The organism is Pseudomonas sp. SORGH_AS_0211 (assembly GCF_031453455.1).
GTDB classification, from domain to species: domain Bacteria; phylum Pseudomonadota; class Gammaproteobacteria; order Pseudomonadales; family Pseudomonadaceae; genus Chryseomonas; species Chryseomonas aestiva.
This window is the reverse complement of record NZ_JAVIZV010000001.1, coordinates 4,660,277-4,840,922: the sequence shown is the minus strand read 5'-3', so window position 1 is coordinate 4,840,922 and position 180,646 is coordinate 4,660,277. Positions and strand designations below refer to the sequence as shown.

General features: G+C 65.1%; 155 protein-coding genes, 5 tRNA genes, 3 rRNA genes, 1 other RNA gene and 5 pseudogenes (1 of these 169 only partly in view). 67 read left to right on the top strand and 102 right to left on the bottom strand.

The features are described from left to right. Positions 1–334: 334 nt before the first annotated feature. On the bottom strand, positions 335–1,534 hold the full coding sequence (tyrS, locus tag QE393_RS22410; protein WP_273806664.1) for a tyrosine--tRNA ligase: 1,200 nt from the start codon (positions 1,532–1,534) through the stop codon (positions 335–337). Positions 1,535–1,701: 167 nt separating this feature from the next. Here tyrS and QE393_RS22400 point away from each other — a divergent pair, with 167 nt between their 5' ends. After that, a complete protein-coding gene (locus tag QE393_RS22400; RefSeq protein ID WP_405046269.1) occupies positions 1,702–3,135 on the top strand; it encodes an OapA family protein in 1,434 nt (477 codons plus the stop codon). A 1-nt stretch (position 3,136) separates the two neighbouring features. Beyond that, complete coding sequence (locus QE393_RS22395; RefSeq protein ID WP_273806667.1) at positions 3,137–4,222, top strand: anhydro-N-acetylmuramic acid kinase; 1,086 nt, start codon at positions 3,137–3,139, stop codon at positions 4,220–4,222. A 30-nt stretch (positions 4,223–4,252) separates the two neighbouring features. Here QE393_RS22395 and erpA read toward each other — a convergent pair whose 3' ends face one another. After that, on the bottom strand, positions 4,253–4,603 hold the full coding sequence (erpA, locus tag QE393_RS22390; RefSeq protein ID WP_007162616.1) for an iron-sulfur cluster insertion protein ErpA: 351 nt from the start codon (positions 4,601–4,603) through the stop codon (positions 4,253–4,255). 174 nt (positions 4,604–4,777) lie between these two features. Here erpA and hemJ point away from each other — a divergent pair, with 174 nt between their 5' ends. The 4 genes from hemJ to coq7 all read left to right on the top strand — a co-directional run bounded on the left by hemJ (position 4,778) and on the right by coq7 (position 7,151). Beyond that, the gene (hemJ, locus tag QE393_RS22385) at positions 4,778–5,203 is read left to right on the top strand and encodes a protoporphyrinogen oxidase HemJ (RefSeq protein ID WP_273806669.1); all 426 of its coding nucleotides are present in this window, start codon (positions 4,778–4,780) and stop codon (positions 5,201–5,203) included. Positions 5,204–5,251: 48 nt separating this feature from the next. After that, positions 5,252–6,040 carry an SDR family oxidoreductase gene (locus QE393_RS22380; RefSeq protein ID WP_133863071.1) on the top strand — a complete coding sequence of 263 codons (789 nt, stop codon included), beginning with the start codon at positions 5,252–5,254 and terminating at the stop codon, positions 6,038–6,040. An 81-nt stretch (positions 6,041–6,121) separates the two neighbouring features. Continuing rightward, positions 6,122–6,463, top strand: a complete 342-nt coding sequence (locus QE393_RS22375; protein ID WP_273806670.1) for a histidine triad nucleotide-binding protein — start codon at positions 6,122–6,124, stop codon at positions 6,461–6,463. A gap of 40 nt (positions 6,464–6,503) precedes the next feature. Then, positions 6,504–7,151, top strand: coding sequence for a 2-polyprenyl-3-methyl-6-methoxy-1,4-benzoquinone monooxygenase (gene coq7 / locus QE393_RS22370; RefSeq protein WP_187980448.1), 648 nt, complete (start codon positions 6,504–6,506; stop codon positions 7,149–7,151). 60 nt (positions 7,152–7,211) lie between these two features. Here the strand turns inward: coq7 and pcaG are convergent, their stop codons facing one another. From pcaG to pcaQ, 3 genes are all read right to left on the bottom strand, one after another. Continuing rightward, complete coding sequence (gene pcaG / locus QE393_RS22365) at positions 7,212–7,823, bottom strand: protocatechuate 3,4-dioxygenase subunit alpha (protein WP_273806671.1); 612 nt, start codon at positions 7,821–7,823, stop codon at positions 7,212–7,214. 10 nt (positions 7,824–7,833) lie between these two features. Further along, the gene (pcaH, locus tag QE393_RS22360) at positions 7,834–8,559 is read right to left on the bottom strand and encodes a protocatechuate 3,4-dioxygenase subunit beta (protein ID WP_273806672.1); all 726 of its coding nucleotides are present in this window, start codon (positions 8,557–8,559) and stop codon (positions 7,834–7,836) included. A gap of 100 nt (positions 8,560–8,659) precedes the next feature. Next, positions 8,660–9,583: a pca operon transcription factor PcaQ gene (gene pcaQ, locus QE393_RS22355; protein ID WP_273806673.1), complete on the bottom strand. Its 924-nt coding sequence runs from the start codon at positions 9,581–9,583 to the stop codon at positions 8,660–8,662. A gap of 117 nt (positions 9,584–9,700) precedes the next feature. Between pcaQ and QE393_RS22350 the strand changes: the two genes are divergently transcribed. From QE393_RS22350 to QE393_RS22330, 5 genes and pseudogenes are all read left to right on the top strand, one after another. Further along, the gene (locus QE393_RS22350; RefSeq protein WP_273806674.1) at positions 9,701–10,393 is read left to right on the top strand and encodes a TetR family transcriptional regulator; all 693 of its coding nucleotides are present in this window, start codon (positions 9,701–9,703) and stop codon (positions 10,391–10,393) included. Positions 10,394–10,490: 97 nt separating this feature from the next. Beyond that, positions 10,491–10,991, top strand: a complete 501-nt coding sequence (gene ureE / locus QE393_RS22345) for an urease accessory protein UreE (protein ID WP_273806675.1) — start codon at positions 10,491–10,493, stop codon at positions 10,989–10,991. Continuing rightward, positions 10,988–11,659, top strand: coding sequence for an urease accessory protein UreF (locus QE393_RS22340; RefSeq protein ID WP_273806676.1), 672 nt, complete (start codon positions 10,988–10,990; stop codon positions 11,657–11,659). The genes ureE and QE393_RS22340 overlap by 4 nt, the downstream gene beginning before the upstream one ends. An 11-nt stretch (positions 11,660–11,670) precedes the next feature. Next, on the top strand, positions 11,671–12,285 hold the full coding sequence (ureG, locus tag QE393_RS22335; RefSeq protein ID WP_273806677.1) for an urease accessory protein UreG: 615 nt from the start codon (positions 11,671–11,673) through the stop codon (positions 12,283–12,285). Positions 12,286–12,459: 174 nt separating this feature from the next. After that, positions 12,460–13,033: pseudogene (locus QE393_RS22330) on the top strand (HupE/UreJ family protein). A gap of 4 nt (positions 13,034–13,037) precedes the next feature. On the opposite strand, the gene QE393_RS22325 reads toward QE393_RS22330, so the two are convergent. Both QE393_RS22325 and QE393_RS22320 read right to left on the bottom strand, forming a co-directional pair. Continuing rightward, on the bottom strand, positions 13,038–14,294 hold the full coding sequence (locus tag QE393_RS22325) for a metallophosphoesterase (RefSeq protein WP_310045603.1): 1,257 nt from the start codon (positions 14,292–14,294) through the stop codon (positions 13,038–13,040). A gap of 10 nt (positions 14,295–14,304) precedes the next feature. After that, positions 14,305–15,933 carry a glycosyltransferase family 39 protein gene (locus QE393_RS22320; RefSeq protein WP_273806680.1) on the bottom strand — a complete coding sequence of 543 codons (1,629 nt, stop codon included), beginning with the start codon at positions 15,931–15,933 and terminating at the stop codon, positions 14,305–14,307. Between the two features lie 258 nt (positions 15,934–16,191). Between QE393_RS22320 and QE393_RS22315 the strand changes: the two genes are divergently transcribed. From QE393_RS22315 to QE393_RS22305, 3 genes are all read left to right on the top strand, one after another. After that, positions 16,192–16,719, top strand: coding sequence for a DUF3455 domain-containing protein (locus QE393_RS22315; RefSeq protein ID WP_273806681.1), 528 nt, complete (start codon positions 16,192–16,194; stop codon positions 16,717–16,719). A gap of 272 nt (positions 16,720–16,991) precedes the next feature. Continuing rightward, complete coding sequence (locus QE393_RS22310) at positions 16,992–17,519, top strand: sigma-70 family RNA polymerase sigma factor (protein WP_273806682.1); 528 nt, start codon at positions 16,992–16,994, stop codon at positions 17,517–17,519. After that, entirely contained in the window at positions 17,516–18,226 is a 711-nt protein-coding gene (locus tag QE393_RS22305) for an anti-sigma factor domain-containing protein (RefSeq protein ID WP_310045602.1), read from the top strand. Before QE393_RS22310 ends, QE393_RS22305 begins: the two co-directional genes overlap by 4 nt. Positions 18,227–18,235: 9 nt before the next feature. On the opposite strand, the gene QE393_RS22300 is transcribed toward QE393_RS22305, so the two are convergent. The 9 genes and pseudogenes from QE393_RS22300 to QE393_RS22260 form a co-directional block, all read right to left on the bottom strand. Beyond that, positions 18,236–18,994, bottom strand: coding sequence for an SDR family oxidoreductase (locus QE393_RS22300; RefSeq protein ID WP_273806684.1), 759 nt, complete (start codon positions 18,992–18,994; stop codon positions 18,236–18,238). 250 nt (positions 18,995–19,244) lie between these two features. Then, entirely contained in the window at positions 19,245–20,966 is a 1,722-nt protein-coding gene (locus QE393_RS22295) for an aconitase family protein (RefSeq protein ID WP_273806685.1), read from the bottom strand. Positions 20,967–20,968: 2 nt separating this feature from the next. After that, a complete protein-coding gene (locus QE393_RS22290) occupies positions 20,969–21,685 on the bottom strand; it encodes an ABC transporter ATP-binding protein (protein ID WP_273806686.1) in 717 nt (238 codons plus the stop codon). Further along, positions 21,682–22,557 carry an ABC transporter ATP-binding protein gene (locus tag QE393_RS22285; protein WP_273806687.1) on the bottom strand — a complete coding sequence of 292 codons (876 nt, stop codon included), beginning with the start codon at positions 22,555–22,557 and terminating at the stop codon, positions 21,682–21,684. The genes QE393_RS22290 and QE393_RS22285 overlap by 4 nt, the downstream gene beginning before the upstream one ends. Beyond that, positions 22,554–23,835, bottom strand: a pseudogene (gene livM / locus QE393_RS22280) (high-affinity branched-chain amino acid ABC transporter permease LivM). The gene QE393_RS22285 and the pseudogene livM overlap by 4 nt, the downstream one beginning before the upstream one ends. Before the next feature lie 4 nt (positions 23,836–23,839). Continuing rightward, the gene (locus QE393_RS22275; RefSeq protein ID WP_017640614.1) at positions 23,840–24,754 is read right to left on the bottom strand and encodes an ABC transporter permease subunit; all 915 of its coding nucleotides are present in this window, start codon (positions 24,752–24,754) and stop codon (positions 23,840–23,842) included. Positions 24,755–24,850: 96 nt separating this feature from the next. Next, on the bottom strand, positions 24,851–25,972 hold the full coding sequence (locus QE393_RS22270) for a branched-chain amino acid ABC transporter substrate-binding protein (protein WP_273806689.1): 1,122 nt from the start codon (positions 25,970–25,972) through the stop codon (positions 24,851–24,853). A gap of 494 nt (positions 25,973–26,466) precedes the next feature. Then, positions 26,467–27,744 (bottom strand): FAD-binding oxidoreductase, encoded by a 1,278-nt coding sequence (locus tag QE393_RS22265; RefSeq protein ID WP_273806690.1) that lies wholly within the window; start codon positions 27,742–27,744, stop codon positions 26,467–26,469. 24 nt (positions 27,745–27,768) lie between these two features. Further along, positions 27,769–29,259, bottom strand: a complete 1,491-nt coding sequence (locus tag QE393_RS22260) for an aldehyde dehydrogenase family protein (protein WP_273806691.1) — start codon at positions 29,257–29,259, stop codon at positions 27,769–27,771. 113 nt (positions 29,260–29,372) lie between these two features. On the opposite strand from QE393_RS22260, the gene QE393_RS22255 reads away from it, so the two are divergent. Further along, positions 29,373–30,257, top strand: a complete 885-nt coding sequence (locus QE393_RS22255) for a LysR substrate-binding domain-containing protein (protein ID WP_273806692.1) — start codon at positions 29,373–29,375, stop codon at positions 30,255–30,257. Between the two features lie 183 nt (positions 30,258–30,440). Here QE393_RS22255 and pnp read toward each other — a convergent pair whose 3' ends face one another. From pnp to ftsH, 14 genes are all read right to left on the bottom strand, one after another. Continuing rightward, positions 30,441–32,543 (bottom strand): polyribonucleotide nucleotidyltransferase, encoded by a 2,103-nt coding sequence (pnp, locus tag QE393_RS22250; RefSeq protein ID WP_310045601.1) that lies wholly within the window; start codon positions 32,541–32,543, stop codon positions 30,441–30,443. 175 nt (positions 32,544–32,718) lie between these two features. After that, positions 32,719–32,988, bottom strand: coding sequence for a 30S ribosomal protein S15 (rpsO, locus tag QE393_RS22245; RefSeq protein ID WP_133863049.1), 270 nt, complete (start codon positions 32,986–32,988; stop codon positions 32,719–32,721). Positions 32,989–33,080: 92 nt separating this feature from the next. Then, positions 33,081–33,995: a tRNA pseudouridine(55) synthase TruB gene (gene truB, locus QE393_RS22240; RefSeq protein WP_158893775.1), complete on the bottom strand. Its 915-nt coding sequence runs from the start codon at positions 33,993–33,995 to the stop codon at positions 33,081–33,083. A 1-nt stretch (position 33,996) separates the two neighbouring features. Continuing rightward, positions 33,997–34,380 carry a 30S ribosome-binding factor RbfA gene (gene rbfA / locus QE393_RS22235; RefSeq protein ID WP_273806693.1) on the bottom strand — a complete coding sequence of 128 codons (384 nt, stop codon included), beginning with the start codon at positions 34,378–34,380 and terminating at the stop codon, positions 33,997–33,999. Positions 34,381–34,512: 132 nt separating this feature from the next. After that, positions 34,513–37,068, bottom strand: coding sequence for a translation initiation factor IF-2 (gene infB / locus QE393_RS22230; RefSeq protein WP_273806694.1), 2,556 nt, complete (start codon positions 37,066–37,068; stop codon positions 34,513–34,515). 26 nt (positions 37,069–37,094) lie between these two features. Beyond that, the gene (nusA, locus tag QE393_RS22225) at positions 37,095–38,567 is read right to left on the bottom strand and encodes a transcription termination factor NusA (protein ID WP_017640621.1); all 1,473 of its coding nucleotides are present in this window, start codon (positions 38,565–38,567) and stop codon (positions 37,095–37,097) included. Positions 38,568–38,616: 49 nt separating this feature from the next. Beyond that, positions 38,617–39,075: a ribosome maturation factor RimP gene (rimP, locus tag QE393_RS22220; RefSeq protein ID WP_007162650.1), complete on the bottom strand. Its 459-nt coding sequence runs from the start codon at positions 39,073–39,075 to the stop codon at positions 38,617–38,619. 127 nt (positions 39,076–39,202) lie between these two features. Further along, a tRNA-Met gene (locus QE393_RS22215) sits at positions 39,203–39,279 on the bottom strand. Between the two features lie 85 nt (positions 39,280–39,364). After that, a tRNA-Leu gene (locus tag QE393_RS22210) sits at positions 39,365–39,450 on the bottom strand. A gap of 15 nt (positions 39,451–39,465) precedes the next feature. Continuing rightward, positions 39,466–39,846 (bottom strand): preprotein translocase subunit SecG, encoded by a 381-nt coding sequence (gene secG / locus QE393_RS22205; RefSeq protein WP_273806695.1) that lies wholly within the window; start codon positions 39,844–39,846, stop codon positions 39,466–39,468. Beyond that, positions 39,846–40,604: a triose-phosphate isomerase gene (gene tpiA, locus QE393_RS22200; protein WP_273806696.1), complete on the bottom strand. Its 759-nt coding sequence runs from the start codon at positions 40,602–40,604 to the stop codon at positions 39,846–39,848. The genes secG and tpiA overlap by 1 nt, the downstream gene beginning before the upstream one ends. Positions 40,605–40,670: 66 nt before the next feature. Further along, positions 40,671–42,008: a phosphoglucosamine mutase gene (glmM, locus tag QE393_RS22195; RefSeq protein WP_158893783.1), complete on the bottom strand. Its 1,338-nt coding sequence runs from the start codon at positions 42,006–42,008 to the stop codon at positions 40,671–40,673. Next, on the bottom strand, positions 42,008–42,871 hold the full coding sequence (folP, locus tag QE393_RS22190) for a dihydropteroate synthase (RefSeq protein ID WP_273806697.1): 864 nt from the start codon (positions 42,869–42,871) through the stop codon (positions 42,008–42,010). Before folP ends, glmM begins: the two co-directional genes overlap by 1 nt. A 7-nt stretch (positions 42,872–42,878) precedes the next feature. Further along, a complete protein-coding gene (gene ftsH / locus QE393_RS22185; protein WP_273806698.1) occupies positions 42,879–44,795 on the bottom strand; it encodes an ATP-dependent zinc metalloprotease FtsH in 1,917 nt (638 codons plus the stop codon). 552 nt (positions 44,796–45,347) lie between these two features. Between ftsH and QE393_RS22180 the strand changes: the two genes are divergently transcribed. Further along, positions 45,348–45,659, top strand: coding sequence for a YhbY family RNA-binding protein (locus QE393_RS22180; RefSeq protein WP_133863039.1), 312 nt, complete (start codon positions 45,348–45,350; stop codon positions 45,657–45,659). Here the strand turns inward: QE393_RS22180 and QE393_RS22175 are convergent. The 9 genes from QE393_RS22175 to grpE form a co-directional block, all read right to left on the bottom strand. Further along, positions 45,647–46,099, bottom strand: coding sequence for a hypothetical protein (locus QE393_RS22175; RefSeq protein ID WP_273806699.1), 453 nt, complete (start codon positions 46,097–46,099; stop codon positions 45,647–45,649). The two genes, QE393_RS22180 and QE393_RS22175, sit on opposite strands and share 13 nt — an antisense overlap. After that, entirely contained in the window at positions 46,077–46,553 is a 477-nt protein-coding gene (gene greA / locus QE393_RS22170; protein WP_183634022.1) for a transcription elongation factor GreA, read from the bottom strand. Before greA ends, QE393_RS22175 begins: the two co-directional genes overlap by 23 nt. After that, positions 46,550–49,771, bottom strand: a complete 3,222-nt coding sequence (carB, locus tag QE393_RS22165; protein WP_133863036.1) for a carbamoyl-phosphate synthase large subunit — start codon at positions 49,769–49,771, stop codon at positions 46,550–46,552. Before carB ends, greA begins: the two co-directional genes overlap by 4 nt. 21 nt (positions 49,772–49,792) lie before the next feature. Beyond that, the gene (gene leuE / locus QE393_RS22160; RefSeq protein ID WP_405046268.1) at positions 49,793–50,449 is read right to left on the bottom strand and encodes a leucine efflux protein LeuE; all 657 of its coding nucleotides are present in this window, start codon (positions 50,447–50,449) and stop codon (positions 49,793–49,795) included. Between the two features lie 20 nt (positions 50,450–50,469). Next, positions 50,470–51,606 (bottom strand): glutamine-hydrolyzing carbamoyl-phosphate synthase small subunit, encoded by a 1,137-nt coding sequence (gene carA / locus QE393_RS22155; RefSeq protein ID WP_273806700.1) that lies wholly within the window; start codon positions 51,604–51,606, stop codon positions 50,470–50,472. Between the two features lie 176 nt (positions 51,607–51,782). Next, positions 51,783–52,589, bottom strand: a complete 807-nt coding sequence (dapB, locus tag QE393_RS22150) for a 4-hydroxy-tetrahydrodipicolinate reductase (protein WP_273806701.1) — start codon at positions 52,587–52,589, stop codon at positions 51,783–51,785. 54 nt (positions 52,590–52,643) lie between these two features. Continuing rightward, positions 52,644–53,777 carry a molecular chaperone DnaJ gene (gene dnaJ, locus QE393_RS22145; RefSeq protein WP_007162663.1) on the bottom strand — a complete coding sequence of 378 codons (1,134 nt, stop codon included), beginning with the start codon at positions 53,775–53,777 and terminating at the stop codon, positions 52,644–52,646. A gap of 112 nt (positions 53,778–53,889) precedes the next feature. After that, entirely contained in the window at positions 53,890–55,818 is a 1,929-nt protein-coding gene (dnaK, locus tag QE393_RS22140; RefSeq protein WP_133863033.1) for a molecular chaperone DnaK, read from the bottom strand. Between the two features lie 93 nt (positions 55,819–55,911). Beyond that, positions 55,912–56,475, bottom strand: coding sequence for a nucleotide exchange factor GrpE (gene grpE, locus QE393_RS22135; protein WP_183634014.1), 564 nt, complete (start codon positions 56,473–56,475; stop codon positions 55,912–55,914). A gap of 166 nt (positions 56,476–56,641) precedes the next feature. Here grpE and recN point away from each other — a divergent pair, with 166 nt between their 5' ends. Continuing rightward, positions 56,642–58,309: a DNA repair protein RecN gene (gene recN, locus QE393_RS22130; RefSeq protein ID WP_273806702.1), complete on the top strand. Its 1,668-nt coding sequence runs from the start codon at positions 56,642–56,644 to the stop codon at positions 58,307–58,309. A gap of 62 nt (positions 58,310–58,371) precedes the next feature. Here recN and fur read toward each other — a convergent pair whose 3' ends face one another. Beyond that, positions 58,372–58,776 (bottom strand): ferric iron uptake transcriptional regulator, encoded by a 405-nt coding sequence (gene fur / locus QE393_RS22125; protein ID WP_007162667.1) that lies wholly within the window; start codon positions 58,774–58,776, stop codon positions 58,372–58,374. A gap of 94 nt (positions 58,777–58,870) precedes the next feature. On the opposite strand from fur, the gene QE393_RS22120 reads away from it, so the two are divergent. Next, on the top strand, positions 58,871–59,410 hold the full coding sequence (locus QE393_RS22120) for an outer membrane protein assembly factor BamE (RefSeq protein WP_273806703.1): 540 nt from the start codon (positions 58,871–58,873) through the stop codon (positions 59,408–59,410). A 7-nt stretch (positions 59,411–59,417) separates the two neighbouring features. On the opposite strand, the gene QE393_RS22115 is transcribed toward QE393_RS22120, so the two are convergent. Next, positions 59,418–59,723, bottom strand: a complete 306-nt coding sequence (locus QE393_RS22115) for an RnfH family protein (RefSeq protein ID WP_273806705.1) — start codon at positions 59,721–59,723, stop codon at positions 59,418–59,420. Then, positions 59,716–60,150 carry a type II toxin-antitoxin system RatA family toxin gene (locus QE393_RS22110; protein ID WP_273806706.1) on the bottom strand — a complete coding sequence of 145 codons (435 nt, stop codon included), beginning with the start codon at positions 60,148–60,150 and terminating at the stop codon, positions 59,716–59,718. Before QE393_RS22110 ends, QE393_RS22115 begins: the two co-directional genes overlap by 8 nt. A 172-nt stretch (positions 60,151–60,322) precedes the next feature. Here QE393_RS22110 and smpB point away from each other — a divergent pair, with 172 nt between their 5' ends. Further along, positions 60,323–60,799 (top strand): SsrA-binding protein SmpB, encoded by a 477-nt coding sequence (gene smpB, locus QE393_RS22105; protein WP_007162671.1) that lies wholly within the window; start codon positions 60,323–60,325, stop codon positions 60,797–60,799. An 81-nt stretch (positions 60,800–60,880) separates the two neighbouring features. Further along, positions 60,881–61,233: a transfer-messenger RNA gene (gene ssrA, locus QE393_RS22100) on the top strand. Positions 61,234–61,286: 53 nt separating this feature from the next. Here the strand turns inward: ssrA and ssb are convergent. Next, positions 61,287–61,841 (bottom strand): single-stranded DNA-binding protein, encoded by a 555-nt coding sequence (gene ssb / locus QE393_RS22095; protein ID WP_093257079.1) that lies wholly within the window; start codon positions 61,839–61,841, stop codon positions 61,287–61,289. 62 nt (positions 61,842–61,903) lie between these two features. Then, positions 61,904–63,257: pseudogene (locus QE393_RS22090) on the bottom strand (MFS transporter); the annotation flags it as partial. A gap of 269 nt (positions 63,258–63,526) precedes the next feature. Between QE393_RS22090 and uvrA the strand changes: the two are divergent. Beyond that, positions 63,527–66,361, top strand: coding sequence for an excinuclease ABC subunit UvrA (gene uvrA, locus QE393_RS22085; protein ID WP_273806709.1), 2,835 nt, complete (start codon positions 63,527–63,529; stop codon positions 66,359–66,361). A gap of 513 nt (positions 66,362–66,874) precedes the next feature. Here the strand turns inward: uvrA and rrf are convergent. From rrf to QE393_RS22040, 9 genes are all read right to left on the bottom strand, one after another. After that, a 5S ribosomal RNA gene (rrf, locus tag QE393_RS22080) occupies positions 66,875–66,990 on the bottom strand. A 158-nt stretch (positions 66,991–67,148) separates the two neighbouring features. Then, positions 67,149–70,041, bottom strand: a 23S ribosomal RNA gene (locus tag QE393_RS22075). 307 nt (positions 70,042–70,348) lie between these two features. Continuing rightward, a tRNA-Ala gene (locus QE393_RS22070) sits at positions 70,349–70,424 on the bottom strand. 6 nt (positions 70,425–70,430) lie between these two features. After that, a tRNA-Ile gene (locus QE393_RS22065) sits at positions 70,431–70,507 on the bottom strand. Positions 70,508–70,603: 96 nt separating this feature from the next. Further along, positions 70,604–72,140 (bottom strand): 16S ribosomal RNA (locus tag QE393_RS22060). The 16S, 23S and 5S rRNA genes sit together here with 2 tRNA genes alongside, the layout of an rRNA operon. Before the next feature lie 555 nt (positions 72,141–72,695). Then, entirely contained in the window at positions 72,696–73,550 is an 855-nt protein-coding gene (gene pssA, locus QE393_RS22055; protein ID WP_273805806.1) for a CDP-diacylglycerol--serine O-phosphatidyltransferase, read from the bottom strand. A gap of 164 nt (positions 73,551–73,714) precedes the next feature. Continuing rightward, entirely contained in the window at positions 73,715–74,731 is a 1,017-nt protein-coding gene (gene ilvC / locus QE393_RS22050) for a ketol-acid reductoisomerase (RefSeq protein ID WP_007159689.1), read from the bottom strand. A gap of 26 nt (positions 74,732–74,757) precedes the next feature. Then, complete coding sequence (gene ilvN, locus QE393_RS22045) at positions 74,758–75,249, bottom strand: acetolactate synthase small subunit (protein ID WP_007159690.1); 492 nt, start codon at positions 75,247–75,249, stop codon at positions 74,758–74,760. 2 nt (positions 75,250–75,251) lie between these two features. Next, positions 75,252–76,976: an acetolactate synthase 3 large subunit gene (locus QE393_RS22040; RefSeq protein ID WP_133861908.1), complete on the bottom strand. Its 1,725-nt coding sequence runs from the start codon at positions 76,974–76,976 to the stop codon at positions 75,252–75,254. A 398-nt stretch (positions 76,977–77,374) separates the two neighbouring features. Between QE393_RS22040 and QE393_RS22035 the strand changes: the two genes are divergently transcribed. Continuing rightward, positions 77,375–77,839, top strand: coding sequence for a DUF4124 domain-containing protein (locus QE393_RS22035; RefSeq protein WP_273805805.1), 465 nt, complete (start codon positions 77,375–77,377; stop codon positions 77,837–77,839). 1 nt (position 77,840) lies between these two features. Here the strand turns inward: QE393_RS22035 and QE393_RS22030 are convergent, their stop codons facing one another. Genes QE393_RS22030 through mrcB form a run of 3 tightly spaced genes read right to left on the bottom strand, consistent with a single transcriptional unit; the run spans position 77,841 to position 81,309 of the window. After that, positions 77,841–78,167 carry a YqcC family protein gene (locus QE393_RS22030; RefSeq protein WP_273805804.1) on the bottom strand — a complete coding sequence of 109 codons (327 nt, stop codon included), beginning with the start codon at positions 78,165–78,167 and terminating at the stop codon, positions 77,841–77,843. After that, positions 78,167–78,916 (bottom strand): M48 family metallopeptidase, encoded by a 750-nt coding sequence (locus QE393_RS22025; protein ID WP_273805823.1) that lies wholly within the window; start codon positions 78,914–78,916, stop codon positions 78,167–78,169. The genes QE393_RS22030 and QE393_RS22025 overlap by 1 nt, the downstream gene beginning before the upstream one ends. Positions 78,917–78,951: 35 nt before the next feature. Beyond that, entirely contained in the window at positions 78,952–81,309 is a 2,358-nt protein-coding gene (gene mrcB / locus QE393_RS22020) for a penicillin-binding protein 1B (RefSeq protein WP_273805803.1), read from the bottom strand. Positions 81,310–81,463: 154 nt separating this feature from the next. Between mrcB and QE393_RS22015 the strand changes: the two genes are divergently transcribed. Together QE393_RS22015 and QE393_RS22010 are read left to right on the top strand one after the other, a co-directional pair. Continuing rightward, on the top strand, positions 81,464–83,011 hold the full coding sequence (locus tag QE393_RS22015) for an AAA family ATPase (protein WP_310045600.1): 1,548 nt from the start codon (positions 81,464–81,466) through the stop codon (positions 83,009–83,011). Between the two features lie 130 nt (positions 83,012–83,141). Next, on the top strand, positions 83,142–83,954 hold the full coding sequence (locus tag QE393_RS22010) for a cyclic nucleotide-binding domain-containing protein (RefSeq protein ID WP_273805801.1): 813 nt from the start codon (positions 83,142–83,144) through the stop codon (positions 83,952–83,954). A gap of 177 nt (positions 83,955–84,131) precedes the next feature. Here the strand turns inward: QE393_RS22010 and deoA are convergent, their stop codons facing one another. The 6 genes and pseudogenes from deoA to QE393_RS21980 form a co-directional block, all read right to left on the bottom strand. Then, positions 84,132–85,442 carry a thymidine phosphorylase gene (gene deoA / locus QE393_RS22005; RefSeq protein WP_310045599.1) on the bottom strand — a complete coding sequence of 437 codons (1,311 nt, stop codon included), beginning with the start codon at positions 85,440–85,442 and terminating at the stop codon, positions 84,132–84,134. An 11-nt stretch (positions 85,443–85,453) separates the two neighbouring features. Next, positions 85,454–85,867, bottom strand: a complete 414-nt coding sequence (locus tag QE393_RS22000; protein WP_273805799.1) for a cytidine deaminase — start codon at positions 85,865–85,867, stop codon at positions 85,454–85,456. 13 nt (positions 85,868–85,880) lie between these two features. Next, positions 85,881–86,817: pseudogene (locus QE393_RS21995) on the bottom strand (nucleoside-specific channel-forming protein Tsx). 151 nt (positions 86,818–86,968) lie between these two features. Further along, positions 86,969–88,231 carry a NupC/NupG family nucleoside CNT transporter gene (locus QE393_RS21990; protein ID WP_273805797.1) on the bottom strand — a complete coding sequence of 421 codons (1,263 nt, stop codon included), beginning with the start codon at positions 88,229–88,231 and terminating at the stop codon, positions 86,969–86,971. A gap of 87 nt (positions 88,232–88,318) precedes the next feature. Next, positions 88,319–89,044 carry a DNA/RNA nuclease SfsA gene (gene sfsA / locus QE393_RS21985; protein WP_310045598.1) on the bottom strand — a complete coding sequence of 242 codons (726 nt, stop codon included), beginning with the start codon at positions 89,042–89,044 and terminating at the stop codon, positions 88,319–88,321. Beyond that, complete coding sequence (locus QE393_RS21980) at positions 89,041–90,216, bottom strand: pyridoxal phosphate-dependent aminotransferase (RefSeq protein ID WP_273805795.1); 1,176 nt, start codon at positions 90,214–90,216, stop codon at positions 89,041–89,043. The genes sfsA and QE393_RS21980 overlap by 4 nt, the downstream gene beginning before the upstream one ends. Before the next feature lie 291 nt (positions 90,217–90,507). Between QE393_RS21980 and dksA the strand changes: the two genes are divergently transcribed. Together dksA and gluQRS are read left to right on the top strand one after the other, a co-directional pair. Further along, complete coding sequence (gene dksA / locus QE393_RS21975) at positions 90,508–90,951, top strand: RNA polymerase-binding protein DksA (RefSeq protein WP_007159704.1); 444 nt, start codon at positions 90,508–90,510, stop codon at positions 90,949–90,951. 84 nt (positions 90,952–91,035) lie between these two features. Beyond that, positions 91,036–91,926, top strand: a complete 891-nt coding sequence (gluQRS, locus tag QE393_RS21970; RefSeq protein WP_273805794.1) for a tRNA glutamyl-Q(34) synthetase GluQRS — start codon at positions 91,036–91,038, stop codon at positions 91,924–91,926. Here the strand turns inward: gluQRS and QE393_RS21965 are convergent. Continuing rightward, positions 91,923–92,264 carry a VOC family protein gene (locus QE393_RS21965; RefSeq protein WP_273805793.1) on the bottom strand — a complete coding sequence of 114 codons (342 nt, stop codon included), beginning with the start codon at positions 92,262–92,264 and terminating at the stop codon, positions 91,923–91,925. The two genes, gluQRS and QE393_RS21965, sit on opposite strands and share 4 nt — an antisense overlap. 180 nt (positions 92,265–92,444) lie before the next feature. Here QE393_RS21965 and QE393_RS21960 point away from each other — a divergent pair, with 180 nt between their 5' ends. The 9 genes and pseudogenes from QE393_RS21960 (at position 92,445) to acs (ending at position 105,378) form a co-directional block, all read left to right on the top strand. Beyond that, positions 92,445–92,621: a hypothetical protein gene (locus tag QE393_RS21960; protein WP_007159707.1), complete on the top strand. Its 177-nt coding sequence runs from the start codon at positions 92,445–92,447 to the stop codon at positions 92,619–92,621. Continuing rightward, complete coding sequence (locus tag QE393_RS21955) at positions 92,605–95,553, top strand: sensor histidine kinase (protein WP_273805792.1); 2,949 nt, start codon at positions 92,605–92,607, stop codon at positions 95,551–95,553. The genes QE393_RS21960 and QE393_RS21955 overlap by 17 nt, the downstream gene beginning before the upstream one ends. Before the next feature lie 115 nt (positions 95,554–95,668). Then, the gene (locus tag QE393_RS21950; RefSeq protein WP_310045597.1) at positions 95,669–97,084 is read left to right on the top strand and encodes a sigma-54 dependent transcriptional regulator; all 1,416 of its coding nucleotides are present in this window, start codon (positions 95,669–95,671) and stop codon (positions 97,082–97,084) included. A 698-nt stretch (positions 97,085–97,782) separates the two neighbouring features. Then, on the top strand, positions 97,783–99,174 hold the full coding sequence (locus QE393_RS21945) for a polynucleotide adenylyltransferase PcnB (RefSeq protein WP_310045596.1): 1,392 nt from the start codon (positions 97,783–97,785) through the stop codon (positions 99,172–99,174). Then, positions 99,174–99,678 (top strand): annotated as a pseudogene (folK, locus tag QE393_RS21940) (2-amino-4-hydroxy-6-hydroxymethyldihydropteridine diphosphokinase). Before QE393_RS21945 ends, folK (QE393_RS21940) begins: the two are co-directional and overlap by 1 nt. Positions 99,679–99,807: 129 nt before the next feature. Continuing rightward, positions 99,808–100,608 carry a 3-methyl-2-oxobutanoate hydroxymethyltransferase gene (gene panB, locus QE393_RS21935; protein WP_310045595.1) on the top strand — a complete coding sequence of 267 codons (801 nt, stop codon included), beginning with the start codon at positions 99,808–99,810 and terminating at the stop codon, positions 100,606–100,608. Then, complete coding sequence (gene panC, locus QE393_RS21930; RefSeq protein ID WP_310045594.1) at positions 100,605–101,462, top strand: pantoate--beta-alanine ligase; 858 nt, start codon at positions 100,605–100,607, stop codon at positions 101,460–101,462. The genes panB and panC overlap by 4 nt, the downstream gene beginning before the upstream one ends. 181 nt (positions 101,463–101,643) lie before the next feature. Further along, positions 101,644–103,308 carry a glucose-6-phosphate isomerase gene (gene pgi / locus QE393_RS21925; RefSeq protein ID WP_310045593.1) on the top strand — a complete coding sequence of 555 codons (1,665 nt, stop codon included), beginning with the start codon at positions 101,644–101,646 and terminating at the stop codon, positions 103,306–103,308. A 126-nt stretch (positions 103,309–103,434) separates the two neighbouring features. Beyond that, positions 103,435–105,378, top strand: coding sequence for an acetate--CoA ligase (acs, locus tag QE393_RS21920; RefSeq protein WP_310045592.1), 1,944 nt, complete (start codon positions 103,435–103,437; stop codon positions 105,376–105,378). A 54-nt stretch (positions 105,379–105,432) separates the two neighbouring features. On the opposite strand, the gene QE393_RS21915 is transcribed toward acs, so the two are convergent. After that, on the bottom strand, positions 105,433–105,885 hold the full coding sequence (locus QE393_RS21915) for a PA2169 family four-helix-bundle protein (RefSeq protein ID WP_133861929.1): 453 nt from the start codon (positions 105,883–105,885) through the stop codon (positions 105,433–105,435). A 77-nt stretch (positions 105,886–105,962) separates the two neighbouring features. Further along, a complete protein-coding gene (locus QE393_RS21910; protein ID WP_017640375.1) occupies positions 105,963–106,322 on the bottom strand; it encodes a BON domain-containing protein in 360 nt (119 codons plus the stop codon). Positions 106,323–106,689: 367 nt separating this feature from the next. On the opposite strand from QE393_RS21910, the gene QE393_RS21905 reads away from it, so the two are divergent. The 3 genes from QE393_RS21905 (at position 106,690) to QE393_RS21895 (ending at position 111,936) form a co-directional block, all read left to right on the top strand. Next, a complete protein-coding gene (locus QE393_RS21905; RefSeq protein ID WP_310045591.1) occupies positions 106,690–110,196 on the top strand; it encodes an EAL domain-containing protein in 3,507 nt (1,168 codons plus the stop codon). Positions 110,197–110,283: 87 nt separating this feature from the next. Continuing rightward, positions 110,284–110,475 carry a hypothetical protein gene (locus QE393_RS21900; protein ID WP_158891533.1) on the top strand — a complete coding sequence of 64 codons (192 nt, stop codon included), beginning with the start codon at positions 110,284–110,286 and terminating at the stop codon, positions 110,473–110,475. A gap of 201 nt (positions 110,476–110,676) precedes the next feature. After that, positions 110,677–111,936 carry a sodium:proton antiporter gene (locus QE393_RS21895; RefSeq protein WP_310045590.1) on the top strand — a complete coding sequence of 420 codons (1,260 nt, stop codon included), beginning with the start codon at positions 110,677–110,679 and terminating at the stop codon, positions 111,934–111,936. Between the two features lie 57 nt (positions 111,937–111,993). Here the strand turns inward: QE393_RS21895 and speD are convergent, their stop codons facing one another. Continuing rightward, positions 111,994–112,788, bottom strand: a complete 795-nt coding sequence (speD, locus tag QE393_RS21890; protein WP_007159721.1) for an adenosylmethionine decarboxylase — start codon at positions 112,786–112,788, stop codon at positions 111,994–111,996. 265 nt (positions 112,789–113,053) lie between these two features. Beyond that, complete coding sequence (locus tag QE393_RS21885) at positions 113,054–113,476, bottom strand: OsmC family protein (protein WP_158891526.1); 423 nt, start codon at positions 113,474–113,476, stop codon at positions 113,054–113,056. Positions 113,477–113,685: 209 nt separating this feature from the next. On the opposite strand from QE393_RS21885, the gene crp reads away from it, so the two are divergent. Then, complete coding sequence (gene crp, locus QE393_RS21880) at positions 113,686–114,330, top strand: cAMP-activated global transcriptional regulator CRP (protein WP_017640369.1); 645 nt, start codon at positions 113,686–113,688, stop codon at positions 114,328–114,330. Positions 114,331–114,388: 58 nt separating this feature from the next. On the opposite strand, the gene QE393_RS21875 is transcribed toward crp, so the two are convergent. The 7 genes from QE393_RS21875 to rpe all read right to left on the bottom strand — a co-directional run bounded on the left by QE393_RS21875 (position 114,389) and on the right by rpe (position 121,990). Further along, complete coding sequence (locus QE393_RS21875) at positions 114,389–116,170, bottom strand: BCCT family transporter (RefSeq protein ID WP_273805782.1); 1,782 nt, start codon at positions 116,168–116,170, stop codon at positions 114,389–114,391. A 266-nt stretch (positions 116,171–116,436) separates the two neighbouring features. Next, the gene (gene trpC, locus QE393_RS21870) at positions 116,437–117,264 is read right to left on the bottom strand and encodes an indole-3-glycerol phosphate synthase TrpC (protein ID WP_273805781.1); all 828 of its coding nucleotides are present in this window, start codon (positions 117,262–117,264) and stop codon (positions 116,437–116,439) included. Next, positions 117,261–118,310, bottom strand: a complete 1,050-nt coding sequence (gene trpD / locus QE393_RS21865; RefSeq protein ID WP_145154087.1) for an anthranilate phosphoribosyltransferase — start codon at positions 118,308–118,310, stop codon at positions 117,261–117,263. Before trpD ends, trpC begins: the two co-directional genes overlap by 4 nt. Beyond that, positions 118,311–118,904 carry an aminodeoxychorismate/anthranilate synthase component II gene (locus QE393_RS21860; protein ID WP_273805780.1) on the bottom strand — a complete coding sequence of 198 codons (594 nt, stop codon included), beginning with the start codon at positions 118,902–118,904 and terminating at the stop codon, positions 118,311–118,313. A gap of 10 nt (positions 118,905–118,914) precedes the next feature. Then, the gene (gene trpE, locus QE393_RS21855; RefSeq protein WP_310045589.1) at positions 118,915–120,393 is read right to left on the bottom strand and encodes an anthranilate synthase component I; all 1,479 of its coding nucleotides are present in this window, start codon (positions 120,391–120,393) and stop codon (positions 118,915–118,917) included. Between the two features lie 242 nt (positions 120,394–120,635). After that, positions 120,636–121,316, bottom strand: a complete 681-nt coding sequence (locus tag QE393_RS21850; protein ID WP_310045588.1) for a phosphoglycolate phosphatase — start codon at positions 121,314–121,316, stop codon at positions 120,636–120,638. Then, the gene (gene rpe, locus QE393_RS21845) at positions 121,313–121,990 is read right to left on the bottom strand and encodes a ribulose-phosphate 3-epimerase (RefSeq protein ID WP_273805778.1); all 678 of its coding nucleotides are present in this window, start codon (positions 121,988–121,990) and stop codon (positions 121,313–121,315) included. Before rpe ends, QE393_RS21850 begins: the two co-directional genes overlap by 4 nt. Before the next feature lie 138 nt (positions 121,991–122,128). Between rpe and QE393_RS21840 the strand changes: the two genes are divergently transcribed. Continuing rightward, positions 122,129–123,139, top strand: coding sequence for a DUF3530 family protein (locus QE393_RS21840; protein ID WP_273805777.1), 1,011 nt, complete (start codon positions 122,129–122,131; stop codon positions 123,137–123,139). On the opposite strand, the gene QE393_RS21835 is transcribed toward QE393_RS21840, so the two are convergent. From QE393_RS21835 to QE393_RS21825, 3 genes are read right to left on the bottom strand one after another with little or no spacing between them, the layout of a single operon-like run. After that, entirely contained in the window at positions 123,114–123,878 is a 765-nt protein-coding gene (locus tag QE393_RS21835) for a DnaJ domain-containing protein (RefSeq protein WP_310045587.1), read from the bottom strand. The genes QE393_RS21840 and QE393_RS21835 overlap by 26 nt on opposite strands. Then, on the bottom strand, positions 123,875–124,540 hold the full coding sequence (murU, locus tag QE393_RS21830) for an N-acetylmuramate alpha-1-phosphate uridylyltransferase MurU (protein WP_310045586.1): 666 nt from the start codon (positions 124,538–124,540) through the stop codon (positions 123,875–123,877). The genes QE393_RS21835 and murU overlap by 4 nt, the downstream gene beginning before the upstream one ends. Further along, positions 124,537–125,559: an aminoglycoside phosphotransferase family protein gene (locus QE393_RS21825; protein WP_273805774.1), complete on the bottom strand. Its 1,023-nt coding sequence runs from the start codon at positions 125,557–125,559 to the stop codon at positions 124,537–124,539. The genes murU and QE393_RS21825 overlap by 4 nt, the downstream gene beginning before the upstream one ends. Before the next feature lie 119 nt (positions 125,560–125,678). Between QE393_RS21825 and QE393_RS21820 the strand changes: the two genes are divergently transcribed. From QE393_RS21820 to QE393_RS21770, 11 genes are all read left to right on the top strand, one after another. Beyond that, positions 125,679–128,483, top strand: a complete 2,805-nt coding sequence (locus QE393_RS21820; protein WP_273805773.1) for an LPS-assembly protein LptD — start codon at positions 125,679–125,681, stop codon at positions 128,481–128,483. Next, entirely contained in the window at positions 128,464–129,759 is a 1,296-nt protein-coding gene (locus QE393_RS21815) for a peptidylprolyl isomerase (RefSeq protein WP_273805822.1), read from the top strand. Before QE393_RS21820 ends, QE393_RS21815 begins: the two co-directional genes overlap by 20 nt. Before the next feature lie 50 nt (positions 129,760–129,809). Then, on the top strand, positions 129,810–130,805 hold the full coding sequence (pdxA, locus tag QE393_RS21810) for a 4-hydroxythreonine-4-phosphate dehydrogenase PdxA (protein WP_273805772.1): 996 nt from the start codon (positions 129,810–129,812) through the stop codon (positions 130,803–130,805). Positions 130,806–131,036: 231 nt separating this feature from the next. Further along, positions 131,037–131,828: a 16S rRNA (adenine(1518)-N(6)/adenine(1519)-N(6))-dimethyltransferase RsmA gene (gene rsmA, locus QE393_RS21805; protein ID WP_310045585.1), complete on the top strand. Its 792-nt coding sequence runs from the start codon at positions 131,037–131,039 to the stop codon at positions 131,826–131,828. Positions 131,829–131,862: 34 nt separating this feature from the next. Further along, a complete protein-coding gene (gene apaG / locus QE393_RS21800; protein WP_280308395.1) occupies positions 131,863–132,249 on the top strand; it encodes a Co2+/Mg2+ efflux protein ApaG in 387 nt (128 codons plus the stop codon). An 8-nt stretch (positions 132,250–132,257) separates the two neighbouring features. Then, positions 132,258–133,079: a symmetrical bis(5'-nucleosyl)-tetraphosphatase gene (locus tag QE393_RS21795; RefSeq protein ID WP_310045584.1), complete on the top strand. Its 822-nt coding sequence runs from the start codon at positions 132,258–132,260 to the stop codon at positions 133,077–133,079. After that, complete coding sequence (gene glpE / locus QE393_RS21790) at positions 133,076–133,405, top strand: thiosulfate sulfurtransferase GlpE (protein ID WP_133861949.1); 330 nt, start codon at positions 133,076–133,078, stop codon at positions 133,403–133,405. The genes QE393_RS21795 and glpE overlap by 4 nt, the downstream gene beginning before the upstream one ends. 360 nt (positions 133,406–133,765) lie before the next feature. Continuing rightward, positions 133,766–135,688, top strand: coding sequence for a PrkA family serine protein kinase (locus QE393_RS21785; protein ID WP_133861950.1), 1,923 nt, complete (start codon positions 133,766–133,768; stop codon positions 135,686–135,688). A gap of 76 nt (positions 135,689–135,764) precedes the next feature. Next, complete coding sequence (locus tag QE393_RS21780) at positions 135,765–137,036, top strand: YeaH/YhbH family protein (protein WP_273805770.1); 1,272 nt, start codon at positions 135,765–135,767, stop codon at positions 137,034–137,036. Then, positions 137,033–138,574, top strand: coding sequence for a SpoVR family protein (locus tag QE393_RS21775; RefSeq protein ID WP_273805769.1), 1,542 nt, complete (start codon positions 137,033–137,035; stop codon positions 138,572–138,574). Before QE393_RS21780 ends, QE393_RS21775 begins: the two co-directional genes overlap by 4 nt. Positions 138,575–138,626: 52 nt before the next feature. Continuing rightward, a complete protein-coding gene (locus QE393_RS21770) occupies positions 138,627–139,754 on the top strand; it encodes a multifunctional CCA tRNA nucleotidyl transferase/2'3'-cyclic phosphodiesterase/2'nucleotidase/phosphatase (RefSeq protein ID WP_310045583.1) in 1,128 nt (375 codons plus the stop codon). An 85-nt stretch (positions 139,755–139,839) separates the two neighbouring features. Here the strand turns inward: QE393_RS21770 and folK (QE393_RS21765) are convergent, their stop codons facing one another. Both folK (QE393_RS21765) and folB read right to left on the bottom strand, forming a co-directional pair. After that, entirely contained in the window at positions 139,840–140,373 is a 534-nt protein-coding gene (gene folK, locus QE393_RS21765; RefSeq protein WP_310045582.1) for a 2-amino-4-hydroxy-6-hydroxymethyldihydropteridine diphosphokinase, read from the bottom strand. Further along, positions 140,370–140,723: a dihydroneopterin aldolase gene (gene folB / locus QE393_RS21760; RefSeq protein WP_007159747.1), complete on the bottom strand. Its 354-nt coding sequence runs from the start codon at positions 140,721–140,723 to the stop codon at positions 140,370–140,372. The genes folK (QE393_RS21765) and folB overlap by 4 nt, the downstream gene beginning before the upstream one ends. A gap of 110 nt (positions 140,724–140,833) precedes the next feature. Between folB and plsY the strand changes: the two genes are divergently transcribed. After that, a complete protein-coding gene (gene plsY / locus QE393_RS21755; RefSeq protein WP_273805765.1) occupies positions 140,834–141,403 on the top strand; it encodes a glycerol-3-phosphate 1-O-acyltransferase PlsY in 570 nt (189 codons plus the stop codon). Between the two features lie 45 nt (positions 141,404–141,448). Here plsY and tsaD read toward each other — a convergent pair whose 3' ends face one another. After that, complete coding sequence (tsaD, locus tag QE393_RS21750) at positions 141,449–142,474, bottom strand: tRNA (adenosine(37)-N6)-threonylcarbamoyltransferase complex transferase subunit TsaD (RefSeq protein ID WP_273805764.1); 1,026 nt, start codon at positions 142,472–142,474, stop codon at positions 141,449–141,451. Between the two features lie 205 nt (positions 142,475–142,679). Between tsaD and rpsU the strand changes: the two genes are divergently transcribed. From rpsU to QE393_RS21730, 4 genes are all read left to right on the top strand, one after another. Then, on the top strand, positions 142,680–142,895 hold the full coding sequence (gene rpsU, locus QE393_RS21745) for a 30S ribosomal protein S21 (RefSeq protein WP_007159750.1): 216 nt from the start codon (positions 142,680–142,682) through the stop codon (positions 142,893–142,895). 163 nt (positions 142,896–143,058) lie between these two features. Continuing rightward, positions 143,059–144,966 carry a DNA primase gene (gene dnaG, locus QE393_RS21740; protein WP_310045581.1) on the top strand — a complete coding sequence of 636 codons (1,908 nt, stop codon included), beginning with the start codon at positions 143,059–143,061 and terminating at the stop codon, positions 144,964–144,966. 76 nt (positions 144,967–145,042) lie between these two features. Beyond that, positions 145,043–146,896 (top strand): RNA polymerase sigma factor RpoD, encoded by a 1,854-nt coding sequence (rpoD, locus tag QE393_RS21735; RefSeq protein ID WP_187980515.1) that lies wholly within the window; start codon positions 145,043–145,045, stop codon positions 146,894–146,896. 104 nt (positions 146,897–147,000) lie between these two features. Continuing rightward, positions 147,001–147,077: transfer RNA gene (locus QE393_RS21730), tRNA-Ile, on the top strand. A 66-nt stretch (positions 147,078–147,143) separates the two neighbouring features. Here QE393_RS21730 and QE393_RS21725 read toward each other — a convergent pair. From QE393_RS21725 to QE393_RS21670, 12 genes are all read right to left on the bottom strand, one after another. Then, a complete protein-coding gene (locus QE393_RS21725) occupies positions 147,144–147,725 on the bottom strand; it encodes a DUF4337 domain-containing protein (RefSeq protein WP_273805762.1) in 582 nt (193 codons plus the stop codon). 58 nt (positions 147,726–147,783) lie between these two features. Continuing rightward, positions 147,784–149,043, bottom strand: a complete 1,260-nt coding sequence (locus tag QE393_RS21720; RefSeq protein ID WP_273805761.1) for an acyltransferase — start codon at positions 149,041–149,043, stop codon at positions 147,784–147,786. A 161-nt stretch (positions 149,044–149,204) separates the two neighbouring features. Further along, positions 149,205–150,083 (bottom strand): SMP-30/gluconolactonase/LRE family protein, encoded by an 879-nt coding sequence (locus tag QE393_RS21715; protein ID WP_273805760.1) that lies wholly within the window; start codon positions 150,081–150,083, stop codon positions 149,205–149,207. A gap of 11 nt (positions 150,084–150,094) precedes the next feature. Next, complete coding sequence (locus tag QE393_RS21710) at positions 150,095–150,913, bottom strand: NAD(P)-dependent oxidoreductase (protein ID WP_310045580.1); 819 nt, start codon at positions 150,911–150,913, stop codon at positions 150,095–150,097. 96 nt (positions 150,914–151,009) lie between these two features. After that, the gene (locus tag QE393_RS21705; protein WP_273805758.1) at positions 151,010–152,206 is read right to left on the bottom strand and encodes a hybrid sensor histidine kinase/response regulator; all 1,197 of its coding nucleotides are present in this window, start codon (positions 152,204–152,206) and stop codon (positions 151,010–151,012) included. Next, entirely contained in the window at positions 152,199–152,786 is a 588-nt protein-coding gene (locus QE393_RS21700) for a chemotaxis protein CheB (RefSeq protein ID WP_310045579.1), read from the bottom strand. Before QE393_RS21700 ends, QE393_RS21705 begins: the two co-directional genes overlap by 8 nt. Before the next feature lies 1 nt (position 152,787). Continuing rightward, complete coding sequence (locus QE393_RS21695) at positions 152,788–153,606, bottom strand: protein-glutamate O-methyltransferase CheR (RefSeq protein WP_310045578.1); 819 nt, start codon at positions 153,604–153,606, stop codon at positions 152,788–152,790. Between the two features lie 3 nt (positions 153,607–153,609). Next, the gene (locus QE393_RS21690; protein ID WP_310045577.1) at positions 153,610–157,146 is read right to left on the bottom strand and encodes a response regulator; all 3,537 of its coding nucleotides are present in this window, start codon (positions 157,144–157,146) and stop codon (positions 153,610–153,612) included. Between the two features lie 260 nt (positions 157,147–157,406). After that, positions 157,407–157,565 (bottom strand): YqaE/Pmp3 family membrane protein, encoded by a 159-nt coding sequence (locus tag QE393_RS21685; RefSeq protein ID WP_007159763.1) that lies wholly within the window; start codon positions 157,563–157,565, stop codon positions 157,407–157,409. 359 nt (positions 157,566–157,924) lie between these two features. After that, the gene (locus QE393_RS21680; RefSeq protein WP_310045576.1) at positions 157,925–159,694 is read right to left on the bottom strand and encodes an acyl-CoA dehydrogenase C-terminal domain-containing protein; all 1,770 of its coding nucleotides are present in this window, start codon (positions 159,692–159,694) and stop codon (positions 157,925–157,927) included. A gap of 185 nt (positions 159,695–159,879) precedes the next feature. Continuing rightward, positions 159,880–161,685: a phenylacyl-CoA dehydrogenase gene (locus QE393_RS21675; protein WP_187980524.1), complete on the bottom strand. Its 1,806-nt coding sequence runs from the start codon at positions 161,683–161,685 to the stop codon at positions 159,880–159,882. Positions 161,686–161,831: 146 nt separating this feature from the next. Further along, complete coding sequence (locus QE393_RS21670) at positions 161,832–162,155, bottom strand: thioredoxin family protein (RefSeq protein ID WP_310045575.1); 324 nt, start codon at positions 162,153–162,155, stop codon at positions 161,832–161,834. 164 nt (positions 162,156–162,319) lie between these two features. Here QE393_RS21670 and QE393_RS21665 point away from each other — a divergent pair, with 164 nt between their 5' ends. Continuing rightward, the gene (locus QE393_RS21665; RefSeq protein ID WP_310045574.1) at positions 162,320–163,654 is read left to right on the top strand and encodes an MFS transporter; all 1,335 of its coding nucleotides are present in this window, start codon (positions 162,320–162,322) and stop codon (positions 163,652–163,654) included. Positions 163,655–163,725: 71 nt separating this feature from the next. Then, a complete protein-coding gene (locus QE393_RS21660; protein WP_310045573.1) occupies positions 163,726–164,148 on the top strand; it encodes a DUF1810 domain-containing protein in 423 nt (140 codons plus the stop codon). Here QE393_RS21660 and QE393_RS21655 read toward each other — a convergent pair. Both QE393_RS21655 and QE393_RS21650 read right to left on the bottom strand, forming a co-directional pair. Further along, positions 164,145–164,732, bottom strand: coding sequence for a cupin domain-containing protein (locus QE393_RS21655; RefSeq protein ID WP_310045572.1), 588 nt, complete (start codon positions 164,730–164,732; stop codon positions 164,145–164,147). The two genes, QE393_RS21660 and QE393_RS21655, sit on opposite strands and share 4 nt — an antisense overlap. Positions 164,733–164,800: 68 nt before the next feature. Next, positions 164,801–165,502, bottom strand: a complete 702-nt coding sequence (locus tag QE393_RS21650) for an alpha/beta fold hydrolase (RefSeq protein ID WP_310045571.1) — start codon at positions 165,500–165,502, stop codon at positions 164,801–164,803. Positions 165,503–165,614: 112 nt separating this feature from the next. Here QE393_RS21650 and QE393_RS21645 point away from each other — a divergent pair, with 112 nt between their 5' ends. From QE393_RS21645 to rarD, 5 genes are all read left to right on the top strand, one after another. After that, positions 165,615–165,911: a hypothetical protein gene (locus QE393_RS21645; protein ID WP_310045570.1), complete on the top strand. Its 297-nt coding sequence runs from the start codon at positions 165,615–165,617 to the stop codon at positions 165,909–165,911. A gap of 58 nt (positions 165,912–165,969) precedes the next feature. Beyond that, positions 165,970–166,707, top strand: a complete 738-nt coding sequence (locus QE393_RS21640; RefSeq protein ID WP_310045569.1) for a ComF family protein — start codon at positions 165,970–165,972, stop codon at positions 166,705–166,707. A gap of 66 nt (positions 166,708–166,773) precedes the next feature. Beyond that, complete coding sequence (locus QE393_RS21635) at positions 166,774–168,663, top strand: PhoX family phosphatase (RefSeq protein ID WP_310045568.1); 1,890 nt, start codon at positions 166,774–166,776, stop codon at positions 168,661–168,663. Positions 168,664–168,773: 110 nt separating this feature from the next. Continuing rightward, positions 168,774–169,748, top strand: coding sequence for a serine/threonine protein kinase (locus tag QE393_RS21630; RefSeq protein ID WP_133861977.1), 975 nt, complete (start codon positions 168,774–168,776; stop codon positions 169,746–169,748). Between the two features lie 338 nt (positions 169,749–170,086). Further along, positions 170,087–171,007 carry an EamA family transporter RarD gene (gene rarD, locus QE393_RS21625; RefSeq protein WP_310045567.1) on the top strand — a complete coding sequence of 307 codons (921 nt, stop codon included), beginning with the start codon at positions 170,087–170,089 and terminating at the stop codon, positions 171,005–171,007. Between the two features lie 75 nt (positions 171,008–171,082). On the opposite strand, the gene secB is transcribed toward rarD, so the two are convergent. The 3 genes from secB to QE393_RS21610 are packed head-to-tail and all read right to left on the bottom strand — an operon-like array spanning position 171,083 to position 172,290. Further along, the gene (secB, locus tag QE393_RS21620; protein WP_273805744.1) at positions 171,083–171,547 is read right to left on the bottom strand and encodes a protein-export chaperone SecB; all 465 of its coding nucleotides are present in this window, start codon (positions 171,545–171,547) and stop codon (positions 171,083–171,085) included. 27 nt (positions 171,548–171,574) lie between these two features. Continuing rightward, positions 171,575–171,829 carry a glutaredoxin 3 gene (grxC, locus tag QE393_RS21615; protein WP_133861979.1) on the bottom strand — a complete coding sequence of 85 codons (255 nt, stop codon included), beginning with the start codon at positions 171,827–171,829 and terminating at the stop codon, positions 171,575–171,577. A gap of 41 nt (positions 171,830–171,870) precedes the next feature. Continuing rightward, positions 171,871–172,290 (bottom strand): rhodanese-like domain-containing protein, encoded by a 420-nt coding sequence (locus tag QE393_RS21610; RefSeq protein WP_310045564.1) that lies wholly within the window; start codon positions 172,288–172,290, stop codon positions 171,871–171,873. Positions 172,291–172,472: 182 nt separating this feature from the next. On the opposite strand from QE393_RS21610, the gene QE393_RS21605 reads away from it, so the two are divergent. The 4 genes from QE393_RS21605 (at position 172,473) to QE393_RS21590 (ending at position 176,632) form a co-directional block, all read left to right on the top strand. Then, the gene (locus QE393_RS21605) at positions 172,473–173,084 is read left to right on the top strand and encodes an NAD(P)-dependent oxidoreductase (RefSeq protein WP_310045562.1); all 612 of its coding nucleotides are present in this window, start codon (positions 172,473–172,475) and stop codon (positions 173,082–173,084) included. A 133-nt stretch (positions 173,085–173,217) separates the two neighbouring features. Beyond that, positions 173,218–174,501, top strand: a complete 1,284-nt coding sequence (locus tag QE393_RS21600; protein ID WP_310045560.1) for a peptidoglycan DD-metalloendopeptidase family protein — start codon at positions 173,218–173,220, stop codon at positions 174,499–174,501. 29 nt (positions 174,502–174,530) lie between these two features. Beyond that, positions 174,531–175,874, top strand: a complete 1,344-nt coding sequence (locus tag QE393_RS21595) for a S41 family peptidase (protein WP_310045558.1) — start codon at positions 174,531–174,533, stop codon at positions 175,872–175,874. After that, entirely contained in the window at positions 175,871–176,632 is a 762-nt protein-coding gene (locus tag QE393_RS21590; protein ID WP_310045556.1) for a divergent polysaccharide deacetylase family protein, read from the top strand. The genes QE393_RS21595 and QE393_RS21590 overlap by 4 nt, the downstream gene beginning before the upstream one ends. A gap of 24 nt (positions 176,633–176,656) precedes the next feature. Here the strand turns inward: QE393_RS21590 and QE393_RS21585 are convergent, their stop codons facing one another. From QE393_RS21585 to hisA, 5 genes are all read right to left on the bottom strand, one after another. After that, on the bottom strand, positions 176,657–177,418 hold the full coding sequence (locus QE393_RS21585) for an ABC transporter substrate-binding protein (protein ID WP_158892934.1): 762 nt from the start codon (positions 177,416–177,418) through the stop codon (positions 176,657–176,659). A gap of 227 nt (positions 177,419–177,645) precedes the next feature. Beyond that, a complete protein-coding gene (locus QE393_RS21580; RefSeq protein WP_310045554.1) occupies positions 177,646–178,407 on the bottom strand; it encodes a transporter substrate-binding domain-containing protein in 762 nt (253 codons plus the stop codon). Between the two features lie 45 nt (positions 178,408–178,452). Beyond that, positions 178,453–179,211: an ABC transporter substrate-binding protein gene (locus QE393_RS21575; protein WP_310045552.1), complete on the bottom strand. Its 759-nt coding sequence runs from the start codon at positions 179,209–179,211 to the stop codon at positions 178,453–178,455. Positions 179,212–179,240: 29 nt separating this feature from the next. Further along, positions 179,241–180,023, bottom strand: coding sequence for an imidazole glycerol phosphate synthase subunit HisF (hisF, locus tag QE393_RS21570; RefSeq protein WP_310045551.1), 783 nt, complete (start codon positions 180,021–180,023; stop codon positions 179,241–179,243). Positions 180,024–180,033: 10 nt separating this feature from the next. Next, positions 180,034–180,646, bottom strand: the 3' portion of a protein-coding gene (gene hisA / locus QE393_RS21565; RefSeq protein ID WP_007159787.1) for a 1-(5-phosphoribosyl)-5-[(5-phosphoribosylamino)methylideneamino]imidazole-4-carboxamide isomerase. It continues 125 nt past the right edge of the window; only the last 613 of its 738 coding nucleotides appear in the window; the start codon falls outside the window, past its right edge; its stop codon occupies positions 180,034–180,036.

Here is a 180,646-nt window from a genome sequence, read left to right as displayed (position 1 = left end):
TGTCGTCAACCGAGGCGCGCATTCTACGCTAACCTCACATCCTGTCAAGCGTTGATTTGAACTTTTTCGTTTCAACTCAACCACTTGCGCTTGCCTGACGGGTCTAGCCAATCTCGGCAGCGGGAGGCGAATCCTACAGCATCCCAAGACGCTGTCAACCCCCTCCGCTTCATTTCGTCATCACCCTGAGGCAGAGACCGAATGGCGAGGAATCCGTGGACCCCTCGCCCGGCTCAGACCTAAGTGCTTGATTTTCAAGCCCCTTCAGCATCTGCGCCGGAAGTGGGGCGCATTATAGGGGAGTTTCAGAGCAGGTCAACAGGTTATTTCAAATTTATTGCTGACGAACGCTGATGCGGGCAAAGGCCTTCTTGCCGGCCTGACATACATAGGTACGGCCGATCTCGAACAGGAAGCCGCGATCGACCACCTCGCCATCCACCTTGACGCTACCTGCCGCCAGCAGATCGCGAGCTGCCGCAGCGTTCTTCACCAGCCCGGCCTTGTTGAGGACGGCAGCGACCGGCAGCGCCGCATCGGTTTCCAGCTCGACTTCCGGCAGGTCTTCCGGCAGTTCGCCATCCTTCATGCGGTTGCCCGCCGAGCGGTGAGCGGTCTGGGCGGCTTCTTCCCCGTGGAAGCGGGCGACGATCTCCTCGGCCAGCTTGATCTTGATGTCGCGGGGATTGGCGCCCTGCTCGACATCGCGGCGGAATTGGGCGATCTCTTCCAGGCTGCGGAAACTGAGCAGTTCGAAGTAGCGCCACATGAGGGTGTCGGGAATGGATACCAGCTTGTTGTACATGACCCCCGGCGCTTCCTGGATGCCGACATAGTTGCCCAGCGACTTGGACATCTTCTTCACCCCATCCAGACCTTCGAGCAGCGGCATGGTGAGGATGCACTGGGCTTCCTGGCCGTAAGCGCGCTGCAGTTCGCGGCCCATGAGCAGGTTGAATTTCTGGTCGGTACCGCCCAGCTCGACATCGGCGCGCAAGGCAACGGAGTCATAGCCCTGAACCAGGGGATAGAGGAACTCGTGGATGGCGATGGGCTGGTTGCCTGCGTAGCGCTTGCTGAAGTCGTCGCGCTCGAGCATGCGCGCCACGGTGTACTGGGAAGACAGGCGAATGAAGTCGGCCGGTGACAGCTGATCCATCCAGGTGGCATTGAAGGCCACTTCGGTACGCGCCGGATCAAGGATCTTGAATACCTGGGCCTTGTAGGTCTCGGCATTCTCTAGCACCTGCTCGCGGGTCAGCGGCGGGCGGGTGGCGCTCTTGCCACTGGGGTCGCCGATCATGCCGGTGAAGTCACCGATCAGGAAGATGACTTGATGACCCAGCTCCTGGAACTGGCGCAGCTTGTTGATCAGCACGGTGTGGCCGAGGTGCAGATCCGGAGCGGTCGGATCGAAGCCTGCCTTGATACGCAGCGGGGTGCCGCGCTCCAGTTTTGTTACAAGCTCTGACTCGACGAGCAGCTCATCTGCTCCACGCTTGATGACCGCTAGCTGCTCCTGGACCGTTTTCATGGGGGCTTCGCCTCTGAATTTCGAAAGCGTGAACCTTATCAAGATGCCCCTAGTAGCCGCCAGCCGGCACGTCGGATCACCACCCCAAAGGGTTGTGACAGCCAGATTTTGATTATATTTTAGGCAGTTATTCACTTCTTTTAACGTCAGATCATCACTTTAGCTAAATGACGAAGCCAATCCCCAAAAGTCCGTTCTACCCCAAAAGCCACCTCGTGGCCGCCAGCGGGGTGGCCGCGCTCTTGAGTCTGGCCTTGCTCGTGTTTCCCTCCCAGCAGGTCGAGGCGAAACGCACTTCCATCAATCTGGATGTTGAACAGGACGCCCGGCGCGTCGTGCAGGGTCAGGATGACCTGAAGGAGCAAGTGCTCGCAGATACTCAAGCCGCGGACACCCAGTCCCCCTCCCCCTTTGCCCAGGTAGCCCCGGAGCAGACGGAAGCGCAGACCGCCGAGGAAGCGCCTGCCGAAGAAGTTGCCGCCACGGAACGCGTCGAGCCGCAGTGGAAGACCGAAACCGTGCGCAAGGGCGACACCCTCTCGACCCTGTTCGAGCGGGCCGGCCTTGCCGCTGCCGTGGTGCACGAGGTGCTGGCCAGCAGCAAGGAAGCCAAGAAGCTGACTCGCCTGCGGGTGGGCCAGAAGATCGAATTCCAGCGCGACCCTTCGGGTGACCTGCTGGCAGTGCGCACCAAGCTCACCGCGTTGCAGACCCTGTCGCTGGTCAAGTCCGACCAGGGCTACGAGGTCGAGCACAAGACCGTCACCCCGGACATCCGCAGGGCCTATGCCCAGGGCCGGATCAGCAGTTCGCTGTTTGCCTCGGCGCAGAAGGCCGGGCTGTCCCATGACATGACCATGGCGCTGGCCACCATCTTCGGTTACGACATCGACTTCGCGCTGGACATCCAGGAAGGCGACGAATTCGAGGTGGTCTACGAGGACAAGGTGGTCAACGGCAAGCACGTCGGCTACGGCAATATCCTGGCCGCTCGCTTCGTCAACAAGGGCAAGGCATACACGGCCGTGCGCTACACCGCCAAGAACGGCACCACCAACTACTACACGGCGGAAGGCGGCAGCATGCGCAAGGCCTTCATCCGTACCCCGGTGGAGTTCTCGCGGATCAGCTCGCGCTTCACCATGGGCCGCTTCCACCCGGTGCTGAACAAGATGCGCGCGCACAAGGGCGTCGACTATGCCGCGCCCACCGGCACGCCGATCCATGCCACCGGCGATGGCAAGATCGCCAAGGCCGGTCGCGAGAATGGCTACGGCAACGTGGTGATGATCCAGCACGGCAAGACCTATACCACCGTCTATGGCCACATGAGCCGGATCGCCAAGGGCATGCAGGCCGGCGCCTCGGTGAAGCAGGGCCAGGTGATCGGCTACGTGGGCATGACGGGCCTGGCGACCGGTCCGCACCTGCACTATGAATTCCGCATCAACGGCAACCACGTCGATCCGCTCGGGGTGAAGCTGCCCATGGCCGATCCCATCGCCAAGAACGAGATCTCGCGTTTCCTGGCGCAGAGCCAGCCGCTCATGGCCCGCATGGACCAGGAGCGTGCCTCTCTGCTCGCGATGAACAAGCGCTGAGATGGAACGCTATCTGGGGGTGATGTCCGGCACCAGCCTGGATGGACTGGACATCGCCCTGATCGAACAGGACGAGCGGACCCGCTTCGTCGCCGCCCTGGGCGTGCCCATGCCGGACGCGCTACGTCGCGAGCTGCTGGCGCTGTGTGCGCCCGGCGACAACGAGATCGAGCGCATCGCCCGAGCCGAACAGGCCTGGGTCAGGCTGGCCGCCCAGGGTATCGCCGAGCTGCTGGCCCAGCAGGGACTGACCCCCGCGGATATCCGCGCCGTGGGTAGCCATGGCCAGACCATCCGCCATCTGCCGGCACAGGGCTACACCCTGCAGATCGGCGATGCCGCCCTGCTGGCCGAGTTGAGCGGTATCGACGTGGTCGCCGACTTCCGCCGCCGCGACCTGGCCGCCGGTGGTCAGGGCGCACCCCTGGTCCCGGCCTTCCATGCCGATCTCTTCGGCCTGGATCGCCCGCGCGCGGTGCTCAACATCGGTGGCTTCAGCAACGTGACCCTGCTGGCACCGGGTCTGCCGGTACGGGGCTTCGATTGCGGGCCGGGCAATGTGCTGCTGGATGCCTGGATCCACCACAGCCAGGGGCGGCTCTTCGATGCCGATGGCGCCTGGGCGGCGCAGGGACAGGTCGTGCCGGCGCTGCTGCAACGGCTGCTGAGCGATCCCTTCTTCCTGAAGAGCGGACCAAAGAGCACCGGGCGCGAGCACTTCAATCTGCCCTGGCTACAGGGACAGCTCGTCCAGCATGAGGCGCAGGATCCGGCGGATGTCCAGGCCACCCTCGCCGAATTGAGCGCTCGCAGCATCGCCGAGAGCATCCTGGCCGCCCAGGCGGTGGACGAAGTGCTGGTCTGTGGCGGCGGGGCGCACAACCGGGACCTGATGGCGCGCCTGGCCAGGCTGCTGGCGCCAGCCAAGGTGCAGAGCACCGCAGCCTATGACGTCTCGCCGGACTGGATGGAAGCCATGGCCTTTGCCTGGCTGGCCCAGCGCTTCTGCGAACGCCTGCCCGGCAACTGCCCGGAAGTCACCAGCGCCCGTGGCCTTCGCGTGCTGGGTGCGCTCTACCCGCACTAGCCAGCGCGCTGGGCCGAAGGGGCTGCCGGGTCAGATGGAGAAGGACTGACCGCAGCCACAGGTGGTGGCGGCGTTGGGGTTCTTGATGACGAAGCGCGAGCCTTCCAGGCCTTCCTGGTAGTCCACCTCGGCGCCGGCCAGGTACTGGAAGCTCATGGGATCCACCACCAGGTGCACACCATCGCGCTCGATGACGGTGTCGTCGTCGGCGGAATCTTCATCGAAGGTGAAGCCGTACTGGAAGCCCGAGCAGCCGCCACCCGTGACGAAGACGCGCAGCTTCAGGCGGGGATTGCCCTCTTCCTCGATCAGGTTCTTCACCTTGCTGGCCGCGCCCAGGGTGAACTGCAGGGGGGTCGGGGTGAAGGTTTCAATGGTCATTGCCGTAGTCTCCCGGCTTGCGCCGAACACAATTCAGTCAGGAAATTATCCGCTTGCCCGAGCAAAACGGTCAACTATTGCGCGACCGTGGGCTGCCAGCCGAGACGACCGGAGTGAATGACTTGCCGGCAGCGCCACTCTAATATCGCGCCGCCTGATAAGGAGAACGCCCCGATGCTCTATCTTTGGTTGAAAGCCTTCCACCTGATTGCCCTGGTCTGCTGGTTCGCCGGCCTGTTCTATCTGCCGCGCCTGTTCGTCTATCACGCCCAGAGCAGCGACACCGTGAGCCACGAGCGCTTCTGCCTGATGGAGCGCAAGCTGTATCGCGGCATCATGCTGCCGGCGATGATCCTGACACTGCTGTTCGGCATCGGCCTGCTGGTGATCAATCCGAGCTGGCTGACCCAGGGCTGGATGCACACCAAACTGGCGCTGGTGGTGGTGCTGATCGGCTATCACCATGTCTGCGGCGCCATGCGCAAGAAATTCGAGCGCGGCGAAAACAAGCGCAGTCATGTGTTCTACCGCTGGTTCAACGAGGTGCCGGTACTGGTGCTCATCGCCATCGTCATCCTGGTGGTGGTCAAACCCTACTAGGTGCGCGGCGAATCCGCCGGCGACCGGCGTTTTCCTGGAGAAAGCAGTATGCAGCGTTATGCCCTGGTAACCGGTGCCTCGTGCGGGATCGGTCTGGCCCTGGCCGAGGCCCTGGCGCGGCGGGGTCAGCCGCTGATCCTGCTGGCGCGGCGCAAGGACAAGCTGGAGAGCATCGCCGCCGAGCTGGCCCAGCGCTTCGACGTGGAGGTGCTGTACCGGGTCTGCGACCTGGCGGAGCCGCTGCACCTGACCGGTCTGCTGCACGAGCTGGAGCAGAGCGAGAGAGCCATCGGGCTGCTGGTCAATTGCGCCGGGATCGGCAGCGGCGGGGACTTTCTCGCCGCCGACTGGCCGCGGGTGCAGGAGCAACTGGAGCTGAACATCCTGGCGCTCACCCGCCTGTGCCATGCCCTGGGCCAGCACATGGCGATCCAGGGTGGCGGCCAGATTCTCAACGTCGCCTCGACCGCGGCCTTCCAGCCCATTCCCTACATGAGCAGCTATGCGGCGACCAAGGCCTATGTGCTGCACTTCTCCGAGGGCCTGCGCGAGGAACTCAAGAAGCGAGGGGTGTCGGTATCGGTGCTCTGCCCCGGGCCGACCCGTACCGCCTTCTTCAAGAATGCCGGGCTGCACACCGGGCGCATGGAGCAGGGCAAGCTGCTGATGTCCGCCGAGGAGGTGGCCCTGGCCGCGGTGCGCGGGCTGGAAAGGCGCCAGGCGGTGATCGTCCCGGGCTGGCGCAATCGCCTGGGCAGCCTGTTGCCGCGCTTCTTCCCCCGCGCCCTGGTGCGTTCGGCCGCGGTGCGGGTCGGCAAACTCTTTCAACCCGCGTAAGGGTGATCCCGCCAGCGGAGCCTGCCGGTGAGCGGTGGCCGCTGGTACACTCGGGGTCTATTCAGCCAGCAGGAGATCGACGTGGATTGTCTGTTCTGCAAGATCGTCGCCGGGGACATTCCGGCCAAGGTGCTCTACGAGGACGACCAGGTCATGGCCTTCCATGACATCGCCCCACAGGCGCCCGTGCACTTTCTGGTCATCCCCAAGAAGCACATCGCGACCCTGCACGACCTCAGCGAGGCCGACGACAAGCAGCTCGCCGGCCATATCCTCTTCACCGCCCAGCGCCTGGCGCAGGAACAGGGCTGCGAGGAAGGCTTCCGCGTGGCGATCAATTGCAACGCCCTGGGTGGCCAGACGGTCTATCACATCCATATGCATGTGCTGGGCAAGCGGCAGATGACCTGGCCTCCGGGCTGAGCCACGCCCTGTCCTCCCTTCGCCTGCCAAGGAGATCACCATGAGATCCAAGCGCCTCTACTCCCCCCTCGATCGCCTGCTGATCCAGGCCGATACCGCCTTGCGTACCCTGACGCCCTTCAGTGGCGCCCCCACGCGCAGCTCGCCGGCCATTCCCCTCAAGGATGCCGAACTGAGTGACGAGGAGCGCCGTCACGCGGCCGGCCTCATGCGCATCAACCACACCGGCGAGGTCTGCGCCCAGGCGCTGTACCAGGGTCAGGCGCTGACTGCCAAGTTGCCAGAAGTCCGGGAGGAAATGGAGCGTTCGGCGGACGAGGAGATCGATCACCTGGCCTGGTGCGAGCAGCGCATCCGTGCCCTGGGTGAGCGTCCCAGCCTGCTCAACCCGCTGTTCTATGGCCTGTCCTTCGGGATCGGCGCCGGTGCCGGGCTGATCAGCGATCGCCTGAGTCTGGGCTTCGTCGCCGCCACCGAGGATCAGGTCTGCCGCCATCTGGACGAGCACCTGGACACGCTGCCGGCAGCCGACGCCAAGTCCCGTGCGGTGCTGGAACAGATGCGTATCGACGAAGAACAGCACGCCGAGCACGCCCTGGCGGCCGGCGGCTGGCGCTTTCCCACGCCGGTCAAGTACGGCATGAGCCTGGTGTCCAAGGTGATGACCAAGACCACCTACCGCATCTGACCTGCGGTTGGCGCCCACGAAAAAGCCCTGCCTTGGCAGGGCTTTTTGCTGTCCGGCTGGCTAGATGTCGAAGAAGACGGTTTCCTGCGGGCCTTGCAGATGGATGTCGAAGCGATAGGCCAGGCGGCCATCGATCTCGCAACGGCGCGCCAGCAGGGTGGGGCGGCGCTCCGGTTCCGGCAGGTTGTAGACCGGGCAGCGGGCGTTGGCCTCGGCTTCATCGTCGAAGTAGAGGCGGGTCTGCAGGTGGATGTTGATGCCGCGGGCGAACAGGGTGACGTTGATGTGCGGCGCCATGGGCTGGCCGCGCTGGTCGGCGACCTGGCCGGGCTTGATGGTGTGCAGCGTCCAGTCACCGGCGTCAAAGGTGGTGGCGGTGCGACCGAAGCCGTTGAAGGCCTTTTCCACGTCGTAGACCGGGTCGTACCGACCTTCATGGTCGGCCTGCCAGAACTCCAGGAAGGAATCGCGCACCAGGTTGCCGTTGCCGTCGAACACCTGGCCGGTGAGCAGGATGTGCTCGCCGGGGGCACCGGGCTTGGCCAGCTCGTTCCAGATCTCGACCGCGCGGGTGGGGTTGCCGGCGGCGGCCAGGGCCAGACCGATATGCACGTAGGGGCCGGCGGTCTGGGAGGGGGTTTCCGGCAGCAGGTCGTGGCGGTTGGGGATCATGTCGGCGTCCTCAGTGATGTTCGAAGAACGTCTGCCGCGCGCCGCGGGTGACGATGTCGAAGCGATAGGCCAGGCAGTCCATGGGATTGGCCATGCTCATGTCCAGGCGGGCGATGAGGGTCTGCACCGCGTCGGGATCGGCGATGGACTTGACGATGGGGCACAGCGGGATCAGCGGATCCCCCTCGAAATAGAGCTGGGTGATCAGCCGGGTGGCGATGGCCGGGCCCATGACCGAGACGTGGATGTGCGCAGGGCGCCAGTCGTTGCTGCCGTTGCGCCAGGGATAGGGACCCGGGCGGACGGTGCGGAAGACGTAGTTGCCCTGGCTGTCGGTACGGGTGCGGCCGACGCCCCCGAAGTTGGGGTCGAGCGGCGCCAGGTAGACGTCGTTCTTGTGCCGGTAGCGACCCCCGGCGTTGGCCTGCCAGATCTCCACCAGGGAATTGGGCACCGGCTTGCCGAACTGGTCGCGCAAGGTGCCGAACAGGATGATGCGTTCGCCCTGGGGCAACTGGCCGGTGCCGAAGTTGAGCAGCAGGTCGTTGTCGTGGGGCCCCATGGGCAGCCGCGAGAAGTCCGGGCCGCTGCGTTCGGAAGCGGTCTGGTGCTGCAGACTGACCAGCGCCTGACGCGGTGAGCGGGGAATGGAGGATTTGTAGGTGGGCGTATAGGCCTGGGGATGCCAGGTGCGATCACGGGCGACGTAGCGAACGTCGTGGGGCTTGTTATGCATTGGAATGCTCCACGGAAGGATCGGGGCCAAGGGCTGGCTGATCCCAGTGTGGCCCAGGGCGGCGCCTGGCTGAATTGAAAGCTGCGCCCCTTTCCATAACCTATTGGTTAAGTGTCAGCTCGCCGGCCACCTCGCGCAGGACGTCGCAGAACCTCTGGGTGGCCAGCGACAGGGGCACGCTGCCATTGCGGCAGATGCCGACCGAGCCGCCGGCTTCGCGGACGCCCAGCTGCACCTCGATCAGCTCGCCGCTGGTCAGGTCGCGACGCACCGCATCCCGCGGGGCGATCCACAGGGCCTCGCTCTGGCGGACATACTGGCGGCTGAGGGTCGGCGACAGGGTTTCCAGGCGCTGGGGACTGAGCGGGATACCGCATTGCACGAAGAGACTCTCGGCGTGGCGGCGGATGGTGGTTCCGGGCAGCGGCAGCACCAGGGGATAGCGCGCCAGGGTCGCCAGGTCCGCCGGCAGCGCCTGGCTCAGCGGATGCCCCGGGCGCACCACCAGGGTCAGGGCCTCGGTATAGAGATGTTCGAAATCCAGGCCGTGGATGTCGGGGCTGTCGGTCATGCGGCCGACCACCAGATCCAGATCGCCGACACGCAGCTGACCCAGCAGGTAGGCGCTGGGGCCGGTGGCGACGTTGACGATCAATTGCCGGTGCCGCTCGTGCAGCCGCGCCAGGACCTCGGGCAGTACCTGGCTTTCCACCGTCGACAGCACCCCTACCCGTACCAGGCCACCGGCCTCGCCACCGCGCACCAGCTCCATCCCTTCGCGCAGGGCCTGGACGCAGGGACCGGCATGGCGCAGGAACAGCAGGCCGGCCTCGGTGAGGGTCACCTCGCCCTTGCCGCGCTCGAACAGGCGCACTTCGAGAATCTCCTCGAGTTCGCGGATGGTCTTGGAAATGGCCGGCTGGGATACAGCGATGGCATCGGCCGCCTTGGCGAAGCTGCGCTGCTGGGCGATCTCCAGAAAGCACAGCAGATGCCGGAATTTGATGCGGTTGTCGAGATTCATGACGCTCTACAGACGAGACCCAGGCGCAGAGACTACCACCCGGCGGTCATGGAAAACCCTTGGAGTCAGCAGGGGCATCCTTTGCTACAGTGCCGCCTTGTCTTTCGGAATCTCTCCATGTCGATCCGTGCCCAGCAGAAGCTGCAAACGCGCCGGGCGCTGCTGGAATCGGCGCGCCTGCTGATGAACAGCGGCCGCGGCTTCGGCAGTCTCAGCCTGCGCGAGGTGAGTCGCCAGGCCGGTATCGTGCCGGCGGGCTTCTATCGCCATTTCAGCGACATGGAAACCTTCGGCCTGGCCCTGGTGGCCGAGGTGGGCGACACCTTTCGCGACGCCCTGCGCCAGGTGCGTCATCACGAATTGCAGCAGCGCGGCATGATCGAGGCCTCGGTGGAGATCTTTCTCGGCGCCGTGAGCGACAACCGCGATCAGTTCCTCTTTCTCGCCCGCGAGCAATACGGCGGCTCCCAGGCCGTGCGCCAGGCCATCGCCGAGTTGCGTCAGCGCATCACCCAGGACCTGGCCCGCGACCTGCTCGCCCTGGGTCGGCTGCCCCATCTGAGTCCGTCGCAGATCGATGTCCTGGCCGACCTGGTGGTGAAGACGGTGTTCGCCACCCTGCCGGAGCTGATCGATCCACCGCCGCTGACCACACCGCCGCCACTCTGGCCGGCGGCGAAGATGGTGCAGCAGCTCAAGCTGATCCTGATCGGTAGCAAGCACTGGCGGCGTGGCGAACGCACCAATGCCCCAAAGGAGGGCATCGCCATGCTAGCTGATGCAATGGCGCACCAAATAAGAGCGACCTGAACGCCAGGTCAACTTATAGTGCCCCAGAACCAGGCGACTTGCGCGCTTTGGCAGGCCCCTTGCTGTAGAGCTGGGCAAAACTGCCAAGAGTCCTGCCATGCTGGTCGTCCAAAGCCGCTGCGCGCCCCGGGAAACCTGGGACGCCGAACTCCACCTCACCTACGACGCCCGCAGCAAGAGTCGCCTGAGAGCCACCACCAGCACTGGCGAAGACGTCGGCCTGTTTCTCGAACGCGGACAACCGCCGCTGGCCGATGGCGACTGCCTGGAAGCCCGCGATGGCCGCATCGTGCGGGTCGTCGCCCGACCGGAAAAACTGCTGCATGTGACCTGCGCCAGCGCCTTCGAACTGACCCGCGCCGCCTACCACCTGGGCAATCGCCACGTCGCCCTGCAGATCGGCGACGGCTGGCTGCGACTGCTGGACGACTATGTGCTCAAGGCCATGCTGGAGCAGCTCGGCGCCCGGGTCAGCGAGATAGAGGCCGGCTTCCAGCCCGAGCACGGCGCCTACGGCGGCGGTCACCATCACTCGCGCCATGGCGAGGAAGGCTTCAACTACGCGCCCAAGCTGCACCACTTCGGCGTGCGCACGTGAATTCGCCTTTCGCCCTGCTGCGCCTGGCCAGTCCCCAGCTGCCGATTGGCGGCTACAGCTATTCCCAGGGGCTGGAACTGGCCATCGACAGCGGCCTGATCCGCAGCGCTGTGGAGGCCGAGACCTGGCTGCGCGACAATCTCGAACTCAATCTGGCGCGCTTCGAGGCGCCGCTGCTGCTGGCCCATTGCGAAGCCGCCGCGGCCGGCGACTGGACGCGCCTGGGCGCACTGGCCGAGCGTCACCGTGCCAGTCGCGAGACCACGGAATTCCAGCTGGAAAGTCGCCAGACCGGTTATTCCCTGGCGCAACTGCTGCTCGGTCTGCCGGAGCTGGATGATGCCAGCCGCCGCCTGCTCGCCGAGCTGGCCCCGACCTTCGCCCTGGGCTGGGCGCTGGCCGCCCGGACCTGGGCCATCGCCCCCCGGGCCGCCCTGGACGCCTGGCTATGGGCCTGGCTGGAGAACCAGCTGGCGGTGCTGATGAAAACCCTGCCGCTGGGCCAGCAAGCCGCCCAGCGCCTCACCTCCCTTCTGCTGCCGACCCTGACCGCCGTGGCCGAGCAGGCCGCGGTCCTGCCCGAAGCGACCTGGGGCGGCGCCCCCTTCGGCCTGGCCCTCAGCAGCATGGCCCACGAGCGGCAGTACAGCCGCCTGTTCCGTTCCTAGGAGATCTCCTGATGACTACCCAACCCCTGCGCATCGGTATCGGCGGACCGGTCGGCTCCGGCAAGACCGCCCTCACCCTGGCCCTCTGCCGCGCCCTGCGCGAGCGCTACAACCTGGCGGTGGTGACCAACGACATCTACACCCGCGAGGACGCCGATTTCCTGGTGCGCAACGAGGCCCTGGCGCCCGAGCGCATCCTGGGCGTGGAAACCGGCGGCTGTCCGCACACCGCCATCCGCGAAGACGCCTCCATCAACCTGGAAGCGGTGGACCAGCTCAACCGCCGTTTTCCCGGGCTGGATCTGATCCTGGTGGAATCCGGCGGCGACAACCTGTCCGCCACCTTCAGCCCGGAGCTGTCCGACCTGACCCTCTACGTCATCGACGTCTCGGCCGGCGACAAGCTGCCGCGCAAGGGCGGCCCCGGCATCTGCAAGTCGGATCTGCTGGTGATCAACAAGATCGACCTGGCCGAGCAGGTCGGTGCCTCCCTGGAGGTGATGGATCGCGATACCCGCAAGATGCGCGGCGACAAGCCCTTCGTCTTCAGCAACCAGAAGACCGGCCTGGGCCTGGAAGAGATCATCGCCTTCATCGAGAAGCAGGGTCTGCTGACCGCCGCCTAGGAACCTGCTCACGACCTCGCGAGCTAGAGACAAACAAGGCGAAACGGCCTGAGGAAGTGGAATTTACAAGTGGTAAATGAGCATTCCGAAGGACTTTTCAACGCCGTTTGGCCGACGCGCAGCAGGTCGTGAGCAGGTTCTGAGTCCAGGATTTCATCACTCAAGGAGCCCCCCATGAAACACGCCAAGATCCTCGCCACCGCCGCCCTGCTGCTCGCCCCGGCCCTGGCTTTCGCCCATCCGGGTCATGCCGAGAATGGCCTGGCCGCTGGGGTGCTGCACCCCCTGACCGGTCTCGACCACCTGCTGGCCATGCTCGCCGTGGGCCTCTGGGCCGCCCAGCAGCAGGGCAAGGCGCGCCTGGCGCTGCCCTGCACCTTTGTCGGCACCATGCTGATCGGCGGCCTGCTGGGCTTCACCGGGCTGGAGCTGCCCTTGCTGGAGACCGGCATCGCCGCCTCGGTGCTGGCGCTGGGCCTGCTGGTGGCCCTGGCCGCCCGTCCGCCGGTGGCCGCCGCCGTCAGCCTGACCGCCGCCTTCGCGCTGTTCCACGGCGTGGCCCACGGTCTGGAATTGCCGGAGATGGGCAATCCCTGGGCCTATGCCCTGGGCTTCGTCGCCGCCACCCGCCACCCTGCATGGCCTGGGCTATGCCGTGGTGCGCTACCTGCCCCAGGCGGCCACGCCGCTGGTGCGACTCGCCGGCGTCGCCACCGCGGTGGCCGGGGGCTGGCTGCTCGCCGCCTGATCCGTCAGGCGATCCCCAGCTGCTGGCGCAATCGCGCCAGCACGCCCTCTTCCGCCACCGCCGGCAACTGCGCGGTATAGCCGCCAAAGCCGGCGAAGCGTGTGGCGAAATCCACCTCGAGCACGAATCTGTTGTCGAACTGCGGCGAGGCCAGGGGTGCCAGCACCTCGGCTGAATAGGTGTCGCGCGGATCGCTGCCCAGCCGCACGGGCAGGTCGCCGCTCTGCTGCCGATAGGCGACCCAGGGCGAATAGGTGAAGGCTTCCAGCCGGCCCCGCGCCAGGTCCAGTTCCAGCAGGCGCAGCAGGCCGTTGCCGCCGGCGTATTCGGTCTGGTAGTTGATCAGCAGCAGATCCACCGGATGGCCGAGGTCGTTGGTCAGCCGCAGGTGGCCGCTGCCGTGGTTGTGGCCGTTGAGGGTCAGGAAGATCTGGTCGTTGCGGCGGATCAGCCTATTCCATAGCCGCACCCCGGTGTCGTTGCGCCGGGTGGAGAGCACGGCCTGGCCGTTCACCAGGTCGACGATGTTGTGCGAGGCCAGGATGGTCGGCAGGTGCGGATAGCGATCCAGCATCCCCTGGGCCCAGTCCAGACTCTGGTCCGAGGGGCACCAGTCCAGGGTCAGTAGCAGGAAGCCCTGTCCCAGGGCAGAGAAACGATGGGCCTCGTTGAGGCCGGTGACATCGCGTTCGATGAAGGTGGCCTGGCGCGCCGCTCGCTCGCGGCCGAAGTACTGGGTGAAGAGTTCGCGACCGTCGCGCAGGCGATCCTCGGTGTAGAGCTCGACGACGTCATGGTCGCCGGTCATGACGCTGTAGGGCACGCCAGCCTGCTCCAGGCGTGCCATGGCATGACTGGCCAGGGCCCATTCGCCACGCTGCTCGGCGTTTTCCACCAGATCGCCCAGGTGCACCACAAAGGGCAGGTTCAGCGCCGCGGCGTTGTGCGCCAGCCAATGGGTCTGGGCATGAAAGGCCAGCGCCGGCGAATAGCCCAGGTGACCATAGCGCTCCACCCGCCGGCCATTGGGCAGCATCTCGTGGTTGTTCTCGCTGTAGTACTGGGTATCGGGCAGCACGCCGAGCAGGAAGCTGCTGCGCGACGGCAGCGGCGCCAGCGGCGCGAAGGCATGCCGTTCGAACCAGAGTGCGCGGTGTTCCGGCAGGCCGTAGCGCTGGGTTGGCTTGCAGGCGGCCAGCAGCGGCAGACCGGCCAGCGCCAGGCACAGCCGGCGACGTTTGAAATCGGGCGAATCGGTCATCACAGCGGCCTCAGGGCAGGTAGTAGGCCTGCCAGCGGTTGTCGTTGAAGCGGCCTTCCAGCACCGGTCGGCGACCGGCCAGCGGGGTGCCGGCCAGGGCCGGCTGGCTGTCGGCGTCGAGCAGCACATAGGCGGGTCGGGTGACCTGGGCGAGCTGCCCTGCCTGGCCGATATCGATGAAGGTCGGCAGGGGCACGTCGTAGTCGAGGTTCATCAGGTAGCGAAAGGCCTTGGTGTCCTGGCCCAGGCCAAGGAACACCAGTTGCCCGGGCTCCCCCTGGCGCAGGCTTTCCAGGCGGGTGACGAAGGCCCGGGTGTCGTAGCGCAGCGCCTGCATCGGATCCAGCGCCAGCACCACCAGCAGCCATTGCGCCAGGGCTGCCGCGGCCAGGGGCATGCCCAGGCGGAAGGTCCCATGCTCGCGCCAGGCGGCCACCAGGGCGAACAGCGTCAGGATGGCGAAGGCGCCCAGCAGGAAGCGCAGGTCCAGCTCGGGCCACCAGCCCGCGGCCTGCAGCTTGGGCTGCTGCAGCTTGACCAGCACCCCGAGCACCAGCGGGAAGATCACCAGCAGCGGCAGAAACAGCCGCCGTACCCAGGCCAGGGCACCCTGCCCCTGCAGCAGCACCCAGCCGCCGAGGGCGGCGCAGGCGGGCATGGCCGGCAGGATGTAATAGGGTTTCTTGAAGGTGGGTATCGACAGGGCCACCACGATCAGCAGGGCGAAGCCGGCCAGCTGGAGCAGCAGGCGGCTGTCCGCCTGGGCGTGGCGCAGCCGCCAGTGGTGCCTCAGCGTCGGCAGGGCCAGCAGCGCCAGGGGAAAGGCCGGCGCATAGCGATAGAGACCCAGTTGCAGGAAGTACCACCAGGGATAGCCGGCGCCGTCGGTGTCGTCCAGCCGCCCGGAGACCTGCATGCGCAGCACGTCTTCGACAAAGACCGGGCCGCCGGTACGCCAGGCCAGGCCGAACAGCAGGGCGCAGCACAGCGCCAGCACCACGGCGCCCACCAGTCCGTAGCCGAAGCTGCGCCGCCAGTCGCCCTGCAGCAGCCAGTAGACGCAGACCACGCCACAGGGCTCGATCAGCCCCAGCGGCCCGCGCACGGCGAAGCCGGCGGCCAGGCACAGGAACACCAGCGCGCGGCGCCGGGGCAGGCCACGCTGGTCGGCGCTCCACAGCAGATAGAAACAGCCCAGCGCCGCCAGGGTGACGAACTGATCGAGGCAGATGGAGCGGGCCTTGGCGAGGAAGCCATTGGTGAGCAGCAGCACCAGTACCGCCAGCAGGCCCCAGGCGCGGGACCGCTCGGCCAGCAGGCGATAGAGCAGACCGACGATGGCCGCGGAGGCCAGCGCGGTGGGAATCACCGTGGCCAGGCGATTGACCTCGCCGAACAGTTGGGCGAAGACGTCTATCAGCAGCGTCGAGGTGGCAGGATAGTCCGGATAGGGCTGTCCGTAGCTGGTCGGGAAGGCACTGGGCCCGTGGCGAAACATCTCCTGGGCGAACAGCGCGAAGCGGCCGTCGAAGCCGATGAAGGGCTGCTCCCACAGCCCCAGGGTGAACAGGGGCACCGCCAGCAGACACAGCGCCAGGCTTTCGAGGCGCAGGCGCGCCAGACTCGGGATGGACGACACGCGGCAGGACTCCGGCAGGCGGGGAAGGACGGGCTCGCGACCCGGCGCCACTATCGCCGAACAACCTTAGGGATCGCTGAAACCAGGCTGACGGCAGGCTGACAGGAACCCCAGGACAGAGCGGTTCGGCGGCGAGGCGGTCGCGACTATGCCGCCGAACTGAATATTTTTCATGACAGCTGCATCCAGAACGCCGGCTGCCGGGTATAGCCCCTACAGTCCAGCCGACTGTGCCCCTTCTCAATCCGGAGCAAGCGCATGAACAACACCTCTAGCCGTTGCAGCATCCTGGCCCTGACCGCCCTGCTGAGCACCCCGCTGCTGGCCCAGGGCGAGTTGCCCGAGGCCGTCCGCGTCCCCGCCGGCAACAGCCTGATGCTGGAAACCGTGGGCAAGGGCATCATCGTCTACGAGTGCCGCGACAAGAAGGACATGCCTGGCCAGACCGAGTGGTTCTTTGTCGGCCCCAAGGCCGACTTGCATGATCGCCAGGGCAAGCCGGTGGGACGCTACTACGGTCCGCCGGCCACCTGGGAAGCCGCCGATGGCTCCAAGGTGGTCGGCAAGCAACTGGCCGTCGCTCCCGCCGGCGCCGGCAACCTGCCCTATCAGCTGGTGGAAGCCGCGCCATCCGAGGGCAAGGGCGCCTTCCAGGGCACCACCTACATCCAGCGCACCGCGCTCAAGGGTGGCGTCGCGCCGACCAAGGCCTGCACCTCGGCCAACAAGGGCGAACAGCAGACCGTGAACTACCAGGCCGACTATCTGTTCTGGAAGAAGGGCTGAGTACCTGCTCATGATCTGCTGCGCGTCGGCCAAACGGCGTTGAAAAGGCCCTGGGTCGCCAGCCCGGTCGGAATGCTCATTTACCACCTGTAAACTCGCCCGCGAGTCCGATCCGCTTCCTCAGGCCTTTTCGCGGGGCCGCCCAGGCCTTGTTTGGCTCTAGCTCGCGAGATCATCAGCAGGTTCTAAGGTCCGGGGGACAGCCAGGAGCGGATCGGCTAGGCTCGGCTGATCCGGTCGCCACCCTGGCGTCCCCAGCCTGGCGCGCCCTCGTGACCGACCGCTCCCCTGATCCAGCCGCCCTGCTCGCCGCCTGTGCCCGGGGCGAGCGCGCCGCCCTGCAGCGCCTCTACCAGAGCGAGGCGCCGCTGTTGCTGGGCATCGTCCTGCGCCTGGTGCGCGATCGCGGGCTGGCCGAGGACATCCTCCACGATGCCTTTCTGCGCATCTGGCGCGGCGCCGCCGGGTTCGCCCCGGAGCGCGGTTCGGCGCGTGGCTGGATGTGCAGCGTGGCACGCAACCTCGCGCTCAACGCCTTGCGCGATCGCCAGCGCCTGGTGCCCCTGGCGGACGGCTGGGAACCCCTGGCCGAGCCTGCCGATCCGGCGCGAGAGGCCAGCGGCCGCCGCCTGGAGAGCTGCCTGCAGAACCTGGAAGCGCCACGGCGGGAGGCCATCCTGGCCGCCTACCTGGACGGCTGCTCCCATGGCGAGATCGCCCAGCGCCTGCAGGCGCCGCTGGGCACGGTGAAGAGCTGGATCACGCGGGGCCTCAAGGCGCTCAGGGAGTGCATGACATGAACAGCGAGACCACCCTGCCCCCGGACGAAGAACGCGAACGCCTGGCCGGCGAATACGTGCTGGGCACCCTGGACGCCGAGGAGCGTCGTCGGGTGGCAGGTGCGCTGGCGACGGACGCCCTGCTGGCCGCCGCCGTGGCGCGCTGGGAGGCGCGTCTGCAGCCGCTGGCCGAGCGGGTGCCACCCGTCGAGCCCGGCGCGAATCTGTGGCCTCGCATCGAGCGCAGTCTGGGAGAGGCCGACACGCGGGTCATCAGCCGGCGCGAGTCGCTGTGGCAACGGTTGGCGCTCTGGCAGGCCCTGAGTGCGGCCGGACTGGCCGCCAGTCTGGTGCTCGCGATGCTACTACTGCTGCGCCCGGTACCCACGCCAAGCTACCTGGTGGTGCTGGCGACGCCCAGCGATCGGACACCCGGCTGGGTGATCCAGACCGCCAGCGCCCATGACCTGCAGCTGATTCCGCTGGGGCGCGATGCCGTGCCGAGCGGCAAGACCCTGCAATTCTGGACCAAGGCCGATGCCTGGCAGGGCCCGGTATCTCTGGGTCTGGTCCAGCCCGGACGTACCCTGCAGGTGCCGCTGGACCGGCTGCCGCCGCTGGAAGCCAACCAGCTGTTCGAACTCACCCTGGAAGACCAGGGTGGCTCGCCCACCGGTCGACCCAGCGGGCCGATCCAGTTCATCGGCCGGGCGGTGAAGGTGCTCTAGGCGAACGTCTCAGCTCTTGCGGTGGATGTTGAAATTGCTGAACGCCTGGCAGGTCGCCATCAGCTGGATGCGATTGATGTTGACGTGCTTGGGCTGGTTCAGCGTCCAGTGGATGGATTCGGCGATGTCGTCCGGGGTCAGGGGCTCGGTGCCGGCATAGACGGCATCGGCTTTGGTCTTGTCGCCGCCGAAGCGCACCACCGAGAACTCGCTCTCGGAAAGACCCGGCTCGATGTTGGTCACCCGCACACCGGTGCCCAGCAGGTCGGATCTCAGGCTCAGGCTGAATTGCTTGAGGAAGGCCTTGGTGGCGCCATAGACGTGGCTGCCCGGATAGGGATAGTCGCCCGCCACCGAGCCCAGGTTGACGATGCCGGCACCGGCGCCATGGGCGATCAGCCGCGGCAACAGTAGACGGGTGCAATAGAGCATACCCTTGATGTTGGTATCGACCATGGTGTCCCAGTCGTCCAGGTCGCAGCTCTGCGCCGGCGTGTTGCCCAGCGCCAGACCGGCATTGTTGACCAGGGCGCGCAACTGGTTGAATTCCTCCGGCAGGCCGGCGACCGCGGCTTCCACGGCCGCGCGATCCTGGACGTCCAGCACCAGCGGCAGCACCTTGGCCTGCCCGGACAATTCCTCGGCCAGGGCGTGCAGGCGATCCTCGCGGCGGCCGGTGATGACGATCGACCAGCCGTCCTTGGCGAAGCGGCGAGCGGTGGCGGCGCCGAAACCGGAGGTGGCGCCGGTGATGAAGATCGAAGACATGAAAGATTCCTTCTGCGAGGGAGTTGGGCCGAGGCCCACGATAGCTCAGGGTCATTGGTCAGGCGAATACTCAGATCGCCGGGAATCCAGCGGATCAGTTATAACGCCTTGGTATTGCAAGGTTTTCCGCATACTGGCGAATTTTTGAACAGTTTCCGCCAGGCCAGGCGCCCTGGGCCTCACGTCCGGCTATGCCAAGCTTATCCACAGGACGATCCACGGAATTCCTGTACAGAACCCGGACCGGGCTTCAGGTGGATAAGTCTGCCGCTGTGAGCCAGGCGGGCGGCTCGGCCGGCGCCAGGCCGGTGCAGGCCGCCTCGACACAGGCGGCGAGGCCGGCAAAGCGCAACTCGCGACCGGTGAGGCCCGGGCCGTAGTGGGCGAACTTGCCGGAATTGGTCAGCAGGGTGCGGGCCGCGGGTGGCACCAGGGGCTCGCCGAGCATGCACCAGCAGGTGTCCCCTACCAGCTGGGCGCCGAAGGCTTCCAGCTCGGCCAGGCTACCGGCTCGTTCGGCCGCTGCGCGTACGTCTCGCCCCAGGGTGATCACCAGGGCCACCTCGGGATGCCGCTGCCGGCCGCGACAGAGCTCGGCCAGGCGCTGGCATTCCTCGGCGGAAAAATGTGGATTGCCCAGGGCTACCAGTTGCACCTCGCGCGCAGTGGCGCTGTCCAGTTCCGCCCAGGCCTGGTGCAGGTCGGCCAGGTCCAGGTCCTCGACCTCCAGCTCGGGCGGCGCGACCGCAGCCAGGATCGGCGCCTCGGGGGTCACCCCGACCAGATGGAACAGCGGTGCCGCCGAGGTGGTGGCGAAGGCGGCACCAAAGGCCTTGAGATCGTCGCGGCTGGGCCGACTGTTTTCCAGCCCCAGCACTGCCGGAATCCGCATGGGCGAACGCAGGCCGATCCAGTAGCCGAGCAGCGGATAGAAGGCGTCGTCATGACCCTCGGGTACGCTGACCCGGAAGACCTTGCCCGCGCGGCGACCGCTGTCCAGATGACAGCCGGCCAGGGGTGCCCGACCGGTCAGGGCGGTGCAGATGTCGAGGAAGTCGGCGTACTTCTGGGTGCGCGCCCCCAGCACGCTGTTGGCGAAGACCACGGCATTGGACTCGGCCCAAACCACCTGTTCGCCCAGGGTCGGGGCGCTGTCCAGCAGATAGGGGGCGCAGGTGAAGGTAGGGCGACAGCCCAGGGCCACATAGGCCTCGGCCAGGGCACTGGCCGGTTCGCCCAACGCTGGCGCCACGCCCTGCGCGCGCCAGCGGCGCTGATCCACCGACACCGCATTGAGGCTGGTGGGCACCCGCACCCGACCGCCCCACTCCACCAGTCGCTGGGCGAAGGCCAGGCTGGCGGGACCGGTGTAGATGCAGCCGTCGATATGGGCCTGGGTGATGTCGAGCAATTCGCGAGCGCCCTGCAGCTGCGCCATGCGCACCAGGATCTTCATCGCCGCCTGCACGGCCTGGCCCTCGGCCCCCGCCAGCTTGGCCTGGTCGGTCGCGCTGAGCTGCACGTCGGCAGGGGGCTCGGTAGCGCTGCCGGGAAAGAGCGCTCCGGGCGCGCCGACCCAGCCATCGCTTACCGCGATCTCGTCCTGCCCGGCGAGGGCCGCGAAGGCCTCGGCGCCTAGGCTGATGACCGGCAGGGAGCGACCGAAGAGTTCTTCCGCGACGATGGCGCCCAGGCTGAGGATCTCGTCCGGCTCGGCCAGCAGCAAGGCCGTCGGCCCGCGGCCCGCCAGCAACAGCTCCAGCAGCACGGCGCTGCCGGTGCAGGAACCACGACCGCTGGGAATGGCCAGGATGCGTCCGGCCAGTTCCAGGCCGTGCAGGGGATGGTGGCGATCGATCACCCGGCCGCTGGCCGGATCGACGCCACCCCAGAAACTCAGGCCCAGGGGCGCCCAGGCCAGGCGTCCCCGGGCCTGGCCAGCGACCAGGCAGCGACCGCGGACCGCCGCCACCGCTAGTGGCCGCCCAGGTAGGCTTCGCGCACCTGGGGATTGGCCAGCAACTCCTGACCGCTGCCGGTCATGCGGATCTCGCCGGTGACCATCACATAGGCGCGGTCGGACAGGCGCAGGGCATGGTTGGCGTTCTGCTCCACCAGGAAGATGGTCATGCCGCTCTTCGCCAGTTCGCGCAGGATCTGGAAGATCTGCTTCACCACGATGGGCGCCAGGCCCAGGCTGGGTTCGTCGAGCAGCAGCAGCTTGGGTCGCGCCATCAGCGCCCGGGCGATGGCCAGCATCTGCTGCTCGCCGCCGGACATGGTCATGGCGCGCTGGTTGCGACGCTCCTTGAGCCGCGGAAAGAGGTCGAACATGCGCTGCATGTCCTCGTCCACCCAGCGGGTGCCGATGGGGATGGTACCCATCAGCAGATTCTCCTCGACCGTCATGTCGGGGAACACATGGCGCCCCTCCGGCGACTGGGCGATGCCGTTGGAGGCCACGTAGTGGGCGTTCTTGCGGGTGATGTCCTCGCCCCGGTAGAGGATCTGCCCGTTGCGCGCCTGGGGTTGGCTGAAGATGGACATCAGCAGGGTGGACTTGCCGGCGCCATTGGAGCCGATCAGGCTCACCGTCTCGCCCTCGTTGATGGACAGGGAGACGCTCTTCAAGGCCTGGATCGGCCCGTAGAAGACGTCGACGTTGCGGAATTCCAGGATCGGCGTGGTCATGCCACCTCCTCTTCTTCGGCGCCGAGGTAGGCGGCGATGACCTTGGGATCGTTGCGGATGTCGGCCGGCAGGCCACGGGCGATGACCTGGCCATGATCCAGCACCACGATGTGGTCGGAGATGTTCATCACCATGCCCATGTCGTGCTCGATCAGCACCACGGTGATGCGGTGCTGGTCGCGCAACAGGCGGATCATCCCGGCCAGGGCCTCGGTCTCGGCCGGGTTGAGGCCGGCGGCGGGTTCGTCCAGGCAGACGATCTCCGGACGAGTGCACATGGCGCGGGCGATTTCCAGGCGGCGCTGCTGGCCGTAGGAGAGTTCGCCGGCCAGGCGATTGGCGTGATCCACCAGGTCCACCACTTCCAGCCAGTAGAAGGCCGTATCCAGCGCCCTTTCCTCGGCGCGGCGATAGCCGGGGGTGTTGAGGATGCCGGTGATGAGGTTGCGGTTGCACTGCATGTGCTGCGCCACCAGCAGGTTCTCCACCACCGACATCTCCTTGAACAGGCGGATGTTCTGGAAGGTGCGGGCGAGACCGGCGCGGTTCACCAGGTGGGTGCCGCCGAACATCTTGTACCAGAGCCGACTGCCGAACTGCACCGGATTGACGAAGTCGGCCGCCTGGAAGCGCTCGCCCATGATCTTGCCGACGCGGGTCGAGCGACCGTCGGCGGTGTCCAGGCGGATCTCGCCATCGGTGGCCTTGTAGAAGCCGGTCAGGCAGTTGAACACCGTGGTCTTGCCGGCCCCGTTGGGGCCGATCAGTGCGGTGATGGACTGGCGCTGGATCTCGAAGCTCACGTCCGAGAGGGCCTTGATGCCGCCGAATCTCATGCCCAGATTCTTTACGGTCAGAATGTTGTCGCTCACGGCGCCACTCCCTTGCGAATCGCGAAGCCACTGCGGGCGATACGGATCAGGCCTCGCGGCCGCCACATCATCATCACCACCATGAGCACGCCGAACACCAGCATGCGGATGTCGCCGAATTCACGCAGCAGTTCGAACAGCAGGGTCATGACGAAGGCCGAGATCACCACCCCGACGGTGGAGCCCAGACCGCCCAGCACCACGATGGCCAGCACCAGCACCGACTCGAAGAAGTTGAACGAGGCCGGGTTGATGAAACCCTGGTAGGTGGCGAAGAACACCCCGGCCAGGCCGGCGGTGGAGGCACCGATCATGAAGGCCGAGAGCTTGACCAGCACGTGGTTGAGGCCCATGGCGGCGACAGGCGATCTCGTCTTCGCGCAGGGCTTCCCAGGCGCGACCGACCGGCATGCGGGTCAGGCGGTGCTTGATGTAGAGCACCAGCAGCACCACCAGGAACAGCACGGTGTAGATGAAGATCATCGTCGCGTTGGGGTTGTAGCTGATGCCCAGCAGTTCATGGATGGGCACCCCGCCCTCCTTCGCCCGGCGGCCGAATTCGATGCCGAAGAAGGTCGGCGAAGGCGCGGCGATGCCGTTGGGGCCCTTGGTCACTTCCAGCCAGTTGTTGAGCACCAGGCGGATGATCTCGCCGAAGCCGAGGGTGACGATGGCCAGGTAGTCCCCGTGCATGCGCAACACCGGGAACCCCAGTATCGCCCCCGCTACCGCGGCCAGTACCGCCGCGAGTGGCAGCATGGTCCAGAAGCCCAGCCCCAGGTACTGGTAACCCAGCGCCAGGCCATAGGCGCCGATGGCATAGAAACCGACGTAGCCGAGATCGAGCAGGCCGGCCAGGCCCACCACGATGTTCAGGCCCAGACCCAGCAGCACGTAGATCAGGCAGAGGATGATCACCGTCAGCCAGTACTTGGTGGCCAGGAAGGGAAAGGCGATGGCCACCAGGATGATGATGGGCAGGATGAATCTGAGGTTGGACTTGTGTCCCGGCGGCAGCACGTGGACACCGCCGTCGTTGCGCTTGAAGGACTCGATCCAGTCGCGGCCCCTGGCGGTCTGGCCGAACAGGCTGAGCAGGAAGCGGCCGGCCATGACCACCGCGACCATGATGCCGACGCGGCCGGGCTGGACGTTGTAGCCATAGCCGTCGAGCACGATGCCGACGATGGGGCCGAACAGGATCAGCGAGACCAGGCCGACCATGAGGGTGTCGCGCAGCACGACCTTGAGATCGAAGGAGGAAGACGTCTGACTCATGGATTCACACCTTCGTGACCTGGGGTTTGCCGAGCAGCCCCTGGGGCCTAAAGATCAGGATCGCCACCAGCAGCGAGAAGCTGAAGACGTCCTTGTAGTCCGAGTTCACCAGGCTGGCGAACTGGGCTTCGGAGATGCCGAGGATGATCCCGCCGAGCATGGCGCCGGGCAGCGAACCGATGCCGCCGAGTACCGCCGCGGTAAAGGCCTTGATGCCGATGATGAAGCCGGCATAGAAGTCGAAGGTGCCGTAGTTGAGGGTGATCAGCACCCCGGCCAGCGCCGCCATGGCCGCGCCGATGATGAAGACGTAGGAGATCACCCGGTCGGTGTTGATACCGAGGATCTGCGCCATCTTGCGGTCCTGCTGGGTGGCCCGGCACATGCGACCGAGGGTGGTCTTCTGGATCACGTAGGTGAGCAGGCCCATGCCGATGATGGAGGCCACGATGATGAAGATCTTGGTGTAGGTGATGATCACGAAGCCTTCGCCGATGTGCAGGCGCAGGGCGCCGTCGAGCAGCGTCGGTACGCCCTGCTGGCGCGCGCCCTGGGCGAGCTGCACGTAGTTCTGCAGGATCAGCGACATGCCGATGGCCGAGATCAGCGGGGCCAGGCGCGTGGAGTTGCGCAGCGGCTTGTAGGCGATGCGCTCGATGGCCCAGCCGTACACGGAGGTGACCACCACGGTGAAGATCAGGGTGCCGAGGATCAGCACCGGGAAGGAATGCAGGCCGAACACGCTCAGCAGGGCGATGCCGATGGCGGCGAGATAGGCCGACACCATGTACACGTCGCCGTGGGCGAAGTTGATCATGCCGATGATGCCATAGACCATGGTGTAGCCGATGGCGATGAGTCCGTAGACCGAGCCCAGGGTCAGGCCGTTGACCAGTTGTTGCAGGAAGATACCGTCCACGTTTGCAGTCTCGCGCTGGATGGATGACGAGGGCCGCCGGCCGCCGCCTCGTCCTGGGGCGGAGACGAGGCGACGGCTGGCGGATTCACGCGAGGATCAGGGCAGCTGGTGGTACTTGCCCTTGTCGTCCCATTCGTACATCACGTAGTCGGAGACCTTGAGGTCGCCCTTGCTGTCCCAGCTCTTCTCACCCAGTACGGTGTTGACGCTGTGGGACTTCAGCCACTCGGCGGCCTTGGCGCCGTCGGTGCCCTTGATGCCGTTGAAGGCAGCGGCCACGGCCTGCAGCGAGGCGTAGGAGTAGAGGGTGTAGCCCTCGGGCTCGTAGCCGGACTTGCGCAGGGTTTCCACCACGGTCTTGCCGGCGGGGTTCTGCAGCGGGTCGGCGCCGAAGGTCATCAGCACGCCCTTGGTGTACTGGGCGCCACCAGCGGTGGTGACCAGGTCGGCGGAGACGATGCCGTCGCCGGAGACGAACTTGGCGGTCACGCCCTGCTCGCGCATCTGACGAACCAGCGGACCGGCTTCGGGGTGCAGGCCGCCGAAGTAGACCACGTCGGCGCCGGAGGCACGGATCTTGGTGACCAGGGAGTTGAAGTCCTTCTCGCCGCGGGTCAGGCCCTCGTAGAGCACCTCTTTCACGCCGCGCTTGTTGAGCTGCGCCTTGGTGGCGTCGGCCAGGCCCTGACCGTAGGTGTCCTTGTCGTGGATGATGGCGACCTTCTTGGCCTTGAGGGTATCGACGATGTAGTCGCCGGCCACGATGCCCTGCTGGTCGTCACGTCCGCACATGCGGAACACGCCGGTCAGGCCACGCTCGGTGATCTTCGGGTTGGTGGACGCCGGGGTGATGGAGATGATGCCGGCCTCGTCGTAGATCTCCGAGGCAGGCATGGTGTTGGAGGAGCAGAAATGGCCGATCACGGCCTTGACCTTCTCCGAGTCCACCAGGCGGTTGGCCACGGCCACGGCCTGCTTGGGCTCGCAGGCGTCGTCACCCTGCACCAGCTTGATCTTCTCGCCATTGATGCCACCGGCGGCGTTGATGTCCGTCGCGGCCTGGGTAGCCCCCTTCCAGAACTGCTCGCCGTAGGCGGCACTGGCCCCGGTGTAGGGACCGGCGACACCGATCACAATGTCGGCATGCGCCAGGGTGGAGAGAGTGAACGCAGAACCGATAGCGAGAGCCAGAATGCCTTTTCTGTAAATCTTCGACATGGGAGGTGTGCTCCAGAGGGTGGTTGGCCCGTTCGCCGGAGCAAAGCCTGTGCCATCAGCCAGTTGTGTACCGGGCGCAAAGGCCATTTGCCGCCACCGCGACGAGCCAAAACCTCGGATTGCCGGCGGCGAGGGCCGCTGCCAGCGGACTCGACCCTCCTTTAGACCTTTGTCTTAACTGCCTCATTAGTCTGGATAATTCGCCGAAGCGGTAGCAGCGGAACAGGCAAAACGCAGCGGTTTGTTACCAGATAGCAACCCGGTTGCACCTGTTTCGCACCAAAACGTAACACCGCCCCCACACAGTGCCACCAAAGTAACCATGACCCTGCGGCCCCGGGCCCCTGGGGGATTCGCCGTTCTCGCGGCCTGCTGGCAGTTGCGGACAGCCATGAAAAAGCGGCCGACTTGCACAGGTCGAGATGCGCAAATCGGCCGCTTCGGCGCCTTGTCGCCCGGCCCGAGGGCCGGTGACAGCGGGTATGGCGGGGTCGCTAGAGCACCACGCGCAGGCACTGCCCGGCGTGATAGAGGGTGAAGCCGGCTTCGTACATCAGACTGCGCCACTGGCCGACCGGATTGGCATCCAGCGACGCCAGGGGCAGCGGCAGGTCATGGCGATCGCCGCTGCACAGATAGCGGGCAAAGGCCTGCCCCACCACCGTGCCCGTGGTCACCCCGCGACCGTTGTAACCGGACACCGCCAGCAAGCCCGGCGCCGGCTCGAACAGTCGCATCAGATGATCGGGCGTGAAGCCGATACGGCCCGTCCAGCTGCACTCCCACTCGACCTGTCCGAGCGCCGGGAAATAGTGCCGCTGAATGCGATCGGCCCAGGCGCGGATGAAGCCGGCCGGCCGCCCCGCCATGTTGCCGAGACTGCCCAACAGCAGACGGCCATCGGCATCGCGGCGGATGCTGCTGAGCACCGTCCGGGTATCCCAGGAGCCCCGGCCCTGCGGCAAGATGAAATCCGCTTCTGGACCGAGCGGCTGCGAGGCCACCTGGTAGTAGTAGCCCGGGAAGAACTGCGTCCGCAGCGTGGTCCACTCGCCTTCGGTATAGGCGTTGGAGGCGATCACCACCTGGTCGGCGGTGACTCGCCCCTGTGCGGTTTCCACCTGCCAGCGCTCACCGATCCGCTGCAGACGCTGTACCGCGCTCCGCTCGAACAGCTCGCCGCCTTCCTGACGCAGCGCCCTGGCCAGGCCCAGGGCATAACCCATGGGCACCAGGGTGCCGGCGCGATGATCGAGCAACGCGCCACTGATGTCGCGCGTGCCACAGGCGCTGTAACAGGCTTCCCCTTCCAGCAGCTCGACCCGAGCGCCACGCCGCTGCCATTGCTCGGCGCGCTGCCCCAGATCGGCCAGGCCCTTGGCGCTGTGCGCCATGTGCAGGGTACCGGCGCGGCGCGGCTGGCAATCGATGCCATAGCGCTCGATGAGACCGAACACCTGACTCGGCGCATCTCCCATTACCCCCAGCAGGCGCTCTCCGACCTCCGGCCCCAGGGTCGCCACGGCTTCGTCCGGCGGGATCCACATGCCGGCATTGACCAGCCCGACATTGCGTCCGGAGCCGCCATGGCCGACGCCATGGGCTTCCAGCACCACCACCCGCCGCCCGGCCTGTGCCAGGTGCAGACCGGTGGACAGGCCGGTATAGCCACCGCCGATAACGCAGACTTCGGTGTCACGCTCGCCCTGCAACGGCGCCCCCGGCACCGCCGGATACAGCCGCTCCCACAGGCACTCTTCACGCAACTGCATGCTCTGCGCTCCTGGCGGACCCACTCAGTCGAAGACGATGCCCTGGGCCAGCGGCAGTTCGCGGGAATAGTTGACGGTGTTGGTCTGGCGGCGCATGTAGGCCTTCCAGGCGTCGGATCCGGATTCGCGACCGCCACCGGTTTCCTTCTCGCCACCGAAGGCACCGCCGATCTCGGCACCGCTCGGTCCGATGTTGACGTTGGCGATGCCGCAGTCGCTGCCGGTCGCCGACATGAAGGCCTCGGCCTCGCGCACATCGGTGGTGAAGATGCAGGACGACAGGCCCTGGGGCACGGCGTTGTTCAGCGCCACCGCCTCGTCGAAGTCGTCATAGGCCAGCACATAGAGGATGGGTGCGAAGGTCTCGTGGCGTACCGCCTCGCTCTGCTCAGGCATCTCGACGATGGCCGGCGCCACGTAGTAGGCCTCGGGATACCGCTCAGCCAGCTGACGCTCGCCGCCGTAGACCACGCCGCCCTCGCCACGCGCCTGCTCCAGCGCACCCTGCATGGCCTGGAAGCTGGCCGCATCGATCAGCGGACCGATCAGATTGCCTTCCAGCGGATGGCCGATGCGGACTTTGGCATAGGCGGTCTTCAGCCGGGCGACGATCTCGTCCTTCACCGATCGGTGGGCGATGAGCCGGCGCAGGGTAGTGCAGCGCTGCCCGGCGGTGCCGACGGCGCTGAACAGGATGGCGCGTACCGCCATGTCCAGATCGGCGCTCGGCGCAAGGATCATGGCATTGTTGCCACCCAGTTCGAGGATGCTGCGGCCGAAGCGCGCCGCAACCCGCGGTCCTACCTCGCGACCCATGCGGGTGCTACCCGTGGCGCTCACCAGCGCCACCCGCGGATCGTCCACCAGGGCCTCACCGGCGGCGCGATCGCCGACGATGACCTGACTCAGATCGGCCGGGGCATCGCCGAAGCGCGCCAGGGCCTTCTCGAACAGCGCCTGGCAGGCCAGGGCGGTCAGCGGGGTCTTTTCCGAGGGCTTCCAGATCACCGGATTGCCGCAGACCAGGGCCAGGGCGGCGTTCCACGACCAGACCGCCACCGGGAAGTTGAAGGCACTGATGATGCCTACCACGCCCAGTGGCTGCCAGGATTCGCGCATGTGGTGACCGGGGCGCTCGGAGGCGATGGTCAGACCATAGAGCTGGCGCGACAGGCCAACCGCGAAGTCGCAGATGTCGATCATCTCCTGGACTTCACCCAGGCCTTCCTGGGTGATCTTGCCGGCTTCCCAGGACACCAGCTCGCCGAGATCGGCCTTGTGCGCGCGCAATTCTTCACCCAGCAGCCGCACCAGTTCGCCCCGGCGCGGCGCCGGCACCGCGCGCCAGGCCTGGAAGGCGCGCTCGGCACGGGAGATCTTCTGCTCCACCTCGGCGGCGCTTTCCAGGGCGACGCTGCCCAGTTGGCTGCCATCGATGGGGGAATGCACCCGGTGCTCGCCTTGGGTGTAGTGCTGGGCAGAAACGCCGAGGCGTTCCAACAGGGCCTTGCTCATGCTGAGGTCTCCGCGGAAAGGGAATCGTCCCAGAGTATGGTCAGCCCAGCGGCGCCGGACAACCGACCTTTGCTCGGCATATCATTCCCTTTTTTCATGCCGCGAGTCCGCTCATGCAACGCCGCCACCTGCCGTCCATCACCGCCATGCAGTGCTTCGAGGCGGTCGCGCGTCATCTGAGCTTCACCCGCGCGGCCGACGAACTGGCGCTGACCCAGAGCGCCGTCAGCAAACAGGTCGCCCAGCTCGAGGACCTGCTGCAGCACAGCCTGTTTCGCCGGGTCCGCCGCCGCCTGCAGCTCACGCCCGCGGGTGCCCTCTATCTGGCCGAGGTGGACAAGATCCTCAACCAGCTGGAGATGTCGGCACGCTACCTGAGGTCCTATGGTGGCGAGACCGAGGTGCTGCGCGTGGCCACGCCGCCGACCTTTGGCGAGCGCTGGCTGGTGCCGCGGCTCAAGGGATGGCGCCTGCGCTTTCCCAACATCCACCTGGATGTCTCCAGCGCGCTGGAACCGGTAGACTTCCGCGACCCCCGCCATGACGTGGCGCTGTTCTACGGCCACGGCAGCTGGCCGGGCGCCGAGTGCGAATTGCTGCTGCACGAGCACATGGTCGCGGTCTGCGCGCCGGACCTGCTGCCCGCCGAGGGTATCGCCGGACCGGAGCAACTGGTGGACTTCGTCTTGCTGCAGAACACTACTCGCCCGGAATCCTGGCACGACTGGTACGCCAGCCTCGGGCGGGATGAAGTGCACAGCCACCACGGCCCGCGCTTCGACACCTTCACCCTCTGCGCCCGCGCGGCCCAGGAAGGCTGCGGGGTGGCCCTGCTCCCGGAATTCCTGGTCGCCGAAGAACTGGCTTCCGGTCGCCTGGTGCTGGCCTGGCCCCATCGCCTGGCCAGCACCCATGCCTACTGGCTGGCCTATCCGGAACAGATGGCCGAGGTGCCCAAGGTGCGCAGCTTTATCGAGTGGATCCGCGAGAAGGCCTAGCGCCCGCAGGTTGCGGCCGAGCACAGTTAAGCCCGATAGTCCCCGGCTCCACGCCGCCTTCAGGCCGGTGGACACCGGCGTGCGTTGTGTTGGGCTTCGCTGCGCCCAACCCAACCGGCCACCTGTGTTCACCAGCCATAAAAAAACCCGGCCGAGGCCGGGTTTTTTCTAGCAGGGGTCGTCTCAGACGCCGGAGGCTTCCGCCGCCGCCACGTCCTTGATCGACAGCTTGATGCGGCCGCGGTTGTCCACGTCCAGCACCAGCACCTTCACTTCCTGACCTTCCTTGAGGACATCGGTGACCTTCTCGATGCGCTGATCGCTCAGCTGCGAGATGTGCACCAGGCCGTCCTTGCCGGGCAGGATGCTGACGAAGGCGCCGAAGTCGACGATGCGCTCCACCTTGCCAACGTAGATCTTGCCGATCTCGGCCTCGGCAGTGATGCCCAGGACGCGTTGCTTGGCCGCTTCAGCGGCTTCGCGAGTCTCGCCGTAGATCTTGATGGTGCCGTCGTCTTCGATGTCGATCGACGCCTTGGTCTCTTCGCAGATACCACGGATGGTGGCGCCACCCTTGCCGATCACGTCGCGGATCTTGTCCTGGTCGATCTTCATCGCCAGCATGGTCGGGGCGTTTTCGGAAAGCTCGGCACGCGACTCGGAGATCACCTGGTTCATCTGACCCAGGATGTTCAGGCGCGCTTCCAGCGCCTGTTCCAGGGCGATCTCCATGATCTCTTCGGTGATGCCGTTGATCTTGATGTCCATCTGCAGGGCGGTGACGCCCTTGGCAGTACCGGCCACCTTGAAGTCCATGTCGCCCAGGTGATCTTCGTCACCCAGGATGTCGGTCAGGACCGCGAACTTCTCGCCTTCCTTGACCAGACCCATGGCGATACCGGCAACCGGGGCCTTGACCGGCACACCGGCGTCCATCAGCGCCAGAGAGGCACCGCAGACCGAGGCCATGGAGCTGGAGCCGTTGGACTCGGTGATCTCGGAGACCACGCGGATGCTGTAGGGGAAGGCGTCCTGGGTCGGCAGCATGGCCTGGATGCCACGACGGGCCAGACGACCGTGACCGATCTCGCGACGGCCCGGGCTGCCCATGCGGCCGCACTCGCCGACCGAGAAGGGCGGGAAGTTGTAGTGCAGCATGAAGCTGTCACGACGCTCGCCTTCCAAGGTGTCCAGCAGCTGCGAGTCACGGGCGGTACCCAGGGTCGCGGTGACCAGGGCCTGGGTTTCGCCACGGGTGAACAGTGCCGAACCGTGGGTCTTCTTCAGCGGACCGACTTCGATCTGCAGCGGGCGCACGGTGCGGGTGTCGCGACCGTCGATACGCGGCTTGCCTTCGACGATGTTCTGGCGCACGGTGCGGTATTCCAGCAGACCGAAGGTCTCCTTGACCTCGGCTTCGCTGTACTGGCCGTTTTCACCGGCCAGCTTGGCGATGGCCTGGTCACGCAGGGCGCCCAGGGCCGCATAGCGATCCTGCTTGATGGTGATGGTGTAGGCACGGGACACGGCATCGCCGACTTCGGCCTTGACGGCTTCGATCAGGGCGGTGTTCTCGGCAGGCGCCTGCCAGTTCCAGGTCGGCTTGCCGGCTTCGGCAGCGAACTGGCTGATGGCCTCGATGGCCACCTGGAATTCTTCGTGGGCGAACAGCACGCCGCCCAGCATCTGGTCTTCGGTCAGCTCGTCGGCTTCGGATTCCACCATCAGCACGGCGTCACGGGTACCGGCCACGACCATGTCCAGGCTGGAGCTCTGCAGCTGCTCGTAGCTGGGGTTCAGCAGGTAGCCCAGTTCGCTGTGGTAGCCCACGCGGGCGGCGGCGATCGGACCGGCGAAGGGAATGCCGGAAATGGCCAGGGCGGCGGAGGTGCCGATCATGGCGGCGATGTCCGGATCGGACTTCTTGTTGGTGCTGACCACGGTGCAGACCACCTGGACTTCGTTGAGGAAGCCTTCGGGGAACAGCGGACGGATCGGACGATCGATCAGGCGCGAGGTCAGGGTTTCCTTCTCGGAAGGACGGCCTTCACGCTTGAAGTAACCACCGGGGATGCGGCCAGCGGCGTAGGTCTTCTCCTGGTAGTGCACGGACAGCGGGAAGAAGTCCTTGCCGACGGCGGGCTGCTTGGCACCGACCACGGTGACCAGCACGCTGACGTCATCGGTGGAGACCAGCACGGCACCGGTCGCCTGGCGCGCGATGCGGCCGGTTTCCAGGGTGAAGTTCTGCTCACCGAACTTGAATTGCTTGATTACTGGATTCACAGTCTTTCCTTCTCTTTATTGCCTTGGGGGAAACAGGGGCGACCAGAGGGATTCGGACCCTCGCTGATCTCCGGGGTGACGCAGGCCGATTCTGCCGGCCTTTCAAGCAAAAAAGCCGGAGGCCGGCGCGAGCCGACCTCCAGCTTCAGACTGCTTGCAGCAGGTCTGCATCGTATTAACGACGCAGGCCCAGGCGAGCGATCAGTGCGCTGTAACGAGAGGTGTCTTTGGACTTCAGGTAGTCCAGCAGCTTACGACGCTGGTTGACCATGCGGATCAGACCACGACGGCTGTGGTGATCCTTGCCGTTGATCTTGAAGTGACCTTGCAGCTTGTCGATGTTGGCGGACAGCAGGGCAACCTGCACTTCCGGCGAACCGGTGTCGCCTTCGGCGCGCTTGAACTCGTTTACGATCTGGGCTTTGTCTTCAACGCTCAGTGCCATGATAGGGCTCCTCTGAGGAACAGGCCGGGATAGGTCCCGTGCTTAGGAAAGAGGTGTGACCGTGCCTGCTGACAGCCACCCTCGGTATCGGTCTAGGACCGAATCAGTCTACGGGGGGCAACCTGCCCCTCGTCATCAATCTCGCCGATGCCGATGAAACGACCCTGGTCGTCCTGCACCCGCATCAAGCCGAATTTCGGTGCATTGGCCGCCCGGACGGGCTGACCGTGCAACCAGTAGTAGGCGCTGTGCTGAGTCAACTGCACCAGCGGCCAGTGCTCCAGGCCACTGTCGACCGGCAGCAGGAAGCGATCCAGCGCTGCGGAACCGCCTTCGGCGTGCACGGCCTCCAGCTCTTCCAGGCTGATGGCCTGCGCCAGACCGAAGGGACCGGCCTGCGTACGGCGCAACTCGGCCACATGGGCACCGCAGCCGAGCAGGGCGCCGAGGTCTTCGACCAGGGTGCGCACATAGGTACCTTTGCTGCAGGCCACTTCCAGCGTCGCGCGATCTTCCTGCAACGCCAGCAGTTCCAGCCGGGCAATAGTAACAGAACGCGGCTCGCGCTCCACTACTTCGCCCGCACGCGCCAGCTTGTAGAGCGGCTGACCATCGCGCTTCAGCGCCGAATACATCGGCGGAATCTGCTCTATCTGGCCACGGAAGGCCGGTAGCGCCGCCTGGATGGCCGCTTCGTCGACCGCGACCGCCCGTCGCTCCAGCACCTCACCCTCGGCATCGCCGGTGGTGGTGGTGACGCCAAGTTGCGCCACGGTGCTGTAGCCCTTGTCGGCATCCAGCAGGTACTGGGAAAACTTGGTCGCCTCGCCAAAGCACAGCGGCAGTACGCCGGTGGCCAGGGGATCCAGGCTACCGGTGTGCCCGGCCTTCTCGGCATTGAGCAGCCAGCGGACCTTTTGCAGGGCGGCGTTGGAGGAGAAGCCGCGCGGCTTGTCCAGCACCAGCACGCCATGCACCTGCCGGCGAATACGCTTGACCTGGGCCACCCTACTCCTCCCCTTCCTGCCGACGGTCTTCGGCGACCGCCCGCTCGATCAGCGCCGACAGCTGGGCGCCGCGACGGATGCTCTCGTCATACTGGAAACCCAGTTGCGGAACGGTCCGCAGCTTCATCGCCCGACCCAACTGCTGCCGCAGGAAGCCGGAGGCATCCTTGAGGATAGCGATGTTCTGCTTGATCGCCTCTGGGTCATCGTCCTTGCCCAGCACGGTGATGTGCACCTTGGCATGGGACAGATCCCGGGCTACGTCCACGCCGGTGATGGTCACCATACCCAGCCGTGGATCTTTGATTTCGCGATGGATCAACAGCGCCAGTTCGCGCTGTATCTGATCACCGATACGCTGGGTACGGCTGAATTCTTTGGCCATGTCGAAACTCTCGTACAAAAGGCCGCAGACGTCAGGCCTGCCAGCCATGAACCTTGGAAACGCGAACGGCAAGTCCGGACCTGGCAGGGTTCTGCCAGGTCCGCGACCTGCCGTCCTGGTGCAGAGTCGTCGTTACAGCGAACGGGCGACCTGAACCTTCTCGAACACTTCGATCTTGTCGCCGACGCGGACGTCGTTGTAGCTCTTCACGCCGATACCGCATTCCATGCCGGCACGCACTTCGGCCACGTCATCCTTGAAGCGACGCAGGGATTCCAGCTCGCCTTCGAAGATGACCACGTCTTCGCGCAGGACGCGGATCGGACGGTTGCGGTGCACCATGCCCTCGGTGACCATGCAGCCGGCGACGGCGCCGAACTTGGGCGAACGGAAGACGTCACGCACCTCGGCGATACCCAGGATGTTCTCCCGGACGTCACTGCCCAGCATGCCGGTCAGCGCCTTCTTCACATCTTCGATGATGTCGTAGATGACGTTGTAGTAGCGCATGTCGAGGCCTTCCTGCTCGACGATCTTCCGCGCCCCGGCATCGGCCCGGACGTTGAAGCCGAACAGCACGGCATTGGAGGCCAGCGCCAGGTTGGCATCGCTCTCGGTGATACCACCGACGCCACCGCCGACCACACGCACCTGGACTTCGTCGTTGCCCAGACCGGACAGCGAACCCTGCAGCGCCTCGAGGGAGCCACGCACATCGGACTTGAGCACGATGTTGAGGGTCTTCTTCTCGTCCTGGCCCATGTTCTCGAAGATGTTCTCGAGCTTGCCGGCGTGAGCACGGGCCAGCTTGATCTCGCGGAACTTGCCCTGACGGAACAGCGCCACTTCGCGGGCCTTCTTCTCGTCGGTCAGCACGGTGAGTTCGTCACCGGCATCCGGGGTGCCGTCCAGGCCGAGAATCTCGACCGGGATGGACGGGCCGGCTTCCTTGATCGGCTTGCCGTTCTCGTCGAGCATGGCACGGATGCGGCCGAAGTTGACGCCGACCAGCGCCATGTCGCCCTGGCGCAGGGTACCGTTCTGTACCAGCACGGTAGCGACCGGACCACGACCCTTGTCCAGGCGCGATTCGATGACCACACCGCGACCGGGTGCTTCCGGCGTAGCGGTCAGCTCCAGGACTTCGGCCTGCAGCAGGATGGCTTCGAGCAGCTCGTCCACGCCGGTACCGGCCTTGGCCGAGACGTGCACGAACTGGGTATCGCCGCCCCACTCTTCCGGGATGACCTGGCGACCGGCAAGATCGTGCTTGACGCGATCCGGATCGGCATCGGGCTTGTCGATCTTGTTGACCGCCACGACGATGGGGACACCCGCCGCCTTGGCGTGCTGGATGGCTTCCTCGGTCTGCGGCATGACGCCGTCATCGGCCGCGACGACCAGGATGACGATGTCGGTGGCCTTGGCACCCCGGGCACGCATCGCGGTGAACGCGGCGTGACCAGGGGTATCCAGGAAGGTCACCATGCCACGCTCGGTTTCCACGTGGTAGGCACCGATGTGCTGGGTGATGCCACCGGCTTCGCCCGACGCGACCTTGGCGCGACGGATGTAGTCCAGCAGCGAGGTCTTGCCGTGGTCGACGTGACCCATGACGGTCACCACCGGCGCACGGTGCAGGGCCTTGCCACCCTCGAACTTGAGGGACTCGGCCAGCTGGTCTTCCAGGGCGTTCTCGTTGACCAGCTTGACCTTGTGGCCCAGCTCTTCGGCCACCAGCTGCGCCGTCTCGCGGTCGAGCACCTGGTTGATGGTGGCGGGAGACCCCATCTTGAACATGAACTTGATGACTTCGGCGGCCTTCACCGACATCTGCTGAGCAAGCTCAGAGACGGTGATGGTCTCACCTAGATTGACTTCGCGCACTACAGGTCCTGTCGGGCTCTGGAACCCGTGTTGGTTTCGCTTCTTGAGTCGCGATTTGCCACCGCGACCGCCACGCCGGCCAAAGCCCTCTTCCTCGTCGTCGCCACTGCGCACGGTACGAGGAGCTGCGACCTTGTCCTTGATCGACGGGCGATGCTGGGCATTCTTGCGCTCACGACGCTCGTCTTCTTCGCGCTTGCTGCTCGGGGCAGGATGCACGGGACGACGCGGTTCTTCGCGCTTGCGCTCACCAGCCGGATCGGCCTTCTTGACCTCGGCGGCAGGCGCGGCAGCGGGTTGCTGCTCGGCCACCACGGCCGGGGCTTCCGGCGCGGCAGGGGCTGCAGCCTCGGCGGGGACCGCCTGCTGCGCGGCCTGAGCCGCGGCTTCGGCCTGCTGCTGGGCAGCGGCCTCGGCAGCGCGCTGGGCTTCTTCCTCGGCACGTGCCTGGATAGCGGCCTCTTCGGCGGCACGCTGGGCTTCCTGCTCGCGGCGCTGTTCGGCCTCGAGTTCAGCGGTGCTGCGCTTGACGAAGGTCTTCTTCTTGCGCACTTCGACGCTGACTGTCTTGCTGCCGGCCACTTTCAGCGTGGTCTGGGTCTTGCGCTGCAGGGTGATCTTGCTTGGCTCGTCGAGCTGCGCCGTCCCCTTCAGGTGCGTCAGCAGGGCCTGCTTTTCCGCATCGCTCACCAACTGCTCAGCACTGCTGTGCGTCAGACCTGCCTCGCGCATCTGCTGTAGCAGACGTTCCACCGGCGTATTGACCGTTTGGGCCAGTTCTTTCACCGTGACTTGCGTCATGCACTTCTCTCCTCAGACTGCGCCGCTTACTCGAACCAATGGGCACGGGCAGCCATGATCAGCTTGCCGGCACGCTCTTCGGTCATGCCGTTGATGTCGAGCAGGTCGTCGATCGACTGCTCGGCGAGCTCTTCGCGATTGACCACACCACGCTGGGCCAGCGCGCTGGCGAGCTGGGGATCCATGCCGTCGAGGGTCAGCAGATCTTCGCTGGGGCTCTTCTGTTCTTCGGTCGCGATGGCCCGGGTAAGCAGGCGATCCTTGGCCCGGGTACGCAGCTCGTTGACGATGTCTTCGTCGAAGCCATCAATGTTGAGCATCTCTTCCATGGGCACATAGGCCACTTCCTCGAGGGAGGTGAAGCCTTCTTCCACCAGCACCTGAGCCAGCTCCTCGTCGACATCCAGCTCGTCGATGAAGCGCTGGATGATGTCGCCGGTCTCCGCCTGCTGCTTGGCGTTGATGTCCGCCTCGGTCATCACGTTAAGCGTCCAGCCGGTCAGCTGACTGGCCAGGCGCACGTTCTGACCGCCACGACCGATGGCCTGGGCCAGGTTGTCCTCGGCGACGGCGATATCCATGGTACGGCTGTCTTCGTCGACGATGATCGAAGCGACTTCGGCCGGGGCCATGGCGTTGATGACGAACTGCGCAGGGTTGTCGTCCCAGAGGACGATGTCGACCCGCTCGCCACCCAGTTCACCGGACACCGCCTGGACGCGCGAACCGCGCATGCCGATGCAGGCACCCTGGGGATCGATGCGCTTGTCCTTGGAACGGACGGCGATCTTGGCCCGCGAGCCCGGATCCCGGGCAGCCGCCATGACATCGATCAGTTGTTCGGAAATTTCCGGTACTTCGATGCGGAACAGCTCGATCAGCATCTGCGGATCGGTACGCGACAGCATCAGCTGCGGACCGCGGTTTTCCGTACGGATTTCCTTGAGCAGGGCACGCAGACGCACGCCCATGCGGAAGGTCTCGCGGGGAATGATGTGCTCGCGCGGCAGCAGCGCCTCGGCATTGTTGCCCAGGTCGACAATCACGCTGTCACGGGTGACCTTCTTGACGGTACCCGAGATGATCTCGCCGACCTTCTCGCGATAGGCGTCCACCACCTGAGCCCGCTCGGCCTCGCGCACCTTCTGCACGATCACCTGCTTGGCGGTCTGGGCGGCGATCCGACCGAACTCGATGGACTCGATCTTCTCTTCGATCACTTCACCGGCCTTGACGCCGGGATGCTCTTCCTGGGCGTCTTCCACCGTCAGATGCGAATCGGGCAACTGATAGTCTTGGTCTTCCACCACGGTCCAGCGGCGGAAGGTTTCGTAGCTGCCGTTGTGTCTGTTGATCGACACCCGCAGATCCACATCTTCTTCGTAGCGTTTCTTGGTAGCCGTGGCGAGAGCCAACTCCAGTGCCTCGAAGATGACGCCGGGTGGAACACCCTTCTCGTTCGAAACAGATTCCACTACCAGCAGAACTTCTTTGCTCATCTTACGCCTCGTATTCGCAATCCTTGGGATCCGCGGTCTCGCGCTCAAATCACTCGAAACGGGGAACGACGTTGGCCTTGTCGATCATCTCGATGGGCAGCAGATACTCATGCTCGTCCACCTGCACCACGACGTCCTGGTCTTCCACACCGCGCAGCAAACCCTGGAAATTACGCCGCCCTTCGAAGGGCGACCGAAGTTTGACCTTGACCTGTTCACCGGCATGGGCAGCGAATTGCTCCAGGGTGAACAGCGGTCTATCCATACCGGGGGAAGACACCTCAAGGGTGTATTCATTGGTGATCGGATCTTCCACATCGAGTACGCCACTTACCTGGCGACTGACAGCCTCGCAATCTTCGACGAGAATGCCGTTGGGATGATCGATGTAGACACGCAGTAGCGAATGCCGCCCTTGGGAGATGTACTCGACACCCCAGCAGACATAGCCAAGCGCCTCGACGACGGGGGCCAGCAAGGCCTGCAACTGTTCTAGCTTGCTCGACACCTGGTTGCCTCGCGTTTTTTGAGAATAAAAAATGGGCATTACGCCCATCCCTAAGAGGTCTGCGCAAGAAAGCGCGACCCGAACTGTCCAGCCAACAAAAAGCCCCTAAAAAGGGGCTTTAAATAACTGGTTGCGGGGGCTGGATTTGAACCAACGACCTTCGGGTTATGAGCCCGACGAGCTACCAGACTGCTCCACCCCGCGTCAAAGCTGGAGCGAGATTATATTCAACTCCACTACAGGAGTCAACCTACTCTCTCGCCGCGTCCTGCTGGACGTCTTTGCTATTTGGTGCCGAAGATGGGACTCGAACCCATACAGCCTATGGCCACTACCCCCTCAAGATAGCGTGTCTACCAATTCCACCACTTCGGCATGAAACCTTTAAACCTACTTGGAATCCTGGGGTACGTCCCCAGAAGTACCACCCTGGGCAGCGCGCGGCTGGCTCAGAGGAACATCGTTACCATCCTGCTTCGGCTGAGGAGCCTGCTGGACTGGCTGAGTGGGCAAGCCCACCTCACGCAGACCCAGCGCACGGTCTTTGGCGTAATACCCCAGACCCAGGCTAGTCGCGAAAAAAACCGCGGCTAGTATAGCAGTAAAACGACTCAGAAAGGTAGCGGAACCTTGACTACCAAACACGGTACCCGAGGCGCCCGCACCAAAGGATGCACCGGCTTCGGCACCCTTGCCCTGCTGCATCAATACCAGCACGATCAGGCCAAGCGCCATCAGCAAGTGGATCACAACTACTGCAGTTTCCAACATTATCCACGTCCTGCAGCGCGGCAAATCGCACTGAACTCTTCAGCATTCAGGGAGGCTCCACCCACCAGCCCCCCATCAATATCCGGCATGCCGAACAACTCGGCAGCACTGGCGGCCTTGACACTACCGCCATACAACAGCTGAAGGCCTTCAGCGACCCCAGCATCGGCTTCGCGCACCAGGGCGCGAATCGCCGCATGAACCTCTTGCGCCTGCTCCGGCGTTGCCGTGAGCCCCGTACCTATCGCCCAGACCGGCTCGTAGGCCACGACGGCATTGGCAAAAGCTGCCACTCCAACCGCCTCGATGACCGCCTTCAGCTGGCCACCTACCACGTCCAAAGTGCGCTCAGCCTCCCGCTCTTCACGGGTTTCGCCGACGCAGAGCACGGGAATCATCCCGCCCTCCTGAATGGCCGCGAATTTCTTCGCCACCACCGCATCATCCTCGCCCAGCAGCGCACGCCGCTCGGAGTGCCCCACCAGTACGTAACGGCAACCGAATTCTGCCAGCTGGGTCGAGGACACCTCGCCAGTCAGAGCCTTCTCGCCTGCGACGGAGGCGCAAGTCTGAGCCCCTACCATCAGCGACGTTGCCGCCAACGCTTCAGCCACCCCCGGCAGATGCACCAATGTCGGGATCACCACGACATCGACATCCGCTGCGCCATCCAACCCTTTCAAGCCTGCGACCAGCGCCGACACGCTTTGCAGCGAGCCATGCATTTTCCAGTTACCGGCAACCAGGGAACGACGCATGCGTTTTACCTCAGGGAGCGAAGTGGGCGCAGATGTTACTCAATCGAAAACAGGCATGCAAGCAAATCAAGCACATACCTCGCTTATCAGCTCAGCGAGGGCCTCGGCATGGGCGCGCACCTCGCGCTCGTTCTCGCCTTCGACCATGACGCGCAGCAGCGGCTCGGTACCGGATTTGCGCAGCAGCACCCGTCCCTTGCCGGCCATCTTCTCGGTGACCTCGGCACTGGCCTGCTTGACCCGCGGGTTCTCCAAGGGATCCTGGCCACCACCGAACCTCACGTTTATCAGCACCTGCGGGCACTTGCGCAGCGCCATGCGCGCCTGGGCCAGGGTCTGGCCGGCATTGCGCAGGGCGATGAGTACCTGCAGCGCGGCGATGGTGGCGTCGCCGGTGGTGGTGTACTGGCAGCAGACCACATGCCCTGAATTCTCGCCGCCCAGCACCCAGTTGCGCTCCAGCAGCTCGGCCATCACATAGCGATCGCCTACCTTGGCGCGCACGAAGGGAATATCCAGTTCGGCCAGCCCCAGTTCGAGACCGAGATTGCTCATCAGGGTACCGACCACCCCACCCTCGAGGCGACCACGACGCTTGAGATCGCGGGCGATCAGATAGAGCAGCTCATCGCCATCCACTGCCGCTCCGGTGTGATCCACCATCAGCACCCGATCACCGTCGCCATCGAAGGCGATGCCGATGTCGGCGTGCTGGTCGAGCACCGCCTGCTGCAGCCCCTCCAAATGGGTGGAACCGCAATCCTTGTTGATATTGAGGCCGTCCGGCTGCACCCCGAGCACGCTGACGTCCGCTCCAAGTTCACGGAAGACGCTGGGTGCGATCTTGTAGGTGGCGCCATTGGCGCAGTCCAGCACGATCTTCATACCGGCGAAACTGGTCCCGGTCGGCACGCTGCTCTTGCAGAACTCGATGTAACGACCCGCGGCATCGTTGATGCGCGAGACCTTGCCGATACGCGCCGAATCGACCACGGTCATGGGCGTGTCGAGCAGCTCCTCGATCATGGTTTCCAGCTCATCGGGCAGCTTGGTGCCGGCGCCGGAAAAGAACTTGATGCCATTGTCGTAGTAGGGATTGTGCGAAGCACTGATGACGATGCCGGCGCTGGCCTGGAAGGTCCGCGTCAGATAGGCGATACCCGGCGTCGGCATGGGACCCAGCAGCATGACGTCGGCACCGGCAGCGGAAAGTCCGGCTTCCAGTGCCGACTCGAACATGTAGCCGGAGTTGCGCGTGTCCTTGCCCACCAGCACCCGGCAACCGCCGCGACTGCGAAAGGCGATACCCGCCGCCCAGCCCAGCTTGAGCATGAACTCGGGGGTGATGGGATACGTCCCGACCTTGCCGCGAATACCATCGGTTCCAAAATACTTTCTTGCCATCAGTTCTGTTCCTGCCTGAAGCCTTCGACCGCGGTGATCATCTTCACCGCGTCCACCGTTTCCGCCACATCATGGACCCTGAGGATCTGCGCGCCCTTGGCCAGCGCCAGCGCCGCCAGGGCCAGGCCGCCTGCCAGGCGCCCCTCTACAGGTCGCCCGGTGACAGCGCCGATCATGCTCTTGCGAGAAACGCCCACCAGCAAGGGTAGCCCAAAGGCGAGCAACTCGGTTTGTCGTCTGAACAGCTCGAGGTTGTGTTCCAGGGTCTTGGCAAAGCCGTAGCCCGGATCCAGCACCAACCGTCCGCGGGAGATGCCGGCCGCTTCGCAACGGGCAATCTGCTCTGCGAGAAAGGCGCCGACCTCGCCGGCAACGTCAGCATAGACGGGCGCCTGCTGCATGGTGCCGGGCTCGCCCCGCATGTGCATCAGGCAGACCGCCAGATCGGTCGCGGCGGCAGCTTCGAGGGCGCCAGGCCGGCGCAGCGAACGGACGTCATTGATCAGACCGGCCCCTGCCTGAGCGCCCTCCCGCATGACTACCGGTGAGGAGGTATCCATGGAAATGACGACATCCAGCTCTCGGGCGATCGCCTCGACCACCGGCACGACACGCTCGAGTTCCTCCAGTTCGGACACCGGGGGCGCCCCTGGTCGCGTGGACTCTCCACCCACATCGATGATGGCAGCACCGGCCGCCATCATCGCCTCGGCATGGCGCAACGCGCTGTCAACAGCCGTATAGCGACCGCCGTCGGAGAAGGAATCGGGCGTCACGTTGAGGATGCCCATGACTTTGGGCGCGTCAAAAACAAGAACCCGATTGCCGCAAGGCAATCGGGTCGAAGGAAACGGATTGAACATGGGTGTTTCAGTGTTCTCCGGCCGGACCACCGATGGGCGCTTCAGGACGATCGCTACCGCTTTGCGGTGCCGGCGAATCACCGGTAGGACCGCCCCGGTCATGCCAGTCGCGCGGTTCACGCGGCACCTTGCCCGCCATGATGTCGTCGATCTGGTCCGAATCGATGGTCTCGTACTTCATCAGGGCATCGGACATGAGTTCGAGCTTGTCGCGATTCTCGTCCAGCAGCCGCTTGGCAGTGTTATAGCAGTCGTCGATGATCCGGCGAATCTCCAGATCGATCAGCTTGGCGGTCTCGCCCGACATGTTGCCGGCGCCACCACCACCCGAGCGACCCAGGTAGCCTTCGTTCTCTTCCTCGCCATACAGCAGCGGACCGAGCTTCTCGGACAGGCCCCACTTGGTCACCATGTTTCGCGCCAGGGAGGTCGCTCGCATGATGTCGTTGGAGGCACCCGTGGTGACGCCTTCGAAGCCCAGGGTCATCTCTTCGGCGATACGGCCGCCGAACAGCGAACAGATCTGGCTTTCCAGGGCCCGCTTGGACAGGCTGTAGCGATCTTCCTCGGGCAGGAACATGGTCACGCCCAAAGCGCGACCACGGGGAATGATGGAAACCTTGTAGACCGGATCGTGCTCGGGCACCAGGCGGCCAACGATGGCATGACCCGCCTCGTGGTAAGCCGTGTTGCGCTTCTCCTTCTCGGACATGACCATGGTCTTGCGCTCGGCGCCCATCATGATCTTGTCCTTGGCCAGCTCGAACTCGCGCATGTCGACGGTACGCTTGTTGGAGCGAGCGGCGAACAGGGAGGCCTCGTTGACCAGGTTGGCGAGGTCGGCACCGGAGAAACCCGGGGTACCACGGGCGATGACGCCCGCATCAACGCGCTCGCCGATCGGCACCTTGCGCATGTGCACCTTGAGGATCTGCTCACGACCTCGGATATCCGGCAGACCGACCACGACCTGGCGATCAAAACGACCGGGGCGCAGCAGCGCGGGGTCCAGCACGTCAGGACGGTTGGTAGCGGCGATCACGATGATGCCATCGTTCATTTCGAAGCCGTCCATCTCGACCAGCAACTGGTTCAGGGTCTGTTCGCGCTCGTCGTGACCACCCCCCATGCCGTTTCCACGATGGCGACCGACCGCATCGATCTCGTCGATGAAGATGATGCAGGGCGCGTGCTTCTTGGCCTGGTCGAACATGTCACGGACACGGCTGGCGCCGACGCCGACGAACATCTCGACGAAGTCCGAACCGGAAATGGTGAAGAACGGCACCTTGGCCTCACCCGCCACGGCCTTGGCCAGCAGCGTCTTGCCGGTACCGGGCGAGCCGACCATCAGCACGCCACGGGGAATGCGTCCGCCGAGGCGCTGGAACTTGCCCGGATCACGCAGGAATTCGACCAGTTCAGTGACCTCTTCCTTGGCCTCGTCGCAACCGGCGACGTCGGCGAAGGTGGTCTTGACCTGATCTTCCGACAACAGCCGTGCCTTGCTCTTGCCAAAGCTCATGGGGCCGCCACGACCGCCGGCGCCTCCCTGCATCTGGCGCATGAAGAACATGAAGACCGCGATGATCACCAGGATCGGGAAGCTGGCCACCAGCAGTTGAGTCCAGATGCTCTGCTGCTCGGGCTGCTTGCCGGTGATGGTGACACTGTTGTTGACCAGATCGCCGATCAGGCCATTGTCCTGGATCGCCGGACGTATGGTCTTGAAGGGGTCGCCGTCACGATGCTTGCCGGTAATGACATAGCCATCCACGGTCACGCTCTCGATCTGCCCGTCCTTCACCTGCTGGATGAAGTCGGAGTAGTTGAGCGTCTGGGGTTCGTTGGGGCTGGAGAAATTGTTCATCACGGTGACGAGCACCGCGGCGATGATCAGCCACAGGATCAGATTCTTTGCCATGTCGTTCAATTGACTACCCTCTGCGCCGGTTTCGTGGGTAAACCGTTCGAAGCGAAACCGGCAGTGACCGGTAAGTTACTACACAAAGCCTGGCCCACGGCAGACATCGTCTGTAACGCTATATGAGTCTTCTGCCTTTGACTCTAGGGCAAGGCAGACGTTGCGGCCATCAATTCTCTCAATTGCCCCAAAAACCGCGACCCAATAGCTATTGCTGGCGCGATCTGGTCCTGCGACACGGAGAGTCCTGGATCAGCCCGCCGTACTCCGCTCGCTCATATGGGGGCCAGGAGGAAAATAACAAGGCCTCCCGGCGGGCACCTGGTATCCGGCCCTACGAACCGCCCAGACAGGTCACCCTGGTGGCTTGCTTGCAGCCGCAAGCCCATCCGCCACGGTCATGCCTCACCATGACCTGACGCCTGCACTCGTGGCGGTGCCCCTTGAGCCGGCGATGCCGGTTCTGTCGGGGGTCGCCGTCACATCGTCGCGTATCGCTGGGCGGCACCGGGCAGCTGGGATAAACTGTTCGGCTTTTATTCGGGGTGAATTATGGCGCTCAACAACGAGCTCAAAAAGCGGTTCAAGGCGATCGGTCATCAACTCAAGCCGGTGGTCACCATCAGCGAGAACGGCCTGAGCGAAGGCGTGCTGGGTGAACTCGACCGCGCGCTGAACGATCACGAACTGATCAAGATCAAGCTGGCCGTCACCGAGCGCGATGACCGCCGGGCCCTGATCGACGAGCTGTGCGCGTCGAGCAAGGCGGAGCTGGTGCAAGTCATCGGCAAGATGGCGCTGATCTATCGCAAGGCCCGCGAGCAGAATCGCAACCTGTCCAACGTGGTGCGCTACACCGCCTGATTGCCCGGCGCGCGCCCGGGAACGGGCTGCAGCACCAGGATCAGTCCGCAGAGCAGCAGGACCAGGTAGCCGGCCAGGGCGGTCGGCCCGGTCCAGAAGCGCGCAAGTTCGTTCTGCAACAGCACCGCCAGTGCACTGGCCAGCAGCAGCTGGCCGCGCAGGTCACGCCACAAGGCGCCCACCCCTGCCCACCACACCAGCACGACGATCTGGGTAAAGACCCCACCGCCTGCGGCACTGAGCATCATGCGCAGCAATTCCTCGCGTCCGGACTGGATCAGCAGCGGCGCCCAGCCCGCCTGGGCCAGCGCCACGGGGATGCACAGGTGCAGGGCGACCAGCGGGCCGACCCAGAACACCTGGGCCAGCTGCCAGGCGGCGGCGAGCAGCCTGGCGAGCCAACCGCCGGGGCGATGGTCAGACGTGACGGACGGCGACAATTTCGTATTCGACATTGCCACCCGGGGTCTTCACCAGCACCACGTCCCCTTCTTCCTTGCCGATCAGCGCACGCGCGATGGGCGAACCCACCGACAGCTTGCTCTGCTTGATATCCGCTTCGTCGTCACCGACGATCTGGTAGGTCACCGTCTCGTCGGTCTCGGTGTTGGCGATCTCCACGGTCGTGCCGAAGATCACCTTGCCGGTGTGCGGCAAGGCGGCCACATCGATCACCTGAGCGTTCTGCAGGCGCCCTTCGATATCGCGGATACGCGCCTCGACCATGCCCTGCTGCTCGCGGGCAGCGTGGTATTCGGCGTTCTCCTTGAGGTCACCCAGTTCACGCGCTTCGGCGATGGCCTGGGTGATCTGCGGACGCAGCTCAGTCTTGAGATGCTTGAGTTCGTCTTCTAGGGCGCGAGCGCCCTGGACGGTCATCGGGTACTTGGTCATGCCTTCACTCCTGCATGCAGATCTTGCAGACGGCGCACGGTCTTCTCGGCGCCGAATTTCAAAGCTTCGCAAATGGCCTGGCCGCCGGCAATGGTGGTGGTGCAGCAGAGCTTGTGCTGCAGCGCGTTGCGGCGGATCGAATAGGAATCGGCGATGGACTGCCGGCCTTCGGTGGTGTTGATGATCAGGGTGACCTCGTCGTTCTTGATCATGTCGACCACATGGGGACGGCCTTCGGTCACCTTGTTCACGCGACGCACCGGCAGACCGGCGGCCTCGATCACCCGCGCGGTACCGGCGGTGGCCACGACCTCGAAGCCCAGGCCGACCAGATCGCGGGCGACCTGCACGGCTTCGGGCTTGTCATCGTCACGCACGCTGATGAAGGCGCAACCGGAATTCGGCAGGATCTCGTTGGCACCCAGCTGGGCCTTGGCGAAGGCTTCGCCAAAGCTGTCGCCGACCCCCATGACCTCGCCGGTGGACTTCATCTCCGGGCCGAGGATGGGGTCGACGCCGGGGAACTTGTTGAAGGGGAACACCGCTTCCTTGACGCTGAAGAACGGCGGGATGATCTCCTGGGTGAAGCCCACCTCGGCCAGGGTCTTGCCGGCCATGACCCGGGCGGCCACCTTGGCCAGGGACTCGCCGATGCACTTGGAGACGAAGGGCACGGTACGGGAAGCGCGCGGATTGACCTCGATGACGTAGATGTCCTCGCCCTGCACGGCCATCTGCACGTTCATCAGACCGATCACGCCGAGCTCCAGGGCCATCTTCTTGACCTGCTCGCGGATCTCGTCCTGGATGTGCTTGGGCAGCGAATAGGGCGGCAGCGAACAGGCGGAGTCACCGGAGTGCACGCCGGCCTGTTCGATGTGCTGCATGATGGCGCCGATCACCACGGTCTTGCCGTCGCACACCGCATCCACGTCCACCTCGATGGCGCAGTTGAGGAAGTGGTCGAGCAGCACGGGGCTGTCGTTGGACACCTTCACCGCTTCGCGCATGTAGCGCTTGAGCTCTTCTTCCTGGTAGACGATTTCCATCGCCCGGCCGCCCAGCACGTAGGAGGGGCGCACCACCATCGGATAGCCGATGTTCTTGGACAGGGCCAGGGCCTCGTCTTCGCTGCGCGCGGTGGCGTTGGCCGGCTGACGCAGGTTCAGACGCTGCACCATCTGCTGGAAGCGCTCGCGGTCTTCGGCACGGTCGATGGCGTCTGGGCTGGTGCCGATGATGGGCACGCCGGCCTCTTCCAGGGCCCGGCAGAGCTTGAGCGGAGTCTGGCCGCCGTACTGGACGATGACGCCCTTGGGCTGCTCGACGCGGACGATCTCCAGCACGTCCTCCAGGGTCACCGGCTCGAAGAACAGGCGGTCGGAGGTGTCGTAGTCGGTGGAGACGGTTTCCGGGTTGCAGTTGACCATGATGGTCTCGTAGCCGTCTTCACGCATGGCCAGGGCCGCGTGCACGCAGCAGTAGTCGAACTCGATGCCCTGACCGATGCGGTTGGGACCACCGCCGAGGATCATGATCTTGTCGCGACCGCTGGGCTTGGCCTCGCACTCTTCCTCGTAGGTGGAATAGAGGTAGGCGGTGTCGGTGGCGAATTCGGCGGCGCAGGTGTCCACCCGCTTGTACACCGGCAGCACCTTGAGCTTGTGGCGATGGGCACGCAGGTTCTTCTCGGTGACGCCGAGCAGCTTGGCCAGGCGCGCATCGGAGAAGCCCTTGCGCTTGAGCTTGCGCATCAGGTCGTAGTCGAGGTCGGCCAGGCCCAGGGTCTTGATGCGCTCCTCGTCCTTGATCAGGTCTTCGATCTGCACCAGGAACCAGGGATCGATGCGCGTCAGCTCGAAGACCTTGTCCAGGCTGTAGCCCTGGCGGAAAGCATCGCCGATGTACCAGATGCGATCGGCACCGGGCACGGTCAGCTCGCGCTTGAGGGTGCTGTCGGCCTCGGGATCGGTCGGGTCCAGCTTGGGATCGAAGCCGACCACGCCCACTTCCAGACCACGCAGGGCTTTCTGCAGGGATTCCTGGAAGGTACGGCCGATGGACATGACCTCGCCCACGGACTTCATCTGGGTGGTCAGACGGGCGTCGGCCTTGGGGAATTTCTCGAAGGCGAAGCGCGGGATCTTGGTGACCACGTAGTCGATGGCCGGTTCGAAGGACGCCGGGGTACGACCGCCGGTAATGTCGTTCTGCAGCTCGTCCAGGGTGTAGCCGACCGCCAGCTTGGCGGCGATCTTGGCGATGGGGAAGCCGGTGGCCTTGGAGGCCAGCGCCGAGGAACGCGACACCCGCGGATTCATCTCGATCACCACCATGCGCCCGGTGTCCGGGCAGATGCCGAACTGGACGTTGGAGCCGCCGGTCTCAACACCGATCTCGCGCAGCACCGCCAGGGAGGCGTTGCGCAGGATCTGGTATTCCTTGTCGGTCAGCGTCTGGGCCGGCGCCACGGTGATGGAGTCGCCGGTGTGCACGCCCATGGGATCGAAGTTCTCGATGGAGCAGACGATGATGCAGTTGTCCTTCTTGTCACGGACCACCTCCATCTCGTATTCCTTCCAGCCGATCAGGGATTCGTCGATCAGCAGTTCGTTGGTCGGCGACAGGTCCAGACCGCGGTTGCAGATCTCTTCGAATTCCTCCCGGTTGTAGGCGATGCCGCCACCGGTGCCGCCCATGGTGAAGGACGGGCGAATGATGCAGGGGAAGCCGACCTTCTCCAGCACGCCATAGGCTTCTTCCATGCTGTGGGCGATGCCCGAGACCGGGCAGGCCAGACCGATGTCCTTCATGGCCTTGTCGAAGCGCGAGCGATCCTCGGCCTTGTCGATGGTGTCGGCGTTGGCGCCGATCATCTCGACGCCAAACTTCGCCAGTACGCCATGCCGCTCCAGATCCAGGGCGCAGTTCAGCGCGGTCTGGCCACCCATGGTCGGCAGCAGGGCGTCGGGGCGCTCCTTCTCGATGATCTTGGCCACGGTGGCCCACTTGATCGGCTCGATGTAGGTGGCGTCGGCCATCGACGGGTCGGTCATGATGGTGGCCGGGTTGGAATTCACCAGGATGACGCGGAAGCCTTCCTCGCGCAGGGCCTTGCAGGCCTGGGCGCCGGAATAGTCGAATTCGCAGGCCTGGCCGATGACGATGGGGCCGGCCCCGAGGATCAGGATGCTCTTGATGTCTGTACGCTTAGGCATGGGCTTCTCGAATGCAGGTAATCAGGTCAGGGTCGCGGTGGCCAACTTCACACCGAACCCCACGAACAGGGCGCCGACGCCACCGGTGGCGCCCGCGCTGAGGCGACGCCGCTGACGGAACCAGGCCGCCAGGCGAACGCCGCAGAAAATCAGGAACGACAGGTAGCAGAAGCTGATGGCTTCCAGGACCGCGCCCAGCACCAGGAAGGACAGCGCCGGATGGGCATAACCGGGGTCCACGAACTGGATGAAGAAGGAGACGAAGAACAGGATCGCCTTCGGGTTCGACAGACTCAGCAGCAGGGCCTTGCGGAACGGCTGGTGGACGTCTTCGCGCAGGGTCGTCTCGACCTGGCCCTGGGCCGGGCTGCGCCAGGACTTGAGTCCGCCGCGCAACATGCCCCAGCCGAGGTAGAACAGGTAGGCCGCACCCAGATACTTGAGGATCTGGAAGAACAGTGGCTCGGCCTTGAGCAGCGAGGCGACGCCCAGGGCGGAGAGCAGCATCAGCACGGCGTCCCCGAGGAACACCGCGGAAGCCGCCTGGTAACCACTGCGGATACCGCGCTGGGCACTAGTGGCGAGCACGAAGAAGGAGTTGGGGCCGGGCAACAGGATGACGAACAGGGTCCCGACCACGTAGGTCCAGAAGTCGATGACACCCAGATTCGCCAGCATGAGCCTTACCCTCCCCCGTCTTAGCGGCGTGCCGCCATGGCCTGGATGAACTTGTCGAACAGCGGTGCCACGTCGTGCGGGCCAGGGCTCGCCTCGGGGTGGCCCTGGAAGCTGAAGGCGACCTTGTCGGTACGTTCGATGCCCTGCAGGGTGCCGTCGAACAGCGACTTGTGGGTGGCCCGCACGTTGGCCGGCAGACTGGCCTCGTCCACGGCGAAACCGTGGTTCTGGCTGGTGATCATCACCACGCCGCTGTCGAGATCCTGCACCGGATGGTTGGCGCCGTGGTGACCGTTGGGCATCTTCACCGTCTTGGCGCCGGAAGCCAGGGCCAGCAACTGGTGACCCAGGCAGATGCCGAACACCGGGGTCTCGGTCTCCAGGACGCCCTGGATCGCCTTGATGGCGTAGTCGCAGGGCTCGGGATCGCCTGGACCATTGGCCAGGAAGATGCCGTCGGGCTGCAGCGCCAGGGCTTCGCTGGCCGGGGTCTGGGCCGGCAGCACGGTGATGCGGCAGCCGCGGGCCACCAGCATGCGCAGGATGTTCAGCTTGACGCCGTAGTCGAAGGCCACCACGTGATAGGGCAGCTGCTCGGCCGGGATCTCGGCGTGGCTGTCGGTTTCCAGCGACCAGACGCTGGAACGCCACTCGTAGCGCTCCTTGACGCTGACTTCCTTGGCCAGGTCCATGCCCTTGAGGCCGGGGAAGGCGCGGGCCAGTTCCAGGGCGCGCTCTTCGGTGGCGTCTTCGCCGGTGAGGATGCAGCCATTCTGGGCGCCCTTCTCGCGGAGGATGCGGGTCAGTCGACGGGTGTCGATGCCGGCGATGGCGATGGTGCCGTTTTCCTTGAGATAGTCCGGCAGCGACTGCTTGTTGCGCCAGTTGCTGGCCAGCAGCGGCAGGTCACGGATGATCAGCCCGGCAGCCCAGACCTGGGCCGCCTCGCCATCCTGCGGCGTGGTGCCGGTATTGCCGATGTGCGGATAGGTCAGGGTGACGATCTGCTTCGCATAGGAAGGATCGGTCAGGATTTCCTGGTAGCCGGTCATGGCGGTGTTGAACACCACTTCGCCGACCGTGTGGCCGTCGGCACCGATGGATTCACCGCGAAAGATGCTGCCATCGGCAAGTGCGAGTATGGCTGGCTTAGTCAAGAAGACCTCCGAAAATCAAGCCTTGGCGGGCAAACGCAGGGTGCAAAAAAACGGGATGACATCTCGAAGAGTCATCCCGTTTTAATGTTGTGATTTCATTCTGCGCTAGCTTTTAGTGGATACACTAAAGCTGCATTGTACAGGAATTGATCACGCCTGGCACCCCCGCGAACGAGTCAGCGCAACTCCAGCACGTCCTGCATGTCATATAGCGCCGGCTGTTTGTCCTTGAGCCAGAGGGCTGCGCGCACGGCGCCCTTGGCAAAGGTCATGCGGCTGGACGCCTTGTGGGTGATCTCGACCCGCTCGCCTTCGCTGGCGAACAGCACCGTGTGATCGCCCACCACGTCGCCGGCACGCACGGTAGCGAAGCCGATGGTCTGGCGATCGCGGGCACCGGTCTGGCCTTCGCGGCCATAGACGGCCACCTCTTCCAGGTCGCGACCCAGCGCCTGGGCAACCACCTCGCCCATGCGCAGGGCGGTACCCGAGGGTGCATCGACCTTGTGCCTGTGGTGTGCCTCGATGATCTCGATATCCACCTCGTCACCCAGCACCCGGGCAGCGGTATCCAGCAATTTGAGGCAGAGATTGACGCCGACGCTGAAGTTGGCCGCGAAGACGATGGGAATTTCCTTGCTCGCCTCCAGCAGGGTCAGCTTCTGCTCGGCGGTGAAGCCGGTGGTGCCGATCACCATGGCCTTCTTCGCCTTGCGGCAGAGCGCTAGATTCTGCAGGGTCACGTTGGGGTGGGTGAAGTCGATGACGACATCGAAATCATCCAGCACCCGAGCCAGGTCCCCCGACAGCATCACCCCGGCACGGCCGATGCCGGCGAGTTCGCCCGCGTCGGCACCCACCAGGCTGCTCTCGGGACGATCCACCGCGGCAGTCAGGCCGGCAGCGCCCTGGGTCTGCTGGACCGCCTCGATCAGGGTCTTGCCCATGCGCCCCGCGGCGCCCATTACAGCTATACGTCGCATCATCAGCTCCAGGCTGCTGGCCGGGCGCCGCCTCGCGACGACGCCCCTGCCGGTTTAGAGGTCGTCGAAGAAGCGCTTCATGCCATCGAACCAGCCACTGGCCCGGGGCGAATGGGAGCTGTCGCTCTGCAGGGTGTTGCGAAATTCCTCAAGCAGCTCGCGCTGCCGCCGGCTCAGGTTGACCGGAGTCTCCACCACCACCTTGCACATCAGGTCGCCGGCGCCACCGCCACGCACGGGCGTCACGCCCTTGCCACGCAGGCGGAACATCTTGCCGGTCTGGGTGCCCTCGGGGATCTTCAGCTTGACGCGGCCATCCAGGGTCGGCACTTCCAGCTCGCCACCCAGGGCGGCGTCGGTGAAGTTGATCGGCACCTCGCAATAGAGGTGCTTGCCGTCGCGCTGGAAGATCGAGTGCTCGCGCACATTGACCACGACATAGAGATCGCCGCTCGGACCACCCAGGGTCCCGGCCTCGCCTTCGCCGGTCAGGCGGATGCGGTCGCCGGTGTCGACGCCCGCCGGAACCTTGACCGACAGGGTCTTCTGCTCTTCCACGCGACCCTGGCCATGACAGGCATTACAGGGCTCGGGAATGATCTTGCCGCTGCCGTGGCAACGCGGGCAGGTCTGCTGGACCGAGAAGAAGCCCTGCTGCATGCGTACCTGACCGATGCCCCCACAGGTGGGACAGGTGGAAGCGGAGGTACCCGGCTTGGCGCCATTGCCGTCGCAGACCTTGCACTCGACCAGGGTGGGCACGCGAATGGTAACCGTGGTCCCGCGCACCGCCTCTTCCAGATCCAGGTCCAGGGTGTAGCGCAGGTCGGCGCCGCGCTGCGGACCGCCGCGACCACCGGCACCACCGCGCCCACCGAAGAAATCACTGAAGACGTCGCCGAAGATGTCGGAGAAGCTCGCGCCACCCGCTGCACCGCCGAAACCACCGCCGCCCATGCTCGGATCGACGCCAGCATGGCCGTACTGGTCGTAGGCCGAGCGCTTGCCCGCATCGGACAGCACTTCGTAGGCCTCGGCGGCCTCCTTGAACTGCTCCTCGGCAGCCGCGTCACCCGGATTGCGATCCGGGTGGTATTTCATCGCCAGGCGTCGGTAGGCCTTCTTGAGCTCGGCTTCGCTGGCGCCGCGCTCGACCCCGAGCACCTCATAGTAATCACGTTTGGCCATAGACTTTCTGCACCTTAAATTTTCTCACCCTCCAGACACGCCAACGCGGGAGCAGGCTCCCGCGTGGCGGATCCGACGGGCCGAAGCCCGTCAGGTGCGGTAAGCACGCGGCTTACTTGTTGTCCTTCACTTCCTCGAACTCGGCATCGACCACGTCGTCGCCGGGCTTCTTGGCATCACCGTCCGCCTTGGCCGAGGCGCCCTCGGCACCGGCGGCAGCACCCTGCTCGGAATAGAGCTTCTGGGCCAGCGGCGCGGAGGCCTGGGACAGGGCATTCATCTTGGCTTCGATGGCATCCTTGTCGTCGCCGCGTACCGCGGTTTCCAGTTCGCCAATGGCCTTCTCGATGGTGCTCTTCTCTTCCGCGGTGGCCTTGTCGCCGGCCTCGGTCAGCATTTTGCGGGTGCCGTGCACCAGGGCATCACCCTGGTTGCGGGCCGCAGCCAGCTCTTCGAACTTGCGATCCTCGTCGGCATTGGCCTCGGCGTCACGCACCATCTGCTGAATCTCGTCCTCGGACAGACCGGAGGACGCCTTGATGACGATGGACTGCTGCTTGCCGGTGGCCTTGTCCTTGGCGGACACGTTGAGGATGCCGTTGGCGTCGATGTCGAAGGTCACCTCGATCTGCGGCACGCCACGCGGCGCCGGCGGGATCTCGGCCAGGTCGAACTTGCCCAGCGACTTGTTCTGCGCGGCCTGCTTGCGCTCGCCCTGCAGCACATGGATGGTCACGGCGCCCTGGTTGTCGTCGGCGGTGGAGAACACCTGCGACTTCTTGGTCGGGATGGTGGTGTTCTTCTCGATCAGCGCGGTCATCACGCCACCCATGGTCTCGATGCCCAGGGTCAGCGGGGTGACGTCCAGCAGCAGCACGTCCTTGACGTCACCGGCCAGCACGGCCCCCTGGATGGCGGCACCGATGGCAACGGCTTCGTCCGGGTTGACGTCCTTGCGCGCTTCCTTGCCGAAGAAGTCGGCCACGCGCTTCTGCACCAGCGGCATGCGGGTCTGACCGCCGACCAGGATGACCTCGTGGATGTCGGAGACGTCCAGGCCGGAGTCCTTCAGCGCGGTGCGGCACGGCTCGATGGTGCGCTCGACCAGCTCTTCCACCAGGGACTCAAGCTTGGCGCGGGAGACCTTGACGTTCAGGTGCTTGGGACCGCTGGCATCGGCGGTGATGTACGGCAGGTTGACGTCCGTCTGGGTAGCCGAGGACAACTCGATCTTGGCCTTCTCGGCAGCTTCCTTCAGGCGCTGCATGGCCAGCGGGTCGCCCTTGAGGTTCATGCCGCTTTCTTTCTTGAACTCTTCGACGAGATAGTCGATCAGGCGGATGTCGAAGTCTTCGCCACCCAGGAAGGTGTCGCCATTGGTGGCCAGCACCTCGAACTGATGCTCACCGTCGACCTCGGCGATCTCGATGACCGAGACGTCGAAGGTGCCGCCGCCCAGGTCATAGACGATCACGGTGTGGTCGCCCTTGGCCTTGTCCAGGCCATAGGCCAGGGCAGCCGCGGTGGGCTCGTTGATGATGCGCTTGACGTCCAGACCGGCGATGCGACCGGCATCCTTGGTGGCCTGGCGCTGGCTGTCGTTGAAGTAGGCCGGCACGGTGATGACCGCCTCGGTCACGGCTTCGCCCAGGTAGTCCTCGGCGGTCTTCTTCATCTTTTTCAGGACTTCGGCAGACACCTGGGGCGGCGCCATCTTCTGGCCCTTGGCCTCGACCCAGGCGTCACCGTTGTCGGCCTTGACGATCTTGTAGGGGACCATCTCGATGTCTTTCTGCACGACGTTTTCTTCATAACGCCGACCGATCAGACGCTTGACCGCGTACAGGGTGTTCTGCGGATTGGTCACCGCCTGGCGCTTGGCCGGCTGGCCGACCAGGGTCTCGCCATCGTTGGTGTAGGCGATGATGGACGGCGTGGTACGGGTGCCTTCGGCGTTTTCCAGTACCTTGACGTTACCGTTTTCGAGGATCGCGACGCAGGAGTTGGTCGTCCCCAGGTCGATACCGATGATCTTGCCCATGTAGTCTTCTCCAGAAATCTCAGATTCCGCGCGGCCCGCTCAGGGGGCCTTTGATGTTCGCTTGCCTACCAGATGGGGCCGAGCGAAAGAATTTCAAGCCTTTTCGTCGATGCTCGGCTGCTGCGCCGCAGGCGCCTTGCTGACTACCACCATCGCCGGCCGTAGCAGGCGACCATTGAGCAGATAGCCCTTTTGAAACACCTTGAGCACGCTGCCCGGCTCGGCGGTAGCGCTCTCCTCCATGGCCATCGCCTGGTGGTGCTCCGGATTGAAGGGCGCGCCGTGGGGATCGACGGCTTCGACCTGATAGCGCTTGAGGGTGTCCTGCAGCATCTTCAGGGTCAGCTCCATGCCTTCACGCATGGGCTTGAGGGTCTCGTCGGTGGCGTTGGACAACTCCAGGCCACGCTCCAGGCTGTCGAGCACCGGCAAGAGATCGCCGGCGAATTTTTCCAGCGCGAACTTGTGCGCCTTCTCCACATCCTGCTCGGCGCGGCGACGCACGTTCTGCAGCTCGGCAACGCTGCGTAGGGACTGGTCCTGGGCGGCGGCCAGCTGCTCTTCGAGCGTGGCGACGCGGGCGGCGAGATCCTCGTGCTGGACGTCGCCCTGGGTGGCTTCGTGCTCGGGGGTCTGGGAGTTCTGTTCGTCGGCCATGGAGTCCTCCTGTGATAATGCCGGTAGGCGCGCCCGCCAATGGACGGCGCCTTGATCGATGGCGCCTATATGGGGCCGCCGGCCGGCGCTTCAAGAGCTGTATGGATTGCCAGTGCCCGAGAGGAACTGTATAAACAACCAGAAAACCGCTTTCGGAGATCGTCGCATGCTGGTGCATCTGTCCGTCCGCAACTACGCCATCGTCGAACACCTCGACCTCGACCTCGAGCGCGGCATGACCGTGATCACCGGCGAAACCGGCGCCGGCAAGTCCATCATGCTCGACGCCCTCGGCCTCACCCTGGGCGACCGCGCCGACAGCGATGCCGTAAGGCCTGGTGCCGACAAGGCCGATGTCCTGGCCAGCTTCGACACCACCGACATCCCCGAGGCGCGCCAGTGGCTCTCCGAGCGCGACCTGGAGCAGGACGGCCCCTGCCTGCTGCGCCGCGTCATTACCCGCGAAGGACGCTCGCGCGGCTATATCAATGGCTCGCCCTGTCCACTGGCCGACCTCAAGACCCTCGGCGGCCTGCTGATCGACATCCACAACCAGCACGAACACCAGTCGCTGCTCGGTCTCGATACCCACCGCCGCCTGCTGGACGAATACGCCGGCGCGGGCGAGCTGGTCCGCCAGGTGCAACTCGCCGCCCAGCGCTGGCGCCAGGTGCGCCAGACCCTGGAGCGCCTGACCCGCAACGGTGACGAGCAACGCGCCCGCCATCAGCTGCTTAGCTATCAGCTGGAAGAACTCGACAACCTCGCCCTGGTCGAGGGCGAGCTGCAGGCCCTGGAGCAGGAGCAGAGCGACCTGGCGAGTGCCGAGCACATCCTGCTGGCCTGTCGTCAGGCCATGGACCTCTGTACCGAAAGCGAGCAGGGCAATGCACTGTCGGCACTCAATGCCAGCGTGGCACGCCTGACCGCCTTCGATCGCCCCCCGGCGCAGATCCAGGAAGCCAGCAACCTGCTCGCCTCCGCGCAGATCCAGATCGAGGAGGCGATGAATGAACTCAATCGCTTCGTCGATCATTTCGAAGCCGACCCGGAGCGCCAGCAGGCGGTACAGGAGCGTCTCGACAGCGTCTACAGCCTCGCCCGCAAGCATCGCGTGCAGCCCGAAGCCCTGCTGGAGCTGCACGAACAGCTGCGCAACGAACTGCAATCGCTGGATGCCGACGACGTCGCCCTGGAGCGCCTGCAGGAAGAGCTGGCCGCCTTCGAGCGCCACTACCAGGAGAAGGCCGGCGAATTGAGCCGTCTGCGCGAGCAACGGGCGCCGGAGCTGGCCGCAGCGGTCGAAACCGAGATGCAGCGCCTGGGCATGCCAGGTGGCCGCTTCAGCATCACCCTCACGCCAGGCAGCACCGGTGAACCCCAGCCGGTGGGCAACGAGGGGGTCGAGTTCCGCGTCAGCGCCAACCCGGGCCAGCCCCTGCGCCCGCTGGCCAAGGTCGCTTCCGGTGGCGAACTGTCACGGATCAGCCTGGCCATCCAGGTCATCACTGCCCAGACCTCGCGCACGCCCACTCTGGTGTTCGACGAAGTGGACGTCGGCATCGGCGGCCCGACCGCCGAGGTGGTCGGCCAACTGCTGCGGCAGCTGGGCGAGCGGGGCCAGGTACTGACGGTCACCCACCTGCCCCAGGTAGCGGCCCAGGGGCATCAGCATCTGTTCGTGCACAAGGAACGCGGCACCGACGAGACCCGCACGGCGGTTGCAAAACTAGACCGGGCGCGCCGTGTGGAAGAGGTGGCGCGCATGCTCGGCGGCGTCGACCTTACCCGCGAATCCCTCGCCCATGCCCGCAAGCTGGTGGTCAGCCGCTAGAGGCAGGCCGGCAACAGACATGAAAAAGGCGACTCAGAGTCGCCTTTTTCATGTCTGGATCTTCACTTGCGCTGACGGATGTACAGCACAAGGTTGTGATCGACCAGCTCGAAACCATGCTCTTCGACGATCTCGCGCTGACGCTTTTCGATCGAGGCATCGGTGAACTCGATGACTTCGCCGGTATCCACATCCACCATGTGATCGTGGTGTCCGGTGTCGGCCAACTCGAACACGGCGTGACCGCCATCGAAATTGTGGCGCACCACAAGGCCGGCCGCTTCGAACTGGGTAAGGACCCGATAGACCGTTGCCAGCCCCACGTCCTCGCCCGCTTCCATCAGCGCCTTGTAAACGTCTTCGGCGCTCATGTGGCGCTGCTCGGTGGTGTCCAGCATCTGCAATATCTTGACGCGCGGCAGGGTCACTTTCAGACCCGCTTTGCGGAGTTCGTTGTTCTCTACCATGCTCTTTCTCGGTGCCGAGTGCTTTCGCAGCCCTCGGGAATACGGGTATGATCGGTGCTTCGTTGCCCAGCAAGATAGTGGAAGTCTCCCACCGATGCAAAACCTCAAGCAAACGCTGACCGGGCTCTCTCTGATGGGCCTAGCCATGCTCGCCGGCTGCTCTCTGCCGGGGGTTTACAAGATCGACATCCAGCAGGGCAACGTCGTCACCCAGGACATGATAGACCAGTTGCGCCCCGGAATGACCCGACAACAGGTCCGGTTTATCATGGGCTCGCCGCTGATTCAGGACACCTTCCACCCCAATCGCTGGGACTATCTGTACAGCCTGCAGGCCGCCGGTGGTCAGCGGAAACAGGAGCGTGTCAGCCTGGTGTTCAATGGCGACAATCAGTTGAGCGGCCTGGCTGGCGATTTCATGCCAGGCACCAGCCGCGAACAGCAGATCATGGGTACCGACAGTGGCACCAGCGTGGATCCCACCGCGCCGGCGCAACCTGCCACTGCGCCTGCGGCAGCACCGGAAACGCCCGTCGTGCCCGGCTCGACCGAAGACACCATCCAGAAAGAGATCGACAGCGCTCGCCCGGCTGCCATCCCGACCCCCGACCGCATCCGTACCGACGGCCAGTGATCTCTACCTAGAGGCCAGCCTTGGCTCTGGCCTTTTCGGCCCGCCGCTTGCGACTTTCCTTGGGATCCGCGAGCAGCGGGCGGTAGATCTCGACCCGCTCGCCTTCCAGCAGCGTCCTCTCTTCCGGTTTGGCAACCTGCTTGCCAAAGATGCCGACCCGATAGCCTTCGCGCTGCTCTGGCGTCAGCTGGTCGAGCAGACCCGAAGCCAGCACGGCCTGCGCGACCGTGGCGCCCTCCTCCAGCTCCAGGCTCAATAGCCATTGCCGCTCCGGCAGCGCCAGCGCCACCTCGATGGCGAGATGCTCAGCCATAGAGGGCTCTGGCACGCTGGCAGAAGGCATCCACCATGGTATTGGCCGCCTGATTGAACAGCGGCCCCAGGGTCGCGCGCACGATGGCACTGTCGTATTCGAAGGACAGATCCAGCGAGATCTTGCAGGCCTTGTCGCCCAGCGCCTTGAACGTCCAGATACCATGCAGTTGCTTGAAGGGCCCCTTCTCCAGATCCATGGTGATGGACTCGTCCGGCACCAGGGTATTGCGGGTGGTGAACTGCTGACTGAGCCCACCCTTGGCCACGGTGAGGCCGGCGCGCATCAGCCCTTCGTTCTGCTCCAGAATCTGGGCGGACGAGCACCACGGCAGGAACTCCGGATAACGGTCCACGTCATTAACCAGCGCATAGAGCGCTGAAGCAGGATAGGGCAGCAACGCCGAACGTTGGATGTGCGAGCTCATCGGAACCTCGTAGAATAGCGATATCGGTGTCGGACCTTGAATTTGAGGGCGGCGCTCGCATTTTACTCCCGCACCAGCCTGCCGCAGTCCAGAACCGCGGTATTGTCCGTGTTTGCTCATACCCGCTCAAGCGCGTGGCGACATTTCCCCCGACTCGCTGTACCCTGGAATCATGGCCAAGCAAAAGAAAGTCTCCCCCGGTAGCATCGCGCAGAACAAGAAAGCGCTACACGAATACTTCGTCGACACCCGCTTCGAGGCGGGTGTTTCCCTGGCAGGTTGGGAGGTCAAGAGCCTGAGAGCCGGCAAGGCGCAGCTGACCGACAGCTATGTGCTGCTCAAGGACGGCGAAGCCTGGCTGCTCGGCAGCCACATCACCCCGCTACAGACTGCCAGTACCCACGTCATCGCCGACCCTACCCGCACCCGCAAGCTGTTGCTGAACAAGCGCGAGCTGGGCAAGCTGTTCGGCGCGGTGCAGCAGAAGGGCTACGCCTGCGTTGCGCTGTCGCTCTATTGGAAAAAGCACCTGGTCAAGTGCGAGATCGCCCTGGCCAAGGGCAAGAAGGAATTCGACAAGCGTGCCACTGAACGCGAGCGTGATTCCGACCGCGAGATCCAGCGCGCCATCCGCAAGGACGCCAAGTAGCCAAGCGGCAAAAAAACGTTTCGTCAGCAATGACTTGCGCAGGACGCCTGGAATTCCTATAGTGAACGACCAGCAAGTTTTGGGGGCGATTAGGATTCGACGCCGGTAACGAAACTTGAGGGGCATGCCGAGCTGGTAGCAGAACTCGTAAATTCGCTGCTGCAAACTTATAGTTGCCAACGACGACAACTACGCTCTAGCTGCTTAACGCGGCTAGCAGTCGCTAGGGGATGCCTGTAAACCCGAAACGACTGTCAGATAGAACAGGATCGCCGCCAAGTTCGCTGTAGACGTAACGGCTAAAACTTATACAGCTCGCCCAAAGCACCCTGCCCGTCGGGCCGCAATGGGTTAACTCAGTAGACAGGGCTAAGCATGTAGAACCGATAGCGGAGAGCTGGCGGACGGGGGTTCAAATCCCCCCGCCTCCACCAAAAAGAAAGGGCAGCCACTGGCTGCCCTTTTTCTTTGCCTGATCAACGAGGCCCTAGAAGGGAATGTCGTCGTCGAAGCTGTCGTAGTCCTGCTGCGCCGGCTGCTGCTGGGGCTTGGGCTGCTGCTGGGGACGACTGTTGCCAGAGCCGCCATTGCCACCGTTGTCGTACTGCGGAGCCGACTGCTGGGGACGAGGGGCACGCTGCTGCTGGGGCGCAGGGGCGCTCTGGTTGTATTCGTCGTTGCCACCGGCATTGCCACCGCGGCCACCCAGCAACTGCATGTTGCCGTTGATATCGACCACGATTTCGGTGGTGTAGCGATCCTGACCGTCCTGCCCCTGCCACTTGCGGGTACGCAGGCTGCCTTCGACATAGACCTGGGAGCCCTTGCGGATGTACTCGCCAGCGATCTCTGCCAGACGACCAAAGAACACCACGCGGTGCCATTCGGTACGATCCTGCTGCTGGCCGGTCTGCTTGTCCTTCCAGCTTTCGCTGGTGGCCAGGGTGACATTGGTCACCGCATTGCCATTGGGCATGTAACGGGTTTCGGGATCGGCGCCGGCGTTGCCGACGAGGATGACTTTGTTGACGCCACGGGCCATATGAATCTCCTGATAAGGCTGTCGATCAAGCGGCGACTGGCGTTTGGCTTACCAGTCGCTCCAATTGCGCCCCGATCGACGATTTTAGTATCGATCTTGATGTAGACGGCTTGTTCTTCCGCCACCATTACCGCGTCGGTCACTCCGGCCAGGGCCAACAGGCGTCCGACCAATCCCTGGTCGTTGACTAGCGCGGGCGTAACCGGCAAACGCAGACTGGTGACATAGGGCGGTTCTCGCATCGTACCAGCTACCACCGCCCATCCCAGGCAAAGCGCCGCACAACCCAGGAAGACGGTGGACAGGCCACCATGCTGGAACAGCCAGCCACCGAGGATACCGCCCAACGCGGAACCAAGGAACTGACTGGTGGAATAGATCCCCATGGCGGTGCCCTTGCCGCCTGCAGGCGCCACCTTGCTCACCAGTGACGGCAGCGAGGCCTCCAGCAGGTTGAAGGCGGTAAAGAACACCACGATGCCGATGACCAGGGCCACCAGGCTGTCGCTGAAAAAGAAGAAGTACAGCTCGCACAGCACCAGCACACTGATGGCGCCCACCAGCACGCGCTTCATGCGCCGCTTCTTTTCACCATAGATGATGAAGGGAACCATGGCGAAGAAGCCGACCACCAGTGCGGTCAGGTAAACCCACCAGTGCTCTTCCTTGGGCAGGCCGGCGTGTTCGGCAAGAGCCAGCGGCAGGACGACGAAACTGGCCATCAGCACGGCGTGCAGCGCCAGGATACCGAAGTCCAGCCGCAGCAGATCGCGATTGCGCAGGGTCGCGCCCAGCGCCTGGCGCGCCAGATTCGACTCCCGATGGGCGAAGGGCGAAGCCTGGTGAGGAACCAGGAACAGCACGATCAGCAGGCCGACCAGTGCCAGTCCGCAGGTCGCCCAGAACAGACCGGCCAGACCATAGGCACGGGTCAGCAGCGGTCCGGCCACCATCGCCACGGCAAAGGACACGCCGATGCTCATGCCGATGGTAGCCATGGCCTTGGTGCGATGCTGCTCGCGGGTCTGATCCGACAGCAGCGCCATGATGGCGGCCGAAATGGCGCCGCCGCCCCTGCACGATACGACCGGCGATGACGCCCCAGATCGAGTGGGCATTGGCGGCAATGGCGGCACCAAGGGCGAACACCAGCAGTCCACCAATGATGATGGGGCGTCGACCGATGCGATCGGACAGCGTCCCCAGGGGAATTTGCAGGACCGCCTGGGTCAAACCATAGGCACCTATGGCCAGGCCAATCAGTGCCGGGGTGGCATCCGCCAACTCCTGACCATAGGTCGCCAGGACCGGGAGCACCATGAACATACCGAGCATACGAAAGGCGAAGACCAGAGCCAGCCCCAGGGCGGCACGGCGTTCGACGCCGTTCATGGCTTCACTGCGCTTGTCGAGCATTGATAATCCTCTCGTCGGCGACAGGCTTTTACGTCGCCACACAGCTTTAAAACAGTCGTGACAATGACCATTTAGGGAGGAAGCGGTGAAGATAGCCGAGCGCTCGTCCGAACGTTCCCGACCGCCAGGATCACGAACGCCCGATCACCGCTGTCGGGCCACCAATTTTACCAGCCTTACCCCCTCTCTCACAGGCGCGGCAGATAGCCGCAGCCCGGGACGAGACCTCTTTCCTATTGAAGCGCCGCCAAAACGAGGCAGAAGTCTACGTGGATAAAATCCTCATCCGTGGGGCCCGCACCCATAATCTGAAGAACATCGACCTTACCCTTCCCCGGGACAAGCTCATCGTCATCACCGGCCTGTCCGGGTCCGGCAAGTCTTCGCTGGCGTTCGACACCCTCTATGCCGAAGGCCAGCGCCGCTACGTGGAATCCCTGTCGGCCTATGCCCGGCAGTTCCTGTCGATGATGGAAAAGCCCGACGTGGACACCATCGAAGGCCTGTCCCCGGCGATCTCCATCGAGCAGAAATCCACTTCGCACAACCCGCGCTCCACCGTGGGCACCATCACCGAGATCTACGACTACCTGCGCCTGCTCTATGCGCGCGTCGGTACGCCCCGCTGCCCGGAGCACGACGTGCCCCTGGAAGCCCAGACCGTCAGCCAGATGGTCGATCAGGTGCTGGCCATGCCGGAAGGCGAGCGACTGATGCTGCTGGCCCCCATCGTGCGTGAGCGCAAGGGTGAGCACCTCTCGGTATTCGAGGAATTGCGCGCCCAGGGCTTCGTCCGCGTCCGCGTCAATGGCCGTCTGCACGAGATGGACGAACTGCCCAAGCTGGACAAGCAGAAGAAGCACACCATCGAGGTGGTGGTGGATCGCTTCAAGGTGCGCGAAGACCTCCAGCAACGCCTGGCGGAATCCTTCGAGACGGCGCTGAAGCTAGCCGACGACATCGCCATCATCGCGCCCATGGAAGGCGAGAATGGTGAGGAGATCGTCTTCTCCGCGCGCTTCGCTTGTCCGATCTGCGGCTTTTCCATCGGTGAGCTGGAGCCCAAGCTATTTTCCTTCAACAACCCTGCCGGTGCCTGTCCGACCTGCGACGGCCTGGGCGTGAAGCAGTTCTTCGATGCCCGCCGGGTGGTCAACGAGGAGCTCAGTCTCAGCGAAGGCGCCATCCGCGGCTGGGACAGGCGCAACGTCTACTACTTCCAGATGCTCGGCTCGTTGGCGAGCCACTATGGCTTCAGCCTGGACGAGCCCTTCAAGGGTCTCGATGACAAGCACCGCAAGGCGGTTCTCAGCGGCTCCGGACGCGAGAGCGTCAACTTCCGCTATCTCAATGACCGCGGCGACATCGTCAAGCGTGCCCACCCCTTCGAAGGCATCCTGCCGAATCTGGAGCGGCGTTATCGCGAGACCGAATCCCAGAGCGTGCGCGAAGAGCTGGCGAAGTATCTGAGCACCCAGCATTGCCCGGACTGCAATGGCACCCGCCTGCGGCGCGAAGCGCGGCATGTCTGGGTCGGCGACAAGACCCTGCCGGCGGTTACCCGCCTGCCCGTGGGCGATGCCACCCAGTACTTCCAGGACCTCACCCTTAAGGGCCAGCGGCAGCAGATCGCCGACAAGATCCTCAAGGAGATCCGCGAGCGCCTGCAGTTCCTGGTCAACGTCGGCCTGGACTACCTGACGCTGGATCGCAGCGCCGACACCCTGTCCGGCGGCGAGGCGCAGCGTATCCGCCTGGCCAGCCAGATCGGTGCAGGTCTGGTGGGCGTCATGTATATCCTCGACGAGCCTTCCATCGGCCTCCACCAGCGCGACAACGAACGCCTGCTGGGCACCCTGACCCACCTGCGCGACCTGGGCAATACGGTCATCGTCGTCGAGCACGACGAGGATGCCATCCGCCTGGCGGACTATGTCATCGACATAGGTCCGGGGGCCGGCGTGCACGGCGGCCAGATCATCGCGGAAGGTACGCCCGACCAGGTGATGCAGCATCCCGACTCGGTGACCGGGCAGTACCTGTCGGGCCGCAAGAAGATCGCAGTCCCCGCCAAGCGCACGCCGCGGGACAAGAAGAAGCTGCTGAAGCTCAAGGGTGCCCGCGGAAACAACCTGCAGAACGTCAATCTGGAGATTCCCGTCGGCCTGCTGACCTGCGTGACCGGGGTGTCCGGCTCCGGCAAGTCGACTCTGATCAACAACACCCTCTTCCCGCTGACCGCCACGGCGCTCAATGGCGCGACGACCCTGGAAGTCGCCGCCCATGACAGCTTCGAAGGCATGCAGCACCTGGACAAGGTGGTGGACATCGACCAGAGCCCCATCGGCCGTACGCCACGCTCCAACCCGGCGACCTACACCGGTCTTTTCACCCCGATTCGCGAATTGTTCTCCGGCGTCCCGGAATCCCGCTCCCGCGGCTACACCCCGGGGCGCTTCTCCTTCAACGTCAAGGGCGGCCGCTGCGAGGCCTGCCAGGGCGACGGCGTGATCAAGGTGGAGATGCACTTCCTGCCGGACGTCTACGTCGCCTGTGACGTCTGCAAGGGCAAGAGATACAACCGCGAGACCCTGGAGGTGAAGTACAAGGGCAAGACCATCACCGAGGTCCTGGACATGACCATCGAAGAGGCCCATGCCTTCTTCGAGTCCATCCCGGCCCTGGCGCGCAAGCTGCAGACGCTGATGGATGTCGGCCTGTCCTATATCCGTCTCGGCCAGAGCGCCACGACCCTGTCAGGCGGCGAGGCCCAGCGTGTGAAGCTGGCGCGGGAGCTGTCCAAGCGCGATACCGGCAAGACACTCTATATTCTCGACGAGCCCACTACCGGTCTGCACTTCGCCGATATCCAGCAGTTGCTGGACGTATTGCATCGCCTGCGGGATCACGGCAATACCGTGGTGGTGATCGAGCACAACCTCGATGTCATCAAGACCGCGGACTGGCTGGTGGACCTTGGACCTGAAGGCGGCTCCAAGGGTGGTCAGATCATTGCGACAGGTACCCCCGAGGAAGTCGCGGCGAACAAGAAGTCCTATACCGGCCACTTTCTCAAGCCCCTGCTGGAACGTGACCGGGAGTAATCCTCGGCACCCTCCAGAACGCAAAAAGCCCGGCAGATGCCGGGCTTTTTCTTGCTTGCGTAACGCTGGCGTAGGTTGGGCTGAGCCTAGCGAAGCCCAACCTACGGAAGCCACCCCCGGCCTTCCAGTGTCCTTCCGCAATTCTCTCGATACCTGTAGCGGCTCCCGCTCGTTGGGCTTCGCTGCGCTCAGCACCAACCTACGACAGTCCTGTGCCGCGCTTCACACACAACAGCCCGGCGCAGCCGGGCTGTTGGGGCTCTTGTGCCCTTGCAGGCTTAAAGCAGCACCTGCCCGACAGGCACTACTGCAACGTCTCCGCCGTGCCCTTTGATCCCCTCTCCCCAAGGAGAGGACTGGGGTTAGGGCCGCCTCAGCTACACAGCTTCAGGCTTCCGCTCGCCGATTATTTGCGCCCAGCATTCAAGCCCCCTGACGCCCGGCCAAACTTTTTCCGCCCCAAAGACAACACCCCCGCCAGAGTGAACTGAGCGGGGGTGCTGGGTGTTAGGCGCTTGACGATGACCTACTCTCACATGGGGAAACCCCACACTACCATCGGCGATGCATCGTTTCACTTCTGAGTTCGGGAAGGGATCAGGTGGTTCCAATGCTCTATGTTCGTCAAGCAATTCGGTTGGCTGACCAGGCGATGCTGCATGCCTGGCTGGCCCAATTGGGTCTGTGATCGAAGTAGACAACTCGTCCTGGGTCTTGCGAACCCACGCGCCGTTTTCGGCGTCGTCTTCCTCACGCTCTGACCGCGGTCAGATTGTTTGGGTGTTATATGGTCAAGCCTCACGGGCAATTAGTATCGGTTAGCTCAACGCCTCACAGCGCTTACACACCCGACCTATCAACGTCGTAGTCTTCGACGGCCCTTTAGGAAGCTCAAGGCTCCAGTGAGATCTCATCTTGAGGCAAGTTTCCCGCTTAGATGCTTTCAGCGGTTATCTCTTCCGAACGTAGCTACCCGGCAATGCCACTGGCGTGACAACCGGAACACCAGAGGTTCGTCCACTCCGGTCCTCTCGTACTAGGAGCAGCCCCTCTCAAATCTCAAACGTCCACGGCAGATAGGGACCGAACTGTCTCACGACGTTCTAAACCCAGCTCGCGTACCACTTTAAATGGCGAACAGCCATACCCTTGGGACCGGCTTCAGCCCCAGGATGTGATGAGCCGACATCGAGGTGCCAAACACCGCCGTCGATATGAACTCTTGGGCGGTATCAGCCTGTTATCCCCGGAGTACCTTTTATCCGTTGAGCGATGGCCCTTCCATACAGAACCACCGGATCACTAAGACCTACTTTCGTACCTGCTCGACGTGTCTGTCTCGCAGTCAAGCGCGCTTTTGCCTTTATACTCTACGACCGATTTCCGACCGGTCTGAGCGCACCTTCGTACTCCTCCGTTACTCTTTAGGAGGAGACCGCCCCAGTCAAACTGCCCACCATACACTGTCCTCGATCCGGATAACGGACCAGAGTTAGAACCTCAAGATTGCCAGGGTGGTATTTCAAGGATGGCTCCACGCAGACTGGCGTCCACGCTTCAAAGCCTCCCACCTATCCTACACAAGCAAGCTCAAAGTCCAGTGCAAAGCTACAGTAAAGGTTCACGGGGTCTTTCCGTCTAGCCGCGGATACACTGCATCTTCACAGCGATTTCAATTTCACTGAGTCTCGGGTGGAGACAGCGCCGCCATCGTTACGCCATTCGTGCAGGTCGGAACTTACCCGACAAGGAATTTCGCTACCTTAGGACCGTTATAGTTACGGCCGCCGTTTACCGGGGCTTCGATCAAGAGCTTCGCTTGCGCTAACCCCATCAATTAACCTTCCGGCACCGGGCAGGCGTCACACCCTATACGTCCACTTTCGTGTTTGCAGAGTGCTGTGTTTTTAATAAACAGTCGCAGCGGCCTGGTATCTTCGACCGGCATGAGCTTACGGGGTAAACCCTTCACCCTCACCGGCGCACCTTCTCCCGAAGTTACGGTGCCATTTTGCCTAGTTCCTTCACCCGAGTTCTCTCAAGCGCCTTGGTATTCTCTACCCGACCACCTGTGTCGGTTTGGGGTACGGTTCCTAGTTACCTGAAGCTTAGAGGCTTTTCCTGGAAGCATGGCATCAACCACTTCTCCTTCTAAAAGAAGGATCGTCATCAGCTCTCGGCCTTAACTGTCCGGATTTACCTAAACAGTCAGCCTACCACCTTAAACTTGGACAACCAACGCCAAGCTGGCCTAGCCTTCTCCGTCCCCCCATCGCAGTAACTAGAAGTACGGGAATATTAACCCGTTTCCCATCGACTACGCCTTTCAGCCTCGCCTTAGGGACCGACTCACCCTGCGTCGATTAACGTTGCGCAGGAACCCTTGGTCTTTCGGCGTGCGAGTTTTTCACTCGCATTGTCGTTACTCATGTCAGCATTCGCACTTCTGATACCTCCAGCAAGCTTCTCAACTCACCTTCACAGGCTTACAGAACGCTCCTCTACCGCATCACCAAAGGTGATACCCGTAGCTTCGGTGCCTGGTTTGAGCCCCGTTACATCTTCCGCGCAGGCCGACTCGACTAGTGAGCTATTACGCTTTCTTTAAAGGGTGGCTGCTTCTAAGCCAACCTCCTAGCTGTCTAAGCCTTCCCACATCGTTTACCACTTAACCAGGACTTTGGGACCTTAGCTGACGGTCTGGGTTGTTTCCCTTTTCACGACGGACGTTAGCACCCGCCGTGTGTCTCCCATGCTCGGCACTTCTGGGTATTCGGAGTTTGCATCGGTTTGGTAAGTCGGGATGACCCCCTAGCCGAAACAGTGCTCTACCCCCCAGAGTGATACATGAGGCGCTACCTAAATAGCTTTCGAGGAGAACCAGCTATCTCCGAGCTTGATTAGCCTTTCACTCCGATCCACAAGTCATCCCCTGCCTTTTCAACGGAAGTGGGTTCGGTCCTCCAGTCAGTGTTACCTAACCTTCAACCTGCTCATGGATAGATCGCCCGGTTTCGGGTCTATTCCCAGCGACTAAACGCCCTATTAAGACTCGCTTTCGCTACGCCTCCCCTATTCGGTTAAGCTCGCCACTGAAAATAAGTCGCTGACCCATTATACAAAAGGTACGCAGTCACCTAACAAAGTAGGCTCCCACTGCTTGTACGCATACGGTTTCAGGTTCTATTTCACTCCCCTCTCCGGGGTTCTTTTCGCCTTTCCCTCACGGTACTGGTTCACTATCGGTCAGTCAGGAGTATTTAGCCTTGGAGGATGGTCCCCCCATATTCAGACAGGGTTTCTCGTGCCCCGTCCTACTCGATTTCATTGATAAGAGCGTTTCGCGTACAGGGCTATCACCCACTATGGCCGCCTTTTCCAAAGCGTTCCGCTACTCTCAAATCAACTTAAGGGCTGGTCCCCGTTCGCTCGCCACTACTAAGGGAATCTCGGTTGATTTCTTTTCCTCAGGGTACTTAGATGTTTCAGTTCCCCTGGTTCGCCTCTTAACCCTATGGATTCAGGTTAAGATACCTAGCTTATGCTAGGTGGGTTTCCCCATTCAGAGATCTCCGGGTCACAGGTCATTTGCCACCTCACCGAAGCTTATCGCAGGCTATCACGTCTTTCATCGCCTCTGACTGCCAAGGCATCCACCGTATGCGCTTCTTCACTTGACCATATAACCCCAAGCAATCTCGCTGGCGTCACAAGGACGCTACCGATCTGCAGGGCGCTAAATGAGTGAAGACGACATTTCGCCGAAAACTTGCGCTTGAGTTCGCAAGATTTTACCTTGACGACACTAACTGCCAGTGAAAACAGTTAATGCAGTCTACTTCTATCACTTTCCCAATTTTTTAAAGAACAGTTCTGATCAAAGACCAGAAGTCAGCTTTTGTGCCCTTCTCATTACCTTTCGGTAGGGAGAAGTCAAAGGCTCACTTCTGAGCTTTTCAAGCAATCGCGTTAGCGGTTAGGTGGAAATGGTGGAGCCAAGGAGGATCGAACTCCTGACCTCCTGCGTGCAAGGCAGGCGCTCTCCCAGCTGAGCTATGGCCCCATCGATTGGTGGGTCTGGGCAGATTCGAACTGCCGACCTCACCCTTATCAGGGGTGCGCTCTAACCAACTGAGCTACAGACCCAATCGTCTTACCTTGAGTCTAACTAACTCAATTGCTCTTCTATCAGTGAATCAAGCAATTCGTGTGGGTGCTTGCCAGCAAGCTGACATCTTCGATTAAGGAGGTGATCCAGCCGCAGGTTCCCCTACGGCTACCTTGTTACGACTTCACCCCAGTCATGAATCACTCCGTGGTAACCGTCCTCCCGAAGGTTAGACTAGCTACTTCTGGAGCAACCCACTCCCATGGTGTGACGGGCGGTGTGTACAAGGCCCGGGAACGTATTCACCGTGACGTTCTGATTCACGATTACTAGCGATTCCGACTTCACGCAGTCGAGTTGCAGACTGCGATCCGGACTACGATCGGTTTTATGGGATTAGCTCCACCTCGCGGCTTGGCAACCCTTTGTACCGACCATTGTAGCACGTGTGTAGCCCTGGCCGTAAGGGCCATGATGACTTGACGTCATCCCCACCTTCCTCCGGTTTGTCACCGGCAGTCTCCTTAGAGTGCCCACCATAACGTGCTGGTAACTAAGGACAAGGGTTGCGCTCGTTACGGGACTTAACCCAACATCTCACGACACGAGCTGACGACAGCCATGCAGCACCTGTGTCTGAGTTCCCGAAGGCACCAATCCATCTCTGGAAAGTTCTCAGCATGTCAAGGCCAGGTAAGGTTCTTCGCGTTGCTTCGAATTAAACCACATGCTCCACCGCTTGTGCGGGCCCCCGTCAATTCATTTGAGTTTTAACCTTGCGGCCGTACTCCCCAGGCGGTCAACTTAATGCGTTAGCTGCGCCACTAAGATCTCAAGGATCCCAACGGCTAGTTGACATCGTTTACGGCGTGGACTACCAGGGTATCTAATCCTGTTTGCTCCCCACGCTTTCGCACCTCAGTGTCAGTGTTAGTCCAGGTAGTCGCCTTCGCCACTGGTGTTCCTTCCAATATCTACGCATTTCACCGCTACACTGGAAATTCCACTACCCTCTACCACACTCTAGCTAGACAGTTTTGGATGCAGTTCCCAGGTTGAGCCCGGGGATTTCACATCCAACTTATCAAGCCACCTACGCGCGCTTTACGCCCAGTAATTCCGATTAACGCTTGCACCCTTCGTATTACCGCGGCTGCTGGCACGAAGTTAGCCGGTGCTTATTCTGTCGGTAACGTCAAAACTCACAGGTATTCGCTGTAAGCCCTTCCTCCCAACTTAAAGTGCTTTACGACCCGAGGGCCTTCTTCACACACGCGGCATGGCTGGATCAGGCTTTCGCCCATTGTCCAATATTCCCCACTGCTGCCTCCCGTAGGAGTCTGGACCGTGTCTCAGTTCCAGTGTGACTGATCATCCTCTCAGACCAGTTACGGATCGTCGCCTTGGTAGGCCTTTACCCTACCAACTAGCTAATCCGACCTAGGCTCATCTAATAGCGTGAGGTCCGAAGATCCCCCACTTTCTCCCGTAGGACGTATGCGGTATTAGCGTTCCTTTCGAAACGTTGTCCCCCACTACTAGGCAGATTCCTAGGCATTACTCACCCGTCCGCCGCTGAATCGAGGAGCAAGCTCCTCTCATCCGCTCGACTTGCATGTGTTAGGCCTGCCGCCAGCGTTCAATCTGAGCCATGATCAAACTCTTCAGTTAAGTAGACTGATCGGGTTTTGAGAAAACCCTAAACTTGGCTCAGCAATCGCAAAAAACTCATGAATTCACGAGTTACTTGTGTTGCTGATAATCTTGCGACATCAGGCTTATCCCACAAGCACCCACACGAATTGCTTGATTCAACTTGTTAAAGAGCAGTTGGTTGCGACCGTGTCGTCAACCGAGGTGCGCATTCTACGCTAACCTCACATCCTGTCAAGCGTTGATTTGAACTTTTTCGTTTCAACTCAACCACTTGCGCTTGCCTGACGGGTCTAGCCAATCTCGGCAGCGGGAGGCGAATCCTACAGCATCCCAAGACGCTGTCAACCCCCTCCGCTTCACTTCGTCATCACCCTGAGGCAGAGACCGAATGGCGAGGAATCCGTGGACCCCTCGCCCGACTCAGACCTAAGTGCTTGATTTTCAAGCCGCTTCAGCATCTGCGCCGGAAGTGGGGCGCATTATAGGGGAGTTTCGAGGCAGGTCAACAGGTTATTTTCAAAAAGCCAAAAAAGAAGGGGCTGCTCGCGCAGCCCCTTCTCTTATAGACCTTTAGGCCCGACCAATACGGCGGTTGCGCCAGAGGGTGGTGAAGGGTCCGGAGACGGCATAGGCCAGGAAGCCCAGCAACAGGACGCGCGGCGGGTCGGTGAAGACCACGGCGAAGACCAGCACGGCGATCAGGATGACCACAAAGGGCACCCGCCCTTTCAGGCCCAGGGTCTTGAAGCTCCAGTACTTGAAGTTGCTGACCATGAGCATGCCGGCAGCGGCCACCATCAGGGCTACCAAGAAGGAAAGCTTGGAACCCAGAATGCCGAAGTCGCTGAAGCACCAGACGGTACCGGCCACCAGGGCCGCCGCGGAAGGACTGGCCAGGCCAATGAAGTAGCGCTTGTCCACCGAACCGATCTGGGTGTTGAAACGGGCCAGACGCAGGGCGGCGCCTGCTACATAGATGAAGGCCACGGCCCAGCCGACATTGCCCAGGCCGCTCAGGGCCCACTGGAAGGCCAGGATCGCCGGCGCGACGCCGAAGGCGACCATGTCGGAGAGCGAATCGTACTGTTCGCCGAAGGCGCTCTGGGTGTTGGTCATGCGGGCGACGCGGCCATCCAGGCCATCGAGGACCATGGCGATGAAGATGGCGGCGGCGGCGGCCGAGAAACCCGCGGAGGCGATTTCGTATTGACCCTGGATGAAGGCGGTCTGGGCCGCGACACCCTTGATGATCGAATAGAGGCCGGCAAAGAGTGCCGCGGTAGTGAAGAGGTTGGGCAGCAGGTACACGCCACGGCGTCTGATCTTACGCCCCTGGGCGTCCTGCGTTTCCTCGATGTGTTCATCCACGGGGATGAGGCCGTCGGTGTTGGTGTTGGACGGGGTTTCTTCGGGACGCTCGCTCATGGACTTTCCTTGGGCATTACCTGACGGATTGGACTGACCTCTCGAGGATAGGGTTCAGCCTAACCTCTCATGCTAAGGCATTGCCGGGGTCGTGGGCAGTGCAATAAAAAACGCGGCCGAGGCCGCGTCTTTACCGTTCGTTACAGGGCTGACGCCCTGCCCGATCAGTTCTTGGTCTTGTCGACGATCTTGTTCGACGCGATCCAGGGCATCATGGCCCGCAGCTTCTCGCCGACCTGCTCGATCGGGTGAGCCGCGTTGTTGCGACGGTAGGCGGTCATGGAGGCGTAGTTGGACGCGCCCTCGGCCACGAACATCTTGGCGTATTCGCCGTTCTGGATGCGCTTGAGCGCATTCTTCATGGCGGCGCGCGATTCGGCGTTGATCACCTCGGGGCCGGTCACGTACTCGCCGTACTCGGCGTTGTTGGAGATCGAGTAGTTCATGTTGGCGATGCCGCCTTCGTACATGAGGTCGACGATCAGCTTCAGCTCGTGCAGGCACTCGAAATAGGCCATTTCCGGCGCATAGCCGGCTTCGACCAGGGTTTCGAAACCGGCCTTGACCAGCTCGACCGCACCACCGCACAGCACGGCCTGCTCGCCGAACAGGTCGGTTTCGGTCTCGTCCTTGAAGGTGGTCTCGATGATGCCGGTACGGCCACCGCCGACGCCGCAGGCGTAGGACAGGGCGACGTTCTTGGCATTGCCGGAAGCGTCCTGGTGGACGGCGACCAGGTCAGGGATGCCGCCGCCCTTGACGAACTCGGAACGCACGGTGTGACCCGGGGCCTTGGGGGCGATCATGATGACGTCCAGATCAGCACGGGGCACGACCTGGTTGTAGTGGATGGCGAAACCGTGGGCGAAGGCCAGGGTGGCGCCCTGCTTCAGGTTCGGCTCGATCTCGTCCTTGTACAGCTTGGACTGGAATTCGTCGGGGGTCAGGATCATGACCACGTCGGCGGAGGCGACCGCGTCCTTGACCGGCTTGACGGTCAGGCCATGGGCCTCGGCCTTGGCCACGGTGGCCGAGCCACTGCGCAGGCCGACGACGACGTCGACGCCGGAGTCCTTCAGGTTGCAGGCGTGGGCGTGGCCCTGGGAGCCGTAGCCGATGATGGCGACCTTCTTGCCCTGGATGATGGAAAGGTCACAGTCTTTGTCGTAGTAAACGCGCATTGCAGGTTCTCCTGGAAAAGGGGGTATCAGATGCTCAGGGCTTTGTCGCCACGGGAAATTCCGGTCACGCCGCTACGCACCACCTCGAGGATGGACGCGGCGCCGATCGCCTGGATGAAGCTGTCGATCTTCTCGCTGGTGCCCGCCAGCTGAATGGTATACACGCTGCTGCCGACATCGACGATCTGGCCGCGAAAGATATCAGTGGTGCGCTTGACCTCGGCGCGCTGGGCGCCGGTGGCCTTGACCTTGATCAGCAGGAGTTCGCGCTCGATGTGGGCGCTTTCGGACAGGTTGACCAGTTTCACCACCTCGATGAGCTTGTTGAGGTTCTTGGTGATCTGCTCGACCGTCTCTTCCTGGCCGATGGTGGTCAGGGTCAGGCGCGACAGGGTCGGGTCTTCGGTCGCGGCGACCGTGAGGCTTTCGATGTTGTAGTTGCGCTGGGAAAACAGGCCGACCACGCGGGACAGGGCGCCGGGCTCGTTTTCCAGCAGCAGGGAGATGATGTGTCTCATGTTCAGGTCCGCTCCGTCTTGCTCAGCCACATGTCGCGCATCGCGCCATCCTTGATCTGCATCGGGTAGACGTGTTCGGTGTTGTCCACGGCGATGTCGAGGAAGACCAGGCGATTCTTCATGGCGAAGGCCTCGGCCATCATCGGCTTGAGGTCTTCCAGACGCTCGATGCGCATGCCGACGTGGCCATAGGCCTCGGCCAGCTTGACGAAGTCCGGCAGGGATTCCATGTAGGAGTGGGAGTAGCGGCTGCTGTACTGCATGTCCTGCCACTGGCGGACCATGCCCAGGGCGCCATTGTTGAGGCAGACGATCTTCACCGGCAGGTCGTACTGCATGCAGGTGGAGAGTTCCTGGATGTTCATCTGCACGCTGCCTTCGCCGGTGACGCAGGCGACGTCGGCGTCCGGGAAGTTGAGCTTGACGCCCATGGCTGCCGGGAAGCCGAAGCCCATGGTGCCGAGGCCACCGGAGTTGATCCAGCGATTGGGCTTGTCGTAGCGGTAGTACTGGGCAGCGAACATCTGGTGCTGGCCCACGTCGGAGGTGATGTAGGCATCGCCCGCGGTGACGTCGTACAGGGTCTCGATGACGGTCTGCGGCTTGATGATGCTGCCGTCGCCCTTGTCGTAGGGGAACATCTCGCGACCGCCACGCCATTCCTCGATCTGCTTCCACCAGGCGGCCTGGCTTTCGGCGTGGGGCTTCTCGCTCAGCTCGCGGACCACGGCGACCATCTCGGTGAGGACACTGTCGACCGGACCGACGATGGGCACGTCGGCCTTGATGGTCTTGGAGATCGACGCCGGGTCGATGTCGACGTGGATGATCTTGGCGTTCGGGCAGAAGCGCGTGGCGCCGTTGATGACGCGGTCATCGAAACGCGCGCCCACGGCGAGGATGACGTCGCTGTGGTGCATGGCCAGGTTGGCCGGGTAGCTGCCGTGCATGCCGAGCATGCCGAGGAACTGGCGATCGCTGCCCGGATAGCCGCCGAGCCCCATCAGGGTATTGGTGACCGGCAGGTTGAGCAGGCGCGCCAGCTCGGTCAGGGCCGCGGAGGCGCCACCGAGGATGACCCCGCCACCGGCGTAGAGAACCGGGCGCTTGGCCGCCACCAGCATCTCGATGGCCTTGCGGATCTGCCCGGAATGACCGCGTTGCGCCGGATTGTAGGAGCGCAGCTTGATCTTCTTCGGATAGACGTATTCGAATTTCTTGGTCGGATCGCCCATGTCCTTGGGGATGTCGACCACCACCGGACCGGGACGCCCGGACTCGGCGAGGTAGAAGGCCTTCTTGAGGACTTCGGGGATCTCGGAGGGGTGCTTGATGATGAAGCTGTGCTTCACGATCGGCCGGGAGATGCCGACCATGTCGGTTTCCTGGAAGGCATCGGTGCCCACCATGTTGCTCGGCACCTGCCCGGACAGGACCACCATGGGGATGGAGTCCATGTAGGCGGTGGCGATGCCGGTGATGGCGTTGGTCGCACCGGGGCCGGAGGTCACCAGGACCACGCCGGCCTTGCCGGTGGCGCGGGCATAGCCGTCGGCCATGTGGGTGGCGGCCTGCTCGTGACGAACCAGGATGTGGTTGAGCGCCGGTTCCTTGAACAGGGCGTCGTAGATGTGCAGCAGGGCACCGCCCGGGTACCCGTAGATGTGTTTCACGCCCTCGTCGCGCAAGAAGCGGACGACCATCTCAGCGCCAGTTAATAGCTCCACGTATCACCTCATTCCACGCATGGCGAGCGCCCATTGGTGGACGCTCAAGGTTCGGTTGACTGCAAGGCAGAGCATGGGCGACGGTGGTCACCGACGATTCAGCTGCCTAGAAAGCCTTGTTGGAAGATTCCGATGAATGCTGGAGCTTCCACCCGACGCGAGGTAACGCGGTGCAGGGTATTTGACTGTGGCGGCGCGGGTAGGCACCTCATGGTCTGCCGAGCAGTCAGCTTTGGGCCGACTCGCTACAGCGAACTTTGGATTGTTCGCATTCGACCGGTGCAAGTCAAGCCGAAAGGTGCAACCGGGCGCAATCGGTCGTCGGCGATCAGTCGTGATGAAAAGGTCGACGTCTCCTCTTATAGTGAAGTCCTGTCCTCTCCCCTTCCAGGATTCCCATGCGCTCGATCTTCTGGCTTTCCGCCCTGGCTTTCGCCTGCAGCCTGTCCGTCCAGGCCGCGCAGGTCTACAAGTGGACCGACGACAAGGGCGTCACCCATTTCAGTGCCCAGCCGCCCGAGGGCCAGAAGGCCAACGAGGTGGACGTGAAGACGGCGCCGCAGATCAATGGCGGTGGCAATGCGCCCACCTACAAGATGCCCAACGGCGCCCAGCAGCCGTCGGTGTCCAACGATGCCCAGCAGCAGGAGCTGGATCGCCAGGTGAAGGCGCAGGTACGCGAGGAGCAGAACAAGCTCAAGGGGCAGTGCGACCAGGCGCGCCAGAATCTGGCGCAGCTGCGCAACAATCCGCGCATCCTGGTGCAGTCCGGTCGTGGCGAGACGCGGCGGCTGAGCGAAGAGGAACGTCAGCAGCGGCTGGCCGAGACCCAGCTGTCCATCGAGCAGAACTGCGGCAAGTAGCTCAGGGGCCTTCGATGATGCGGTCGAATTCGGCCAGGGACGCGAGCAGGGACAGGACCGGATCGAGATTGCCCTGGTAGACCATCTCGGCCATCGGTCGGATGCCCGAGCGCGCCGGCAGGACCGCATCGCTTTCGATGATCAGCTTCATCCGTGGCACGAAGATCCACTGCAGCCACTGGGCGAAGCTCAGGGTATCGACGCAGAAGGGCTCCTGGCTGGCCAGGGCCTCGGCGCTTGGCGCCTGCGCCGACCACCAGCCGAGCAGGCGCAATTCACGCTCGATCTGCAGCAGCTGATCGGCCAGGGCGGGCAGGCGCTCGTCCATCAGGTACCCACCTGCGCCTTCTGCCGGGCCAGGGCGGCCCCGGAGGCATCGCCCTGGGCTTCGCGGGCCTGGGCGATCAGCTGCCAGAGACTGGCCTGCAGGGCCGGACGACCATTGGCATAGGTCAGGGCGCGACGGGCCAGTTGCTCGCCCTGGGCGGGATCGTTCTGCGCCAGGCGCACCTGGGCCAGGCGATAGAGCACCTGGGGCTCGCGGGGGGCGATGCGCATGGCGCGCTCCAGACTCGAGGAGGCGCCGTTGAGATCGCCACCACCCTGCTGTTGCTGGGCAGTGGTCAGCAGGGCCAGCACCGGACCGTCGAGCTGCTCGTCGGCAGCCAGGCCGCCGCCCGTGGAATTGCTGCCGGAGGGGATACCAGTCGGTGCGCTGTTGGCAGCTGCGGCGCCCTGAGTGGCGGGCGGATAGACCGGCTGCGAATAACTCGGCTGCACCGGCGCCTGGACGGGCGGCGCGCTGGGACTGGACGAGGTGATCAGCGGCGCCGAGGCCGCCGGTGCGGCATAGGTCTCCAGGGGCGCGGAACTGCCACCCGGCACCATGACGGTCACCCCGGCATCGGCCGGCGCGCTGGGCGCTGCGGCCACCGGAGCCTGGCGCTGCGCCGGCAGGGGCCGGTTGTTGCCCTGGCGATAGAGTTCGCCGTTGGATACCGGACCGCCGGAATCGACCACGGGGATGGCGCCACGCTGCGGCGCGGCGCAACCGGCGAGGAGAACACCGGCGATCATCACCGGCCAGACTGCTTTCGTCACCTTGGGACCTCTCAATTCAACCAACCCTTGACCCAATCCATGACCGGACTGCCGCTGTTGCCGTTGCCGTTGCCGTTGCCGCCGGCGGCGGCGGGTGCGGCCGGTGCACCACAGGAGGCGCCCGGTGGCGGCTCGCTGCCGCGAATATAAGGCATCTGCACGGCATTGGGACACGAGGGATCCGTGCCGCGGCCGGTGGTGGCATCGACCCAGGCCTGGGTGATGTTTTCCGGCACCGGCATATCCAGGGAGACCGGATCGGCGCGGCGCATGAAGTTGCTCCAGACCTGCAGGGCGCCGGTGGCACCGGTCAGCGGTGTCTTGCCGTTGTCGTCACGACCCAGCCAGACCACCGCCAGCAGATCCTGGCTGAAGCCGGAGAACCAGCTGTCGCGGGAATCGTTGGTGGTACCGGTCTTGCCCGCCAGGTTCACGCTGGTGGGGATCTGGTTGTAGACCGAGCGGCCGGTGCCCTCGCGCATGACACGCTGCATGGCGTACTGCACCAGATAGATGGCGCCGGTATCGAAGCGCTGCTCGATCTGGAACGGATAGCGCTTGAGCGGCTCGCCATTGGCATCGAGCACACTGCGGATGCTGCGCAGTGGCGTATTGAAGCCGCCGTTGGCCAACGTCTGGTACATGGTCGCCACTTCCATGGGCGTCAGGGCGCCGGCGCCGAGCAGGGTCGCCGGATAAGGTGGCAGGGCGCGACTCACACCCAGGCGCTCGACGGTCTTGAGCACCTCGGGCAGTCCCAGGTCCAGGCCCAGGCGTGCCGTGGAGAGGTTGTAGGAATGCGCCAGCCCCTGATAGAGGAAGATGGTGCCGTGCGCCTTGTGCTCGTAGTTCTGCGGCCGCCAGACTTGGCCGTCGGCGCCTTTCACCGAGAAGGGCTCGTCCTGGATCAGGGTGGTCAGGGTGTACTTGCTGGGGCGTTCCAGGGCGGTGAGATAGACCGCCGGCTTGATCAGCGAACCGACCTGGCGCACCGCATCGAGGGCACGGTTGTAGCCGGCGAAGCGCGGATCGCGACCGCCCAGCAGCGCCTGGACCTCACCGGTTTCCGGATTGGTCACCACCATGGCCGACTCGACGTTTTCCGCACCCTTGCGGCCATCGATGCGCTTCATGGCCTCGCCCATGGCCGCTTCGGCCTTGGTCTGCAGGATGGGGTCGAAGCTGGTGAAGATGCGCAGCCCTTCCTCGGTGAGGTCTTCGTCGCGGTAGTCCTGCTTGAGCTGGCGCTTGACCAGGTCGACGAAGGCCGGGAAGGAGCTGTTGGTCAGGCTGCCGGCCTTGGTGATGCCCAGCGGGCGGGCCTTGGCAGCCTCGGCCTCGGTGGCGCTGACCACGCCCTGCTCGGCCATGAGGTCGAGTACCAGGTTGCGGCGGGCCATGGCGCGCTCGGGATAGCGACGCGGGTTGTAGTAGGACGGGCCCTTCACCAGACCGACCAGCAGGGCGACCTGATGCAGTTTCAGTTCGCTGAAGGGCTGGCCGAAGAAGTACTGGGCGGCCAGACCGAAGCCGTGGATGGCGCGCGAGCCATCTTGACCGAGGAACACCTCGTTGAGATAGGCCTCGAGGATCTCCTGCTTGCTGTAGTGCAGCTCCAGCAGCAGCGCCATCAAGGCTTCGGTGCCCTTGCGGGTGATGCTGCGCTCGTTGGTGAGGTAGAAGTTCTTGACCAGCTGCTGGGTCAGGGTACTGCCACCCTGGCGGACCTGGCCGCTGGTGGCGTTGACCCAGACGGCGCGAGCGATGGACTTGGGCGATACGCCATGGTGATGCCAGAACTCGCGGTCCTCGACGGCCACCAGGCCATCGACTAGGTGCGGCGGCGCCTGGTCGAGCTTGATTAGGATGCGATCCTCGTTATGCGCCGGATAGATGCCGCCGATCATCAGCGGCTCCAGGCGGGCCACGGCCAGGTTGCTGCCATCCAGGGCGCTGACGCCGGAGACGGTGCCGCCGGCGAAGCGCACGCGGATCGCTCGCGCCGGCTCGACGCCTTCGTAGAACTGGAAGCCACGGGTGTTCAGCTCGACCGTGGAGGCGCCCACGGAGACGCTGCCGGGGCCGTCCACGGTCTTCTCGCGGCGATAGCCGAGGGCATCCAGTTCGGTGAGGAAGTCGTCACGGCTGAGCTTGACGCCATTGAACAATTCCAGCGGTCGGGCATAGACCTTGGCCGGGATGGTCCAGCGCTTGCCGGAGAATTTTTCCTGGACCACGGCATCCAGATAGATGCATACGCCAGCCAGGGCTACCAGCGCGACCAGACCAAGCTTGACTGCCCAGCCGGACAGGCGGCGCCAGTCAAAGGTCTTGCGCTTGCGGGAACGAGAGGATCGGGGTCGCTTCATGGCGGCGCATTATACGCACTTGCCCGTTGGCCGACAGCGGCCCACAAGCGCTTCGTCAGCTGGGGTCAAAGGATGCCCCCTTCCCGGTGTCGTGGCTTGCGTGGACCGCCCTGGCAGCGATAATGCCGCCATCCATTTCCTACAAGGACCGCCCGTGAGCCAGCTCCTGATTTCCGCCCTGCAGAACCCGGCGCTCTATCCCCATCCCACCTCGGCGTTCCGGGTGATCGAAACCCATATTTCCTGGGTCGTGCTGACCGGCGAGGTCGCCTACAAGATCAAGAAGCCGGTGAATTTCGGTTTCCTCGACTTCACCGACCTGGAGGCCCGCGGCCACTTCTGCCGTGAGGAGCTGCGACTCAATCAGCGCCTGACCCGCGATCTCTACCGGGACGTGGTGGCCATCACCGGCAGCGAAGGTGCCCCCGAGCTGGATGGCAGCGGTCCGGTGATCGAATACGCCCTGCGCATGCGCGAATTCCCCCAGAGCCAGCTACTCAGCGAAGTGCAGCAGCGCGGCGAACTGACCGAGGCGCACATCGATGCCCTGGCCGCCCAGATCGCCCGCTTCCACCTGGCAGCGCCCCAGGTGGCGACCGAGCATCCGCTGTGCACCCCGGACGCGGCCATGGCGCCGGTACGGCAGAATTTCGAGCAGATCCGCGCCATGCTCGGCGAGGCGGCCGACCTCAAGCAGCTCGACCAGCTGGAAGCCTGGGCCGAAGCCAGCTACGCCCGCCTCCTGCCGCTGTTCGAGGCCCGCTGCCGGGACGGCTTCATCCGCGAATGCCATGGCGACATCCACCTGGCCAACGCCACCCTGCTCGACGGCGAGGTGGTGCTGTTCGACTGCATCGAGTTCAACGAGCCCTTCCGCCTGACCGACACCATGGGCGATGCCGGCTTCCTGGCCATGGACCTGGAAGACCGTGGCCTCAAGGCGCTGAGCAACAGATTCGTCAACGCCTACTTCGAGGCGACCGGCGACTATGCCGGTCTTGCCCTGCTCTACTTCTACAAGGCCTATCGCGCCATGGTGCGCGCCAAGATCGCCCTGTTCCGCCTGGGCCAGGCCGAGGAGCCGGCGCTACGGGCCGAGATCCTCGCCAGCTATCGCAGCTACACGGCCCTGGCCGAGGGCTACACCCAGGTGCCTCAGCCCTTCGCGGCGGTGATGCACGGCGTCTCGGGCATCGGCAAGAGCACCGTGGCCCTGGCCCTGGTCGAGGCGCTCGGCGCCATTCGCCTGAGATCCGATGTCGAGCGCCAGCGCCTCTATGTCGATAGCGACGAAGCCACCCGTTACAGCGCCGCAGCCGGCGAAGCCACCTATGCGCGACTGCACGAGATCGGCGCCCAGGTGCTGGCGGCTGGCTATCCGCTGGTGCTCGACGCCACCTATCTCAAGCAGGCCCAGCGCGCCGCGGCCCAGGCCCTGACCGAAGCCCAGGCCGCCCCCCTGCTGATCATCGACTGCCAGGCGGACGACGAACTCATCGCCCGCTGGCTGCAGGAGCGCCAGGCCGAGGGGACCGATCCCTCCGAAGCCACCCTTGCGGTGGTGGCGGCCCAGCGCCAGGCGCAGGATCCGCTCGAACCCGCCGAGCAGGATCGGGCACTGGTGGTGGAACTGGAGCGCGCGGGACAGCTGGAGGCCCTACCGGCTCGACTGCTGCGCCGCCTGGGTCGCGCGCCGGTCTGACCGCGACCTCCCGGGAGGCAGAACAAGCGTTCCGTCACAGCTCGCGGAGTTGTGGATTTACGGTCGCCGACGAGCGGCTTATCGTGCGACCCACGTCACAACCTCTGCGTAACAAGAAGGAATTGGCACCATGTACCTCATCGGCGATCAGCCTCCCTATGTCGATCAGCTGCGTCAGGCGCTGCAGGCCATTCCGGCGCGGCTGGTCAGTGGTGTGGCGCCGAGTCGGCAGCCCCTGCAGCTGAGTCCCGCCGCCCTGCTGCAGGACTGGATGCGCAATGACGAGGTCTATCTGATCCAGCGCGGCCCGCTGCGGGTGGTGCTGGATCAGCGGGCACTGTTCCAGCTCGGCGAGGGCGATCTGATCGGCCTGGGGCGCACCCTGGATCTGCCGCCCCTCAACTACGAAGGCGAGGCCGACGTGCGGGTGCTGCCCTATGACCGCGAGACCTTTCTCGCGGCGGCCACCGCCACACCGGTCCAGCGCGATGCCCTGCTGAGGTACATGCTGGGCCAGCAGTCGCTGCTGGCCCAGGCGCTGATCCGGCTCAAGCCGCCGGTCACCCAGCCGGCGACCGGCTTCCGTCGCTATGCCGCCGGCGAGGTCATCATCCGCCAGGGCGACTCCGCCGAGCATGTCTTCGTCATCACCGAAGGCCATGCCGAGGCCTGGGTGGATGGCTGCAAGGTCGGCGAGGTCTGCCAGGACGAGATCGTCGGCGCCCTGGCGGTCTTCACCCATACGCCGCGTACCGCCAGCGTCATCGCCAAGACCGTCTGCACCGTGCTGGTGATTCCCCAGGATCAATTCGTCTCGCTGATGGAGACCACCCCGCGCATCGCCCACAGCCTGATCGAGAACATGGCGCGCCATATCGATACGCTGAACAAGGAAGTCACCCGCCTGCGCAGTGCCCCGGAGCGCCCCACTAGCAGTAATTAAGAAATATTCTCGAATACGCTTGACGATGGAATGAGAATTGTTATTATTCAACTCAGCCGGTCGCGAGATCGGTCGATAACTGGAGGTCCAGCAGTGGTCTTCGGGTTATCTCCTCATCAGGCTAATCACGGTTTTGGACCCGGCTCTGCCGGGTCTTTTTTTGCCTGAAATCCGGCGCTAGCGTCGATCCAGCACGGGCGGCGCACGTTCTGGCAGTCGTTCCTCACCCAGGACATAGGCCGCCTGCAGCTGCGCGACGGCCCGCGCTGCGCTGGCGGTATCGCGAGCATGGACCAGCCCCAGCGGCCGATCCTGATCCACCCGCTCGCCGGGCAATGCCAGATCAGCCAGGCCTACGGCGGGGTCCACCTCATCTTCCGGGCGCTGTCGACCGCCACCCAGTTCGACCACCAGCAGCCCGAGGGCGCGGGTATCGACCTGCTGCACCCAGCCCGGGCGTGCAGGATGGACGGCGCGCACCACCGGAGCCCGAGGCAGATGCTGCCAGGGCCGCTCGGTCAGGTCGGACGGACCGCCCAGGGCCTGGTTCATCGCCGCGAAACGCGCCAGGGCGGCGCCGCTCCGCCAGGCCTCCAGCACCAGGCGCTCGGCCGCGCTGGCATCGCCGGCCAACCCGGCCAGTTGCAGCGCTTCCCCGGCTAGCGCCTGGATCACCTGCCAGAGGCGCGCGCTGCGCACCTCGCCGGCCAGCAGGGCGATGGCCTCTTCCACCTCCAGGGCATTGCCGGCGCTGCGCGCCAGGGGCTGGCCCATGTCGGTGACCAGGGCACGGGTACGGACCCCTGCCGCTTCGGCGACCTCGACGATGCTGTCGGCCAGGCGCAGGGCGGCTTGCTGCTCGGCCATGAAGGCGCCGCCGCCGGTCTTGACGTCCATGACCAGCACGTCCAGGCCGGCGGCCAGTTTCTTGGCCAGGATGGAGGCGGTGATCAGGTCCACCGATTCCACCGTGGCGGTGACGTCGCGGATGGCATAGAGGCGCCGATCGGCCGGGGCCAGATCGGCGTCCGGACCGACGATGGCGCAACCCACCTCGGCCACCACCTGGCGAAAGCGCGCCAGGCCGGGACGGATGCGATAGCCGGGAATGCTCTCCAGCTTGTCGAGGGTGCCGCCGGTATGGCCCAGGCCGCGCCCGGAGATCATCGGCACATGGCAGCCACAGGCGGCGAGCAGCGGCGCCAGCACCAGGCTGGTGAGATCGCCCACGCCGCCGGTGGAATGCTTGTCCACCACCGGCCCCGGCAGGTCCCATTGCAACACCTGGCCGCTGTCGCGCATGGCCAGGGTCAGGGTGGTGCGCTCCGCAGCGGTCATGCCGCGCAGCAGGGTAGCCATGGCGAAGGCGGCGATCTGGCCTTCGCTGAGGCTGTCATCGACGATGCCGCTGACCAGGCGCTGGAGGTCCGCAGCGGACACCTCCAGGCCATCGCGCTTCTGGCGGATCACTTCCTGGGCGAGCCACATGGGCGGACTCCTTAGAAGTCTTCGAAGGCGCCGGGCAGCAGCTCGGCCAGGGTCCAGGTACGGGTACGGCCGGGTTCGCTGCCGCTGCAGACGATGGTCGCGTCGGGCGCCATCAGCTCCAGCAGCACCTGGCGGCAGGCGCCGCAGGGACTGATCAGGGGGACGCCCGGCGCATGGATGGCCATGGCGGTGAAGCTGCGCGGCGGCAGGCCCCGGCTGATGGCGGCAAACAGGGCGCTGCGCTCGGCGCAGTTGGTCAGGCCGTAGGAGATGTTTTCCACGTTGCAGCCATGGATGACCTCGCCTTCGGCGGTCAGCAGGGCGGCGCCCACGGGAAATTCCGAATGCGGACAGTAGGCGCGCTCGGCTGCAGCGACCGCTTCCGGAAGCAGTGCGGCCAGGTGCGCAGGCAGGTTGGTGCTCATGTCAGTCTCCAGATCAGAATTGATAACCCACCCCCACATAGTAGCCCCAGCCGTTGGAGCGACCCTCGAAGGCGCCCTCGCCAAAGTTCAGCTCGGTGCCGTCGCGCCAGTTGCCGCCATTGTGGAAGTGCCGCGCGGCGAACATGAAGCGCAGGTGGGTGAAGGCATAGAGCAGCACATTGGTGGACACGGTGGCATTGGCCGTTCGACCCGGCTCGTCGCCCAGCTTCGAGCCGAAATCGAAGTTGGTGAAGCCGACATAGGTCAGGGAGGCGCCGTTGTCGAACCTGGCCAGCGGCCAGATGTACTTGAGCTGGGCCCGATAGCCGTCCCAGGAATTCTCGTTGGCGGCGCCATAGTTTTCCCATTGGCGACGGCCGTACAGGTTGGCGGACAGCAGTACTGGGGTATGGGTCTCGATGTCGGTACCTAAGCCGGCGTAGAGGGTGTTCTGCCGACTGGCCTGGCTACTGCCGTGGTCGTAGATCCAGTCAAAGGCCAGGTACCACTCCTTGAACGGCCCGAAGGCCAGTGAGCGGCCGGTGAGCGTGATCGAGGGAAATCCGCGGCTCGTGCTCCATGAACAGGGGTGAACCGCGGTCCCAGACGCCGGAGTCATGGCTGTTGCCGATGCCCAGCACCCTGGGCACGTCGATGTAGCCATAGAGTTCGAAGGGCCCCTTGCGGCCGAAGTACTCGTACTCCAGATAGACGTCATCCACGGGCTGCGGGCCGAAGCTGATGTCCTTGCTGCCGATCAGGGTCAGATCCTGGTTGTACCAGGACGACAGATAGGGGGAGCGATTTTCCGTCTGTTGCGCGGCAGGACTGGCGGTCTCGCCCTGGGCGCTGTCGGTAGCGACGGCGGGAGCGGCCAGCAGCTGGGCGCTGCAGCAGAACAGGAGCGGTAGCGCGCCGAGGCGCGCGCGACGGAGGCGGGAAAACGTCATGAGAGGGGGTCCTGAACGAAAGCCTTGAGAAGCCGCGGACAACGCGTGGCGGCGAAGCAGGCGCACGCCACGGTCATCCGCTGTTACGTTTTGGCGCACCCAGGCCAGCTGTGCACCATAAAGTGGACCGGATGGTCCAATCGACATCGACCTAGAGGCCGATGAAGAAGCCGGCCAGGGCCGCGCTCATCAGGTTGGCCAGGGTGCCGCCGAGCATGGCGCGCAGGCCCAGCTGAGCCAGTTCGTGACGCCGCTGGGGGGCGATGCCGCCCAGGCCGCCGAGCTGGATGGCGATGGAAGAGAGATTGGCGAAGCCGCAGAGGGCGAAGGTGACGATGACCTGGGTGTGCGCCGAGAGCGGCTGGACGCCAGCCGCCGCCGACTTGACCGGGTCCAGGTAGGTCGAGAGATCGGCGTAGGCGACGAATTCGTTGAGCACCAGCTTCTGGCCGATGAAGCCACCGGCCTGCACCGCCTCGCTCCAGGGCACGCCGATGAGGAAGGCCACCGGCGCCAGCAGATAGCCCAGTACCAGCTGCATGCTCAGCTGCGGCAGGCCGAACCAGGCGCCGCACCAGCCGAGGATGCCGTTGAGCAGGGCGATCAGGGCGATGAAGGCCAGCAGCATGGCACCGACCGCCAGGGCGATGCGCAGGCCGACCTGGGCGCCTTCCGCAGCTGCGTCTATGACGTTGGCCGGGCGCTCTTCCCCTTCCCCCAGGGTCTTCATGGCCTGGTCGCGCGGCTGCTCGGTCTCCGGCTCCATCAGTTTGGCCATCAGCAGTCCGCCCGGGGCGGCCATGAAGCTGGCGGCAATCAGGTACTTGAGTTCCACGCCCATGCCGGCGTAGCCCAGCAGCACCGAACCGGCCACCGCGGCGAAACCGCCGACCATGATGGCGAACAGCTCCGAACGGGTGAGATCGGCGATGAAGGGCCGCACCACCAGCGGCATTTCCGACTGGCCGAGGAACAGGGTCGCGGTGACCGTGGTGGATTCCACCCGGCTGGTGCCGAGCAACGCGTGTAGCGCTCCGCCCACCAGGCGGATGATCCAGCCCATGATGCCCAGGTAGTAGAGCACCGCGATCAGGCTGCCGAAGAACACGATCAGGGGCAGCACCCGCACGGCGAAAACGAAGCCGCCGTTACCGAAGTACTCGAACATCCTCGGCCCGGCGAGGCCGCCGAAGAGGAATTCGATGCCCTTGTCGGCATAGAGCTGCAGCGAAGAGACGGCCCCGGAGACGCTGCCGAGCACCTGCTGGCCCCAGGGAATGTAGAGGACGAACAGACCGAGTCCCGCCTGCAACAGAAAGGCCGCGAGCACGGTACGCACGCGAATGGCGCGCCGCTGGCGGGAGAAGAGGATGGCGATGGCCACCAGCAACAGCATGCCCAGCACAGAGATCATCAAGAGACTCCTGACAGGATCGCCCGATAGCGGCGATCAATGGGCGATATCCGTAAGCAAGGCGCCTGCCAGATCCTGTCCAGGCGATCAGCTTTTTGTGACTGCCCAGTCAGCGAGGCGTAGCGGTCGGTCCAGTTGCAGACCTGCGGGCGAGAGCCATGCCCCATAAGCCAGCACCTGCACGCCCTGCCGACGGGCTTCGCCCAGGGCCAGGGCATAGGCGGCATCGATTTCCGCCGCCGGGCGCACCGCCTCGATGCCGTCGAGCAGCACGCAATAGAGCAGCACCGCCCGCTCGCCGGCCGCGGCCAGGGCCGCCAGCTCGCGCAGATGGCGGGTCCCGCGGGTGGTCACGGCATCGGGAAAGGCGGCGACCGTGGTGTCGGCAAAGCCCAGGGTGACGCTCTTGACCTCCAGGTACAGCGGCCCCGCGGGATACTCCAGGCGGAAATCGGCGCGACTGTTCTCCAGCCCGTAGGCCACCTCCCGGCGCAGGGCGGTGAAGCCGGCCAGCTCGGGAATGCCGCCTGCCAGCAAGGCCTCCTCCACCAGGCGATTGGCACGGGCGGTATTGATGCAGGCCAGGCGCCCATGATCCGTCTCGACCAGTTCCCAGGTGCCGGGCAGCTTGCGCTTGGGACCGCTGGCGCGGCTGAACCAGACGCGGGCTCCCGCCGGCTGGCAGTGGAGCATGGACCCGGTATTGGGGCAGTGCAGGGTCAACACTTCACCGCTGGCGGTCTCGATATCGGCGAGAAAACGCTTGTAGCGGCGCAGCAGGCGACCCTCCTCCAGGGGCGGATCGAATCTCACCGGGCACTCCAGCGCTGCAGGCCCTGGGCGATGCGGGCGACGGCCTCTTCCAGGCGCGGCAGCGACTGGGTGTAGGCGAAGCGCACATGGGTGTCGGCACGGTGGCGACCGAAGTCCAGGCCGGGGGTGATGGCCACGTGCTCGGTCTCCAGCAGGAACCGGCAGAAGGCATAGGCATCGCCGCCGAAGGCGGAGATGTCGGCATAGAGATAGAAGGCGCCCTGGGGCTCGACGGCGATCCTGAAGCCCAGGTCGCGCAGCGCTGGCAGCAGGTAGTCGCGACGACGGGCGAATTCGGCGCGACGCTCCTCGAAGATGGCCATGGCCTCTGGGGTAAAACAGGCCAGGGCCGCCTGCTGCGCCACGGTGGAGGCGCTGATGTAGAGATTCTGCGCCAGCTTTTCCAGCTCCGGCACGGCGGCGGGCGGCGCCACCAGCCAGCCAAGGCGCCAGCCGGTCATGCCGAAGTACTTGGAGAAGCTGTTGAGCACGAAGGCCGAATCGTCCACCTCCAGCACGCTGGGGGCGTCCAGGCCGTAGGTCAGGCCGTGGTAGATCTCGTCCACCACCAGGTGACCGCCACGCGCCTTGAGGGCGGCCGACAGCCCGGCGAGCTCGTCACGATCGAGCAGGGTGCCGGTCGGATTGGCCGGCGAGGCCACCAGGGCGCCCACGCTGTCCGCCTGCCAGTGCCGCTCCACCAGCTCGGGCGTGAGCTGGTAGCGGGTGTCGGCGCCGACCGGGATCAGCTGGGCCGCGCCCTCCACCAGGCGCAGGAAGTGCCGATTGCAGGGATAGCCGGGATCGGCCAGCAGCCAGTGCCGTCCGGGATCGACCAGCAGGGCGCTGGCCAGCAGCAGGGCGCCCGAGCCGCCGGGGGTGATCAGCACCCGCTCCGGATCCAGGTCGATGCCGTAGCGCTCGCCATAGAAGGCGGCGATGGCGCGGCGCAACTCCGGCAGGCCGCGTGCCGCGGTGTAGCGGGTCTGACCGGCGGCCAGCGCGGCCTGGCCAGCGGCGACCACTGGGGCGGCGGTGGTGAAATCGGGCTCGCCGATCTCCAGGTGGATGACGTCGTGCCCGGCGGCCTGGAGCTGGTTGGCGCGCTCCAGCAGGGCCATCACATGGAAGGGCTCGATGGCCTGGCTGCGTGCGCTGTAGGAATTGGACATGGACGGGGTCCGAACTTGTGGCGAAGGCGGGATTCTAACCAAGGCTTCGCAGACCGGCACCCGCCGCGTCGGCAAGGAGCGGGAGGCCAGTAGTAGCGCCCCCTGGAAGCTTCTGGTAAGTTCGCCGGCTTGCATCCGCAGGGCGACTGGCCAGTCGAGAACATATTCAGCCTGGCGTCGGCATTGCGCGGGACGTCATCGGCAGCCACAGACCCCGGGCGTTCCAACATGGAGAGGCCTGGAAACGCATCCAGCCTGTGGACAGGATCAGCGAAAGTGAGAGGGTCAATCATGCCCAGCGAAGCAAATCAGCAGAACAATCATCTGGCCCGTGGCTACGAACCCTACCAGCCTGCCAAGGGCGAGGAATACATGAGTGAGCGCATGCGCGCCCACTTCACCGGCATTCTGAACAAGTGGAAGCAGGAACTGCGCGAAGAAGTCGATCGCACCGTGCACCACATGAAGGAAGAAGCGGCCAACTTCGCCGACCCGGCCGACCGCGCGACCCAGGAAGAGGAATTCAGCCTGGAACTGCGTGCCCGCGACCGCGAGCGCAAGCTGATCAAGAAGATCGACGAGACGCTGCAGCTGATCGAAGACAACGAATACGGCTGGTGCGACTCCTGCGGCGTGGAAATCGGTATCCGCCGGCTGGAAGCCCGTCCGACCGCCAGTCTGTGCATCGACTGCAAGACCCTGGCCGAGATCCGCGAGAAGCAGACCGGGACCTGAGTCCTGCTGCCTCACCGACGAGGGCGCTACGGCGCCCTTTGTTCTGTTCAGATTTTGGTTTTTCCGGCATTCACAGGATGAGCTATGTCCAGGCGCCCCTATGTCGGCCGTTTCGCCCCCACGCCCAGCGGCTATCTGCACTTCGGCTCGCTGGTCGCCGCCCTAGCCTCCTACCTGGATGCCCGCGCCGCGGGCGGGCAGTGGCTGGTGCGCATGGAAGACCTGGATCCGCCACGCGAGGTCCCGGGCGCCCAGGCGGCCATTCTCACTACCCTGGAAGCCTATGGCTTCGAATGGGACGGCCCGGTGCTGCGCCAGAGCGAACGCCTGGACGCCTATCGCGCGGTCATCGCGCAGTGGCTGGCCAGCGGGCTGGCCTATGCCTGCGACTGCTCGCGCAAGCAACTTGAAGGCAGTGGCGGGCTCTACCCCGGCTACTGCCGCAATCGCGGGCTGCCGGCGACCGACGCCGCCATCCGCATCCGCGTCCCCGAGCTGGACTACCGCTTCGTCGACCGGGTGCAGGGCGAATTCCGCCAGCACCTGGGACGCGAGGTGGGCGACTTCGTCATCCAGCGTCGCGACGGCCTGATCGCCTACCAGCTGGCGGTGGTGATGGACGATGCCCTGCAGGGCATCACCGACGTGGTGCGGGGCGCCGACCTGCTGGACTCCACGCCGCGCCAGCTCTATCTGCAGGAATTGCTCGGCCATCCGGCGCCGCGCTATCTGCACGTGCCGCTGCTGATCCAGCCCGACGGCCACAAGCTGGGCAAAAGTTACCGCTCGCCGCCGCTGCCACCCGAACAGGCCGGCGCCCTGCTGGTACGCGCCCTGCGCGCCCTGGGCCAGCCGACCCAGCCGGCGCTGGCCGAGGAGCCCCCGACCCGGGTGCTGGCCTGGGGCGTCGCCCACTGGGACGCCACGCTGATCCCGCGGGTGCCCCACCTGGCCGAAGCCCAGCTGCCGGACTAGTAGTTGGGCCAGAGTCCGGGCGTCACCAGTTCCAGCAGGTGCCCGTCCGGATCGCGGAAATACAGGCTGACCGCCCCACGTGGCCACTGGGTGCGTTCCTCGATGGCGACCCCGGCGGCTGCCAGGTGCGCGATCCAGGTGTCCAGTTCATCCGCCGCGATCGCCAGGGCCAGGTGCTGACAGCCCTGGGCGCCGTGCGGAGGAATGCAGCCGCCCGGCAACCTGACGGGTTGCTCGGTAGTGCCCCGCTGGAACAGCAACAGCACGCTGGCGCCCACCGCATAGGCGGCCAGACGGTCGTCGGTGAACAGAGGCGCCAGGCCCAGCACCCTCGTCATAGAAGCGCCGGGCCCTGGGCAGATCGGCGGCATAGAGCGCGGTTTCCAGCACGGCAGCGAGGCGGGGCCTGGTCATCGAGGATCTCCAGCGGGCAAGGATGCCGTCACGGTAGAAGCCTCCCTCTCCGGGGTACAGCGCTTTTGCTTTACCATGGCGCCATCGCCGTTCGGGAACCGCGCATGTACATCTACCGGCTGGTCCTGCTCCTCGTGGTAGGCATCTATCTGTTCTCCCCCGCCATCATGGATTGGTGGATCGCTCCCAGCGGCGCCTGGTATCGGCCCTACCTGCTGTGGCTCATCCTCATCGTGGTGACCTTTATCCTGCAGAGCCAGCGCGATGCCGACGAGCTTTAGTCTGTCCCAACTGGTCCTGATCAGCGCCGGTTACCTGCTGATCTTCTTTGGCGTCGCCTGGATGACCGAGAAGGGCTGGGTGCCGCGCCGGCTGGTGCGCCATCCGCTGATCTACACCCTGTCGCTGGGCGTCTATGCCAGCGCCTGGGCCTTCTATGGCACCGTGGGCCTGGCCTACGACTACGGCTACGGCTTTCTCGCCTATTACCTGGGGCTGTGCGGCGCCTTTCTGCTGGCGCCGGTATTGCTCTATCCCATCCTGCGCCTGACCCGTGCCTACCAGCTGGCGTCCCTGGCCGATCTCTTCGCCTTCCGTTTCCGCAGTACCTGGGCCGGCGCCCTGACCAGTCTGGGCATGCTGATCGCCGTGCTGCCACTGCTGGCGCTGCAGATCCAGGCGGTGGCCACCAGTACCGGCATCCTGGTGCAGGCCCGCGCCCAGGACGCCCCGGCGCTGGGCTTCTGCCTGCTGATCACCCTGTTCGCCATGCTCTTCGGCGCGCGCCAGATCAACTCCAAGGAGCGCCACGAGGGCCTGGTGGTGGCCATCGCCTTCGAATCCCTGGTCAAGCTGCTGGCCCTGGGCATCGTTGGCAGCGTCACCCTCTATACCGTGTTCGGCGGCCCCAACGGCCTGGAGACCTGGCTGCAGCAGAACCAGAGCGCCCTTTCCACCCTGCACACCCCGCTGCAGGAAGGCCCCTGGCGGATCCTGCTGCTGGTGTTCTTTGCCGCGGCCATCGTCACCCCGCACATGTACCACATGGCCTTTACCGAGAATCTCAGTCCCCAGGCGCTGGTCAGCGCCAGCTGGGGCCTGCCGCTGTTCCTGCTGCTGATCAGCCTGGCGGTGCCGCCGATTCTCTGGGGCGGCCTGGCGCTGGGTTCGCCGACGCCGCCGGAGTACTTCACCCTGGGCGTGGGCCTGGCACTGGACAATCCGCTGCTGGCGCTGGTGGCCTTCGTCGGCGGCCTGTCGGCAGCCAGCGGCCTGATCATCGTGGTGACCATGGCGCTGTCGGGCATGCTGCTCAACCACATCGTGCTGCCGCTCTACCAGCCACCCACCGACGGCAACATCTATCGCTGGCTGCGCATGACCCGGCGCCTGCTGATCGCCGCCATCATCCTCGGCAGCTACGGCTTCTACCGCCTGTTGCAGGGCCATGGCGATCTCTCCAGCCTGGGCATCGTCTCTTTTGTCGCCACCGTGCAATTCCTGCCTGGCGCGCTGTCGGTGCTCTACTGGCAGACGGCCAATCGCAAGGGCTTCATCGCCGGCCTGCTGTGCGGCCTGGGCCTGTGGTTCCTGAGCATGCTCATGCCGCTGGTGGCCGACATCAATCCGCTGCACATCGGCGTCTTCAGCTATCGTATCAGCGCCAGCAACTGGCACCTCGCCGCCGTGGCCTCGCTGACCGTCAACGTGCTGGTGTTCGCCCTGGTCTCGCTGTTCACCGAAGCCAGCGAAGAAGAGAAGAGCGCTGCCGAGGCCTGCGCGGTGGACAACGTCCGTCGTCCGCAACGCCGCGAACTGGCGGCCAGCTCGCCCCAGGACTTCGCGGCCCAGCTGGCCAAGCCGCTGGGCGCCAAGACCGCGCAAAAGGAAGTCGAGCGCGCCCTGGCCGACCTGCTGCTGCCCTATGACGAACGCCGCCCCTATGCCCTGCGCCGGTTGCGCGATCGCATCGAGGCCAACCTCTCGGGCCTGATGGGCCCGCGGGTCGCCCAGGACATCGTCGAGACCTTTCTGCCGTTCAAGGCGGAAAGCGAGGCCTATGCCACCGAAGACATCCACTTCATCGAGAATCGCCTGGAAGACTACCAGTCGCGCCTGACGGGTCTCGCCGCCGAGCTGGACGCCCTGCGCCGCTATCACCGCCAGACCCTGCAGGAGTTGCCCATGGGCGTCTGCTCCCTGGCCCGCGACCGCGAGATCCTCATGTGGAACCGCGCCATGGAAGAACTCACCGGCATCGACGGCGCCCGGGTGGTGGGCTCGCGCCTGAGCGCCCTGCCCGATCCCTGGCAGGACCTGTTCGAGCGCTTTCTCGCCGAACCGGCGCAGCAGCACCTCTACAAGCAGCGCCTGCCCCAGGAGCACGAGCAGCGCTGGCTCAACCTGCACAAGGCGACCATCGACGAACCCCTGGCGGTGGGCAGCAACGGCACGGTGCTGGTGGTGGAAGACATCAGCGAGACCCAGCTGCTGGAAGACCGCCTGATCCACTCCGAGCGCCTGGCCTCCATCGGCCGGCTGGCCGCGGGCGTCGCCCACGAGATCGGCAACCCGGTCACCGGCATCGCCTGCCTGGCGCAGAATCTGCGCGAGGAGCGCGAAGCGGACGAAGAGATCGACGAGATCAGCAGCCAGATCATCGAGCAGACCCGCCGCATCACCCGCATCGTCCAGTCGCTGATGAGTTTCGCCCACGCCGGCGGCCGCCAGCAGGCCCATGAACCGGTGTGCGTGGCCGAGGCGGCCCAGGAGGCCATCGCCTTGCTCTCGCTCAATCGGCAGAGCGTGGACGTCGACTTCTTCAATCTCTGCGACCCGGAACACCTGGTGCAGGGCGATCCCCAGCGCCTGGTGCAGGTGATGATCAACCTGCTGTCCAACGCCCGCGACGCCTCGCCCGCCGGCGCGCCGATCCGGGTGCGCAGCGAGGCCCACGGCCAGACCGTGACCCTGAGCGTCGAAGACGAAGGCAGCGGTATTCCCAAGGCCATCGTCAGTCGGCTGTTCGAACCCTTCTTCACCACCAAGGATCCGGGCAAGGGGACAGGGCTTGGCTTGGCGCTGGTCTATTCCATCGTAGAAGAGCATTATGGTCAGATAATGATCGATAGTCCTACCGACCCCGTGACCGGCCAGGGCACCCGCATTCGGGTACTGCTGCCGCGCTATCTCGGGTTGCCGGAGGCGCCGTGACGGACCCATCCGCCTGCTGGATGGATCTGCTAAAGCATTCGGAAGTCCAGACGACCGCGACAACACACGCTGCCTGGCGTGGGTCGTCTTGCCTTCCCGTAAGAGAGCGCACTTGATGGCCCATATCCTGATTGTCGAAGACGAGAAGATCATCCGTTCGGCGCTGCGCCGCCTGCTCGAGCGCAACCAGTTCCGTGTCAGCGAAGCCGGCTCCGTCCAGGAAGCCCAGGATCTCTACGACGTTTCCAGCTTCGATCTCGTCATCAGCGATCTGCGCCTGCCCGGCGCCCCGGGTACCGAGATGATCGATCTCGCCAAGGGCAAGCCGGTGCTGATCATGACCAGCTACGCCAGCCTTCGCTCGGCGGTCGATTCCATGAAGCAGGGTGCGGTGGACTACATCGCCAAGCCCTTCGATCACGACGAGATGCTGCAGGCCGTGGCGCGCATCCTGGTGGAACGCGAGCAGCGCCCGCCGATGGTCGCCGAGGAAAGCGTCTCGCCGGCGCCGGCCACCGGCGAGATCGGCATCATCGGCAACTGCGCGCCGATGCAGGACCTCTTCGGCAAGATCCGCAAGGTCGCGCCCACCGATTCCACCGTGCTGATCCAGGGTGAATCGGGTACCGGCAAGGAACTGGTGGCGCGGGCACTGCACAATCTGTCGCGGCGGGCCAAGGCGCCGCTGATCTCGGTCAACTGTGCGGCCATTCCCGAGACCCTAATCGAATCCGAACTCTTCGGCCACGAGAAGGGCGCCTTCACCGGCGCCAGCGCCAGCCGTACCGGCCTGGTGGAAGCGGCCGACGGCGGCACCCTGTTTCTCGACGAGATCGGCGAATTGCCGCTGGAAGCCCAGGCGCGCCTCTTGCGCGTGCTGCAGGAAGGCGAGATTCGCCGGGTCGGCTCGGTGCAGTCGCAAAAGGTCGATGTGCGCCTGATCGCCGCAACCCATCGGGATCTCAAGGGTCTGGCGAAGATCGGCCAGTTTCGCGAAGACCTCTTCTATCGCCTCAACGTCATTTCCCTGCGTCTGCCGGCCCTGCGCGAACGCGGCGGCGACGTCATGGAGATCGCCCGGGTGTTCCTCGCTCGCCAGTCGGCGCGCATGAGTCGTCCAGGCCTGAAGCTCGGCGCCGAGGCCGAGGCCGCCATCCGCCACTACAGCTGGCCGGGCAACGTGCGCGAGCTGGAGAACGCCATCGAGCGCTCGGTGATCCTCAGCGAAGGCCAGGAGATCAATGCCGATCAGTTGGGCATCGACGTCGAGCTCGGCGAACTGGAGCTGGCCGACAGCTACCTGGATCCGCTGCCCAGTTCGGGACTGGGTAACGGCAATGGCGCCCACGAACCCACCGAGGACCTGTCGCTGGAAGACTACTTCCAGCACTTCGTGCTCGAGCACCAGGACCACATGACCGAGACCGAGCTGGCGCGCAAGCTGGGCGTCAGCCGCAAGTGCCTGTGGGAACGTCGCCAGCGCCTGGGCATTCCGCGGCGCAAGGCCAGCGCCAGCAGCGACGCCTCCTGATTCATACCGGGACGTGACAGCCTTGCACGTCCCGCGGTAACACCTCCCTGCTCTCTCCCCCATCCTTTGCAATGTGTTACCGCCGTAACAGCCGGCGGGTTCAGCGGTAACGAAAATTTGCCTGTAGCCCCTGAGCAAAAAGGCTACATTTTTCGCAAGCCGTTGAAAATAAAGGATTTTATAAAACTGGCACGGCATCTGCTTTATGTTCTCGCACAAGAACAATAAGAACGTACCCAAGCCATAACAAAAACAAGACGTAGCGACTCCAGCACAACAAGAACAAGCAGGCGGAGGCGTAGCTAACTGATCATTTTGGAGAAGAGTCGTTTAGCGGGATGGTCCGCGCGATGTCAGGCCAGAGAACAACAAAACTGCCCCGAGGCAGCACCCGTACCAGGCAGAGCAGGAATGATCCTGACGGCATCAGCTTCCAAAGTAATCCGTTTGCTCTTGGCTCTAGACTTCAGAGCCTTTCCGGCGGCAGGTATCCGCACGGAACAGACCACACAAGAAAAACAAAAGGTCTGGATAAACAATAAAAACAAAGCACGTACCACTTTGGGGGGGAGCTTCGGCTCCCCCAGTGCCTTTGACAGCCTCCCCTCCCTCGTTCAAGATCCCCTCCTTATCTATTGCGCAACGGTTCCCGCTGTGGGCCAGATTGCGTGTAGCCGTCTCTCCGAACAGAAACTCGCATGCTGAAGAAGCTGATCCAGACTCTGCGCTCGCCCCTGCGGCGTACTCCGCCCGCGCCTGCCTTGCCCATCGAACTGCCCCGCAGTCAGCATGCTCTGGAACGAGAGCGTATCAGCCGCTACGCCCTGAGCGTCGTCGAGCGGCTGGAGAAGGCGGGTTATCAGGCCTACCTGGTAGGCGGTTGCGTCCGGGACCTGCTGCTGGGCTTCGAGCCCAAGGACTTCGATGTCGCCACCAGTGCCACGCCTGAACAGGTGCGGGCCGAATTCCGCAATGCACGGGTCATCGGCCGGCGCTTCAAGCTGGTCCACGTGCATTTCGGCCGCGAGATCATCGAGGTCGCGACCTTCCGCGCCAACCATCCCACCGGCGATGCCGAGGACGAGGCCCAGGGCTCGCGTCATGAAAGCGGCCGGATCCTGCGCGACAACATCTATGGCAACCAGGAACAGGATGCCCAGCGGCGCGACTTCACCATCAACGCGCTCTACTACGACGCCAGCGGCGAACGCATCCTCGACTATGCCAACGGCACCCAGGATATCCGCCTGCGGCAGATTCGCCTGATCGGCGATCCGGAGCAGCGCTACCAGGAAGACCCGGTGCGGATGCTGCGGGCCGTGCGCTTCGCCGCCAAGCTGGACTTCCAGATCGAGGCCGCCACCGCCGAGCCCATCAGTCGCCTGGCGCCGCTGCTGCGGGACATTCCCGCACCGCGCCTGTTCGACGAGGTCATCAAGCTGCTGCTCGGTGGCAAGGCCGAACGTACCTTCGAGCTGCTCTGCCAGTACGGTCTGTTCGCCCCGCTGTTCCCGGCCAGTGGCGAAGCCCTGGAACGCGACCCGGAATACGCCGGCAGCCTGATTCGCCAGGCCCTGGCCAATACCGATACCCGCATCCGCGAAGGCAAGCCGGTCACGCCGGCCTTCCTGTTCGCCGCCCTGCTCTGGCCGGCGCTGCCCGAGCGTGTCCGGCATCACCAGGACCTCGGTCTGGCACCGATTCCGGCCATGCAGGAAGCCGCCCACGACCTCACCCTGCAGCAGTGCCAACGCACCGCCGTCCCCAAGCGCTTCACCCTGCCGATGCGCGAGATCTGGGACATGCAGGAACGCCTGCCGCGCCGTCAGGGCAAGCGCGCCGATCAACTGCTGGAAAATCCGCGCTTCCGCGCCGGCTACGACTTTCTGCTGCTGCGCGAGAGCGCAGGCGAGGAGACCGGTGGCCTGGGCGACTGGTGGACGCGCTACCAGGAGGTCGGCGACAGCCAGCGGCGCGAGATGATCAAGAATCTCAGCCGAGACGAAGGCGCACCGGCCAAGCGCCGTCGCCGGGGCGGCAGCAATCGCAAGCGGCGCACCTCGGATGCGCCCACCGCCGGCGACGAATGATGGAAAGGATCTATCTCGGCCTGGGCAGCAACCTGGCCGAGCCGCGGCAGCAACTGGACGCGGCCCTGGAGGCCCTGGCCAGCCTGCCGAAGAGTCAGCTGGTGGCGGTCTCCGCCTTCTATGCCAGCGACCCCCTGGGTCCGCCCGACCAGCCGCGCTACGTCAATGCCGTCGCCGCGCTGGACACCGCCCTCGCCCCCCTGGCGCTGCTCGACGCCACCCAGGCCATCGAGCAGCAGCAAGCAAGGCCGCGTGCGCAAGGACGAGCGCTGGGGGCCGCGCACCCTGGACATCGACATCCTGCTGTTCGGCGAACGGCTGATCGACGAGCCACGCCTGCAGGTGCCGCACTATCACCTCCACGCCCGCGCCTTCGTGCTCTATCCGCTGGCCGAGCTGGCTCCCTCCCTGCACCTGCCCGACGGCCGCCGCTTGCCAGACCTGCTGTCCGCCTGCCCTTTCGAAGGCCTGGAACGGCTGCTACCGTCGTCACCCAGCCGGTAACACAGCCGTAACACCGAGCATTGACTTGTGCCGGACGCGCCGGGACTATAGCAGCCGTTTGCGCGCGGCCACCCCGCGCCCGCGGCGCCCAGACAACAACCATAGCGCCGTCCCACGAGGACCCCTTGCATGCCCGATATCAGCCTCACGACCCTTCAGGGGCTCAAGCAGCGCAGCGAAAAGATCGCCATGCTGACCGCCTACGATGCCACCTTCGCCCAGGCCGCCAGTCAGGCCGGGGTGGAGATGCTGCTGATCGGCGATTCCCTCGGCATGGTGCTGCAGGGTCACGACAGCACCCTGCCGGTGACCCTCGACGACATGGTCTACCACACCGCCTGCGTCAAGCGCGGCCACGCAGGCGCCTTCATCGTCGCCGACCTGTCGTTCATGACCTATGCCACCCTGGAGCAGACCCTGACCAGCGCCGGTCGCCTGATGCAGGCGGGCGCGCAGATGGTCAAGCTCGAGGGCGATGCCTGGCTGGCCGAGCCGATTCGCCGCCTGGCCGCCAATGGCGTGCCGGTCTGCGCCCACCTGGGCCTGACGCCCCAGTCGGTCAATGTCTTCGGCGGTTTCAAGGTGCAGGGCCGCGATCCGCTCCGGGCGCAGCAGCTGCGCGAGGCCGCGCGGGAGCTGGAAGAAGCCGGCGCGGCCATGCTGCTGCTGGAATGCGTGCCCTCGGCGCTGGCCGAGGAAATCACCCGGGCCGCCCGGGTGCCGGTGATCGGTATCGGCGCCGGCGCCGCCACCGATGGCCAGGTGCTGGTGCTGCACGACATGCTCGGCCTGGCCCTGCGCGGGCGCACGCCGAAATTTGTCCGCAACTTCATGGCCGGTCAGGACAGCATCCAGGCTGCCCTGGCGGCCTACGTCGCCGCCGTCAAGGACGGCAGCTTTCCCGCTCCCGAACACGGATTCTCCGCATGAAAACGGTCCATAGCGTCCGCGAACTGCGCGCCGCCGTTGCCGCCGCGCGCCGCCAGGGCCTGCGCATCGGCCTGGTGCCCACCATGGGCAATCTGCACGCCGGCCATATCGCGCTGGTGGAGACCGCCCGGCGCCACGCCGACTTCGTGGTGGCGAGCATCTTCGTCAATCCGCTACAGTTCGGTCCCGGCGAGGATCTGGACACCTATCCCCGCACCCTGGCGGAAGACAGCCGCCAGCTGAACGAAGCCCATTGCGATCTGCTGTTCGCACCGGCGGTAGCGGAGATGTATCCCAGCGGCATGGACGGCCTGACCCGGGTGAACGTCCCCCAGGTCTCGGATGGCCTCTGCGGCGCACGCCGGCCCGGGCATTTCGAGGGCGTGGCGACGGTGGTCACCAAGCTGTTCCAGATGGCGCAACCGGACGTGGCGGTCTTTGGCGAAAAGGACTATCAGCAGCTGGCGGTGATCCGCAAGCTGGTCCAGGACCTGGACATGCCCATCGAGATCGTCGCCCAGCCCACGGTGCGGGCCACCGACGGCCTGGCGCTGTCGTCCCGCAATGGCTATCTCGACGACGGCCAGCGCGCCAGTGCGCCCTGCCTGTACAGCCTGCTCAGGCGGCTCGCCGATCAGCTCGCCGCCGGCGCCGCGGTCGAGCCGACCCTGGCCGCCGGTGTCGCCGAACTGCAAGCTCAGGGGCTTAAGGTGGACTACCTGGAACTGCGTGAGCAGCTGAGTCTGCAACCGGCCGGGCCGGACACCTCCGCATTGGTCCTGCTGGTAGCGGCCTATCTCGGCCAGACGCGGCTGATCGACAACCTGAGCTTTCGCCGCAGGGCCCGAGTGTGACGCAACCGAAGGTTAGCTCACCCGACCCTGACTGAACCCTGGAAGCCCGGAACATACCGGGCTTTTTCATGCTCGAAGCGCGGCGCCACGACCGGCGTCTCGCGGTCACCGACTTTCTCTTGCAAGCCAGCGGCTTGTGGGGCACAACAGCAAACAAGAGCCACCAAGGAAAAGCCTAGCCATGGAGTACTATCAACACCCCCTCGACGTGACCCAGCTCGCCTCCTGGAAAGCCCTGCAGGAACACCGCAAGGCCATGCAGAACTTCCGCATGCGCGATGCCTTCGCTGCCGATCCGCAGCGCTTCTCGCAGTTCTCCCTGAGCAGCAGCGGTCTGTTTCTCGACTACTCCAAGAACCTCATCACCGAGCAGACCCGCGACCTGCTGGTGAATCTGGCCCGTGAAGCGGGTCTGGAAGGGGCCATCCACACCCTGTTCGACGGCGCCTACGTCAACTCCTCCGAACACCGCCCTGCCCTGCACACCGCCCTGCGCCGCCCGGTGGGCGACAGCGTCCAGATCGACGGCCAGGACATCATGCCCGAGGTGCACCGGGTCCTGAACCAGATGACCCAGCTGGTCACCCGCATCCACAACGGCCTCTGGCGCGGCTACACCGAGAAGCCGATCACCGACGTGGTCAACATCGGCATCGGTGGCTCCTTCCTCGGTCCGCAACTGGTCTCCGAGGCGCTGGTGCCCTTTACCCAGCGCGGCGTGCGTTGCCACTACCTGGCCAACATCGATGGCAGCGAATTCCGCGAGGTGACCTCCAAGCTCGCCGCCGACACCACCCTGTTCATCGTCTCCTCCAAGTCCTTCGGCACCCTGGAGACCCTGAAGAACGCCCAGGCCGCGCGCGCCTGGTGCCTGGCCCAGGGCTGCCCGGAGCCGGAGCTGCACAAGCACTTCATCGCCGTCTCCAGCAACGTCAAGGTGGCGGTGGAATTCGGCATCGCCGAAGAGAACATCTTCCCGATGTGGGATTGGGTCGGCGGCCGCTATTCGCTGTGGTCGGCGATCGGCCTGCCCATCGCCCTGGCCATCGGCATGTCCAACTTCAAGGACCTGCTGGCCGGCGCCTATGCCATGGACCAGCACTTCACCAGCGCGCCGTTCGAAGAGAACATGCCGGTGCTGCTGGGCCTGCTGGGGGTCTGGTACGGCAACTTCTGGGGCGCGACCAGTCACGCCATCCTGCCCTACGACCACCACCTGCGTAACTTCGTGAAGCACCTGCAGCAGCTGGACATGGAGTCAAACGGCAAGAGCGTGCGCCAGGACGGCTCGCCGGTGAGCGTGGAGACCGGCCCGGTGATCTGGGGCGGCGTCGGCTGCAACGGTCAGCACGCCTACCACCAGCTCTTGCACCAGGGCACCCAGCTGATCCCCGGCGACTTCATCGTGCCGGTGGTGAGTCACAACCCGGTAGCCGATCACCAGCAGTGGCTCTATGCCAACTGCCTGTCGCAGAGCCAGGCGCTGATGCTGGGCAAGACCCGCGAAGAAGCCGAGGTCGAGCTGCGCGAGAAGGGTCTGGGCGAAGCCGAGATCGCCAAGCTGGCGCCGCACAAGGTGATCCCGGGCAACCGCCCGAGCAACACCCTGGTGCTGGAGCGCATCTCGCCGCGGCGCCTGGGTGCGCTGGTCGCCCTGTACGAGCACAAGGTGTTCGTGCAGAGCGTCATCTGGGGCATCAACTGCTTCGACCAGTGGGGCGTCGAGCTGGGCAAGGAGCTGGGCAAGGACGTCTACCAGCACATCATCGGCCGCAGCGAAGGCAAGGCCGACGATGGTTCGACCCAGGGCCTGATCGACTACTTCCGCGGTCGTCACCGCGGCTGATCGTCGCTGGTCCGCTCCGAAAGGCGCCGCTCTGCGGCGCTTTTTTCGTTTTGTCGCCTCGCTGAACCCCGGCAGGTCATCCGCGGCCTAAACTAGGAGCACAACAACACCAAGAAGGAGCCGGCCATGAGCCAACGCTATCCCGTGCCCGAGAGCCTGAGTGCCCGCACCCACCTCGACGAAGCCCGTTATCGCGAGCTCTACCAGCGCTCGGTGGAACAGCCGGAACGCTTCTGGAGCGAACAGGCCAGCGCCCTGCTCGACTGGTCGCGCACCTGGGACGAAGTCCATAGCGGCGATATGCGCCAGGGCCAGACCCGCTGGTTCAGCGGCGGCCAGCTCAACGTCGCCTACAACTGCATCGATCGCCACCTCGCCGCTCGCGGCGATCAGACGGCCATCCTCTGGGAAGGCGACGATCCCGCCGACAGCCAGGTCATCAGCTATCGCCAGTTGCACGAGCACGTCAGTCGCCTGGCCAATGTGCTCAAGGATCGCGGGGTCAGGAAAGGCGACCGCGTCTGTCTCTATATGCCGATGATTCCCGAGGCGGCCTACGCCATGCTCGCCTGCGCGCGCATCGGCGCGGTGCATTCGGTGGTATTCGGCGGCTTCTCGCCCGAGGCGCTGCGCGACCGCATCCTCGATGCCGACTGCCGGGTGGTGATCACCGCCGACGAGGGCGTGCGCGGCGGCAAGCGCGTCCCGCTCAAGGCCAATGTCGACAAGGCCCTGGCCAAATGCCCGGAGGTCCACACCGTGGTCATGGTCGAACGCACCGGCGCCGCCGTGGCCCGCCAGGAGGGGCGCGACCTGCCCTACGCCCAGGCGGTGGCGGCGGCTTCGCCCGACTGCCCGGCAGAGCCCATGGACGCCGAGGATCCGCTGTTCATCCTCTACACCTCCGGTTCCACCGGCAAACCCAAGGGCGTGCTGCACACCACTGGCGGCTATCTGCTGGGCGCCACCCTGAGTTTCAAGTACCTGTTCGACTATCACGAGGGTCAGGTCTTCTGGTGCACCGCCGATGTCGGCTGGGTCACCGGCCACAGCTACATCGTCTACGGTCCCCTGGCCAATGGCGCCACCACCCTGATGTTCGAAGGGGTACCGAGCTATCCCGATGCCAGCCGCCTCTGGCAGGTGGTGGACAAGCACCAGGTCAACATCTTCTATACCGCCCCCACGGCCTTGCGCGCCCTGATGCGCGAAGGCGACGACCCGGTACAGCGCACCTCGCGCAAGAGCCTGCAGCTGCTGGGCAGCGTCGGCGAGCCGATCAATCCCGAGGCCTGGGAGTGGTATCACCGGGTGGTGGGCGAAGGACGCTGCCCCATCGTCGACACCTGGTGGCAGACCGAGACCGGCAGCATCCTCATCGCTCCGCCACCCGGCGCCCTGGCGCTGAAACCGGGTTCGGCCACCCTGCCCTTCTTTGGCGTCCAGCCGGTGCTGCTGGACGAGCAGGGCAAGGAGATCGACGGACCCGGCAGTGGCGTGCTGGCGATCAAGTCCAGCTGGCCGAGCCAGATCCGTACCGTCCATGGCGACCACCAGCGCCTGATCGACACCTATTTCAGCGCCTACCCGGGCTACTACTTCACCGGCGATGGCGCACGCCGGGACGAAGACGGCTACTACTGGATCACCGGGCGGGTGGACGACGTGCTCAACGTGTCCGGTCACCGCATCGGCACCGCCGAGGTGGAGAGCGTACTGACCGAACATGCGGACGTGGCCGAGGCCGCTGTAGTCGGCTGCCCCCACGAGGTCAAGGGTCAGGCGGTCTATGCCTTCGTCACCACCAAGGGTGGAGTGACGCCGAGCGACGAACTCAAGGCCCGCCTGCGCCAGCAGGTGGCCGATGAGATCGGCAGCTTCGCCAAGCCGGAATTCCTGCAGTGGGCACCCGCCCTGCCCAAGACCCGCTCCGGCAAGATCATGAGACGCATCCTGCGCAAGATCGCCTGCGACGAACTGGACAGCCTGGGTGATACCTCGACCCTGGCCGATCCGTCGGTGGTCGACAGCCTGATCGACGCCCGCCTCAATCGCGCGCCCCAGAACTGAACGCCGGCCCAAAGAAAAGCCCCGCCTAGGCGGGGCTTTTTTCTGCGAGCAGCCTTAGTGGGCGGCTTGCATACGGTGCTTCAGGTCACGCATGCGATCATGGGTCGCACGGGCCTTTTCCAGCTGGCTGCGCAGGTTGGCCTGGGCATCCGGGGTGGCGTGTTCGTTGACGGCACGCTCCAGCGCGTGCAGCAGGCGGTCTTCCTGCTCTTCCAGCTCGCTGACGTAGGTGACTTCTTCCTTTTCCTTGCTGGCAAAGGAGGTTTTGACGTCGGTGTAGTACTTGCGGAAGCTGCCGGCAAAGGTGCCTTGCTCGGCAGGCTTTTCACCCGAGGCCGACACCTGGCTGCTCAGGGCGCTGATGATCTCGGCCTTGCTCTGGGCGATCTCGGTGAACAGGGCCTTCAATTCGGGGTTCTTCACTTCGGTGAGGGCGTGCTCGTAGAAATTCTTGCCGTCACGGGCGATCTCGATCAGATCGTTGAGGGTTTCGGTCGTGCTGGTCATGGCAGTTCTCCGGGGCGAAGGACAGGGGGGTGATGGCAGCGCGCGGCGCCGCCATCGTGCCGGGTGTACGAGCGTTCTTACTGGGCGGCTTTCAGCGCGTCAGCCGAGACGGCCTTGACGCCCTTGATGGCCTTGGCTTCCTTGATCGCCAAGTCGCGCTGGGCTTCGGTCGCCACGGTGCCGGACAGGGACACGACACCCTTGTTGGTCTCGACCTTGATCGAGGTGCCCTTGATGTGTTCGTCGGCCAGGAAGGAAGCCTTCACCTTGCTGGTGATCCAGGTGTCGGACGCGGCTTCTTCGGTCTTGTCCATGGTGTTGTTGGCGGCCAGGGTCATGTTCTGGCTGGTGGCAGCAAAGGCACCGCCGGCCAGCGGCAGGCTCAGTACGGAAGCGGTAACGGCAGCGAGGGCAAAAGTACCGAAAGTCTTTTTCATGAGATGACTCCTGTTTTCCTTGGTTGTACTGCGCCCAGGTCCTGGTAGCAGCGACCTAGATGTAGAGCGCAACGGCCGCGCCGAATTCCAAGATTCGTTAAAGACTTTACTAATCAATGAGTTATGAAAAATAGACGGCGACAAGGGGCGGGCAAAATGCAATTGGCAGATGGATAGGCCTGGTAATTTGCACGAGGTCAGACGACTCTTGAGCCTGGATGGGAAGAGTTGCCCGCCAGAGCATCTCACCCGATAAAGCCAGACTTATGGAAAAGATTTCCACGTGACCAGGCCAGAACTGCCATACCTTTATCCGGTCCAAGCCCCAGCGAACCCGACACCTGCGATCGGGCCTTGAGGATCCGGCATGCGGCCTCTCTCTCCTGCGCGCATTGCCCTGATTTATCTGCTGCTGAGTGCCCTCTGGGTGATCGGCAGCGACGGGCTGTTGTATCTGCTGCTCAGCGATCAGGACAGTGTCTATCTGTGGCACACCCTGAAGGGCCTGGCCTTCATGAGTCTGCTGTCGCTGGTGCTCTATGGATTGCTGCGGCGCCAGGTCAGCTATCGTGAAGGCTTCATCGAAGAGCTGCAGAACCAGCGCGCTACCCAGGATTTCGTCCAGCGCCTGACCAATACCGGCGACTGGCAGCTGACGTCCGATGGCCGCCTGCTCTGCTCCGAACGCACCCTGGTGATGCTGCACCAGCCCAAGGGCAGCGATCCGCTGGATTTCGCCACCATCGCGGCCTGCGCCCGTGTCGATGACCGCGATCATGTGCACAGCATGCTCGAACGCCTGCAGCACATGCAGGGCCCGCTGAATTTCTCCGCGCATTTCGCCGATGGCCAGGACAGCTGGCGCTGGCTCAACTGGCAAAGCGACTTCGACGAAGCCGGCACCACGCGCGGTGCCCTGGTCGACATCACCAGCCACAAGCTGGCCGAGCAGGCGCTCCAGGACAGCCAGAGACGCTATCGCGAACTGGTCCAGCACCTGCCGCTGGTGGTCTTCGCCAGCGATCACCGTGGCCGTTGGCAGTTTCTCAATCCGGCCTGGGAAGCCCTGACCGGCCACCCTGCCAGCCAGCAACTCAACCACCCCCTGGATCAGGCCTTCCACCCCCAGGATGGAGCCCGACTGCGCCAGCTGGTGGCCGATTTCGCCGCCGGTCAGCGCCTGCACTGGAATGGCGTGGTGCGGCTGCGCCTGTCGGTGGAAAGCCATCGCTGGATGCAGATGGAGCTGCGTGCCGGTCTCGATGGCGAGATCCAGGGCACCCTCACCGACATTCACCACGACTACCAGGCGCAGCAGCTGCAACAGGCCCGCAGCGACGTCCTCGACGATCTGCTCACCGGCCTGCCACTGGCGGAGATCCAGCAGGGCATCGCCCAGCGGCTGGAACGGATCTATCCGGAAATGCGCGTCGCCCTGTTGCTGGACGACCAGGGCGAGCATCTGCGGGTCGCCGCCGCGCCGAGCCTGCCACCCGCCTTCCAGGCGGCGCTGGAAAGCGTGCCGCGCAGCCGCCACGACCAGGGCTGCTGCAGTGCCGTCACCACCAATGCCCCGGTATTCACCATCGATGTCGAACTGGATCCGGCCTGGCAGCAGCTGCTACCGGCCGCCCAGGCGGCCGGCATTCGCGGCGCCTGGGCCCTGCCCCTGCAGGACGAGCAGCAGCGCGCCGTGGGCGCCCTGGGCGTCTACTACGGAGAGGCGCGGCTGCCAGAAACGGAAACCCAGGCGCTGATCACCGAATTCGCCCGCCTCGCAGTGCTGGCCATCCGGCAACAGCGCGTGGTCCAGGCCCAGCGCGCGAGCGAGGCGCGTTACCGCGGCATCTTCGAGCAGGCCTACACCGGCATCATGCTCAGCGACCTGGACGGTCGCTGGCTGAGCGCCAACCACCACTTCTGCCAGATGCTCGGCTACTCGCAACCGGAATTGCTGCAGAAGGACACCGCCTCGGTGACCCATCCGGACGAGCGCGCCCTGGGCGCCACCCTGCGCAAACAACTGGTCGACACCGGCCAGGACCGCTACACCCTGGAAAAACGCTATCTGCATCGCAGTGGCCAGCCGGTCTGGGCCAATGTCACCACGCGCCTGATCCGCGACGACCAGGGGGTGCCCCAGTATTTCATCAGCACCGCCCAGGACATCACCCTGCGCAAGCAGCAGGAAGAAAGCCTGCGCCAGGCCGCGGCGATGTTCCAGAACAGTCGCGACGGCCTGCTGCTGCTCGACGAGCGCCGTTGGATCCTGGCGGTGAATCCGGCCTTCGCCCGCCTGCTGGGCGCCCAGGAAGGCACCCTGCTCGGCCAGCGGCTGGGACTGCCCGGCGGTGGCCGCCAGGACCAGCGCTTCTACCGCGAACTCTGGCGCACGGTACGCCGCGTGGGCCGCTGGGAGGGCGAATTGCTCTGGCCGCGCCTCGACGGCACTACCTTTCCGGCCTGGACCACCATCGATACCCTCTACCCCCGGGAAACCCGGCAGTACACGGTCACCGTCAGCGATACCACGCGCCTGCGGGAAAGCGAGGCGCGCCTGAGTCACCTGGCGCATCACGATCCCCTGACCGACCTGCCCAATCGCCTGCTGGCGCGCACCCATCTGGAGCACGCCCTGGCCCTAGCGGAGCCCCAGGAATACCTGGTCGCCGTACTGATCCTCGACTTCGATCATTTCCGCACGGTCAACGAAAGCCACGGCCATGCCCTGGGTGACGAACTGCTGGTGGAATTTGCCGCCCGCCTGCGCGCCCTGCTCAGCGAAGACATCACCCTGGCGCGCATCGGTGGCGACGAGTACCTGGTTATCATCGAGCGGATAGACCGGCCCGAATTCGCCGCCCAGATCGCCCAGGCCATGCTCGGCAAGCTGGAGCAGCCCTTTCACCTCGGCGAGCACGACATCTATCTCAACGCCAGCATCGGCATCAGTCTCTTTCCCGACGATGGCGCCACCGCCGATGACCTCATTCGCAATGCCGACACCGCCATGCACCAGGCCAAGGACCAGGGGCGCGACACCTTCCGCTTCTATACCCAGGCCCTCACCGAGCAGTCGCGGCGGCGGCTGAATCTGGAGTCGCGGCTGCGCACGGCGCTCAAGCGCGGCGATTTCGTTCTCTACTACCAACCGCTGATGAGCGTCAGCACGGCCCAGACCATTGGCGTGGAAGCCCTGGTGCGTTGGCGGGATCCGGAGCTAGGGCTCATCCCGCCCACCGAATTCATTCCACTGGCCGAGGAGACCGGACTCATCGTGCCGCTGGGCGACTGGATCATCGAAAGCGCCTGCCAGCAGATGCACAGCTGGCTCGCCCAGGGACTGGAACTGGAGACCCTGGCGATCAACATCTCGCCCCGGCAATTCGCCAAGCGCGACCTGGCCAGTACCATTTCCCGTGCCCTGGCGCGCAGTCGCCTGCCGGCCGAGAATCTGGAACTGGAGATCACCGAAGGCACCCTGATGAACAATGTCGAGGAGGCGCTGCTGTCCCTGGCCACCCTCAAGACCCTGGGGGTGCGCATCGCGGTGGACGACTTCGGCACCGGCTATTCCTCGCTGGCCTACCTGCGCCGCTTCCCCCTGGATAAGCTCAAGATCGACCAGAGCTTCATGCACGAACTGCGCAGCGACAGCGGCACCCACAGCAGCCAGGCCATCGCCGCGGCCATCGTCGCCCTGGGCCAGGGGCTGGATCTCGACGTTCTGGCCGAAGGGGTAGAGACCACCGAGCAGTGGGACATCCTGCGCAAGCTGGGTTGCCAGCAATGCCAGGGCTTCCTGTTCAGTCCGCCGCTGCCGCCGGAAGAGTTCGAGGCCTGGTATGCCGAACGGCAGAAGGCGCGCGCCTAGCGGCTAACCGACGAATGTCACGGTATTGCAATCAAAACCGCTCTAGACTCGGGTTTCCACTTTCCGTCTGTCCCCGAGGGTACCAGTATGAAGATCGTGGTTCGTCCCCTGCGCAAGTCCACCACCAGTGCCTGGCAAGTCTGCATCGACAAGCAGGCCATCACCTTTCTCAGCGAAGCCGATGCCCGCAGCTACGTAGCCACGCTGGAGGCGCGCATCGCCGCTCCCCATCCGTTGCCGCTGCGTGAGGCGACCACGGGAATGGCGGCGCCGCTCTAGGCCGGCTGCACCCTGACCGTCCGTCTTCCGGATCACCTTGGCGCCGCCCGTTCAGCGGCGGCCCAGGGCGGTTCACGGCTGTTCCTCGGCGAACGATTGGCTAGCCAGCTATCGAAAATGTAACTTTTGCGGCGTCCGTCCCATCCTACCCCTAGGCCCTGCGTTCGCAGGGGCTCGCTGTCTGATGGATCTGGAACGCCCATGCTCGAACTCGCTGCTGCCTTCATCTGCTTCACCTCGCTGCTCACCTACCTCAACTACCGCTTCGTCGGCCTGCCGCCCACCATCGGCGTCATGGTCATCGCGCTGATCTTCTCGGTCGGCCTGCAGAGTCTTTCCTGGCTCGGCTTTCCCGGCCTGGAACACCGCATCGGCGAATTGCTCGGGCAGATCGACTTCAACGACCTGCTGATGAACTGGATGCTCGGTTTCCTGCTGTTCGCCGGCGCCCTGCACGTCAATCTCAAGGATCTGCGCGACTACAAATGGGCCATCGGCGGCCTGGCGACCCTCGGGGTGATCATCTCGACGGTGCTGATCGGCTATCTCAGCCACTGGATCTTCGGCTGGCTGGGCTGGCACGTCGACATCCTCTACTGCCTGATCTTCGGCGCCCTGATTTCCCCGACCGATCCCATCGCCGTACTTGGCATCCTGCGCTCGGCCGGCGCGCCCAAGTCGCTGGAGACGACCATCGTCGGCGAGGCGCTGTTCAATGACGGCGTGGCCGTGGTGGTCTATTCGGTGCTGCTGGGGGTGATCCAGCTGGGCGAGGCGCCCACGGTCAACGCGGCGCTCTGGCTGTTTCTCGAGGAAGCCGGTGGCGGCATCCTGTTCGGCCTGCTGATCGGCTTCGTCTGCTACTGGCTGATGCTGAGCATCGAGCAGCATCAGATCGAGGTGATGCTGTCGCTGGCCCTGGTGATCGGCGGTTCGACGCTGGCCAGTCACCTGCACGTCTCGGGCCCCATCGCCATGGTGGTGGCCGGTCTGATCATCGGCAACCTGGGCCGCACCAAGGCGATGAACGACTTCACCCGGCGTTATCTGGACGGCTTCTGGGAGTTGATCGACGAGATCCTCAACGCCCTGCTGTTCGCCCTGATCGGCATGGAGCTGCTGGTACTGCCGTTCAGCTGGGCTCACCTGGGCGCGGCCCTGCTGGTGACCCTGGCGATCCTCTTCGCCCGCTGGATCAGCGTGGCACCGGTGGTGCTGCTCAGCCCGCACTGGCGCAACATGACCCGTGGCACGGCGCGCATCCTCACCTGGGGCGCCCTGCGCGGCGGGGTCTCCGTGGCCCTGGCGCTGAGTCTGCCAGCCGGTCCGGAACGGGATCTGATCCTCGCCCTGACCTATATCGTGGTGCTGGTTTCCATTCTCGGCCAGGGCCTCACCATCGGCCGGGTGGTCAAGAGCGTCACCGGTGGCGCCCCGGTCGTGCGCGACGAGCACCACTGATCCCCGGAAACGAGAAACCCCCGCCATGGCGGGGGTTTCTGGGCAACACCCGAGCGATCAGCGCGGCAGGTTGCGGCCGGAGAAGATCTCGCGCATCTCATGCTTGAGGCGCTGGGTGATCTGCTGACGCTGTTCGGACGAGAGGCTGCGGGAGGCGTCGCCGAACAGATAGTTGTCCAGCTCGAATTCCTTGAGCAGCATCTTGGTGTGGAACAGGTTGTCCTGATACACGTTCACGTCGGTCATCTGGTAGGCCGCGCGGGTGTCCTCGGACAGGTAGTTCTGGATCGAGTTGATCTCGTGGTCGATGAAGTGCTTGCGCCCTTCGATGTCGCGGGTGAAGCCGCGCACCCGGTAGTCCACGGTGACGATGTCCGAGTCGAACTGGTGGATCAGGTAGTTCAGGGCCTTGAGCGGGGAGATCACGCCACAGGTGGAGACGTCGATGTCGACGCGGAAGGTGGCGATGCCGTCGTCCGGATGGATCTCCGGATAGGTGTGCACCGTGATGTGGCTCTTGTCCAGGTGGCCGAGAATGGTCTCGCGCAGCGGACCGGGCGACTCCTCGATCTGGCTCTCGGTCGGCTCGACCGGCTGCTCGGAGATCAGGATGGTCACGCTGGCGCCCTGGGGATCGTAATCCTGGCGGGCGATATTGAGGATGTTGGCCCCGATGATATCGACCACGTCGGTCAGGATCTGGGTCAGACGCTCGGCGTCGTATTCCTCGTCGATGTACTGGACATAGGCCTGCTGATCTTCCGACGTCTCGGCGTAGCAGATGTCGTAGATGTTGAAGCTCAAGGTCTTGGTCAGGTTGTTGAAACCATGAAGCCTGAGTTTGCTTTTCACGGTGGTAAAGCTCCCGTCGTGCGGTCTCTGACCGCGGTCCTGAGTGCCCGTCAGTTGCGGATTGCGCAAGCTGCGTAGGGCGGCGAACACCTCTTCGCGATGGCGATTGGCTGTACTTGTCGGGGGCTTGCCCCTTAAGAGCGGCGCATTATGCAGATCGGCAGCGGCTGGGGCCAGAGTCTGCCGGGCCCAGGTGATGAATTGATGTCGGCGGGAAGGGATGAAGCGGAGGGCGACGCCCGCACGGGCGTCGCCTGCAAGAGCATCAGGCGAGTTCGACGAGTTCGTAGCTGTGCGTGATCTCGACACCGGCCCGACCGAGCATGATGGACGCCGAGCAGTACTTTTCCGCCGACAGCTCGATGGCGCGCTTGACCTGGGCTTCCTTGAGCCCCCGGCCCTTGACCACGAACTTCAGGTGGATACGGGTGAACACCTTGGGCTCGGTGTCGGCGCGGTCGGCCTCGAGGAAGGCCTCGCAGCTTTCCACCGGTTGCCGCGCCTTGCGCAGGATGCTGACCACGTCGTAGCTGGCGCAGCCACCCAGGCCGATCAGCACGGTTTCCATCGGCCGCACGCCGAGGTTGCGACCGCCGCTTTCCGGCGGGCCGTCCATGACCACCACGTGGCCGCTGCCGGATTCACCGAGGAACATGGCCTCGCCTGCCCACTGGATGCGCGCTTTCATCGCTTTCGTCCTACTTATATATGCAAATGGTGATCAGCTTAACATGCTGGATGGCGTAAACTGGTGCGCAGTGAAGGGTTATTCAGCTCGCATTTAAGCTGCGCATGTTCTTATCCGGTCTTTGAATTGGAACCGGCGCAGCCTGTGCATGCACCGGTTCGGACATCGGTGCCCCCTACTCAGGTTAGCTTTCAACCTTAGGAATCAGCATGGCCGCTATCATCCCACCCGCGAAGTTACAGCACATCGACAAGCTGCTAGCGCACTGCTCGCGTCGCCGCTACACGGCAAAAACCACCATCATCTACGCTGGCGACAACAGCGAAAGCCTGTTCTTCATCCTCAAGGGTTCGGTGACCATCCTCATCGAAGACGATGAAGGCCGCGAAATGATCATCGCCTATCTCAATGCCGGGGACTTCTTCGGCGAGATGGGGCTGTTCTCCAAGGAAGGCAGCGAGCCCGAGCGCAGCGCCTGGGTGCGTGCCCGTACCGAGTGCGAAGTCGCCGAAATCAGCTATGGCCAGTTCCGCGAACTGAGCCAGCACGATCCGGACATGCTGTTCTCCCTCGGTCGCCAGATGGCCGAGCGCCTGCGCCAGACCACCCGCAAGGTCGGCGACCTGGCCTTCCTCGACGTCACCGGTCGCGTGGCCCGCACCCTGCTCGACCTGTGCAAGCAGCCCGACGCCATGACCCACCCGGATGGCATGCAGATCAAGATCACCCGCCAGGAGATCGGCCGCATCGTCGGTTGCTCCCGCGAGATGGTCGGTCGCGTGCTGAAGTCCCTCGAAGAACAGGGTCTGGTCCACGTCAAGGGCAAGACCATGGTGGTGTTCGGCACCCGCTGAACCCGCCTGGCGCGCCCCTGCCAGCAGGCGGGGGCCGTTCCCCCCGCCCGTCCGGGCTTCAGCTCTCGACCCGTGGCTGGACCTTAGCGACCCGCACCGTGGCCTTCTCGTCGACGGTCTTCTCGTCATTACCCTTGGCCTTGGGTTCGCCCACGACGAAGTGGAATTCTTCGCCGTGCTTGACCGCGCCATAGAGCACCGCCTTCTCGATCAGCTCGGTACCGCGCAGATGCCGCAGCATCAGCGGATCGCAACGCAAATCGCGATAGAGCGCCAGGCACAGCAGCGCCATCACCACCACGAAGGGCAGCGCGACCACGATAGTCAGATTCTGCAGCCCGTTGAGCGCTGCACCCGGGTTGCCCGGGTCACCGATGGCCAGCATGATCGCCGCCACCGCGCCGGTGAGGGCGCCCCAGAAGATCACCGTGCGCCGCGAAGGCTCGGTGGTGCCGCGCTCGGACAGGGTGCCCATCACCAGGGACGCGGCGTCGGCGCCGGACACGAAGAAGATCGCCACCAGCACCATCACCAGCACCGAGGTCACCGAGACCCAGGGATAGCTGGCCAGCAGGTCGTAGAGGGCGAAGTTGCTGTTCACCGCGCCGTCGACCAGGGTGAAGGCGCCCAGGCGCATGGCGTCGATGGCCGCGCCGCCGAAGATGACGAACCAGACCACGCTGACCAGACTCGGCACCAGCAGCACGCCGGTGACGAACTGGCGGATGGTGCGACCGCGACTGATGCGGGCGATGAACATGCCGACGAAGGGCGTCCAGGAAATCCACCAGGCCCAGTAGAACACCGTCCAGCTGGACAGCCAGTTGCCCATGGCCTCGCCACCGCTGGCGCTGGTGCGCGCCATCATCTCCGGCAGGAGGTCGATGTAGTCGCCGATGGCGGTGGGCAGCAGATTGAGCATCAGCAGGGTCGGACCGGCGACGAAGACGAACAGCGCCAGCGCCACCGCCAGCACCATGTTGGTGTTGGACAGCCACTGGATGCCCTTCTCGACCCCGGACACCGCGGAGATGACAAAGGCCACCGTCAGCACCGTGATGATGCTGATGTAGAGCATCTTCCCGGGTTGCTCGATCCAGCCGTTGTGTTCGAGTCCGCCGGCGATCTGCAGGGCGCCCAGACCGAGGGAGGCCGCCGAGCCGAACAGGGTGGCGAAGATCGCCATCATGTCGATGACGCGACCGACGGGGCCATTGGCGTGTTCGCCGATCAGGGGGCGAAAGGCCACCGAGATCAGTTGGCTGCGACCGCGCCGATAGGTGCCATAGGCGATGGCCAGCCCGACCACGGCATAGATGGCCCAGGGATGCAGCGTCCAGTGGAACAGCGTGGTCGCCATGGCCACCTGCAGGGCGGCGCTGCTCTGCCCCGCGGCACCACCGGGCGGCGGATTGAGATAGTGCGACAGCGGCTCGGCGACGCCAAAGAACATCAGGCCGATACCCATGCCGGCGCTGAACATCATCGCCACCCAGGAGAGGGTGCGGAATTCCGGCTGCTCGTCGTCGCGCCCCAGGGGGATCCGCCCATAGCGACTGGCGGCCAGCCAGATGACGAAGACCACGAAGCCGGTGGAGGTGAGCACGAACAGCCAGCCGAAGTGGGTGATCACCCAGCCCTGGGCGGTCGAGGCGCTGCTGGCCAGGCTGGCCTGGCTGACGAAGCCCCAGATCACGAAGGCCAGCGCGGCGATGCTGGTGACGCCGAAGACTACCCAGTCGGTGGTGCCGGCGAGTCGCCGATCCCGGCGCGACTCCTCGGTCCGGGAGGGATCGGTGACGCTGATATCAAGTGTTTCGCTTTTTTCTTCCGTTGCCATGGTGCTTGCCCTGGTTATGGATGGCCTGGTGCGGCGGAGCACGGTCTTGTCCTGCGACAGCCAGCCGTCTCCGCGCCTCGCCACGGTTCAGCGAGTCGGAGGCCATTAACCGGGTTTATTCCCATGGAAACAAAGCCCTGCGTCGGCAGCGGGCACACGGAGGTCGTTCCCGCCGCCCGGGGTGGGCGCGAGTCGACGTGGATCACCCTGCGGAAAGAAAAAAGCCCCGGGGTTATCCCCGGGGCCTTGCGCGCACGACCGACGCCTCAGGCGTCTCTGAGCGGGAAGCGGCGATCCGGGAAGAACAGACGCTGCAGCTCCTGACCCGGTTCGTCGGCGCGCATGAAGGCTTCGCCGACCAGGAAGGCGCGCACCTCGTTGATCTCCATCAGCTCCACGTCGGCACGATTGAGGATGCCGCTCTCGGTGATCACCAGGCGATCCTGGGGGATACGCGGCAAGAGATCGAGAGTGGTTTCCAGGCTGACCTCGAAGGTGTGCAGGTTGCGGTTGTTGACCCCCACCAGCGGGGTATCCAGCACCGTCAGGGCGCGCTCCAGCTCCGCACCATCATGCACCTCGACCAGCACGTCCAGGCCGACGTCCCTGGCCGTGGCGGCCAGTTCGCCCATCAGGCCGTCGTCCAGCGCGGCGACGATCAGCAGGATGCAGTCGGCACCGATGGCCCGGGCTTCCACCACCTGGATGGGGTCGATGAGGAAGTCCTTGCGGATCACCGGCAGCTGGCAGGCGGCGCGCGCCTGCTGCAGATAGGTGTTGCCACCCTGGAAGAAGTCCACGTCGGTCAGCACGCTCAGGCAGGTGGCCCCGCCCAGGGCGTAACTGTGGGCGATCTCGGCCGGCACGAAGTGTTCACGGATCACGCCCTTGCTCGGCGAGGCCTTCTTCACCTCGGCGATGATTGCTGCCTCCTTGCGCGCCACCTGGGCCTGCAGGGCGCGGGCGAAGCCGCGCGGGGCGTCGGCGGCACGGGCCTGGGCCTCGAGTTCGGCCAGGCTGGTCCGGGCCTTGAGCTGGGCGATCTCCTCGGCCTTGCGGGCCAGGATCTTCTGCAACACGGTTGGCACACTCACGGGCGACCCTCCTCGCGATAGACGGATGTGAAATGGGCGAGCTCGTCCAGCTTTTCCCGGGCCAGGCCGCTGTAGAGCGCATCGTGGGCCAAGAGTACCCCTTCATGCAGGCTGTGGGCGAGATCCGCGGCGTAGAGCGCCGCGCCGGCGTTGAGCACGATCATGTCAGCGGCCTTTTGCCCGGCCTCGGTCTTGCGTCGGCCGAGGGCGTCGCGGATCAGCGCCAGGGAGGCCTCGGGGCCGTCCACGGTGAGGCCGACCAGGGTCTGGCTCTTGATACCCAGATCCTCCGGCAGCACTTGGTATTCGCTGATGCTGCCGTCCTTGAGTTCGGCGACCTGGGTCGCCGCGGCCAGGCTGAATTCGTCCAGGCCGTCGCGGGAGTGCACCACCAGCACGTGGTGGCTGCCCAGGCGCTGCAGCACCTCGGCCAACGGCCGGCACAGCGCGGCACTGAACACCCCGACCACCTGGTGCCGGACACCGGCCGGATTGGTCAGGGGACCGAGCATGTTGAACAGGGTGCGCAGCCCCAGCGAGCGGCGCGGCCCGGCGGCGTGACGCATGGCGCTGTGGTGCGACTGGGCGAACATGAAGCCGACGCCCACCTGCTCGACGCAGCGGGCGATCTGCGCCGGAGTCAGCTCCAGGTAGATACCGGCGGCCTCTAGCAGATCGGCACTGCCGCTCTTGCCGGACACCGCGCGATTGCCGTGCTTGGCGACCTTGCCGCCCGCCGCCGCGACCACGAACACCGAGGCCGAGGAAACGTTGAAGATATTGGCGCCATCGCCGCCGGTACCGACCACGTCGACCACGTGATCGAGGGTCGGCAGCACCACCGGGGTGGCCAGCTCGCGCATCACGCTGACCGCGCCGCAGATCTCGTCGATGGTCTCGCTCTTGATGCGCATGCCCATGAGGAAGGCACCGATCTGCGCCTCGTCGGCGCCACCGGTCATGATCTGGCGCATCACCGCCTGCATCTCGGCCACGTTGAGGTCGAGTTGCCCGCTGATGCGATTCAGGGCCTGCTTGATGTCCATCTAGCGACGCCCTCCCTGCTGCTGGAGAAAGTTGGCCAGCAGGTCATGGCCATGTTCGGTGAGGATGGATTCGGGATGGAACTGCACCCCCTCGATCATGAATTCGCGGTGCCGCAGGCCCATGATCTCGTCCATGCTGCCGTCCGGATGCTGGGTCCAGGCGGTGATCTCCAGGCACTCGGGCAGGGTCTCGCGCTTGACCACCAGCGAGTGATAGCGGGTCACGGTGACGGGATTGGGCAGGCCGGCGAAGACGCCCTGGCCGTTGTGGTAGACCGGGCTGGTCTTGCCGTGCATCGGCTCGCGGGCCCGGACCACCTCGCCGCCAAAGGCCTGGCCCAGGCTCTGGTGCCCCAGGCAGACGCCCAGCACCGGCAGCTTGCCGGCGAAGCGCTCCAGGGTGGCCAGGGAGATGCCCGCCTCGTTGGGCGTGCAGGGACCGGGAGAGACGACGATGCGCTCCGGCGCCAGGTCTTCGAGCGCCTCGACCGGCAGCTCGTCGTTGCGCACCACCTTGACCTCGGCCCCCAGCTCGCCCAGGTACTGCACCAGGTTGTAGGTGAAGGAATCGTAGTTATCGAGCATCAGCAGCATGGTGGATTCCTCAGACGGACTGTTCGGCAAGGGTGACGGCGCGGAACATGGCGCGACGCTTGTTGAGGGTCTCCTCCCACTCCAGCGCCGGTACCGAGTCGGCGACGATCCCTGCCCCGGCCTGCACGTGCAGTTCGCCGTCCTTGATCACCGCGGTGCGGATGGCGATGGCGGTGTCCATGTTGCCGTTCCAGGCGAGGTAGCCCACGGCGCCGCCGTAGATGCCCCGCTTGACCGGCTCCAGTTCGTCGATGATCTCCATGGCGCGGATCTTCGGCGCCCCGGACAGGGTCCCGGCCGGCAGGATGGCGCGCAGGGCGTCCATGGCGGAGAGCTCGGGCTTGAGCCGACCGGTGACGTTGCTGACGATGTGCATCACGTTGGAATAGCGCTCGATGACCATCTTCTCGGTCAGGGTCACGCTGCCGGTGGTGGAGACCCGGCCCACGTCGTTGCGGCCCAGGTCGATCAGCATCAGGTGCTCGGCCAGCTCCTTGGCATCGGCCAGCAGATCGCGCTCCAAGGCCAGATCGGCTTCTTCGGTGGCGCCGCGCGGACGGGTCCCGGCGATGGGGCGCACGGTGATCTCGCCGTCCTCCACCCGCACCAGAACCTCGGGCGAACTGCCCACCACATGGAAGTCGCCGAAGTTGAAGAAATACATGTAGGGCGTGGGGTTGAAGCAGCGCAGTGCCCGATAGAGATCGATGGGCGCCGCCTGGAAGGCGATGGACATGCGCTGCGAGGGCACCACCTGCATGCAGTCGCCGGCCAGGATGTAGTCCTTGATACGCTGCACCGCGCCTTCGAAATCCTCGCGACTGAAGCTGGAACGAAAGCTCGGCTCCGGACCGGCCGGGGCGGCGAGATCCAGGCCGCGGCGCGGCACGATGGGCTGGCGCAGGCGGTCGAGGATGTCGGCCAAGCGCGCCTGGGCGACGCCGAAGGCGTCGGCCTCGTCCGGATCGGCCAGTACGATCGCGTGGATCTTGCCCGCCAGGTTGTCGAACACCACCACGGCATCGGACACCATCAGCAGGATGTCGGGCGTACCCAGCGGATCGGGATTGGGGCAGGCCGCCAGGCGCCGCTCCACGTAACGCACGCTGTCGTAGCCGAAGTAGCCCACCAGGCCACCGTTGAAGCGTGGCAGGCCATCCAGCGTCGGCACGCGATAGCGCGCCTTGAAGGCTTCGACGAAGGCCAGGGGATCGTCGCAGTGCTCGATCACCTCGACCTCGCGACCGGCCTCGCTGACCACCACGCGATGACCATGAACGCGCAGGACACGGCTGCACGGCAGACCGATGATGGAGTAACGCCCCCATTTCTCGCCGCCCTGCACCGATTCCAGGAGATAGGAATTGGGGCCGTCGGCCAGCTTCAGGTAGATGGACAGGGGGGTATCGAAGTCGGCCAGGGTTTCGAAGGCCAGGGGAATGCGGTTATAGCCTTGAGCGGCCAGGCGCAGGAAATCGTCGCGGGTCATGATCAGCCTCGTGGCGAAGAAAACGAAAGGTCGGGTGCACAGCGCGCCGGTCAGATACCGGCCAGGACGAAATCAGGCGCGCCAGCGCCAACGGGCCAGGGCCTTGATGACTTTCATCCATGCTCGCGAGGAGCCTGTGCGGGTGACCACCACGATGCGATCTCTTGCTCTTGAGGCGGGGGTTGAAGGGTCACGTTAGCCTAGCCGGCGCGGCATGGCAACCGGCCGGCCACCTCGGTGTGCTAGATGAACAGCTCGCGCAGATCGTCGACGACCAGATCCGGCTGCTCGTTGGCGATGGGCTCGCCATGGTTGTAGCCATAGCTCAGGGCCACGCAGCGCACCCCGGCGGCGCGGGCGGCGCGGATGTCGTTGCGCGAATCGCCGATGAACAGCGCGCGCTTGGCGGGCACATTGGCCTGCGCCAGCACATGGAGCAATCCGGCAGGATCGGGCTTCTGCTGCGGCAGGGTATCCCCGCCGACGATCCAGTCGAAATCGCCCAGGCCCATGTCGGCCAAGAGCGGCGCGACGAAGCGCTCCGGCTTGTTGGTGATCACCGCCAGCCGCACGCCCAGGGTGCGCAGCAACGCCAGGCTGTCCAGCACCCCCGGATAGACGCGGGTCAGGGCGTGGCTGCCGCCATAGAGCTCCATGAACAGCGCCAGCGCCTGGTCGGCGGCGGCCTCGTCCACGGCGTCGTGCTGCATGTCATCGGCCAGCGCGCGGCGCACCAGCACCCGGGCGCCGTTGCCGATCCACAGCCGCACCTTGTCCAGCCCCGCCGGCGCGCGGTCCAGGCGTTCGAGCATGGCGTCCACTGCCACGGCGAGATCGGGCGCGGAATCCAGCAGCGTGCCGTCGAGGTCGAACATCACCAGGGCGGGCGGATGCCCGCCGCCGAGCCGTACCAGGGCGCTCATACCGAGCGGGCCTTGGCCAGCTCGGCGCGCATCGCCTGGATCACCGCGGCGTAGTCCGCCTGGCCGAAGATGGCCGAGCCGGCGACGAAGGTGTCGGCACCCGCGCGGGCGATCTCGCCAATGTTCTTGACGTTGACCCCGCCATCGATCTCCAGCCGGATCGGCCGGCCGGAGGCATCGATCAGGGCGCGCGCCTCGCGCAACTTGTCCAGGGTGCCGGGAATGAATTTCTGGCCGCCGAAGCCGGGGTTGACGCTCATCAGCAGCACCATGTCGACCTTGTCCATCACGTACTTGAGCACGTCCAGCGAGGTGGCCGGATTGAACACCAGGCCGGCCCGGCAGCCGCCATCCTTGATCAGCTGCAGCGAGCGGTCGATGTGCTCGGAAGCCTCGGGGTGGAAGGTGATGTCGGTGGCGCCGGCTTCGATGAAGTCGCCGATGATGCGATCCACCGGCTTGACCATCAGGTGCACGTCGATGGGCGCGGTCACCCCGTAGTTGCGCAGCGCCTTGCAGACCATGGGACCGATGGTGAGGTTGGGCACATAGTGGTTGTCCATCACGTCGAAATGGACCATGTCGGCACCGGCGGCGAGGACCTTGTCGACTTCCTCGCCCAGGCGGGCGAAATCGGCGGACAGGATCGAAGGGGCGATGGCGAAGGGTTGCATGGGATAGCCTCGGCGAAGGTTGAGGAGCGGCATTGTAACGGAGATCCGTCTGCGGCTCGGGCGTTCCCGCTGCCCCGACGGGGCGAACGGCGGTAGGCTCGCCAGGGTCAACCGTGCCCCTGTCGAGGATTCCCGTCGATGTCGTCGCCCGCCCTGCTGCCGCTCTGCCTCCTCCTGCTCGGCCTCGCCGCCCCGGTGCGTGCCGAAGAAGCGCCCACCCCGGCGCCGGAACCGCCTGCGGCTCCCGCCGCCCTGGCGCCAGCGTTGACGCGCAGTCAGGAGCAGCAGCAGGCGCTGATGCGGCAGTTGCCCGCCGAGCAGCAGAAGACCCTGCAGGCCGGCGACGAGTCCTTTCTTGCCCTGCTGGTGCCCGCCGCCCGGGCCAAGGCCAGCGGGACGGTGGTGCTGGTGCCGGGCGACGGCGAATCGGCCGACTGGCCCAATGTCGTGGCGCCCGTGCGCCAGCAGTTGCCCACCTTTGGCTGGCAGACCATCAGTCTGAGCCTGCCCGACCCCTATGACCCGGTGGTGGCGATCGAACGCGATACCGCCCCGGCGGACACCGACGCCCAGGCCAACAGCGAGCAGACGGCACCGCCGGTAACCGGTGGCAGCGGCACGGCGCCCGCCGCCCCGACCCAGGCCGAAGCCGGCAGCGGCGAACCGGCCCAGGCGGCGGTCGCGCCGGTCGATCCCGAAGCCGCGGCCAATGCCCAGGCCACCCAGGTGCTGGCCCGCATCGCCGCTGGCATCGACCTGGCACTGCAACAGGGCGCCAACCCCATCGTACTGGTTGGCCACGGCACCGGCGCCTATTGGGCCGCGCGCTATCTGGCGGAAAAGGAACCGGCCGAGGTCAGGCAACTGGTGCTCATCGACGGTCGCGAGCCCCAGGGGCTGCCGCCGCGGCTGGACGCCACCATGGGCAAGACCGATCTGCAGATCGCCGACCTGGTCCATGCACCCGGACCGGCCGCCCAACGGCGCAAGGAGCGCGCGGCGCAAAAGGCCAACAAGAGCTATCGGCAGATCGACCTGCCGGTGATTCCCGGCGACCGCGCCGCGGAGCAGGAGCAGACCGTCCGCCGGCTGCGCGCCTGGCTGGATCGCCTGCCACCGGCCGCTAGCGGAAGCCCCGCCGCCTCTTGATCACCTGGTAGGCGGCATGCAGCTCGGCGGTACGCTGGGCAGCGGCATAGACCGCCGGCTGGCCCGCTCCGGCACCGGCCTTCTTGTCGGGGTGGTGGCGGGAGAGCAGCCGCCGATAGGCCTGCTTGACCGTGGCGGCGTCGGCGTCATCGGTAACGCCGAGCAATTGCAGCGCCTTGCGATACTTCTCCTCGCCGCTAGGCTGGCGCGGCGCCGCCTGCACCGGCGGCTGCAGGGCCAGCACCTGGGCTTCGGCCAGGCCCATCGCCTGCCCCCAGCCGAGGATCTCGTCGCGATCGCCGGGGCGCACGCTGCCGCTGATCCAGACCATGCGCCAGCAGGCGCGCAGGATGCTCTCGCTGCGCTCGCTGAGACGCTGCAGGTCGGTCGTCGACGGCAGGGTGCCGCCCTTGCCCTGCTCGAAGGCGGCGATGGCTTTCTTGCGGTCGTCGGCGCCCAGCCCCAGGCGCTCGATCTCACCTTCGGCCTGGCGGATGTGGGCCGTCAGCACCCGGCCGCCGCGCTTGGCCAGGCGACCGAGCATCTGGAATTGCGCCTGATGCTCGAAGCGCCCGGGGCGCCCCTGCCAGCGCGCCTTCCAGCCCGCGAGGGAAGTCAGCCCCAGCTGGCGCTCGCCGGCATGGGCGAGCAGCGCCACCAGTAGCGCGCCGGGAATGCTGGCCACGGCCCAGCCGGCCAGGAAGCCCAGCACCGTCAGCGGCCAGAACCAGACTTTCAAGAAGCCGTCCCGAACAGCCGCTCCGCTTCCGCCAGGCGCTCCAGGGTGCCTACGTCCACCCAGCGACCGTCCAGCCCCTGGCCCGAGACCTGTCCGGCGGCAATGGCGGGGCGCAACACGTCCACCAGCTTGAAGGCCCCGGCCGTGCGCTCGGCGAACAGCTGCGGATGCAGCACGGCGATACCGCTGTAGGTGAGCTTTTCCGGGGCATCCAGGGTGATCCGCCCGCCCACCAGACCGAAGTCGCCGCCCGGGTGATGCAGCGGATTGGCGGCCAGCACCAGGTGCGCCAGGCAACCGGCTGGCAGGGCCAGGGTGCCGAAGGCGAAATCGGTGCGGATATCGCCGTTGACCAGTACGAAGGGCGCACTGCCCAGCAGCGGCAACGCGCGAAAGATCCCGCCCCCGGTCTCCAGCGGCTCCCCTTCGGCAGAGAAGCGGATGGTGACCCCTAATTGGCTGCCATCGCCCAGGGCGGCTTCCAGCTGGGCGCCCAGCCAGGCGTGATTGATCACCAGCTCGGTAATGCCTGCCGCCGCCAGCGCCCGGATGTGATGCTCGATCAGCGGCCGACCGTTCACCTCGATCAGCGGCTTGGGCAGGCTCAGCGTCAGCGGTCGCATCCGCTCGCCCTTGCCCGCCGCCAGGATCATGGCCTTCATGCGTCGGCTCGCTCAGCGTGCAGCTCGTCCAGCAGCGCGCCCAAGTCAGCCAGCTCCGATCGCCGCGCCACCACGGTGCGGATGTAGGCAAGGAAGCGCGGGGTGTCGGCGACGTAGCGCGGCTTGCCATCGCGATGCCAGATGCGGGCGAAGATGCCCATCACCTTGAGGTGGCGCTGCACGCCCATCAGATCCGAGGCGCGCTGGAAATCGGCGAAGTCGGCCTGCACCGGGATGCCGGCGGCCCGTGCCTGCTCCCAGTAGCCCAGCAGCCAGCGCTGCACCAGCGGCTCGGGCCAGCTGAGGAAGGCATCCTTGAACAGGCTGGTGATGTCATAGGTCACCGGTCCGATGACCGCATCCTGGAAGTCCAGCACGCCCGGATTGGGCGTGCTGAGCATCAGGTTGCGCGGCATGAAGTCCCGGTGCACCAGCACCTGGGGTTGCGCCAGGGCGCTGTCGATCAGCCGGTCGCAGACGGCCTGCCAGCGTTCGAGCTGACTGGCGCTGAAGGTCGTGTCCAGTTCGCGACCCACGTACCACTCCGGAAACAGGCTCAGCTCGCGGGCGAGCAGAGCCCTGTCGTAGAGCGGCAGGCTGCCGTTCGTCGGTTGCTTGTCCTGGAAAGCCAGCAAGGCCTCGATGGCCGCCTGGAAATAATCGCCGGCATTGGCCGCATTGATCACCTCCAGGTAGGTCAGGGTGCCGAGATCGCTCAGCAGCAGGAATCCCCGCTCCAGATCCTGGGCCAGGATGCGCGGGACATGGACCCCGGCTTCAGCCAGCAGCGCGGCCACCCGGACGAACGGACGGCAGTCCTCCTGCGGCGGCGGCGCATCCATCACGATCAGGCTGCGGCCCTCGCCCGCCCAGCGGAAATAACGGCGAAAGCTGGCATCGCTGCTGGCCGCGGTCAGGCTACCCTTGGGCACCTCGCCCCAGGCCTGCTCCCGGAAAATTTCCGGTAAAACGGTGGTCAGCCAGTCTTCTATCTGGTTTAAGCGAACATCTTCAGTCATTTACAGCGGATCCCTCGGCCCTAGCCGATGCGCAGGTCATGTTTTATTATCCGCTATCTTTTTGAGCCCATCGAGAGGCCGCGGCCCCTTAATGGCCGGCGTGCAGGACGACTTTAAGGATGGCCGTGAAAACCCCCGCGTTTCGCAGAAAATTTCCCCTCTTGGTAACCGGCAGCCTGCTCGCCATGCAGCCCGTCACCGCCCTTATCGCCGCCCCCGCCGAGCAGTTCAGCTGTAGCGCCGGAGCCGGCGGTGGCTGGTCGTGCAATACCCAGGCACCGACCGCGGCCATCCCACCCCGTCCCAGCAAGGGCGAAACTCAGGGTGTCGCCGCCGAACCTGCCGCGCGCAAGGGCGACGCTGCCGTGCTGGTGACCGAGAGCAAGGGCCGCGCCCTGAAGTCCCGCAGCGCCGACTACAGTCACCTGGACTGGGTCCCGCGCGACCAGTTGACCCCGGCCCAGTTGGCCGAGACCGGTCCCTATTGCAGTGGTGCCTATGTCGAGCCGCAGCGTCCGGGCATGTACGACGACACCCCGACCGCCAAGGCCCCGACCTACATCTCCGCCAAGGCCTCGCGCTACGAGCAGGAGCAGCAGGTCGCCACCCTGGCCGGTGACGTGGTGCTGCGCCAGGGCGGCATGCAGGTGGAATCCCAGGAAGCCAACCTGCATCAGCTGGAAAACCGCGGCGAACTCAAGGGCAACGTCAAATTCCGCGACAACGGCCTGCTGATGGTCGGCGACAAGGCCGATCTGCAGCTGGACAACGGCCAGGTCCAGGTCGACAACGCCGAATTCGTCATGCACCAGAGCCGCGCCCGCGGCAGCGCGCTCTACGCCAAGCGCGGCGACGACGCCATCATCCGCCTCAAGGATGGTACCTACACCACCTGCGAACCGGGCAGCAACGCCTGGCAGGTCAAGGGCAACACCGTCACCCTGAACCCGGCCACAGGCCTCGGCTACGCGACCAACGCCACGCTGCGGGTCAAGGACATCCCGGTCCTCTATACGCCGTTCATCTATTTCCCGATCGACGACCGTCGGCAGTCCGGTTTCCTGGCGCCCTCGATCAGTACCTCCAGCGACACCGGCTTCGCGATCACCACGCCCTACTACTTCAACCTGGCGCCCAACTACGACGCCACCCTCTATCCGCGCTACATGGCCAAGCACGGCCTGCAGACCGAGGGCGACTTCCGCTACCTGACCCGCAGCAGCGAAGGCGAGGTCTACGGCTCCTACCTCAAGGACACCGACCCGGAGCACGAGGGCGAACCGGAAGCCACCGACAACCGCTGGCTGTACGGCTGGAAGAATCGCAGCGGCCTCGATTCGCGCCTGATGGCCGAGGTGGACTACACCCGCATCAGCGACCCCTACTACTTCCAGGACCTGGACACCGACCTCGGCATCAACAAGCCGACCTACGTCAACCAGCAGGGTCGCCTGACCTACCGTGGCGATACCTTCGTCGCCGGCCTCAACGCCCAGGCCTATCAGCTGGCTACCGTCTCCGACGTGACGCCCTACAACCGCCTGCCGCAGCTGACCCTGAGCGGCGCCCTGCCCTACAACCCGGGCGGCCTGGACTTCACCTACGACACCGAGGCGGTGCGCTTCACCCGCAGCTTCGACGACAACACCTACTTCGACCTGGACGACAACGGCAACCGCACCAACGTGCGCAACCGCCCGGACGTCAACCTGTTCGGCCTGACCCGCGCCGAAGGCAATCGCTACCACGTCGAGCCGGGCATTGCCCGTCCGATGACCGCGTCCTGGGGCTTCCTGACGCCGTCGCTGCGCTATGCCTACACCCGCTACGACCTGGATCTGGACAGCACCGGCCAGAACGACCTGAACTCGCCGCTGGTCGGCGGTAGCCGTCGTGCCGCGGCCGGTTCCAGCGTGACCAGCTTCAACGACAGCCCGACCCGCTCGGTGCCGATCTTCAGCCTCGACAGCGGCCTCTACTTCGACCGCACCTCGAATCTGTTCGGCGAAGGCGGCAAGCAGACCCTGGAACCCCGCGCCAAGTACCTCTACGTACCCAACCGCGACCAGGACGATCTGCCGGTGTTCGATACTGGCGAATACACCTTCAGCTACAGCTCGCTGTGGCGCGACAACCGCTTCACCGGTCGCGACCGCATCGGCGACGCCAACCAGCTGGCCCTGGGTGCCACCAGCCGCTTCATCGAGCCCAACGGCTTCGAGCGCGCCAACGTGAGCTTCGGCCAGCTGTTCTACTTCCGCGACCGCGAAGTGCAGCTGCCCGGCCTGACCAAGGACGACCTGGCCTACGCCCGCAGCCTGGGGCAGAACATCGACAATCCCCAGGCCACCACCTCGCGCTCGCCCTATGCCCTGGCCGGCATGTATCGCTTCAACCGCGACTGGCGCGTGAACGGCGAATTCAACTGGGATCCGACCCTGCACCAGACGGACTCCGGCAGCGTCATGTTCCACTACCAGCCGGAAGCCGAGCCGGGCAAGATCCTCAACGTCGGCTATCGCTATCGTGACAACGTCCGGGTGTTCGATCCGAACTTCGGCCGCTTCACCTACAACAGCGACGACTACAAGGTCGACCAGCATGACATCTCCTTCATCTGGCCGATCGTGCCCCAGTGGTCCGCGATTGCCCGCTGGCAGTTCGACTACAACAAGAGCCGTACCCTCGAAGCCTTCGGTGGCTTCGAATACGACAACTGCTGCTGGAAGCTGCGCCTGATCAGCCGCTACTGGCTCAAGAGCGAAGACGACGTCTTCTACACCGCCCAGAGTTCCGAAGCCGATCGCGGGATCTTCCTGCAGATCGTGCTCAAGGGACTTGGCAACGTCTTCGGCGGCAAGACCGAAGGCTTCCTGGACAGAGGCATTCAAGGCTATCGTGAACGTGAAGACCAAGCTATGTAACGCCCTGCGCCCGCTCGCCCTGGGCGCGGCGCTCGCTCTCTCCCCTCTGGCTCAGGCTGCCGTGGTTCCGCTGGATAAGGTCGTGGCCATCGTCGACAACGACGTGGTCATGCAGAGCCAGCTCGATCAGCGACTCAACGAGGTCAAGCAGAACATCACCCGCCGCGGTGCCGCGGCGCCGCCGGAAAGCGAGCTGCGCCAGCAGGTGCTCGAACGGCTGATCCTGGAAGACATCCAGATGCAGCTGGCCGGGCGCATGGGCGTGAAGATCTCCGACGAGGAACTCAACCAGGCCGTGGCCACCATCGCTCAGCGCAATGGCCTGAGCGTGGCCGACTTCCGCCAGGCCCTGGCCCGCGACGGTCTCTCCTACGACGCCGCCCGCGAGCAGGTCCGCCGCGAGATGATGATCAGCCGGGTGCGTCAGCGTCAGGTCGGTCAGCGCGTGCAGGTCACCCAGCAGGAGGTGCAGAACTTCCTCGCCTCGGACCTGGGCAAGCTGCAGCTGTCCGAAGAGTATCGCCTGGCCAACATCCTGATCCCGGTGGCGGACAACGCCGGCACCGCCGGTCTCGACGCCGCCGCGCGCCAGGCCCAGGACACCTACAACCAGCTGCGCCAGGGCGCCGACTTCAACCAGCTGGCCATCGCCCGCTCGGCCGGTGACAACGCCCTCGACGGCGGCGAGATCGGCTGGCGCAAGGCCGCCCAGCTGCCCCCGCCCTTCGACCGCCTGATCGGCAGCGTCGGCGTCGGCGGCATCACCCAGCCGGTGCGCGTACCCGGCGGCTTCGTGATCCTCAAGGTGGAGGAGAAGCGCGGCGGCGAGGCCAGTATCGTCGACGAGGTGCACGTCCGGCACATCCTGCTCAAGCCCAATGCCGTGCGCAGCGATGCCGAAACCCAGCGCCTCGCCGCGCGCCTGCGCGAGCGCATCCAGAACGGCGAGAGCTTCGCCACCCTGGCCAAGAGCTTCTCGGAAGACCCGGGCTCGGCACTCAATGGCGGCGACCTGGGCTGGATCAATCCGGAATCCCTGGTCCCGGAATTCCGCGAGGTGATGAACAACTCGCCGGTCAACCAGCTGTCGCAGCCGTTCCGCACCGCCTTCGGCTGGCACATCCTGGAAGTCCTGGGCCGTCGGGCCACCGACAACACCCAGCAGGCGCGCGAGCAGCAGGCATTGAATCTCCTGCGTAGCCGCAAGTACGACCAGGAACTGCAGACCTGGTTGCGCCAGATCCGCGACGAAGCCTACGTCGAGATCAAGCAGTAACCGCAAGGCCGCAGGCACCCCCTGCGGCCTTCCTGTTTCCGGAGCCCGCCATGGCCCTGCGCTTCGCCCTGACCCCCGGTGAGCCCGCCGGCATCGGTCCCGACCTCTGCCTGCTGCTGGCCCGCGTGGCCCAGCCCCACGCCCTGATCGCCATCGCCAGCCGTGACCTCCTGGCCGCTCGCGCGATCGAGCTGGGACTCGCCATCGACCTCATCGAGGTCGCTCCCGCGGCCTGGCCCGACCGCCCGGCACCCGCCGGTGCGCTCTATGTCTGGGATACCCCGCTGGGTGCCCCGGTGGTGACCGGCCAGCTCGATACCGCCAATGCCGCCTATGTCCTGGACACCCTGACCCGCGCCGGCCAGGGCTGTCTCGACGACACCTTTGCCGGAATGATCACCGCGCCGGTGCACAAGGGCGTGATCAACGACGGTGGCGTGGCCTTTTCCGGCCACACCGAATTTCTCGCCGAGCTGACCCACACTTCCCAGGTGGTGATGCTGCTGGCGACCGCCGGCCTGAGAGTGGCCCTGGTCACCACCCATCTGCCACTGCGCGAGGTGGCCGATGCCATCGATCGCCAGACCCTGCTGGACGTGACCCGCATCCTGCATGGCGATCTGCAGCGCTACTTCGGTGTGGCCCGGCCGCGCATCCTGGTCTGCGGTCTCAATCCCCACGCCGGCGAAGGCGGTCACCTGGGCCGTGAAGAGATCGAGATCATCGAGCCGGCGCTGGACAGCCTGCGTGCCGAAGGCCTCGACCTCATCGGGCCGCTGCCCGCCGACACCCTCTTCACGCCCAAGCACCTCGAGCACTGCGACGCGGTCCTGGCCATGTACCACGACCAGGGCCTGCCGGTGCTCAAGCACAAGGGTTTCGGCGCCGCGGTCAACGTGACCCTGGGCCTGCCGATCATCCGCACCTCGGTCGATCATGGCACGGCCCTCGACCTGGCCGGCAGCGGGCGCATCGATACCGGCAGTCTGAAGGTCGCCCTGGAGACTGCCTACAGCATGGCGGCCCATCGCCGTTCGGTGACCTAAGCGGCTATTCATAACCTCGCGAGCGAGAGCCAAACGAGGCGAAAAGCCCTGGGGAAGCGGAGTTTACGCATGGTAAATGAGCACTCCGCAGGTCTTTTCAACGCAGTTTGGCCGACGCGCAGCAGGTTATGAACAGGCGCTAAGCGCTCCGGTGACGGTAAAGGGTCTGCTAAACTGGTGGGTCTTTGCCGTCTTGAAATCGCAGGCCCGCTGCCTGCGCCGGAGCACCTGATGACCGAGCTCTACCAACACCGCGCCCGCAAGAGGTTCGGCCAGAACTTCCTGCACGACGCCGGGGTGATCCACCGCATCCTGCGCGCCATCCACGGGCGACCCGGCGAGCGCCTGCTGGAAATCGGGCCGGGCCAGGGCGCCCTGACCGAAGGCCTGCTCGGCAGTGGCGCCCGGCTCGACGTCATCGAGCTGGACCAGGACCTGATTCCCCTGCTCCGACTCAAGTTCGGCCTCAATCCGCTGTTCACCCTGCATCAGGGTGACGCCATGAAGTACGACCTCTCCAGCATCGCCGCCGGCGATCGGCTGCGGGTAGTGGGCAACCTGCCCTACAACATCTCCACACCGCTGATCTTCCATCTGCTCAGCTTCGCCAACATCATCGCCGACATGCACTTCATGCTGCAGAAGGAAGTGGTGGAACGCCTGGCCGCGGTGCCCGGCAATGGCGACTGGGGTCGGCTGTCGATCATGGTGCAGTACCACTGCCGCGTGGAGCATCTGTTCAACGTCGGTCCGGGCGCCTTCAATCCGCCGCCCAAGGTAGATTCTGCCATCGTGCGCCTGGTGCCCCACACCGAGCGCCCCCATGTGGCGCGTGATCCGGTGCTGCTCGAGCGCGTCGTCCGCGAGGCCTTCGGCCAGCGGCGCAAGACCCTCAGGAACACCCTCAAGGGCACCCTGGACAGCGCCGCCATCGAAGCCGCCGACGTCGACCCGGGGCTGCGTCCGGAGCAGCTGGACCTGGCCGCCTATGTGCGCCTGGCCAACCAGCTGGCGTCCAGCTGAAGCCCTTCCATCCGTATCTGCCGAGAATCCTTTCGTGACCGAGCCCGATCCGCGCTACCTCATCACCGTGCAGGTCACCACCCGCTACCTGCCCGAACAATCCAGCGCCAGCCAGGAGCGCTACGCTTTCGCCTACGACGTGAGCATCCGCAATGACGGCCAGCTGCCGGCGCAGCTGCTCAGCCGCCACTGGATCATCACCGACGGCAATGGCGAGGCGCAGGAAGTGCGCGGCCCGGGCGTGGTGGGCGAGCAGCCGCTGATCGCGCCGGGCGAAACCCACAGCTATTCCAGCGGCACCCTGATGCCGACCCAGGTGGGCAGCATGAGGGGCAGCTACCAGATGGTCGCCAGCGATGGCCATACCTTCGAGGCCACCATCCCCACCTTCCGCCTGGCCGTACCCGGCTCGCTGCACTAGGAGTCCCGATGACGCTGTACGCCGTTGGCGACCTGCAAGGTTGCCTCGACCCGCTCAAATGCCTCCTCGACGAGGTCCGCTTCGATCCCGCGCAGGACCGCCTCTGGCTGGTGGGTGATCTGGTCAACCGCGGACCTCAGTCCCTGGAAACCCTGAGATACCTGTACGGGATGCGCGATTCGCTGGTCAGCGTCCTGGGCAATCACGACCTGCACCTGCTGGCGGTGGCCTTCGGCGGCGCCAGGCTGAAGAAACAGGACACCCTGAGCGACATCCTCGCCGCACCCGACCGCGACGAGTTGCTACATTGGCTGCGCCACCTGCCGCTGATTCAGCACGATGCCGGGCGCAACTGCGTACTGGTCCACGCCGGTCTGCCGCCGCAATGGATGCTGGCCCAGGCCATGAGCCTGGCTGGCGAAGTGGAAGCCGTGTTGCGCGATGACCAGGCCCATGTGCCCTTTCTCGAGCAGATGTATGGCAACGAGCCGGCGCTCTGGCAAGATGAGCTGCAGGGCCAGGAGCGCCTGCGCCTGATCACCAACTACCTGACGCGCATGAGATTCTGCAGCCCGGAAGGTCGTCTGGAATTCAAGAGCAAGGAAGGCCTGGACAGCGCGCCGGCCGGTTTCGCCCCCTGGTTCAGCCACGATCATCGGCTGACCCGCGACGTGCGCATCCTGTTCGGCCACTGGGCCGCGCTCAAGGGTCGCTGCGCGGCGCCCAATGTCGAGGCGCTCGACAGCGGCTGCGTCTGGGGCGGCGACATGACCCTGCTCGACGTCGACGGCAACCGCCGTCATCTCTGCAGTTGCAAGGAGAAGAAATGAGCGAATTCACCTGTATCTCCCCCGAACGGGCGCTGGAACTGCGCAGCGAGGGTGCGCGGATCGTCGACATCCGCGATCCGCACAGCTACGCCACCCTGCACGTCGCCGGCGCCCAGCGCCTCGACAACCAGAACATCCACGACTTCATCGCCGCCGCCGATCTCGACGCACCGCTGCTGGTGTTCTGCTACCACGGCCACTCCAGCCAGAGCGCGGCGGCCTTTCTGGCCGGCCAGGGCTTCAGCCAGGTCTACAGCGTCGACGGCGGCTTCGAAAACTGGCGCACCCGCTATCCCGAGCAGACCGAAAGTGGCGAGGCCGTTTAACACAACGGCTTGACGTTGTGGTTACAAGAATAAACCGAATTGGCTCTTCCACATCTCGCAGATAGGACTATTCTGGAATCAGGCCCTCCGGAAACGGCGGGTTCGATAACCGGCTTTGGACCATCGGTGTAACCACTGGAGATTCGGGGGAATTCCAGGGGGACCGTTTCCATCGGTCTCCTTCGTGCGTCTCTCGAAACCCAACCCTACTTCTGCAGGCGGATCGATTAGGCAAGACGACAACGAAGGTATTAGAGACGTTATCTTTCGTCGCCCGGCATGACCGCTCCCCACCGGCAGCAAGGCAAGGCTCCAGGCATCGATTCCAAGCTGGTCCAGGGTATCCAGCGAGGAGACGTCATGAGCATTTTCAGTCACTTCCAGGGGCGTTTTGAAGCGACTCGCCAGGAAGAGTATTCCCTTCAGGAATACCTTGAGATCTGCAAGAAGGATCGTACCGCCTTTGCCAGTGCCGCCGAGCGCATGCTCATGGCCATCGGCGAACCCGAACTGGTGGACACCACCAGTGATTCACGCCTGTCCCGCATCTTTTCCAACAAGGTCATCCGCCGCTACCCCGCCTTTGCCGACTTCCATGGCATGGAGGACTGCATCGAGCAGATCGTGTCCTACTTCCGCCATGCGGCGCAGGGCCTGGAAGAAAAGAAGCAGATCCTCTATCTGCTCGGCCCGGTGGGTGGCGGCAAGTCGTCCCTCGCGGAAAAACTCAAGCACCTGATCGAGAAGGTCCCCTTCTACGCCATCAAGGGCTCGCCGGTGTTCGAATCGCCCCTGGGGCTGTTCAATCCCGACGAGGACGGCCAGATCCTCGAAGAGGACTACGGCATTCCCCGCCACTACCTGCGCAGCATCATGTCGCCCTGGGCGGCCAAGCGGCTGCAGGAATTCGGCGGCGACATCAGCAAGTTCCGGGTGGTCAAGCTCTACCCCTCCATCCTCAACCAGATCGCCATCGCCAAGACCGAGCCGGGCGACGAGAACAACCAGGACATCTCCGCCCTGGTGGGCAAGGTGGACATCCGCAAGCTGGAGGAGTACCCGCAGAACGATGCGGATGCCTACAGCTACTCCGGCGCCCTGTGCCGCGCGAACCAGGGCCTGATGGAATTCGTGGAGATGTTCAAGGCCCCGATCAAGGTCCTCCACCCCCTGCTGACCGCGACCCAGGAAGGCAACTACAACAGCACCGAGGGCCTCGGCGCCCTGCCCTACAGCGGCATCATTCTGGCCCACTCCAACGAATCCGAGTGGCACACCTTCCGCAACAACAAGAACAACGAAGCCTTCATCGACCGGATCTACATCGTCAAGGTGCCCTACTGCCTGCGCGTCTCCGACGAGATCCACATCTACGACAAGCTGCTGGTCAACAGCTCCCTGGCCAACGCCCATTGCGCGCCGGACACCCTGAAGATGCTGGCCCAGTTCTCGGTGCTGTCGCGCCTCAAGGAACCGGAAAACTCCAACATCTATTCGAAGATGCGCGTCTACGACGGCGAAAACCTCAAGGATACCGATCCCAAGGCCAAGTCGATCCAGGAATACCGCGACAGCGCCGGCGTCGACGAGGGCATGAACGGGCTCTCCACCCGCTTCGCCTTCAAGATCCTCTCGCGGGTGTTCAACTTCGACGCCAACGAGATCGCGGCCAACCCGGTGCACCTGCTCTATGTGCTGGAACAGCAGATCGAAGCCGAGCAGTTTCCGGCCGAGACCCGCGAGCGCTACATGAGATTCATCAAGGAATACCTGGCGCCGCGCTACGTGGAATTCATCGGCAAGGAGATCCAGACCGCCTACCTCGAGTCCTACAGCGAATACGGCCAGAACATCTTCGACCGCTACGTGCTCTACGCGGACTTCTGGATCCAGGATCAGGAATACCGCGATCCGGAAACCGGCGAGATCCTCAACCGTGCCTCGCTCAACGAGGAACTGGAGAAGATCGAGAAACCGGCGGGCATCAGCAATCCAAAGGATTTCCGCAACGAGATCGTCAACTTCGTGTTGCGCGCCCGTGCCAACAATAACGGTAAGAATCCGAGCTGGCTGTCCTACGAGAAGCTGCGCGCGGTGATCGAGAAGAAGATGTTCTCCAACACCGAGGAGCTCCTGCCGGTCATTAGCTTCAATGCCAAGGCCAGCAAGGAAGACCAGCAGAAGCACAGCGACTTCGTGACCCGCATGGTGGAGCGCGGGTACACCGAGAAGCAGGTACGACTGCTGTCCGAGTGGTATTCACGGGTACGCAAGTCGCAGTAAGGCAGCCTGAGGCTGAACCCGCGACGACGCGCCAGCCGCGTCGTCGCGGTGTCCTGCAATAGCCCGGAGGGCCTGTATGAGCTATGTCATCGACCGGCGTCTAAACGGCAAGAACAAGAGCACGGTGAACCGCACGCGTTTCCTGCGGCGTTATCGTGAGCACATCAAGAAGGCGGTCGAGGAAGCCGTGAGTCGGCGCTCCATCACCGACATGGAACACGGCGAGCAGATCAGCATTCCTGCCCGCGACATCGACGAGCCCGCGCTGTACCAAGGCAAGGGCGGGCGCCAGACCATCGTCCACCCGGGCAACAAGGAATTCATCAGCGGCGAACGCATCCCGCGCCCCCAGGGGGGTGGCGGTGGTCAGGGCCAGGGCAAGGCCAGCAACAGTGGCGAAGGCATGGACGAATTCGCCTTCCAGATCACCCAGGACGAATTCCTCGACTTCATGTTCGAGGACCTGGAGCTGCCCAACCTGGTCAAGAAGCAGCTGACCGGTACCGACACCTTCAAGACGGTCCGTGCCGGCATCAGCAACGAGGGTAATCCCGCCCGCATCAACATCATCCGCACCCTGCGCGCCTCCCATGCGCGGCGCATCGCCCTCTCCGGCGGCAGTCGCAGCAAGCTGCGCGAAGCCAGGGCGGAGCTGGCGCGGCTGCGGGTGGAAGAGCCCGACAACCTGGGCGACATCCAGGCGCTGGAAGCCGAGATCGAGCGGCTGCGCGCGCGCATCGACAAGGTGCCTTTCCTCGACACCTTCGACCTCAAGTACAACCTGCTGTCAAAGCAGCCCAGCCCCAGCTCCAAGGCGGTGATGTTCTGCCTGATGGACGTCTCCGGGTCCATGACCCAGGCCACCAAGGACATCGCCAAGCGTTTCTACATCCTGCTCTACCTGTTTCTCAAGCGGAACTACGAGCGCATCGAGGTGGTGTTCATCCGGCACCACACCAGCGCCAAGGAAGTGGACGAGGAAGAGTTCTTCTACTCCCGGGAGACCGGCGGCACCATCGTCTCCAGCGCCCTCAAGCTGATGCAGGAGGTCATGGCCGAGCGCTATCCGGTCAACGAGTGGAATCTCTATGCCGCCCAGGCCTCCGACGGCGACAACTGGAACGATGACTCGCCCATCTGCCGGGAGATCCTGACCAAGCAGATCCTGCCGTTCATGCAGTATTACACCTATGTGGAGATCACCCCGCGCGAGCACCAGGCGCTGTGGTACGAATACGAGAACGTCCGCGGCGCCTTCCCGGATTCCTTCTCGCAGCAGCAGATCGTCTCGGCGGGGGATATCTATCCCGTGTTCCGCGAACTGTTTCAGCGGAGACTCGTGTCATGAAACGTGAGCCCATTTCCACCGGCTCGGAATGGACCTTCGAGCTGATCCAGACCTACGACCGGGAGATCGCCCGGATCGCCAAGCGCTATGCGCTGGATACCTACCCCAACCAGATCGAGGTGATCACCGCCGAGCAGATGATGGATGCCTATGCCTCCGTCGGCATGCCCATCGGCTACAACCACTGGTCCTACGGCAAACACTTCCTGCACACCGAGAAGCACTACAGCCGCGGCCAGATGGGATTGGCCTACGAGATCGTGATCAACTCCGATCCCTGCATCGCCTATCTCATGGAAGAGAACACCATGACCATGCAGGCGCTGGTGATCGCCCATGCCTGCTACGGTCACAACAGCTTCTTCAAGGGCAACTACCTGTTCCGCACCTGGACCGATGCCAGCTCCATCATCGACTACCTGGTGTTCGCCAAGCAGTACATCACCCAGTGCGAGGAGCGCCATGGCATCGATGCCGTGGAAGAGCTGCTGGATTCCTGCCATGCGCTGATGAACTACGGGGTGGATCGCTACAAGCGGCCCTACCCCATCTCCGCCGCCGAGGAACGCCAGCGGCAGAAGGAGCGCGAAGAGCAGTTGCAGCGCCAGGTCAACGACCTCTGGCGGACCATTCCCAAGATGGCCGGCAAGGAGTTGCATGACGAAGGGGCGCGCTTCCCCAGCGAACCCCAGGAAAACATCCTCTATTTCGTGGAAAAGCACGCGCCGCTGCTGGAGCCCTGGCAGCGCGAGGTGATCCGCATCGTGCGCAAGATCGCCCAGTACTTCTATCCCCAGCGCCAGACCCAGGTGATGAACGAAGGCTGGGCCACCTTCTGGCACTACACCCTGCTCAATGATCTCTACGACGAGGGCCTGGTCACCGAAGGCTTCATGTTCGAATTCCTGCAATCCCACGCCGGGGTGATCTACCAGCCGGGCTTCGACAGCCCCTACTACAGCGGCATCAACCCCTACACCCTGGGCTTCGCCATGTTCCGCGACATCCGCCGCATCTGCGAGGACCCTACGGAAGAAGACCGCCGCTGGTTCCCCGACATCGCCGGCAGCGACTGGCTGGCCACCGTCACCTTCGCCATGAAGAGCTTCAAGGACGAAAGCTTCATCCTGCAGTACCTCTCGCCCAAGGTGATCCGCGACCTCAAGCTGTTCAGTATCCTCGATGACGATCAGCGCGACGAACTGGAGGTGGCGGCCATCCACGACGACGGCGGCTATCGTCTGATCCGCGAGCAACTCGCCGCCCAGTACAACCTGGGCAATCGCGAGCCCAATGTGCAGATCTGGAACGTGGACCGGCGTGGCGATCGCTCGCTCACCCTTCGCCATTTCCAGCATGACCGCAAGCCGCTGGGCAACTCCACGGACGAGGTGCTCAAGCACCTGCACCGGCTCTGGGGGTTCGATATCCGCCTGGAAAGCATGAGGGGCGAAGATGTCACGCACAGCTTCCAGGTTCCGCCCCGCCACGAGAGCCGCGACCATGACCGACGGCTGGATCTGGCTTCGCCGATCTGAGCCGAGCCGGGCTTTCGGGCTATCCTAGACCTCCGCAAGGAGGTCTTTTTCTATGCAAATCTACAAGGTGGGCGGCGCCGTGCGCGATCGCCTGCTCAGCCGACCGGTGACCGAAGTCGACTGGGTCGTGGTGGGCGCCACTGCCGAAGCCCTCGCTGCCCAGGGTTATCGTCCCGTGGGCGCCGACTTCCCGGTGTTCCTGCATCCCCGGACCGGCGAGGAATACGCCCTCGCCCGTACCGAACGCAAGAGCGGGCGCGGCTATGGTGGCTTCACCTTTCACGCCGCACCCGACGTCACCCTGGAGCAGGATCTGATCCGTCGCGACCTGACCGTCAATGCCATGGCCGAAGACGACGATGGCCAGGTCATCGACCCCTATGGCGGGCGCGCGGATCTTCAGGCGCGCCTGTTGCGCCACGTCTCGCCCGCCTTCGCCGAAGATCCGTTGCGCGTGCTACGCGTGGCCCGTTTCGCCGCCCGCTATTGCAGCCTGGGTTTCCAGGTGGCGCCCGAAACGCTGCTGCTGATGCAGGAGATGGTCGCCAGCGGCGAGCTGGATGCCCTGACCGCCGAGCGGTTGTGGAAGGAAATTTCGCGCGCCCTGCTCGAAGAGCGGCCCGATGTCTTCATTCGGGTGCTGCACGACTGCGGCGCCCTGACTGCGCTGCTGCCGGAGGTGGCTGCTGGGTTCGCTGGCGAGCAGCCCGAACCGGGCGCCCGGGTCTATGCCACCCTGCGCCAGAGCGCCGAGGTCCAGGCCTCGCTGAACGTACGCTGGGCCTGCCTGTTGCTGGACGTACCGGAAGGGAAGCACGCGGCCATCAACGCGCGCCTCAAGGTCCCGCGTGATCCGGCCGAGCTGGCATTGCTGCTGGCGTGTCATTGGCCCACGGCCCTGCAGGCCCGGCAGCTGACGCCGGAAGCCTGGTTCGAGCTGTTGCAGGGTTTCGATGTGCTACGCCGCCCGGCGCGCTTCGAGGAATTCCTCCAGGCCTGCGCCTGCGCGGCAGCGGTCAGGACCGACCAGGGCGAGCCACCGCTGGCCTTGCTGCGTCGAGCGGCCGAGGTGTTGCGTGGAGTCGAGGTCCAACCCCTGGTCGCCCGGGGCTTCAAGGGTGCGGCCCTGGGCGAGGCGCTCAAGCAGGCACGCATCGACGCCCTGGCCCAGCTTTCGTAGGTTGGCGCTGAGCACAGCGAAGCCCAACAGCTCCAGCCAGCGCTCCTCAGTTTGGGCTTCGACGATAGAACCGCGTCAACCCAACCTACCGTAGGTTGGCGCTGACCAGCTCTTCCGGCGTCAGCTCGACGCCCTTCCAGCGGAAGGACACCGGCCGCAGCACCTGGGTGGTCTGGCCGCGCATCTCTTGCCACAACTCATCGAGCCGGCGGCCGTTGTCCGGATGCCGACGCTCGCCGGCCAGCAGGGCCAGCGGCCAGAGCACGAAGGCATTGCGCAGGATCTCGGCGCGCGGCAGGGTCAGGCCGGCGAACTCGCCGGTCAGGTCGCCATGCAGCAGGATGTCGATGTCCAGCGGCAGGCCCTGGCGATCCGGCGCATAGCGACCGCTGCGGGTTTCGATGGCCTTGAGTCTCTGACTCAGGGCCATGGGATCGAGCGCCGTGTCACCCGCCACCACCAGATTGAAGAAGGGTGCGCTGCGGATACCCACCGCTTCGCTTTCGAAGACCGGCGAGCACTGCATGGCGGTCAGCAGCGTCGCGAGCTCGTCCAGGGCCATGCCCAGGTGCTGCTCGCGCTGGATATTGCTGCCCAGTCCCAGATAGACCCGGGTCACGCCTGCCCCCGCTCGATCTCCACGCCCACGCCGCGGGCGGTCGGCACCGCGCCGGGCTTGGTGATGCGCAAGCGCAGCCAGGGCAACTTGAATTCCGCCTGGAGCAGGGCAGCCAGGCGCTCGGCAAAGGTCTCGACCAGTTCGAAGGCGGTCTCGTGGGCAAAGGCGGTGATGCGCTCGGCCACCGCCGCATAGTTCAGGGTGTGTTCGAGTTCGTCGTTCGCCGCCGCCGCGCGGATATCCCAGCCCATGGTGAGATCGATGCGCAGGCACTGGCGGATGTCACGCTCCCAGTCATACACCCCTATCACGGTGTCGACCTCGAGTCCCTCGATGAAAACCTTGTCCACTGCCTTTGCCTCGCACCTTTGCCGTGCTCTGTGTGATCGTCGCCGCCGGCCTATCGTCGGGCGGCGGGCTGTCGGTAGAATCGAGCCTTCTCCTGGCGCGGAACCCTACCATGTTCTGGCTGCTGCTCCTGCTGGCCTATCTGCTGGGCTCGCTGTCCTTCGCCGTGCTGCTAAGTCGCCTGTTCGGCACCCGCGACCCGCGTCACGACGGCTCCGGCAATCCCGGCGCCAGCAACATGCTGCGCCTGGCCGGGCGCAAGCTGGCGTTGCTGACCCTGGCCGGTGACCTGAGCAAGAGCCTGATTCCCGTGCTCATCGCCCAGCAGCTGGGGCTTTCACCCCTGCAGCAGGCCTGGATCGGGCTGGCCGCCGTAGTCGGCCACCTCTATCCGCTGTACTTCCATTTCCGCGGTGGCAAGGGCGTCGCCACGGCGGCCGGGCTGCTGCTCGGCCTCTATCCGCCGGCGGCCCTGCTGGGGCTGGTGCTCTGGGCTGCGGTGTTCGCCAGCCTGAGGATCGCCTCCCTGGCATCGCTGGTCGCCGTGCTGGGCATCCTGCCGCTGTTCGCCTGGCAACGTCCGGATCTGCTGGCGCCCATGCTGCTGCTCGCCCTGCTCATCCTGATTCGCCACCGACACAATCTGCGCGCCCTGCGCCAGGGCACCGAGCGTCATTTTTGACCCTGGCGTCGCCCGGGGATTACCCAGCGACGCCCTCCGCCCGTCTCAGAGCGCCGCCAGTTGCTCCATGGGCCAGCGTGCCTTGACGGCGATGGCTGGACCTTCCTGCTGGCCGGCCAGCAGGCGCTGGCAACCGGCGTAGGCGATCATGGCGCCGTTGTCGGTGCAGAAGCGTGGCCGCGCATAGAAGACCTGGCCGCCCAGCTCGCCGAGCATCTGCTCCAGGTTCTGGCGCAGCGCCCGGTTGGCACTGACGCCACCGGCGATCACCAGCGACTTGAGCCCGGTCTGCTTCAGCGCGCGCTTGCACTTGATCGCCAGGGTCTCGACCACCGCCGTCTGGAAGGCCAGGGCGATGTCGCACCGGGTCTGCTCGCTGTCGTCACCAGCCGCCCGGCAGCGCTGCCAGGTGGTGAGGGTAAAGGTCTTGAGGCCGCTGAAACTGAATTCCAGACCGGGTCGATCGGTCATGGGCCGCGGAAAGACGAACCGTCCCACGACGCCACGCTCGGCCAGACGGGCGATCTCCGGTCCCCCGGGATAGCTCAGGCCCAGCAGCTTGGCGGTCTTGTCGAAGGCCTCGCCGGCGGCATCGTCCAGGGACTCGCCGAGCACGCTGTAGCGGCCGATGCCATCGACCTGCACCAGCTGGGTATGGCCACCGGACACCAGCAGGGCGACGAAGGGGAATTGCGGCGGCTGCTCTTCGAGCATGGGCGCCAGCAGATGGCCTTCCATATGGTGGACGCCCAGGGCAGGCACGCCCCAGGCCAGCGCCAGCGCCTGGGCGCAGGCCGCACCCACCAGCAGGGCGCCGACCAGGCCGGGGCCGGCGGTGTAGGCGATGGCGTCCACATCCGCGGGACGGCTGCCCGCCTCTTCCAGCACTTCGCGGATCAGCGGCAGCATGCGCTTGACGTGATCGCGCGAGGCCAGCTCCGGTACCACGCCACCGTAGACGCGATGCAGATCGATCTGGCTGAACAGCGCATCGGCCAGCAGGCCACGCTCGCTGTCGTAGAGGGCGACGCCGGTTTCATCGCAGGACGTTTCCAGTCCCAGAACACGCATGGAGATAAGCCTTCGAGGGTATAGAATGTCAGGCTGCGCATGATAAGCGCCGCTTCCAGCACCGGCCAGCGCTTTTCGTCCGCCGGGGGTTGGCAGCGGGGCAGTTGAAGCGTTACTATCCGCAACCCTTAAAAACCGACGCTTCCCGTGCCCTTTTGCCGCTAGCGTTGGATTAAACCTCGGTAAATTTGAAGGTACGACCTGGATGCCCAACGTCAAAGTCAAAGAAAACGAACCCTTCGACGTAGCGCTGCGTCGTTTCAAGCGTTCCTGCGAGAAGGCCGGTGTACTGGCCGAAGTGCGTAGCCGCGAGTTCTACGAAAAGCCCACCGCCGAGCGCAAGCGTAAAGCTGCCGCCGCGGTCAAGCGCCACGCCAAGAAAGTACAGCGCGAGCAGCGCCGTCGCGAGCGCCTGTACTGAGTTACAGCGCTCCTCTGGCGTCATCACACAACCCGACCTCTGGTCGGGTTGTCTGTTTCTGGCCTTCCCGCTTCGCCCAGGCGCCCGCTGGCGCTAGACTCTCCTTCTGGCCATCTGGCCTGCCCCACCCTCCGCTCTTTGCTCCTCTATCCAGACGCTGACCATGGCCGGACTCATCCCGCAAGGCTTCATCGACGACCTGCTCAACCGCACCGACATCGTCGAAGTGGTGGGCGCGCGGGTGAAGCTCAAGAAGGCCGGCAAGAACTGGATGGCCTGTTGCCCCTTCCATAACGAGAAGACGCCCTCCTTCAGCGTCAGCCCCGACAAGCAGTTCTACTACTGCTTCGGCTGCGGCGCCGGCGGCAACGCCCTGGGCTTCATCATGGACCACGACAACCTCGAATTTCCCGAGGCGGTCGAGGAACTGGCCAAGAAGGCCGGCGTGGACGTGCCGCGCGAAGAGAGCGGCGGCCGGCGCAAGCCGCGGCAACCCACCGACTCGCCGCTCTATCCGCTGCTGGCCGCGGCCGCCGAATTCTATCGCCTGGCGCTGCGCAACCATCCCAAGCGCCAGGCGGCGGTGGACTACCTGAAGAAGCGCGGCCTCACCGGCGAGATCGCCCGGGACTTCGGCCTGGGCTTCGCCCCGCCAGGCTGGGACAACCTGGGCAAGCACCTGGGTGGCGACGACCTGCAACAGAAGGCCATGCTTGATGCCGGCCTGCTGGTGGAGAACGCCGAGAGCGGCAAGAGATACGATCGCTTTCGCGACCGAGTGATCTTCCCGATCCGCGACAGCCGTGGCCGGGTGATCGCCTTTGGTGGCCGGGTACTGGGCGACGACAAGCCCAAGTACCTCAACTCGCCGGAAACTCCGGTCTTCCACAAGGGCCAGGAACTCTACGGCCTGTTCGAGGCACGCAAGCACAACCGCGACCTGGACGAGATCCTCGTCGTGGAAGGCTACATGGACGTCATCGCCCTGGCTCAGCAAGGCATCCGCAATGCCGTGGCCACCCTGGGCACCGCCACCAGCGAAGAGCACATCAAGCGGCTGTTCCGCATCGTGCCGAGCATCCTGTTCTGCTTCGACGGCGACCAGGCCGGCCGCAGCGCCGCCTGGCGCGCCCTGGAATCGGCCCTGCCGGTGCTCAAGGATGGCTTCCGGGTGCGCTTCCTGTTCCTGCCCGAAGGCGAGGACCCCGACACCCTGGTGCGCGCCGAGGGCGCGGATGCCTTCCAGGCGCGCTTCGTCCAGCAGGCCCAGCCGCTGGCCGAGTATTTCTTCCAGCAGCTGATGATCGAAGCGGATCCGGCCACCCTGGAGGGCAAGGCGCATCTGGCCACCCTGGCGGCGCCGCTGATCGAGAAGATTCCCGGCAACAACCTGCGCCTGCTGATGCGCCAGCGCCTGAGCGAACTCACCGGTCTCGGCAACGACGCCCTGAGCCAGCTGGCGCCTTCCGCACCGGCGCAGGATGCGCCACCCATGGACTATGGCGACTACGCCTACGCCCATGCCGAGGAAGCGCCGGCGCAGCAGCAGTGGACGCCACGCCGCGAGGGCAAGGGCGGGCGCGAGGGCAAGGGCTGGAAAAAGGATTTCAACGGTAAGGGCGGCGGCGAACGCGCACCCCGTCAGCCACCGGTCAAGGTGGAGACCCCGGTGCTGGCCGCGCTGCGCAGCCTGCTGCACCACCCGAACCTGGCCCAGGCGGTGCAGGACGCCCGCAACCTGGCCGAGGAAAGCGATCAGTACGCCCAGCTGCTGGTCGCCCTGGTCGAGGCGCTGCAGAAGAAGCCGGGACAGAGCACCCTGGCGCTCATCGCTCGCTGGCACGGCACCGAACAGGGCCGACTGCTGCGCGCCCTGGCGGAAAAAGAGTGGCTGATTGCCGGCGACAACCTTGAACAACAGTTTTTCGACACCATAACGAGGTTAGCCGCCAGCCAGCGTGATCGCTCGCTGGAGCAACTCCTACGCAAGGCGCGACAGAGCGAACTGAGCTCCGAAGAAAAGGACCGCCTACGCGAACTCCTCAGCCGTCCGGCGGGGTCCGTGACCTAACTGGCACGACCACCGTCTAACCGGCTATAATGTTCAGCTATTTTTGCCCGCCTAAGCCTTCAGTGGAAGGGTACCTATGTCCGGAAAAGCGCAACAGCAATCCCGTCTGAAAGAATTGATCGCCCGCGGTCGTGAGCAGGGTTACCTGACTTACGCGGAGGTCAATGACCACCTACCGGAGGATATTTCAGATCCGGAACAGGTGGAAGACATCATCCGCATGATCAATGACATGGGGATCAACGTATTCGAGACCGCGCCGGACGCTGATGCCCTGCTGCTGGCGGAAACCGATACCGACGAAGCCGCCGCCGAAGAAGCCGCCGCCGCCCTGGCAGCGGTGGAAAGCGATGTCGGCCGCACCACCGACCCGGTGCGCATGTACATGCGTGAAATGGGCACCGTGGAACTGCTGACCCGCGAAGGCGAGATCGAGATCGCCAAGCGCATCGAGGAAGGCATCCGCGAAGTCATGGGCGCCATCGCCCAGTTCCCGGGCACCGTCGACTACATCCTCAGCGAATACACCCGCGTCACCACCGAAGGCGGTCGCCTGTCCGACGTCCTTGCCGGCTACATCGATCCCGACGACGGCAGCCTGCCGAACGAGAGCGAGGTCCTGCCCGTCCCGAACAAGGCCACCGATGCCAAGGCCGTGGACGACGAGAAGGACGACGAGGAAGAGAGCGACGACGCCGACGAGGAAGAAGGCGACGGCGGTCCGGATCCGGAAGAGGCTCGCCTGCGTTTCGGCGCGGTTGCCGAGCAGCTGGAAAAGACCAAGAAGGTGCTGAAGAAGCACGGCCGCGACAACGACCACGCCGTGGAAGAATTCGTCGCCCTGGCCCTACTGTTCTCGCCGATCAAGCTGGTGCCCAAGCAGTACGAAGCCCTGGTGATCCGCGTGCGCGAATCCCTGGAGCGGGTGCGTGGCCTCGAGCGCGCCATCATGCAGCTCGCCGTGCGCGATGCGCGCATGCCGCGTGCCGATTTCCTGCGTCACTTCCCCGGCAACGAGACCAACACCGAATGGACCGCCGGCCTGCTCAAGGGCAAGCCCAAGTACGCCGAGGGTCTCGAGCGCTTCCAGGCCGACATCAAGGCCAAGCAGGCTCAGCTGGCCGAGCTGGAGCGTGACTACGAGCTGAAAGTCTCGCAGATCAAGGACATCAACCGCGCCATGTCCATCGGGGAGGCCAAGGCCCGCCGCGCCAAGAAGGAAATGGTCGAGGCGAACCTGCGCCTGGTGATTTCCATCGCCAAGAAATACACCAACCGTGGTCTGCAATTCCTCGATCTGATCCAGGAAGGCAACATCGGCCTGATGAAAGCGGTGGACAAGTTCGAATACCGCCGTGGCTACAAGTTCTCCACCTATGCCACCTGGTGGATTCGCCAGGCCATCACCCGCTCCATCGCCGACCAGGCGCGCACCATCCGGATTCCGGTGCACATGATCGAGACGATCAACAAGCTGAACCGGATCTCCCGCCAGATGCTGCAGGAGATGGGTCGCGAGCCGACCCCGGAAGAGCTGGGCGAGCGCATGGAGATGCCCGAGGACAAGATCCGCAAGGTGCTCAAGATCGCCAAGGAGCCGATCTCCATGGAGACGCCCATCGGCGACGACGAAGATTCGCACCTGGGCGATTTCATCGAGGACAGCTCCATGCAGTCCCCGATCGAGGTGGCCACCAGCGAAAGCCTTAAGGAAGCCACGCGCGACGTGCTCTCCGGCCTCACCGCCCGTGAAGCCAAGGTCCTGCGCATGCGTTTCGGCATCGACATGAACACCGACCACACCCTCGAGGAAGTGGGCAAGCAGTTCGACGTCACCCGCGAGCGTATCCGCCAGATCGAAGCCAAGGCCCTGCGCAAGCTGCGCCACCCGTCCCGCAGCGAACACCTGCGCTCCTTCCTCGACGAGTAAGGCGCCCACGCTGCACCCGAAACCGGAGCCCAGGCTCCGGTTTTTTTATGCCCGACAAGGGTTTGGCGATCCCCGCCACCCCCGGTATACTCCTCCGCGCTATAGGGCCTATAGCTCAGTTGGTTAGAGCAGAGGACTCATAATCCTTTGGTCCACGGTTCGAGTCCGTGTGGGCCCACCAGCTTTCAGGAGCCGCGCGTTGCGCGGCTTTTTTGTGCCTGCGATTCGCGCTTCACGCTTTTGCCACTCAGACGTGCAACAGCGCCAACACCCCTACAGCCACTCCTCCCCCCGCCACCCCATACACCGCCGCCTGCAACCAGCGCCGCCGGGTCAGCAGGGTGATGGCGGCCAGGGAGATGGCGACCTGCATGAGCATGGTGGCCTGGGCCCAGCGGTGGTGGCGGTGGAGCTGGGTTTCGCTCAGGGCTTCGTTGGCCATGACCTTTTCCTCCAGGGCTTCGGCCTTGGTGCGGATCTCGGCCTTTTGCTGGGCGTAGCGCTGGCTGTCCTGGGTGAAGCGCTGGGCGGTGTCGGGGTTGGTCGCGAGGGCGGCGCCCAGGTCGGCGAGGTTCTGCTTTTCGCCCTTGGCCTGGTAGTAGCCCCACTGGTTGGCGGCTTCGGTCTTGGCGATGGCTTCTTCGTTCTTGTAGTAGAGCGCCAGGCTCTCGGCGTTGCCGCCCTGGTAGGCGCAGAGGGCGCCCAGCGTCGCGAGAATGGCGGTGGTGACGGCAATGCGGCCGGTGAGGCTGTCGCGGCGATGGGCGCCGTGGGCGGCGTGTTCCACCTCGTGGTCGTGGGGACCGTGGACTTCGTATTCGCTGGACAAGACCTAGCTCCGCTGCGGATTCCTGCGGCGAGGCTAGTCCAGTCGGCTTAAGGCCTTCTTAAGAGTTGGGCAATCGCGCCTGCAGCCAGCGGCGTAGCGGACCGGCCACCCAGCGCTGCATGGCCAGGCCGAGCAGGACGATGAGCACCAGGTGCAGCGGCAGCATCCAGCCGGGTATGGGGATGGGCAGGGCCAGCACCTCGCCGACGTCTTCGGCCAGGTCTTCGAGGCTGTCGCCGGCCAGGTGCATCCAGCCCAGCAGGGTACGGGTCCAGGGTTCGAGCACGCCGATCAGCGGGGTGTGGACGGCGAAGATGCACAGCGAGGCCTCGCCGAGGCGCTGGGCCAGGCGGCGCACGCCGGCGCGGCCGGGTTCGCCGAAGGTGGCGCAGGCCAGCAGCACCGCCGCCTGGAAGGGCGTCAGCAAGCCGTTGTGGACCAGGTAGAACCAGCGGCGGCCATCGCCTTCCAGCAGCAGGGCGCCCAGCCACAGGCCGGTCAGGCCAAACAGCAGCAGCGGCACGCGCAGGCGCTGGGTCGTCTCGGCCACCCAGGGCTCCTGCACGGCGCGATAGAGCAGGATGCCGAGCAGGAATTCCGGCAGGCGGATCAGCGGATTGCGATGGATGACGCCCACGGTGACGGTATCGAAGGCCTGGGCCCAGGTGGCCACCAGCGGGCCGAGCAGATAGAGCCCCCAGAGCGCGGCGGCGGCCAGGGCCCAGCGACGCAGGCGCATCAGCCGCGGGCCCAGCAGCGGGAACAGCAGGTAGAAGAACAGCAGCGCCGAGATCGACCAGGCGGCGCCGTTGAGCCAGAGAAAGCGCGGCTCCCAGGATTGCAGCAGGAGCAGTTGCAGGAGTACGTGGGTGGTGGCGGCCAGCCAGGACAGCGGCAGCATCTCGTCCAGCGCGCTGCCCTCCTCCAGCTGCAGATAGGGATGCTGGTTGTAGTAGACCGGCACCCCGTGTTCCAGCCAGGAGTCCTGGGACAGCCAGTAGGACAGCCCCAGGGCCACCAGCAGGGTAAGCAGGTGGATGGGATAGAGGTTGCACAGCCGGCGCAAGACGAAACCGCGCGAGCTGCCCTTGAGTGCGCCCTGGCGATCCAGGCTGACATGGGCCAGCAGGAAACCGGAGAGCAGGAAGAAGGTGCTGGTGGCGAAGAAGCCCATGCCGGCCAGGCGGCGGAAGGCATCCGGCAGATCGCTGTAGAGCCCGCCCAGGTGGTAGACGACCATGTACAGCGCCATGAGGAATCTCAGCCATTCCAGGCCGTAGTAACGGGCAGTGGGGCGGCTTGCGGTTGAAGAGGTCATGGCGGCGGTTTACGGCGGATAAGACCTGATTATAAGCCGCCTGGGCGTGAGCCCTGCCGATGTTCATGACAAAAGCATGACAACCGGTTTCCCAGGGTTGCCAGGCGCCGCTCAGGACACCGCCGTTCGGGAGTCCTGCGGCCTCTGAAACCGGGCCCGATTCAGCCGGCGAAGGCAGGCTCCGCCAGCCCCTGCACGCCAGGGTCCAGGGCGAACAGACCACCCGCCAGCGGCTGATCGCTCAGATCGCCACCCGGGCGGATGGAGGTCACGAACAGGGTGTCCAGGTTGCGTCCGCCAAAGGCGCACATGGCCGGCTTCCTGACCGGCACGGCCAGGGAGCGATCCAGGCGACCGTCGGGCGTGAAGCGATGGATGAGGCCGGCATCGTTGCCGCAGATCCAGTAGCAGCCGTCGACATCCACCGCAGCACCATCAGGCCGGCCGGGATGGCCGTTCATGTCGACGAACAGCCGCCGGTTGCCGGGTGTGCCCGTGTCGGGATCGTAGTCGAACGCCCAGATCAGCTGGCGGCTGGGATGGGAGTCGGACAGATAGAGGATGCGGCCATCGGGGCTCAGGGCCAGGCCGTTGGGGACGATGAGGTCGTCCAGCAGCAGCCGGGCGCCCTCGCCGGCCGTATGACTGTAGAGGCGGCCAGCCGGGGCGCCCTGCGCCATGTCCTGCACCATGGTGCCCACCAGGAAGCGACCCTGGCGATCGCAGCGACCGTCGTTGCATCTCATGGCCGGCTGGGCATGGTCGAGGGCGACCAGGCGCTCGCCGCTGAGTTGGCCGCAAGCCTCGGCCTGCAGGGCGAAGAGGCCACTTTCCAGGCCGGCGAGCCAGCCGCCGCCTGCGCGGGCGGCGATGCAGGCGAGCATTTCCGGCGCGCTCCAGCTGTCCAGCGCACCCGTCGGGGTCCAGCGATGCAGCCGCTTGGCCGGGATATCGACCCAGTAGAGCGCCTGTTCGGCGACGTGCCAGACCGGGCATTCGCCAGTGGCGTTGCGGGCATCGACGAGCAATTCGGCAGTCATGGCGGCCCTCCTCAGTCGTCGAAGGGACCGGTGGCGACGAAGGCACCGCCCTGGTAGACCAGAGACGGATCGTCCGCCGCCGGCATCGGCTGGGCCTCGACCTTGGCGCGGAATTGCTCGGAGTTGTCCTTGGGCTGGAAGCCCAGGTGCGCGGCCAGGCGGTTGTCCCACCAGCTGTCGCGGTTGTTGGAGGCGCCATAGACTATGGTGTGGCCGACGTCCGGGGTGGTCAGGCTACGCAGGATGAGGTCGGTCAGGTCTTCGTAGCTCAGCCAGGTGGCGAGCATGCGGCGATTCTGCGCCTCGGGAAAGGACGAGCCGATGCGGATGCTCACCGTCTCGATGCCATAGCGATCGAAATAGAAGGTCGCCAGGTCTTCGCCAAAAGCCTTGGACAGGCCGTAGTAGCTGTCCGGACGCTGGGGCACGCTGGCGTCGATGCGCTGGTCCTGGCGATAGAAGCCGATGACATGGTTGGAGCTGGCGAAGACGATGCGCTTCACTCCATGGCGCCGCGCGGCCTCGTAGAGATTGAAGGTGCCGCGGATGTTGGCTTCGAGGATGGGCTCGAAGGCATGCTCGGTGGAGATGCCGCCAAAGTGCAGGATGGCGTCGACGCCTTCCACCAGGTCATGGACGCCCGCCTTGTCCGCCAGGTCGCACGTGACCACCTCTTCCGCTGGCCCCTGGGACGCAGCCATCGGCGCGATGTCGGACAGCCGCAGGATCTCGGCATGGGGCTTGAGCCGCTGGCGCAGCTCCTTGCCCAGACCGCCGGCAGCACCGGTCAGCAGCAGACGATGGAAAGGTGACGAGGAGACTTCGGACATGAGCGGGCGCCTTCTTATGGAGTTATCTGGCAAGAGGTACGACATCCCACCTCTTTTCGCGATTCTCGCGGGCGACCGGGGTCCTGTCAATGCTACCTAGGCCGGCAGGCAAGGCAGCCGCAGGCGGAAGGTCGCGCCCTGCCCGGCGATGCTTTCCACGTGCAGGCTGCCATGGTGCGCCTTGACGATCTGGTCGGCGATATAGAGGCCCAAGCCCAGGCCGGCGATGTTCTCGGTGCCACTGGCGCGCTCGAACTGGCGGAAGATCAGCGCCTGATGCTCCACCGGGATGCCGATGCCGTGGTCCTTGACGCTCAGCTCTACGTCGGCGCCATCGCTGCGCAGGGAGATCGCCACCGGACGCCCGGCGCCGTATCTCATGGCGTTGGTCAACAGGTTGGTGATCACCTGCTCGATGCGGAATTCATCCCAGTAGCCAGGCGCCGGGCCTTCCGCGTGCAGCTCCACCGGGCAACCGGCGGCGGCGAATTGCGAGGCGAAGCTGTCGACCACGGTATTGACCAGGGCGGCGAGATCGCATTGCGAGGGGCGGATGGACAGCTTGCCGGTGCGGATGCGCGAGATGTCGAGCATGTCGTCGATCAGGTGCACCAGGCGCTGGATCTGCCGCTCGTCGCGCTCGGCCATGCCGGCCAGCTTGTCGGGGGTGAAGGCCTCCAGCTTGCCCTTGTCCAGATACATGCGGCGCAGCTGGGCTTCGAGCATCAGGGTGTTGAGCGGCGTCTTGAGTTCGTGGGAGACCATGGACATGAAGTCGTCGCGGGTGCGGACCGCCTGCTGCAGCTCGACCTGGGTCTGGCGCAACTCGGCCAGCAGGATCTCCTGTTCCTGACGGCTCTGCTCCAGGGCCACCAGCTGCTCGGCCAGGCGCTTGCGGTGCCAGTAGAGGTCGACGAAGACCCGGGTCTTGCTCTTGACCGCATGGACATCGAGGGGCTTGTGCAGGAAGTCCACCGCCCCGCTCTCGTAGCCCTTGAAGGCATAGTTGAGATCGCGGCCAGCGGCGCTGACGAAGACGATGGGAATGTGCCGGGTCTTTTCCAGGCCGCGCATCATCTCCGCCAGCTCGAAACCGTTCATGCCCGGCATCTGCACATCAAGGATCGCCAGGGCGAATTCGTGCATCAGCAGGAGCTCCAGCGCGGCCTCGGCGGAGCTGGCCTGGAAGATTTCCAGCGCCTCGCTGCGCAGCAGGGCTTCCAGTGCCAGGAGATTTTCCGGCAGGTCGTCTACGAGCAGGAGCTTCGCCTGTTCGACGGGTACTTCAGCCATGGTCGCGTTCCAGCTCGATGAGCAATAGATGGATGCCCGGCACATCCAGCACGAAATCCGGGTGGAATCTTTTCAGCGCCGCCTCGGGCATGGTCGGTACCTCGGCCGACTGCGGCGACTGGACGACGGTGACCGCTCCATTCCGAGCCAGGGCGTGCAGGCCGCTGGCGCCGTCCTGGTTGGCGCCGGTGAGCAGGACGCCGCAGACCTGCTCGCCCAGGGCATCGGCCGCGCTTTCGAACAGGACATCGATGGACGGCCGGGAAAACTGCACCGGCTCGTCGCGTGACAGCGACAGGGTGAAGTCGTCCTCCACCAGCAGGTGATAACCCGGCGGCGCGAAATACAGGGTGCCGGGCAGTATAGCGTCCTTGTCCTCGGCTTCGCGTACCCGCAAGGCCAGCCGCGCCTGGAACAACTCGGCCAGGCGCGAATTGCGGTCGTCCGGCAGGTGCAGCACTACCGCCAGCGGCAGGCGGAAGCTGGCCGGCAGGGTCGAGAGCAGGCGCAGCAGCACCTGCAGCCCGCCGGCAGAGGCTCCGATGACGATGAGGCGCAACGGCTTCAGGGGCGGGAACATGCTAGAGCCTGCGGAACAGCCGTTCCTGCTTCACCACCGGCTCGAAGTGACTGGCGTAGGCGGAGAAGTCCAGCGACTCCTTGCTACCCAGGCCGAGAAAGCCGCGGTGGCTCAGGGACTCGTGAAACAGGCCGAGCGCCCGATTCTGCAGATTCTTGTTGAAGTAGATGAGCACGTTGCGGCAGGACACCAGTTGCGTCTCGGAAAAGACGCTGTCGGTGGCCAGGCTATGGTCGGCGAAGGTCACATTGGCGATCAGTGACTTGTCGAACAGGGCGCCGTCGTAGGCCGCGGTGTAATAGTCGGAAAACGCTCGGGTGCCGCCGGCCTTCTGGTAGCTGGCGGTGTAGGCGCGCATCCGCTCCAGCGGAAAGATGCCCTGGCGGGCCTTTTCCATGGAGCGCGGATTGATGTCGGTGGCATAGAAGAGCGTACGGTCGAGCAGCCCTTCCTCCTGGAACAGGATGGCCATGGAGAAGACTTCCTCGCCGGTGCTGCAGCCGGCGATCCACACCTTGAGCGAGGGATAGGTGCGCAAGACCGGTACCACCTGCTGGCGCAGGGCGAGGAAGTAACCCGGATCGCGGAACATCTCGCTCACCGGGATGGTGATGAACTGCAGCAGCTCGGCGAACAGCGCCGGATCGCGCAGGACCCGCTCCTGCAGCGCCGAGATGCTCGGGCAGTCGAAGCGCGTCAGCGCCTGCAGCACCCGCCGCTTGAGCGAGGCCTTGGAGTAATTGCGGAAGTCGTGGCTGTATCTCAGGAAGATGCCTTCCAGCAGCAACCTCAGCTCGATGTCCTGCAGCCGTTCGCTCATGACCTACAGCCGCTCCAGCGACGGCATCCAGACACGGATCAGCGAGAACAGCCGGTCCAGGTCGATGGGCTTGGCCAGGTAGTCGCTGGCGCCGGCGGCGAGGCAGCGCTCCTGGTCGTCCTTCATGGCCTTGGCGGTGATGGCGATGATCGGCAGCTTCTTCATGTGCGGCCGCTTGCGGATCTCGCGCATGGCTTCGTAGCCGTCCATCATCGGCATCATGATGTCCATCAGCACCAGGTCGATGGTGTCGCTGTTGTCGAGCTTCTCCAGCGCTTCCAGGCCGTTGCGGGCGATCTCCACCTTGGCGCCCTTCTGCTCCAGGGCACTGGTGAGGGCGAAGATGTTGCGCACGTCGTCATCCACCAGCAGCAGGGTGCGGCCGTCGAAGGCCTTTTCGCGGCTGCGGGCGCTTTCCAGCATGCGCTGGCGATCGAGCGGCATGTCGGCCTCGATCTTGTGCAGGAACAGGGTCACCTCGTCGAGCAGCCGTTCCGGCGAGCGCGCGCCCTTGATGATGATGGAACGCGAATACTTGAGCAGCGCCGCTTCTTCGTCGCGGGTCAGGCTGCGACCGGTGTAGACGATCACCGGCGGGAAGGAGCAGATGTCTTCGCTGGCCATGCGCTGGAGCAGTTCGCCACCTTCCATGTCGGGCAGCTTGAGGTCGATGACCATGCAGTCGTAGACCTCGTCGCGCAGCAGTTCCAGGGCCTGGCTGCCCATCTCCACCGCGGTGATCTCCACGTCCACGTCGCCGATCAGCTTGGCGATGCTGTCGCGCTGCAGGGCGTCGTCTTCCACCAGTAGCACCCGCTTGATGCCGGCGGCGAACTTGGCTTCCAGCCGCGTGAAGGCCTCGCGCAATTCGTCGCGGGTGGTGGGCTTGATGGCGTAGCCGACCGCGCCCATGTGCATGGCCGTCTCGATGCGATCCGAGGCCGAGACCACGTGCACCGGGATGTGCCGGGTCAGGGGATTTTCCTTGAGCCGCTCCAGCACCGTGAGGCCGGAATGATCCGGCAGCCCCATGTCCAGCAGGATGGCGTCGGGGCGGTACTCCAGCGCCGCGGCGAAGCCTTCCTCGGCGCGGTGGGCGATCAGGCAGCTGTACTTCAGCTCGTGGGCCAGATCGAAGAGGATCTGCGCGAAGGGCACCTCGTCCTCGATCACCAGCACTCGACGATCCGGATAGGGCCAGCTGTCCCGGTCGTCAGCGAAGGCAGCTGCCACAGGCGCCGCTGCCTCGGTGACCGGCGGCGCTGCGGGCGGACGCGGGGTAGCGGCCAGGGTGGCGAGGGGCGCAGGTGCTGCAACCGGCGTGGTGGCCTGCGCCGGGGCCATGATCGGCGTCACCGGCAGACCGGGCGCGGCGGTTTCCTGATACTCCAGCGGCAGGCGCAGGGTGAAGGTACTGCCCTCGCCCGGCTGGCTGGTGACGCTCAGGGTGCCACCCAGCAGCAGCGCCAGGTCGCGGGAGATCGACAGCCCCAGGCCGGTGCCGCCGTAGCGACGGGTGATGGCGCCATCCGCCTGGCGGAAGGCCTCGAAGATCAGCTCCTGCTGCTCGGCGGCGATGCCGATGCCGGTATCGCTCACGGCGAAGCTGGGCTGGCCGTCTTCCAGCGACAGGCGCAGGGTGACCTGGCCGTGCTCGGTGAACTTGAAGGCGTTGGACAGCAGATTCTTGAGGATCTGCTCGACTCGTTGGCGATCGCTGAAAAAGGCCGGCGGCATCCGCGCGTCCAGCTCCACCACGAAGGCAACGCCCTTGTTCTGGGCCACCGGCTCGAAGGCGGTCTTCAGGGCTTCCACCAGGCGGCGCACGGACATCTGCTCCGGGCGGATTTCCAGCATGCCGGCCTCGACCTTGGAGATGTCGAGGATGTCGTTGATCAGGGTGAGCAAGTCGTTGCCTGCCGAATAGATGGATTCGGCATAGCGCACCTGCTCGCCGCTAAGGTTGCCGGCCGGGTTGTCTGCCAGCAGCTTGGAGAGGATCAGCGAGCTGTTCAGCGGCGTGCGCAATTCGTGAGACATGTTCGCCAGGAATTCGGACTTGTACTGGCTGGCCCGTTCCAGCTCGCGTGCCCGGTCTTCCAGCAGCTGCTGGGCGTCGTTGAGGCGATTGTTGCGGTCGTCCAGCACGTCGCGCTGCTGCAGCAGTTCCTGGGCCTGCTCGGAGAGCTGCTCGTTGGTCTGCTCCAGTTCGGCCTGCTGCTGCTCCAGATGAACCTGGGATTCCTTGAGCGCCTGCGACTGTTCTTCCAGCTCTTCGTTGGCGGTGCGCAGTTCTTCCTGCTGCACCTGGAGTTCTTCGTTGAGTTGCTGGGTTTCCGCCAGCACCTGCTGCAGCCGCTGGCGATAGCGCGCGGCCTCCACCGAAGAGCCAATGGAATCGGCGATCAGGGTCAGCAATTCTTCGTCCTGCGGACGCAGGGCGCGCAGGAAGCCCAGCTCGACCACGCCATTCACCCGGCCATCGTTCTCGATGGGCACGATGAGCGCCGCGCTGGCCTGGCGCTCGCCCAGCGCCGAATTGACCTTGAGGTAGTCGAGGGGCAACTGGTCGAGCGCCACGAGGCGACCGTCCAGCACGGCCTGCCCGGCCAGACCCTCGCCCGGTGAAAGGCGCTGGCGCCGGCGACGCCCCTCGTCGTCGAGGGCATAGTCGGCGACGCGCTCCAGGCTGCCGTCGTCGAGCCGCACATAGAGGGCACCGGCCGCGGCGCCGAGATAGCGCGCCAGGAATTGCAGAATGCTCTGTCCCAGCGGCGCCAGCGTCGCCTGGCCGATCACCGCTTCCGACAGCTGATTCTGGCCGGAGCGGAACCAGCTCTGCCGCTCCAGGTTGTCGGTGTGCTCGGCCTGCTGGTCGAGCAACCGCGTGTAGGTCGCGGAAAGCCGCATGAGCTCGCGGCGTCCGAAGAAGGCCATGATGCCCGACAGCAGCAGGCTGACGATGAGGAAGGCGGCGACGAACACCACCGTCATGCGGCTGGCCGTCTCGGTACGCTCGGCGCGCATCTGTTCTTCGTAGGCGATGAAATCGCTGTAGTCGCGGCGGATGCTGTCGATGCGGTTCTTGCCCTGACCGTCGTTCAGCGGCGTCTGGAAGTCTCCACCCAAACGCCGCGCATCGATCACCCGGCTCGCATAGTCGCGCCACTCGCGATGCACCGCTTCGATCCGCTCCAGGCGACGGATCTGCACGGCACTGTCACTGACCAGACTCTTCAGCTCGTCGAGCTGCGGCTCGACGTTGGGCAGGGCGCGCTCATAGGGCTGCAGAAAGCTGGTGTTGCCACTCAGCAGGTAGCCACGCATCCCGGTTTCCAGATCGACCACCAGGCGGAAGTTGGCGTTGGCCTCGCTGATGACACGGTCGGTGTGCTCGACCCACTGGGTGACTCTCAGCAGGTAATAGATGATGGCGATAAAGAAGATCGCGCTGAAGACACCGATGCTCAGCGGCAGGGAAAGATTGCGCTTGAGGATCTGGCTGAAGTGCTTCTGGTCGAGGGGCGACTCGCGATTCATGAGGTCTGAAAGCCTTGTACGGGACGAAACGGTCGGCGGCGGTGAAGCCTCTGTCTGCGGTGGGTGCCGTCACCCGCAGCGTCACGACCAAGAATCGATCAGAAACCCCGCCACGCCTTGGCCGGGCTTTCTCGAAAAGCCTGCGGAACACGCACGTGCCGGCCGTGTACGCCATATGCCTTGGCGCTGTCGCCCTGATGGCGGCGGGCTTGCAGACCGACTAGTCGATGGGGACGCGCAACGCGCGTCCGCCTCTCAGGTCAGCGACGGGCAATCACCCAGACGGCATGAATGATACCCGGAATGTAACCCAGCAGCGTCAGCAGGATGTTGAGCCAGAAGGCGCCGCCGAAGCCGACCTGAAGGAAGACGCCCACGGGCGGCAGGATGATGGCGAAGATAAGGCGGATGAGGTCCATTTCAGGCTCCAGTAGCGGTCAGGCAAGAAGATGCCTCTAAGACTGGCAGGGCCTGAACCAGGTTCCGGCAGGCAATAAAAAACCCCGCCGAGGCGGGGTTTCGCAGACTTAACCCGACATCCCTGTCAGGCCGCCAATCCTTGGCCATCTATCCCTGTAAGTCTCTGCCCGACATCCGTGCCGGGGGGCCATCCTGGCCACATTTCCTTGAAATCATCTGGAGCGCTGGGTACATCCTGTACCGCGATCCGATGGGTGTAGATTACGCAGCTATCCAAGACTAGGCGATGGCTTATCGCGGTGACGTCGTGTAAGCCAAAGCTTACAGGGCATGGCTTTTTACCTTGCCGGTCAACAGCTTAGAACTCCTCCTCGGCCAGGGCGTAGAGCGGCTGGGCGCCACTGCGCACGGCCGCCGCCAGGCTCAGGGTGCGCGGTAGCAGGCGAGCGAAATAGAAGCGCGCAGTGGCCAGCTTGGCTTCGGCGAAGGTCGCCTCCTGATCCGCCGTAGCGGCCGCCGCCCGGGCCCAGAGGTAGCCATAGGCGACATAGCCGAACAGGTGCAGGTAGTCCACCGAGGCCGCTCCCAGTTCGTGGGGATCGCTGGCGCCGGCCTGCAGCAGCCATTCGGTCGCCCCGTCCAGCTGATCCAGCGCCTGGCGCAGAGGTGCGGCGAATTCATTGTCCGCCGGCAGACCGGCGAGATAGCCATGGACCTCTTCGCTGAAGGGCCGATAGAGCGCCCCGCGGCTACCGGCCAGCTTGCGGCCGACCAAATCGAGAGCCTGGATGCCGTTGGTGCCCTCGTAGATCTGGGTGATGCGCACGTCGCGCACCAGTTGCTCCTGGCCCCACTCACGGATGTAGCCATGGCCGCCGAACACCTGCTGACCGGCTACGCAGAGTTCCAGGCCGAGATCGGTGAGGAAGCCCTTGGCCACCGGGGTCAGCAGCGCCACCAGGGCCTCGGCACGTTCGCGCTCGATCGGTTCGGGGCTGTACTTGGCGGTGTCGAGTTGCAGGGCGACATAGCTGGAGAACAACCGGCCGCCTTCGTTCAGGGCCTTCATGGTCAGCAGCATACGCCGCACATCGGGATGGACGATGATGGGATCGGCGTTCTTGGCGGCCTGCTGGATACCGGCCGGCGAACGACTCTGCAGGCGCTCGCGGGCATAGGCCAGGGCATTCTGGTAGGAGCGCTCGCTCGAACCCAGGCCCTGGATGCCAACGCCCAGGCGCTCGTAGTTCATCATGGTGAACATGGCGGCCAGGCCCTTGTTGACCTCGCCCACCAGGTAGCCGACCGCGCCATCGAAGTTCATCACGCAGGTGGCGGCGCCCTTGATGCCCATCTTGTGTTCCAGCGAGCCGCAGGCCACGGCGTTGCGCGCGCCCAGGGCACCCGCCTCGTCCACCAGGATCTTGGGCACCAGGAACAGCGAGATGCCCCGGGAGCCGGCCGGCGCATCGGGCAGCTTGGCCAGCACCAAGTGGATGATGTTCTCGGTGAGGTCGTGCTCGCCGGCGGTAATGAAGATCTTGGTGCCGGTGACCCGGTAGCTGCCATCGGCCTGGGGTTCGGCACGGGTGCGGATCAGACCCAGGTCGGTACCGGCGTGGGGCTCGGTCAGGCACATGGAGCCGGCCCACTGGCCGCTGTAGAGGTTGGGCAGATAGGCCTGCTTCAGTTCCGCGCTGCCATGGGCGTGCAGGGCCAGGCAGGCACCGGCGCTGAGCATCGGATAGAGACCGAAGGCCAGGCAGCTGGCGTGCATCATTTCCTCGACCTGGGCGGTGAGCACCTTGGGCATGCCCATGCCGCCGTACTCGGGATCGCCACCGACACCGACCCAGCCACCCTCGGCGAAGGCCTGGTAGGCCTGGCGGAAGCCCTGGGGCGTGGTCACTTCCCCGGCTTGCCAGTGGCAGCCTTCCTCATCGGAATTGCGATTGAGCGGCGCCAGTTCCTGGGCGCACAGCTTGCCGGCTTCTTCGAGGATGGCATCGGCGGTCTCGCCGTCCACCACCTCGGCCAGGGCAGGCCACTGACTCCAGCGGTCCTTGACCTTGAGGACGGCATCCAGCACGAAACGGATATCGCGAAGCGGCGGGGTGTAGTCAGCCATGTCGAGTCTCCTCGGAAGGTGTTCTTGTCGGTATGAGTCGAGTGTAAGACCGAACCGAAAGGGAGACATAGGTTCATGATCTGACCTAACGGTCAGCCGATCGGAGGTCTGCGTTGGGTGTTTTTTCGCGGCCGCGAAAAGACAAAAACCCCGCCGGAGCGGGGTTTTCAGTGGAGCTGCGGCCTTTAGTAGCCGAGGGCGAAGTCTTCCTCGGCCAGGGCCATCAGGCTGCCGGCGCCGGCCAGCAGCGCTTCGGCGTGGGCACGGGTACGGGGCAGCAGGCGCTCGTAGTAGAAGCGCGCGGTGGCCAGCTTGGCCTGGTAAAAGGCGGCCTCGTCGGTGCCGGCGGCCAGCTTCTCGGCCGCGACCCGGGCCATGTCCGCCCAGAAGTACGCCAGGCAGACATAGCCGGAGTACATCAGGTAGTCGACGGCGGCGGCACCCACCTCCTCGCGATCCTTCATGGCGGCCATGCCGACCTTGAGGGTGAGCTCGCCCCACTCCTTGTTCAGCTTGGCCAGCGGTTCGACGAAGGCCTTGAGTTCGGCGTTCTCGGCATTGGCCTGGCAGAACTTGTGCACCACCTTGGTGAAGGCCTTGAGGGATTCACCCTGGGTCATCAGCACCTTGCGGCCCAGCAGGTCGATGGCCTGGATGCCGGTGGTACCCTCGTAGAGCATGGCGATACGCGCATCGCGCAGGTTCTGCTCCATGCCCCACTCGGCGATGTAGCCATGGCCGCCATAGATCTGCACGCCGTGGCTGGCCGCCTCGAAACCCACCTCGGTCATGAAGGCCTTGGCGATGGGGGTGAGGAAGGCCATCTGGGTCTCGACCTGCTGCTTCTGCTCCTCGTCCTGGCTGTACTTGAGGATATCCACCAGCTTGGCGGTGTAGTAGATCATCGCCCGGCTGCCCTCGGCGAAGGCCTTCATGGTCAGCAGCATGCGACGCACGTCGGGGTGCACGATGATGGGATCGGCGGGCTTCTCGGGTGCCTTGGGACCGGTCAGGGATCTCATCTGCAGCCGCTCGCGGGCGTACTTCAGACCGCCCTGGAAGGCCACCTCGGCATGGGCCAGGCCCTGCAGGGCGGTGCCGATGCGGGCGAAGTTCATGAAGGTGAACATGCAGTTCAGACCGCGATTCGGCGGGCCGATCAGGAAGCCGGTGGCGCCGTCGAAGTTCATCACGCAGGTGGCGTTGCCGTGGATGCCCATCTTGTGTTCGAGGGAACCGCAGTGCACGGCGTTGCGCTCGCCGGCCGCGCCGCTGGCGTCGGGCAGGCGCTTGGGCACGATGAACAGCGAGATGCCCTTGGTGCCGGCGGGGGCGTCGGGCAGGCGGGCCAGCACGATGTGGACGATGTTCTCGGCCATGTCGTGTTCACCCGCGGAGATGAAGATCTTGGTGCCGGTGATGGCGTAGCTGCCGTCCGCGCGCGGCTCGGCCTTGGTGCGCAGCATGCCCAGGTCGGAACCGCAGTGGGGTTCGGTCAGGCACATGGTGCCGGTCCATTCGCCGGTCACCAGCTTTTCCAGGTAGGTGTGCTTCTGCTCGTCGGTGCCGTGCTGCTCCAGGGTGTTCATGGCGCCGTGCGATAGGCCGGGGTACATGCCCCAGGACCAGTTGGCCTGGCCGACCATTTCCGACAGGGAGATGCCAAGGGACTCGGGCAGGCCCTGGCCACCGTGGGCCGGGTTGTGCGCCAGGCTCGGCCAGCCGCCCTCGACGAACTGGGCATAGGCTTCTTTGAAGCCATCGGGGGTCTTCACCCCTTCTTCGCTCCAAGTGCAGCCCTGCTGGTCGCCGATGCGATTGAGCGGCGCCAGTACCTGTTCGCAGAACTTGGCGCCTTCTTCGAGGATGGCGGAGACCATGTCGGGCGTGGCGTCGCCGCAACCGGGCAGGCTCTGGTAGTGCGCGTCATAGCCCAGGAGTTCGTCGCGGACGAAGCGGATGTCCCGCAGGGGGGCTTTGTAATCGGGCATGACTGTTACCTCTTTGCGAATGCTTGTTGTCGAGGGTGGCGGCAGCGTCGCTGCAGACCTTCCGCCAGGGCGTTTAAACAGTTGTTTGAAACTAATGTTCCAGGCCTGGCCTTGTCAAGCGCGGCGAGGACGAGCGGAGCGACCGGTCAGTCCGCTTCGGCCAGGGCTTCGCGCAGGGCTGCCGCCGTCGCCGGACGTATCAGCCGCGCCAGTTCCTGGCCGTCCTTGACCACGATCAGCGTAGGCCAGAGCTTGACGCGAAAGGAGCGCCCCAGGCGGCGGCCGGGGCCGTCCTCGATCTTGAGATGGCGCACGCCGGGGTAGTCCGCGAGCGCCGTGGCCAGCAGCGGCTGGGCGGCACGACAGTGGCCGCACCAGGGTGCGCCGAACTCCAGCAGGGTGACACCCGGCAGGGCGTCGACCTCGGTGCGGGCGGGCTCCTTTTCCGCATAGGTGGTCGTCATGGTCATGGCTGGGCTCCTGAAGTCGGTTCCAACGGTGGACAAGTCGCTGGCGGGACTGCTCGGTCACGGGAAAAGGATTAGGGTCGAAGCTGCGGTACGCCCCGATCTCCCGACAATAAAACAAGGCGCTCCATTTCTGCCTCCGTCTCCGCCCTTTCCCGAGGCCCGCCATGAGCCAGACAGCGACTTCCGTTTCACCCGCCACCCTGCGCAAGGTCATCTCCGCCGCGTCCATCGGCAATTTCGTCGAATGGTTCGATTTCGCCCTTTATGGCTTTCTCGCCACCCTGATCGCCGCGCACTTCTTTCCCAGTGGCGACGCCACCGCCGGGCTGCTCAAGACCTTTGCCGTCTTCGCCGTGGCCTTCGCCTTCCGACCGCTGGGCGGCATCGTCTTCGGCCTGCTGGGTGACCGCATCGGCCGTAAACGGGTCCTGGCGCTGACCATCCTGATCATGGCCGGCGCCACGGCGCTGATCGGCATCCTGCCCAGCTACGCCACCATCGGCATCTGGGCACCGATACTGCTGACGCTGATCCGTTGCGCTCAGGGCTTTTCCGCCGGCGGCGAATACGCGGGTGCCTGCGCCTACGTGATGGAGCATTCGCCGCGCGATAGACGCGGGCGCTATGGCAGCTTCGTGCCGGTCTCGACCTTTCTCGCCTTCGCCAGCGCGGCCCTGACCGCCTGGGGCCTGGAGCGGCTGCTGGGCGCCGCCACCATGGCCGACTGGGGCTGGCGCATTCCCTTCCTGGCCGCCGCGCCGCTGGGTCTGATCGGCCTCTACCTGCGGCTGAAGCTGGACGAGACCCCGGCCTTCCAGGCCCTGGAAGCCGACCATGAGGTCAGCCATTCGCCGCTGGGCGAGACGCTCAGGCTGCAAGGCCGCTCCATCCTGCGCCTGGGCGCCTTCATTTCGCTGACGGCGCTGTCCTTCTATATGTTCACCACCTACTTCTCCACCTACCTACAGCTGGCCGGCGGCTTCGACCGGGCCGCGGCGCTGGCCATCAGCCTGATCACCCTGTTCGCCGCCGCAGCCGCCTGCCCGGTGCTGGGGCGCGTCACCGACCGCATCGGTCGGCGCATGACCACGTTGCTGGCCAGCCTGGTCCTGGCGGTGGGCGTCTATCCGGCGCTGTTGCTGGCCAGCAGTGGCCAGTTCGGCAGCGCCCTGCTGGGTTCCCTGCTGCTTGGCGCCGGGGCGGTACTGTGCAACGTGGTGACCGCGCCGCTGCTCAGCGAGGTCTTCCCGACCCGCACGCGCTACACCGCCGGTGCCATTACCTACAACCTGGCCTATACCATCTTCGGCGGCACCGCCCCGCTGATGGCGACCTGGCTGATCGGCGCCACCGGCAGCAACCTCTCGCCAGCGCTCTACCTGATCCTGGTCGCCCTGCTGGGCCTGGTCGGGGGCCTGAGTCTGCCGGAGACCTCCCGGATCGACCTGGACGACGTCAGCGAAGGCGGCGAGGTCAGCTATCGCGCGGTGCGCGGCTAAACCGCTCGTCTCATGAGCGGCACTTCCTCCGGGTCCATCTGCCGATAGGCAAAAGGCCCGGAGTTTCCCCCATGCCCGCCACTCACGATCTGCAACGCTTCCTCGACGCCCAGGCCGACACCTATGCCACCGCCCTGGCGGAGGTCCGCGCCGGGCGCAAGCGCAGCCACTGGATGTGGTTCATCTTTCCGCAGATCCAGGGACTGGGCCGCAGCGAAACGGCACGCCACTACGCCATCGCCTCCCGCGACGAGGCCGGCGCCTACCTCGCACATCCGCTGCTGGGATCACGCCTGCGGGAGATCACCGCGGCGGCACTGGAACATCCCGAGCTGTCCGCCACCGCGCTGTTCGGGCAGCCGGACGATCTCAAGTTCCACTCCAGCCTCACCCTCTTCGCCGCCGTGGCCGAAGATCCCGAGCCCTTTCGCCAGGCGCTGAAGACCTTTTTCGCCGGCCGGCCGGACGAAGCTACGCTGACCCGACTCTGTTAGCGCCAGAGTTCGGGCAGCGCGCCCTCAGGTCCGGTCACCGGATCACTTGCCGGCAAGGGCACCCCGGCGATCAATCCGACCGAGCGGGCGTGGGCGGCCGGATCGGCGCGCTGGGTGATGAAGTCCTGCTGATCGGGCGGATAGGCACCCACCACCAGGAAGTCCGCACTGGATTCCAGATTGCGGTGGCCAGTGCCCGCCGGTAGTACCACCACATCACCCGCGGTCACCTCCACATCCTGCCCCTGCTCGCCGCCCAGGCGCAGGGTAGCCTGACCACGCGCCACGCCCAGGACTTCATGGGCATTGGGATGATAGTGATGGTAGCTATAGACGCCGTAGCGCCATTGCGGCGGCCAGGCGTTGTCGGCGAACAGTCGCTCCAGCGCCGCCGCGCGGTCGGCACCCTCCAGCGGCACCTGGCGATAGAGCAGCACGGGCAGGCGGCTATTGGGGATGACGCCGTCATCGGCGAAGTGCAGCTGCTCGGGCTGACCCGCCCCCACTGGCGCGGCCAGAGCGACGGTGGTGGGAGCGAGACCCAGCACCAGGGAAAGGATGGACAGCGATGGGCGATGCGACATGCGGGACTCCAGAGGCTTTGCCAATGGAGGCCCGCCCGGCGCCGGGGTTCAGCGCCCGCGACGAGGGGTCAGGCCAGCCACTCCCGCAACAGCGCCGTGGTCCGTTCCGGCAGTTCCAGTGGCGGCAGGTGACCGCAGTCGTCCAGCACCACCAGACGCGAGCCCTGGATGCCGGCCGCCATGAGCTCGGCTTCGGCGGGCGGGGTGAGTTGATCCTGGGCGCCGACCACGATGAGGGTGGGCACCTGGATCCGGGCCAGGGTCGACCGCGAATCGGGGCGGTCGATGATGGACTGCTGCTGGCGCAGGAAGGCCTCCTTGCCCACCGCCTTGCCCATGGCCAGCACGGTATCGGCCACCGGCGTGCCCAGGCGCGAGGCATGGATCAGGCGTGGCAGCAGTTGCGGACTGATGCCGAGAAAGCGACCGCGTTCGGCCAGGTCGAGCATGGCGCGACGCTGGATGGCACGCTCGGCGGTATCCGGGCTGGCCATGGTGTCGAACAGCGCCAGTCGCGCCACCCGCTCCGGCGCCTGGCGCAGGATCTCGAAGGCCACATAGCCGCCCATGGACAGGGCGCCCAAGGCGAAGCGCGGCGGCGCCTCGGCCAGCACCCGGCGCGCCAGGGCGGCGATGCCAACGTCGCGCGTGAGGTCGGGGATGAACACCGGGCAGGTGTCGGCCAGATCGGCAGCCTGGGTGGCCCAGAGGCGCCGGTCACAGAGCAGGCCGGGAAGCAGGATCAGGGGAAGCGCGTCGGTAGCTGTCATCACTAAGAACTTGAGAGACACTGCGGAAAACGCGCAGTGTAGCGCGGATCACCAGCGAACCCGGCGGGCTTCGCGGGTTCCAAGGGACATTGCCAAGGATCTGGAAACATCCATGCGTACTGAAGGCTTCTTCGACTGGCTGGGCGCGTCGCTCGGCCAAGTCATCCGTTTCATCATCGACCTGTTCGGCTCGGTCCTGGGCGGCATCGCCGATGCCGTGCACGACTTCCTCCATGGCATGGCGCGCTCCATCGGCATGGACGACTCCTATATCAGCTTCGTGGTCCTGGCCATCGGCCTGTTGCTGCTCTACGCCGCGGTACGGGCCTTCATGGCCCGCTCGATAGTGGGCGGCGTCATCTGGCTGGTCCTGGGCCTGATGGTGATGGGCTGGCTGATTCGCGGCTGACTGGTGACCAGGCCGGCGGCCTGGCACAGTAGGGCTCTCGCTCGGCACGGATGCCGTCATGACCTTACCGTTCTCCTCTGTATCAAAGCGCCACTGGCAACGCCTGCGGCCCGGGACGCACTGCGCCCTCTGCGCCGCCTGGCTTCCGGCCGGACTGCCGCTGTGCGAAGGCTGCGACAGCGAATTGCCCTGGCTCGGGCCACACTGCCAATGCTGCGCCCTGCCCCTACCTGTAGACGGGCTACTCTGTGGCAGCTGTCTGGCCAGGCCGCCGGCCTTCGACCAGGTACTGGCGCTCTGGCGCTATGCCTTTCCGGTCGACACCCTGATCAACAGGTTCAAGCACCGCGACCAGGGCAGTCTTGGCCGCCTGGCCGGGGCGCTGCTGGCGCGGCATCTGCAGCATCTGTTCGACGAAGGCCAGCCACGCCCGGACTTGCTGCTGCCGGTTCCCCTCTCACCCTCGCGCCTGCGCCAACGCGGCTTCAACCAGGCCGCCCTGCTGGCCAACTGGCTCGGCAAGGCGCTGCAACTGCCGGTGGATGGCGGGTTATTGCAGCGGGTACAGGAGCAACAGAGCCAGCAGGGCCTGAGCGCCAACGAGCGGCGGCGCAATCTCAAGCAGGCCTTCGCCCTGGTGAAGGACGCCCGGTTGGAGGGTCGCCACCTGGCCCTGGTGGACGATGTCCTCACCACCGGCGCCACCGCCGACAGCCTGGCCCTCTTGCTCAAGCGCGCCGGCGCCGGACGGGTCGACGTCTATTGCCTGGCGCGGACGCCACCACCCGGCGGCTAGCCGCTGTCACCAAAACGTCATTCAGTCTGACTAGCCTCGCCTGCACACCGTGAGGGAGCCATCCGCATGCACAACGACCAGACCGATCTCGAACGCCTCGTCCATCTGAGCCGCCGCCGCTTCATCGGCGCAGGCGCCCTCGCCGGTGCCGCCCTGTTTCTGGGCGGCGGCCTGCTCGGTCGCAGCGCCCTGGCCGACGCCGTCGGCGAGGCCACGGGCAATCCCCTGATCGGCTTCGCCAACATCCCGGCCTCCACCGCCGACACCCTGGTGGTACCGCCCGGCTATCGCGCCAGCGTGCTCATCAGCTGGGGCCAGCCACTGCACGCCGATGGCCCGGCCTTCCGCCCCGATGGCAGCCCCAGCGCCGCCGACCAGGCCGGGCAATTCGGCGACAACAACGACGGCATGGCCTTCTACCCCTTCCCGGACGATCCGGATCGGGCACTGATGGCGATCAACAACGAATACACCAACTACCGCTACCTGCTCAGCCACGGCACGCCGCCCAAGTCCCTGGAAGACACCCGCAAGGCTCAGGCCGCCGAGGGCGTCTCGGTGATCGAGGTGAAGCGCGTGGACGGCCAATGGCACTTCGTCCAGGGCTCGCCCTACAACCGCCGGGTGCACGGCAACACGCCCATCGCCGTCAGCGGTCCAGCCGCTGGCCATGCCCTGCTCAAGACCGCCGCCGACCCGGCCGGACGCGAGGTGCTGGGTACCTTCCAGAATTGCTCCAGCGGCGCCACGCCCTGGCATACCTATCTGACCTGCGAAGAGAACTTCACCGACGTCTTCGGCAGTCGCGACGCCAACCTGAAGTTCGATGCGGCTCAGAAGCGCTACAGCGTCAAGCACGCCGGCGTGGAGAACGACTGGCACCTGCATGACGATCGTTTCGACCTGGCGCAGAATCCCAACGAACTCAATCGCCACGGCTGGATCACCGAGATCGATCCCTTCGATCCCCAGGCCAAGCCGGTCAAGCGCACCGCCCTGGGTCGCTTCAAGCACGAGAACGCTGCCCTGACCCGCACCCGCGATGGCCGCGTGGTGGTCTACATGGGCGACGACGAGCGCGGCGAATTCATCTACAAGTTCGTCAGCCGTGATCGCCTGCAGGACGATCCCCAGGCCAATCGCGAGCTGCTCGATCACGGCACCCTCTATGTCGCCCGCTTCGACGAAGGCGACCGTGATCCGAACCGCCCCAGGGGCCGCGGCCAGTGGCTGCCGCTGGTGCATGGCGAGAACGGACTGACCGCCGCCAACGGCTTCGCCAGCCAGGCCGAGGTGCTCATCCACGCCCGCCAGGCCGGCACCCAGGTCGGCGCCACGCGCATGGACCGACCCGAATGGATCGCCGTCAGCCCCAAGGACGGCCAGGTCTATTGCACCCTGACCAACAACACCAAGCGCGGCGAAGACGGCATGCCGGTGGGCGGCCCCAATCCCCGCGCCAACAACCTCTACGGCCAGATCGTGCGCTGGCGCGAGAGCGGCGACGATGCCGCGGCCCTGAGCTTCGACTGGGATCTGTTCGTCATCGCCGGCAATCCCAAGGTGCACCCGGGCACGCCGGAAGCGGGTTCCGGGCAGATCAACGCCGAGAACATGTTCAACAGTCCCGATGGCCTGGGCTTCGATGCCGCCGGCCGGCTGTGGGTGCTCACCGATGGCAAGTACAGCAACAAGGGTGACTACGAGGGCATGGGCAACAACCAGATGCTCTGCGCCGATCCGCGCAGCGGCGAGATGCGCCGCTTCCTGGTCGGCCCGGTCGGGTGCGAGGTCACCGGCCTGGCCTTTTCGCCGGACTACCGGACGATGTTCGTCGGTATCCAGCACCCGGGCGAGGAAGGCGGCTCGCAGTTTCCGGAGCAACGTCCGGACGGCCAGCCACGCTCTTCGGTGATGGTCATCACCCGCGAAGACGGCGGGGTGATCGGCGCCTGACCGGCGAGCGGATAGCGCTCGAGCCTTCGCCATGGGGCTCGGGCATGCGCTAGCATCTCCCCGATGCAGGGTGGCAATCGCCATCGTCCCCCGTGACCGAGGAGCGCGCCATGTCCCATCCGTTCGAAAATCTGAGTCCCGACCTCGTCATCGACGCCATCGAAAGCCTGGGCTATCTCAGCGATGCCCGGGTGCTGGCGCTCAACAGCTACGAGAATCGCGTCTACCAGATCGGCATCGAAGCCGAGACCCCGCTGATCGCCAAGTTCTATCGCCCGGATCGCTGGACCGATGCGGCCATTCTGGAAGAACACGCCTTTTCCGCCGAACTGGAAGAGCGCGAGGTGCCCGTGGTCGCACCCTTGCAGCGCGACGGCCAGACACTCTTCACCCATGCCGGCTTTCGCTTCGCGCTCTTTCCCCGCCGTGGCGGCCGGGCGCCGGAGCCGGGCGATCTCAACCAGTTGCATCGCCTCGGCCAATTGCTCGGTCGCCTGCACGCGGTGGGTGCCAGCCGGCCCTTCCAGCACCGCGAGACGCTGGACGTCCAGGGCTATGGCCATGCCTCCCTGGACACCCTGCTGACCGGCAATTTCATTCCCAAGAGCCTGCTGCCGGCCTATGAATCGGTGGCGCGGGACCTGCTGCTACGCCTCGACGAACTCTTCGAGAGCGTCAGCTACGACGTCATCCGCCTGCACGGCGACTGCCACCCGGGTAACCTGCTCTGCCGCGATGACGCCTACCATATGGTCGACCTCGACGACTGCCGGCACGGCCCGGCCATGCAGGATCTCTGGATGCTGCTGGCCGGCGATCGCCAGGAGCGGCTGACGCAGCTGTCCGAGCTGATGGACGGCTATGAGGAATTCCACGACTTCCAGCCACGCGAGCTGGCGCTGATCGAGGGACTGCGCACCCTGCGGCTGATGCACTACAGCGCCTGGCTGGCGCGCCGCTGGGACGATCCGGCCTTTCCCAAGAGCTTTCCCTGGTTCGGCAGCGAACGCTACTGGGGCGACCAGATCCTCACCCTGCGCGAACAGCGCGCCGCCCTGGACGAGGCGCCGTTGCGGCTGTTCTAGACTTGCGGCGACCCATTGGAAAAGGCTGCGCCGTTTTCCACGCTACAGGTGTGGATACCCCCTCTCCCTCTGGGAGAGGGCCGGGGTGAGGGTAGGCTTCGTGAAGACTTCTCCAGGAAAAAAGACCGCGCCGTTTTCCACGCTATAGCACTGGCCGCGGCCATGGGCCGCTCCTACAGGTACAGGAGCTTTCTCCGGCGCGGCCGCATCGGCGGACCGTCATGGCCGCGATCGACCGTCGCGACGGTCACGCCACAAGCGCACCACCTCGGCCCACATCCCGCGGCCCCTTGAGCTATCCTGCCCGGACAAGAAAGTTGCCTGCCTAAGGATCCCTCATGTCTGCCTTGCGCCAGGGCTACGCCCTGGGCCTCACCGCCTACGGGCTGTGGGGCTTGTTTCCGCTGTTCTTCAAACTGCTGGCGGCCCTGCCGGCGACCGAGATCCTGTTCCAGCGCATCCTCTGGTCCGCGCTGTTCAGCGCGCTGCTGCTGGTGGTCTGGCGCCATCGCGGCTGGTGGGCGGAGTTGCGCGCCCATCCCCGGCGACTGTTCTGGCTAGCGGTGTCCGGCGCACTGGTGGCCTGCAACTGGCTGGTCTACATCTGGGCGGTCAACAACGCCCACGTGGTCGAGGCCAGCCTGGGCTACTACATCAACCCGCTGGTCAACATCCTGCTCGCCCTGGTGATTCTCGGCGAGCGCCTGCGCCCGCTGCAGTGGATCGCCGTGGGCCTGGCGGTGCTGGGCGTGGCCCAGCAGCTGTGGACCCTGGGGCAACTGCCCTGGGTTTCCCTGGCCCTGGCCCTGACCTTTGCCTTCTATGGACTGGTGCGGCGGCAGACGCCGGTGGCCGCACTGCCGGGCATGGTGGTGGAGAGCTGGATGCTGGTGCCGATCGCCCTGGTCGCGCTGCCGCTGCTGACCCCGGGGGTGAGCCTGCAGGCCGAGACCTGGCAGTCCTCGCTGGGCCTGCTGATCGTGCTGGCCGGCCCGGTCACCCTGATTCCCCTGCTGTGCTTCAACGCCGCGGCGCGCAAGCTGCCCTATTCGACGCTGGGCTTCCTGCAGTACCTCGCTCCGACCCTGGTGCTGATCCAGGCGGTCTGGCTCTACGACGAACCCTTCCCCCGCGAGCGGCTGTTCGCCTTCCTCTGCATCTGGACCGGCCTGGCCGTGTTCAGCTTCGATCTCTGGCGCGCCAGCCGCAAGCTCAGAGCCAGTGCAAAGGCACGCGAACCGGAGGCAGACCAGGCCTAGGCACTCCCCAAGAGAGCTGGGACCAGACAGCAGAACGCCCCTCGCAAGGGGCGTCCGGTACCGCAGCGGCGCCGATCAGGCTTCGCCAGCGGTCTGCATGCGCGCCAGTTCCTGGGCGTAGAGGGCGTCGAAATTCACCGGCTGCAGCATCAGCGCGGGGAAGGAGCCACGCACCACCATGTTGTCCAGCGCCTCACGGGCGTAGGGGAACAGGATGTTGGGGCAGAAGGCGCCCAGGGCGTGGGCCATGGAGGCGGCGTCCAGGCCCTTGATCAGGAAGATGCCACCCTGCTGCACTTCGGCGATGAAGGCGGTCTCTTCGTTGTTCTTGACGGTCACGGTCAGGGTCAGCACCACTTCGTGGAAGTCGTCGCCCAGGGTCTTCTGGCGGGTGGCCAGGTCCAGGTTGACGTTGGGCTGCCAGTCCTGACGGAAGATCTCGGGGCTCTTGGGCGCCTCGAAGGACAGGTCGCGGATGTAGATGCGCTGCAGGGAGAACTGAGCGCCGTCGTCCTGGGCGCCATTGGCTTGGTCGGTCATGGTAGGGCCTTGAGTTGTGAGTGTTGGTCAGGCGGACAGCAGCGGATCGAGACGTCCGCTTCGGTCTAGGGCATAGAGCTCGTCGCAACCGCCGACGTGGGTGCTGCCGACCCAGATCTGCGGCACGCTGGTGCGACCGGCCTTGCGGGCCATCTCGCTGCGCAGCGCGGGCTGGCCGTCGACGGAGACTTCCCGGTAGGCCACGTTCTTGCGATCGAGCAGGTGCTTGGCACGATGGCAATAGGGACACCAGGCACTGGTATAGATGACGACGTCAGACATGCGCGGTCTCCAGTGGCCGATGAGGCGGCCACGCTAGGGGTTCACTTCACCAGGGGCAGGTTCTCTGCACGCCAGGTGGCGATGCCGCCGTTCAGCCGGGCGGCGGTGAAGCCGGCCTTCTGCAGATCGCCGCAAACGGTGCCGGCCTGCTGGCCGGCGCTGTCCACCACGATCAAGGTCTTGGCCTTGTGCTTCTCCAGTAGAGACAGGCTGCTGGCGACTTTCTCCTGAGCGATGTTCAGCGCGCCGACGATATGCCCGGCGGCGAAGTCCTTGCTCGGACGGATGTCGAGGACCACGCCCTGCTCGCGGTTGAGCAGGTTGGTGAGTTCACCGGTGGACAGGCTGCGCCCGCCACGACGGGTCTCGTTGAACAGCATCAGGGCGACGATGGCGAGGAAGGCGGCGACGAGAAGCGGATGATGGGTGGCGAATTCAACCGCCCGACCGATAAATTCCATAATGAAAGAGCTATCCAAGGAGGGCTAAAAATGCTGGCCAGTATACACAGCCCCCCGATGGCGCCATACCCTCGCCGGCCCCGGGTTATCCGCAGGTAACCAGCTCATCCCGAACTGCCTCCTTGGCGGCTTCCGCCGCTCTGCCTAGGCTTGGCTTCCCTTCACTTCCGAGGAATCCAGCCATGACCTCCATCGCCCTGCTCGGCGCCACCGGCAACGTCGGCAGCCGTCTGCTCGACGAAGCCCTCTCCCGCGGCCACCGGGTCACCGCCCTGGCGCGGGACCCCGCGCGCCTCGCGTCGCGGCCCGACCTGACGGTGGTCGCCGGTGATGTCACCGATCTGCAGGCCGCCCCGGCCCTGGCCGGTCATGAGGTACTGATCAGCAGCCTGAGATTCGCCGACCTCGCGCCGAATGCCCTGGTCGACTTCGCCCGCGCCACCGGCATCCCCCGCCTGCTGATCGTTGGCGGCGCCGCCAGCCTGAACCTGCCGGACGGTTCGCGGCTGTTCGATGCGCCGGCCTTTCCCGCGGAATATCGCAGCGAGGCCGAAGCGGCCATCACCGCCCTGGACGCCCTGCGCGAGGTCAGCGACCTCGACTGGGTCTTCGTCAGTCCGCAGATGGTCTTCGCCCCCGGCGCGCGCACGGGCCGATTCCGCCTGGGTGACGATACCGTGCTGTTCGATGCGGCCGGGGACAGCCACATCTCCTATGAAGACTTCGCCATGGCCCTGCTGGACGAGGTCGAACGCCCGGTCCATCACCGTACCCGCTTCACCGTCGGTTACTGAAACAGAAATGCCCCCTCGTTCGCAGCCTGGCCGCCTGGTCGGGCTGTGAACGCTGAACGGCGTGCCTTGCCGTTTTTTTTGCCGGATGTGACGGGCATACTAGGCGCTTCGCCCTAGAAACGTACGACCTCGCATGCGCCGTGTTCTCGCCCTTCTCCTGCTTGCCAGCGTTCTCGCTCCCGCCCTGGCCGACGATCGCGCCGATACCCAACGGCAGATCGAGCAGACCCGCCGGGAAATCCAGGAGATGCAGAAGGTCCTCAAGCAGGTGCAGGCCGAAAAGTCCGGCGTGCAGAAGCAGTTGCAGGGCACCGAGACGCAGATGGGCGAGCTGGAAAAGCAGGTCGACTCGCTGCAGAAGCAGCTGGAGAACGGCGAAAAAAAGCTGCAGGAGCTGGACGGGCGCAAGAAGAAGCTCGACCAGTCTCGCGCTGAGCAACAACAGCTGATCGCCGTGCAGGTGCGCGCCGCCTACCAGAGCGGTCGCCAGGAATACCTCAAGCTGCTGCTCAATCAGGAGCATCCGGAAAAGGTCAGTCGTACCCTCACCTACTACAACTACCTGAATCGCACCCGGCTGGATCAGCTCGCCAGCTTCAACGACACCCTGCGCGAGTTGCGCGAGGTGGAGCAGGGCATCCAGCAGGAACAGGGCGACCTGGTCGCTCGCCGCGAAGACCTGGAGAAGCGTCAGGCGGAACTGGCCGAGGTGCGCAAGGAGCGCCAGGCGGCGCTGGCCAAGATCAACGCGGACTACCGCGACAAGAGCCGCGAGATCGAGAACCGCGAGCAGGATCAGGCAGCCCTGAACAAGGTGCTCAAGACCATCGAGGAAACCCTCGCGCGCCAGGCCCGCGAAGCCGAGGAAGCCCGGCAGCGACAGCTGGCCGAAGCCCGCGCCGCCCAGGCACGGGAAGCGGCACGGCGCCAGGCGCAAAGCGAGCCGAAAGCCCCGCGCCCCTCGAACGCCCCGGAGCTGGCGGTGTCTAGTGCAGCACCTGCCTATGGCGGCGCCTTCGCCAGTGCCCGCGGCAAGCTGCCCTGGCCGGTCGATGGCCGTCTGGTGGCCCGCTTCGGCAGTGCCCGCGGCGACGACCCCCGCGCGAAATGGGACGGTGTCCTGATCGCGGCCGGTGCCGGCACCCGGGTCAAGGCAGTGCACGATGGCCGGGTGGTCTTCGCCGACTGGCTAAGAGGCGCCGGCCAACTGGTTATCATCGATCATGGGAATGGCTATCTCAGCCTGTACGGACATAATCAGAGCCTGCTCAAGTCTGCGGGTGACGTGGTCAAGGCCGGGGATGCCATCGCGACCGTCGGCGCCAGCGGCGGTCAGGAAGCCTCCGCCTTGTACTTCGCCATCCGCCAACAGGGCCGCCCGACGGACCCGGTCATCTGGTGCCGTGCTCAGGGATAGTGCGACACACCTTGGTTTAGGAGCTGCACATGCCGCATCGCTTTCGTCCCACCGTCCTGGTCCTCGCCCTGCTGTTCAGCGGCGTCGGAGTCGTCCAGGCGCAATCGCCGCAGAGCACGCCAGCTGCAGTGACGCCGGTCGCACCGGGCGCCGCGCCCGCGGCCCCGGCCAGCGCTCCGCTGCCGCTGGACGAGCTGCGCACCTTTGCCGAGGTGTTCGACCGCATCAAGGCGGCCTATGTGGAGCCGGTGTCGGACAAGGTCCTGCTGGAAAACGCCATCAAGGGCATGCTCAGCAACCTGGATCCGCACTCCGCCTACCTGGAACCCAAGGACTTCGCCGAACTGCAGGAAACCACCAGCGGTGAATTCGGCGGCCTGGGCCTGGAAGTCGGCCAGGAGAACGGCTTCATCAAGGTGGTCTCGCCCATCGACGACACCCCGGCGGCCAAGGCGCGCCTGCAACCGGGCGACCTGATCGTCAAGATCGACGGCCAGCCGACCAAGGGCCAGGCCATCAACGAAGCGGTCGACAAGATGCGTGGCAAGCCGGGCAGCCCCATCGTGCTGACCATCGTCCGCGGTGGCGGCCAGCCGTTCGACGTCAAGCTGGCGCGGGCGGTGATCAAGGTCAACAGCGTCAAGAGCCAGCTGCTCGAATCCGGCTACGGCCTACTGCGCATCTCGCAGTTCCAGGTGAATACCGGCGAAGAGACGGTCAAGGCCCTCGCCAAGCTGCGTCAGGAAAACAAGGGCAAGCTCAAGGGCCTGATCCTCGACCTGAGAAACAACCCGGGCGGGGTCCTGCAGTCGGCGGTCGAGGTGGCCGATGCCTTCATGACCCACGGCCTGATCGTCTACACCAAGGGCCGCCTGCCCAACTCCGAGCTGCGCTTCTCGGCCGATGCCGCCGATCCCAGCGAGAAGGTGCCCCTAGTGGTGCTGATCAACGGCGGCAGCGCCTCGGCCGCCGAGATCGTCGCCGGCGCCCTGCAGGATTCCAAGCGCGGCATCCTCATGGGTACCGACAGCTTCGGCAAGGGTTCGGTGCAGACGGTACTGCCACTCAACAACGACCGGGCGCTCAAGCTCACCACGGCGCTCTACTACACGCCGAACGGCCGCTCCATCCAGGCCCAGGGCATCACCCCGGACATCGCCGTGGCGCCGGCCAAGGTCACCCCCCAGAGTGGTGGCGACGAATACTTCCGCGAAGCCGATCTGGCCGGTCACCTGGGCAATGGCAATGGCGGCGCCGATCGGCCCACCGGCAGCAAGGCGCCGAACCAGAGTTCGCGCCCGCAGGATGACGACTTCCAGCTCTCCCAGGCGCTGTCGCTGCTCAAGGGACTCAACGTCACCCATACCCCGTGAGGGCTGGATGCTGGCTACTGGCCGGGGCACTCGCCCTGGTCAGCGCGCTTGCCCAGGCCGCCACCGCGCAGCTGACCATCGTCATCGACGACCTCGGGCAGAATCCGGCCCGGGACCGCCAGGTCCTGGCCCTGCCCGCGCCGGTGGTCCTGGCGATCATCCCCGAGACCCGCTACGCCGCCGAGCTGGCCGCCGCGGCCCACCGCGCCGGGCGCACCGTGCTGCTGCACCTGCCCATGGACCCGGCCGGCGGTCCCTATGCCTGGCATCCGGAGATGTCTTCGATCGAGCGGCTGCAACGCCTGGACCGGGCGCTGGAGCGGGTACCCGAGGCGGATGGGGTGAACAATCACGAAGGCAGTCGCATGACCGCGGACCGCCCGGCCATGGCCGAGTTGATGCAGGTCCTGCAGGAGCGTCACCTGCTGTTTCTCGACAGCCGCACGAGCGCCGCTACCGTGGCCGCGGCGGAAGCCCAGAAGATCGGCCTGGCCAGCGTCTCGCGCGATGTCTTTCTCGACAACGACGCCACGCCGGCGGCGGTGGCGGCCCAGCTGGCCGAAGGCGTGCGCCTGGCCCAGCGCCAGGGCAGCGCGGTGCTGATCGGCCATCCGCACCCGGCGACCCTGGCGGTGCTGGCCCAGCAGTTGCCGCTGCTCAAGGCCCAAGGCGTGGAAGTCATCGACCTGCCGCAGATGATCGCCCTGCGCGCCAACCAGGCCATGCCCGGGCACGGCCGCGCCGGTCGCTATCGCTAGCGACCGCCCGACGGCCTCCAGGCGTCACAGGTAGTTGTTGGTGATGCTGTCGATCACCCCTTCCTTGCGCATCTGCTCCAGGGCCGCCTTGAGGCGTGTCACCACTTCGTCAGGCGTGTCCTTGTTCAGCGCCAGATACTGATCCACCTCGTTGAAGCGAAGCAGCGTCTGCAAGCCGGTCACCCCCTGCTGCTTGGCGAGATAGCGGCCGACGGGATCGGCGGTAGCCCAGATATCGATCTGGCCTTTCACCAGCTTGTCGACGTTCTCCTGATCACGCAGGGCGTCGATGACCGGAATGCCCTGGGCGGTCAGCGTCTTGCTGATCACATCGTTGCGATAGGCACCGATGCGGTAGCGGGCGGCGTCCTTGAGCGTCTTGATGTCCAGCTTGCTGCCAGGCAGCGCCTGCAGGGTCCAGCTCGAACGGCCGAAGGGCCCCACCCATTTGAACTGATCCTTGCGCGCCTCGGTATAGGCGACGGAGAAGAGTCCGTAGTTGGGCGTCTCCTGGGTCAGCCGATAGATGCGATCCCAGGGGAAGCGCAGCGAAAGGCTGTACTTGATGCCCGCACGCCTGAACATCTCGCGGACGACATCGGTGGCGATACCGTCGATGGCGTCATCGCGGGCGAAGTTCTTGTCATCGACCGACATGTTGAAGGGGGGGTAATTCTCGGTCAGGAGCACGACCTGATAGTAATCCGGCAGCTCGGCACGGGCCTGGGTCAGGCCCAGCGTGCAACCCAGCAGTACCCCTGCAAGACGCAACCACAGCTTTTGCATTGCAACTCCCTGGCGACACAAGGCCGCATGTCCGAGGTTTCGTTGAGTATCCCTTTACAACGTTCAGCGCTCACTGCGGCTGGCCTCACCGCGGTCGTCAACGCTTCGCCGATCCCCGTCCAGCTGCCGGGCCAATGCGGAATCCCTGGCACCTCGCGTCCAGACAGGGCGCTAGCGAATGCTCACCTCCAGCGCAATTCGCAAGGCGCCCGCCACGCGGCGCCGCACTAGAGATAGTTGTTGGTGATGCTGTCGACCAGGCCTTCGCGGCGCATGGCATCCAGGGCCTGCTGCAGGCGGGTCACCACCTCGTCGGGGGTGTCCTTGTTCAGGGCCAGGTAGAGGTCGGATTCTTGGAAGCTGAGCAGGGTCTGCAGGTTGCTGACGCCCTGCTGCTTGGCCAGGTAGCGGGCGACCACATCGGTGGTGGCCCAGACGTCGATCTCGCCCTTCTGCAACTTGGCGATGTTCTCCTGATCACGCAGGGCGTCGATGGGGACGATGCCCTTTTCCTGGATCATCAGGCTCACGGCGGAATTCTTGTAGGCACCGACGCGCAGCCGGGCTGCCGTGGCCAGGTCCGGCACCTTGAGGGTGCTGCCGGCCAGCGCCATGAACACCTTGCGGGTCTTGCCCAGCGGCCCGACCCACTTGAACAGCGGCAGCCTGGACTCGGTGCGCGACACGGAGAACAGCGCGTAGTTGGGGCTTTCCAGGGTCAGGTTGTAGATGCGATCCCAGGGAAAGCGCAGCGAGAGGTTGTAGTCGATCCCGGCGCGCTTGAACATCTCGCGCACCAGATCGGCGCTGATGCCGTCGATGGCATCGTCACGCGCGAAGTTCTTGTCGTCCACCGCCATGTTGAAGGGCGGGAAGTTCTCGGTCAGCAGCACCACGCGATAGCCCGCTGGCAATTCCGCCCGGGCCGTCCCCAGGCCGAGGGTGCAACTCAACAGTACGGCGGCGATGGCCAACCAGGACTTGCGCATAGCTCTCTCCTCAGGCGACCGTCCGCGCCGATCGGCCCGCCGGGATCACAGATAACGATTGAAGATGGTCTGAACCGCGCCGCTCTGGCGCATCTCGTCGAGGGCTTTCTGCAGCTTCTGTACCACCTCGTCGGGGGTCTGCTTGTTCAGCGCCAGGAACAGCTCGCCGCTGTTGAAGCGCAGCAGCATCTTGAGTCCGGTCACGTCTTCCTGGCGGGCCAGGTAGCGGCCGGCGGGATCGCCGGTGGCCCAGACATCGATCTGCCCCTTGACCAGGCGTTGCACGTTTTCCTGATCGCGCAGCGCAAGATCCGGCTGGAAACCCTGCTGGACGAGACTCTCGGCGATGGCGTCGCCCTTGTAGGCGCCGATCCTGAGCTGCTGCTTGCGGACGTCGTCCAGGCTGCGCAGTTGCAGGTGGCTGTCGGCACGACCGAGCAGGACCCAGTCGTCCGGGCCGATGGGACCGACCCATTTGAACAGGGCCTCGCGCTCCGGCAGCCGGGCGGTGACGAAGACGCCGTGGTCGGGCTGATCCAGGGCCATGCCGTAGATCCGCTCCCAGGGAAATCTCAGGGTGAGGTTGTAGGAGATGCCGGCCCGCTTGCACATCTCGCGGACCATGTCGACGGCGATGCCCTTGAGCTCGCCCTCGCGGGCGAAGTTCTTGCCATCGACGGAGAAGTTGTAGGGCGGGAAGTTTTCCGTCAGCAGCGTCAGCTGATAACCCGCCGGAAGCTCCGCCCTGACCGCGGTGGATACCAGCAGCAAACCGGCCAAGCAGGCCCAGACTCCCTTGCGCACGCCCCTCTCCCTGCCGGCACCGCCGGTGCTTAAGATTTTGTGGAGCGTATCACAATCCCTTTTTCGGCCAGGTACCGTTTAGCCTCGGGAATGGTGCATTCGCCGAAATGGAAGATGCTCGCGGCCAGCACCGCAGAGGCCTTGCCTTCGAGGATGCCGTCGGCCAGGTGCTGCAGATTGCCGACACCGCCGGAGGCGATCACCGGGATGCCCACCGCCTCGCTGACGGCGCGGGTCACGCCCAGGTCGAAGCCGTTCTTCATGCCGTCCTGGTCCATGCTGGTGAGCAGGATCTCGCCGGCGCCCAGGCCTTCCATCTTCTGCGCCCAGGCCACGGCGTCGAGCCCGGTGGGCTTGCGCCCGCCATGGGTGAAGATCTCCCAGCGCGGGGTTTCGCCAGTGCCGCTGACGCGCTTGGCGTCGATGGCCACCACGATGCACTGGGAACCGAAGCGTGCCGCGGCTTCACCGACGAACTCCGGGGTGAAGACCGCCGCGGTGTTGATCGAGACCTTGTCGGCGCCGGCGTTGAGCAGGTTGCGGATGTCCTGCACGGTGCGCACGCCGCCGCCCACGGTCAACGGGATGAACACCTGGCTGGCCATGCGTTCCACGGTGTGCAGGGTGGTATCGCGGCCCTGGTGGCTGGCGGTGATGTCGAGAAAGGTGATCTCGTCGGCGCCCTGCTCGTTGTAGCGGCGGGCGATCTCCACCGGATCACCGGCATCGCGGATGTTCTCGAACTTGACGCCCTTGACCACGCGGCCATTGTCCACGTCCAGGCAGGGGATGATGCGTTTCGCCAGCGCCATGACTGAGCCCTCAGACCTTGAAGTTGTCGCACAGCGCCTGGGCCTCGGCGACGTCGAGGGTGCCCTCGTAGATCGCCCGGCCGGTGATGGCGCCGATGATGCCCGGGCTGCGCGCGTCGAGCAGGTTCTGGATGTCGCCCAAGTTGTGGATACCGCCGGAGGCGATCACCGGGATGCTAGTGGCTTCGGCCAGGGCGCGGGTGGCCGGCACGTTGCAGCCCTGCATCATGCCGTCGCGGGCGATGTCGGTGTAGACGATGGCGCTGACGCCGTCGGCTTCGAAGCGCCGGGCCAGGTCGGTGACCTGCAGCTCGCTGACCTCGGCCCAGCCGTCGGTGGCGACGAAGCCGTCTTTGGCATCCAGACCGACGATGACCTTGCCGGGGAAGGCGCGGCAGGCTTCAGCGACGAATTCCGGCTGCTTGACCGCCTTGGTGCCGATGATCACGTAGCTGACGCCGGCACGCACATAGTGCTCGATGGTTTCCAGCGAGCGGATGCCGCCGCCGATCTGGATCGGCAGGCCGGGGTAGCGCCTGGCGATGGCGGTGACCACCTCGCCATTGACCGGCTGGCCTTCGAAGGCGCCATTGAGGTCCACCAGGTGCAGCCGGCGGCAGCCG

Bases quoted from the DNA above. Each gene is read 5' to 3' on its own strand.
- QE393_RS21605 (WP_310045562.1), top strand. From the start codon at position 172,473: ATGACCTCCATCGCCCTGCTCGGCGCCACCGGCAACGTCGGCAGCCGT.
- QE393_RS21840 (WP_273805777.1), top strand. From the start codon at position 122,129: ATGTCGTCGCCCGCCCTGCTGCCGCTCTGCCTCCTCCTGCTCGGCCTC.
- dnaK (WP_133863033.1), bottom strand. From the start codon at position 55,818: ATGGGCAAGATCATCGGTATCGACCTGGGGACGACCAACTCCTGCGTC.
- gluQRS (WP_273805794.1), top strand. From the start codon at position 91,036: ATGTCCAGGCGCCCCTATGTCGGCCGTTTCGCCCCCACGCCCAGCGGC.
- QE393_RS22120 (WP_273806703.1), top strand. From the start codon at position 58,871: ATGCAAAACCTCAAGCAAACGCTGACCGGGCTCTCTCTGATGGGCCTA.
- QE393_RS21720 (WP_273805761.1), bottom strand. From the start codon at position 149,043: ATGACCTCTTCAACCGCAAGCCGCCCCACTGCCCGTTACTACGGCCTG.
- leuE (WP_405046268.1), bottom strand. From the start codon at position 50,449: ATGCTGGCGAATCTGGGTGTCATCGACTTCTGGACCTACGTGGTCGGG.
- secG (WP_273806695.1), bottom strand. From the start codon at position 39,846: ATGTTGGAAACTGCAGTAGTTGTGATCCACTTGCTGATGGCGCTTGGC.
- panC (WP_310045594.1), top strand. From the start codon at position 100,605: ATGAAAACGGTCCATAGCGTCCGCGAACTGCGCGCCGCCGTTGCCGCC.
- hisF (WP_310045551.1), bottom strand. From the start codon at position 180,023: ATGGCGCTGGCGAAACGCATCATCCCCTGCCTGGACGTGGACAATGGC.
- QE393_RS21655 (WP_310045572.1), bottom strand. From the start codon at position 164,732: ATGTCGCATCGCCCATCGCTGTCCATCCTTTCCCTGGTGCTGGGTCTC.
- ureE (WP_273806675.1), top strand. From the start codon at position 10,491: ATGCTGGTCGTCCAAAGCCGCTGCGCGCCCCGGGAAACCTGGGACGCC.
- rpsU (WP_007159750.1), top strand. From the start codon at position 142,680: ATGCCCAACGTCAAAGTCAAAGAAAACGAACCCTTCGACGTAGCGCTG.
- rpoD (WP_187980515.1), top strand. From the start codon at position 145,043: ATGTCCGGAAAAGCGCAACAGCAATCCCGTCTGAAAGAATTGATCGCC.
- grxC (WP_133861979.1), bottom strand. From the start codon at position 171,829: ATGTCTGACGTCGTCATCTATACCAGTGCCTGGTGTCCCTATTGCCAT.
- QE393_RS21895 (WP_310045590.1), top strand. From the start codon at position 110,677: ATGCTCGAACTCGCTGCTGCCTTCATCTGCTTCACCTCGCTGCTCACC.
- QE393_RS21775 (WP_273805769.1), top strand. From the start codon at position 137,033: ATGAAACGTGAGCCCATTTCCACCGGCTCGGAATGGACCTTCGAGCTG.
- QE393_RS21990 (WP_273805797.1), bottom strand. From the start codon at position 88,231: ATGATCTCTGTGCTGGGCATGCTGTTGCTGGTGGCCATCGCCATCCTC.
- QE393_RS21850 (WP_310045588.1), bottom strand. From the start codon at position 121,316: ATGAGCGCCCTGGTACGGCTCGGCGGCGGGCATCCGCCCGCCCTGGTG.
- pcaH (WP_273806672.1), bottom strand. From the start codon at position 8,559: ATGCATAACAAGCCCCACGACGTTCGCTACGTCGCCCGTGATCGCACC.
- carB (WP_133863036.1), bottom strand. From the start codon at position 49,771: ATGCCTAAGCGTACAGACATCAAGAGCATCCTGATCCTCGGGGCCGGC.
- secB (WP_273805744.1), bottom strand. From the start codon at position 171,547: ATGACCGACCAAGCCAATGGCGCCCAGGACGACGGCGCTCAGTTCTCC.
- QE393_RS21795 (WP_310045584.1), top strand. From the start codon at position 132,258: ATGACGCTGTACGCCGTTGGCGACCTGCAAGGTTGCCTCGACCCGCTC.
- QE393_RS21665 (WP_310045574.1), top strand. From the start codon at position 162,320: ATGAGCCAGACAGCGACTTCCGTTTCACCCGCCACCCTGCGCAAGGTC.
- QE393_RS22000 (WP_273805799.1), bottom strand. From the start codon at position 85,867: ATGAGCACCAACCTGCCTGCGCACCTGGCCGCACTGCTTCCGGAAGCG.
- QE393_RS21910 (WP_017640375.1), bottom strand. From the start codon at position 106,322: ATGAAAAAGACTTTCGGTACTTTTGCCCTCGCTGCCGTTACCGCTTCC.
- coq7 (WP_187980448.1), top strand. From the start codon at position 6,504: ATGAGATCCAAGCGCCTCTACTCCCCCCTCGATCGCCTGCTGATCCAG.
- QE393_RS21710 (WP_310045580.1), bottom strand. From the start codon at position 150,913: ATGTCCGAAGTCTCCTCGTCACCTTTCCATCGTCTGCTGCTGACCGGT.
- QE393_RS21635 (WP_310045568.1), top strand. From the start codon at position 166,774: ATGCACAACGACCAGACCGATCTCGAACGCCTCGTCCATCTGAGCCGC.
- QE393_RS21650 (WP_310045571.1), bottom strand. From the start codon at position 165,502: ATGACAGCTACCGACGCGCTTCCCCTGATCCTGCTTCCCGGCCTGCTC.
- ureG (WP_273806677.1), top strand. From the start codon at position 11,671: ATGACTACCCAACCCCTGCGCATCGGTATCGGCGGACCGGTCGGCTCC.
- trpD (WP_145154087.1), bottom strand. From the start codon at position 118,310: ATGGACATCAAGCAGGCCCTGAATCGCATCAGCGGGCAACTCGACCTC.
- ftsH (WP_273806698.1), bottom strand. From the start codon at position 44,795: ATGGCAAAGAATCTGATCCTGTGGCTGATCATCGCCGCGGTGCTCGTC.
- QE393_RS21820 (WP_273805773.1), top strand. From the start codon at position 125,679: ATGGCCGTGAAAACCCCCGCGTTTCGCAGAAAATTTCCCCTCTTGGTA.
- QE393_RS22395 (WP_273806667.1), top strand. From the start codon at position 3,137: ATGGAACGCTATCTGGGGGTGATGTCCGGCACCAGCCTGGATGGACTG.
- fur (WP_007162667.1), bottom strand. From the start codon at position 58,776: ATGGTAGAGAACAACGAACTCCGCAAAGCGGGTCTGAAAGTGACCCTG.
- QE393_RS21580 (WP_310045554.1), bottom strand. From the start codon at position 178,407: ATGCGCAAGTCCTGGTTGGCCATCGCCGCCGTACTGTTGAGTTGCACC.
- deoA (WP_310045599.1), bottom strand. From the start codon at position 85,442: ATGTGGCTCGCCCAGGAAGTGATCCGCCAGAAGCGCGATGGCCTGGAG.
- rsmA (WP_310045585.1), top strand. From the start codon at position 131,037: ATGACCGAGCTCTACCAACACCGCGCCCGCAAGAGGTTCGGCCAGAAC.
- QE393_RS21660 (WP_310045573.1), top strand. From the start codon at position 163,726: ATGCCCGCCACTCACGATCTGCAACGCTTCCTCGACGCCCAGGCCGAC.
- infB (WP_273806694.1), bottom strand. From the start codon at position 37,068: ATGACGCAAGTCACGGTGAAAGAACTGGCCCAAACGGTCAATACGCCG.
- tpiA (WP_273806696.1), bottom strand. From the start codon at position 40,604: ATGCGTCGTTCCCTGGTTGCCGGTAACTGGAAAATGCATGGCTCGCTG.
- panB (WP_310045595.1), top strand. From the start codon at position 99,808: ATGCCCGATATCAGCCTCACGACCCTTCAGGGGCTCAAGCAGCGCAGC.
- QE393_RS22010 (WP_273805801.1), top strand. From the start codon at position 83,142: ATGTACCTCATCGGCGATCAGCCTCCCTATGTCGATCAGCTGCGTCAG.
- QE393_RS21645 (WP_310045570.1), top strand. From the start codon at position 165,615: ATGCGTACTGAAGGCTTCTTCGACTGGCTGGGCGCGTCGCTCGGCCAA.
- pcaQ (WP_273806673.1), bottom strand. From the start codon at position 9,583: ATGAATCTCGACAACCGCATCAAATTCCGGCATCTGCTGTGCTTTCTG.
- QE393_RS21900 (WP_158891533.1), top strand. From the start codon at position 110,284: ATGAAGATCGTGGTTCGTCCCCTGCGCAAGTCCACCACCAGTGCCTGG.
- smpB (WP_007162671.1), top strand. From the start codon at position 60,323: ATGGCCAAGCAAAAGAAAGTCTCCCCCGGTAGCATCGCGCAGAACAAG.
- crp (WP_017640369.1), top strand. From the start codon at position 113,686: ATGGCCGCTATCATCCCACCCGCGAAGTTACAGCACATCGACAAGCTG.
- QE393_RS21905 (WP_310045591.1), top strand. From the start codon at position 106,690: ATGCGGCCTCTCTCTCCTGCGCGCATTGCCCTGATTTATCTGCTGCTG.
- QE393_RS21705 (WP_273805758.1), bottom strand. From the start codon at position 152,206: ATGGCTGAAGTACCCGTCGAACAGGCGAAGCTCCTGCTCGTAGACGAC.
- QE393_RS21690 (WP_310045577.1), bottom strand. From the start codon at position 157,146: ATGAATCGCGAGTCGCCCCTCGACCAGAAGCACTTCAGCCAGATCCTC.
- plsY (WP_273805765.1), top strand. From the start codon at position 140,834: ATGTTCTGGCTGCTGCTCCTGCTGGCCTATCTGCTGGGCTCGCTGTCC.
- QE393_RS22270 (WP_273806689.1), bottom strand. From the start codon at position 25,972: ATGTCGAAGATTTACAGAAAAGGCATTCTGGCTCTCGCTATCGGTTCT.
- dapB (WP_273806701.1), bottom strand. From the start codon at position 52,589: ATGCGACGTATAGCTGTAATGGGCGCCGCGGGGCGCATGGGCAAGACC.
- QE393_RS21980 (WP_273805795.1), bottom strand. From the start codon at position 90,216: ATGTCCAATTCCTACAGCGCACGCAGCCAGGCCATCGAGCCCTTCCAT.
- QE393_RS21585 (WP_158892934.1), bottom strand. From the start codon at position 177,418: ATGCAAAAGCTGTGGTTGCGTCTTGCAGGGGTACTGCTGGGTTGCACG.
- QE393_RS21680 (WP_310045576.1), bottom strand. From the start codon at position 159,694: ATGGCTGACTACACCCCGCCGCTTCGCGATATCCGTTTCGTGCTGGAT.
- QE393_RS21675 (WP_187980524.1), bottom strand. From the start codon at position 161,685: ATGCCCGATTACAAAGCCCCCCTGCGGGACATCCGCTTCGTCCGCGAC.
- QE393_RS21610 (WP_310045564.1), bottom strand. From the start codon at position 172,290: ATGGAATTTATCGGTCGGGCGGTTGAATTCGCCACCCATCATCCGCTT.
- folP (WP_273806697.1), bottom strand. From the start codon at position 42,871: ATGTTCAATCCGTTTCCTTCGACCCGATTGCCTTGCGGCAATCGGGTT.
- QE393_RS22305 (WP_310045602.1), top strand. From the start codon at position 17,516: ATGAACAGCGAGACCACCCTGCCCCCGGACGAAGAACGCGAACGCCTG.
- QE393_RS21715 (WP_273805760.1), bottom strand. From the start codon at position 150,083: ATGACTGCCGAATTGCTCGTCGATGCCCGCAACGCCACTGGCGAATGC.
- QE393_RS22325 (WP_310045603.1), bottom strand. From the start codon at position 14,294: ATGACCGATTCGCCCGATTTCAAACGTCGCCGGCTGTGCCTGGCGCTG.
- recN (WP_273806702.1), top strand. From the start codon at position 56,642: ATGCTGGTGCATCTGTCCGTCCGCAACTACGCCATCGTCGAACACCTC.
- QE393_RS21825 (WP_273805774.1), bottom strand. From the start codon at position 125,559: ATGACTGAAGATGTTCGCTTAAACCAGATAGAAGACTGGCTGACCACC.
- rarD (WP_310045567.1), top strand. From the start codon at position 170,087: ATGTCTGCCTTGCGCCAGGGCTACGCCCTGGGCCTCACCGCCTACGGG.
- QE393_RS21640 (WP_310045569.1), top strand. From the start codon at position 165,970: ATGACCTTACCGTTCTCCTCTGTATCAAAGCGCCACTGGCAACGCCTG.
- QE393_RS21860 (WP_273805780.1), bottom strand. From the start codon at position 118,904: ATGCTGCTGATGCTCGATAACTACGATTCCTTCACCTACAACCTGGTG.
- acs (WP_310045592.1), top strand. From the start codon at position 103,435: ATGAGCCAACGCTATCCCGTGCCCGAGAGCCTGAGTGCCCGCACCCAC.
- pssA (WP_273805806.1), bottom strand. From the start codon at position 73,550: ATGAGCGAGCGTCCCGAAGAAACCCCGTCCAACACCAACACCGACGGC.
- hemJ (WP_273806669.1), top strand. From the start codon at position 4,778: ATGCTCTATCTTTGGTTGAAAGCCTTCCACCTGATTGCCCTGGTCTGC.
- QE393_RS21885 (WP_158891526.1), bottom strand. From the start codon at position 113,476: ATGAAAGCGCGCATCCAGTGGGCAGGCGAGGCCATGTTCCTCGGTGAA.
- ilvN (WP_007159690.1), bottom strand. From the start codon at position 75,249: ATGAGACACATCATCTCCCTGCTGCTGGAAAACGAGCCCGGCGCCCTG.
- glpE (WP_133861949.1), top strand. From the start codon at position 133,076: ATGAGCGAATTCACCTGTATCTCCCCCGAACGGGCGCTGGAACTGCGC.
- tsaD (WP_273805764.1), bottom strand. From the start codon at position 142,474: ATGCGTGTTCTGGGACTGGAAACGTCCTGCGATGAAACCGGCGTCGCC.
- QE393_RS22400 (WP_405046269.1), top strand. From the start codon at position 1,702: ATGACGAAGCCAATCCCCAAAAGTCCGTTCTACCCCAAAAGCCACCTC.
- QE393_RS21875 (WP_273805782.1), bottom strand. From the start codon at position 116,170: ATGGCAACGGAAGAAAAAAGCGAAACACTTGATATCAGCGTCACCGAT.
- QE393_RS21630 (WP_133861977.1), top strand. From the start codon at position 168,774: ATGTCCCATCCGTTCGAAAATCTGAGTCCCGACCTCGTCATCGACGCC.
- ssb (WP_093257079.1), bottom strand. From the start codon at position 61,841: ATGGCCCGTGGCGTCAACAAAGTCATCCTCGTCGGCAACGCCGGCGCC.
- QE393_RS22260 (WP_273806691.1), bottom strand. From the start codon at position 29,259: ATGAGCAAGGCCCTGTTGGAACGCCTCGGCGTTTCTGCCCAGCACTAC.
- pdxA (WP_273805772.1), top strand. From the start codon at position 129,810: ATGGCCCTGCGCTTCGCCCTGACCCCCGGTGAGCCCGCCGGCATCGGT.
- QE393_RS22035 (WP_273805805.1), top strand. From the start codon at position 77,375: ATGCGCTCGATCTTCTGGCTTTCCGCCCTGGCTTTCGCCTGCAGCCTG.
- QE393_RS21945 (WP_310045596.1), top strand. From the start codon at position 97,783: ATGCTGAAGAAGCTGATCCAGACTCTGCGCTCGCCCCTGCGGCGTACT.
- QE393_RS22180 (WP_133863039.1), top strand. From the start codon at position 45,348: ATGGCGCTCAACAACGAGCTCAAAAAGCGGTTCAAGGCGATCGGTCAT.
- rpsO (WP_133863049.1), bottom strand. From the start codon at position 32,988: ATGGCACTGAGCGTTGAAGACAAAGCCCAGATCGTAAACGAGTTCAAG.
- rpe (WP_273805778.1), bottom strand. From the start codon at position 121,990: ATGCAACCCTTCGCCATCGCCCCTTCGATCCTGTCCGCCGATTTCGCC.
- greA (WP_183634022.1), bottom strand. From the start codon at position 46,553: ATGACCAAGTACCCGATGACCGTCCAGGGCGCTCGCGCCCTAGAAGAC.
- QE393_RS21955 (WP_273805792.1), top strand. From the start codon at position 92,605: ATGCCGACGAGCTTTAGTCTGTCCCAACTGGTCCTGATCAGCGCCGGT.
- rbfA (WP_273806693.1), bottom strand. From the start codon at position 34,380: ATGGCCAAAGAATTCAGCCGTACCCAGCGTATCGGTGATCAGATACAG.
- QE393_RS21915 (WP_133861929.1), bottom strand. From the start codon at position 105,885: ATGACCAGCACGACCGAAACCCTCAACGATCTGATCGAGATCGCCCGT.
- QE393_RS22255 (WP_273806692.1), top strand. From the start codon at position 29,373: ATGCAACGCCGCCACCTGCCGTCCATCACCGCCATGCAGTGCTTCGAG.
- QE393_RS21700 (WP_310045579.1), bottom strand. From the start codon at position 152,786: ATGTTCCCGCCCCTGAAGCCGTTGCGCCTCATCGTCATCGGAGCCTCT.
- QE393_RS22315 (WP_273806681.1), top strand. From the start codon at position 16,192: ATGAACAACACCTCTAGCCGTTGCAGCATCCTGGCCCTGACCGCCCTG.
- tyrS (WP_273806664.1), bottom strand. From the start codon at position 1,534: ATGAAAACGGTCCAGGAGCAGCTAGCGGTCATCAAGCGTGGAGCAGAT.
- QE393_RS21770 (WP_310045583.1), top strand. From the start codon at position 138,627: ATGCAAATCTACAAGGTGGGCGGCGCCGTGCGCGATCGCCTGCTCAGC.
- QE393_RS22300 (WP_273806684.1), bottom strand. From the start codon at position 18,994: ATGTCTTCGATCTTCATCACCGGCGCCACCTCCGGTTTCGGCGCCGCC.
- murU (WP_310045586.1), bottom strand. From the start codon at position 124,540: ATGAAGGCCATGATCCTGGCGGCGGGCAAGGGCGAGCGGATGCGACCG.
- QE393_RS22025 (WP_273805823.1), bottom strand. From the start codon at position 78,916: ATGATCGCCGGTGTTCTCCTCGCCGGTTGCGCCGCGCCGCAGCGTGGC.
- mrcB (WP_273805803.1), bottom strand. From the start codon at position 81,309: ATGAAGCGACCCCGATCCTCTCGTTCCCGCAAGCGCAAGACCTTTGAC.
- QE393_RS21965 (WP_273805793.1), bottom strand. From the start codon at position 92,264: ATGACGAGGGTGCTGGGCCTGGCGCCTCTGTTCACCGACGACCGTCTG.
- dksA (WP_007159704.1), top strand. From the start codon at position 90,508: ATGCCCAGCGAAGCAAATCAGCAGAACAATCATCTGGCCCGTGGCTAC.
- pcaG (WP_273806671.1), bottom strand. From the start codon at position 7,823: ATGATCCCCAACCGCCACGACCTGCTGCCGGAAACCCCCTCCCAGACC.
- QE393_RS22350 (WP_273806674.1), top strand. From the start codon at position 9,701: ATGTCGATCCGTGCCCAGCAGAAGCTGCAAACGCGCCGGGCGCTGCTG.
- pgi (WP_310045593.1), top strand. From the start codon at position 101,644: ATGGAGTACTATCAACACCCCCTCGACGTGACCCAGCTCGCCTCCTGG.
- QE393_RS22290 (WP_273806686.1), bottom strand. From the start codon at position 21,685: ATGACCACGCCGATCCTGGAATTCCGCAACGTCGACGTCTTCTACGGG.
- QE393_RS21785 (WP_133861950.1), top strand. From the start codon at position 133,766: ATGAGCATTTTCAGTCACTTCCAGGGGCGTTTTGAAGCGACTCGCCAG.
- QE393_RS21960 (WP_007159707.1), top strand. From the start codon at position 92,445: ATGTACATCTACCGGCTGGTCCTGCTCCTCGTGGTAGGCATCTATCTG.
- dnaG (WP_310045581.1), top strand. From the start codon at position 143,059: ATGGCCGGACTCATCCCGCAAGGCTTCATCGACGACCTGCTCAACCGC.
- trpE (WP_310045589.1), bottom strand. From the start codon at position 120,393: ATGACCCGCGACGATTTCCTGCGCCTGGCCGCTCAAGGCTATAACCGC.
- dnaJ (WP_007162663.1), bottom strand. From the start codon at position 53,777: ATGGCCAAACGTGATTACTATGAGGTGCTCGGGGTCGAGCGCGGCGCC.
- QE393_RS22265 (WP_273806690.1), bottom strand. From the start codon at position 27,744: ATGCAGTTGCGTGAAGAGTGCCTGTGGGAGCGGCTGTATCCGGCGGTG.
- grpE (WP_183634014.1), bottom strand. From the start codon at position 56,475: ATGGCCGACGAACAGAACTCCCAGACCCCCGAGCACGAAGCCACCCAG.
- QE393_RS21695 (WP_310045578.1), bottom strand. From the start codon at position 153,606: ATGAGCGAACGGCTGCAGGACATCGAGCTGAGGTTGCTGCTGGAAGGC.
- QE393_RS22380 (WP_133863071.1), top strand. From the start codon at position 5,252: ATGCAGCGTTATGCCCTGGTAACCGGTGCCTCGTGCGGGATCGGTCTG.
- glmM (WP_158893783.1), bottom strand. From the start codon at position 42,008: ATGGCAAGAAAGTATTTTGGAACCGATGGTATTCGCGGCAAGGTCGGG.
- QE393_RS21600 (WP_310045560.1), top strand. From the start codon at position 173,218: ATGCGCCGTGTTCTCGCCCTTCTCCTGCTTGCCAGCGTTCTCGCTCCC.
- QE393_RS21780 (WP_273805770.1), top strand. From the start codon at position 135,765: ATGAGCTATGTCATCGACCGGCGTCTAAACGGCAAGAACAAGAGCACG.
- QE393_RS22110 (WP_273806706.1), bottom strand. From the start codon at position 60,150: ATGAGCTCGCACATCCAACGTTCGGCGTTGCTGCCCTATCCTGCTTCA.
- erpA (WP_007162616.1), bottom strand. From the start codon at position 4,603: ATGACCATTGAAACCTTCACCCCGACCCCCCTGCAGTTCACCCTGGGC.
- QE393_RS22115 (WP_273806705.1), bottom strand. From the start codon at position 59,723: ATGGCTGAGCATCTCGCCATCGAGGTGGCGCTGGCGCTGCCGGAGCGG.
- ilvC (WP_007159689.1), bottom strand. From the start codon at position 74,731: ATGCGCGTTTACTACGACAAAGACTGTGACCTTTCCATCATCCAGGGC.
- QE393_RS21595 (WP_310045558.1), top strand. From the start codon at position 174,531: ATGCCGCATCGCTTTCGTCCCACCGTCCTGGTCCTCGCCCTGCTGTTC.
- QE393_RS21685 (WP_007159763.1), bottom strand. From the start codon at position 157,565: ATGGACCTCATCCGCCTTATCTTCGCCATCATCCTGCCGCCCGTGGGC.
- nusA (WP_017640621.1), bottom strand. From the start codon at position 38,567: ATGAGCAAAGAAGTTCTGCTGGTAGTGGAATCTGTTTCGAACGAGAAG.
- QE393_RS21950 (WP_310045597.1), top strand. From the start codon at position 95,669: ATGGCCCATATCCTGATTGTCGAAGACGAGAAGATCATCCGTTCGGCG.
- QE393_RS21670 (WP_310045575.1), bottom strand. From the start codon at position 162,155: ATGACCATGACGACCACCTATGCGGAAAAGGAGCCCGCCCGCACCGAG.
- QE393_RS22030 (WP_273805804.1), bottom strand. From the start codon at position 78,167: ATGGACGAGCGCCTGCCCGCCCTGGCCGATCAGCTGCTGCAGATCGAG.